The sequence below is a fragment of the Sphingobium sp. D43FB genome, from assembly GCF_002312805.1.
Lineage (GTDB): Bacteria > Pseudomonadota > Alphaproteobacteria > Sphingomonadales > Sphingomonadaceae > Sphingobium.
In genome coordinates this window covers 1-166,799 of the sequence record NZ_NMUA01000009.1, presented here as the reverse complement: position 1 = coordinate 166,799, position 166,799 = coordinate 1, and the positions used below count along the sequence as shown (strand labels likewise).

The window sequence follows — 166,799 nt, the reverse complement described above, 5'->3', positions numbered from 1 at the left end:
GGCGGCCATCAATCGCTTCATCAAAGAACATAATCAGGACCCGCGCCCCTTCGTCTGGAAGGCCGATCCAGTCGACATTATCGCCGCTGTGCGGCGCGGGCACCAAGTGTTGGAATCAATCCACTAGGTGATCGTCATTTTGGAATGCGCAGAAACAGATCATTTACCGCGCTGAACTATTGCAGCCTGATGGTGACTCAAAGCTTCGCTCTCAAAGCCCTCTTTGGCGCTATTATTTTCGGCGCACTAATCGGAACCGCCATACGCCTTTTCGAGTCCGGGCAGATCATGCCATCGCCCGCACGCGAAGATAGCTGGACGCCGACCCGCAATACCATAGGAACGGTGCAATCAATGTCCGCCGTGGAATTGGACGCTCAACAGCCCAACACGATGAGCTTTGGAAGGGCCGCACCTACGCTACGGACGGATGCTTCGTCTGGGGAGAACGGATGGTCCTATGGTAATTGCCGCGAGGTGCGTGCTGTGGGTGCTGCACCGTTGCGCCGGGGGCAGCCAGGCTACGGACCCCATCTCGATGGCGACGGAGATGGTGTCGCCTGCGAACCCTATTATGGGCGATAGGCAGCTTTGGGCTGCCCGCGACTGACCGCGGCCTGCTCCGGACAGATTGGGACGTCCAGCGCGCGAAACCAACGTCTTCTCGCTCAGCTATACGACCTGTCAGCGATCAGGCTGACGGCCCATGATCATATCTATGCGCCGCCCGACCGCCTTTGAGATCGGATTCGCCCGCCTGTTTCCCACGGCGTCTGGAACATATTTGGCGCGGTAAAGCGGGCGATCCTACACAGCTTGAGGACCATCCAATAGAAAGCGCCCGACGGCAATCACGTCGATGACGATCCGCCGCCGGTCGAGACATTATGCTACCGGTTCAGCACCCTTCTTGGCGCGCGCAGGGCGACCCAGTTTTACGCCCGGTTTGCGCCCCAGCCCGATCTTGAGCGCCAGTTCCTTGCGCTGTTGAGCATAGTTGGGAGCTACCATGGGATAATCGGCAGGGAGGTTCCATTTCGTCCGATAGTCGGCAGGCGTCATCTGATAATGTGTCATCAGGTGCCGCTTGAGCATCTTGAGCTTTTTGCCGTCTTCAAGGCAGACAATGTAGTCGGGCTTGATCGATGACCGCACCGAAACGGCAGGTTCCTGCCTTACTTCTTCAACCGGGACAATCTCGCCCAAGGTGGAAAGCGCGCCATGAACGTTGGCAATCAGCGTAGTGATATCATTGACCGCGACGCTGTTGTTGCTCACGTGCGCGGCAACGATATCCGCAGTCAAGGTCATGAGGTTTTCGGAATCTATCATATCGACTTTCAATTTTTGCGACCAAGGATAGGTTGGTCTTTGGCATCATATGTTCGAAATTACTACTGCACAATCGTATAACAATTCGTCTGCGGGAAAAAGCTGAGCACCGTTCATCGAAATTGCAGCAGCAATGGGCTCACCTGTATGTGTAATCATTGTCGGACCGCTCCTAAACTGATCCCGACGTGGCGAGAATATGCCGGGTTCGACATCCAGTAGCCCTATGTGGAATTCGCCTCAGGCGTCTATTCCAAACGTCCGGGCAGGATCGTCCGTAGCGACGACGGCACGGTCCGATCCGGCGTCACGGAGTGGAGCGTTCCAACGATGGTCAAGGGAGCGACCAAGATGCAGGAGAAGCGCGCGATCAATGTCTGGACCCTTGCGCGCCCATTCTGGAAATCAATGCTGGGTCTAACCTGCAAACCCAATGAACTGGTTACGCCCTTGCGTCCCAAGCCGATGCCGGTCGTCCTCGAACCAGCGCTGTATGAGGAATGGCTCAACTCGGACTATCTGAGTGCCCGCGCTATGGCGCGGCCGTTTCCAGCAGATCAAATTACGATTGATGAGGTAGGGGATTGCCAGCAACGTGATGGAGGCATCCGAGCAAGTTGGCCTCGCATTGCTCAGCCCGCAAAATCTGTGAAGGATCACGATATGCGAGGCTCTTCTTCATCAATTTTCGAAATCGTTCGAGGCGACTAGCAATGATGGTGCTGCGTGGCGGCGAGACGATCGCACTTTCGCACCTCATCGCTAGAGATGCTTCATCTGCATATTCTTCAGCCAAAAAAGAATATGTTACCTCACTATCTGGTGCATGTGCCAGAACTGCCATCGCCTGCTGCTTCCTACTTCGGCATGAAAAGTAGAAGAAATCCCACCCTCTCATTTTTAATTCCGTATCTGATAAGCAATTATTACGACTACGGAACAATGCACCGAAATAGTTAATCAATCTACGACGTGTCGTGATTTCACTATAGTTATGCATTTGCAGTGATCAATGATCCGATGATCGATTTGAATGTGAGCGGTGGACGATCCTGGCACGCACAAATCGCTCTTCTGCTCCAGCAATTTCGGGGGAACGTTATGAAAACACTGCTCTTCGCCACTTTGGCCATGACGCTATTGTCGGCGACCGCGGCGGCGGCTGAGCGAGGTGCCGTTCCAATGCCGCAGGCCCTAGCAGCCCTCAAAGGATGCTGGAAGGGACGCGGCGATGTCATGGAGAAACCCGCCTCCGTGACGATCAATGCGCGACCACTCCTGCACGACGCGATGTTTGCGTTGGACGCCGAAAGCACTGCTGTAGCCAACCACCGCGACCGATATGCCGCCCACCTGATCTTTGGCGGCGCCGGGACGCAGGCGGAAGCGTCGATAGACGCCATCACGGGTTTCTGGGCAGACAGCTTTGGTGGCACGGCCACGGGTCGGAAGCGGCGAAAGCGTGGTGGGCGGGTTCGACATCAAATATCAGTATGAGAACAGCACCTTCATCAATCGATGGCGGACGACCACCAGAGGCCTGACGTGGCAGATCACAGCCCGCGACACGAAAGGGAAGGAAAATCCCTTCGCCTGCTACACGCTCAGCAAGGTGCCCTGTCCGACGCCGCTAAAAATAAGTAATTTGCCGTAGCCCTACCAGACTAGGCTGCCCGTCCACCGTTAGAGGGCGATCAACTGCCGGCTACGAACTCAGCCATGAAGCCCGATCCCGATTGCGTCCTTTCGGTCCGCAATGCCTTGGCATGATGGGCGACCAGCTTCCCGAAATATTCTCCTGCCTGCCGTATGGCGCGTGGCGTCACCACTTCCTCATCGCTTTCGACGATCGCTGCCGTAGCGAAAGCCAGAAGCTTCGTGAGATCACGGGTGCCAATCAGCCCCTCTGAGTTTGATGCGGCAATTGCCTCCATCAATGGTCGGAGAATGGCCTTGACCATCGCCTGTTCTTTCGAAGTGATCGTCATATCTCGGGCATCTAATTCCATGTGGCGTCCTATCCTCGAAACTGATTGACGGCCGCTTCCACACTCTTTCTTTCGGCAGGCTGAGATGAATGCGGGCGGCGTCATTCGTCATCCCGATTGCCACCGGTCGAACCTTTCGTCCATGCTGCTCTCGACACAGCCGGTGTTAGATGCGCTGTCGCGCGTCCCGGAAGTCATTTGCGCGAGCCCAGGCGCTCGAACCGCCACCACAAACCATGAGGCTCGAACAGAAAGATGTGCTGGCATTAAAACATGACTTTGATCGTCCGGTGTGTTGCCGCCACCTCAAATAGGCAAGGCGTGACCTTCAGGCGATCGCGGTAGGCCATGTCATGGCGTCCAACGTGCGATCGTGCTGACCAGCCTATGTCATTTGGGCGTCGCGGTGGGAACAGCGCCGCGCCGAGGCTCGAACAGCCAATTGAGATAGGCGGCAATCCTGATGCCCCCGCGTTTCAACCGATCGTCCATCGCCAAGCGATGCTTATAAGCATAGTCCCAGGAGATTGCGGGGTCGGCGGGGTAGACCGTCCTGCGCAGCGCGATGCTCTCCGCAATCCACACCGAAGGCGCAGGATCGCTCCAATCGATCACCTGCTCAGGCGAGATCGTGCGCGACAGCCATTGCGCATATTCGGAATAGGACAAGGACCGTTGCTCGATCATCGCTGAGTCCCACACCGAATGAAGGTTGGTCGAGCGGCCGAACCAGGTCACCTGGACATCATTGCCGCCCCGGTCATCCCCACCGCCCGCGTGCAATGGCTGATGGAGATCGCCAATAATGTGGATGATGAAGCGCAAGGCAAGCCGCTTGTCCTCGATCGACGATTTGGGATTGCGCAATGTAGCCGTAAAACCATCCAGCGCGCTCATGGCATCGCCCTCTGGCGGCGCGTCCTTGCTTTGATAGCTGTTCCCTTGCCTGACCGTTACATAGTGCCAAGGGCCAGCCTTTTTCTGCCAATATTCAGCGGGGTCGGACTTCATGTCATCGGGCCAGGTCGCCGCCTTGGCTAGATCCTCGGCACCAAGCAAAAGCCGGACATGAGCGCGTGCAACACCGCTCAGATTTTCATCGGCGATGGCACCGGTTATGCGGTGGCCGACAGGACCCCAAGCCTGTGCGGGTGTGCATGCAAGGAATGGGATGGCGAGAAGGGAGAATATACGCATGGCTGTTCCTTGGCGGCATTTCATCGCCAGGGAAAGACGGATCGGTGCGCAGTATGGGCCGATCCGCGCGGGCGATCCTAGATCCTCTCGCCATCCCTGTCGGCCAGCATCAGCCGCCTGCCCTGCTTCTCGACCATGGCGGCGATTGGCCCCGACATGAGGCTCAACATGCCTGGGCGATGCAGCGTCACCCGCAGTTAATTATTTTGAGGTCAGCAGCGCATGGCACTTACAGACCCCTGGTCGTCACCTTCAGTGCGAGTCGTTCCCCTCCGAGCCGCTAGTGGATGACGGTGGCTCCGCCATGAGGAAGGTTGGCCCAAGCCTTTTGACCATGCGCTATTAAAAATGGCTACGATAAAATATCATTAATTCATAATACAGTGAAGATAGTGTATGAACTGCAATCTTTGCATTTTTACTATATTCAGTATTTAAATATTTTAGATGTTTATCTTGTAACTATTTTATAACTATCAATTTATTACCATGTCATAAAAATTCATATTTTTTAATTTACTATTATAAATTAATTCTAGAAAAATCTATACATCTGCCGCATTCGCAAGTTATTCACGATTTCTAGAAATAGCATCCGTTTCAGTTAACTGATAAATTCCCCCTCACTTCTGGTTTTTAATATTTACTCATGCGCCTTATATATAGGATATCGCCGCCTCTTGATCGAGGCATCATGGCCTGATTGAAAACGAGAAAGAATGGGTCGTATGACTGGCACAATCTTCGAACAAGATACGCTTGTTACCCTCACCGCCGACATTGTCGCGGCACATGTTTCCAATAATTCGGTGTCAGTGGGTGACGTTGCAGCATTGATTGGCAATGTTCACGCTGCTCTCTTCGCTCTTGGTACACCCAGCACGCCGGAGACCCCGAAACAGGAGCCTGCCGTCGCCGTCCGCGCGTCAATAAAGCCCGACTATATCGTCTGCCTTGAAGACGGGAAGAAGCTCAAGTTGCTCAAGCGCCACCTGATGACACATTATCAGATGACGCCAGCGGAGTATCGGGCCAAGTGGAGTTTGCCTAGCGATTATCCAATGGTGGCACCAAACTACGCGCAACAGCGCAAGGATATGGCGCTTCGGATTGGCTTGGGCCAGAAGCGCCGGACGCCGACAGCCGCACCTAAAGCAGACATGCCTGCCAAGCGTGGCAGAAAGCCGAAAGAGCAAGCGGTGGCCGAACCTGCTTGATCAGATAAAGCGCGGGAATACAGCCTCTGCCATGGGGCGGCACGGTATTGCCCCACGGCATTCAAACGAGTTCCTTGTGCGGTGGCGATATTTGACGACAGCGCGCCACAAGATCGACTGATGGTGAGCGGGAATCACTGCCGGGCGACACGAAAGCAATAAGCGTGGGAACATCAGCAGCAGAAGGGTGTTATCGTAATATCAGACGGCGAATTTTCCCCCACTTATCAGCCGTCCGATTGACCCCGCCAGCATCCCCCGTTGGCGGGGTCTTGTAATTGAGCCAGGTGCCTTTTAGAGTCCGATCCGAAAGTTGTTGAGCAATACCAGCATGTTGTGATTCACGCCTCATTCCGAAGAGATGGAGTGAATGGTGACATGGACTGGTATTGCCCGGTACGGGCATAACCAGGAGGGACTGCGATATCCATCGGATATGACTGATGTTGAGTGGGGGGGTGGCAGCACCATTCTTGCCTCCAGCAAGGCGTGGAGGCCGACCTCAAACGGCAGACATGCGCGAAGTCCTGAACGCGATGCTGTTTGTTGCCGCGAGCGGGTGCGCGTGGCGACTTTTGCCCAAATGCTTTCCTCCGGTGTCGACTGTACGGCGCCACTTCTACGCCTGCCGCAATTTCAGTCTGTTCGAATCCATCAACACCGTGTTGGTTATGAACTTGCGGGAAATCGAAGGACGGGAAGCCTCGCCCAGCGCTGGCGTGATCAATAGCCAGTCGGTGAAGACCACGGAAGGTGGCGGAATTTCGGACTTTGATGCTGGCAAGAAGTTCAAACGCCGCAAACGTAACATTCTGACAGACACCTGCGGTTTTCTGATCTTCATCCTCGTCCACGCTGCCGACATTCAGGATCGCGATGGAGCTGTCGATGTGCTGTCCGCAATCCGGACCCGTTTCCCCTGGCTGCGCCATGTATTCGCGGATGGCGGCTATGCGGGCAAAAGGTACGGTAGGCGCTCGTCGGCATGGGAAAGTGGACGATCGAAATCATCAAGCATTCCGACAAAGCCAAGGGTTTCGAGGTGCTACCCCGCCGATGGGTTGTCGAGCGAATCCGGCTCTTCCAAGTTGACGCGGCCGCGCAAAGCCAATGCGAAGGCGCCCAATCGAAAGACCAAGCCTCCGCGAAAAGCCAATTCTGAGGCCGCACCGACACAGTGAGCGAAACTTCGCGACTGATCGCCGCGGAACATGCATCGCAGGATGTCTCCCCGCGCGCCTAAGTCGCTCTGCAGCGATCAGAAAGTCGCGGCGTCCTGTTGCCTCAGGGTTTGATCACGAGAGACTGGGTTTATGCCTATCGAGCGGATCACTAAGTCAAAGCGAGTCGCCGGAGGCGTTTCAACACCCTTTGCATGGCAAGCGGAGACATAGACCAGGAGGCTCGAACTGCGGCGATCCTCGCATTTGGATGCACGTCAGGCGGGAATATGGGTCGCTTGTCCCTGGGCTTTTGCAATCCGAACGGCATCGGCATCAAAGCTGACGAACATCTGTCCGCCCAGCCAGTTGCCCTCATGCACGATTACGCCGTCGGCAAAGTCACCGCCGGCGTCGAGAAATGCGAGACCAACATCCGCCGAGGCTTGTTCGAGTTTTACGTTATCGGCAGCGCAGAGACGGCGCAGCATCGCGGCGAGATCGATGCGAGAAATTTTGTAGCTGCGGCTCAGGACCCAGGCAAGTTCACACAGTGTAGGCAACGTGATGGCTACGATCTCAGCCTGGTTGAGCTGCGCCTGCGCCAGCGGGCTCTGCACAGGATGATCGTCAGTGATCGCGCGCACCAGAATGTTGGTGTCGGCGATGATTTTCACAGTGCGCCGGCCCAGCCCTTGGCGATAACCTCATTCATCTCCTCGATAGACACCGGCCGTTGGCCTTGGCGTTTGAGCATGCCGAACACCTCGGAAATCTTGCCCGTAGGCTTTACGGGCCTGATCTCGATGCGCCCGTCGGCAAGTTTTTCTACCGCGACTTTGTCGCCCGGATGGATGCCCAGATGCCGCATTATTTCCTTTTTAAGGGTGATCTGGCCTTTTGCCGTGACGGTCAGCGCGTTCATGAGAGTGATCCTTTCGTACGGCATTGTAAGGCATTTTAACCTTACATTCAAGTCGATTTCAATCTGCCTCACGGCCGGCCTTCCCAGCTTCTTATTCCTGGCAGACTCCAGCAGGGCCTCCATCCCAGCCAGCGAAGGGGCAGCAGTCCAACTACTACCGACCTTAAGACGTGGCCTGCCCGAGTACCGCAAACCAAAGCCTTCCCGCCCGATTTCGCAGAGATGCTGCGTGGCGGAGCTATGCTTTTCACGCTCGAGATGACGACTGCGCCACAATGCCTTCCCTGCGACGACCTTTGGTCGCGCTTGCTCCGCTTCGCCCGGCTTTATGGCTGGCAGGTCCGCGTTATACCGCAGGGCGAGGCAATGATGCGATCTGGACGACTGGGACTATCATGGATTGGACATCCCGTCCTTTGGATCCGGCCGCGATCTGACGAGAACCACACCGTACCTGTGGCGATCGGGACCGATCATGACGCGAACCTCCAGCGCAACATCTATCTTGGGGTCACGATGCTGGGCGGCGTACGACCTACCGTCTGCCTTCGAACCATGTCCAAATTTACAGGCATCGTCGGCGCTCAGCGATGACCGACATCCTCACAATGGTGGATCGTCCCTCCCGATTGGCAGGGATAAATTCCCTCACCTTGCGCCATCGACCGACGGCGACTGCTCGTTTCCTCCATCCGAAAAGGAATGCATCTTGGCCGCCCTTTTCCGCCCCGCCTATCGGCCGCTTCGGTGTGATCTTCGACGTCAAACGCGCGAGCAACGGGGGCGTCGCTTCGGGCAGGACACCTAAAGCTCTACTTCTCTACGGAATGAACCAAAGCCAACACAGTGTGTCCAATTTTGAGCTATCGACCCTTGTCGTGAAACGATAATGCAGTGGAACATTGTGCAGCAGCTAATGAACGGATGCAATCAAGTGCTTGAATTTGCTGCACAATATTCTCACATTTGGGGAATCTTAATCAGCGGGTCCTTGGTTCGAGCCCAAGTGCGTCCACCATTGTTTTCAACAAGTTAGCGACAATTACGGTGGGCAGGCGGTTTCACCCCGTAGCGGTAGCGATCAATCGCTGCGGTTCGATACCTACAACGAGGTACGATCAGCCCTTACTGCTTTCAATAACCCCAGCGCTCTACGGGTACCAGCCTAGGGTAGCGCTCGTCACCCCGACCAATACCCGCGAGATGCCAAGAGACGGGCTTGGTTTTGGTATTGGGCAGATGGCTTAAGAGCCTCGCTAGGGGCGCTAGCGGGCATCGGATCGAAACAGGCCACCTTAGTTAGCCATACTCACGCTGCCTGGGTCCGCGTAGGCGCGTAGCGAAGGCTCGCCAATCCTTTTATCCGTAGAACCGTTCGACGTTATGTTGCAACGATGCCAATCCGATAATGGGTGGAGCGACGCGATCCGGTTCAGGCATCTCACCACCAACGGGCTTCACGACGATAATGGGCGGGCTTCGGTTCAGGATTGAACGGAGCTTATGAGCTTTACAGCAGTAAGCCCGCAATGTTCGAACCCAATATCCCTATGCACCGTTCACGCCACAGACCAACATTTGATCACCGCCGACCCACTCGTTGCTTACGGCCAGTGACTTCGTACCCTCAGCCATAACGGCCAGGCGCGACCCGGCGTAGCGTGATGGGCGGTTCGATTGTGCGCACGGATGGTTCGTCGATCACGGCCAGGGGATCAACGGCACGGCTGAGCAGAAGGCCGCATCGATCATCACCTTGCCAGATGACCGTGCCGCATATTTCCAGATGATCGCCAATCAATGTCACACGGGCACCGACCGGCGGAACATGAAGGCCGCCTAGCAGCGCACCATAGACCGAGATGTTCAAGATGGTGACTGGGCTGCTGACCCCGTCCCATAGCAGGGTCGCTGGCGCATTGGCGACGAAGCGACTTTCGCGACGGCGGTCACCTTGTGGACGAATGGACGTGTTGGTCATGGCCTTCTCCCGGTTTCCCCCCAGGATCAGCCGTAGTTATCAGCTGGTTTCATTACCGAAACCATGCGTCATCTGGTCAACCATATGTTAGCCATAGGCAGACGGCCTTACCCATCCGCCCGACGCAGGATCAGGCCAAGGCGCCGTGACAATGCTTGTATTTCTGGCCCGACCCGCATGGGCAAAGCGCATTCCGGCTGATGTCGAGATTGGCGAAGTCGCTATCGGGTGCCGTGTCGAGCGGCCGACTCGGGATGGTCGTGGTGATCCCGCCCCATTGCCCGGCGTCGATGTCGGCGCTGTTATCCTCGCCCGAAAAGGGATCGATATGGGTGGTGATGAAGTCCGGCAGCACCGGCAGGTCGAATTGCGGCAACGGCGCTTCGTCCATGCGGAACTGGACCCGTGCGATCGATCCAGTCACATCCTCGCGGATATTTTCCAGCATCCGTTCGAACAGCGCGAAGGCTTCCTGCTTATATTCGTTGATCGGCGTCTTTTGCGCATAGGCGCGCAGATGGACGACTTGGCGCAGCGCATCGAGCGTCGCCAGATGCTCCTTCCAGTGATGATCCAGGCTCTGCAGCAGGATCGACTTTTCGATCATGTGCCAGTCGGCCGAATCGACATTGGCGACCTTCTCGGCGACGGCTTCGTCGGCCATGGCGGTCAGCCGTTCCTCGATCATTTCCGGGTCGATCGAATCCTCGGCCATCCAAGCGTCGAAATCAACCTCCAGCCCCAGAATTTCGGAGGTGCGGGTCTTGAGCTTCACCATGTCCCATTGTTCGGGATAGGTGCCGGGCGGGCAGGATGCGCCGACAATGTCGTTCACCGTTTCATGGCGCATGTCAGTGACGACGTCGTCCACCGTATCGGCATCCATGATGTCGGAGCGCTGTTCGTAGATTACCTTGCGCTGGTCGTTCATGACATCGTCATATTCGACGACCTGCTTGCGAATGTCGTAGTTGCGCGCCTCGACCTTCTTCTGCGCAGTCTCGATCGCCTTGCTCAGCCATTTGGACGGGGGCAGCGCTTCGCCATCTTCCAGGTTGGAGCGGATCATCTTGGCGAACATCGTGTCCGGGCCGAAGATACGCATCAGGTCATCGTCGAGGCTGAGGTAGAAGCGCGACAGGCCAGGATCGCCCTGCCGGCCCGAACGGCCACGCAGCTGATTGTCGATGCGGCGGCTTTCATGCCGCTCGGTCGCCAGCACGAACAGACCGCCGGCGGCCAGTACTTCGGCCTTCTCAGCAGCGATTTCCGCCTTCATCCGCTCGATTGCGGCGTCGCGCTCCGGGCCTTCTGGCACATCGCGCAGTTCGTCCTCGACGCGCAGTTCCAGATTGCCGCCAAGCTGAATATCGGTGCCGCGACCGGCCATATTGGTGGCGATCGTCACCACGCCCTTGCGTCCGGCCTGCGCCACGATGTGCGCCTCACTCTCATGGAAGCGGGCGTTGAGAACGGCGTGGGGCACGCCTTCCTGATTGAGAAATTCCGACAGCATTTCGGACTTTTCGATCGAGACCGTGCCGACCAGCACCGGCTGGCCCTTTTCGGCATGTTCCTTGATCGTGCGGGCAATGCCGCGGAACTTGTCCTCGATATTCTTGTAGAAACTGTCCTGTTCGTCGATCCGCTGCACCGGCTTGTTGGTCGGGATGGTCACGACGTTCATCTTGTAGATTTCGTAAAACTCGGTCGCTTCGGTCGAAGCGGTGCCGGTCATGCCTGAAATCTTCGGGTACATGCGGAAATAATTCTGGAAGGTGACCGAGGCGAGAGTCTGGTTTTCCGGCTCGATCTGGACGCCTTCCTTGGCCTCCACCGCCTGATGCAGGCCATCGGACCAGCGGCGACCATCCATCATGCGACCGGTAAATTCATCGATGATGATGACCTTGCCGTCCTTGACGATATAATCGATGTCGCGGCGGAACATGACGTTGGCGCGCAGCGCCTGGTTCACATGATGCACCACCTGGGTATTTTCAAAGTCATAGAGGTTGGTGCCCTGCAGCAGCCCGGCATCCTCCAGCAGACGCTCGATCCGCTCGGTGCCATCCTCGGTCAGGGTGACGGAGCGCTGCTTTTCGTCCTTCTCATAATCGGCTTCCGTGACCTGCTTCACGATCGCATCGACTGAGACATACAACTCGGATTTGTCGTCGGTCGGGCCGGAAATAATGAGCGGCGTGCGCGCTTCGTCGATCAGGATCGAATCCACTTCATCGACGATCGCATAGTTGAACGGACGCTGGACCATCGACGCACGGTCATATTTCATATTGTCGCGCAGATAGTCGAAGCCGAGTTCGTTGTTCGTCGCATAGGTGATGTCGGCGGCATAGGCGGCGCGGCGCTGATCCTCGCTGATGTTGGGCACGATGACGCCGGTGGTCAGTCCCAGGAAACGATAGACCTGCCCCATCCAGTCGCAATCACGGCTGGCGAGATAGTCGTTGACGGTGACGACATGGACGCCCTTGCCCTCCAGCGCGTTGAGGTAAGTCGCCAGCGTCGCCACCAGGGTCTTGCCCTCACCCGTGCGCATTTCGGCGATCTCGCCGCGATGCAGGACGATACCGCCCACCATCTGCACGTCGAAATGGCGCATGCCGAGCACCCGGACGGACGCTTCGCGCACCGTGGCAAAGGCTTCGGGCAGCAGATCGTCCAGAGTCTCGCCGGCGGCCAGTCGCTCACGGAACCGCGCCGTCTGCGCGGCCAGATCCGCATCGCTCAATGCCTGCACCGATGGTTCGAACGAGGCGATCCGATCGACGATCTTGCCCAGCGACTTCACATAGCGTTCGTTGGACGAACCGAAGATGGACTTGGCGAGTGCGCCGAACATGGACATTCCTGACTCAAAAGGGAGGCGTTGCCCAGTGATGGGCAGGCGCGCAGACATGCGCGGCGATTTAGGGAGCGCTCAGCGGTTAGTCAATCAAAGCGCGTCCAGATCGAAGCTATCTCCATTGGCGAACTCCACCAACAAAGACTGCTGTGAGATTTGCGAGGCGCATCTTTCGACATGTTTCGAGGCAATCAGCGAGGGCCAGAATATCTGGCGGCGGCCCGTTCCCCACCCCCCTCGGCGGATTGACGCACGCAGCAATTTCCATCATCCCGCGCCAATGAACAAGCGCTCCCCCCTCGCCCCTGCCCACTTCCCCGCCCTGCCCTCTATCGCGGGCGTGACGCTGCGCGTGGCGCAGGCGCGGTACAAGGACTGGGACCGCTGCGACCTCACCTATGTCGAACTGGATGCCGGCACGGCGGTCGCCGGTGTGACGACGCAGAGCCTGTGCCCGTCGCCCGAAGTAGAATGGTGCCGTGACGCCATCCCGCTGGGGTCGGCGCGCGCGCTGGTGGTCAATGCGGGCAATGCTAATGCCTTTACCGGCCATCGTGGCCGCGCGGCGGTGGAGGCGATTGCGGCCAAGGTGGCGAACCATCTGGGCTGCCTGCCTTCCGACATAATGGTCTCGTCAACCGGGGTGATTGGGGTGCCCCTGCCCATTGACAAGGCCGAAGCGGGCCTCGAAGCGGCGTTCGTTGCCGAACCGTGCGGCTGGGAGGCAGCGGCTACGACCATCGGCACCACCGACACCTATGCCAAGGGTGCCCATACCTCCGCCATGATCGGCGACACGCGCGTCGAACTGGTCGGCATCATCAAGGGATCGGGCATGATCGCCCCCGATATGGCGACGATGCTGGGCTATATCTTCACCGACGCAGCGATCGATCCGGCGCTGCTCCAACACATGCTGTCGGCGGCGAACAAGCGGACATTTGCCTGCATCACCGTCGATAGCGACACCTCGACCAGCGACACGGTGCTGGCCTTTGCCACTGGCAAGGCGGGCAATGCGCCGATGACCAGCATGGACGATGCGGGGGCAGACGCCTTCCACGCCGCGCTGTCGGACATCTGCCGCCAGCTCGCGCATCTGGTCGTGCGCGACGGCGAGGGAGCGACCAAATTCGTCGAAATCAGCGTCGAAGGCGCGGTGAGCGACGAAAGCGCGCATCGTATCGGCCTGTCGATCGCCAATTCGCCGCTGGTCAAGACCGCGCTGGCGGGCGAGGACGCCAATTGGGGCCGGGTCGTCATGGCCATCGGCAAGGCGGGCGAACCGGCCGATCGCGACCTGCTCTCGATCCGCTTCGGCGCGACGCAGGTGGCGACCGGCGGCCTGGCGGTCGAAGGCTATGACGAAGCGCCGGTGGCCGCGCACCTCACGGGGCAGGATATCGAGATTGGCGTCGATCTGGGTCTGGGCGAGGGCCGCGCGACGGTGTGGACCTGTGATCTGACCCATGGTTATATCGCGATCAACGCGGATTATCGAAGCTGATGCAGCTCGATATCCACGCCCCCGTCGTCGCCCTGATGCGCGACGTCGCGCGCGACATCGTCATGCCGCGCTACCAGAATCTGGCGCGTCATGAGATTAGCGAGAAGGCGGCAAACGACTTCGTCACCATCGCCGACAAGGAAAGCGAAATCCGCCTGGCCGAAGGGCTGAGTGCGATCCTGCCTGAAGCCGGGATCATCGGCGAGGAAGCCTGCGCGGGCGATCCCACGATCCTCGACCGGGCGGGTGAAGGGCTGAACTGGATCATCGACCCGATCGACGGCACCGGCAATTTCGCGGCGGGCAATCCGCCCTTCGGCATCATGATCGCGCTGGCCGATGGCGGCGCGACGCTGGCGGGGTGGATCCTCGATCCGCTGACTGGCCGCCTGTGCCACGCCATGCTGGGCGGGGGCAGCCATATCGACGGGGAACAAGTGCAGGCGCGCGAGAGCGGCGGTGAGCTGCCGATCGCGGCGCTGGCCGTCTATTTCATGACGCCGGAGGAACGGGCGGATATTCAGCGGCGATCGCAGGACCGTTTCGCGCTGGTGGACATTCCTCGCTGCGCCGCCGAACAATATCCCCGGCTGGTGCTGGGGCAGAATGATGTGTCGGTGTTCGCGCGCACCCTGCCCTGGGACCATGCGGCGGGCACATTGTTCCTGAACGAAGCGGGCGGCTGCTGTCAGCGGCTCGACGGATCACCCTATCAAGTCGGCGATACGCGCCGGGGTCTGCTGGGCGCATCTTCGCCGCGCTTGTGGGACAGGGCAGCGGATATCTTGTTCCCCTAACCCTGCCCCGCCTGCATCGATCTTACAGGACGCTTTCGAGCCAGCTCTTGAGCGCACTCTTGGGCGCGGCGCCGACCTTGGTCGCGGCGGCTTCGCCATTTTTGAACAGGATCATCGTCGGGATGCCGCGCACGCCATATTTGCCCGGCGCGTCGGGATTTTCGTCGATATTGACCTTGGCGATCACCACCTTGTCACCCAGTTCCTCGGAAATTTCCTCCAGAGCCGGGCCGATCATCTTACACGGGCCGCACCATTCGGCCCAGAAATCAACAAGTACGGGCTTGTCGGCGTCGATCACGTCCTGCTGAAAGCTGGCGTCGGTTACTGCCTTGGTGGCCATGTCTCTATTCTCCTTGCGTTGCGTGCTATCTAGGACGCCTGCTCGCCCGGCTCAACGGGCGGGAGCGGCAAATTCTCCTGCGCGGGCACAAAGCCGGGCTTGTGCGCGGCGAGCAGGGCGGACGGCAGGATGATGAGACGCGGGGCGCTGGTGTAGAGCAGCCCTGCCTCGATCGCCCTATCGGGGAAGATGACCTGCAGCGCCGCGACATAGGCCGCCATTTGGCGGATATGGGCGATCGGCACTTCGGCCAGCGTCAGCGGAGCAACCCGCCCGGTCTTGAAATCGACGATCTGGACACGATCCGCGCCGACACACAGCCGGTCGACCGTGCCTGCAATGACCGCTTCGCCGACCACCGCCGCGATCGGCGCTTCGGCCAGCGCATCGGGACTGAACAATCCGGCGAAATCGGGCGCTTCGATCACGCGCAACGCCTGGTCGATCACCTCCTGGCGCAGCGCGGCGTCAGCCGCGCCTTGCTGAGCCAGCCAGCGGTCAGCCGCATCGCGGCGACGATCGACCGGCACGGCGGGTAGCCGTTCGAACAGCGCATGGAGCCAGCGGCCCCGATCGGCGGCTGCACGCATCGCCGGGGTCGGCGGCGGATAGGGCTGGTCATCCTCCACCGCTGCCGATGGCGCGAGCGGACGCGGAGGGCGCGCTTCGACTGGCGCTGGCTGGCGCAGCCATGTTGGTTCCGTGACGTTGTCGCGCGCCTCGGCCACTTCCGTATCTGCCTTGGCGGCCGGGAGATGCTCGGTGCCTCGCCAGCGACGCATCTGGCCCCAGATGGGGTCGTCTTCCCACGGTGCCCCAAGCGATTCCATCGCTGCCTCGACCGCGCCATACCAGCTTTCGGGCTTCACCTGCCCCTTGGCCGCCGGGCCAAGCGATCCGGCCACCACCAGCCGCTCCTCCGCCCGCGTCAGCGCGACATAGAGCAGCCGCCAATGCTCCTGCCGCTCGACCCGCGCCGCTTCTTCGGCGAGGTCGCCGATCGGTCCCTGCCGTTCGGGCTTGCGCGGCGGCAGGATCGGCAGGCCGTTCCATTCCAGCCCGTCCATCCGGTTGCCCGCATCGGGATCGAGACAGGCATCGGCGAGAATGACGATGGGGGCCTGCAAGCCCTTGGCCCCATGCACGGTCAACAGCCGCAGATTATCGCCCTGAGCCGCGGCATCGCGCACGATGTCGACCTCGCCCCGGTCGAACCAGTCGATGAACCGCTGGAGCGAGGGGTGATCGTCCTGCTCGAACCCCAGAGCGGCGTTCAACAATTCCTCGATCGGGTCCGCCGCTTCGGTGCCCAGCCTGTCGATCAGGCGACGGCGGCCATCCATCGGCCCGGACAGGATCGCTTCGAGATAGCGATAGGGCGTCGAAAAATCCGCCACCGCCAGCAGGTCGCGCAGGGGTTGAAGCAGACCATCATCGAGGGAGCGCGTCAGATGCCGCCACAAGCCGCCACGCCGCCCGATCAGCCGGGTCATGAGGTCGTCCTGGGTCCAGCCGATCAAGGGCGATACCAGCAGCGCGGCGAGGTTGAGATCATCCTCCGGCTGCACCGCAAAGCGCAGCGCGGCGAGCAGGTCGCGCACGGCGAGCGGCGCATTGAGCCGCAGGCGGTCGATCCCCGCAACCGCGACTTTTTCTTCGTAAAGGCGGGCGACGATCAGCCGCGCCAGTTCATTGCGGCGACGCACCAGGATCATGATGTCGCCAGCGCGCACCGGGCGGCCCCGGCTCTCGAGCATCAGCCCGTCATCGATCCAGTTCTTGATCTGCCGCGCGATATTCTCGGCCAGTTTTCGTTCCTGATCGGCAGCCCAATTTTCCTCACCCTCGGCATCGTCAGATAGGCCCGCGATCACCGGCTTCCACAATTGCACTTCGCCGGGGTGGAGATTGGCGCTGATGTGGCGCACATCGCCCGGTTGCAGCCCCAGCCGCCCTGCATCGAGGGTCGCGATGGTACGGTCCACCACGTCCAGCACCGCAGGGGTCGAGCGGAAACTATGGTCCAGAGACAGGTCGTGGAGCCTGTGCCCCGACTGATCGGCATCGCGCTGGAACAGGATTTGCGCAGCGGCGAAATTGGCGGGGCTGGTCCCCTGAAAGCCGAAGATCGCCTGTTTGAAATCGCCGACGGTGAAGATGGTGCGGATTTTTTCACCCGATTCCCATTCACTTGCGAAAAACTCTTCGGCCAATGTGCGAACGATGCGCCATTGCGCGGCGTTGGTGTCCTGCGCCTCATCGACCAAAATATGGTCGATCCGCTGGTCAAGCTTGTAGCGGATCCATTCGGCAATACCGTCCTGTTCCAGCAGGCGAGCGGCGCGCGCGATCAGATCCTCGAAATCGACGGCCCCTGCCAGCCGCTTGCCCTCGGCATAGGCCATGGCATAGGCGCGTCCGGCATGAAGCCCTTGCGCCAGCAACGCGGCATAATCAGCGCGGGCCTTGGTCGCGAGCAATTCGGCGCAGCGCGTATGCAGGCGCGTAGACAAGGCACCATAGCCATCGTCCGGCGGCACCCACCCCTTCGCCTCAATCAGATCGCCATCCGTCTTGGCCCAGGCGCGGTGCAGATCGGCCAAGGTGGCCGCGCGCGTGGTGGGATCGGCGGCGCGCCAAGCAGCGATCCGGTCACAGCGTTCCAGCCCCCGCCCCTTGCCCCAGGCGACATTGGCGGCGACCAGCGCAGACAAGGTCAGCATGTCGAAGACATCATCGGAACATTGGTCAGCAAGCCATTGATCAATATCCCCTTCCGGCAGATCGAACTGGCCCGCGAGCCAGGGCGCGATGGGATCGGGCAGTGCCGCCAGCGCATCGACGCGCGCAGCGCAGCGCAGCAGGAAATATTCCGCCCCACCCTCGCCCAGCCTCAGGCTGATCGCCTGCAGCGCGCCGATCAACGCGCTGTCGCCCTGCTCCTGCGCGCGCACCGCCATGTCGGCCAAGGTCTGCCGCGCCAATGCGCTCTGCTCGCGCTGGTCGAGCGGGCGGAAACCGGGCACCAAGTCCGCCTCCAACGGGAAGGCGGTCAGCAATTGCTGGCAGAAGCCATGGATGGTCTGGATGCGCAAGCCACCACCCGTTGATTCCAGCACTTCGGCGAACAGGCGGCGGGCGCGTTCGCGGGCATCGGGGCCGGACTCTTCACCCAAAGCCTCAAGATCGGCGAACAACCCCTTATCATCCATCTGCACCCAGGCGGCGAGCCGATCATGGATACGATCGGCCATTTCCGCCGCACCTGCCTTGGTGAAGGTCAGGCACAAGATATTTTCCGGGCGCACGCCTTGCAGCAGCAGGCGGAATACGCGCGCCGTCAGCACATGGGTCTTGCCCGTGCCCGCCGACGCGGATAGCCAGACATGGGCGTCGGGCGCGGCGGCCTGCGCCTGATTGCCGAGCAACTTCTGGAGCGGGCGCGCCTTAGCCATCGTCGCGGCCATACCATTCCTCCAGCCGCATCAGCTGGTCATAATCGCCATAATTGGCGACTTCGGGGTTGAGTTGCGCGGTAAAGGGCGCGCTGCCGAGCAGATAGGCCTCGACCAATCCACTGAATTGTTCATGGGCATGGGCGGTGAAGCTCGACGTGACGATCTTGCCGCGGCTGCCGGTCGGATCGGCTGGGCTTTCGCGATAGCCGAACTGGTCGCCCTTTTTGGCAAGCGACCAATATTCGAAGTCGGCCGCGCGTTGTTGATCCCCCAGCCCCGCAAAACCGCCCATTTCGGCGATGACACCCAGCAGACCGAGTTGCAACGAATAGCCCGCCTTCACCATCTTGGCGCTGGGCGGCTTGCCGGTCTTGTAGTCGATGATGCCGAGCGTGCCGTCTGACAGTCGGTCGATCCGGTCGGCCTTGCCCATCAATATGACATCGGCGACCTCCGCCCGGCCTTCGCGTTCGACCGCCAATATGGTGCGCCCCGCCGCCTTGTCCTTGGCGACCTCCGCCGCGATCCAGCGGATCGCCTCCATCAGGCGCGGTTGCCACAGGGCTTTGAGCAAGGGATGGACTTCGGGCCGGTCGAACATCGCCTGCGCGCGGGCTTCCAGGTCAGCGGGATCGAGCGTGCCCGCCTCCGCCCAATGCTGGAGGATTTCATGCACCGCCGTCCCGCGCCAGGCCGGACCCGCATCGGCATCGACCGGGTCGAGCCGAGCCAAGCGCAGGATGCGCCGGGCATAGAAAGCATAGGGATCGGCCTTGAGCCGATCGACATCGGTGACCGGGATCAGCCTTGGCCGCACGGACAAAGGCGGCACTGGCGCGGGTCGCGAAGCCGGGTGATGGCCATCGGGTCGGTCGATCGCTTGTGCCAGCGCAGCATAGCGATCAGCGCTTTTCCATTGCGGGCCGGACATGGCCTTCAACCGCAGCCAGAAGCGCGAGGCGACCGCCGGGCCACTGCCACCGCGCCGGGCACGGGTGATGAGGACATGGGGGGCGCCCAAGGCGCTGGCGAAATCATGCGCGGCGAGGCCAATGCGGGTTTCCAGCCCCGGCAGGCCGAGTTCGCGGCGGATACGCGGCGCGAGCCAAGGGTCGGGCGCGGGCAAGCCCGGCCAGGTGCCTTCATTGAGGCCGCCCAGCACCATGAGATCGGCCTGTTGCAGTCGCGCTTCGATCAAGCCCAATATGGTGATGCGCGGATGGCCGCCCTGCGGCGGGCGCACGGAAACGCCGCCCAGCATATGATCGAGCAATACCGGCAGCGCGCGCATATCGGCCTGGCGCGGGCCTTCGGGCGCGGCCGCTTCCATCTCGGCGAAGAGATCGGCGGCGGCCTGCCCCTGATGCCCGGCCCAGATCGCGTCGCCCGTCAGCGCGCCCGCTTGCTCGCGGATGGCGGCAAGCTGGCCCGACAGGTCGGGCGTTGCGAGGAAGGCGCGCTCCAGCGGTTCGAGCAACGCACGCGCCTGCGGCCACCAGTCGCGCACCTGTTCGCGCAAGGCACCTTGCCGGTCCTCATCCTCGCGCGGGCGCAATGTTTGGTCGATGCCGATCAACCCGGCTTGCGGGCGGGGGCCGCGCAGCAGCAGGTCGAGGCCGCGTACGCCCTCCAGCCAAGCGAGCCGCCCCGCGCCACGCATCACCAGCGGATGTTTGAGCAACGTCAGCAGCGCGACCGGCGCAAAGCGCTCCGCCACCGCCTGCGCCATCGCGATCAGCAACGTGCCCGGCGGCAGGCGGGAGAGCGGAAGGCCCGCCGAATCATCCGCCTCGATCCCCCAGCGGCGCAGATGCGCGGACACGCGCGTCGCCAATTGCCGGTCGGGCGTGACCAGAGCGGCGGTGCGGCCCGGCGTTTCCAATGCCTCACGCAGGGCGATGGCAATGGCCTGCGCCTCCTCGCCCGGCGTCGCGACATCCAGCGCCTCAACCCCGGCAAGCGAGCGATCGGCGGTTTTCAGGTCGCGCCAGCCGCTGGTGAGCTTTGGCGGCAGCATCGCGTTGGAGATGTTGCGCCCGCGCACCGCTCGCGCATCATGTTCGCTGCCCCAGCGCCATTGCGCCACATCGTCGCGCGTCGCGCTCATGGCATGGAGCAGGCGCTTGAGCGCATATTGGGGATGGCTCTCATGCCCGGCAGGCGCGCGCCCCGTCACTGGGTCAGGCTCGAACGGGCCGATCGCCTGCCAGGCGGCATCGTCCATATGCTGGTCCAGCCCGGCGAACACCACCATGCCGCACGGCATCTCGCCGATCCGGCGCAGCAGTCCGGCCACGGCAGGGGCCGTGGTCGAAATACCCGCCGCCACGACGAAGCCCGAAGGTGGCGCATCGGCCCAGCGTTTGGCCAACCGATCGAACAGGCGATTGCGCCGATCGACCAGATCAATGCAGCCAAGCCGGGCCAGTTCGACCGGCCAACGCGCAATAATGATCTCGAACAAGATCAGAGACTTCTGCCAATGACCTGACAATTCTTCCGAAAGGCTAAGCTTGCGCAGTGCGTCGGGGGTCAGCCGTTCGACCTGCATCTGGTCCAGCACCTGTCCCAGCGCCTGCCCCAGTTTCAACGCTTGCCCGGCATCGATGCCGGGCTGTGCCTGCTGCACCAGACGGGCTAGGATCATCTGCCGCTGCATCGGCGCGATTGCGGGCGCAAGGGGATCATCTTCGCCCAATGGATCGAGCGCCCCGCCGACCTGCTCCCCTATGTCCGGGTCGCCGATCGGAATGAGCCGGGGGAGCAGCAATCCACCGCCCGACGCGCGAACAAAAGCGTCGGCCACTGCCCGGACGCCGCGATTGCTAGGTAACAGGATCATGCCCCGCGACAGCGCCAGCGGATCGCGCCCCTGCCGCGCCATGATGCCCGCGACCAGCGCGTCGGCAAAGGCGCGATGCGCGGGGATCGTGAAAAGCGCGGGGCGTCCGCGATCACCCATGGGCGAGCATGGCTTCGACTACGGGAATGGCCTGCGGCGTGCCGACGTCGAACCATAGCCCCTGGTGCGAAACACCATAGAGCCGCCCGGCCGCGATCGCACGGGACCAGAAGATATTGGTGGAAAAGACGTCGGCAGGCGGATCGACCAGCAGCGACGGGGATAGGATCTGTACGCCGGTAAAGACGAAGGGCGCGACATGCGCGCTCTTGCGCCGGGTCAGCCGCCCATTGGCATCCATGTGAAAATCGCCCGGCCCGTTATGGCAGTTCGCCCGCGCCAGCGGCACCAGCAACAGCAGCGCGTCCATCCGATCGGCATCCCAATGGCGCTGCATCAGCGCCAGCGTATCCTGCGGCCCGTCGATCCACAGATTGTCGCTATTGGCGCAGACGAAGGGCTTGTCGCCGAGCAGCGGCTTGGCATGGACCAGGCCACCGCCCGTCTCCAGCAATTTGGCGCGTTCGTCCGAGATCAGAAACTCCGCCCCGCTTTTGCGCGCGCGCAGATGCGCCTCGACGGTGTCGGCGAGATAATGGACGTTCACCACCACCTTGCGGATGCCGCCCGCTTCCAGCCGGTCGAGCGCATGATCCATCAACGGCTGACCTGCCACCTTGACCAGTGGCTTGGGTCGGGTGGCCGTCAATGGGCGCATCCGTTTGCCAAGCCCCGCCGCCATCAACATCGCCGTATCGATCATGCCGCCGCAAACTCCGTGAGCGCCTCATGGCGCTTGTCGGCTGGGATGTTGGCGGCGAACCAGTCCGCCACCGGGGCCAGCGCGGGATGCGCGAGGTCGCGTTCCAGCAGCCCCCACATGCGCGGCAGATAAGAAAGGTAACGCGGCTTGCCGTCCCGCTGCCACAGGCGGGTGAAGATGCCGATGATCTTGGCATTGCGCTGCGCCCCCAGCACCGCATAGGCCGCATCGAAATCGGCGGGCGGGGTCGCCACGGCTTTGTAATGCGCCAGCATCGCAGCCTCGACGGCAGGCGGCACATCGCGCCGCGCATCCTGCAACAGCGAGACAAGATCATAGGCAGGATGCCCGGCGAGCGCGTCCTGAAAATCGAGCAGGCCAAGGCCATGCGACGTCGCACGGTCGATCAGCATGATATTTTCGGCATGATAGTCGCGCAGCACCGTGACGATCGGGCTGGCCGATTGCTCGACCAACGGCAGCACCGCGTCCCAGGCTGCGACATATGCGTCCTGATCGACCGCGAGGCCGATCGCCGGGCAATACCATTCCGTCAGCAATCCGACTTCGCGCTGATAGACAGCGCGGTCATAGGCAGGCACGGGTGCGGCAGGCAGACGGTGCAGGTCGGCGAGCAGGTCGATCGCGCGGGCATAAACGGCCATTTCCTCATCGGGCCGGGCGTCGAGATGCTCCTTAACCCGCAGGTCGCCGAAATCCTCGATCAGCACCAGCCCGTCGTCCAGATCGCGCGCCAATATGCGGGGCGCGGCAAAGCCGTCGGTCAGCAGGTGTTCGGCAATGGCGATGAACGGGCGGGGATCTTCGTGTGGCGGCGGCGCGTCCATCAAAACCGCGCGGCGGCTATCGTCGATGACGCGGAAGTAGCGGCGGAAGGAGGCGTCCCCTGCGAGCGGAACGATGGCGGCGTCGCCCCACCCCGCGCGGGCGAGGAAAGCGGGCGCGGCGGCGGGCGGGATCATAGCTGTGACCATCGCTCCGTCCAAGCGTCCGGCACGTCCGCTGTCAAGCGCCGTCCGCCATCCGGGTCGAACGCGATGGTCAATCGCAGCGCATGGGACCACAGCGCATCGCCCAGCCGGTCGGGCCATTCGATGATCAACAGGCTGTCCATGAGATAATCGCCCAACGCCAGTTCGTCTGCCTCCCGCGCGTCGTCCAGCCGGTAGAGATCGACATGGGCGACGGGCAGGCGGACTTCGGGCACATCATAGGGCTGGACGATCGCGAAGCTCGGACTTGGTGCCTCGCCTTCCAGCCCCAGCGCTTCGAGGATTCCGCGCGCCAGCGTCGTCTTGCCCGCGCCCAATCCGCCATAGAGCGCGATCACGTCTCCGATACGCGCCTGCACGGCAAGGCGCTGGCCAAGGTCGAGCATCGCCGGTTCGTCGGCCAGATGGACGGCGCGGTCAGCCACGCGGCAATTCGATCACGATCATGGTTCCCTGCCCCGTTTCGGATACGAGTTGCAAAGTGCCGCCATGCGCCTGCGCCAGTTGCCGGGCGAGCGGCAGGCCGATGCCTGCGCGTCCCCCGGCCCGCGCTTGCCCCGCGCGCGCTGTCGGATCGAAAATCGCATCCTGCTGCGCCGTCGGGATGCCGGGACCATTGTCGGAAATCACGATCCGCGCCTTGTCTGCCCCGCCATCGCCATGGAGCAGCACCCGCGCGCCCTTGCCGCAATGGGCCAGCGCATTGTCGAGCAGATGGTCGATCGCCTGGCCGATGCGCCGCGCATCGCCCTGGACCACGCCCAAGCTGTTTTCCAGCGAGACGGCGAGGTCGATGCCCTTGGCTTTGGCGTCACTGCTGAGCCGTGCGGCGCTTTCCCGCGCTACCGCCGCCAGATCGACGGGCGCGCGCTCGATCGGCAAAGTGCCTGCCTCGCCCTGTGTCAGGTCCAGCACATTGTCGATCAGCATCGCCAGGCGGCCCGTGCTCTGGAGAATGCCGTCGACATAATCTTTTGCCGATGGACTGAGTTCGCCAGCATAGCCCGCGCTCATCATCTCGGCGAAACCGGCGATGGTGGTCAGCGGGGTGCGTAGTTCATAGCTCATATTGGTGACGAAGGCGGTCTTGACCTGATCCGCCTGCTCCAACGCTTCGTTGCGGTCGCGCAGCACCTGTTCGACCCGGCGACTGTCGGTCACGTCGAGCATGGTGAAGAGCGCATTACCGTCGGGAAGCGGAATGGCGGCAAATTCGAAGATGCGCCCATCAGCAAAGCCGACATGGCCCGCGCGCTGCTTGCGTTCGATCGTGGCGGCGCGGACCAGTTCGCGGACCAGATTGGCCTGTTGCGGCTTGGCGAGCCGCGCCTGCACATCACGCATCAGGTCGTCGATGCGGGGATGCTTGGCCAGCATTTCCTCGGTCGCGCCCCATATACTGCGGAACCGGCTGTTCCACATTTGCAACCGTCCGTCGGATGAAAATACGCCGATCGATTCGAACAGATTGTCGAACGTCGCCGTCCGCACCCGCAGCAACGTGTCGCGCGCGCTCGACAATTGTACCTGCTCGGTGCGATCCTCAAAGATCAGCAACAGGCCACCATCGGGCAAGGGCTGGGCATAGACGCGCAAATGGGTGCCGTCCTGCAACAGCCAATTTTCCTCGCGCGGGTCTGGCGACAGGAACCAGTCGCGCCGTTCCGCACGCCAGGCGGGGAAATCACGATGTTCCGGGATGCGCCGCGCATCGCGCATCTGGTCCAGCACGCGCTCGAACAAGGGGGAGTCGGCCAGTTGCTCCTGGTGCAGCGCGAACAGGCTGATGAAAGGCTGGTTCCAGAAGCGCAGCGCCCGGTCAGGCCCGAAGCGCGCGACACCGGCCGACAGCCGATCAAGCAAGTCGCGCTGTGCCGCTTCCAGTCGTCGATGCTCGACCCGCGCCTGTTCCAGTTCATGCTGGTCCACCGCATAGCCCGCCACCCCGGCCACGCCGAGCGGCACGTCGACCACGCGCATGGTCCGCCGCTCGCCGTCGATCGTGGCGGGCACCATTCGTGCGATCGGCTCGTCCTGCGCGACGGCATCGGCGGCGGCGGCCTGCGCGGAGAGGCCGGCCACAGGCTCCACCAATTCGATGCCCTGGGCAATGACGTCATGCGCGCTGCCGCCATCGACGGCAGCGACATAGGCGCTGTTGACGAGGCTGAGGCGCAGATCCGGGGTCCGATGCCACATCGGGAAGGGCGCGGCCTCAACCAGGCCCGCCAGCGCTTCGAGCGCGTCGCTCAATTGTTCGACCTTGCTTTGGAGCGAGCGGATTTCCGCCTGACTGTCGGTCGCGTCGAATATCCACAGAACGACGCCGCCATTGGACGCCAGTTCCGGCCCGGCGGGGGCACCGCGTATCAGCAGCAACCGCGAGGAGCCCACGCCGCGCACCGGCAACGCGAAGCTCTTGCCCGCACGCTGCGCCGACGCGATCTCACCCGCCAGCGCCGCTGCGTCCTCAGGCTCCAGCCCGCCGTCGGCAGCCGTCAGTTCGGAGGCGAAGTTCGGCACACGCGGCTTGCCCAGCCATTTGGCGAGGCGATCGGCCGCTTCCATCCGCCCGTCAGGGTGAATGATGACCGGCGCGGCGGGCGCAGACGCCAGCAATGTGGCTAGCCGGTCGAACTTGCCCTGCGCCTGCATGCCCTCGCGCCGCATCCGCTGTCCGCTGGCAAGCGCCCAGACGGCCGCGGCCAGCCATAAGGCCAGCACGACACCCAATATGATGGCGGCAAGGGGGCTGAGCGTCATCATGACGCCGTCTCTCCCTTTCGCCGAACCTGCCTGTCCCTGTACATAATTCCGCCCCGACTATCGCAAGTCGGGCGCAGCGGGAAGCGGGGATGCAAAGAATTGCAGGTTGGACGAAGAGACGAGATAAAAAAGGGGGAAGGCATCGCCCTCCCCCTTCATCATATTAGTAGCGGTAGTGGTCGGGCTTGTAGGGGCCTTCGACCGGCACGCCGATATAGTCGGCCTGGCGCTGGCTTAGCTTGGTGAGCTTCACGCCCAGCTTTTCCAGATGCAGTTCGGCGACCTTTTCGTCCAGATGCTTGGGCAGGACATAGACGTCGTTGCCGTACTGCTCGCTCTTGGTCCAAAGCTCGATCTGCGCCAGCGTCTGGTTGGTGAAGCTGGCCGACATCACGAAGCTCGGATGGCCGGTGGCGTTGCCCAGGTTAACGAGGCGGCCCTTCGACAGGACGATGATTTTCTTGCCATCAGGGAATTCGACTTCGTCGACCTGCGGCTTGATCTCGGTCCACTTCATGTTGGCGAGGCCGGCAATCTCGATCTCGCTGTCGAAATGGCCGATGTTGGACACGATCGCCATATTCTTCATAGCGCGCATATGGTCGACGGTCAGGACGGCTTCGTTGCCGGTCGCGGTGACGAAGATGTCGGCGCGGGGCGCTGCTTCTTCCATCGTCACGACTTCATAGCCTTCCATCGCCGCCTGCAGGGCACAGATCGGATCGACTTCGGTCACCAGAACGCGCGCGCCGCCATTGCGGAGCGAAGCGGCAGAGCCCTTGCCGACATCGCCGAAGCCCGCGACGCAGGCGACCTTGCCAGCCAGCATGACGTCGGTGCCGCGACGGATCGCGTCGACCAGCGACTCTTTGCAGCCATAGAGATTGTCGAACTTCGACTTGGTGACGCTATCGTTCACGTTGATCGCGGGGAAGGGCAGCTTGCCCTTCTTGGCCAGCTCATACAGGCGATGAACCCCGGTGGTGGTTTCTTCCGACACGCCCTTGATGCTCGCGACGGTCTTGGTCAGCCAGCCCGGACGCTCGGCCAAAACGCGCTTGAGTACCGCGCAGAAGATTTCCTCTTCTTCGTTCGACGGCGTGAACAATTCTTCACCGGCCTCGACCCGCGCGCCCCACAAGGCGAACATGGTGGCGTCGCCGCCATCGTCCAGGATCATGTTGCAGACGCCGGACTCATGATTGTGCCAGTCGAAGATGCGCTCGACATAGTCCCAATATTCCTGCAGCGTTTCGCCCTTGATGGCGAAGACGGGCACGCCCGACGCGGCGATCGCGGCGGCAGCATGGTCCTGCGTCGAATAGATGTTGCAGGTCGCCCAACGCACTTCCGCGCCCAGCGCGGTCAACGTTTCGATCAGCACAGCGGTCTGGATCGTCATGTGCAGCGAACCAGTGATGCGCGCGCCCTTCAACGGCTGCGACGCACCGAATTCTTCGCGCAGCGCCATCAGGCCCGGCATTTCGGTTTCGGCAATATCCATTTCCTTGCGGCCAAAGGTCGCGAGGCCGATATCGGCAATCACGTAATCCTGCGCCTGGGCGGCGGGTACGGTGGCCACGAGCATATCTCCGTCAGTCAAATAAAGGCTGGCACCGCTGACGTGAGCCGGGCGGCGACGATGGGCCGGGCTTTACCAAGCGGCGGGCCTAATGGCAATGCAATATAAAGATGTCTTTATGTGCCTATCGCCGATGACCCTCAGGCGGACCCGGCTCCGCTCACCAGATGCGACGAATCGATGCCCATCGCCGCGAAGATGGCCGACCATTTGCGGCGCGCGGGCGTTTCGAACAGCAGATCCTTGTTGCCCGGTGCCAGGAACCAGCTCTCGCCGGTCATCTCCTGCTCCAGCTGGCCTGCGCCCCATCCGGCATAGCCGAGCGCCACGAGATAGCGGCTTGGTCCCCTCCCCTCGCCGATCGCCTTCAAAATGTCGAGCGAACCCGACAGGCCCCAGCGGTCATCGACCTGCACCATATCCTGCCCCGTCCAGTCGAGCGAATGCAATACAAAGCCGCGACGCGGCTCGACCGGGCCGCCGCGCAGCACGGGCATGTCCGGCACGCCGCTGCTGTCGATGTCGAAACTTTCGAGCAGGTCGCGCAGCCGCACCTCCTCCATTTCCTCGCCCACGGCGATGCCCAGCGCGCCATGTTCGTCATGCACGCACAGGGCGATCACAGAATGATCGAATCGCATGTCGTCCATGCCGGGAAGCGCGAGCAGGAAATGCCCACCATAGAAGCGCGACTGGTCCATCGCCCGACTATAGCCGGACGCACGACATTGCCAAGGACGGCTTGCATGATGCCCCCTCCCCTTGACAGTCGGTCCGCCAAGCCCGACCTCCCGCCCGACACAAGGCCAGGAGATAAGACCATGACCATTGCCACAGGCGAACGCTTGCCCAGCACCACCTTTACCAAGATGACCCAGAACGGCCCCGAAGCCGTGGCTTCGGACGAGTATTTTGCGGGCCGCACCGTCGCCATCTTCTCGGTGCCGGGTGCCTTCACCCCGACCTGTTCGGCCAAGCATTTGCCTGGTTTCGTTGAAAAGGCCGATGCGCTCAAGGCCAAGGGCGTGGATGAAATCGCCTGCACCGCCGTCAACGATGTGTTCGTCATGGGTGCGTGGGGCAAGTCCGCCGGTGCCGATGACAAGGTCACGATGCTGGCCGATGGCAATGGCGATTTCGCCAAGGCGGTGGGCCTGACGATGGACGGCAGCAAGTTCGGCCTCGGCACGCGCGGCCAGCGTTTCTCGATGATCGTCAAGGACGGCGTCGTCGCCGAACTCAATGTCGAGGAACCGGGCGATTATAAGGTTTCGTCGGCCGACCATATGCTGGGCCAACTCTAATCGTTGCGAAGGCGCGCTGAACAACCAGCGCGCCTTTGTTGCAGCAAGCGTCTTCCTTCCGTCACGCAAAGACGGTAACAGGGGGCGATGACACAGAGCATCGGCAAGGCGACGGTCGCGCAACTCGACCATATCTATCAGACATCCATCGAAAATCTGCGTGAGGCCATGCGCGCCTACGCTCGCGACGGCAGCGTGCCTGCGGCCACCGCGCGCAGCGAGCGGCTTTTCTGCTATCCCGAACTGCGGATCATCTATCATGGCGAAAGCGACATGCCGCCGCCCGGCCGATCGTTCGCGCGCCTGTCGAAGCCCGGCCGCTATGTGACCACCATCACCCGCCCGGCGATGTTCGCCGACTATCTGGCCGAACAGATCGACCTTTTGGTCCGCGACTATGGCGTCGAGGTGGAAACGGGCCTCAGCACCCAGCAAATCCCCTTCCCCTATGTGCTGGACGGGCTGGACATCAGCGCGCTCGACGGCACGCCGCCGACCGAATTGGCGCGGCATTTTCCGGCGACCGAACTGGCCGAGATTGGCGACGAGATCGCCGATGGGCTGTTCATACCCAACGCTGATGGCGACCGACCCTTGGCGCTGTTCGACGGGCTGCGCACCGATTTCTCGCTGGCGCGGCTCAAACATTATACCGGCACGCCCGCCGAGGATGTGCAGCGCTATATATTGTTCACCAACTATCATCGTTATGTCGATGAATTCGTAGCCTGGGCCTGCGCGGAGCTAAAGCGCGAAGGCAGCCGCTTCACCGCCCTGTCGGGCGCTGGCGGCGTCTATGTCACGTCCGAAACCGCCGACCCTGCGCGGATGATCGCCGACAGCGCCTGGCGCCGGCATCAGATGCCCGCCTATCACCTGATCGCGCCCGACCGCAGCGGCATCACCCTCGTCAATATCGGCGTCGGCCCGGCCAATGCCAAGACGATCTGCGATCATCTCGCGGTCGTACGCCCCGAAGCCTGGCTGATGATTGGCCATTGCGGTGGTTTGCGTCCCAGCCAGCGGATCGGCGACTATGTGCTGGCCCACGCCTATCTGCGCGACGACAAGGTGCTGGACGCCATGCTGCCGCCGGAAATCCCCGTCCCGGCCATCGCCGAAGTTCAGGTCGCGATGGCCAGCGCGGCCGAAGCTGTGCTGGGTGGCGGCGACAAGGAAGATTTCCGCCGTCGTCTGCGCACCGGCACCGTCGTCACCACCGACGATCGCAATTGGGAATTGCGCTATTCCAGTTCGGCGCTGCGGTTCAGCCTCTCGCGTGCCGTGGGGATCGACATGGAATCGGCGACGATCGCGGCGCAAGGCTATCGCTTCCGCGTCCCTTACGGTACGCTGCTCTGCGTGTCCGACAAGCCGATCCACGGCGAACTCAAGCTGCCGGGGCAGGCCAACCGCTTCTATGAGGAAGCGATTGCAGGCCATTTGCGCGTCGGGCTGATGACCTGCGAATTGCTGCGCAAGGAGGGTGCGAAGCTGCACAGCCGCAAGCTGCGCGCATTCAACGAGCCGCCGTTTCGCTGATCAGGGGACCAAGAATCAGGCAGCCGCGCGCCAGATGGCGACGCGGTTCTTGCCTTCCTTCTTGGCATCATACAGCGCCGTATCGGCACGCGCGACCATATCCTCCAGGCTTTGGTCGGACGCGAGCAACTCGGCCACCCCGAAACTCGCGCGCAAGGCGGCTTCCGGGGCATTCGGCACGACAAGGCAACCAATCTCTGCGCGCACACGCTCCATGACATCGGCCGCCGCCGCCGCATCGGTCTCCACCAGCAGCAGGCCAAATTCGTCACCACCCAGACGCGCCACGATATCCCCGCGACGCACCGCATTGGTCAGCAACTGGGCGAAACCGCACAATGCTGCGTCTCCGGCGATATGCCCGTGCCCATCGTTCAACGCCTTGAACCCATCCAGATCGCAGACCACCAGCGCCAAGGGCCGCTGGTGTCGGTGCGCGTGGGCGATGGCGCGGCTTGCGGACTCGTCCAGCCCGCGCCGGTTCAATACATTGGTCAGCGGGTCATGGCGCATCTGCCTGCGCAATTGATGGGCAAGGTCGCCCGCCACCACCATGACGGCGGCGACGCCCAGCCCGACATAGATGGACGGAAGCCCCAGCCCAAGCAAAGCGCGATACAGGGCCATCCCCTCACCGGGCGCCCGACCCAAATCCGTTGCAGCACTGGCAACCAGCCCGGCTTCAAACAGCGCGAGGATGAGGCTCATGCTGAAAAAGGCCATATCCGGCGCGCTGAAACGCCGGTTGCGGGGCCAAAGTGCGATCGCCGAACACAGCATCAATAGGCCGACATAAGATGGCACGACAATGCCCTGGAGCGACCGGTCCCCGATCAACGCCACATAGCTGCCACCTGCGGCCACGACGGCACCACAGAGGATCAGCGCGAGCCATGGGACCGGCTTCCCCGATCGTTGCCGGACGCCCACGAGCATCAAGGATGCGCTCACCACGATCAGGCAGGACGTGAGGGCCATCAGACCGCCGCTGCCCAGTGCGGCACCACCTGCATTGGCCAGCCATTGTCCGGTTGCCGCAACATAGGATAGCGCCCAGCTACGCACATGACGTTGCCGCCCGAAGTGCAACCACGCTACCCCCATCGCCAGTGCCATGATGACACTGGTGAAAATCAGCAAAGCAATGATGATGATAACTGGGTCCATGAAGACCAGCCCCTAAGAAGTTTACGCTGCTTTTACCAGCCGCAAGACTTGCCTTTATTCTGTTGGATCAGCCATTTTTGCAATGGCGCAAAATAGGCGTTCATGGACTTGCCGGAAATGGTGCGTGTACCAGTAAAGGTCTGCAGTGCGTCGGGCCAGGGTTTGGACGCCCCCATTTCCAGCATGGCGTTCAGCTTGGCCCCGACATCTTTGTTGCCATAGAAGGAACAGCGATGCAGCGGCCCCTTCCAGCCCGCTTGCTTGCAGGCTGCTTCGTAGAATTGAAATTGCAGGATCCGAGCGAGGAAATAGCGCGTATAGGGCGTGTTGCCGGGGATATGATATTTGCCACCCGCATCGAACTTCGTCTCATCGCGCGGCGCAGGCGGAACGATGCCCTGATATTGCAGGCGCAGGTCGGTCCATCCCTTCTGCATCTGGTCCTGCGGGATCGACCCGTCGAACACGCCCCAGCGCCATTTGTCGATCAGCAGGCCAAAGGGCAGGAAGGCGACCTTGTCCATCGCCTGCCGCAGCAACAGCCCCAGATCCTTGTCCGCGCCCGGCACCTTGGCGGCATCGAGCAGGCCGATCTTCACCAGATAATCGGGCGTGATCGACAATGCGACGAAATCGCCGATCGCTTCGTGGAAGCCATCATTGGCCCCGTCCAGATAGAGATAGGGATTCTTGTTATAGGCGCGCTGATAATAATTATGCCCCAGTTCGTGATGGATGGTCACGAAATCATCGCTGTTGATCTTGGTACACATTTTGACGCGCAGGTCGTCCTTATTGTCCAGATCCCAAGCCGACGCATGGCACACGACTTCACGATCGAGCGGTTTGATGAACTGGGTACGGTCCCAGAAGGTCGCGGGCAGCGGCTCCAGCCCAAGCGAGGAATAGAAACCCTCGCCGATCTTGAACATCTGCTTTTCCCAATAGCCGCGCCGCTGCTTTTCCGGGGTGTCGGGGCCATCCACCTGATCGGGCCTGGTTTCGACAAAGCCCTTTGCCTTGAGCAGGTCACCGACATCGAAGCCCAAGTCGCCAGCGCCCGCAGGCGCCACCACATCATAGATATTGCCCCATTCCTGCGCCCACATATTGCCGAGCAGGTCGGCGCGGATCGGGCCGCTCGCGGGCTGCACCTCCGCACCATATGTCTCGTTCAGCTTGGTGCGGGTGTAGCAATGCAGCTCGTCATAGAGGGGCTTCACCTCGGCCCAAATCTTGTCGGTCAGCTTGGCGAAATCGTCGGCAGGCATGTCATATTTCGACCGCCACATCGCGCCGGTGTCGGCAAAGCCCAATTCCTTCGCGCCCGCATTGGCGATATCGACCAGCTTGGCATAATCGCCGCGCATCGGCGCGCCGACATTATCATGCCAGCTCAACCACATTTCCTTGAGTTCCTGCGGATTGCGGCTGGAACCCATTTTCTCTTCGACGTCGCTGCCGTTGATCGGCTGGCCGTTCAGCGTGCCCTTGCCTTTGCCATAGGTGGATTGAAGCCGGGTCGAGAGGTCGTTCAACTGCTGGGCTGCGCCCGGCGTCGTCGGGGCGGGCAAAGTGAGTGCGGTGCGCAGCAGGTCGAGCCGCCGCTTGGTTTCGACCGACAGACCGGGCGCGGTCGCATATTTGGCCGCTTCCAGCGCGTAATCGACCGTCATGGTGGTGCCGATCGCACCAAAATAGGCAGCAACAGCGTCACTGTCGTCGCTGATATAGGTGGAATTGATCCAGGCGGCCCGGCTGGAAATGAGCGAATGGTCGAACATCGCCTTTTCCACCTTGGCGAGGAAGGCGTCGGCCTCGGCCGCCGTGGGCGCGGGAGCCTGCTGCGCCATGGCGGGCGATATCAAAAGAGCGGCCGCAAGCGTGGCGATCGAGACGGCGATTTTCATGGGAGTCCTCTCATAGGCGTATGAGGGGAAAGTGGCCTGACGGTGCGATCCCGTCAAGCAGTGAGAAAATCGACCATCGCCTGCCCCATCTCCTTGCGGGTGACGGCATTCATATGGTTGCCGGGAATCTCGGCATAGCTGCCATGGGGCAGAATATCGGCCAGTTCCTGCGCCACGCCATTATCCTGGTCGTCTGCCCCGCAAATGACCTTGGTCGGTTGCATGATCCCGGCGATAGTGGTCTCCGGCGTATCGACGAATGTGTTGAGGATATGGAGCAGCGCGACCGGATCGCCCTTGGTGGTCTTGAGGAAGGCTTCGGTCATCCATTGCGACGTGCCGCGTTCGAACGTGCCGAGATTGGTCAGCACATTCTGATAATAGCCGCCATTGTCGAGCGATTGCACCAGTCCGCGCAGTCCCATCCCCGCCAGGATCACCCGGCGCGGCGTCGCGCCGCGTGCCAGCATCCGCACCGTCGTCCGCGCACCCAGCGAATAGCCGCCAAGATCATAGTCGGTCAGGCCCATCTGTTCGATCAGCGCCAGACCATCATCGGTCAGCGCATCGGCCGGATAGGCGGCGGGATCATGCGGCTTGCCGCTTTCGCCATGCCCACGCAGGTCCGGCATGATCAGGCGAAAGCCCGCCGCTACCAGCTTGGCGGCATGGCCATAGCGGATCCAATTTGTGTAGGCGTTGGAGAAATAGCCGTGGATCAGCACCAGATCCCGCCCTTCACCAACGACATGCACCGCGATCGGCAAGCCGTCGAAGCCCTTTACATCATGGCGTTCGATGGGGAGGTCGGTCATGGCACTGTCCTTTGGCTGGGGCGGGTTGCCGATATGGCGTCAGTCGGCGCGGCGCAAGAGTGCGATCAAGACCAGGCCTCGCTACGCCTGCCAGGACGGACGATCCGTCAGGCCCGCAATCAGGCCCGAAAATGCCGTATCAGCGCAACGGCGAACCAGCTTTCTGTCGGCCGAAATGACGATGGTTTCCAGCATTTGCGCCGCGGCCAGGAAAAAGCAATCATAGGCCGGGTGGTCCAGTTGCAGGCTTATGTCCATGGCGCGATCGGCCAGGCCCGCAGTCGGGATCAGTTCGACGATGTCGGGCAGCACTGCCACCGCCTCCCTGGCCTGAGCGGGACCGATTTCCTGCGCTCGCACCTTCTTCCACATGACGTTGGCGAACTCGGCCATCAGCAAGTCGGGCGCAACCAGTCGACGCGGCAAAAGAGTAAGAGCAATACTGACTTCATCCGACAAAACAGGATCATCGCTGCCAATGACCCAACGGGCAGCAACGCTCGTGTCAACGATGAGCATCAGTCGGCGTGATCTTCTCGCAGCAGTTCTTCAGGCGGTGTCTGCCTTACATTCTTAGGCGTCATCGCGCGTATATCTTCAAGACGGGTCAACATGCTGTTCAGGCGATCACCGGTCATCGGCCGACCGCGCGTCAACGCATCGCGCAACTCAGCTTCCAACGAACGTTGATTGCGTACCGCCAGTTCACGATAGGCAGCGATGACTTGTTCATCGAGGTTGCGGATAAGAACTTGGCCCATGCCGCTATGCTATCACCATGATAGCATAGCGGCAAGGTCGAGCTATCAGCCCTTCTTAAGGTGGCGACGGCCCAGCAATTCAGCGATCTGCACCGCGTTCAGCGCCGCGCCCTTGCGCAGATTGTCGCTGACGCACCACAAGTTGATACCATTTTCGACGGTCGAATCCTCGCGCACGCGGCTGATGAAGGTCGCGAAATCGCCGACGCATTCGACCGGCGTGATATAGCCGCCGTCTTCGCGCTTATCGACCAGCATAATACCGGGCGCTTCACGCAATATGTCCTGTGCTTCCTTGGCCGAGATTTCATTCTCGAACTCGATGTTGATCGCTTCGCTATGGCCAACGAACACGGGAACGCGCACGCAAGTTGCGGTCAGCTTGATCTTGGGATCGAGGATCTTCTTCGTTTCCGCGACCATCTTCCATTCTTCCTTGGTCGAACCATCGTCCAGGAAGACGTCAATATGCGGAATCACGTTGAAGGCGATCTGCTTGGTGAACTTCTTGGGCTCGGCCGGATCGCCGACGAAGATGTTGCGGCTCTGCTCGAACAGTTCGTCCATGCCCGCCTTGCCAGCGCCCGACACCGACTGGTAAGTCGCGACGACGACGCGCTTGATCTTGGCGGCGTCATGCAGCGGCTTCAACGCCACGACCATCTGTGCGGTCGAGCAGTTGGGGTTGGCGATGATGTTCTTCTTCTTATAGCCATCGATCGCATCGGGGTTCACTTCCGGCACGATCAAGGGAACGTCCGGGTCCATGCGATAGAGCGAGCTATTGTCGATCACGACGCAACCGGCAGCCGCTGCCTTGGGCGCATATTGCGCCGTCGGGCCGCTGCCCACCGCGAACAGGGCGATGTCCCATCCGGTGAAGTCGAAATGCTCGATGCTCTGGCATTTAATGGTCTTGCCACTATCACCGAAATCAACGGTCAGCCCCTGCGAACGCGAGGAAGCGACGGCCGCGATCTCGTCAATCGGGAACTCGCGCTCGGCGAGAATGGTCAGCATTTCGCGGCCCACATTCCCGGTGGCTCCTACGACGACGACCCTGTAACCCATGACTAAACTCTCCACTCCAAAGCAAATCTTGCGGAGTGCGCGCCATAGCGATACTGGGCCTTTTGTCCAGAAAGAAGGGCTTGTCCACTCGATAGCGGGCGCAATATCCAGTGCGTCGCACCTCTGTGCCGCCCTTCATCCTCTTTGAAAAACGGATTGTAATCGATGCAGTCAGCGCTGCTGCCACCCCTGCCCGACCGCTGGTTTCACAGCTTCGCATTCCCCGACGGCAGCCGCGCCGATGGCATCAAGCCGCTGGCCTCGCTGCAGGAAGAAGCCGACCAGATCTTCATTGCGCCGCTTGCGGGCAAGCGCGTGCTCGACATCGGTGCCTGGGATGGTTTCTTCTCGTTCCAGGCGGAGCAACGCGGCGCGGCCGATATCTTGGCGACTGACCATTTCTGTTGGTCGGGCCAGGGTTGGGGCGACAAGCGCGGTTTCGACCATGCCCATGCCCAGTTCGAATCCAAAATACGCTCTCTGGACCTCGACGTAGCCGACCATAAGGCCGACGAACTCGGCCAATTCGACATGGTGCTGCTGCTGGGCGTCCTCTACCATGTGCCAGACCCCTATCGCACGCTCGAAGCCGCGGCCGCGATGAGCCGCGATCATCTGGTGATTGAAACGGTGACGGCGCTGCGCCACGAGCCGGTGCCAGCGATGCGCCTGTTCACCGAACTGGAGCTGGATGGCGACCCCACCAATTTCTGGGCGCCCAACATCTTGGCATTACAGGAAATGTGCCGCCGCTTTGGCTATAGTCGTTTTCAGGTTTTGCCCGAAGCGCTCGACAATCAGGGCTGGCGCAAATGGGCCATGCCGCTGCGCCGCAAGGACCGTTACCGCCGGGCGATCTTCCACGCCTGGCGATAACTGATGTTAGGCTGGCAGCGCATCGAAGGCGATAGTGAGCCGCGATTGCGATCCCGAAAAGGGTGCAGTGCCGTGCCATAGATAAGAGGGAAACAGTACCAGCCGACCGGCTTGCGGCTGTATCACCCGTCGAGGCGGTAGCGCGGTCAGGTTGAGGGCATCATCGGGCACGCCAAACAAAATGGTGCCTTCACCCGACCGATCTTCCGCCGGAACATCATTGGGTAGCGCCACATAAAAGGCTGAACTGATCCAGCCCTGAGGATGGATATGGGGCACATGCCGACCATTTTCGCGCAGACGCACCGACCATGAGCCGGAAAATTGAATGTCGCCGGTCCGTCGATCCAGCAACGGATGACGCGGTTGATTGGGCAAGTCCGCCAGCGCAGATTGCGTGCAACGGTGTAACTGTCGCTTGAGCGCCATGATCACGGGACATCTGCGTCGATCAAACAGATCACCGCGGGTCTGCGTGCCGCCGCGCAATGTCTGGTCGGCCGGGTGGGCGGTGGTCACATGCAAGCGTTCAAGCGATTCGCGTAGGTCTACAAGAAAGGCCGATTGGTTGCTCCAGCCATCCGGCGTGCCAATGTCAAGGTCACGAACATAATGGTCATAGCCCGCCAGCCAATGCTCGCGTTCATCTTCAAGCAGGCGCCATATGACTGTCAACAGTGCCCACCCCGTCTGGTCCAATGGCGCATGTCGGGTGGCAAGCAGCGCATGACTGAGCGCCTCGTCGGGGTCACCCTGCGCCAAGAGCAACTGGGCGAGATTGGCTTGCAAACCGGCGCGGGCGGGATCGGCAGCAGCAAGGGTTCGGGCCAAGTCGATTGCGTCCCCATGCCGTCCAGCCAGCCCCAACGCCCGGATGCGGACCACGCTTAGCTGATCGGGATCATCCAGCATGGGCTGCGCGCGGTCGATCAGCCCCAATGCCCGGTCATGATCGCGAATATCCATGGCGACGCGGATGCCTGCCAATAGCAGTTGGATATGGCGTGGCTGCTGTTCGATTGCTAAATCGAAAGCGTCAAACGCTTCGGCCTCGCGCCCGATCTGCGGCAATAGCCTGGCCAATGTGTCCTGGGCATCGACATGATCGGGATAACGACGCAACGCCGCTTGATATTGCGCTACCGCATCATCGAAACGCCCCATTTCCGCGAGGATATGCGCACGAAGCGTAAGCGCTGGCGCGATGTCCAACCCGCCATCGATGGCGCGCTCGATCGCCTCCAGCGCGCTGGCGCGATCGTCGGACGCCCGGAGTGCCGTTGCGAGATTATAGCATGCGCGAAGATCCGATGGCTTTCTTACGAGTAGGGCGCGATACGCCGCCGCCGCCGCCTCGGGTCGACCCTGAGCCTGCGCCATCGCCCCTTGCACGTGCAGGATGCGATCATCCTGCGGCGCAATTCGTGCAGCTTGGTCCAGCGCCTCTTCGGCGATGCCGAATTGCATCTGATCGGTCGCGACGATCGCCAGGTTGATCCAGCCCTCCGCATAACGGGGTTGCACGGCCACTGCCCGTTGAAGCGCGGCTATGGCTGCAGCCCCGTCGCCCATATCATGCAAATGATTGCCATAGGCGTTCCAAAGCTGCGGGTTGGTAGCCCCGCCTTTCAGCGCAGCTTCGAATGCCATTCGCGCGCCTGCCATGTCACCCTGGGCACGGCGTGCAGACGCAAAGATATAGAGCGCGTCAGGATGATTACGCACCGGCGCGGCCATCGCCCGCAGCATCCGCTCGGCAGTGACAGCCTGCCCTGCCTGCAGCGCATTGAAGGCGTGCTGTAGGCGCTTTACGTCCTCGACCTGCAAAACGCCTGTCATGGTCAGGGTGCGATCCCGCGACGGGCCAGGAAATCCTCGATCGTGCGCCACAGATGCACGCTGACGCCCGGCCCACCGACGCGATGGGTCTGGCCGGGATAGGCCATCATCTCGAACGGCACTGCCGCGCCCTGCATCTTCGCCATCAGCGCGGTGGCATTATCGAACACGACATTGTCGTCAGACATGCCGTGGATCAGCAATAGCGGGTCGACGATCTTCACGGCCTCCTCGACTGCGCCCGACGCGGGATAAGCGCTGGGTGTGTCCTGCGGCTGGCCCAGATAGCGTTCGGTATAATGGGTGTCGTACAGTTCCCATTTCGTTACCGGCGCGCCAGCGATCGCCGCAGCGAACACGCCCGGCGCCTTCTCCAGCAGCTTCAGCGACATATAGCCGCCATAGGACCAGCCATATGTTGCGATCCGCTGTGGATCGACGAAGGGCTGGGCCTTGAGCCATTCGACGCCGGTCAACTGATCCTCGACCTCTACCGTGCCCATCGCACGATACAGATGATCTTCGAACGCCTTGCCGCGATCGGGTGTCCCGCGATTGTCGATCGCAAAGACGATCCAGCCTCGGTCGACCAGATATTGGTTGAGCGCACCGCTCCAACTATTGGTTACCTGCCGTCCGCCGCCGGGACCGCCATAATGGATCATGAACACCGGATAGCGTTTCCCCGGCTCGATCGGCGGGGTCATGATCTTGGTATAGAGCGTCGTGCCGTCGACCGCCTTCACCGTGCCAAATCTCGTCTTCACATGGCTGGCCACATAGGGCGCATAGGGGTGGCTGCCCGTCAGCGCATTTTCCGACAGCCATTGCAACTGCTTGCCGCTGCTATCGGCCAGATAGACCTGCTTTGGCTGGTCGCTATTCTGGCGGCTGACGACGATCCGGCTGGCCTTGCTGTCCATCACCGCATCATTCCACCAGCCACTGCGCGTCAACGCCCGCGCCGCCCCGGTCTTCATCAGCGGTACGACATAGAGTTGCTGCTCCAGCGGCGTTTCGCGGTTGCCGGTGAAGTAGACGAGGGCTTTGCCCTCATCGACGCCCACCACGTCGCGCACGTCCCACTTGCCGCTGGTCAGCGCCGTCCATTTGCCGCCACGCACATGATAGAGATGCCCATGGCCGGTCTTTTCCGACCACCACAGGAAACTCCCGTCGGCGAGCGGCCGGAAATTGTTGGAGAGGTTCACCCAGCTTTTCGCCGTTTCGGTAAGGATCACCCGGCCCTTGCCCGTCACGGGATCAACCGCCAACAGGTCGAGCCGCTTCTGATCGCGGCTTTCGCGCTGGACATAGAGGGTCCGACCATCCTTCGACCAGTTGACCCGTGCCAGATAAATGTCCGAATCCGGGCCGAGATCGACCTTCACCTGGGCCGATCCATCCGGTTTCATCACATAAAGATCGACCAGCGCGTTGGACGTGCCTGCCGCCGGATAGCGTTGTTGATAGACCTTGGTCCCCTCCCCGCCGATCGCGGTGCGGGTGACGATGCCGACCGGGGCTTCATCGACCCGCGCCACAGCGATCATCGCCTCATCGGGCGACCACCAATAGCCCGTGCGCCGGTCCATTTCCTCCTGTGCGACGAACTCCGCCACGCCCCAGTTCACCGTTTCGCTCGCGCCCTGCGTTATCTGCCGTTCCGCGCCACCGATCGGCTGCACGAACAGGTTGCCGCCGCGCACGAAGGACACGAAGCGGCCCTTGGGACTGACCACGCCGTTCAATTCGCCATCGGGTGTGTCGGTCAGTCGCGTGACCTTGCCATCCAGCGCGGCGAGATAGAGGTCGCCATCCACCGGCACGAGGATGGTCTTGCCATCGGACGACCAGTCATAGCTGGTGATGCCGGTGCTGCCCGCGACGCTGCGATCCCGCTCGCGCTGCATCTTTTCCGCTTCGCTTAGCGCCGCGCCGCTTCCGGTCTTTTTCGAATCGACCAGCATCCGTTCCGCGCCCGTGGCGGTGTCGATCGCCCACAGATCGAGCCGCTCCTTTTCATCCGCGCGGGGCTTGAGCAAGGTGACCAGCGTCCCATCGGGCGACAATGTCAGCGCGCGCGGTTGTGGCCCGGCCAGATCGGGGCTGGCGAACACACGTTCCAGCGTCAGCTTTTCCTGCGCCTGCACGGCAACAGCGGAACTCACCAACAAAGCGCCAAGCGCCGCGCTGGCTTTCAAAGAAGAGGGCATCGACATCCTTTCGGGCTCGACGCGCGCACGCGCCGGATCAGGACCGCAGGATTAAAGCCGCGTATCAAAAGATCAATGCCGGGAAATAATCTGTCCTGTCGTGGCGGATAAGCCATGGTGGGCGCGGCAGGGATTGAACCTGCGACCCCACCCGTGTGAAGGGTGTGCTCTACCACTGAGCTACGCGCCCCCTATAAGGAGGAAGCGGCCATTGGCATTGCCGGCTGGTCCTGTCAAGCGGGGGCCGGAATGGAGCGCGCGGAATCGCTCTTCCCGCCATCGCCATTCGGCTATAGAGGATCGCGACAACGCAATTGGAGTGATGAGATGATGCGCCCCGCATTTTGCCTGATGATCAGCGGACTGCTGCTGGCCCTATCGGCCTGCAACACGGTGCAAGGCGTCGGGCGCGACATCGAGTCGGTCGGCACCGCGGGTAAAGACGCCATCCGGTAAAACGGCCGACGACAGCGTTCCCTATAGCTTATTGCAGGATACGCGCAATCATGGGCATGGCCTTGCGCAGGCGCACGCCGTCGCAGTCCGGCTCGCCGCAGGTGCAGGCTTCGAGCGTATAGCGGACACCGCACATGACCAGCGTATCGCGGTCAAAGCTATAGTTGGAAATGCCCGCGCGCTCGACTTTTTCCTGGGCCATGGCCTTGAGAGACATGCGAGTCCTACCTTCTTGTTAGGCGTCGATAGTTGATGCTGCGCTGCACAATGTCAATTAACCGACATTGGTTCCGACACTATTTGTCATAATATTGTCTTGCGAATGCCACGGCTCGACGTGGCGCAGGCACCCGCTTGCACCGGACGCACTCCCCTCCCATATGCCGCCCATGAACGACCAACATCGCAGCGCCATGCCGGTCTGGCATGGCACCACCATCATGTCCGTCCGCAAAAATGGCAAAGTCGTCGTCGCTGGCGATGGCCAGGTGTCGATGGGCCAGACCGTCATGAAGCCCAATGCGCGCAAGGTGCGCCGCCTGCATGACGGCTCCGTCATTGGCGGCTTTGCCGGCGCGACGGCGGACGCCTTCACCTTGTTCGAGCGGCTGGAGGCCAAGCTGGAGCGGCACAATGGGCAACTGATGCGCTCGGCCGTCGAACTGGCCAAGGACTGGCGCACCGACAAATATCTGCGCAATCTGGAAGCGATGATGATCGTCGCGGATAAGGATGTGACGCTGATCCTGACCGGCAATGGCGACGTGCTGGAGCCGCTGAACGGGGTTGCGGCGATTGGATCGGGCGGCAATTTCGCTTTGGCCGCGGCGCGGGCGCTGATGGATTATGAGGCGGATGCCGAAGCCTTGGCGCGCAAGGCCATGGGCGTGGCGGCGGACATTTGCGTCTATACCAATGATCAACTGACCATCGAGACGCTGGATAGCGCCGCCTGACATTTCCCAACCCTCTCCCGTCTTCGCGGGAGAGGGATGGGTGAGGGTCTTTCTTGATTGCAAGGATAAGACCTCACCGACTTCGCCTAGATCGCTTCGCGATCAAGTCTCCGTAGCCTCTCCCGCGAAAGCGGGAGAGGAAAAGAAGAGATCGACATAGAGATGAACGACAATCTGACCCCCAAAGCCATCGTCGCGGCGCTTGACGCGCATATTATCGGCCAGAAGGATGCCAAGCGCGCTGTCGCTGTCGCGCTGCGCAATCGCTGGCGGCGGCAGCATCTGCCCGACGATCTGCGCGACGAGGTGACGCCCAAAAACATCCTGATGATCGGGCCGACGGGGTGCGGCAAGACCGAGATCAGCCGCCGCCTGGCAAAGCTGGCTGATGCGCCCTTCGTGAAGGTCGAGGCCACCAAGTTCACCGAGGTCGGCTATGTCGGCCGCGACGTCGAACAGATCGTGCGCGACTTGGTCGAGGAAGCGGTCCGACTGGAGAAGGACCGCCGCCGCGAAGCGGTGCGCGAAGCGGCGTCGGAGGCGGCGATGAATCGCCTGCTCGACGCGCTTACGGGCAAGGAAGCGAGCGAGGCGACCCGCCTGTCCTTCCGCCAGCGGATCGAGCAGCATCAAATGAACGATGTCGAGGTCGAGGTGGAAATCGCCGACAGCCCGTCGATGCCAATGGATATTCCCGGCATGGGCGGTCAGATCGGCATGATCAACCTGTCCGACATGATGTCCAAGGCTCTAGGCCAGAATCAGAAGAAGCGCCGCAAGCTGCGTGTGGCCGATGCCTGGGACAAGTTGGTCGAAGAGGAGCAGGACAAGCGCCTCGACCAGGATGATGTCGCGCGCGTCGCCATCACCAGCGCCGAGCAGAATGGCATCGTTTTCCTGGACGAGATCGACAAGATCGCGGTCAGCGATGTGCGTGGCGGATCGGTCAGCCGCGAAGGCGTGCAGCGCGACCTGTTGCCGCTGATCGAGGGCACGACGGTCGCGACCAAATATGGCCCGCTCAAGACCGACCATATTTTGTTCATCGCGTCGGGCGCGTTTCATGTTGCAAAGCCCAGCGATCTGCTGCCCGAATTGCAGGGGCGCTTGCCGATCCGGGTCGAGTTGCAGGCGCTGACCGAGGAGGATTTCGTCGCGATCCTGTCTGACACCAAGGCGAGCCTGGTGGCGCAATATCGCGCGCTGCTGGCGACCGAGGGCGTGACCATCGACCTGACGCCCGAAGGCATCCGCGCGGTGGCGCGGATCGCGGCCGAAGTGAATGGCGAGGTCGAGAATATCGGTGCCCGCCGCCTGCAGACGGTGATGGAAAAGCTGCTGGAGGATGTGAGCTTCGAGGCAGAAGATCGGCGCGGTGAGACGCTGGTCGTCGATGCCGCCTATGTCGAAAAGCAATTGGATGCGATTGCGCGCGACACCGACCTTAGCCGCTACGTCCTGTGATCGATCGGCAGCCGACCGATCCCATGCGGATCGGCGGCTGCCTGATCGCGATCAGTTCATCGCCAGGATCATGTTGCGCACCTGAGGATAGACCTGGCTTTCCCATTTACTGCCGGAAAAGACGCCATAATGGCCAACGCCCGGTTGGAGATGGTGACGCTTCAAGTGCGGTCGCAGACCGGTGCATAGACCATGGGCTGCCGATGTCTGCCCCACGGCGCAGACATCATCCCGTTCGCCCTCTACTGTCAGCAAAGCGGTATGGCGAATGGCGCCTGGCTTGACCAGGCGGCCCCGGTGCATCAACTCGCCCTTGGCAAGCGAGGCCTTCTGGAACACCAGATCGACGGTTTCGATGTAAAATTCGCGGGTCATGTCGAGAACTGCGAAATATTCTTCGTAGAAATTCTTGATCTTGTCGGCTTCGACCGTCTTGCCGTCGGCCAATAGCTGATAGAGTTCGCGATGCTGCGCGCCATGGCGTTCCATGTTCATCGCCATGAAGGCGGCAAGCTGGATGAAGCCGGGATAGACTTCGCGCCCGTGCCCCGCATAGCGGAACGGCACGACCGAAATCAGATTCTTCTCGAACCATTCGATCGGCTTTTCATTGGCCAGATCATTGACCGCCGTCGGCGCGGCGTTGGGATCGATCGGCCCGCCCATCAGCGTCATCGACCGGGGCGTCGCCGCATCCTTGTCTTCCGCCATCAACGCCACGGCGGCGAGCGCCGGAACGCAGGGCTGGCATACCGACACCATATGCGCGCCCGGCCCCATATGCTGGAAGAACTGGATCACATAGTCGACATAATCCTCGAACCCGAAGCGGCCTGCGGACAGCGGCACGTCACGAGCGTTCTTCCAGTCTGTGATATAGACATCATGATCGCGCAGCAGGGTTTCGACCGTGCTGCGCAACAGGGTGGAGAAATGGCCGGACATGGGCGCGACTACCAGCACCTTGGGCTGGGCCGCATCGACTTCGTCCTTGACGAAGTGCAGCAGGTCGCCGAACGGCAGGTCCAGAGCTACTTCTTCACGAACGCTCACCTGCGCATTGCCGCTGGTAACAGTGCCAATATCATAGGCGGGGCGTTTGTGCGTGAGCTTGGCGCCCTGGAACACATCCATCAGCGCGAACAGGCGGCGGGGCATCGCCCATTGCGCCATCGGTCCCATTCTGTCTCGCATGCCAAGCGCAATTTGCGCGCCAAAGCGCGCTGGCGCCAACATGTCGTTCCAGGCCTGATAACCGCTGTAGAGCATTCGCATAATCGCAATCTTGCCTTGTTACATCACCGCCAACGAATCGGTCTTATCATGTAACGCTATACAATCTTTTTATGTTGCGCCGCATCATCATAAATGGGAGGTTCTTGTCAGCGGGAGGGATTGCCATGGCTATCGCGGAACTCACTTTATCGAGCAAAAATTATTCCTCCTGGTCGCTGCGGGGCTGGCTGTTGTGCCGGATTGCGGGCCTGCATGTCGAAGAGAAAATGATCGCGCTGAATGACCCGGAGAATCGCGCGGAACTGTTGTTGCTCTCGCCCTCCGTACTCGTCCCGCGCCTGACCCATGAAGGCGCGAGCGTTTGGGATACGCTGGCGATCGCCGAATATCTGCATGAACTCTATCCCGATGCGGGCATGTATCCTGCCGACCGCATCGCCCGCGCCCATTGCCGGTCGGTGTCGGGCGAAATCCATTCGGGCTTTGCCAATTTGCGCTCTGCCCTGCCGATGAACCTGAAGGTCCGGCACGCGCGCTTTCCCATTTTTTCCGGCGCGAAACCGGATATCGAGCGGATCGAAGCGATTTGGGCAGAATGCCTTGCCAGCTATGGCGGCCCATGGCTGTTCGGGGACAAGCCCACCGTCGCTGATGCGATGTTCGCGCCCGTCGCCGAACGTTTTCTGACCTATGCCGTGCCGGTGTCGGATACCGCCGCCGCCTATTGTCAGACGATCAATGGCTGGCCGTTGATGCGCGAATGGATCGACGAAGCGCGGATTGAGCCGGACGAGGTCGAGGAACTCGATATCGAATTCTGACACGCCCTTCCCCCTGCTGTGGCATGGGGATAGAAGCGGGTCATGACGATACGCACGCTTGGCCTGGCTCTGGCCCTCACTGCCGCCCTTCCCGCCTCTCTCGCTGCGCGGACGACCGATGCGCAGCAATTGGCGCACTCCGTCCGCACGCTGGCATCCGACCTGTTCGAAGGGCGCGCGCCGGGCACGATCGGGGAGGAGCGAACGATCGGCTATCTGGTGGGGCGCTTTCAGGCTTTGGGGCTGGAGCCGGGCGGTCCCGATGGCCAATGGGTGCAAAGCGTACCCCTGCTCCACACCCGCCTCGGCAAGGCGGAGAAGTTGGGCATCGCGCAGGGTGGCGTTACGACCGACTGGACCGTTGGCAAACATGTCTACCTCTCCACCCTCCAGCCCAAGGACAAGGTTGCGGTGGACGCCGCGCCATTGGTGTTTGTGGGCTATGGTGTCTCAGTGCCCGAACGCGGCTGGGATGATTATAAGGGCGTGGACCTGAAGGGTAAGGTCGCGGTCTTCCTGATCAATGATCCCGATTTCGAAGCGACCAAAGGCGAGGATGCTTTCGGTGCATTCGGCGGACGCGCCATGACCTATTATGGCCGCTGGACCTACAAGTTCGAGGAAGCCGCGCGGCGCGGCGCGATCGGCGCGCTGATCGTGCATGATACGCCGGGGGCGGGCTATGGCTGGAATGTGGTGGTCAGCCCCGGTGGCGAAAATTACGATCTGGTTCGTCCGGCTGACAAGTTGACCAGCTTGGCGGTACAGGGCTGGGTCGAGGGAGACGCTGCCAAGGCCTTGTTCGCTGGCGCACGTCTCGACCTTGCTGCGCTGCGCACTCAGGCGCGCAGCAAGGCGTTCCGTCCGGTGGAACTGACCGGCGCGCGCTTCTCCGCCGCCTTTCCGGTGACGCAGGAAGTGGTGCAGAGCGCCAATGTCCTGGCGCGCATTCCCGGCACCAAGCGGCCGGACGAAACGGTGATGTATGGCGCGCATTGGGACGCCTATGGCAAGGGCGCGCCCGACGCACAGGGGCGCATCTATCGCGCCGGGGCCAATGACGATGCGCTCGGCATCGCAGGCCTGTTCGAGATTGCGCGCGCGTTCAAGGCTGGCCCTGCCCCCGATCGTTCGGTCCTGTTCGCGGCCTGGACGGCGGAGGAGCGCGGGTTGCTCGGCTCCGAACATTATGCCCAGAACCCGGTCTGGCCCCTGGACAGGACCGTCGCCAACCTGACCCTCGATATCCTCCAGACCGCTGGCAAGGCGAAGGACGTCATCCTGGTCGGCAAGGGCCAAAGCACATTGGAGGATGATCTGGCGAAAGTCGCTGCCGCCCAAGGCCGCGTCGTCACGCAGGAAAGCCTGCCCGAACGCGGCCTCTTCTATCGCGCCGACCATTTCTCCATGGCGAAGCGGGGCGTTCCCGTTTTGCTGCTGATGGGCATTGCCGGGGCATCCGACCTGGTGGAAGGCGGCCGTGCGGCGGGGCAGGCCTGGGTCGATGCCTATACCGGCCAATGCTATCATCAGGCGTGCGACGCGATCGGCCCGGACTGGAAGCTGGATGGTGCGGCGCAGGATGTCGACCTGCTGCTGGACATCGGCCGCGACCTCGCCACCTCCACCCGTTGGCCGCAATGGAAGCCGGGATCGGAGTTCAAGGCGGTGCGGGACAAGAGCGCGGCGGCGCGCCGCTGACGCCGGAAGGCAGACTTTCCACACGATCCGGTCGCCGAAGCGCGGCCAATAAAAAAGGGCTTCTCCCGCGTGGGAGAAGCCCTCTTTGTTAGCTTAGAGCGTGATGAGTTTACTCAGAACCGTTCGTCCTGAGTAGCCATTGAGCGAAGTCGAAATGGCGTATCGAAGGATATAAGCGCAGCCGACCCTTCGATACGGGTCTTCGACAAGCTCAGCCCCTACTCAGGGCGAACGGAGTGATGCGACTTAAAGTCATCATGCTCTAGCCTGTCAGCCGATCAAGCGGCGAGCTTGCGCAGCACATATTGCAGGATGCCGCCGTTCAGGAAATATTCCAGCTCGTTGATCGTGTCGATCCGGCACAGCGCGGTGAAGGTGAAGGTCGAACCGTCGGCGCGCTTGACCATCACGTCCACGTCCTGGCGCGGCTTGAGGCCCGCAACATTCTGGATGGTGAAGGTTTCATCGCCAGTCAGGCCCAGCGTGTCCTTGCTCTCGCCATCCTTGAACTGGAGCGGCAGCACGCCCATGCCGACCAGGTTCGAGCGATGGATACGCTCGAAGCTCTCGACGATGACCGAGCGGACGCCCAGCAGGTTGGTGCCCTTGGCCGCCCAGTCGCGCGACGAGCCGGTGCCATATTCCTTGCCGCCGATGACGACCAGCGGCGTGCCGTCGGCCTTATGCTTCATGGCCGCGTCATAGATGGGCATGACTTCGCCTTCATAGCGGGTCATGCCGCCCTCGACGCCGTCCAGCATCTGATTCTTGATGCGGATATTGGCGAAGGTGCCACGCATCATGACTTCATGATGGCCACGGCGCGCACCATAGCTGTTGAAGTCGGCCTGTGCGACCTGATGCTCGCTCAGCCACTGACCAGCCGGGCTGCTCGCCTTGATCGAACCGGCGGGCGAGATGTGGTCGGTGGTGATCGAATCGCCGAAGATCGCCAAGGGCTTGGCTTCGATGATGTCGTTGACCGGTGCCGGGGTCATGCTCAGCCCTTCGAAATAGGGCGGGTTGGCGACATAGGTGGAACCTGCGCGCCAGCTATAGGTGTCCGAGCCGGTCACGTCGATCGCCTGCCAATGGGCATCGCCCTTATAGACATTTTCATAGCGCGCCTGGAACATCGCACGGTCCATGCAGCCTGCCATGGTCGAGGCGACCTCGGCATTGGTGGGCCAGATGTCCTTGAGATAGACGTCGTTGCCAGCGGTGCTGACGCCGATCGGCGTGGTGATGAAATCTTCAATCACCGTGCCCTTGAGCGCATAGGCTACGACCAGCGGCGGGCTGGCGAGGAAGTTGGCGCGCACGTCGGGCGACACGCGGCCTTCGAAGTTGCGGTTGCCCGAAATGACGGCGGCCGCGACCAGGCCGTTTTCGTTGATCGCCGCGCTGATCGCAGGGGCGAGAGGCCCGGAATTGCCGATGCAGGTGGTGCAACCATAGCCCACGAGGTTGAAGCCGATCGCGTCCAGATGCTCCTGGAGGCCTGCCTTGTTGAAATAGTCGGTGACGACTTGGCTGCCGGGGGCCAGCGAGGTCTTGACCCAGGGCTTGGGCTTGAGGCCCAATTCGTTCGCCTTCTTGGCGACGAGGCCCGCGGCGACCATGACGCCGGGGTTCGACGTGTTGGTGCAGCTGGTGATGGCGGCAATGGTGACGTCGCCGTCGCCGATGTCGAAATCCTCGCCTTCGACCGGAACGCGCTGCTGCGCCTTCTTGTATACGTTGGCCAAGTCGGCGTTGAACACGTCATCGACTTGCGGCAGCGAGACGCGATCCTGCGGGCGCTTGGGGCCGGCGAGGCTGGGGACGACGGTGGCGAGGTCCAGTTCCAGCGTGTCGGTGAAGACCAGATCGGCGGTGGGGTCGATCCAGAAGCCCTGCTGCTTGGCATAGGCTTCGACCAGCGCGAGATTTTCGTCGCTGCGGCCGGTCAGGCGCATATAGTCGATCGTCTTGTCGTCGATGCCGAAGAAGCCGCAGGTTGCGCCATATTCGGGAGCCATGTTCGCCAGCGTCGCACGGTCGGCGAGGCTGAGCGAGGCCAGGCCGGGGCCGAAATATTCCACGAAACGGCCGACAACGCCCTTCTTGCGCAGCATTTCGGTGCAGGTCAGCACCAGATCCGTGGCGGTCACGCCTTCGTTCATCGTGCCGACCAGCTTGAAGCCGACGACTTCGGGGATGAGCATGGAGACGGGCTGGCCCAGCATCGCCGCTTCCGCCTCGATCCCGCCGACGCCCCAGCCGAGTACGCCCAGGCCGTTGACCATCGTGGTGTGGCTGTCGGTGCCGACGCAGGTGTCAGGATAGGCGACCATATTGCCATCGGCATCTTCGCTCGACCAGACGGCCTGGGCGATATTTTCGAGGTTCACCTGATGGCAGATGCCGGTGCCGGGCGGCACGGCGTAGAAATTGTTGAGCGACTTGCTGCCCCATTTGAGGAAGTCGTAGCGCTCCATATTGCGCTGATATTCGATTTCGACATTCTGTTCGAACGCCTTGGGCGTACCGAATTCATCGACCATGACCGAGTGATCGATCACGAGATGGACGGGCACCTGCGGGTTGATCTTGCTGGCGTCGGCGCCGAGCGCATTCATCGCGTCGCGCATGGCGGCCAGATCGACGACGCATGGTACGCCGGTAAAATCCTGAAGCAGCACGCGCGCGGGGCGATACTGGATCTCGCGCTGCGCCTTGCCCTTGTCATTCTGCCAATCGACGATCGCCTGAATGTCCTCGACCGTCACGGTGACGCCATCTTCGAAACGGAGCAGGTTTTCGAGCAGCACCTTCATCGAGAAAGGCAGTCGCGAAACGTCTCCCAATTTCGCGGCGGCCTTTTCGAGCGAATAAAAAGCGATGTCCTTGCCGTCGACATTCAAAATGTCGCGGGTGCCGAGCGTGTCCTGTCCGATGGCGGTCATAAGTTGTGCGTCTCCTCGCAAATGCCGCGGCCATGCGGAGGCAAGATGACGCTTTCCACCCGTCTCTCGCCGACCGGCCCGATGGTCCGGGCAGCAAGGTGGAGGGATGCGCCCCAACCGTCGGCCGAAGCGGGTATGTCCCGATGTTGCAGCGCCATACAGACTGCCGCGCCCAAGTCAAATGGACAAAGCAACCGTTGCACCTTTGGAGGAGGCGCATTTTTTGCGCTTGTCTGACCAAAGCGGGAAACAACCGCCTATAATGACGTTAGTGCGAGACAATGGGGGATTTTCCACATGCACCCTTCCCAAGTCCTGCCTACCCGCGACATGATCGCCGTCTATCGCTCAGGCGGCGCGATGCGCTGTCCCGATTGCGGGCAAAGCCAATGGCTGATCGGTCGGGTGATGGCGGAATGCGCCTGTTGCGAGGCGGCCCTGCCGCTGGACCTGGGCTATCGGGCATGGCTCGACCTTGCCAACGCCCCGCCCCGATCCCTGAGCATCTGATCAACGCGCTTTTTCGGCCGCAATCCATCCGTCAATCTGGCTTTCCAGCACGGTCAGCGGCACCGCGCCTTGTGCGAGAACTGCGTCATGGAAACGGCGGAGGTCGAACTTTGCGCCCAGGTCCGCTTCGGCCTTCGTCCGCAACCCCCTGATCCTGATTTCGCCGAGCTTGTAGCCCAGCGCCTGACCCGGCCAACTGATATAGCGATTGACCTCCGCATCGATATTGGCCGCAGACAGCGCGCTATTGTCGGCCATGAAGGCGACGGCGCGCGCTTTGTCCCAGCCCTTGGCGTGGAGGCCGGTATCGACCACCAGACGACAGGCGCGCCACATTTCGTAGGACAGGCGCCCCATCATCTTTTCGGGCGTGTCGTAGAGCCCCATCTCCTCTCCCAGAAATTCGGTGTAGAGCGCCCATCCTTCGACATAGGCGGTGAAGCCCGCGAGATATTTGCGGAAGGGCGGCAGCGGCAATTCCTGCTGCAGGGCGATCTGGTTATGATGGCCCGGCACCGCCTCATGCGCGGTGAGCGCTGGCAGTTCCCAGAAAGGGCGCTGGTCCAGCCTGGACGTGTTGACGAAGTAAGTGCCCGCTATGCCGCTCTCCGGCGCACCGGGCATATAATAAGCGGTGGTCGTGCCTTCCGCTTCGGCTTCTGGAATGGGTTTGAGGCCATAGGGCAGACGCGGCAGGGTGTTGAAATAGCGTGGCAGCAGGCCGTCGATCGCCTTCGCCTGACGCGCGGCGACCTGGAGTAGTTCTTCGGGCGTCTTGGCATAATAAAGCGGGTCGGTGCGTAGATGCGCGATGAAGGCGGCGCGGCTGGGATAGCCTGCCTTCGCTGCCACATCGTCCATGCGGGCACGGATGCGGGCGACTTCGGACAGGCCGATGGCGTGAATCTGGTCGGGGGTCAGGTCAGTCGTTGTGTGCGTCCGAACCCGGCTGGCATACCAGGCCGAGCCGCCCGGCAGGGTCGAGGCGCTGTCGCTTTTGCGGCAGGCGGGCAGATAGTCCTTTACGAACAGGTCATGCCATTTGCCATATTCGGGCGTGATGACGTTGCTGATCAGGGTGATAGCGCGCGCCTGCATCGCGGACCAATCGGGGTCGCTGATCGTGCGGGGCTTGGGGCGGGTGAACGGCTCGTAGAAGCGGGTCGATTCCGGCTCGCCCGCCACGATGCCGCTGATGGTGGCCGCATAATTGCCGAGGACAGAGCAGGGCAGGACATAGCCGCCCTCGATCGCCTGACGGGTGATGGCGAGGGCGTCGCCATTTTGTTTCGGGTAGAGCGACAGGCGGGTGAGATAGCTGTCATAGTCGGCGCGGTCGTAGAAAGGCAGGCCATCGCCCATGCCTGCAAAACCCTGGTGCCAGCCATAATAGGTGGTGAACAGCATCAGCCGTTCGGCCTGATGCGCCTCCCCCGCTATGTCGTCGCGCAGCATCCACAACAGCACGGCGCGGTTGACCCGATCGGCGGGGTCTAGCGTCGTTTCGCCGATCGCTTCCAGTCGGGCCACGAATGTCTGCTCGGCCTTGATCTGCGCGGCGCGGGCGGCGAGCGACAGGTCGTAGATGCGGTCATCATAGGTGCGGACGCCACGCGCGGTGGCCTCGACCGGATGGGTGGAGAGCCACCACTTCCAATGGTCGTCCATGACCTGGGTCAGGGTGTCGCGGGGCGTTTGGGCCTGGGCCAGAACCGGCGTGGCGACGGAGAGGAGAAGCAGAAGGATCTTGCGCATGACGCAAGGGGATCGCGTGTCCCCGCTGCTTTGGCAAGGGGTTTCAGGCGGGCGCTACGCCATCGGCCTCGACAATATCGTCGCCCATATAAAAGCCCTGAACACGCACCCGTTTTTCGACAAGATCGACGGGTACGCGCAGCAGGACGAGGCGGTAGGTGCCGCCTTGATCGCGCCGAAGCAGAAAACCGGCGGCGTCGCGAACGAGCCGCCCGGTTTCATCTACGTCAGCGCCACTTTCTATCACGCGGTCAGTCTATCGCATCCTTGATGCCCTTGCCAGCCAAGATGCCGAGGACGAGGAACAGGACGAAGACGGCGAGAGCGATGAAGAAGAGGATTTTGGCGATACCGACGAAGGTGCCAGCGGCGCCGCCGAAGCCGAGAACCGCCAGCACAGCGGCGATGACGAGTGAGATGACTGCGAGTTTCAACATGATGATCCGTCCCTTTCGATGGAAATGCTATGATTTCCGAACGGACGACGGCGCGCAGGGTTCCGTTAGACCCAGCCTTCGAGCACTTGGTTGGGGGGACGGTGGCCATCGACCCAGCTGCGGATATTGGCGATGACCCGCGCGCCGGTTGCATCCCGGCCCTCGAAGGTGGCCGAACCCATATGCGGCAGCAGCACGACATTGGCGAGGTCGAACAGGCGCGCATCGACCGCTGGCTCGTGGGTATAGACGTCAAGGCCAGCGCCAGCGATCCGCCCTTCGTCGAGCGCGACGATCAACGCGGCCTCATCGGTGATTTCGGCGCGGGAGGTGTTGATGAGATAGGCGTCGGGACGCATCAGCGCGATCCGCCGCGCATCGATCAGGCCGCGACTATCGGCGTTCAGCGGGCAGTGGATCGAGATGATGTCGCAAGCGGCGAGCAGGGCATCGACATCGCCCACCCATTCCGCTTCCAATTCCTGCTCCACCTCGAACGGCAGACGGTGGCGGTTATGATAGGCGATCGACAGGCCAAAGGCGCGGGCGCGGCGGGCAACGGCACGACCGATCCGGCCCATGCCGATAATGCCGAGCTTCTTGCCGCCGATGCGGTGACCGAGCATCCCCGACGGGCTCCAGCCGCGCCACTGACCGGACCGGACCAGCTTTTCCCCTTCCGCCAGGCGGCGGGGCACGGACAGGATCAGCGCCATGGTCATGTCGGCGGTGTCCTCGGTCAGGACGCCGGGCGTGTTGGTGACGATGATCCGCTTCGCCTGGGCAGCGGCGAGGTCGATATGATCGACCCCGGCGCCGAAGCTGGCGATGAGCTGCAATCGTTCCGGCGCGCCGTTCAGCAGGGCGGCGTCGATCGTGTCGTTGATGGTCGGCACCAGCACGTCGCACTGCGCCATGGCGCGGGCAAGTTCGGTGCGACTCATCGGCGCGTCGCCGACATTGAAGCTGGCGTCGAACAGTTCGGCCATGCGCGCCTCCACATTGGGCGGCAGGCGGCGCGTGACGATGACGCGCGGCTTGGCAGGGCGCAGTTTCTTGGCCATGGCCCTGCCGCTATGCCCGCCTGCGGCGTCGGTCAAGCGGTTATGCGGGAATGACTGTCGCGATGCCGCGCGGCGGGCTAAGGGACGATCATGGGTGACATGGGAAATGGGTCAGGAATGAAGCTGTTGATGCGGGGCGCTGGCGTGGCGATGGCGCTGGCTATGACGGCGGCGAGTGTCGCCGCGCCAGGCAAGCCGGTGCCCTATTGGGCGTCGATCGCGCAGGACGAGGCGCGGATGCGCGTGGGACCAAGCCTGGATTATCCGTCCAACTGGGTCTATCGCCGCCGCGACCTGCCAGTGAAGGTCGTGCAGGTGCTGGGACTGTGGCGCAAGGTGCAAGACCCGGACGGCGCGCAAGGGTGGATGCATGTGCGCCTGCTCAGCGATACGGCGACCGGCATCGTCAAGGCGGAGGTCGCGCCGCTGCGGCAATCAGCGAGTGATGGCGCGCGGACATTGTTCAGGGCGGAACGCGGCGTGGTTGGGCGGCTGTCCGACTGTTCGGGCGGCTGGTGCAGTTTCGACGTGCGTGGCCAGCGTGGCTATGTGAAGACCAGCGACGTCTGGGGCGCGACCGACCAATAGGATCGGACGCGCTTACCTTCGCATATTTCCCGCAAATCTTGAAATTTTCATATAGAATCTCGTAACTTTGTAACAATGACTTGGCCGGGCTATACTGTGATATTACCAGCCTCAAGATGGCGAAAACCCGGCCTGTAGGACAGCAATATTTGCTGTTCAGTGTGTGCGCTCACCAGGCATAGGCTTTGGGCAATGCCCCTTCCTCCGGCGTTGCGTAGCGGTCGCGCAATTTGGTCTGGCGGTTGTCGAGCGGTTGGGCGATGCCGTCGATCCAGACGGCGAGCGGCGCGGACGTCATTTCCAGCGGGTCGCCGTCCCATAGCACGACGTCCCCTGCCCGTCCGGCCTTCAGCGATCCGATGCGATCGCCAAGACCCATGGCCTCGGCAGACGCGGAGCTGATGGTGCGGAGCGCCTGGCCCCAGCTCAATCCGGTCGCGCCGGGCACCTTGTTCAGCGCGACCATATTGCCCGCCTGCTGCGTGGCGAGGCGCAGTTGCAGCCCTTCGTCGCGGTCCATGAGGCCCATCGAGACGGCGACGCCCGCCTTGACCATGCGGCCCACATTGCTCTGGGTGGCGGCGAGCTTTTCGAAGCTGGAGGGGAGATCGTCAAGGCCACCGGCGATCACCGGCACCTTGGCGGCAGCGATTTGCGGCGCGACCATCCAGCCTTCGGCAGCGCCCGCCAAGATGAGTTTCAACGCAGGGAAATCCTGCCTGAGCGCCAGAACGGCCAATATGTCGCGTCCGCTTTCGACATGGACCATCAGTGGCATGGCGCCGGTGACGACCGGGACCAAGGCTTCGGCATCGATGCGGTTGAGCAAGGCGTCCTTCGATCGACCGTCATAGCTGGCGGGGGCTTTGGCGAACTCCTGGGCCTCGCGCAGCATGGTCTTGAAGGTCAGGATCGCGGCGGGGCGGCTGCCACCGGCGTCCTTGGCCCCCTCCTCGCCCATTTCGACATATTGGAAGGCGCGCGGCTTGGTGATCGGGTTCATGTCCGCGCCGAGGTCCACGACCGCGCCTTGCCCGGCGAAGATGCCGGTGCCGGTCGAGGGGACGACGACGGCGCGGGTGATCCCCGCCGTGCGGCTGATCGCGACCGGGTTGGCGAGCGGGTTGATCGCGGGGGCGACGTCGATGGCTGCGGAGAAGGGCGAGCGGGCGCTGGCGTCGTTGGTTTCGTTGACGGCCGGGACTTCGACCAGGCCGACGCGCGAGAAGCCGGAGACGAGGCCCGGCGTGACCCATTTGCCAGCGGCGTCGATGGTTTTCGTGCCGGGCGGGATGGCGATGCCTGCGCCCGCTGCGGTGACTTTGCCAGCGGTAATGACGACCGTGCCGTTGCGGATGGGTTCGGAGCCGTCGCCGATCGCGAGGGTTGCGCCGGTGATGGCGAGGGATTGGGCGAAGGCCGGGGTGGAGATGGCAAACAGCAGACCCGCGAGTACCGTTCGGGCCGAGGGAAGTCGAAGCCTTCCGCTGAGCGGAGCAAAGTGGCTTCGGCTTCGCTCAGCCAAGCCCTTCGACAGGCTCAGGGCGAACGGGGGGAGAGGATGGTTCTGGTCACTCATTTCACGTCTCCCGCGCCGATCTGGCCGACTTCGAAGTCGCTGACCGGGCGCAATTTGGGGTTGGCGCTGTCGTAGAGCAGCGCGCCGTCGATCCAGACTTTATTAGGCCGGGTATAGGTGCTGAACGGATTGCCGTTCCACAGGACGACATCGGCCATCTTGCCGACTTTGAGGCTGCCGGTCTGGTCGCTGATGCCCATGGCGCGCGCGGGATTGATGGCGAGCCAGGTCCAGGCGATTTCGTCGGGAATGTCTATGCCCATGCGGCGCCCCGCGCCCAGGGCCTTGGCGGCTTCCTGGTTCAGGCGCTGGATGCCGTTGTCATCGTCGCTATGGACGATGGTGCAGGCACCGGCGCGATGGACGAGGGGCACATTTTCCTTGATCCCGTCATAGGCTTCCATCTTGAAGCCATACCAGTCGCCCCACAGTGCCGAGCAGACGCCATTGTCGCGCAGCAGGTCGGCGATCTTGTAGGCTTCGACGGCATGGTGGAAGGCGGTGACGCGATAGCCAAATTCCTTGCCCATATCGATGACATTGGCCATTTCATCGGCGCGGTAGCAGTGATTGTGGACGAGGATCTTGCCCTCCAGCACATCGGCCAGCGTTTCCATGCCGAGGTCGCGGGACTGATCCTTTCCGGCGGCACGCTTCTTCTGAAAATCGCGCGCCTTGATCCAGGTGGCGCGGTTGACCGCCATATTGCCCATGCGGGTCGAGGGTTCGCGCCCCTTGCTACCATAGACGCGCTTGGGATTTTCGCCGCATGCCATTTTGAGGCCATGGGGCGCGCCGGGGAACTTCATGCCCTGCATGGTGCGGGCGGGGACGTTCTTGAGCGTGACGCTGCGGCCGCCGAACAGGTTGGCCGAGCCGGGGAGGATTTGCAGGCTGGTGACGCCGCCATTGGCGAGGGCGCGGCTGAAGCCTGCGTCCTGTGGCCAGATGCTATGTTCGGCCCAGACATGGGCGGTGACGGGCGCGGTGGCTTCATTGCCGTCGGAATGGGCATCGACGCCGGGCGAGGGATAGTTGCCCAAATGGCTGTGAATGTCGATGACGCCGGGGGTGACATATTTGCCGGTGCCGTCGAACACGGCGATGTCGGCAGGGATCGGCGTGTCCGCGCCGCCGATCGCCGTGATCTTGCCGTCCGATAGGAAGATGACGCCATTGTCGATGCGGCCGCCCTCCCCGTCGAAGATGGTCGCGCCACGAATGGCGGTGGCGGTGCCGGGATAGGCTTTGTAGGTGGACGGATAAGGGTTTTCGGGTTCGACCGAGCTGCCTTGGGTGGCGGCCGGGGCATCCTTGTCCTTCTTCGCGCCGGCGGGACCGGCAACTCCGGCCAGCAGGGCGGCGATCAGCAACGGCGTTGCGCTTTTTCTCATGGCTTATCCTCCGAAGCGATCAGGTCGAGATGCATCAGGCGTTTGATATAGGGCGAGACGAGCAGGACAAGGCCGCCCACCACGATCGCGAACCAGCCGATGCGGCTATAGACGTCCAGCACTTGGGTCCCCCCGCCTGCATCGCCGCTGCCGGTGGCGCGGGCGATGAGGCCTGCGATGAAATTGCCCGCCGCCATGGCGAGGAACCAGGTGCCCATGACGAGGCCGACCATGCTGGGCACCGACAGGCGCGTCATCGCCGACAGGCCAACCGGCGAGAAGCAGAGTTCGGCCATGGTGTGGAAGAGGTAGATGAGGAAGACGAACAGGACGGGCGTGAGATTTTCGCCTGCCATCGCCGCGCCCGCCACGAGCACCAGGAAGCCCGCGCCGCACAGGATGAGGCCGATACCAAATTTGGCGGGGGATGACGGTTCGAGGCGGCGCTTGTCGAGGATGGTCCACAGCACCGCGAACAAAGGCGCGAGCAGGATGATGAAGACCGAATTGACCGACTGGAACATGGAAGCGGGGACTTCCCAGCCGAAGAGGACGCGATCGACATTGCGGTCGGTGAAGATGTTGAGCGAGGAGCCGGTCTGTTCGAACAATCCCCAGAAGAGCGGGTTGAGTGCAATCAGAAACAGCGCGGCGAACATGCGGTCGCGGTCGACCTTGCCCAGCGTCTTCATCGTGCGCCAGACGATATAGAGGACGGTCAGCGCGGCAAAGCCAAGCAGCGCATAGCCCAGCAATTCAGCATAGCGGATCACCAGCCAGATGGCGACGACGCCAAGCGCTGCGCCGAGATAAATGGTCCATTCCTGACTAAGCCCCGCCGCGACGGGCGCACGCAACTGGGCGGGTGCAGGCGGTTCACCCTTGCCGAGCAGCCAGGGTTTGAGCCAGACGAACATGATGAGGCCAAGCAGCATGCCGACACCCGCCGCGCCGAAGCCCCAGCTCCAGCCGTAGAGTTCGCCGAGCAGGCCGCAGATGATCGGCCCCATCATGCCGCCGACATTGATGCCCATATAGAAGATGGAGAAAGCCGGATCGCGGCGGGCATCGTCGCGGGGGTAGAGTTCACCCACCAGCACCGAGATATTGGCCTTGAGGAAACCGGTGCCGACGATGATGCTGGCAAGGGCGAGATAGAAGCCATTGAGGTAGAAACCGTCCTGCCCCCCCGGCCCTTCAGTGATGGCGATCAGGAAATGGCCGATAGCGATGAAGACGCCGCCCACCAGCACCGCCTTGCGCGGTCCCAGGAACCGATCGGCCAGATAGCCGCCGATGACCGGGGTGATATAGACTAGCGAGGTGTAGGCGCCATAGAGCAGATAGGCGCGATCTTCGCCGAAGAGGAAATGTTTGGTGAGGTAGAAGATCAGGATGGCGCGCATGCCATAGTAGGAAAAACGCTCCCACATTTCGGCGAAGAATAGCAGGAACAGGCCGCGCGGATGGCCGAGCCAGGTCTTGCCCGCTGCCTCCACGCCAGGAATCGAGGTCGCCATCGGGAACCCTTGTCATATGGTTTGACCGGCCCGCCGAACGGAGGCCGAATGATGGCCAGAGAGTAGAGCCAAATTCGCGTCTGTCAAAAACACAGGCGGCCCTTGCGTCATGGCGGTGGCCGGGCCATTTGTCGCGGCGATGTTCAACGACCTCTCCTCCCCCCTCGCCCTGCTCCAGACCCGCCGGTCAGGCAAACCCCGCGACCTGATCGCGCCCGGTCCCGACGACGCGCAATTGCGGCAGATATTGGAAGTGGCGCTGCGCACGCCCGATCATGGCAAACTCGCGCCGTGGCGATTCGTGGTGGTGCCTTCGGCGCGGCGGGCGGCGTTGGCCGACCTGCTGGAAAGCGCCTATCGCGCCGAGAAGCCCGATGCCGGGCGGCTGGAGATCGAGGCGATGCACCAGTTCGCGCATCAGTCCCCGACATTGGTGGTAGCCCTGTCCGCGCCGGTCGCGGGCAGCAAAATTCCGATGTGGGAACAGCAATTGTCGGTGGGTGCGGCGATCATGAACCTGCTGCACGCCACCCATGCGCTGGGCTTTGCCGGTGGCTGGCTGACGGGATGGCCGACCTATAATGAAGATGTGCGCGCGGCCTTTGCGCAGGGGGACGAGACGATTGCGGGCTTTGTCTTCATCGGCACGCCGGGCAAAGCGCAGGAAGAGCGCCCCCGGCCAGATTATGACGCCATCGTATCGGTTTGGGACCGATAATTGCCGCTTTAACCATGATTCGCGCAATGGTCTGACTTGACCCGCATGGCTGTATTATGGCAGTGATGCACCCATGGCCGACGACTCAAAACCCGTCTATCTCCGCCTGCGTGAGATCATTGCCGCTTCCATATTGGACGGGGATTATAGCGATGGCGACCTGCTGCCATCGGTGCGCGCCTTTGCCGCGACGCAGGGGGCCAATCCGCTGACCGTGGCGAAGGCCTATCAGAGCTTTCAGGATGACGGGCTGGTTGTGGTGCGGCGCGGGGTCGGTATGTTCGTCGCCGATGGCGCGACCCGGCGGCTGCGGATAGCGGAGCGGGCCCATTTTCTGGAGACGGTATGGCCGCCGGTGGCGGCGCAGATCCGGCGGCTGGGAATAAGGGCCGACGATCTGGACTTGCAGAAGGCCTGAGGGTTTCGGCGGCGGACCTGCCCTCTCCATTGGGCTGTACGCTTCGTGAGCGTTTCTCGACTTCGCTCGAAACGAACGGATTTTAGTTAAAGTGCTGCCAGCGCGTCGACGGCATCCTGACGGCCTGCAAAATTCCTGACCGCGACCGCCCGGCCCAGCGCCAGCTTGGCTTCATTCTTCCGACCTGCGGCGGCATAGGCCTGGCCCAGATGCAGGTTGAGCAGGGGATGACCGGGCGCGCGGGCAACGGCCTTTTCCAGCAGATCGACCGCAGCCGGGCCTTTTTCGCCGGTTTCCAGCAATGTCCAGCCATAGATGTCGGCGATCATCGGGTTGGCAGGCATCAGGCGATAAGCATGGGCGGCATAGGCGCGCGCCGCCGCCCGATCCCCGGTTTCGACCGCAGCGCGGGCAAGGTCCGCCATCAACAGCGCGTCATTGTCGCCCAGTTGCGCGCGCACAGCCTGCAGCATCCGCAGCGCGCCGCGCCAGTCGCCCGCCTCCATCGCGACGGCGGCGGCGATGCGGCGCATGGCACTGTCGGTCGGATTCTGGGTCAGGAAGAGTTGTACGATCTGCGCGGCACGGGCGGGATCGCCGGCGCGGTTCCATGCCGCGACGAGGCGCAGCGCGACGGCGCGATCGAAGCGGATATTGGCGGCGCTTTCATAGGCGCGGGCGGCCTCCCCTGCCCGTCCGGCGGTGCCCAGCGTATCGCCTAGCACGATCCAGGCATCCGGCGCGCCGGGGTTGGCGCGGCTGAGCATCCGGGCACGATCGACCGCTGCGTCGGTGCGGTTGGTGCTGAGCAAGGCACGGATATAGGGGATATTGTCGCGCGCCGTGGCGGCATTGGCGGGCGGCGGGCCATCGGCCAGTTGTGCGTCGCTTGGTCCGGCAAACGGATCGGCAGCGGCGCGCACTGGCCAGGCGGCGCGGGCGAGCATGTCGGCAGCCATGGCGCGATTGCCGAGCGCTTCCTGCACGCGCGCCGCGAGGGTCAGCACATAGGGGTCGGCGTCCCGCTGGGCGACGATCGGGGCAAGGGTGGTGGCGGCGGATGGCATGTCGCCGCCCATCTGATAGGCGCGGGCCAGCAGGGTGCGGGCGGTGCGATTGTCGGGCTGCATCGCGACCAGCGGCGCGAGCGTATCGGCTGCAAGGACCGCATTGCCATCCTGCAGATGCAACACGCCGCGCAGCAACAAGGTGGCGGGCTCGCCATCGAGCCGCCCCTGCGTCCGCGCCAGCAGCGATCGGGCGAGGTCGGCCTTGCCCGCGCGGGCGGCCATGATCGATTGCATCATCCAGGCGCGGGCATTGTCGGGTTCGAGCGCGAGGATACGGCGGGTGAGGCCCAGCATCGCGCCGGCTTCCCCCGCGTCGGCGAGCGTCGCGGCATAGGATTCGAGCGTCGGCACCGATTCGGGGTTGGCTGCGAGCGCGCGTTCGAACCAGGGGCGCGAGGCGGTGAGGCCATATTGGCCGCGCGTCAGTTCAGCGCGCAGGGTCAGCGCCTTGGCATTGGTGGGGGCCAGGCTTACCGCCCGGTCGGCCGCGCCGATCGCGCCTGCCTGATCGCCGGTTGCCAAGCGCAGGCGGCCAAGATCGACCCAGCTTTCGACGTCATTGGGCGCCGTCGCGAGAGTGCGCGCCAGTTCCGCCTGCGCCGCGCGCATATCGCCCTTTGCCATGGCGGCCCGCGCCCTGATCCGCGCGGCGGCGAGGCTATGCGCGGCGGGGACATCGGGCGCGCGGGATTCGCGCAAGGCGGCATCGACGTCGCCCTGCAACAACAAGGCTTGCGCCATCACGTCGCGGGTTTCGGCGGGTGGTCCGCCGAGTTTGCGGGCGCGTTCGACCTCGGCCTGCGCGCCTGCGCCGTCACCCAGTTCGGCCAGCGCCCGCGCCTGCGCCTGCCGCGCGACGACCGACCGGGGATTGCCCCTTATCGCGTTCATCAATTCGACGCGCGCGGTGCGGGCATCGCCCTTGTCGAGTGCGGTGAGGCCACGGGCCAGCGCGGCGGTGCCGTCGCGTTCATGCGCGCGCCATTGCCACAGGCCCGCCACCCCTAAGAACAGCAATATTATTCCGACGATCAGGGCGATGCGGGTGCGGCTCATGGATTATCCCTGCATCTGATATTGTTTGAGAAGATCGTACAAAGTCGGGCGGCTGATGCCCAAAATCTTGGCTGCGCCCGAAATGTTGCCGTCCGTGCGGGCGATCGCGCGGCGGATCGCGCGGCGATCGGCCATTTCGCGCGCCGCTTTGAGGTTCACCAGTTCGCCGCCTTCGGCCCGTTCCTCGTCCAGGTCGAGATCGGCGGCGGTCACCAGCTTGCCATCGGCCATGATGACGGCACGCTTCATGCGGTTTTCCAGTTCGCGCACATTGCCGGGCCATGGCCAGGCGTCGAGCGCGGCGAGCGCATCGGGGGCGAGGCCCTTGACCGCTGGGTTCATATCGGCGGCGAAGCGGGTGAGGAAATGGCGGGCGAGCAGCGCCGGATCGCCCGCCCGGTCCTTGAGCGCGGGGATGCGGATGACGATTTCGGCGAGGCGATAATAGAGATCCTCGCGGAAGCTGCCCGCGCCGATCATGGCGTCGAGATCCTGATGGGTGGCGCAGACGATGCGGGTGTCGACGGCAATGGGCGTGCGCCCGCCGATGCGTTCGATCACGCGCTCCTGCAGGAAGCGTAGCAGCTTGACCTGGAGCGCGAGCGGAATGTCGCCGACTTCGTCCAGGAACAATGTGCCGCCCTGTGCCTGTTCGATCTTGCCGAGGGTCGTCTTGATGGCCCCTGTAAACGCGCCCTTTTCATGGCCGAACAGTTCGGATTCGAGCAGCGTTTCGGGGATGGCGGCGCAGTTGATCGCCACGAAGGCGCCATGGCGGCGGGGGCTGGCATCGTGCAGCCCTTGCGCCAGCAATTCCTTGCCGGTGCCGCTTGCGCCGAGCAACAGCACTGACACTTGCGCGCTGGCCACGCGCTCGATCATGCGGGCAACCTTCATCATTTCGGGCGCGCCGGTCAGCACGCGGCCCAGCACCCGGCCATCGGCCGGCGCGGTTTCGGCGAGGCGCGCATTTTCCTGTTCCAGCGCATGGACGTGGAAAGCGCGGCGGACGATGAGGCCGAGTTCATCGATATCGACGGGCTTTTGGTAGAAGTCGTAGGCCCCGCCCGAAATCGCGTCGAGCGCGCTTTCGCGGGCACCATGGCCGGACGCGACGATGACCTTCGTGTCAGGCTTGATCCGCAAGATGTCGGCGAGCGTCGCAAAGCCTTCGCTGGTGCCGTCCGGGTCTGGCGGCAGACCAAGGTCGAGCGTCACGACATCGGGCGCGTGGGCGCGCAGCAGTTCGATCGCCTCCTCCCGATCGCCCGCGATGAAGAGCTGATAATCCTCATAGGACCAGCGCAATTGCCGTTGAAGGCCCGGATCATCCTCGACGATTAGCAATTTGGGGCGGGTGTCGCTCATCAGGCGGCCTTTTCCTGTGTGTGGGGTGCCCGTGGCAGGCGCAAGGTGAAGCGACTGCCGACGCCGGGACGGCTGTCGACGTCGATCCGGCCGCCCATGGCCTGCGCCAGGGCGCGGGCTTCGAACGCGCCGATCCCGAAACCGCCCACCTTGCTGGACGAGAAGGGCTTGAACAGTTCGCGGCGGACATATTCGGCGCTCATGCCGCGTCCCTGATCGATGATTTCGACCAGCACGTCAGTAGCGTCGGCGGACAGGCGCAGTTCCACCGGCGCGTCGGGGGCGCTGGCGTCGATGGCATTTTGCAGCAAATGGGTGATGATCAGGTCTACCCGCGCCGGGTCGGCGAGCGCGTCGGGGGCTTCCCCGCTGACCCGTATCGGATGCTGGCGCGCGCGCGTGGCGGCCGCATGGTCGAGCAGGGCGCGCAACGCGAACGGGCGCGGATCTTCGGCGCGGCCCTTATTATGCTGCGACAGGCGAGCGAGCAGGTCGTTCATCTTCCCGACAGATTCCTGCAGCGTCAGGATCATGTCGGCGCGAAATTCCGGGTTGTCGGCATGACGTTCGGCATTGCGGGCCAGCAGGGACAACTGGCTCACCAGATTCTTGATGTCGTGGATGATGAAAGCGAAACGGCGGTTAAATTCGTCGAAGCGGGCGGCGTCGTCTAGCGCCTGCTGGCCCTGCGCCTCGCTGATATAGGTTGCGACCTGCCGCCCGGCGGCGCGCAACATGTCGAAATCCTCCCAGTCGAGCCGCCGGTCGATCGGCGGGCGGGCAAGCAGGATCGCGCCGGTCAGACGGTTGAAATGGATGAGCGGCACCAGCGCCCAGAGGCGGGCATCCTGCGTCATCCAGTCGGGCAGCGGCAAGGCGGCATCGGTGGCGCGGCGTTTGCCGAGGTCGATGATCCAGCCGCTTTGCTCCAGTCGGGCGACGATAGCGGGCGACAGGGATGCGCCTTCGGGCAGGTCATCGCCCCAGTTCCAGTCGGTTTCGAGCATCAACCCGCCCTGATCGTCACGCAACATCAACAGCGCGGCGGGCGAATCGGTGATGTCGGCAATCGCCTTGGCCACGCGCTCGCCCAGCGGGGCGGGGTTTTCGCCGGGGCGGCCGATCGTTTCGCCAAAGCGCATCCATTCGGTGCGATAGTCGTAACGGTGCTGAAAGAAATGCTTGGCGACCTGCACTTTCCACAGCGCGCGCAGGCGTGGTGATGGCAGCAGCACCAGCGCGGTGACAGCGGTGAAGAAGACCGCAGCGATCTCCACCACCCGCGCATAGGGTCCAGCGATCAGCTCGATCAGGACGGCGGTGGCGGTCAGAAGGATGACGTAGAGCGCGACGGCGAAGATCGAGAGCGACTGGAAAGTCAGCGTGCGCGAGAGCGTGAGCCGCTCCGCCATCCCCTTGCGCAGGCCGATGGCGATCACCGGTGCCAGCAGGGCCATCAGCAGGCCACGCAACGCGAAAAGCTCGCTGGCGCGGCCGGGCACAAGATAGCCGATCGCATAGAGCATCAGGTCGTAGGCCCACATCGCCGCCAGCGCGCCGAACAATAGGGTCACGCCGCCCCGCTCGCGCGAGGGCCATGCGGCATAGAGATGATGGAGCAGCAACAGGCTGCCGATCGCGGTCATCATGCGCAGGATCAGCGACACGGTGACCAGCGCACCATGCAAATCCGGGTCGAGGGCAAGTTCGTACCAGGCAAGATCCGTGAAGGTCTGGAGCAGGATCAGCCCCGCAACGGCGACATAGACGGCAACGATGCCCCCAGCCTTCCCGCCCCGACCCACCGGGCCGCGCCGCAGCATGACGAACATCGTCATCAGCCATGCGGCGTTGCGCATATTTTCGCCAAGGCCCGACAAAGGTTTGGCAACGCCACCGAACGACACATAGAGCGCCCAGCAGGAGGTGAGCAGCATCGCCACCGCCAGCATCCGCATTTCCGCCGCATCGTTGCGGCGACGAAACAGGAAGATGCCCAGCGCCGCGAACAGCACCGCCGCCAGGGCGTGGCCCCAGTTCCCGACAAATTGGAGCAATAGGCCCATCGCCCGCCGCCCTTAGCGCGCGCCGTCGGGCCAGAGGATGACCCGCACCGTCTGGATCAGGATCAACAGGTCGAGGAAAGGCGTGTAATTCTTGGCGTAATAGAGATCATATTCGAGCTTGTGGCGGCTATCCTCGATCGACGCGCCATAGGGATAGTTGATCTGCGCCCAGCCGGTGATGCCGGGCTTTACCATGTGCCGTTCGGCATAATAGCGTAGATGCTGTTCCAGATCCTCGACGAACTGGCGGCGTTCTGGACGTGGGCCGACGAAGCTCATCTCGCCTTTCAAGACCGTCCAGGTCTGGGGCAGTTCGTCGATGCGCAGCTTGCGCAGCCAATAGCCAAGGCGGGTGATGCGCGGATCATCTTTTTCCGCCCAGACCGCCTTGCCCGCGACTTCCGCGTCCTGGCGCATGGTGCGTAGTTTGACGATCCAGAATTCCTGGCCGAACAGGCCGACCCGTTCCTGGCGGTAAAAGGCCGGCCCCTTGCTGTCGAGCTTCACCAGTAACGCAGCGAGCAGGATGATCGGGCCGGTCAGCAGCAGCAACAGGGAGCTGGCAATGATGTCGAACAGGCGCTTGGCAATGCTGGAAAGGCGGCGACCGGCCGAAAAGCCGTCGGAGAAGATCAGCCAGCTGGGATTGACGCTATCGAGATCGACGCGGCCGGTCTCGCGTTCCAGAAAGGTCGACAGGTCGTTGACATGGACACCCGTGGTCTTGATGCGCAGCAGGTCGGACATGGGGATGGCGTTGCGCCGTTCCTCCAGCGCCAGCACCACTTCGCTGGCGTTTAACCGGACGACGAAATCGGACATGTTGAAGATGGCGCTGCGGTTGATGGCTTCCTGCACGACCTGCGGCCCGTCATTCATGGCGATATAGCCGACGACGAGAAAGCCCGCCCCCCGTTTCTTTTCGAGTTCGCGGATACGATCGGCCCGGTTGCCCGCGCCCAGAACGACCAGCCGCCGCTTGAACGCTTCGCCGCCCAGCATCGAGCCGAGTAGCAGGCGAACGACGATCAGCAGCGCCATGGCGAGGCCCATGGCGTAGAGCGAATTGGAGCGCCACAAGGTCATGCCCGGCATGAGGAAATAAAGGACGGAAAGAAAGATCACCCCCAGCGACACCGCAACCAGCAACCGCGCAAAGGCAAAGCGGATCGATTGGAGCGCTTCGGTGCCATAGACGCCGACGGCGATCATCGCGGTCTGGACGGCAAAGGCGAAGCTGAGCAGCGGTCCCATGCGGGTCATGACATGGTCGATATCCATGCCGATCTGCCTTGCGCGCAAGATCCAGCCGCCTTCCGCCGCACAGAGCAGCAGGACGAAATCGAACAGCCCAAGCAGCAGCACAGCGTGCGGCACATAATGTTTGAACAGCCTGATCATGCGTCGCGCCCATTTCCCCAGTCGCCACAAGCGATACTGACAAGGTCGGGAAAAGCCTTACAACCAGCTGTAAGGAAATCCGACAGTGGCGGCACCCTGCCGGAAAATGGCAAAGATTTCCTGAATCCCGCGCAATATCGGGGAAGGGATCAGATTATTTGCGGAGCCTGTCGGCGGCGTTGCGGGCCGCCTCCTCCATCACGCGCGCGGCGTCATCGACGGACTGGGCCGCGCCAGTGACGGCGTCGGCCCGCCTGTCGTTGCGGCGATGTTCGGTGAGGTAGAAGAAACCAATGGCCAGCATGAGGGCAATCGCCACCAGTGCGAATATGACCCCGCCCGTGCGTGGACGCTTGTCCGCGTCCTCCACGAAGGGCTTTACAGGCTGGTTGGGGTCGATACGCACACTCATCTCCTTTGGTAAAAGGACAACGGGTGGCACCATGCTATCGTTCCAGATCAGTCCTCTACGGACTGACCACCCCGCCCCCGGCTGAGACGATCGACATCCTCCATGATCTCATCGAGCACGGCGGTATCGGTCGTTTCCTGGCTGCGGCGCGAGGGGAGATCGCCGCTTTCCATGAGCAGTTCCAGCGCAGCGCGCCCACGGGCAACGCGGCTCTTGATCGTGCCGACGGCAACGCCGCAAATCTCGGCGGCTTCTTCATAAGCAAAGCCACCTGCGCCCACCAGGATCAGCGCTTCGCGCTGCGGTTGGGGCAATTGCAGCAGGGCGCGTTGCATATCGCTGAGTTCGACATGCTTGTCCTGGCTGGCCGGTGCCGCAAGGATGCGGTCGGCCGTCAGGTCGTCCCATTCGCCGCGAAAGCGCGAACGGCGCATCTGCGAGAGATAATGGTTGCGCAGGATGATGAAGGTCCAGGCGCGCATGTTCGTGCCGGCCTGAAACCGGGCGCGTGCGGCCCATGCCTTGAGCAGGGTTTCCTGCACCAGATCATCCGCCACATCACGGTTGCCCGACAAGGAACGGCCAAAAGCACGGAGATGCGGGATGACCGCGGCCAGTTCACGCTTGAAATCCGAATCCGAAAGCGCAGCGCGCTCCTCGATCGGCTCTACGTCCTCATCCATGGAAACAACCCCCATATTGGCTGTCGCCCTCGCCGCAGGAACCGACGTCGTCAAAGCCATAAATGCGCCTATACCCTAATCAGAATTTTGCCAAAGGCCATAAGGCCCAAGAAGCATTGGTCAGAGCCAAAGCACCACCAGCATACCGATGACCACTAGCCCCAGCGAAATGCCGAGAACATAACGCACGACATGTTCCTTCGAACCGCCACGCGCTTCGTTCGTCGTGATATGCTCTTCTTGATCTGCCATAATCTCTCTCCCCGATCGTTACGCATGACTAACGCAACGACCGGCGGGGAGTTCCAAACGACATGGATATAAGCGTAACGATCAGACCGGCGCGGTCGCTTGATCGAAGAACAACGCCTGCGAAATGGCGGCCTTCACGGTCGAGCGCTGGAACGGCTTGGTGATGAGGAAGGTCGGCTCTGGCCGTTCCCCCGTCAGCAATCGTTCGGGGAAGGCGGTGATGAAGATCACGGGCACCGCGAACTCGGCGAGGATGTCCTTGACCGCATCGATACCGCTGCTGTCGTCGGCCAATTGAATGTCAGCAAGCACCAGCCCCGGACGATCGGCAAGCGCTTCGCGCACTGCGTCTTCGGCGGTCACGGCGATGGCGGTGACGTCATGACCCAGATCACGGACGATGGTTTCGATGTCCATCGCGATGATCGGCTCGTCTTCGATGATCAGCACCTTGGCACGGGTCTGCGCCTCGATCTCACTCAGCGCTTCTTCGACCAGGCCTTCGACATCATTGCTGTCCATATCGATCAGATAAGCGACATCATCGACCGTGAAGCCTTCCAGCGCGGTCAACAGCAACGCCTGGCGCGGCAAGGGCGTCAGGCGGGCAAGGCGCGCCTGGGCAATGGCTTCCCGATCGCCATCGACGGTCAGCGGCACATCTTCCAGATGGGAAGACGACCATATGGCATGAAAGGTACGATAGAGGCCAAGACGCGGATCGACGTCGGACGGAAACTCCTCCGGCGCGGCAACGATCGCTTCGAGCGCGGCGCGAACATAGGCGTCGCCATGCGTCTGGCTGCCAGTCAGTGCGCGGGCATAGCGGCGCAGAAACGGAAGATGGGGGTGTAGTTGCTGTCCAAGCGACATCGTCAATTCGTCTCCCTGCCCATGTGCGGGCCTGTTGTATCCGACACGGGGAAGGATGATGCAAAGGATGGAATGTCGATGCCGATATGGCAACCCCCTACCCTTCGATGCTCCCCCGAAACCGGCGCGTAAAAAAACGCTCGCTTGGCCGGAACCAACGAAGGGGAAATTTGTTTCGCAGTCACATGGTTTTTTCGGCATGGGTGCGATTATCGTGGCTATAATGCGGAACGACGAATTGACGCGCCGCAAGATTCCCGCAAATACGGGCTGGCTGGCGTGACAGAGATTGCTTCAGAGGGGCAGATTTTGGTTTCTTCTACCACGGAACATCGTTCGACTGCAGCGGATGGGAAGGAAAGCGCAAAGATGACCGCTTCCCCTCGCAAGGGGCGAGCCGCGACCCCAATGGATGAAGGCCATGTGTCGCAAGTCCTGCGCAATGTGTATCAGCGCGCCGTCGATGAAGATATTCCCGCCGAGATGCTGGACCTGTTAAGCAAACTGGACTGAGTGGCAGATGATCCGGGGCAGCCTTCCTCCGGCAGCCCGGTCGCTGACGGAACCCATTTTTCAACTTTTCCGTTCAACAGGCGTCAAGATGTTCCTCATCCTGACGCTGGCTTTATTGCCGCTGGGGCTGATCGCGCTGATCGCTTCCCTGCAGGCCATTCGCACCGCCGACCTCGAAAAAGAAGCGCTATTACGGATCGCGGTGACGCAGAGCGCGCGCAAGCTGACCGCTGACCTGCAATCCGATCGAACCGCGCTGCAACTGACGGTCGACAGTCTCGCGTCCAACAGCGCCGACCGCGCCATCTGCAGCCGGCTTTCGCTGTTTCTGGCCGCCAATGACGCCGAGGGCGGCCGCTTCTACATCTATGATCGCGCAGGCCGTCGCCTGTGCAACTCCAGCGAAGGCGAGCCCGCGTCGATGACGCAGACGGCGCGCTTCACGGGTCCTGCGACCGAATTGTTGGCCAATGCCCCCTATCTGGTCAGCCGCGTGCCCAGCGCGGACAAACGCATCATAGCGCTGATCTATTATTCGCGGAAACATCTCGAAAGCGTGGCCGATCCGGCTACGGCGCTTCAGAACCGCAAATTGACGTTGCGGCAGGGCGATCGCCGATTGGCCATCAGCCATGTCCGCAAGGATCCGCCGGGCGGCAAAAGCAGCAGCCTTTCGGCGCGGCTGGACCCCTATGACGTGGAATTGACGATGACGGTGCGGGAGCCGCCAGCCACGCTGGCGCGCATGTTGTCTTTGTTCCTGCCTTTGGTGATGTGGTTTGCCGCTGCGGCGATCGGCTGGTTCGTGGTCAATCGCGTGCTGATCCGGCCGCTGGTGATCTTGCGGCGCGCGGTCGCCGCCTATCAGCCCGGCGAAGTGCTGGAGCCGTTGCAGCGGATGCGAACGCCAGCGCAGGAGATCGTCGCGCTGGGCGAAACGTTCCGCGAAATCAGCGAGGATGTGGCGACCCATGAAGCCGAGATGGCCGAGGGGTTGGAAACGCAGCGCAAGCTGACGCGCGAAGTCCATCATCGGGTCAAGAATAACCTTCAGATCATTGCCAGCCTCATCAACCTTCACGCCCGGTCGGCGCATGAGCCCGAAGCGGTCGAAGCCTATGCCTCGATCCAGCGCCGCGTCGATGCCCTGTCCGTGGTGCATCGCAATCATTTTGCCGAGCTGGAGGAAAATCGCGGGGTCGGCATTCGTCCGCTGATCAGCGAATTGTCGGCCAGCCTGCGCGGCACGGCACCGGCGACAGCGCGACGCTTTGCCATTCAGATCGATAGTGACAATCTGCATATCAGCCAGGATGTGGCCGTGCCGATCGCATTCCTGCTGACGGAACTGGTGGAACTGGCGATGATGCTCGATCCGCAAGGGGCGATGCGGATTTCCGCGCATGTGCTGCCGGAGCAGGCCAATCGAGCGCTGCTGAGTGTCGTGTCGTCGGGCCTGCGTGCGTCGGAAGACATGACGGTTCACCTGTCCGAACGCTATGGCCGGGTGCTAACCGGCCTGTCGCGCCAGTTGCGCTCTGCGCTGGACCATGATGGCGAGGCGGGTAGCTACGCCATCGCGATCACGATCATTCCTTAGAAGTCACCCGCTGATAGTCGCGGCGGAAGGCGGCGGTGAAGGCCGTAAACTGCCCGGCCGCGATCGCATCGCGCATCCCCTGCATCAACGCCTGATAGAAATGGATGTTATGCTGGGTCATCAGCATCGCGCCCAGCATTTCGCCTGCCTTAACAAGATGATGGAGATAGGCGCGGCTCCAGGTGGTGCAGACCGGGCAGGCGCAGCGCGGATCGAGCGGCCCCTGATCTTCGGCAAAACGGGCATTGCGGATGTTGAGCGGCCCGGCCCAGGTAAAGGCCTGGCCATTGCGGCCGGACCGGGTCGGTAGCACGCAATCGAACATGTCGATGCCGCGCTCGACCGCGCCGACGATGTCGTCGGGCTTGCCCACGCCCATCAGATAACGGGGCTTGTCGGCGGGCAGCATGTCGGGCGCGAAGTCGAGCGTGGCGAACATCGCTTGCTGCCCCTCCCCCACGGCAAGCCCCCCCACGGCATAGCCATCGAAGCCGATGTCGATCAGCTGCTGGGCCGATTCCCGCCGCAGCCCTTCGTCGAGCGATCCCTGCTGAATGCCGAACAGCGCCGCGCGGTCGGCATGGTCGCCACCTGCGTCGAAACCGTCGCGCGAGCGTTTGGCCCAGCGCATCGAGCGCTCCATGGACTTGGTCGCCTCCTCATGGGTGCAACCATTTTTGGTACATTCGTCAAAGGCCATGACGATATCGCTGTCGAGCAGGCGCTGGATCTCCATCGATCGCTCCGGCGTCAGCATATGCTTGGACCCGTCGATATGGCTGGAGAAAGCGACGCCCTGCTCGCTCATCTTGGTCAGCGCCGACAGGCTCATCACCTGATAGCCGCCGCTATCGGTCAGGATCGGCCGGTCCCAGCCCATGAAACCATGCAGCCCGCCCAGCCGCGCCATACGCTCGGCACCGGGGCGCAGCATGAGATGATAGGTATTGCCCAGGATGATGTCGGCACCCGCGGCGCGCACTTCGGCCGGGCGCATCGCCTTCACCGTGGCGGCGGTGCCGACCGGCATGAAGGCGGGCGTGCGGATCTCGCCCCGGCGCATACTGATTGCGCCGGTACGGGCCTTGCCGTCGGTGGCGGCGATGGAAAAGGAGAAGCGGGGCTGGGTCATCTGCGCGCTCTAGGAGCGAACGTGCAGGCGTTCAACCCGCCTTGCGGACGCCGTCGAACAGCGCAAGCGCGTCGATATTGAAGCCTTCGACCCGGCGATAGGGACCGATGAAGCGCAGGCAGTCGGTCGAAAGGCGCAAGGGCCAATGCGCGCCCGTCTGGTCGTGCAAAGCCAGGGTGGCCATTTGGGGATCGGATCGCTCTCGACGCATGACAGCCGAAATAATCGGCAAAGATTAACAAGATGCTTGTGACCCATCTTTACGATCGTCCGACAGGGCACTTTGTTGCAATATCGCAACTATCCGCGTGCATAACCTTATTTTTGGGCGACCGGGGTGCAACAGTTGCGTATAAAGATGGTTAACGGGCGCGGTCGAGTGAACCGCCGATTGCATCCGGCTTACCGGCCTGTTTTGTTGAGACCCAACGAAAAATCGGGGGCGCACATGATTGATTCAGGACAATTTAATTCCGCGAGCGAAACAGGGGCGAAACCGATGGCCGCCGAGAGGAATATGGTTACCGAAGACGCTGCGGAACGGGCGCTTGTAGAGGATATTGCGCGCTCCACCCTGTTCGACCTGGGGCAGATCGATGTGCGGTGGGACGCGGAATTGGGGACTTTGTGGGCGTTCATGACGCCGCTCGAACGGCCCAATTCCAACCTGTCCCTGATTCGCGATACGATGTCCTGGCAACGCGAGAGCCGCCGCCTGTTCGAAGACAAGGGCGGGATGCTGAAATTCATGGTGTTGGGGTCGCGCTTTCCCGGCGTGTTCAATCTGGGCGGCGATCTGGAGATGTTCGCCGAATGCATCCAGCGCCGCGACCGCGACACGCTGCTGCGCTATGGTATCGCCTGTTGCGAGATCGTCGATCGCATCTGGCACTGCAACGACATGAACATCATCAATATCGGGTTGGCGCAGGGGGACGCGCTGGGCGGCGGGCTGGAAGCGCTGATGTGCTTCGACGTCATCATCGCCGAGCGGCAGGCCCGCTTTGGCCTGCCCGAAGTGTTGTTCGGCCTGTTCCCCGGCATGGGCGCCTATTCCATCCTGTCGCGCCGGGTCGGCCCGGTGCTGGCGCGCCAAATGATTACCGATGGGCGGGTCTATAGCGCCGAGGAAATGTTCGACATGGGCATCGTCACCCAGGTCGTCGAAGAAGGCGAAGGCGAAGCCGCGACCATCGCCTGGATCAAGGATCACCGGGCGCATCATGCCGGTTATGTCGGCATCAATCGCGCCGGGCGGCGGGTCAATCCGATGACGCTGGATGAACTGACCGATATTGTAACCACCTGGACCGACACGGCACTGGCCCTGTCGGACCGTGACCTGCGGATGATGCGGCGATTGGCGGCGGCGCAGACCCGTCTGCGCTGAGCGACGGCGGTTCAGGCGAGGCGGCGACGACGGATGGCCGGGTCGGGTCTTTCCTCGCCATGGAGCGGCCCCGCCTCGATCAGTTCGATGATCCGTTCATGGATGACCGGGCGGCTGAACAAATAGCCCTGAACATTGGTGAAGCCAGCTTCGCGCGCGTGGGCGAGTTGGTCCTGCGTCTCGATCCCTTCGGCGACCGTGTCCATCGACAGGTCGCGTGCGAGATTGCCGATCGCGCGGACGATGGCGCGATCTTCGGCGTTGGCGCTGGTCCCCGCCATGAAGCTCTGGTCGATCTTGAGCGTGTCGAACCGGTAAGAGCGCAGATAGGAGAGCGAGGAATAGCCGGTGCCGAAATCGTCAAGCGCCAGACGCAGGCCGATACGTTGGAGTTCGCGCAGGATCGTGCTGGTCTGGCCGCTATCATCGAGGAAGATGGATTCGGTGACTTCCAGTTCGAGCCGACGGGCGGGCAAGCCAGTTTCCAGCAGGGCGGCGATGACATTGCCGGGCAGGTCGTGCGATTTGAGCGAGGCCGGCGAGATGTTGATGGCCACGCGCACGTCGCCGGGCCAGGCCGCCGCGGCGATGCAGGCCTGACGCAGCACCCAGCCGGTCAAGGCTTCGATCAGGCCCATGCTTTCGGCGATGGGGATGAATTCGGACGGGGGGATGGCCCCCAGCACGGGATGATTCCAGCGGATGAGCGCTTCGCAGGCGTCGATATCGCCGCCATCCAGCGCCACGATCGGCTGGAACATCAGTTTCAGTTCGTCGCCATCCAGCGCGCGGCGCAGGCCCGTCTCGATCTCATGGATGCGGTTGAACCGTTCCTTGAGCGACCAGTTGAAGCTGGATGCCCGGTTGCGCCCCGCTCCTTTCGCTTCATAGAGCGCGAGGTCGGCATGTTGCATCAGTTCGTCCATGTCGCGGCCATCCTGGGGCGCGACGGCATAGCCGATCGAGGCCGTGACCTGGAGATGATGGTCGGACAGGTCGAAGCCATGGGCGAAATAGGCGATGATTTCCTGCGCGATCGCCGCTGCGGTCACGCGGTCGGTATCGGGACAGATGATGACGAATTCGTCGCCGCCGAAACGGGCGATCCGGCCCCGCCCCTGCACCACGTCGGCCAAACGTTCCGCGACGGCGCGCAGCAGCCGGTCGCCGACCATATGGCCGAGCGAATCGTTGATCTCCTTGAACCGGTCGACATCCATCCACAGGATGGCGACGGCATCGGCGTGCTTTTCGGTGGTTTCGAAAATTTCGCGCAGGCGCATCTGCATCGCCATGCGGTTTTCAAGGCCGGTCAGATTGTCGTAGCGTGCGAGCCGCTCGAATTTCTCGGCCAGTAGCGACTTGTCGCGCTTGCCGATCAGCGCCTGGACGACGATTCGGTGCGTGGTCGAACTGATTTCAGCGAGGCCCAATATCATCGCGACCATCGCGATGGACAGAACCCGGTAACCGGTCGAACCCTCCAGCCACAGGCCGAGTGCGGTTGGCAGCAATGCGAGGCAGACCTGACCGATGGCGATCTGCACCCGCCCGGCGTTGCGCCCCGAAATGCCGCCGGCATAGCCGGTCGCCATCGACACGCTGAGCATATGGGTGATCGGATTGGACGATCCGATCAAGGTGACGAATCCCATGAGGCCGAGCAGCCCGGAATAGGCCCAGGCGCCCAATTCATAGGCGAGTTCCCAGTTGCGCGATGCGACGGCGGTGCCGCGCACCAACTGGCGATGAAAGAAGATGGCGGAAAAAACGCGCAGCGCCGCGACGATGCATAGGGTGGCGACGACGGCATGGATGGCGAGGCCATCGGATATGCTGCTGATGACGAGGCCGACAGCCGTTCCGGTCGCCGCGCCGATGGTCAGCGATGCGGGCGACGCATAGAGGGTTTCGACCAGGCTCCGCCGCACATCGGCATCCTGTTCCGAAGAGAGCGCTTTGCGCTTTTCCAGCAATGTCCTCAAAGCGCCCAAATGGCCGGTCTCCGGTTCCTGCCCCCTCATCGCAGTTTCCCTTTATTTTTTCGTTAACCGCAAGATCGCAGCCAACTGGCGCGTTTGCGCGCAGACGCCTATGCCGGTGACCTGACTGTCGTGGACCGGGGGAGCATCGCCATATCTGCTCAATTGCTCATCGCCCTCGCCTATGTCGCCCTGCTGTTCGGGGGGACGGCGTTCGCGCATGTGCATCGCCATCGGCTGCGCCAATCGCGATGGCGCATCCATGCCTACACGCTGGCGCTGGGGGTCTATTGCACCAGCTGGACCTATTTCGGTGCTGTGGGCACGGCGGCGACCGGGGGCTGGAGCTATCTGCCGATCTATCTGGGACCGATCCTGCTGATGATCGCGGGCGGGCCGTTCCTGCGCCGACTGAACGCCGAGGTGCAGGAGGATGGCGCTACGTCCATTTCCGACTTCATCGGATCGCGCTTTGGCAAGAGCCGCACGGTGGCGGCGCTGGTGACGCTGATCCTGCTGTTCGGGACCATTCCCTATATCGCGCTGCAATTGCGGTCGGTGTCGCTGAGTTTCGCGCTGGTATCGGGGATCACCCAACGGACCGCGCCGCTGGCCGTGGCGGCGGCGGCCCTGGCGCTGTTCGCCATCGCCTTTGGTGCGCGGCGCTATCAGGTGGCGGGGCAGAATGAGGCGATATTGTTCGCCGTCGCGTTCGAATCGCTGTTCAAGCTGGTCGCGTTGCTGTTGGTTGCGGGGCTGGCGGTCTGGCTGTTGTGGACCGCCCCTGTCGATCGGATCGCCGATGGCATGGCGACCTTTCGCAGCGGATTTGCGCCCGCCCGGCTGGACGTGAATTTCGCCGTCACCACTTTGTTGTCGGTGCTGACGATCATCTGCCTGCCCCGACATTTCTTCATCAGTGTCACGGAATCGCGCACGCCCGACGATATATTAACGGCGCGGTGGGGCTTCGTCGCCTATCTGTTGGTGACGGTGCTGGCGGTCCTGCCGATCGCTGCGGCAGGCATAGCGCTGGTCGGCCAAGGGGCGACGCCCGACCTGTTCGTGCTGAGCCTGCCGCAGGATTTCGGCTATCGCGGCCTGGCCTTGCTCGTCTTTCTGGGTGGCGTGTCAGCAGCGCTGGCGATGGTGGTCACCGAAATTGTCGCAATTTCGAGCATGATCTCCAATGATCTGTTCGCGCCGGTGCTGTTGCGGCGATCGACCGAAGATTCCCATTTGGGCGAGCGGTTGTTGTGGATACGGCGCGGCGCGATCATCGCGTTGATCGGCGCGGCGGTGCTCTATGCGCTGGCGCTGCCGTCCACCACGCAATTGGCCTCGGTCGGCCTGGTCGCCTTCGTCGCGATCGCCCAATGCGCGCCTGCGCTGATCTGCGCCGTCTATCGGCCGCATAATGATCCGCTGGCGGGCAAGGCGGGGCTGCTGACTGGCTTTGCGCTGTGGTTCGTCATTCTATTCCTGCCCGCAATCGGCAGCGAGACGATCACTCCGCCCGCCTGGCGCGGCATCAGCGCAGTGACGGCCGGAACGCTCATCAGCCTGGGCGGCAATTTGCTGGCGTTCCTGTTGGTGTCGGTGCGGAGCGTCGGGACGGTACGGTTGGTCCGGCAACGCGGCATCGCGCCGGTCACGACGATGGCGGCGCTGGGTGATCTCGTAACCCGCTTCGTCGGCGCGGAGGCGATGATCGAGGCGTTCGGCGCGACCGAAGGCAGTGATGCGCCGATCGATCGGGCCAGCGCGCGCGCGGCCGAGCGCTTGATCAGCAGTGTGGTCGGGGCGTCGTCGGCACGGGCCATCATGGCGTCGGCCATTTCCGGCCAGGGCATGGGCTTTGCGCAGATTGCCAAGGTGCTGGACGCATCGGGGCAATCGCTGCATTTTTCGCAAGGTCTGCTGGCGGCGACGCTGGAAAATATCGATGTGGGCGTCAGCGTGGTCGATCGCGACCTGCGGCTGGTGGCGTGGAACAGCCGCTATCTCGACCTGTTCGACTATCCCCCCGGCCTGATCCGGGGCGGCGTGCCGGTCGCCGATCTGATCCGCTTCAACGCCGAGCGCGGCGATTGCGGTCCGGGCGAAGTGGAGGATCATGTCGCCCGGCGGCTGGCGCATATGCGCAGCCGTCGCCAGCATGCGTTCGAGCGACATCGCGCCGATGGCCGCTGGATCAAGACGGTGGGCGGGCCGATGCCCGATGGCGGCTATGTCATGTCCTTCACCGACATCACGGTCGAAGCGCAGGCGCGGGCAGCGACCGAGACGGCGCGGCGCGACCTGGAGCAAGCGGTGGCGGCGCGGACAGCGGAGCTGAGCGAAGTCAATGTGAAGCTCGCGGCGGCGATGGCGGACAAGACCCGCTTCCTGGCGGCGGCGAGCCACGACCTGCTGCAACCGCTCCATGCCGCGATGCTATTTTCGTCAGCCTTGCGGCGGCGACTGGGGGAGCCGGAGCGGGCGATGCTATCGCGGCTCGATCGATCGATCGAGGGGGCGAACGACCTGTTGCGCGCCTTGCTCGACATATCGAAGCTGGATGCGGGCGGGGTAAAGCCGCAGCCGACCCGCTTTGCCGTGCGGCCGATGCTGGCTGATCTTGCCGAGAGTTTTCAGCCGCTGGCCGCGGAAAAGGGACTTTTGTTGCGGGTTGGTCCGGGGGATGGTTGGGTCGAGACGGATCGGAGCCTATTGCGGTCGATCGTCCAGAATTTCCTGTCCAACGCCATCCGTTATACCGACCAGGGCCGCATCCTCGTTGCCGTGCGACGGCGGGGTGCGGCGGTGCGCATCGAGATATGGGATAGCGGGATCGGCATTGCGCCCGACAAGCTGGCGCTGATCTTCCGCGAGTTCGAGCGGCTGGGTCAGGGGAGCGAGAGCGGCATCGGGCTGGGGCTGGCGATCGTGGAGCGATCGGCCGCTTTGATCGGCGGGACAGTGGCGGTACGATCCTGGCCCGGCAAGGGGAGTTGCTTTGCGATCAGCCTGCCGCTGGCGGAAGCGTCGCCGGTAGCGGCGGCAACCGTAGCGGCGGCGGTGCTAGCGCCGACGACAGGCCTGCGCCTGTTGGTCGTGGACGATGACCCGGCCAATCGCGCGGCGATGCAGGCGGCTTTGGAAAGCATGGGACATGACTGTGTGGTGGCGGCGACGGAAAGCGAGGCGTTGGCGGCCAGCGGGCCATTTGATGGCGCTTTGGTTGATTTCGCGCTGGGCACGGCGCGCGATGGCATCGACTTGATCGACGCGCTGCGCGATCGGTCGCCGGGGCTCGCGGTAGCGCTGGTGACGGCCGAGCGTAGCGAAGCGATGCTGGCGCGCCTCGCCGAACGGGATATTCCGTTGCTCGCCAAGCCTTTGGCGGCGGCGGTGCTGGAACACTGGATCGCAGACGTGGCGCGGCGCGGCGCTGGTGGGTCAGCGGTTCCCTAATCCCAGCGCGCGAGCCGCGAGCGCCGCCTGGGTGCGGTTCTGGACGCCGAGTTTGGCGAGGACCGTCGTCATGTGCGACTTGATCGTGGATTCGGCGACCCCCAGTTCCCAGGCGATCTGCTTGTTGAGTTGGCCGTCCAGCACGCCGAGCAGGACGCGCAATTGGGTCGGCGTCAGCGAGGCGACCTTGCCGGCCATCTCATCCACCTCATCGGGCATCAGGGGCGCGACGGCGGGGGTTTCACCCGCCAAGGCGGCGGCGATGGCGTCTTCGATGACGCTTAGATCCTGATCCTTGCCGATGAAGCCGACCGCGCCATAGCGGCGCGCTTCGGCGGCGGCGATCTGCGCGTCGGCGCTGGAAATGACGAGGATGGGGACCGAGGGGCGTTCGGCATGGAGCAGCGCCACGCCGGAAAAGCCCGCCGATCCCGGCATTTTAAGGTCGAGCAGGATGAGCAGCAAGTCGCTGGCGGCTGTGGCGGTTTCCACCGCGCGGTCGAGCGTCGCCGCCTCCATGATGCGCGCGTCGGGCGCGACGTTGGAGGCCGCCATGACCAAAGCCTGACGGAAGAGCGGATGATCGTCTGCCACCAAGATGGTGCCTATTGCCGTTGGCTTATCCTTCCCTCTCCGCCGCCATCCTGCCCTGCATTGGGCAGCGATGCAAATAGGGGTTGTCCCCTAGCCCGGCAAGCGGCTCAGGCCGCTGCCATCTGGCTGTCGGCGATCAGCGCTTCGACCACCGACGGGTCGGCGAGGGTCGAAATGTCGCCCAGCGCATCGGTCTCGCCCTCGGCGATCTTGCGCAGGATGCGGCGCATGATCTTGCCCGATCGGGTCTTGGGCAGGCCGGGGGCGAACTGGATGATGTCGGGCGTGGCGATCGGGCCGATCTCGCTGCGGACCCAGGCGACGAGTTGCTTGCGTAGCTCTTCGGACGGCTCCTCATGCGCGTTGAGCGTCACATAGGCGTAGATGCCCTGCCCCTTGATCGGGTGCGGCATGCCGACCACGGCGGCTTCGGCGACCTTGGCATGGGCGACCAAAGCGCTTTCGACTTCGGCGGTGCCCATGCGGTGGCCCGACACGTTGATGACGTCATCGACCCGGCCGGTGATCCAATAATAGCCATCGGCATCGCGGCGGGCACCGTCACCGGTGAAATAGCGGCCGGGATAGGTGGTGAAATAGGTCTGGAAGAAACGCTCATGGTCGCCATAGACGGTGCGCATCTGGCCGGGCCAGCTTTTGGCGATGCACAGATTGCCCTCGGTCGCGCCGTCCAGTTCCTTGCCATCGGCGTCGACCAGCAGGGGGTGGACGCCGAACAACGGCTTGGTCGCAGAGCCGGGTTTGAGGTCCGTCGCACCGGGCAGCGGCGCGATCAGGATGCCGCCCGTCTCGGTCTGCCACCAGGTATCGACGATCGGGCAGCGGCCTTCGCCGACGACGCGATGATACCATTGCCAGGCTTCGGGGTTGATCGGCTCGCCGACGCTGCCCAGGATACGCAGCGACGCGCGGCTGGTCGCCTGCACGAAGGCATCGCCCTCGCGCATCAGGGCGCGCAGAGCGGTGGGGGCGGTGTAGAAGATCGCGACGTTCCATTTGTCGCAGACCTGCCAGAAGCGGCTATGATCGGGATAGTTGGGCACGCCTTCGAACATCAGCGTGGTCGCGCCGTTGGCGAGCGGGCCGTAGACGACATAGCTGTGGCCCGTGACCCAGCCGATGTCGGCGGTACACCAATAGACTTCGCCGGGCCGGTAATCGAACACCTGCGCATGGGTCATCGCCGCCCAGAGCAGATAGCCGCCGGTGCTGTGGAGAACGCCCTTGGGGGTGCCGGTCGAGCCGGAGGTGTAGAGGATGAACAGCGGGTCTTCCGCGCCCATCGCTTCGGCCGGGCAATCCAACGCGGCGGCATCGCGGGCTGGGCCGTAGAAGAGGTCACGCCCCTCCACCATCGGCACGTCCGCGCCGGTGCGCTGGACGACGATGACGGTTTCGACTGAGGTGCAATGGGCGAGTGCCGCATCGACATTGGCCTTCAAGGGCACAGCCTTGCCACCGCGCAGTCCTTCGTCGGCGGTGATGACCAGGCGGGAGTCGCAGTCGCGGATGCGGCTGGCGAGGCTGTCGGGCGAGAAGCCGCCGAAGACGATCGAATGGACCGCGCCGATGCGGGTGCAGGCCAGCATGGCGAAGGCGGCTTCGGGGATCATCGGCAGATAGAGCGTCACCCGGTCACCGCGACGGACCCCCTGCGCTTTGAGCACATTGGCGAAGCGGCAGACTTCCTCGTGGAGTTGGTGGTAGGTGATGACCCGGCTTTCGCTCGGATTATCGCCTTCCCAGATGATCGCGGGCTGGTCGCCCCGTTCGGCGAGATGCCGGTCGATGCAGTTGGCCGCAACGTTGAGCTGGCCGTCGGCGAACCAGCTTATGCCGAAATCAGCCTCATCGAAGCTGCTTTCATCCACCTTGGTAAAGGGCGTGATCCAGTCGAGCCGCTGCGCCTGATCGCGCCAGAAGGCATCGGGATCGGCCAGCGCCTGCGCATGCATCCGGGCGGCGTCCGCGGCAGTGACCCGCGCATCGGCGGCGAGAGACGCGGGAACGGGATAGAGGGATTCGCTCATGGTTTTGGCCTCTCCAAACTCTTTCGCACTAGCCTAACGAAGCCAGACCCATGCAGCATCCTCGACCAAAGTTGGAGGGACTTGCGACCATGGTCCGCCTTATCCTCCCCCTGCCCCGACCCGCATGATGCAAGCATGGCCGGATCGCCACACCCCTTCGCAGAAAGGGGCGACCGGCGGGGAGAGGATGAATGATGACGAATAGCGCATTCATAAATCTGAGGCGTGGGATTGCGATGGGCGCGATGGCGGTGGCTATCGTCAACGCCCCTGGTGCCATGGCGCAGACGGCGCGCGAGGCCGAGCTGGAAGCGCGGCTCAACCAGCTGGAAGCCGCCGTATCAGCGCTGCGCAGCGAGTTGACGCAGGCGCGCGCCGAACAACAGACATCGACGCAGATCGCGCAGAAGGCCGACAGCCGGGTGGCCGCGCTGGAAGCCAAGCCAGCGTCAGACGGCTTCAAGGTCGGGGCCACCACCTTCAAGCTGGGCGGTTTCGTCAAGGTCGTCGGCAGCGCGACGCGCTATGACGATGGCGCGGTGCCGGGCGGATCGCTGGGCAAGGAATTCTACCTGCCACAACAAATTCCGGTGGGTGGTCAGAGCAGCCGCGACATCATCGGCCATGCGCGCCAGACGCGGCTGTCGTTCAGCACCTCCACGCCGCTGGGCGGCAAGGAGATTAAGAGCGTGGTCGAGTTCGACTTCGCACTGGCGGCCGCGCCGCTGGGCGCGCAGCGGGCGACCAACCCCTATACGCCGACCTTCCGCCGGGGCTTCATCAGCTATGGCAACTGGCTGATCGGGCAGGAATGGACGACCTTCCAGAATCCCGGCCATCTGCCCGAAACCACGGATTTCGTGGGGCCGATGGACGGCGCGATCTTCGTGCGGCAGATGATGGTCCAATATAAGCAGCCGCTGGGCGGCGGCTTCGACCTCTATCTGGCGGCGGAAAATCCGCAGACCGAGACTGAGACGACGACCGCCCCTGCCCTGGTCGACAATGACCAGGATCGCATCCCCGACCTGGTCGCCAAGCTCGCCTATAAGGGCGCGATCGGCGAACTGCATGTCGCCGGGCTGGTGCGGCAATTGTCGGTGCGCAACAATGGCGTCGGCGACACGGCGATGGGCTGGGGCATCACGACGGGCGGCAAGATTCCGTTCGGGCCGGACGGGCGGCATGACCTGCGCTTCCTGGCCACCTATGGCCATGGCATGGGCCGCTACTTCACGGTCGGCTATGCGCCCGACGCCATCTATGACAGCGCCATCGGCAACCAGTTGCATGTGCTCGACAATGTCGCTGGCTTTGCGGCGCTCAAGCTTGGCTGGACGCCGACGATCCGGTCGACCTTCATGGTCGGATACCAGCATGCCGACTATCCCGGCGGCATCCTGCTGCCGGATCTGGCCAACAAGGCGGCCTACAGCCTGGCCGGCAACCTGTTCTGGTCGCCGGTCAAGAATCTGGATTTCGGGATCGAATATCGTCATGCTCAGCGGGAAGTCGTCAGTGGCCTGAAGGGCCAGATGGACCGTGTCGAGATGGCCGCGAAATATACTTTTTAAGGGAGAGGGCAGATGGCGACAACATATGACGACGGCCAGCCAAAGCGCAGCGTGACGGGGCAGAATGAGAAGCTCGTCATTGCCGCGTCATCGCTGGGCACGGTGTTCGAATGGTATGACTTCTATCTTTACGGCCTGCTGGCGACCTATATCTCGGCGCAATTCTTCTCCGGCGTGAACGAGACGACCGGGTTCATCTTTGCCCTCGCCGCCTTTGCCGCCGGTTTTGCGGTGCGGCCGTTCGGCGCGATCGTGTTCGGGCGGATCGGCGACATGGTCGGGCGCAAGAATACGTTTCTGGTCACCATGGGCATTATGGGCCTGTCGACCTTCGCGGTCGGCATCCTGCCCAACTATGCCAGCATCGGCGTGGCAGCGCCGGTCATCCTGCTGGTCCTGCGTCTGGCCCAAGGCCTGGCACTGGGTGGCGAATATGGCGGGGCGGCAACCTATGTCGCCGAACATGCGCCGGAGGGCAAACGCGGCCTCTATACCAGCTGGATTCAGACCACGGCGACCTTCGGGCTGTTCGCCGCGCTGCTGGTGGTCATCGGCTTCCGCTTCGCGCTGGGTGAGGAAGCCTTCGCCGCCTGGGGCTGGCGCCTGCCGTTCCTGATCTCGATCTTCCTGCTCGGCGTGTCGATGTGGATCCGCCTGCAGCTCAACGAAAGCCCCGTCTTCCAGAAGATGAAGGACGAAGGCACCACGTCGAAGGCACCGCTGACCGAAGCGTTCGGCAAATGGGGCAATCTGCGCTGGGTCATCATCGCGCTGCTGGGTGCGGTCATGGGTCAGGCGGTGGTCTGGTATGCCGGGCAATTCTATGCGCTGTTCTTCCTGGAAAAGACGTTGCGGGTGGATGGGGCGACGGCCAATATCCTGATCGCCATCGCGCTGGCGCTGGCTACCCCCTTCTTCGTCTTCTTCGGCTGGCTGTCCGACAAGATCGGCCGCAAGCCGATTATCCTTGGCGGTTGTGCGCTTGCAGCGATGACCTACTTCCCGCTGTTCGGGGCACTGACCAATGCGGCCAACCCGGCGCTGGCCGCGGCGCAGACCTCCGCGCCTGTGACGATCGTCGCCTATAAGCCCGAATGTTCGTTCCAGTTCGATCCGGTCGGCAAGAACAAGTTCGACACATCGAGCTGCGACGTCGCCAAGACCTATATGGCCAAGACCGGGGTCAGCTATGACAATGTCGAAGCCGCTGCAGGCACGCCTGCGGTGGTCAGGATCGGCAGCGTCAGCCTGACCGCGCCCGATGCCGCCACGCTGGCGGGGCCGGACAAGAAAGCGGCGATCGCGGCCTATCAGGCGCAGTTGCAGGCAGGACTGGTCGATGCGGGCTATCCGGCCAAGGCGGACACCGCGAAGATCAACAAGGTCGCGGTCGTGGCGATCCTGTGGGCGCTCGCGATGCTGGTGACGATGGTCTATGGGCCGATCGCGGCGATGCTGGTGGAACTCTTCCCCAGCCGCATCCGCTACACGTCAATGTCGCTGCCCTATCATATCGGCAATGGCTGGTTCGGCGGCTTCCTGCCAACGACGGCCTTCGCCATGGTCGCGGCGACAGGGAACATCTATTACGGTCTATGGTATCCGGTGGTCGTCGCAGCGGCGACAGTGGTCATCGGCTTGCTGTTCCTGCCGGAGACGTTCAAGCGCAATATCGACGACTAAGTACAGCGACCCGTACAATGGTTGAGAGGGCGGCCGCCAATAGGAGGCCGCCCTTATTTTATGTCTCGTACAATCCACCCGACTAATGTCGAATGGCCTTTCCTATAGCGTTGCCGCATGATTATTTCCAACATGGGAGAGGATATCATGGCGCAGGCCTATTTCGACGCACAGATGCGCAGTCAGGACGATCGCGAAGCCTATTGGCTGGACGCGGCGCAGGCGATCGAGTGGCAGGTGCCGCCGGTGCGCGCCTGGACCGAGGGCGAAGGCTGGTTTGCGGGCGGCCTGATGAACACATGCCATAATGCGGTCGACCGCCATGTCGCGGCGGGGCGCGGCGACGATCTGGCGCTGATCTACGAAAGCCCGGTGACTGACACGCGCCTGACCTTCACCTTTGCGCAGTTGCAGGAAGAGGTGGCGCGCACCGCTGGCATGATCGCGGACCAGGGCGTCGGCAAGGGCGACCGGGTCATCCTCTATATGCCGATGGTGCCGCAGGCTGTGATCGCGATGCTGGCCTGCGCCCGGATCGGCGCGATTCATTCGGTGGTGTTCGGCGGGTTCGCCGCGCCTGAACTTGCCAAGCGGATCGACGATGCGACGCCCGCCTTGCTGATGACGGCATCCTGCGGGATCGAGGGCATCAAGGTCATCCCGTACAAGCCCCTGGTGGACAAGGCGCTGCAGATGGCGACCCACCGGATCGAACGCGTCATCCTGCTGCAACGGCCGCAGGCGATCGCGCCCATGCAGGAGGGCCGTGACCTCGATTGGGCCGACACGCTGGCCGACGCGGAGCCGGTCGATTGCGTGCCGGTGGAGGCGACTCATCCGCTCTATATTCTCTATACGTCGGGCACGACCGGCACGCCCAAGGGCGTGGTGCGGCAAAATGGCGGCCATGCGGTGGCGATCGCCTGGAGCATGGCGCATATCTATGGCATCCGTCCGGGCGAGGTTTTCTGGGCGGCGTCCGATGTCGGCTGGGTCGTGGGGCATAGCTATATCGCCTATGGGCCGTTGCTGGCTGGCGCGACGACATTGTTGTTCGAAGGCAAGCCGGTGGGCACGCCGGACGCGGGCACATTTTGGCGGACCATTGTCCGCAACGATGTCCGCATCTTCTTCACCGCGCCGACCGCGATCCGTGCGGTGCGCAAGGAAGACCCGGAGGGCGACTATATCCGCCAGATCGGCACGGGTAATTTGCGCGCGCTGTTCCTGGCGGGCGAGCGGGCGGACCCGGACACGATCCATTGGGCCGAAGCGCAACTCAACCTGCCGGTGATCGACCATTGGTGGCAGACGGAACTCGGCTGGCCCGCGCTTGCGACCTGTTTCGGCCTGGGCGATACGCGGCGCAAGGCAGGCAGCGCGGGCTTTCCTGTGCCGGGCTATGGCTTTCGCGTGGTGGACGATGGCGGCGTGGACGTTGCACCCGGCGAGACGGGCAATGTGGTCATGACGCTGCCGCTGCCGCCGGGCTGCTATGCCGGGCTGTGGAACAATGAAGCGGGCTTCGCCAAGGCCTTTGCCGGTTTCCCCGGCCATTATGAGACGGGCGATGCGGGCCATGTCGATGCCGACGGCTTCGTCAACATCATGGGGCGCACCGACGACATCATCAATGTCGCGGGCCACCGCCTGTCGACCGGGCAGATGGAGCAGATCGTCGCCTGTCATCCGCTGGTGTCCGAATGCGCGGTGATCGGCGTGGACGATGCGTTGAAAGGCATGGTGCCGATGGCCTTCGTCGTCGCGCGGACAGGCGAGTGGGACGCGGCGGCGCTGGGGGCCGAGATCATCAAGGCGGTGCGCGACGAACTGGGGCCGGTGGCGGCTCTGAAGGATGTGCATGTCGTCGGTGCCCTGCCCAAGACGCGGTCGGGCAAGATTTTGCGCGCGGCGCTGCGTCAGGTCGCGGCGGGCGAGCGGATCGCCATGCCCGCGACCATCGAAAGCCCGGCGGCGCTGGAGGCGATCATGGCGATATTCGCGAAGGTGGAGTGAGGGCGGCAGTGGCGGCGGTCAGACTGACTGACCCGCCGCCCAGCCGCTGGCCCAGGCCCATTGGAAATTATAGCCGCCAAGCCAGCCGGTGACGTCCACCGCTTCGCCGATGGCATAGAGGCCGGGCATTTTGGTCGCTTCCATCGTGCGGGATGACAGGCCAGCGGTGGCGATGCCGCCGACGGTGACTTCGGCCTTAGCATAGCCCTCCGTCCCGGTCGGGGCGAAGGGCCAGTCGTGGAGGCGGGCACCCAATTGCCGCAGCGCTTTGTCGGAGAGGTTGCCCATTTCGCCTTCAAGCCCGACCCGCTCCAGCAACGCGTCGGCGAGCCTCTCGGTCAGCGCCTGCGCGACCACCTTGCGTAAGGAAGCGCGGGGGCGGTCGCGCTTTGCCTGGATTAGCCAGTCGGCATCGAGGTCGGGCAGGAAATCGACCTGAATGGGGGTGCGGTGCTGCCAATAGCTGCTGATCTGAAGCATGGCCGGACCCGACAGGCCGCGATGGGTGAAGAGCGCTGCCTCGCGAAAGCGGGTCTTGTTCCAGCGCACCTCGACCGGAGCGGAGACGCCCGACAATGCCTGAAACAGCGCGTCTTCTTCGCCCAGCGTGAAGGGGACGAGCGCGGGGCGTGGCTGGACGATGGCGAGGCCGAAGTGCCGCGCGACATCATAGGCAAAGCCGGTCGCCCCCATTTTGGGGATGGACGGCCCGCCGGTCGCCAGCACCAAGGCGGGCGCGCGATGTTCTACCGCGCCCAGCATGACCCGGTAGAGGCCGTCGCCATGGGCCACGTCACCCACCGGCTGCGCCAGTGCCATGGTGACGCCACCGATGGCACATTCCTCTTCCAGCATCGCGACGATCTGCTTGGCCGAGCCGTCGCAGAATAATTGCCCCAGCGTCTTTTCATGCCAGGCGATGCCATAGCGATCGACAAGCGCGATGAAATCCTGCGCGCTATAGCGGCCCAGCGCCGATTTGGCGAAATGGGGGTTGGCGGACAGATAGCGGTCGGCGGCGGTGTGGATGTTGGTGAAGTTGCAGCGGCCGCCGCCGGAAATGAGGATTTTCTTGCCCGGCTGATCGGCATGATCGACCAGGAGCACGCGCTTGCCCCGCTGGCCCGCTGTCGCCGCGCACATCATCCCCGCCGCGCCTGCGCCCAGGATGATCGCGTCCCAATCCGCCATTATCGGCCCCGCTTGAGGCGCACCAGCGCCTCGTCCAGCGCGGAGAGGAAGCGCGATCGGTCGGCCTTGCCGAAGGGGGGTGGCCCGCCGATCTGATCGCCGCCTGCACGCAGATCCGCCATGATCGCGCGGGTGGCGATGGCCGCGCCGATGGAACTATGGGTGAAGGGCTTGCCGTTGGACGAAATTACGACCGCGCCAGCCTTCAGGCAGCGATCGGCGAGCAGGATGTCGGCGGTGATGCAGACGGTCCCCGCGTCGGCGCGCTCGGCGATCCAGTCATCCGCCGCATCGAAGCCGTCGCTGACCACCACCCGGTCAAGCAGGTCGTGCGCGGGGATGCGGATCGGGCTGTTGCTGACGATCGTGACCGGCACTTCATGGCGAAAGGCGACCTTGTAGATCTCCTCCTTGACGGGGCAAGCATCGGCATCGACCAGAATCTTCATGGAAGGCGCGATAAGCCGCCGGGCGAGGCGAGACAATGGTCGCCACGCTAATTTCGAAGGACGCTATTCCCCGCCTTCACCCCGCGACGATCCTGTCCTACATGGGGCGGGATGAGCGCTCCCCTGTATAACAAAGATATATTGCGGCTTGCCGCCAGCATCCCGCATCATGCCCGCTTGCCCGAACCGCAGGCGAGCGTGGAGAAAAGGTCGCCGACCTGTGGGTCGCGCATTGTGGTCGATGTGGCAATGGCGGATGGGCGGTTGGCGCAGATGGGGTTGGACGTGAAGGCCTGCGCGTTGGGGCAGGCGTCGGCGTCGCTGATGGCGGCGCAGGCGATCGGGATGAGCGCGGATGAACTCGCCGAGGCGCGCGACAAGCTGACCGCTTATCTGTCGGGTGCGAGCGAGGATCTGGATTTTTGGCCGGGCCTTGCGGTGCTGGCCCCGGCGCGCGGCTATCCGGCGCGCCATGCGTCCATTCGGCTGGGCTTTGAAGCGATTGCCGAAGCGGCGCGGATGGCGGACGCCTGATGCAGAGCGTGCCTGCCCCCCTGCCCGTTCCGGTCAGCGCCACCGACATGCTATTGTCGGAAGGCGTCATCCTGCTGGGGGCGGCCGTGCTGTTCGTCCTGCTGTTCCGCCGGTTCGGGCTGGGTGCGGTGTTGGGCTATCTGGTGGCGGGTGCGCTCGTCGGGCCGCAAGGGCTGGGGCTGGTCGGCGGTGGCGAATCGAAGCTGGCGATTGCTGAAATCGGCATCGTGCTGCTGCTCTTCCTCGTCGGCCTGGAACTGCATCCGGCGCGGCTGTGGCGGTTGAAGCGCGACATTTTTGCGCTGGGGCTGGCGCAGGTGGTGTTGTGCGGTTGCGTACTGACGGCGATCATCTTCTATTCCACCGGCTTCACCTGGGGCGCGGCGATCGCGCTTGGTCTGCCGCTGGCGCTGTCGTCCACGGCGCAGGTGTTGCCGGGGTTGAAATCCAGCGGCCGGATCAACTCGCCCTTTGGTGAGAAAGCCTTTTCGATCCTGCTGTTTCAGGATCTGTCGATCGTGCCGCTGATCACGATCATCGCCGCGCTGTCGCGCAATCCGGCCGATGCCGCCGGGCCGCCGGGCTGGGTGTTGGCGGGCTATACGGTCGCGGCGATTGCGGGCCTCGTGCTAGCGGGGCGATTCATCCTGCGGCCGTTGCTGGGGCTGGTCGGGCGGCTCGGCGAGCGCGAATTGTTCGTGGTGGTCGGGCTGTTTACCGTGCTGGCCGCGGCGGCGCTGATGCACAGCCTGCATCTGTCGACCGCGCTGGGGGCGTTCGTGGCGGGCGTGATGCTGGCCGATTCGCCCTATCGGCATGAGATAGAGGCCGATGTCGAACCCTTCCGCTCGATCCTGCTGGGCCTCTTCTTCCTGGCGGTCGGCATGGTGTTGGACCTCAAGACCGTCGCCGCCAATCCGGTGTTCGTCATCGGCATGGCGCTGATTTTGGTGGCGACCAAGGCGGCGATCATCGCTGGCCTTGCGCGATTGTTCGGCATGGATTGGCGACCGGCGTTGGGCGCGGGGCTGCTCTTGTCGCAGGGCGGCGAATTCGGTTTCGTGCTATTTGCGCAGGCGCAGAGCGCAATGCTGATCGCGCCCGAAGCGTCGAGCCTGTTCAGCGCGATCGTCACCTTCTCCATGGCGACGACGCCGTTCCTGATGCTGTTCGCCCGCCGGTTCGAATTCGCCGCGTCGCGCGATGGGGCTGACTTGCCCGGCCCGGACGAGGCACCGCGCGGCACCGCGATCATCGTCGGCTATGGCCGTTTTGGCCAAACCGTGGCGCAGATGTTGATCGGCCATGGCTTTGCCGTCGTGTCGATCGACAAGAAGCCCGCGCAGATCGAAGTGTCGCAGCGGTTCGACACGAAAGTCTATTATGGCGATGGCACGCGCATCGACCTGCTCCATCGCGCGGGTGCCGACGATGCCCGACTGATCGCCTTCTGCATTGACGACCCTTCGCTCGACAGCCGCGCGCTGCAGCCGATCGCCGAGGCCTTTCCGCAGGCCGCGCTGATGGTGCGGGCGTTCGACCGCAGGCAATTGCTGGCGTTGCAGAATATGGACCTCGCCGGTGTGGTGCGCGAAGTCTATGAATCGGCGATCTGCATGGGGGTGCAGGCGATGCAGGCGCTGGGCGTGCCTGACGAGGAAGTCGAGGAGGTCGAGCGCCAATATCGCGCCAATGACGAACAAAGGCTGGCATTGCAGATCGAGCATGGTGATCTGATCGCGGCCAAGGATCTGATCTACCGCCCCGGCAAGGGGATGCGGCTGCTGACGCGCGGCGATGGAGAAAAGACATGATTGCTGTTTTGGCGGCCCTGTCCGCGGCGCTCGCCATTGGCGCGGGCGCGTTCGGCGCGCATGGGGTGAGCGATCCCAAGGCCGTCGAATGGCTGCGCACCGGTGGCACCTATCAATTGATCCATGCCGTCGCGGCGATCGCGATCATGGGCGTCGCGCGCGGGGCGGCGGTGCTGCTGCTGATCGGCGCGGCAATCTTTGCGTTGACGCTCTATGCCATGGCGCTGGGCGCGCCGCGCTGGCTGGGGGCGATCACGCCGATCGGCGGCGTGCTGATGATCGGCGGCTGGCTATGGGCGGCATGGCAGTTCGGGCAGCGCTGACAGCCTGCCCTTGCCCCCGGCCCCGCCCCGGCCTAGATTGGTCCGATGGCCGACCATAAACATCATCATATTGAGCCGACCGGCACCAAATTGGCCGACGCCGCGCGCCGCACGCTGGAAGCCCAGAGCGAACAGTGGACGCCGATGCGCGCCGCCATTTTCGATGCGCTGTCGGCCGAGGAAAAGCCCGCATCCGCCTATGACATTGCCGATACGGTGTCGAAGGCGCGGGGCAAGCGGGTGGCGCCCAACAGCGTCTATCGCATCCTCGACCTGTTCGTGACGAACAATATCGCGATGCGGGTGGAGAGCGCCAACGCCTATATCGCCAACGCCCATCCCGGCTGTCATCACGACTGCATCTTCCTGGTGTGCCGCACCTGCAAGCAGGCAACCCATTTGGATGACGACAAGGTGACCAATCAGGTCCGTGCCGTCGCCGAGCAGGAAGGTTTCAAGCCCGAACGACCGGTCATCGAGATATTGGGCACCTGCGCGAAATGCGCGGCGTGACCACGGCTTCGCGCCGTTCGCCCACCCGCTCCAGCGCCTATATGAGTCTATCCCTTTCATGAATGATCGCCCGCAAACGCCGTTGCTCGACCAGGTTATCTGGCCTTCCGATCTGCGCACCCTGAAGCCCGAACAATTGCGGCAGCTGGCCGATGAATTGCGGCAGGAAGTGATTTCCGCCGTGGGTGTGACGGGCGGCCATCTAGGGTCGGGGCTGGGCGTGGTGGAACTGACCACGGCGATCCATTATGTGTTCGACACGCCGCGCGACAAGCTGGTGTGGGATGTCGGCCACCAATGCTATCCGCACAAGATATTGACCGGGCGGCGCGACCGCATCCGCACCTTGCGCCAGGGCGGCGGGTTGTCGGGCTTCACCAAGCGGGCCGAATCCGACTATGATCCGTTCGGCGCGGCGCATAGCTCGACCTCGATCAGCGCGGCGCTGGGCTTTGCCATCGCCAACCAGATGCAGGACCGGCCGGGCAAGGGCATCGCCGTTATCGGCGACGGCGCGATGTCGGCGGGCATGGCCTATGAGGCGATGAACAATGCGCAGGCGGCGGGCAATCGCCTGGTCGTCATCCTCAACGACAATGACATGTCGATCGCGCCGCCGGTTGGCGGCCTTTCGGGCTATCTCGCGCGGCTGGTGTCGAGCCGGGAGTTTCTGGGCCTGCGCGATCTCGCCAAGAAGCTGGCGCGCAAGCTGCCCCGGCCGCTGCATAATGCGGCGCGCAAGACCGACGAGTTTGCGCGCGGCATGGCGATGGGCGGCACACTGTTCGAGGAACTGGGCTTCTATTATGTCGGGCCGGTCGATGGCCATAATCTGGACCAGTTGATCCCGGTGCTGGAAAATGTGCGCGACGCGGCCGAGGGGCCATGCCTGGTCCATGTCGTGACGAAAAAGGGCAAGGGCTATGCCCCGGCCGAAGCTGCCGACGACAAATATCATGGCGTGCAGAAATTCGACGTGGTGACGGGCACGCAGGCGAAGGCTCCGCCCGGCCCGCCAAGCTATACCAATGTCTTTGCTCAGGCGCTGATAGCCGAGGCGCAGCGCGACCCGAAGCTGTGTGCGATTACCGCGGCCATGCCGTCGGGCACCGGCCTCGACAAATTCGCCCTCGCCTTCCCCGATCGCATCTTCGACGTGGGTATTGCCGAGCAACATGCGGTGACCTTCGCAGCGGGGCTGGCGGCGGAGGGGATGCGACCCTTCTGCGCCATTTATTCGACCTTCCTGCAGCGCGCCTATGACCAGGTGGTGCATGATGTCGCGATCCAGAACCTGCCGGTGCGCTTTGCGATCGACCGCGCCGGGCTGGTCGGTGCGGATGGATCGACCCATGCGGGCAGTTTCGACGTCACCTACCTCGCCACCCTGCCCAATATGGTGGTGATGGCGGCGGCGGATGAGGCAGAGTTGGTGCATATGACGCATACCGCCGCGATGCATGATAGCGGCCCGATCGCGCTGCGCTATCCGCGCGGCAACGGGACCGGGGTAGCGGTGCCGCAGACGCCCGAACGGCTGGAAATCGGCAAGGGCCGGATCATGCGCGAAGGGCGGCAGGTTGCGATCCTCTCGCTCGGCACGCGGTTGGAGGAAGCGCTCAAGGCGGCCGAGGTGCTGGAGGCCAAGGGGCTGTCCACCACCGTTGCCGACCTGCGCTTTGCCAAGCCGCTCGATGAAGCGATGATCCGCCGGTTGCTGGCGACCCATGAGGTTGCCGTGACGATCGAGGAAGGCGCGATCGGCGGCCTTGGCGCGCATGTGCTGACGCTGGCGAGCGACCTGGGGCTGACCGATGCGGGGCTGAAGATCCGCACGCTGCGTTTGCCCGATATTTTCCAGGATCAGGACAAGCCGGAAAAACAATATGCCGATGCGCGGCTGGATGCCGATGCGATCATTGACACGGTGTTGACCGCGTTGCGGCATAATAGTGCGGGTATTGGCACGGAAGCGCGGGCTTAACGCCCGCGCCATAGCTTCCATGAAAAAGGGGCCGATTGGCCCCTTTTTTTTGTCGCTTACGGTTGCGGCGTTACCGCTCTTGCGTCCTGGCCGTCGCCTTCGGGGGCGGCGATGATGTCGCGGGTGGTGGCACCCTTTTCCACGACTTCGGTCGCGGGGTCGCCGGCCGAGGAGCGGATGCCCGCTGCCGCATTGGCGCGGCCGGCGGCGTCGAGCGTCGCGGTTTCGGTGGCGCTGCGCTGAGCGGGACCGCCGAACATGGCGTCCATCGCGGCCTTGCCCGAATCGACCGAGGCGGCCGACGGGGAGCCGGGCGCGGGCGGAACCAGCGCGAAGTCTGGTGGGATCACCAAGGGCGCCTGGCGCGACACGGCGAATTCGTCAGGGCGCTCGCGGTTGAACAGGCCACCGCCGCCGCCACAGGCGGACAGGGTGGTAAGCAAACCGGCGGCGAGGATCAATTTACGCATTACTTCAAAGTCTCCGTCTTTGCGTCCTTGTCGCGCAGCAGCAACGCCCGCGCAAGCAGGATCAGCACCCCGATGGTGATGGCCGCGTCGGCCAGGTTGAAAATCAGGAAGGGTCGCCATTCACTAAAGTGTAAATCGGCATAATCAATGACATAGCCAAGCCGCATGCGATCAACGATGTTGCCGATCGCGCCGCCCAGGACGAGGCCGAGCGCGGCGACATCCTGCCGCGCCTTTTCGCGCCACATCCACACGGCCACGAACCCGGCGATCAGGATGGTCATGCCCACCAGCGCCCAGCGCATCAGATCGGTATCGGCGTGGAAGAAGCCCATCGAGACACCGCGATTTTCCAGCCAGCGCAGGCGGAAGATGGGCAGGATTTCGATGCCGATATCGGCGCGGCTTTTCAGCGCGAGCGGATAGGTGACGGTATATTTGATGAGCTGGTCGAGCGCGAGCGTCACGATCGCCACGGTCAGGCCCAGCGGGCGGTGGTTGATGGGGGTGGGCATGCCTGCGCTCTCTAGCCTAAAAAACTGTCGTCATCCTGAACTTGTTTCAGGATGACGACATGGAGGAACATCGCTTAGCCCGTCAGCACCGCGTCACAGCGGTCGCAGAGCGTGCCGTCGGTGGTGACTTCGGGCAGTTTGCGCCAGCAGCGGCCGCATTTATGCCATGTGCTGGGCTGGACGGTGATGCCGTCCCCCTGCCCCATGGTCACGCGCGCGACGATCGCCACTTCGGCGAAATCGACATCGCCGACCGCGAGCAGTTCGCCCATGGTGACGTCGGCGTCGAGGCTGGAGCGGACGATCTTTTCGCGGCGCAGCGGCTCGATCGCTTCGTTCACCTGCTCGCGCTGGGTGCGCAATTCGCGCCACTTGTCGTCTAGGTCGCGGTCGATCCAGTGATGGTCGATCTCCGGCCATTCGAGGAAATGGACGCTATCTTCGTCGCTTGGGAAGCGGCTTTGCCATACTTCCTCGGCGGTGAAGGGGATGATCGGCGCAGCATAGCGAACGAGCGCGTGGAACAGCGTGTCGAGCAGGGTGCGATAGGCGCGCCGCTTGGGGTCGGACGGCGCGTCGCAATAGAGGCAGTCCTTGCGGATGTCGAAGAAGAAGGCCGACAGGTCGCTATTGGCGAAGTCGAACAAGGCGCGGGTGTAGCGGCTGAATTCGAGCCAATTGTCGCTGTCCGCCGCCTTGTCCACGACCGACTTCAATTCCGCGTCCAGCGCCGCCAGCCGGTGAAGCATATAGCGTTCCAGCTCCGGCATTTCGGCGTAGGAAACGGCTTCGTTCACCTCATCATAGTCGGCAAGAGCGCCAAGCATGTAGCGGAAAGTATTGCGCAATTTACGATAGGCGTCAGACGACCCGGCCAGCACTTCCTTGCCGATGCGGACATCATCGAAATAATCGGTGCTGGCGACCCAGACGCGCAAGATATCCGCGCCGCTTTCGGCCATGATCTTGAGCGGATCGACCACATTGCCGAGCGACTTGGACATTTTCTTGCCCGTGCCGTCGAGCGCGAAGCCGTGGGTCAGAACCGCGTCATAGGGTGCGCGGCCGCGCGTGCCGCTCGATTCGAGCAACGAGGATTGGAACCAGCCGCGATGCTGATCGGACCCTTCGACATAGAGGTCGGCGCGAGTGCCTTCGCCATAGCGGGCTTCCACGACGAAACTATGGGTCGAGCCGCTGTCGAACCAGACGTCGAGAATGTCGGTCACGACTTCATAGTCGGCCAGATCATAATCGGAACCGAGCAGCGCCTGATGATCGGCACCGAACCAGGCGTCGGCACCGGCCGCCTTGAAAGCGTCGATGATGCGCGCATTGACCGCCGGATCAACAAGATACTGGCCGCTCTTGCGATGGACATAGAGGGCGATCGGGACGCCCCAGGCGCGTTGGCGGCTGATCACCCAGTCGGGGCGATCGCTGACCATCGCATTGATGCGGTTGCGCGCGCGTTCCGGCACCCAGCGGGTGTTCTGGATCGCGTCGAGCGCGACGCCGCGCAGGGTCGGGCCGTTGGTCGGCAGGGCCGTCGCCAGCGCGCCGGTGATCGGCTCCAGCGGCGGGAGCGGATAGTCGGGCGTGGCGTTGCCCGATGGCTTATCCATGGGGATGAACCATTGCGGGGTGCAGCGGTAGATGATCCGCGCCTTCGACCGCCAGCTATGGGGGTAGCTGTGGCGGAAGTCGCTGGCGGAGAGCAGCGCGCCGGCGGCGCGCAGGTCGGCGCAGATGGGGCCGTCCACGCCATTGAACTTGGTGTTGATGACGCTGCCCTGGCCCGGCAGCCATTCCCAATCGTCGCGGTAGAAGCCGGCGTCATTGACCGCAAAGACGGGATCGATGCCGAGCTTCTTGCAGCCGATGAAATCCTCCTCGCCATGGTCCGGGGACATATGGACAAGGCCCGTGCCCGCGTCGGTGGTGACGTGGTCGGCGGGGAGGAAGGGGCGTGGGCGATCAAAGAAGCCGAGTTGCGCTTTGTCGTCACCCCGGACTTGATCCGGGGTCCCGCTGCCTTCTGGCGTGAGCGCAGAAGAAGAAGCGGGATCCCGGCTTTCGCCGGGATGACGGAGGGAATTGGCCATGGGGTGGCGCGCTATGGCTCCGGCGAGTTGGGTACCTTTGATTTTGTTGCCGAGGGGCAAAGGATCAGATTCGTTGTACTTAACGATTTCGAGGTATGGGCCAGCTTCATCAGAGACTGTGCTGACCGTCTTGGAGCCGCGCAACCGATACCATGCTTCTGTCACCAAAGATTCGGCGATGAGAAGTCTCTTACCCTCCCACTCGACAAGACGATATTCAATCTCTTCCCCATAGGCGATCGCCTGGTTCACCGGGATCGTCCAAGGCGTCGTGGTCCAGATCACCGCATAGGCACCGACCAGTTCGGGCGCGTTGGGCGCTTCCACGATCTCGAACGCGACGTCGATCTGGGTCGAGGTGACGTCCTCATATTCGACCTCTGCCTCGGCCAGCGCGGTCTTTTCGACGGGCGACCACATCACGGGCTTGGCGCCGCGGTACAATTGCCCGCTTTCCGCGAATTTCAGCAATTCGCCGACAATGGTCGCTTCGGCGTCGAATTTCATGGTCAGGTACGGATCGGCCCAGTCGCCCATCACCCCCAGACGCTTGAACTGTTCCTTTTGCACGCCCACCCAACGGTCGGCATAGGCGCGGCATTGGGCGCGGAATTCCTGCGCGGGTACCTCGTCCTTGTTCAGCTTCTTCTTGCGATATTCTTCCTCGATCTTCCATTCGATCGGCAGGCCGTGACAGTCCCAGCCGGGCACATAGGGCGCATCCTTGCCGAGCAGCGACTGGCTGCGGACGATGATGTCTTTCAACACCTTGTTCATCGCATGGCCCATATGGATGTCGCCATTGGCGTAGGGCGGGCCGTCATGCAGGATGAAGCGTTCGCGCCCGGCGCGCTTTTCGCGCAGCTTGCCATAGAGGTCCATCGCCTCCCAGTGCGCGGCGATCGCCGGTTCCTTTTGCGCGAGGCCCGCCTTCATCGGGAAGTCGGTCTGCGGCAGGAATACGGTGGACTTATAGTCGGGTGCGTCGGTCATAATGGGTCCGGCAATGAAATTACTCCGTTCGTCCTGAGTAGCCATTGAGCGAAGTCGAAATGGCGTATCGAAGGATTGATGCTTCGATACGGGCCTTCGACAAGCTCAGTCCCTACTCAGCACGAACGGTTGATGTGAGCGCCGCATTAGGCGAGGTGGGGCGTTCCCGCAAGGTTTTGGCCCGCAAGGATTTGCCGTGCATCGACGCAGTCCTGGGCAATGCCGTTCATCAGCGCGTCCAGCCCGTCATAGGCGCGTTCGGCATGAAGATAGGCGATCAGTTGCACCGCGATCCGCTGGTCATAGAGATTTTCGGCGAAATCGAAGAAATGCGGTTCCAGCAGCAATTTTGGTGGGTCGAACATAGGCCGAATGCCAAGGTTCGCCGCGCCGTCCAAAATCCGGCCGTCCGGCAGCAGCCCGCGCACCGCGTAGATGCCATAGGCCGGGCGCAGATAATCACCCATGTCGACATTGGCGGTGGGGAAGCCGATGGTGCGGCCGAGCTTGTCGCCGTGCTGCACCACGCCTTCGATGGTGAAGGGCCGGGTCAGCAGCCGGGTGGCGGTGGCGCAATCCCCCGCCTGCAACGCGGTGCGGATGCGGGTGGAGGAGATGATGTCGCCGCTGGCGTCGGCGACCGGGGCGACCGCCTGCGTCCATAGGCCCGCTGCTGCACCGAGTTCTGCCAGCACCGCGACCGATCCGGCACGGCCTTTGCCGAAGGTGAAATCCTGTCCGGTGACCACGCCCGCCACGCCCATATCCTCAGCCAGAAGGCGGACGAAGGCCTGCGGGTCGAGCGCGGCAAGCTCCGGCGTGAAGGCGAAGACCAGCATCGCGTCGGCCCCGGCTGCGGCGAACAAGGCCTGCCGCTGGTCCAGCGTGGTCAGGCGGAAATGCGGTGTGTCGGGCCGGAACAGGCGCATCGGGTGCGGATCGAAGGTCGCGACGATGACGGGCCGCCCCTCCGCCCGCGCGCGCACGACGGCGTGGCCGACCACGGCCTGATGCCCGGCATGAAATCCATCGAAATTGCCCAGCGCCATGACGGCCCCGCGCAGATGCGCCGGAACCGGGGCGCTGCTTGTCAGCCGCTCCATGGCGCGGCCTATAGGGAGGTGGGATGGGTGTGGCAATTGGCGATGCACTGGCGCTCCGTTCACCCTGTGCCTGGCGATGGGTCTTGGACCTCGCTGCGCTCGGTCGAAGGCTTCGACAGGCTCAGCCCGAACGGATTTTCACGGTCCGCTATTTTTCACCAGCGTCACGAAACTGTGCGCGGGGCGGCCGTCGAGCGCGGGATGGTCGTCGCGCGCGACTTCCCTCCAGTCGGCCGGGTCGGGATAGGCGATGCTGGCGTCGCCTTGGGCCTCCAGATGGACTTCGGTCAGTTCGATCCGGTGCGCGAGTGGCAGGAACAGGCGGGAGATTTCCGCGCCACCGATGACCATGACGGTGGGCGCATCGGCCAGCGCCAGCGCACCCTCCACATCATGCGCAACGTCAGCCCCTACCCCGGCCCACGCCCGGTCGCGCGTCAGGACGATGTGGCGGCGGCCCGGCAACAGGCCCGGCAGGCTGTCGAACGTCTTGCGCCCCATGATCATCGGATGGCCGAGCGTCAACGCCTTGAAACGCTTGAGGTCGGCGGGCAGTCGCCAGGGCAGATCGCCATCCCGGCCGATGACGCCATTGTCAGCACGGGCGAGGATGAGGATGATGTCGGTCACAGCGTCAGCCGCGTCACATGGCCCATCTTGCGACCCGGCCGCGCGTCGTCCTTGCCATAGAGGTGCAGATGGTTGGCCGGGTCGGACAGGATCGCGGACCAGTCATGCGCGGCGTCGCCGATCAGGTTGCGCATCTCCACGCGGCGCGCGGCGAGCGCGGTATCGCCCAGGGGCAGGCCGCAAATCGCGCGGACGTGATTTTCGAACTGGCTGGTCAGAGCGCCCTCGATCGTGCCGTGGCCGCTATTATGGACGCGCGGGGCCATTTCATTGAAGACCGGGCCGTCGGCGCTGGCGAAAAATTCGCAGGTCAGCACGCCGACATAGTCGAGCGCATCGGCGATCTGGCGCGCCAGGGCGCGAGCGGCGGGCACCTGCCCCTCGATCAGCGGCCCGGCGGGCGCGATCGACGTGTCGAGAATGCCGTCGACATGGACATTGGCCGAACTGTCCCAGAAGCGGACTTCGCCATCGACGCCGCGCACCAATATGACCGAAAATTCCTCCGCAAAGGTCACGAAGCCTTCGAGGATCGCGCTTTGGCGATCGATCGCGTTCCAGGCGCCGACCGCGTCGCCCGGCTCGTTCAGGCGCGCCTGGCCCTTGCCGTCATAGCCCATGCGGTTGGTTTTCAGGATCGCGCGGCTGCCGATCGTCGCGATCGCCGCTTCCAGATCGTCCAGGCTGTCGACCGGCGCGAAGGGTGCCGTCAGCCCGCCGAGGTCGCAGACGAAGCGCTTTTCGGCGAGCCGGTCCTGCGCCACGCGCAGCGCCTGCGCGCCGGGGCGGACGAGGCCATGGCCCGCCAGTGTTTCGACCGCCGAGGGGGCGATATTCTCGAATTCATAAGTGACGACATCGACGCTATCGGCAAAGGCCGCGAGCGCGTGGGGATCGTCATACGCGCCCCGCGTCCAGCGCGGCGACACGTCGGCGGCGGGGCCGCTCTCTTCCGGCGCGAAGATATGGGTGCGATAGCCAAGCTGCGCGGCGGCGATGGCGATCATCCGGCCGAGCTGGCCGCCGCCGAGGATACCGATGGTCGAACCGGGCGCGATGGTCGTCATGGGCGTGATCAGTCCTCGACCGTTTCGGCGACCGCGTCGGTCTGCTTGGTGCGCCAGGCGTCGAGCCGGTCGGCGAGGGCCGGATCGTTGGTGGCGAGGATGGCGGCGGCGAGCAGCCCCGCATTGATCGCGCCGGGTTTGCCGATGGCCAGCGTCGCCACGGGGATGCCGCCCGGCATCTGGACGATCGAGAGCAGCGAATCCATGCCCTTCAAGGCTTTCGATTCGACCGGTACGCCCAGCACCGGCAGCCGCGTCATCGACGCGCACATGCCCGGCAGATGCGCCGCGCCACCCGCGCCCGCGATGATGACTTTCAGGCCACGGCCGACTGCGCTGGTGGCGTAATCATAGAGGCGTTGGGGGGTGCGGTGCGCCGACACGACCTTGCATTCATGGGTGACGCCGAGCGCGGCGAGCGTGTCGGCGGCGTGGCGCATCGTGTCCCAGTCGGACCGCGAGCCCATGATGATGCCGACCTCGATTGCCCCGCTCATGCCCGTGCATTCCCCTCATGGCGCGGCCGTTACGGTGCCGCCCGGAAAGCAAAGGCCCTTAGCGGCAGTCGAGACGTTGATCAAACCGCAAATCCTCCCCTGGTAGGGGAGGGGAACCACGAAGTGGTGGAGGGGTGTCACCCTATCGAGAGCGTGACACCCCTCCGTCTGCGCTGCGCGCAGCCACCTCCCCTGCCAGGGGAGGATGGAGAAAAGTCACCGTTCCGAGAGATAATAGCGGTCGATGGCGCTCAGGTCGTCGGCCAGTTCGTAGACGATGGGCTGGCCGGTCGGGATTTCCAGATGGGTGATTTCGTCATCGGGGATGTTGGAGAGGTGCTTCACCAAGGCGCGCAGCGAATTGCCATGGGCGGAGATCAGCACGCGCTTGCCGGCCTTGAGGTCGGGGGCGATCGTCGCTTCCCAATAGGGCAGGACGCGGGCGATCGTGTCCTTGAGGCTTTCGGTCGCGGGGATGGCGATGCCCGCATAGCGGCGGTCCTGGCTCAGGTCGAATTCGCTGCCTGCTTCCAGCGCTGGCGGCGGAATGTCGAAGCTGCGGCGCCAGATCTTGACCTGATCATCACCATGCTTGGCCGCCGTCTCCGCCTTGTTGAGGCCGGTGAGGCCGCCATAATGGCGCTCATTCAAGCGCCAGTCCTTTTCGACCGGCAGCCACAGCCGCCCCATTTCCTCCAGCGCCAGATTGAGCGTCTTGATCGCGCGGGTTTGGAGCGAGGTGTAGCATTGGTCGAAATCCAGCCCCTTCTCCTTCATCAACTGACCCGCGGCGCGCGCTTCGCCCACGCCCTTTTCGGTCACATCGACGTCCCACCAGCCGGTGAAGCGGTTTTCCAGGTTCCACGACGACTGGCCGTGGCGGATAAGGACGAGAGTAGGCATAGGGCGCGTCTCCTGCACAAGAGCGAACATGTAAGTCCCATGACGGGATTATCGCATAAATCGCCACCCCCACACCCGTTCGGGCTGAGCTTGTCGAAGCCTTGTCCTTCTCTTCAAGAAGTACGGCCCTTCGACAGGCTCAGGGCGAACGGGGAAAGGTAGGCCGCGATTATGCAACGATCCCCATAGCAACCAAAATCGGGGGCGCAAGGTTGCAGCCGCCCGCATCGCGCCCCCATTGCAGTCGATCGGGCGATGGGGTAGCCATGGCGCACAGGGCAGAAGGAACCGGCATTTGGCATTTGTGAAGGGCGCGTGGCGCATATTGGTGGCGATCAAGGACGGGCTGGTGCTGCTGTTCCTGCTGCTGTTCTTCGGCGCGCTTTATGCCGCCCTCTCCTTCTCGCCCAAGCCCGCCGCCAGCGTCAGCGCAGGCGCGCTGTTGCTCGACCTGGATGGCACGATCGTCGAGCAACCCGCTGAGGTCGATCCCTTCTCGCTGCTGTCCGGTTCCGGTCCCGACATGAAGGAATATCGCCTGTCGGACATCGTCACCGCGCTGGAAGCGGCCAAGACGGATGATAAGGTCAAGGCGGTGGTGCTGGACCTGGATGGCTTCATGGGCGGGGGTCAGGTCGCCATCGCCCGCGTCGGCGAGGCGCTGGATGCCTTACGCGCCGCCAAGAAGCCGGTGCTGGCCTATGCCACCCTCTATACCGATGACAGCTATCAGCTTGCCGCCCATGCGAGTGAAGCGTGGAGCGATCCGCTGGGCGGCGTTGCGATCATGGGACGGGGCGGATCGAACCTCTATTATAAGGGGCTGATCGACAAGCTGGGCGTCAACGCCCATGTCTATCGCGTCGGCACCTATAAGAGCTTCGTCGAACCCTATATCCGCACCGACCAGTCGCCCGAAGCCAAGCAGGCCAATCAGGCATTGGCGGATGTGTTGTGGCGCAACTGGCAGGATGATATCGCCAAGGCACGGCCCAAGGCGCAGATCGCGGCCTATGCGGCCGACCCGGTCGCGGCGGCCCGCGCCGCAGGGGGCAATATGGCCAAGGCTGCGCTGTCGTCGGGGCTGGTCGACAAGTTGGGCGACGCCACCGCTTTTGGCGCGCGCGTGGCAGAAATTGCGGGCGAGCCTTCGGATGCCAAGGCGGGCGGTTTCGCGAAGATCGACCTGGCCGCTTATGTGAAAGCGCGCAAGCCCGCCAATGACGGGCAGATCGGCGTGCTGACGGTCGCGGGCAATATCGTCGATGGCGAGGCTGGTCCCGGCACGGCGGCGGGGGATACCATCTCCGACCTGTTGCTGACGGCGCTTCAAGAGAAGGATTTGAAGGCGCTGGTCGTGCGGGTCGATTCGCCAGGGGGCTCGGTCATGGCTTCGGAAAAGATCCGCAGCGCCATCATGACCGCCAAGGCGGACGGACTGCCTATTGTCGTGTCGATGGGCAATGTCGCGGCCAGTGGCGGCTATTGGGTGTCGACCCCGGCCGACATGATCTTTGCCGAGCCGGATACCATTACCGGATCAATCGGCGTGTTCGGCATTTTGCCGAGCTTTGAAGGGACGCTCGCCAAGATGGGCGTCACGACCGATGGCGTGGCGACCACGCCGCTGTCGGGCCAGCCGGACCTCGCTGGCGGCACATCGCCGCAATTCGACGCAATCATGCAGATGGGGGTCGAGGATATTTATCGCCGCTTCGTCGGCGTGGTCGCGCAATCGCGTCGCAAGACGCCCGAGCAGATCGACGCCATCGCGCAGGGTCGCGTCTGGGACGGCGGCACCGCGCGGCAGAACGGCCTGGTCGATCGCTTCGGTGGACTGGAGGACGCGATTGCCGAAGCGGCGCGCCGGGCGAAGATCGACCCCAAGACAGCGCGTGCTTATCGTATCGAGAAGGCGCCGGACAAATGGGCCGAATGGATCGAGGCGATGGCGGAGCGCGATAGCGAAGATGCGAACGTGCCGCGCGACATGCTGGCGCGGCAAGCAATGATCCAGCGCGGCTGGGCGATGCAGGCGGTCGCGGACGTCAAGGCGCTGGTCATGGGCGCAGGCGTGCGCGCGGATTGCCTGGAATGCCGCAGCTATGGCGCGCCGAGGCTGCGCAATGCGGCGGAAGAACGCGGGCTGATGGCGATGCTGGCGGGGGTGTGGGGGTAAAAATCCCACCCCGTCATCCCAGCGAAAGCTGGGATCTCACTTCTTCTTGCGGCACTGTTGAAAAGAAAGAGAGATGCCAGCGTTCGCTGGCATGACGGGAGGGGATGCTATTCTCGCTCAGGCTATGCCTATCCCGCCCCATCCCGATACACCGGCAATCCCAGCCCGCGGCGGATCGCTACGGCCCGAAGCGCGAACCCGATCAGCGCGGCGATCAGGCCTGCGACCGGCACGTCCAGACCGACGGCGCGTAGTAGCACGAACAGGCCGGAGGCGACTGCCGCGGCGGTTACATAGAGTTCGGGGCGCAACAGGATGGACGGTTCGCCCGCTAGCAGATCGCGCATGATGCCGCCGACGCAGCCGGTGACGACGCCCATCATCCCGGCGACGAAGGGCGGCACGCCAAAGCTCATCGCCTTGGCCGCGCCGAACACAGCGAAGGCCGCCAGCCCGATCGCATCGAGCCAGTCGAGCGCGCGTTCGCTCCAGAATTTGCGCGGCGTGAACCAGACCATCAGCGCCGCAGCCATGCAGGCGATGGCGGGTATAGGATCAGCGACCCAGAAGACCGGCGCATCGATCAACAGGTCGCGCACCGTGCCGCCGCCGACGCCGGTCACCAGCGCGAAGAAGGCGAAGGTCACCAGCGTCTGCTGCAACCGCGCGGCGGCCAGCGCCCCGGATGCGGCAAAGACGAAGGTGCCGACGATGCTCAAGGTTTCGAGCACCGGGCCGATGGTGGTGGCGAGCGAGGCGACGGGGGGAAGCATAGCGCGATCTAACGCTGCTCACCCGCTTGTGTCGAGCGAACCTCATCATATTTCCGTCATTCCCGCGAAGGCGGGAACCCATCTCCTACGCTATCGTCGGGTGCGTGGTTGGGAGATGGGTCCCCGCCTTCGCGGGGATGACGAGGTTCGGTTTCGAGAGTCTATTTCCGCCCTTTTTCGGTCGCGAGGCGGCTCATCAGGATCGCGGCGCGCTTGGCCTGGCGTTTCATGCTCGACAGGTCGGCCTGTTCCGCCGGGCTGTGGTCGCCGGTCGATGTGACGCCGAGGCCGATCAACCCATCGACATCCTGCGAGACGAAGCTGATGTCGCCTGCGCCGCGTTTGAGCGGATCGAGTTCGGGCATCGTTGCAAGGCCGAGGTCGGCGTTGACGCCGTTGAGCTTGGCGAGCAGCGCGCGGTTGCCCGCTGTGGGTGCCATCGAAGGGTAGCCCATGTCGAAGGCGATGCTGGCCGAGGTGCCGGGCAGATGCCCTGCCCCGACGATCGCCTGCATTTTATCCCGCACGCGGGCGGTCTGCTCTTCGCTCAGCGTTCGGAAATCGCCTTTGGCGACAGCGATGGGCGGGATAATGTTGGTCTTGCCCGTCACCGCGATCCGCACGCCGTCCTTGTCCACGTCCGCGCTCTGCCCGCCGCCGATCAGGCCGACGTTGAAGGTCAGATTGGGTTCGGGCAATTCCTTGCGGAAGGCGACGATGATGCGCGCCAGTTCATAGACCGCGCCGTCGCCCGCACTGGCGGAGAAGATGCCCGAACTATGGCCCGACTTGCCGGTCGCGGTCAGCGTCCAGCTGTTGGAGGATCGCCGGGCGATCGACCCCATATCCTTGCCGTCCTCGACGGACAGCCCTTCGAAATCGAGTGCTACATCGGCGCGCTTGCCCGCTTGGATCAGGTCGGCGCGGGCGATACTGATGGGTTCGCCCGCATCTTCCTCGTCGCCGGTCAGCACGACTTCGATATTGGCGTTTTTGAGCGTGCCCGCCGCCTGCATCGCCTTCAACGCCAGCAGCATCGTGACGACGCCGCCCTTGTCGTCCGCCACGCCCGGTCCCTTGGCCAGATCGCCTTTGCGCTCGAATGTCTGGAAGGGCGAGTCGGGTTCGAACACCGTGTCGAGATGGCCGATGAGCAGCATCTTGGTGGTTCCGGCGCGGCCCTTATGCACCGCTATCAGGTGACCGGCGCGTTTGGCGGCGTCCATCGGCTGCCAGGTCACGGTAAAGCCCAGCGCCTCAAACTGCGGGCGCAGCATGTCGGCCACCGCCTTCACGCCCGCGAAATTCATCGATCCGCTATTCTGGTTCACCAGGGTTTCGAGCAGGCCGATCGCGGGTTCATAGCCCGTCTCGACGCTTTGCGTCATGGCGCGTTCGGCGGGCGACAGCGCCGCCATGGCAGGCGTGCCCGCCAGCAACAGCGCGCCCGCGATCAGGCCTGCCCGCATCACTTGGCGAGTTCCGCTTCGATCGCCGCGACCAGCGCCGCATCGTCGGGCGCGGTGGTCGGCGCAAAGCGGGCGGCGACGCTGCCATCCTTGGCGATCAGGAATTTCTCGAAATTCCACAGGATTTCGGGCACCGGATTGGGAGTCATGCCATAGCCTTTGAGCTTTTCGCGGAAGGCATCGCCCTCCCCCTGTGCTTCCGGCACCGCGCTGGTCAGCGCGGCGTAGAGCGGATGCTTGTCCGGGCCGGTCACCACGATCTTTTCGAACATGGGAAAATCGACACCGAAATTGGTGGTGCAGAAGGTTGCGATCTCGTCATTGCTGCCCGGCTCCTGCGCGCCGAAATCATTGGCGGGGAAGCCCGCGACCACCAGCCCCTTATCCTTATAGGCGGCGTAGAGCTTCTCCAGCCCTTCATATTGCGGGGTCAGGCCGCATTTGGAGGCGACATTGACGGCTAGGACCACCTTGCCCGCATAGTCGGCGAGGCTGGTGTCGGCACCCTTGATCGTCTTGAGCGGGATCTGCTGAATGTCGGTCATGCTTGGTCTCCTATGGTTGGCGCGAACCCTGCCACTATATGGCCGCGCCGAAAAGATGGCCTACGCCAGCGGTCATCGCCATCGCCAGCGCGCCCCACAACAGCGTGCGCAGGATAGACCGCAGCGGCCTCGCCCCACCCAGCCGCGCGCCGACATAGCCGAGCAGCGCCAGGCAAAGCAGGCATAGGCCCACGATCGCGACCAGCGCGCTGCCAGCCGGGACGATCGCGGAGACCAGCACCGGCGGGGTAGCCCCCACGGCAAAGCTGGCGGCCGAGGCCAGCGCCGCTTGTACCGGGCGCGCGGTTGCCATGTCCGAAATGCCCAGTTCGTCGCGGGCGTGGGCGCCCAGCGCATCGGTCGCCATCAACTGTTCCGCGACCTGTCCGGCGAGATCGGCGGTCAGCCCGCGTTCGACATAGATGTCGCGCAATTCGATCCATTCGGCGTGCGGCTGGGTGGCGAGCGCGTTGCGCTCCTTGGCGAGATCGGCGCGCTCGGTATCCGACTGCGCACTGACGGACACATATTCGCCCGCCGCCATCGACATGGCCCCTGCGACCAAAGCGGCGATGCCGGTCAGCAATATCGTCTGGCTGCTTGCACCCGACGCGGCGATGCCGGTCATCAGGCTGGCGGTGGAGACGATACCGTCATTGGCCCCCAACACGGTGGCGCGCAGCCAGCCGACGCGGTTGACATAATGGACGGCGTGGTGGGGCTGGTCAGTTACATCGTCCATTGGTCAGCGCCATCCCTACATCCGTTCGCCCTGAGCCTGTCGAAGGGCTTTACTTGTTTGAAGTAAGAACAGGGCTTCGACAAGCTCAGCCCGAACGGGGCGTTTTTTACCCCGCCAACCCTTCGGCCTTTTCCGCCAATTCCAGCCAGCGCATTTCCGCCGCCTCTTTCTCCGCCTTCGCCTTGTCGATCGCGCCGGTCAGCGCGGCGAATTTCTTCGGGTCGCGGGTGTAGAGCGCGGGGTCGGCAAGCGCCTCTTCATCGCGGGCGATGGCTGCTTCCAGTTCCTCGACTCGCTTGGGCAGCAGTTCCAGGTCGCGCTGGTCCTTATAGGTCAGCTTGGCGGAGACGGGCTTAGGTGGCGCGGGCGCGGCGGCGGCCTTTTTCTCGGCCTTGGCGGCCTTGCGCGGATCGCGCTTGGCGATCCAGTCGGCATAGCCGCCGACGATCACATCCACGACGCCGGTGCCGTCCAGCCCCAGCGTGACCGTCACCGTCCGGTCGAGAAAGTCGCGGTCATGGCTGACGATCAGCACCGTGCCGTCATAATCGGCGATCACTTCCTGCAACAGATCGAGCGTTTCGAGATCGAGATCGTTGGTCGGTTCGTCCAGCACCAGCAGGTTCGATTCGCGGGCAAATTCGCGCGCGAACAACAGGCGCGAGCGTTCGCCGCCGGAGAGGGTCGCGACCTTCGCTTCGGCAAGGCTGGGATCGAACAGAAAGTCCTTGAGATAGCCGTGGACATGCTTTCGCACCCCGCGCACGTCGATCCAGTCGCCGCCCTCGGCCAGCACGTCGCGCACCGTCTTGTCGCCCTGCATCAGGCTGCGCTGCTGGTCGATGAAGATCATGTCGAGCGTTTGGGCCAGCGTCACGCTGCCGCTGTCGGGCGCGAGTTCACCGGTCAGCAGCTTGAGCAGCGTCGATTTGCCCGCGCCATTGCCACCGACGATGCCGATCCGGTCGCCGCGCTGGATGCGCAGGGTGAAGTCGTCGATGATGACCCTTTCATCACTTCCGTTCGTGTCGAGCGAAGTCGAGACACCTTCGCGCTGCCGCTTCTCGACTTCGCTCGAAGCGAACGGAGATTTAGGAAAGCGCTTCGTGACATGCTCGGCCTTTATGACGCTCTTGGTCTTGCTGTCGTCGCTGGCCACGGCGATCTTCGCGGTCCCCTGCGGCCCCTGCATCGCGGCGCGGGTTTCGCGCATTTCCCACAGCTTGGCGAGCCGCCCCTGGTTGCGCTTGCGCCGTGCGGTCACGCCGCGTTCGAGCCAATGCGCCTCGATCTTCAGCTTGGCGTCCAGCTTTTCGGCCGCGCGCGCCTCTTCGGCATAGACCGCTTCCATCCATTGTTCGAAGCCGCCGAAGCCGATTTCGCTGCGGCGCATGACGCCCCGGTCGAGCCAAAGCGTCTGCCGAGTAAGCCGGGTCAGGAAGGCGCGGTCATGGCTGATGACGACGAACGCGCCATTATAGCGCGCCAGCCAGTTTTCCAGCCAATCGATCGCGGCGATGTCCAGATGGTTGGTCGGCTCGTCCAGCAGCAGCAGGTCCGGCTCGCTTGCCAGCGCGCGGGCAATCGCCGCACGGCGCCGTTCGCCGCCGCTTGCCGTCTTCGCTTCGCGCGACAGGTCGATGCCGAGTTGGTCGGCGATCGCCTCCACCTCATGCGGGGCAGGCGCAAACTCGCCCGCCAGCGCGAAATCATGCAGCGTGGCGAAAGGCGTGACGTCTGGGTCTTGCTCCAGCATGATGACCCGCGCGCCCGGCTGCACCGATCGCGTTCCACGGTCCGGCTCGATCAGGCCCGCGACCAGTTTCAACAGGGTCGTCTTGCCCGCGCCGTTGCGCCCGATCAGCGCCAGCCGGTCGCGCTGACCGACATGAATGTCGATCCCCTCGAACAACCAGTGGGAGCCTTGGGAGAGGCCAAGATTTTCGTAGGAAAGAAGAGGTGCTGCCATGGCGGTGCAGCTAGGCGTTAGCGCGCCGGGGGGCAAGGGCGAAGGAACCGGAAGCTGTCCCACGGCTTTCAACGCATGTCAGCGTCCATTCATCGCAGCCGATACAAAAGACCGGCATCCCCACAGGAGAGTTACCCTTCATGAAATCCGCCCTTGTTCTTCTGGCCCTGGCCAGTGCCGCCCTGCCCGCCATCGCGGCTGCCCAGACCAATGTGACCATCGCCGAAACCGCGCCGGTCGTGACGCTGAACGTCACCGAAAGCGTGGAAGCATCGCCCGACATCGCGACCGTCGGCACCGGCGTCCAGACCCGCGCGCCGACCGCGCAGGCCGCGATGCAGGACAATGCCGCCAAGACGGAGAAGCTGATCGCGGCGCTGGCCCGTGCGGGCATCGCCAAGAAGGATATCCAGACCAGCGGCATCAACCTGAACGCGCAATATGACTATAACCAGCGCGACGGCGAGCCGACCGGCCCGCGCTTCCTGGGCTATGAGGCGTCCAATACGCTGACCGTCAAGCTGCGCGACGTGAAGAAGGTCGGCTCGCTGCTCGATGCGATGGTCGCGGCGGGCGCGACCAACGTCAACGGCTCCAGTTTCGCAATCGATGATCCCGCACCGATGCTGGCGCAGGCCCGTGGACAGGCGTTGAAGAGCGCCAAGGCGCAGGCCGATTTCTACGCCCAGGCAGCCGGTTTCCGCACCGCGCGGCTGATTTCGATCAGCGAAAGCAACAGCGGTGGCCAGCCGCCCATGCCAATGCTGCAAAGCGCCCGTTTCAAGGCGGATTCGGTCGCCACGACTCCGGTCGAACCCGGCCAGGTCAGCGCTTCGGTGACGCTGACCGTGCAATATGCGCTGGATAAGTAAGTCCTTTTCGTCCCCGTCATGCCTGCATCCGCAGGCGTGACGGGGACGGCGCGAAACAATCCCCATCATTCACCACCTGTTCAATGCCCTGCGCCTATGCCATGCCCATGCTTATGAAGTGGAAAATCCGGCCAGCCTCCATGATGATCGGGATCGGCACGGCGCTCGCGCTGGTGGCGACGATGCCCGTCGCTGATGCAGGCGGTCGCCGCGACGAACAGGACGCCGCCCGACGTGCGATGCTGGACGGGCATGTCATGCCCTTTTCCATGATCAAGCGGCGGGTGGATGCCCAGATGGGCGGGGCCACCTATGTCGGCAGCGAATTCAACCCCGGTGCCAACCGCTATCGCCTGAAATATGTGAAGGACGGCAAGGTGGTATGGGTTGATGCCGACGGCCGGACAGGCGATATCATCGGCTGGGCGCGCTGACCGCGCTCGCTTTATAAAAGAAACGGAAAGCCCATGCGTCTGCTGATCGTCGAGGATGAACCGAATCTGGGCCAGCAGCTCAGGAACACGCTGGAGGGCGCAGGCTATGCCATCGACCTCGCCACCGATGGCGAGGACGGCCATTTCCTCGGCTCCACCGAAAATTACGATGCGGTCGTGCTGGACCTTGGCCTGCCCACGATCGACGGGCTGACCGTGCTGGACCGCTGGCGCAAGGAAGGCCGCGCCTTTCCGGTGCTGGTGCTGACCGCGCGCGATAGCTGGTCGGACAAGGTGGCGGGCCTCGACGCAGGCGCGGACGACTATCTCGCCAAGCCGTTCCAGAGCGAGGAACTGATTGCCCGGCTGCGCGCGCTGATCCGCCGCGCATCGGGCAATGCGTCGAGCGAACTGACCGCAGGCGACGTGCGCCTCGACACGCGGTCGGGCAAGGTGACGCTGGCCGGCGATCCGGTGAAGCTGACCGCGCAGGAATATAAATTGCTGTCCTATTTGCTGCACCATAAGGGCAAGGTGGTCAGCCGCACCGAATTGATCGAACATATTTACGACCAGGATTTCGACCGCGATTCCAACACGATCGAAGTGTTCGTGACGCGCATCCGCAAGAAGCTGGGTGCCGATGTGATCACCACCATTCGCGGCTTGGGCTACAGCCTAGACGAGCCGGGGCGCTGATCTCTTTGCAACCGTTCGTGCTGAGTAGGGATTGAGCTTGTCGAAATCCCGTATCGAAGCATTCTGCACGAACCCTTCGATACGCCGCTTCGACAAGCTCAGCGACTACTCAGGGCGAACGGGCAATTTGTGAATAGCACGGTCGACCAATCCCCCGTCCGCTCCACCGGGTCCATCAGCCGCCGGATGATGGGCATTGCCGCGCTGTGGATCAGCCTGTTGCTGATCGGCGGCGGGGTGGCGCTGGACCGGGTGTTGAGCGACGCGATCACGCGCAATTTCGACGATGGCATGAATTATGTGCTGACGGCGATGATCGCGGCGGCCGAGATCGGGCCGGAAGGCGAGGTGTTGTTCAACCGCGAACTGGCCGATCAGCGCTTTCTGGAGCCCAATAGCGGGCTTTATTATCAGGTCAGCGCCAAGGGGCATGAGGATTGGCGCTCGCGCTCGCTGTGGGACCGCGCGCTCAAGGTACCCGACGAACATCGCGACCGGCACCTGCATGTCTATGACAGCAAGCAATTCCCCGGCGAGGATCTGCGCATCATGGAGCGGACCGTGGTGCTCCCCGGTTCCGACAGCCGCTGGCTGTTCATGGTCGGGCAGGCGCGGTCCGGGCTGGACGCGCAGATCAAGACGCTGCGCGCCACGCTGTTCCAGAGTTTCGCGCTGCTGGCGCTGGGGCTGTTCGTGCTGGCGACGTTGCAGACCTTTTACGGGCTGCGGCCGCTGCGCAAGGTGCGACAGGAAATCGTGCGGATGCGCGACGGGCAGAAAAGCCGCCTGACCGAGCCGATGCCTGCCGAAGTGCTGCCGATGGTCGAGGAATTGAACGCCCTGCTCGCTCATAATGAGCGGCAGGCGGAGGAGGCGCGCACCCATGCGGGCAACCTCGCCCATGCGCTCAAAACGCCGCTAACCGTCATCATGAACGCCGCGACCGCGCAGTCGCCCGACCTTGGCGAAGCGGTCATCCGCGAGGCGACGACGATGCGGCGGCAAGTCGACCATCACCTCGCCCGCGCCCGCGCAGTCGGACGGCGCGGCGCGGCGCAGAGCCGGGCGGAGGTGTGGGCGAGCCTGACCGCCGTCGAGCGCGCGGTGCAGCGCCTCTATCCGCAGGCGCGCGTCGACATGGATGGCGACAAGGGCGCGGCGGTGCGCGTCGAGCGGCAGGATCTGGACGAAATGCTCGGCAACCTCATCGAAAATGCCGCGAAATATGGCGGCGGCTCCGTGTTCGCGACGGTGAAGCGCGCGGGCGACATGGTCGAGATCTTGGTGGAGGATGACGGCATGGGCATTCCGTTGGAAGAGCGCGTCCGCATCTTCGATCGCGGCGTGCGGCTCGATTCGGGCAAGCCCGGCACCGGCCTTGGCCTCGCCATCGTGCGCGATGTCGCGGAAATCTATGGCGGATCGGTGCTATTGGAGGAAAGCGAGGATCTGGGCGGACTGCTCGCGCGTTTGCGCTTGCCTGCGGCCTGATCTTTCCCTTGCCATCACGGGTCGCAGTTGCGAAACAATAGCAACACCCCCGCTCCCATAGGACCGATCATGCGGCGATATCTCTATTTCATCGCTGGTTGGGCGTCGCTGGGCCTCGGCACGATCGGGGCGTTCCTCCCGTTGCTGCCCACTGTCCCGTTCATGATACTGGCCGCTTTCTGCTTTGCCCGGTCCAGCCCGACGCTGGAGGCCAAGCTGCTCGACCACAAGCATTTCGGCGCGCATATCCGCCGCTGGCGCTACGGCGGAGCGATCAGTCGGCGGGGCAAGAAGGCGGCGCTGGGTGCCTTTGCCTTCAGCATCGTTCTGGCGCTGATCTTCTCGCCCTTTCCCTGGTTCCTGATCCCGATCGCCGCCGCGCTGATCGGCGGGACGGGGATATGGACCCGGCCTGAGGCCTGAACGGCTCAGCAGCGGCATTTCGCTTTGGCGGCGCGTTTGGGGGCGGTGGTGGCGAATTCGGCGGGGGTCAGTTTGGCGTCGCCATCCTTATCCGCCGCGCCGAAGCGGTCCGATGTCGCCACCGCCCATTCCTCGAAGGACAGTAGGTTGTCGCCATTTTGGTCGAGCGCCTTGAACGCCTTGGTCCGGCTGCCCAGCATCTCGATCCGGGTAATCGCCCCATCGCGATTGCGGTCGTAGCGGGCGAAGCGTCGCTCTTCGCGGCTTTGCGGGCTGGCCTCGGCGGGCATGGGCGGCGCGGTGCCCACGGCATCGGGATCGCCCTCCGGCAAGCTCTCCATAGCGGGCGGCGGTGGCGCGGCCATGGCCAGTTGCGGCACCGGATCGCTGCTCGCTTGGCCCGACCACCAGAACAGGCCGCCCGCAACCAGCAGCAACGCCGCCATGCCCCCTGCCAGCAATCGCCCCATATGCCCGCTCCCTCGCTCCTGCGAAGTGCAGCCTATCGCGTCTGCCTATCGCCCGACAAGCGCGATCCGCAGCAACCGCCAGGCGAGCGAACGCGGCATGCCGGTGGGCGCGCGCCGCCCGGCCAGCACATCCTGATGCACCAGCGTGGCCAATATCCGCACCGGTTTCCATGCGCGCGGCCAGCGCGCGCCGTCCATCCGTGGCGCGATTTCCCGCGCCAGCGCCAGCGCGGCGTCGGCCAGCGCCGCGTCGCCGACATGGCCCGCCATGTCCCACAAGGCCCAGACCTGCCCCGCCGCGTCCAGCCAGTCCGGCGCGTCAGCGACATCGGTCAGCGCGCGAAACAATCCGCCGCCCCGACCGACGGCATAGGCGCGCAGGCCTTCCACGTCGATCTCCGGTTCGGCCACCAAAATTTCCCAACCGTCGATCATCGCGACCAGCCCCGGCGCGGCCATCGCGCCCGTGGCGCGCAGCGCATCGACCACAGGCTCGCCCCGCCCCTTGCGCGCGTCGGCGTCATCGATGACGTCATTCCACCAGGCGAGCCGCATTTGCCCGATCGCGGGTTCGCTGGTCGTGCGCGCGACATGGGCGAGCCGCGCGTCGAACGCCCAAAGCGCGCGGTGCCGGTCCGCCCCCGGCCCGGCATGCGCAGCCAGCACATCGACCAGCGGCGGCAGTTCCTGCGCCAGGCCGCTCATCGGTGCGCACAGCCGCAGAGCAGGCGGGATTGGCGAGTTATCGGTCCTTTAACCATCTTCCTCATACACATTCTAACGAGTGCGCCTGCATAGGCGAAAATAATCTGTCCGGCCCGAAATGGGGGGCGACGGGCACGACATGGGTGATGGCGGACAAATGGGCAAGAAGATCGAACATCCGGTAGGGTTCCTTCGCCGCCTGGCGAAGAGCCAAGCGGGCAATACCATGGCCATCGTCGCCGCCGCGATCATCCCCCTCGCCGCCCTGATCGGTGGCGGTCTGGACATGAGCCGCGCTTATATGGCCCGGTCGCGCCTGCAACAGGCGTGCGACGCAGCGGCGCTCGCGGGACGCCGGGCGATGACGACGTCATCGATGACCACGGAGAATATCGCGGAAGCAAGAAAGTTCTTCGATTTCAACTTTCCGCAAGGCACGGCGGAAACCAACAGTTTCACGCCCGTGATCCAGAGCAAGCCGGGCGAAACCACCACGGTTCAGGTGATGGCATCGACCAGCATCCCGACTACGGTGATGAAGATCTTCACATTCACGACGCTGCCCCTGAACGTGACGTGCGAAGCGCGGTTCGACATCGGCAATACCGACGTCATGCTGGTGCTCGATACCACGGGGTCGATGGCACAGGCGATCAGCGACGGCAATGGCGGCAGCACCACGCGCATCGCGGCGCTGCGTCAGGCGGTCAAGGATTTCTACGATACGCTGGGCGCAGGATCGAATGCGACCGGGCGTATCCGCTATGGATTCGTTCCCTATAGTTCGACGGTCAATGTCGGCTATCAATTGCCCCCGACGGCCTTGCTAGGCGGCGTTGCTGGTGAAACAGCCGACTATCAAACGCGCCGTCTGGTCACCACCTATATCCCCTCCAGCACGACAGGTTCATGGGTATATACGTCAGGCACGCTTTCGGCATGGGCCAACCAGAGTTCGACATCGGGTGGATCATCCGCCGCCTGCGTCGCACCCGCCAATACCGTCACGACGGTGACGAACAATCCGACCACATCGACCAGCACCGGCAACAACGGCGCGATCACCACAACCACCAGCACGACCCGCGTGAGGAACGGCAGGGAATATAGCGCGACCTATACCCCTGCCACATCGGGCTATTGGGCGGGGCCGTGGTATGCACGATATTGGGTTGCGGGCACGTCAAGCAGTTGCGTCATCAAGGTCCGCACATACACCAATTATACCGAGACAAAGACCGACACCGATACGCAAACACCGCAATATAGCTGGCAATATGGCAAGTTCCCGGTTGATGTGACCAATTACATCAAGGGGAATGCGGTTGCCAATCCAACCTATCACGCGAGCCTGCCAGGCGACGTGAACGGCACAACTGTCGCGTCCACCACAAGCTGGCTGGGGTGTATCGAGGAACGGAAGACGGACAGCAGTATCACGGCGACCAGTTCGATCACATCGATCCCGGCGACCGCCTTTGATCTTCAGATCGATACGCCCGCCACCGATGCCGACACCAAATGGCGTCCACATTGGCCACAGGTGATGTTCACGCCGCAAGGACGCTGGCTTAATGACGACCGGCAAGATGCCTATAATAGTGATTGGTATCGCGCTTCCAGCGGCGGTTGGGACGCCCGCCCCCGCCAATCGCGCCGCCTTACCTCCTATGCCAGCCGCACCGCCATCCCTACAGGCCAGACGAGCAGTTTCAATGCCTATGTCGATGGCCTGATCGCGATCGGTGGCACCTATCATGACATCGGCATGATCTGGGGTGCGCGTTTTCTGTCGCCCACGGGTATCTTTGCAGCAGACAATAGTAATGCGCCCAACGGCTTCAATATCTCACGTCACATCGTTTTCATGACCGATGGCGACATGAGTGCCTATGACCAAGTATATGGTGCCTATGGCTATCAAAAGCTGGACGGTCGCGTTGCCGCGACGTCTGCGGACAATACGTCGCTGACCGCTGTTCACAATCGCCGTCTCGAAATGCTGTGCAATGCGGTCAAGGGCAGAGGGATCACCGTCTGGGTCATCGGGTTCCGCAACCAGTCCGAAGGCAATATCCAGGCACCGCTCCAAGGCTGCGCGTCCAGTTCCAATCATTGGATGATGGCCTATACCCAGGCGCAGCTAACCCAGAAGTTCAAGGACATCGCCAAGAATATCGGCGGTTTGCGGGTGTCGAAATGATGCGGGTAGGGATCACCCGTCTGGCGCGGCTGCGCCGCGACACGCGGGGCGTGACGCTGGTGGAATTCGGCCTGATCGCAGCGCCGCTGTGCCTGACGATCATGGCGATCGCGGATCTGGGCTATCAATCCTATCTGCGGTCGGTGACGCGCGGGGCGCTGGAACAGGCATCGCGATCCGCGTCGGTCGGGACTTTGAACAGTGCGCAGATCGACGCCTATATCGCGGCGCAGATGGCGACGATCAACGCCAAGAACGGCACGACGTCGGTGGTGAAGAAGAGCTATTATAATTTCTCGCGCGTGGGCAAGCCGGAGAAGATCACTACCGACACCGCCCCGCTAGGCAGTTACAATAGCGGCGACTGTTATGAAGACGCCAATGGCAACGGCTCCTACGACATGGCGTTGGGGTCGGACGGCCTGGGTGGCGCAGACGACATCGTCTATTATGAAGTCACCGTGTCGATGCCGCGCATCTTCCCCATGGCCAAGATGCTGGGATGGAGCGCCACGCAATCGACGAAAGCCACTACCATCGTCCGCAACCAGCCCTGGGCCAATCAGGCCAAGCCAGCGATCAAATGCGTATGACCCGAAAGCTGTTCACCCTGCCCCATCGACCACGCCGCCTGCGCGAGGATGATCGCGGGGTCGCGATGATCGAATTTGCCTTCTCGCTGCCGGTGCTGCTGATTTTGTGCATGGCCGGGTTGGAGACGGCGAACCTGGCGCTGGCGCATATGCGCCTCAGCCAGATCGCGATGCTGGTTGCCGACAATGCCGCGCGCGTGCGCACCTCCATCGATGAGGCCGACGTCAATGAAATCATGGTGGGAGCCGAACTGACGTCGGACAAGCTGGGATTGCAGCAACATGGCCGGATCATATTATCCAGCCTGGAACCCAATGGATTGACCGGCCCGAATGAAGGCCAGACCATAAGGTGGCAGCGCTGCTGGGGGGCGGGCGCCTTCCCGTCGAGCTATGGCGTGGCGGGCGATGGCGCGACCGACGCGAGCCTGAAGGATGGCATGGGGCCAGGCCCCACGGCCGCGACCAAGATCACGTCTGGCACCGGGACCGCGGTCATGTTCGTGGAAGTCGCCTACACCTACCAACCACTGGTGACCAACGACCTGTTTGGCCCGAAGGTGATCCGCTATACCAGCGCGTTCAATGTGCGGGAACGCACCGACCAGGCGATCAAAAATGCCGGCAATCTGGCGGCGTCCGCCACGGCCCGCTGCACCTGATGAAAAAAAGGGCGGCCCGCAAGCCGCCCTTTCCTTATTACTTGTAGCAGACCTTCTTCGCTGCCTCGACCACGCGGGCCGCGTCGATGAGGGCGGCCTTTTCCAGGTTCGCGGCATAGGGGAGCGGCACGTCTTCGTTGGTGACGCGCAGTACCGGGGCGTCGAGATCGTCGAAGCCCTTTTCCATGACGACGGCGGCGATTTCCGACGCGATCGAGCAGGTCGGCCAGCCTTCTTCGACCACGACGATGCGGTTGGTCTTTTTGAGGCTTTCCAGCACGGTCGCGGTGTCGAGCGGACGCAGCGTGCGCAGGTCGATGACCTCCGCGTCGATGCCCTCTGCGGCCAGCGTTTCGGCTGCATCGAGCGCGAGGCCGACGCCGATCGAATAGCTGACTAGCGTCACATCCTTGCCCGGCCGCATGATCCGCGCCTTGCCGATCGGCAGGACATAGTCATCGACCTTGGGCACGTCGAAGCTGCGGCCGTAGAGCAGTTCGTTCTCCAGGAACACGACCGGGTCGGTCGAACGAATCGCCGCCTTGAGCAAGCCCTTGGCGTCAGCCGCGTCGTAGGGCGCGATGACGATCAGGCCGGGGACCGCGGCATACCAGGGTGCATAATTCTGGCTATGCTGCGCGCCAACGCGGCTGGCCGCGCCGTTGGGACCACGGAACACTATCGGGCAGCGCATCTGGCCGCCGGACATGTAATTGGTCTTGGCCGCCGAGTTGATGATGTGGTCGATCGCCTGCATGGCGAAGTTGAACGTCATGAACTCGACGATCGGACGCAGGCCGCCCATAGCCGCGCCCGTGCCGATGCCGGCAAAGCCATATTCGGTGATCGGCGTGTCGATGACGCGCTTCCCGCCAAATTCGTCCAGCAGACCTTGGGTTACTTTATAGGCACCCTGATATTCCGCCACTTCCTCGCCGATCACGAACACGCGCTCGTCGGCGCGCATTTCTTCGGCCATGGCGTCGCGCAGGGCTTCACGGACCGTCGTTTTGACGAACTCGGTGCCTTCGGGCAGATCCGGGTCGGCGACGGTCGCCTTGGCTTCCGACGCCAGCTTGGCGGTGCCGCTTTCGGCCTTTTTGGGCGCTTCGGCTTCGGCCTTTGCGGGCGCTGCCGCCTTGGGTGCGGGTGCTTCGTCCTCGCCCTCTTCACCGGCCATCGTCGCGATAACGGTGCCGACCTTCACGCCTTCGGACCCTTCGGCGATCATGATCTTGCCGATCTTGCCTTCATCGACGGCTTCGAATTCCATCGTCGCCTTGTCGGTTTCGATCTCGGCCAGAATGTCGCCGGACTTCACTTCGTCGCCTTCCTTCACCAGCCACTTGGCCAGCGTGCCCTCTTCCATCGTCGGCGAGAGCGCCGGCATCTTGATTTCGATACCCATTAATATTGCTCCACCAGCACGTCGGTATAGAGTTCGGCCATGTCCGGCTCAGGCGAAGATTCGGCGAAATCGGCCGCTTCGCTGACGATCTTGCGGATGTCCTGGTCGATTTTCTTGAGTTCGTCCTCGCCCACGCCATGTTCGGCGAGATAGACCTTGGCGCCCTCAATCGGGTCGGACTTGTCGCGCATCGCCTGCACTTCCTCGCGCGACCGATATTTGGCCGGATCGGACATGGAGTGGCCGCGATAGCGGTAGGTTTTCATTTCCAGCAGGATCGGGCCATTGCCGCCCTGCACCCACTTCAACGCTTCCTCGGTCGCGCCGCGCACGGCCAGCACGTCCATGCCGTTGACCTGGATGCCGGGGATGCGGAAACTTTCGCCCCGGCGATAGAGCTGGTCTTCGGCCGAAGAACGGTTGACGCTGGTGCCCATGGCGTATTGATTATTCTCGATAACGAAAATGATCGGCAGCTTCCACAGTTCGGCCATGTTGAAGGATTCATAGACTTGGCCCTGGTTGGCCGCGCCATCCCCGAAATAGGCGACGCACACGCCGCCATCGCCATTATATTTGTGCGCAAAGCCCAGGCCCGCGCCGAGCGACACCTGTGCGCCGACGATGCCATGACCGCCGAAAAATTTATGTTCGACGCTGAACATATGCATCGAACCGCCCTTGCCGCGCGAAATGCCCGCGCCGCGACCGGTCAGTTCGGCCATGATGACGTTGGGATCGATGCCATAGGCCAACATGTGGCCATGGTCGCGATAGCCGGTGATAACGCTGTCCTTGCCGGGCACGAGTGCCGACTGGATGCCGACCGCAACCGCTTCCTGGCCGATATAGAGGTGACAGAAGCCGCCGATGAGGCCGAGGCCATATAGCTGGCCCGCTTTCTCTTCGAAGCGGCGGATGAGGACCATCTGCCGGTAGAATTCCAGCAATTCTTCCTTGCTGGCCTTGTAATCGGTCGGAGTGTCGGGGCGAGGCCGGTTATGGTCCGCGCCGACCGGGCTTTTCGCCTCGGCCTCTGCGCGGGTCGGGCGCGGCGTCGTTGGTTTCGCCAAGGCTCTTATCCTCTTGCGTGGGGTAGGATGGAAGGAAGCCCGATATAGCGGCAGAGTTGCATATATTGCAACGGCGGACCCGACGGAATCCGGGCCAAAGCTATCATCTTGGGCTAATATTGGTCGTGGCGAAGGCTCAGTTGAGCGGCACGATCACTTCATCATGGTGGATAACACCAAGCTGGCGGCGGATCAGTTCGTCCGACAGATCGGGATCGACGCGGCGCGGGTTGAGCAGGTCGACCCGGTTGCGCAAGTCGGCGCGCGCTTGCTGCACGCGCTTAAGTTCGGCCTTGGCCGCGCCGAGCTGCCGCGAATAATCGCCCCAGGCGAGGATGCCGTTCGATCCCACGACGACATAGCCCGCGAAGGACAGCAGCAGAAGCAGCGCGATCGCAGGGCCAAGGGCCGAGAATAAAAGGAGACGTAGCTTCGCGATGTGCGCCATCGCCCACAAGAATCACAAGAAAAGGTCGGCCGCAAGCGAATTTTGTCGAACTTGCGGCCAACCGAAGGAAAGCCGATCAGCGGAAGATGGAGCGTCCGGCATAGACGGCGACATCGCCCAGTTCTTCCTCGATGCGGATGAGCTGGTTATACTTCGCAAGCCGGTCCGACCGCGCGAGCGAGCCGGTCTTGATCTGGCCGCAATTGGTGGCGACGGCGAGGTCAGCGATGGTCGCGTCCTCGGTCTCGCCCGACCGGTGCGACATGACGGCGGTATAGCGCGCGCGGTGCGCCATATCGACCGCGGCCAAGGTTTCGGTGAGCGTGCCGATCTGGTTGACCTTCACCAGCAGCGAATTGGCCAGGCCCATGTCGATGCCCATCGACAGGCGCTTGGGGTTGGTTACGAACAGGTCGTCGCCGACCAGCTGCACCGAACCGCCGATCTTGTCGGTCAGCGCCTTCCAGCCTTCGAAATCATCCTCGCTCATGCCATCCTCGATCGACTTGATCGGATAGTCGGCACACAGGGCGGCGAGATAGTCGGCCATTTCAACGGGGCTGAGCGACAGACCTTCGCCCGAAATCTCGTACTTGCCGTTCTTGAAGAATTCCGTCGCGGCGCAATCGAGCGCCAGCATGACGTCGTCGCCGGGCTTGTAGCCAGCCTTTTCGACCGACAGCATGATGAAATCGAGCGCATCGCGGGTCGAGGCGATGTTGGGCGCGAAGCCGCCTTCATCACCGACCGACGTCGCCAGCCCCTTGTCGTGCAGGCCCTTCTTCAACGTGTGGAAGATTTCCGACCCGATCCGCACGGCATCGGCGATGCTTTCAGCACCGACCGGCATGATCATGAATTCCTGAAAGTCGATCGGGTTGTCGGCATGTTCGCCGCCGTTGATGATGTTCATCATTGGCACTGGCAGCACATGCGCCGACACGCCGCCGACATAGCGGTAGAGCGGCAGGCCGCGCGCATCGGCAGCGGCCTTCGCCACCGCCAGGCTGACGCCCAATATCGCGTTGGCGCCCAGGTTCGACTTATTGTCGGTGCCATCGAGCGCGATCATCGCCGCATCGACTTCGCCCTGATCTTCGGCATCGAAGCCGATCAGTTCGCCTGCAATCTCGTCATTGACGGTATCGACCGCTTTCAACACGCCTTTGCCCATATAGCGGCTCTTGTCGCCGTCGCGCTTTTCCACCGCTTCATAAGCGCCGGTCGACGCGCCCGACGGCACCGCCGCGCGGCCGAAGCTGCCATCCTCCAGCATGACGTCGACTTCGACGGTGGGGTTGCCACGGCTGTCGAAAATCTGGCGGGCGTGAATGTCGAGAATGGCGGTCATGATCGCTCCCTGCACTGACAATGGGCGGGCAACCCTGATGGCGGCCCCTCCCCTGTTTTTCCGCGCTCCGCTTAGCCAGCAGCCCGGCTATTGGCAATGCAGGGCTTGCACGCATCGGAAAAATGCCGATGGTCGAAAATGTGACGGCAACGGAACTGCATGCCGCTGCGGAGCATTTGGAATATAACCACCTGCCGCCTCGCGCGGCGCACCATGCTGCATCAAGAGGGAGATTGAGGACGATGGTTGATACCCCGGTAACGCCGGCCGCCAAGCGCGGACGCCCCCCCAAGGCCAAGACCCTGGATACCGCCGCCAGCGCCGTCGCCGTGAAGGCCGAGCCGCTCAAGACGGCAGCAACCGAGGCCGCATCGGAAACGGCTGCTGACGTGAAAAGCACCGCAAAGGGCCTGAGCGCACAGATCAAGCCGATCAAGGAGCAAGCCGAAAAGGCAGCCAAGGCTGCGGCCGAGAAGTTGAACGCGGTTGATTGGAAAGCCCATATCGACCCGATCAAGGAACAGGCTGGCAAGACCGCCAAGTCCGCCGCAGGCGTCGCCAAGGACAAGACCGGCACGGCCATGCAGAGCCTGTCCAAGCTGATCGCCGACACGGCCGCTACCGTCGATGCCAAGCTCGGCCCGCAATATGGCGACTATGCCCGTCAGGCCGCCGAACAGGTTGCCGGTGCCGCGGACAGCCTCGACAACAAGGATGTCGATCAGTTGATGGCCGAGGCGCGCGATTTCGTGCGCAAAAGCCCGGCTGTCGCGATCGGCGCGGCCGCCGTCGTCGGCTTCGTGTTGATGCGCCTTGCCAAAGGGTCGGACGACAAGGCCTGAGGGTTTGCCTTTCCGGCTTTCCCGTCACTGAAACGAAAGGCTCCGGTTTCGGGGCGGAGGATCTATTGACACAAGAGCCAACGGAAACGGCGGTTACGCCGCACGCCGAAGGATTGGAGCCAGGCGGTCCGGAAGAGGGCGCACGCACCGAAAGCGTGCGTGACGCCTTCGCCCGCCTGTACGCCGATGGCCGGGCCTATGTCTCGGCCGAAGCGGACAAGCAAAAGCTGCGGCTCAGCATCGTCGGCGTCGGCGTTCGCAATGCCGCGGTGCTGGGACTAGTCGCGCTCATGTTGGCCTTTGCCAGCATCGTCGCGTTGCTGGTCGGTCTTGTCGTGGCCTTGTCCCGCCATCTCGACCCTTTGTGGGCGACGCTGATCGTAACCGGCGGCGGGCTGCTGGTCACGATCCTGCTGCTGCTAATGGCCAAGGGCTGCATCACCCGCATGAAGAAGGCGATCACGCCATGACGCAGGAACTCGCCTTTCGAGAGGCCTGCGCCCGCGCCGACCTGGCCCGCGCGCAGATGAAGATTAGTGCCGCGCAAGCGAAGGCGCGGATCGCGCCTGCCCTTTTGATTCAGGACGCCAAGGATAAGGCGATCGACGGCGTTTCAGGCGCGGTATCGGGCGCAGTCGCCCTGGGCGCAGCCAAGGCGCAGCAACGCCCCGTTGCCGTCGGTGCAGCCGCTGCCGCGTTCGCGCTTTTTCTGGCGCGGCGGCCGATCACGGCACTTTTCCAACGCTTATACGTTCGTTTCAGGAACACCTCAACAGATATGCCGGAGAATGACCATGGCTGACATTCGTGCCCAAGTGAACCGTGCCCGTGAAGCGGCGAATGACGCCGCCTCGACCGCAACCGACCGCATCCGTGAAACCACGGCCAAGGCGCGCGAAGGCGCTGGCGAACTGGTCCAGACCGGCCGCGACAAGGCGGGCATGGCCTATGGCGACGCGCGCGACAAGACGCAGCGCGCCGCAACCCGCGCCAACCAGATCGTGCAGGACCATCCGGTCGCCGCCGTTGCTGGTGCGATCGCCGTTGGTGCCGTCGTGGCGTGGATGTTCCCCAAGAGCCGCGCGATGATGAAGGCGCTGCCGGGTCTTGCCGTTACCGCCGGATCGCGGGTTGCCGAAGCGGCGCTCGCCGCCCGCGCGGCGGCCGCCGAGGGCGCTGAAACGGTGAAGACCAATGCCGCCCATGCCCTGCACAGCGCGGGCGACGCCGCTTCGCATGCACGCGACAATCTCGCTTCGGCCGATCTATCGGCCAAGGCATCGAAGCTCGCCGATGACGTGACCTCGCTTGTGGCGCACCGTATCGAAGCGCTGGGCGATGCGATCAAGGCGCGGTTGCCCAAAAGCTAATCGCGACAGCGTGAAAAGCATGCCAACACGGCTTTAGTCCCCCTTGGATGGGGCGTGCGGCGCTGCTAGGGTCGCCGCCCACCCAAGGGAGATAATAAAACGCCATGAGCAAAATGCATCTGGTGCTGGGCGGTCGCGTAACCGATCCGCAGACGCTCGAATTTCAAGACCTCAGCAAAGTCGACCTGGTCGGCGTGTTTCCCGACTATGCCTCGGCCGAAAAGGCCTGGCGCGGCGCGGCGCAGCGCACGGTGGATGACGCCGAAATGCGCTATGTGATCGTGCATCTGCATCGCCTGCTGGAACCTGAACTGCCCAAGGCGGACTGAAAACTGACCATAGCCGTTCCTCGGATGAAACCGGGGAGCGGCTATTTTCTAGTAACTAATTAACCGCGCGCGGCCTTTTGCGGAAGCGCCAGCGGAGCAGCGGGCGGGTCAAAGCCAGCCCGGCAAGAAAGCCGCCAATATGCGCGGCGACCGCAATCTGTCCCAGATCGCCCATGCCTCCGGCGGTGGCGAATCCGATCATCAACTGGAGCGCGATCCAGCCGCCAGCCAGCCAGGCCAGACGCACGATATTGGCCGAAAACGGCCCAATCCGTCGTACCTGCTGCTGGCTATAGAGCAAGGCATAGGTCGCCACGACAGCCGAAATGGCGCCGCTCGCGCCCACCATCGGCCCGGTCGAGCCCGGATCGATCAGCCACTGCGCCCCGCAGGCGGCATAGGCGCCCACGCCATAGAGCAGCAGCGTTGGCCCCTTGCCCAGCACATGTTCGACATGCCGCCCGCAAAAGACGAGCATCAACATATTGAAGCCGACATGCAGCCATCCGGCATGGATGAGCGTGCAGGTGAGCGGCGTCAGCCACCACGGCACCGCCGCCAGCCCCGCCAGCAGGTCGGCATCGCCCACACGCGCGGGGATGAACCCGCCCAACACGGCGGCATTGTCGATATGACCCGTGAGATACAGGATCAGGAACACGGCGAAGCTGATCGCCGCGATCCCGTTCGTCATGGGGCCAGCGGGCAATTTCACGGGATCAGATGAACTCGATTTTCTCGACCGAGTAGAATTTGTCGCCCGACGGCACCGACACCTCGACATCCTCGCCGACCGTGCGACCGATCAGCGCACGCCCCAGCGGGCTGTTGTACGAGATCATGCCCGCCTTGGCATCCGCTTCGGCCTGACCCACGATCTGATATTTCACCGGCTTGTCGTCTTCATCGAGCAAGGTCACGGTCGCGCCGAACACGATCTTGTTGCCCGACAATGTCGCAGGATCGATGATCTGCGCGCGCGACAGCTTGTCTTCCAGATCGTTGATCGTGGCCTCTACCTGGCCCTGCCGTTCTTTGGCGGCGTGATATTCCGCATTCTCGGACAGGTCGCCATGGGCGCGCGCTTCCTCGATGGCGTCCACGATGAGGGGCCGTTCGGCCTTGAGTTCGCGCAGCTGCGCATTGAGCTTTTCATAGCCCATCTGCAGCATCGGCATCTTCTCAACGGTCGCCATTTTGCAAATCCTTCGTCAAAACTTCCCTTTGGCGGCCCGAACAGCGGGCCGCCCGCAGCATGCTTCCTTGTGCAGGGGATCAGGCGTGCGACAGGGGATAATAGGACTGGAGCGAGCGCACTTCAAGGGGATGCTCCCGCAAAGCCTCGATCGCATCGGCTGCAGCGACGCTGGCGGCCGCCGTGGTGAAGCTGGCGACCTTGCCGCGCAGCGCGCTGGTGCGGATCGCCTTGCTGTCCTTCAAGGACTGCCAGCCCTCGGTCGTGTTGAAGATCAGCTGCACGTCGCCATCGGTGATCTTGTCCACGATATGCGGACGCCCCTCGGCCACCTTGTTGACCTTTTCCACCGCGATGCCATGGCCCGCCAGATAATCGGCCGTGCCGCCGGTCGCGATGAGCGTGAAGCCCATATCGACCAGCTTGCGCGCGGCGGGCAGGATCACCGGCTTGTCGCTATCCTTGAGCGAGATGAACACCGTGCCGCTGGTCGGCAGCAGCGTGCCCGCGCCGATCTGCGCCTTGGCAAAGGCGGTCGCGAAATTGCTATCGATTCCCATGACTTCGCCGGTACTCTTCATTTCCGGCGACAGGACAGGATCGACACCGGGGAAGCGCCCGAACGGGAACACCGCTTCCTTGACCGCCACATGGTCGATCGCATTGCGGTCGATCTTGGGCAGATCGCGGATCATCTCGCCCGCCATCACCCGCGCGGCGATCTTGGCGATCGGCGTACCGATCGCCTTGGCGACGAAGGGCACCGTGCGGCTGGCGCGCGGGTTGACCTCGATCAGATAGACCATGCCATCCTTGACCGCGAACTGGATGTTCATGAGGCCACGCACCGACAGCGCATGGGCCAATACTTCGGTCTGCCGCTCAATCTCGGCAATGATCTCGTCCGACAGGCTGTAAGGCGGCAGCGAGCAGGCGCTATCGCCGGAATGGACCCCCGCCTCCTCAATATGCTGCAACACGCCCGCGACCACGACATCCTTGCCATCGCACAGCGCATCGACATCGACCTCGATCGCGTCGCGCAGATATTGGTCGATCAGCACCGGCGATTCGCCCGACACCTGAACGGCGGTGGTGATATATTCTTCCAACTGCGCCTGCCCGTCGACAATCTCCATCGCCCGGCCGCCCAGCACATAGCTCGGCCGCATCAGCACCGGATAGCCGATGCGATTGGCGACCGCGATCGCCTCCTCCCGGCTGCGCGCGATACCGTTGGCGGGCTGGCGCAGCTTGAGCTTGTCGATCAACGCGGCGAACCGCTCGCGATCCTCGGCCAGGTCGATCGCGTCGGGCGACGTGCCCAGGATCGGGATGCCCGCATCCTCCAGCGCCTGTGCCAGCTTGAGCGGGGTCTGCCCGCCAAACTGCACGATCACGCCCTTGAGCGTCCCGTTGGTCATTTCGATGGCCAGAATTTCCAGCACGTCCTCAGCCGTCAGCGGCTCAAAATAGAGGCGGTCCGACGTGTCATAGTCGGTCGACACCGTTTCCGGGTTGCAGTTGACCATGATCGTCTCATAGCCCACCTCCGACAGCGCGAAACAGGCATGGACGCAGCAATAGTCGAACTCGATCCCCTGCCCGATCCGGTTCGGCCCGCCGCCCAGAATCACGACCTTTTCCCGATCGGTCGGGGCGGATTCATTCTCCGCCTGCCCGAAGATCGGCGCTTCATAGGTCGAATACATGTACGGCGTCTTGGCCGCGAACTCAGCCGCGCAGGTGTCGATCCGCTTGAACACCGGCCGCACGCCGAGCTTATGGCGCAGCTTGCGCACCTCCGCTTCGGTCACGCCGCCGGTCATCGCCTTGACCGCTTCGTGGATCAGGCCCGACCCGCGCGCGATGCCCCGCTCCATGCCGCGCAGATTGGCGGATTTGAGCGCCAGATAGGCAAGCCGCTTGTCGGAAAAGCCCATCGACTTGAGGTGCCGCATGCCATCGGCATCGCGCGGCAGGCCATTCTCCAGCACCTGCGCTTCGGCCTCGACGATCTCCTTGATCCGTTCCAGGAACCAGGGATCGAACTTGGCGATATTGTGGATTTCCGCCACGGTCAGGCCTTCGCGCAACGCCTGCGCCGCGACCAGCAGCCGGTCGGGCGTCGGCTGCGCCAGGGCGGCGACGATGTCGTCCTTGGGCGCGCCCGCCAGATGATCCACATCGTTGAAGCCACACAGCCCGGTTTCCAGGCCGCGCAGCGCCTTCTGCATCGATTCATGGATGTTGCGGCCGATCGCCATCACTTCGCCGACCGACTTCATCGCCGTGCCCAGCAGCGGTTCGGCACCCTTGAACTTCTCGAACGCGAAGCGCGGGATCTTGGTCACGACATAGTCGATCGTGGGTTCGAACGAGGCCGGGGTCGCCCCGGTAATGTCATTCTCGATCTCGTCGAGCGTATAGCCCACCGCAAGCTTCGCCGCGACCTTGGCGATCGGGAAGCCGGTCGCCTTCGACGCCAGCGCGGACGAGCGCGACACGCGCGGGTTCATCTCGATGACGACCAGGCGGCCATCCTTGGGATTGACCGCGAACTGTACGTTGGAACCGCCTGTTTCGACACCGATTTCCCGCAGCACCGCAATGGATGCGTTGCGCATGATCTGATATTCCTTGTCGGTCAGCGTCAGCGCCGGCGCGACGGTGATGCTGTCCCCGGTATGGACGCCCATCGGGTCCACATTCTCGATCGAACAGATGATGATGCAATTGTCGTTGCGGTCGCGCACGACCTCCATCTCATATTCTTTCCAACCGAGCAGCGACTCCTCGATCAGCACTTCGGTCGTCGGCGACGCATCCAGCCCGCCGCGCACGATGGTCATGAACTCGTCGCGATTATAGGCGATACCGCCGCCCGTGCCGCCCATGGTGAAGCTGGGCCGAATGATCGACGGAAGCCCTGTAAACTCCAGCCCTTCCAGCGCCTCTTCCATCGTATGCGCGATCCGCGAGCGCGCCGATTCCAGCCCGATCTTGTCCATCGCATCGCGGAACTTGATCCGGTCCTCCGCTTTGTCGATCGCTTCTGCATCCGCGCCGATCATCTGGACGCCGTACTTCGCCAGCGTCCCGTCGTTGAACAGCGCCAGCGCCGTGTTCAGCGCCGTCTGCCCACCCATCGTCGGCAACACCGCATCCGGCCGCTCCTTCTCGATGATCTTCGCCACGATTTCGGGCGTGATCGGCTCGACATAGGTCGCGTCGGCAAATTCCGGGTCGGTCATGATCGTCGCCGGGTTGGAATTGACGAGGATGATGCGATAGCCCTCCTCCTTCAACGCCTTGACCGCCTGCGTGCCCGAATAATCGAACTCGCACGCCTGGCCGATGATGATCGGGCCAGCGCCGATGATGAGGATGGAGGAGATGTCGGTGCGTTTGGGCATTGTTTAGAGTGCTCTCATTGAATAGGTTGATTGCAATGCAATCATGGGAGACGGGCGATGGGTAGCGTTACGATCCGCAACATCGATGATGCCGTTAAGGAAGGCGCTCGATTGTCGGCGGCGAAAAATGGGCGTTCGCTGGAAGCCGAACTGCGAATTTTGCTCGAACAGACTTATGCGCCGACGGCACCCGATGCCGCGCAAATTCGCGATCTGACGGGCGACGACTGGGTTCATGACCTGATTGCGATTGCAGGCGGCGCAGGGCTGGAACTGCCGGCTCGGCAAGATCATCCCGCTGATCGCGAGATTTTTGGTGCTGATTGACACGAACGTCTGGAGCGTACTCGCCCGGCCCAGACCGGAGCCCAAGGTGATCGCCTTTCTGGCCGCCAATCGCGCAAATTGCACATTATCCACCATCGTATTAGCAGAAATGGAATATGGCATCGCCAAAGCGATCGACGCCACGCATCGGTCGCGCCTTATCGCCTTCAGAAACCGGATCGAAACACTATTTATCGACCGGATCATAAAGCCCGATGAGGCAACAGCCGTTGTATGGGGACGCCTGAAGGCCGAACTGGAACGCGCCGGACAGATAATCGCAGACATGGACCTGCTGATCGCATCGCAAGCAATTGCAGCCGGTATACCAGTCGTCACCCGCAACGTATCAGACTTCGCCCGGACAGGTGCCGCCATCATCAATCCTTGGGAGCCATGAGCGCCTGCGCGCGCGAACAATCAATCTCGCACGCCTGGCCGATGATGATCTGACCAATGCCGATGCTGCGGATAATTGAGATCTCGGTGCGTTTAGGCATTAGTTCAGCCTGTTATCGGTCAATGTAGTGCCCACTGGTAAAGCGGCGTTAATGCAGTCGAGCGTCCGTGCATCGGACGAATAATGCCGAAACGTGAAGCCAACGAAGCTATCCGACGCTTCGATAGGTTCATATTTCGACACCCCGCACCTTTTTAAAAGAGCAGGTAATCTTGTAGCAGCATCCGGGACAATGGCCCCTTCAGCATCTGACTGGACACCGGTGCTTGCGAACGCCCCAATCATATATTCCACGGAATTCGAGGTAGCGCTGCAACCCGAAGCGACAATAAGTATGGGCGCTGCGAAAGGAATCGCCCGGCTCATCAATGCACCGCCCCCGTCCGAGCCTCGCACCCCCACCCATCATATTCCACGCCACACAATATCTCGATCTGCAGGCACTTCTTCGTCAACGCCTTGATCGACGCCTCATCCACCGCCTGCTCGCATTCCAGGAACAGGAACAGGTCGCCATCTTCATCCTCTTCGCGGTCGAGTTCGACCATGCCGAACTGGCTGGCGATTTCCAGGACGCGGTCGAAATCCTTGTCATTGCCCTTGAAGCTGACATCCACGGCGCGCGGGATCATCGGCTTGTCGCCATTGGCGGCGAGGTTGGCGAGGACTTCGCGGTCCGCTTCCCATTCGGCGGCAAGGCGGGCTTCATCGACGGGGGGCAGCTTGATGCTCATGCCGCCACCGGCTTTTTCAGGCCATCGACGAACCGCTTGAACAGATAGAAGCTGTCCTGCGGCCCCGGCGAGGCTTCGGGGTGATATTGCACCGAAAAGGCATTTTTATCAGTCAGTTCGATGCCGCAATTGCTGCCGTCGAACAGCGACACATGGGTCGTGCGGACATTGGCGGGCAGCGTCTCGGCATCGACCGCAAAGCCATGGTTCATCGACGTGATCTCGACCAGGCCATCGCTCAGCCGCTTGACCGGATGGTTCGCGCCGCGATGACCCTGATGCATCTTGATCGTCTTGGCCCCCACCGCCAGCCCCAACAATTGATGGCCAAGGCAGATGCCGAAGATCGGCACGTCGCGCGCCAGCAGCGCGGCGATCACCGGCACGGCATAGCTGCCGGTCGCGGCCGGATCGCCAGGGCCGTTGGAGAGGAACACGCCATCGGGGGCGAGGTCCATGATCTGCTCGACGCTCGCGGTCGCGGGCAGCACGGTCACGCGCGCCCCGGCCTGCACCAGATTGCGGAAGATGTTGTTCTTCGCGCCATAATCGATCGCCACGACATGCGGCGCGCCTTCGCCCACGGCGTTCAGGCCATAGCCCTTGCCCAGCGTCCAGCCGCCATCCTGCCACAGCCGCGTTTCCTGCCCCGTGACTTCGATGGCGAGGTCCATACCCTCCAGCCCCGGCCAACCCGCCGCCTTCGCCGCCAGCGCGGCGAGGTCGAACGCGCCATCGGGATCATGCGCGATCACGACATTGGGCGCGCCCTTTTCCCGGATCATCCGGGTCAGCGCGCGGGTATCGACACCGGCGAGGCCGATGCGGCCATTATCCGCCATCCACTGGTCGAATGCCATGACGTTGCGGAAGTTGGACGGCGCGGTCACATCCTCGCGCACCACGCAGCCCAGCGCATAGGGGCTGGTCGCCTCGACATCGTCCAAATTGGTGCCGACATTGCCGATATGGGGGAAGGTGAAGGTGATGACCTGGCCCGCATAGCTGGGGTCGGTCATGATCTCCTGATAGCCGGTGATCGCGGTGTTGAAGCAGAGTTCGCCCACCGCATCGCCGACCGCGCCGAAACCGCGCCCGAACACGGCGCTGCCATCGGCGAAAACCACGACCCCGGTCGCTCCTTTGGGCACGGTAAGGGTCTTGGCGTCAGCCATGAGATCAGCGTCCTTTTTTGCGTTGGCTTTGGAACCCGTCTGATGCGGGTTAAACGGCCGGTCACCTATGCCTGTGCGCGCTTGGGGTCAACGTCTGTTAAAAATCTCTTTTCGCATTATATCTATCGCTTTCCGCAAAGACACGAGGATTCGCTTCGCCATGATTCGCGAGCAGATAAAGAGCGCCCAGATCACCGCCATGAAAGCAGGCGACAAGGAGCGCCTGGCCGCCGTGCGCCTCATCCTCGCCAAGCTCAAGGACCGCGACATCGAACTGCGCACCGCATCGACCGTGCCCGACGATGACGCCACCGTGGTCGAAGTGCTGCAAAAGATGGTCAAGCAACGCCGCGAATCGATAGAGATGTTCACCAGCGGCGGCCGCGACGAACTGGCGGCCAAGGAACAGGTGGAACTGGACGTCATCGAAAGCTTCCTGCCGACGCAGTTGAGCGAGGACGAGACCAGGGCGGCAATCGACGTGATCAAGGCGGAAGTGGGTGCCGCGAGCCTCAAGGATATGGGCAAGGTGATGGCCGTGCTGAAAGAACGCCACGGCAGCGTGATCGACATGAGCAAGGCCAGCGGCATGGTGAAGGCGGCGCTTTCGTGACACGGTAATAGCCCCTCCCTACTTAGGGAGGGGCCACGCGCCCTTCCCCACCTCCGTTCGTTTCGAGCGAAGTCGAGAAACGCGGCAGAGCCAAGGCCAGCGACACCGGAGGCGCGGGACACCGCTCGACACCGGCGCGGGTTCAGGCATATTCCGTCAATGGCGTTCTGGACCTATATGCTCAAATGCTCTGACGGCCGCTATTATACGGGCCACACCGATAATCTGGGTCATCGAATCGCCCAGCATCATTGCGGCCTGGGCAGCGCCTTCACCCGCGATCGCCGCCCGGTGACCCTCGTATGGAGCGAGACGTTTGGAACGCGGATCGAAGCGCTGGAAGCCGAACGCATCGTTGGCGGCTGGTCGCGCGCCAAGAAGGAAGCGCTGATCGTCGGGAATTGGTCCTTACTGTCCTACTTCGCCAGACCGCCGAAAGAGCGGGATGTGGGCGATGCATCTTGCACGCCAGATGACTTGGAACAGCCGCAAGGGCAGTGTGAGCGTGTCTCGACTTCGCTCGACACGAACGGATGTGGTGCGCCCTCGCGGGAGGGGAGATTTTGAGTCTAACCCCCGCCTTCCTCGACGAACTGCGCATGCGCACGTCGCTGTCCACGCTCATCGGCCGCACCATCAAGGTGCAGAAGGCCGGGCGCGAGTATAAGGCCTGCTGTCCGTTCCATAATGAAAAAACGCCCAGTTTCACGATCAACGATGAAAAGGGCTTCTACCATTGCTTCGGGTGCGGAGCGCATGGTGATGCGATCCGCTGGATGACCGACCAGCGCGGCCTGCCCTTCATGGAAGCGGTGAAGGAATTGGCGCAGGCGGCAGGGATGGACGTGCCCGCGCCCGATCCGCGCGCCGCCAAACGCGCTGAAGCCGCCAAAGGCCTGCACGACGCGATGGCCGCCGCGCAGGATTTCTTCGCGGCCCAACTCGACGCGATCGAAGGGGCGGAGGCGCGCGCTTACCTCAGCAAGCGCGGCATCAGCGACGCCACCCGCCGCGCCTTCGGCTTTGGCTATTCGCCCGATAGTCGCGGGCGGCTGCGCACCGCGCTCAAGGATTATGGCGATCCGATGCTGATCGAGGCGGGCCTGCTGATCGATCCCGACGCGGCTGAACCGGATGGCGACCGGGCCAAGAAGCGCGATCCCTATGACCGGTTCCGCGGCCGCCTGATGCTGCCGATCCGCGACATTCGCGGGCGGACGATTGCCTTTGGCGGACGGATATTGGGTCAGGGCGAGCCCAAATATCTCAATTCTCCCGACACACCGCTGTTCGACAAGGGCCGCACCCTCTACAATATCGACCGCGCCTCCCCCGCCAGTCGCCAGACCGGCCGGGTCATCGTGGTCGAAGGCTATATGGACGTGATCGCGCTCGCACAGGCCGGCTTTGGCGATGCCGTCGCGCCGCTCGGCACCGCGCTGACCGAACATCAGATCGAACGGCTGTGGAAGATGGTTGAGGTGCCTATCCTGTGCTTCGATGGCGATTCGGCGGGGCAGAAGGCGGCGATCCGCGCCGCCACCCGCGCCCTGCCCCTGCTGCGCCCTGGCCACAGCCTCGCCTTCGCCACCCTGCCCCAGGGTCAAGACCCCGACGACCTTCTGCGTGCCAGTGGCCCGGCGGCTATGGACGCGGTGCTGGACGCCGCGCAACCACTGGTGGAGCGTCTGTGGAGCCATGAGCAGGGGTCTGCCCCGCTCGACACGCCGGAGCAGAAGGCCGCGCTCAAGCAGCGCCTGCGCGCGCTGACCGATGCGATCGCGGACCCCGATGTTCGCGCCCATTACGCGCACGCCTTTCGCGAACGCTATGACGCGCTCTTCTTCGCCCGCCCCGCCTTCACACCCACGACGCGCGGCGGCGGCGGCGGCAACAGCGCCGCCCGCTGGCAACGCGACAAGCGCGGTAACTGGAAAGCGCCGATCGGCCCGGCGGGCCATGAGGTCCGCGCCATCGGCGCGAGCGGCATGGAACAGCGGCTCTTGCGCGCGATTCTGGCCGGCCTTTTGCGCCATCCCGACCAGATTGCGCTGCATCGCGAGACGCTGGCGGGCCTGCCGATCGGCGATCCCATCCTCGCCCGGCTGGCCGATTCGATGATTAGTGCGTCACTACGCAAAGAAACTGTTGAAACACAGGGCCTCCTTACCATATTGGGGGCAGGTGAAGTGTATAATATGGCTAAAGGGATGCTCCGGGCCGACACGTTCACACTCACCCCTCACAAGATGACCGCTGACCCGGATCGCCTTGCGCGCGATCTGGAGGAGGCCATTCGGGTGATGGCGCAGGGACCGGAGCTTGAGGCAGCGCTGGCGGAGGCGACACGGCGGTTCAAGAGCGACGTCAGCGAGGAAAATCTCGCTGAGCAACAGCGCTTGCTGGCGCTCAAGGCCGACCATGACCGTCGACTGGCGGAACTGGCGCAGCCCGAAGACATTGTTTGAACGAGCCGTTCCCTCGCGGGGCGGCAAGGTTTGAACGAAACGTCCCTTTGGCGGACGATGCATTGGAATTGATCGCTCCCGCCAGAGGGAGCGGCGGAGTTAAGGCGAATAGATGGCGACCAAGGCGAACAGCAAGAATGCGGCGGGTGCAGGCGATGGTGGGGATGAAGGTGGCGATGCGCCCCTGCTCGACCTCAACGAAGCCTCGGTCAAGAAGCTGCTCGCCCGCGCCAAAAAGCGTGGCTACATCACCTATGACGAGCTGAACAACGCCCTGCCGCAGGACCAGATGTCCTCCGAGCAGATCGAAGATGTCATGTCCGCGCTCAACGACATGGGCGTCAACATCGTCGAAAATGAAGAAGCCAGCGAAGATGGCGAGGACCAGCAGCGCGAGGACGACAACGACGACGCCAATGAGGCGGCGGACGATGACGATGGCTCGCCGCGCCTGGTCACCGAAAAGAAGAAGGAAACGGTCGATCGCACCGACGATCCCGTTCGCATGTATCTGCGCGAAATGGGCGCGGTGGAGTTGCTCAGCCGTGAGGGCGAAATCGCCATCGCCAAGCGGATCGAGGCCGGTCGCGACACCATGATCCTGGGTCTGTGCGAAAGCCCGACCACCTTCAACGCGATCATCGAATGGTCGACCGCGCTCAACAATGGCGAAATGCAGCTGCGCGAGATTCTCGATCTCGACGCCATGCTGTCCAAAGACCCTGCCCCGGAAAGCCTGGAGGAGGGCGCCGAGGATGATGATGGCGAGATCAGCGAGAAGACCGCTGGTCCGAGCTTCAAGGAAGAAGAAGAGCCGGAGGAGGAATCCGCCGACGCCGACGAGGATGAGGACGGCACCGAACGCCGCACCCGCCGCGTCGAAGAGGAAGAGGAGGAGGACAACACCCTCTCCCTCGCTCAGATGGAAGAGACGCTCAAGCCGATCGCGCTGGAGAAGTTCGCCACCATCACCGAAATCTTCCGCGCCTTTTCGGCCATTCAATCGTCGCGCATGCTCGCCATGGGCACCGGCGAAGTGCTGAGCCAGAAGGATGAGGATGATTATCAGGAGTTGCGCGAAAGCCTGACCGCGCAGGTCGAAAGCGTCCAGTTCCATCAGCAGAAGATCGAATATCTGGTCGATCAACTCTATGCCTATAACCGTCGCTTGACCGCGCTGGGCGGGCAGATGCTGCGCCTGGCCGAGCGCCACAAGGTCAGCCGCAAGGATTTCCTCGACCGCTACGTCAATTTCGAACTGGACGATGCCTGGCTCGACCGGGTCAGCGGCATCGACAAGAAATGGGCCGCCTTCGCCGCCGCGGAAGCGCGCGCGGTCGAACGCATCCGCAACGAAGTCAGCGAAATCGCGCAGGCCACCGGCATGTCGCTCGGCGAATTCCGCCGCATCGTCAACATGGTGCAAAAGGGCGAACGCGAAGCGCGCATCGCCAAGAAGGAAATGGTCGAAGCCAATCTGCGCCTCGTCATCTCGATCGCCAAAAAATACACCAATCGCGGCCTGCAATTTCTGGATCTCATTCAGGAAGGCAATATCGGCCTGATGAAGGCGGTCGATAAGTTCGAATATCGCCGCGGCTACAAGTTCAGCACCTATGCGACCTGGTGGATCCGGCAGGCGATCACCCGCTCGATCGCCGATCAGGCGCGCACCATCCGCATCCCGGTCCATATGATCGAGACGATCAACAAGCTGGTGCGCACCAGCCGCCAGTTCCTGCACGAGCAGGGCCGCGAACCGACCCCGGAAGAGATGGCCGAGCGCCTCTCCATGCCGCTGGAGAAGGTGCGCAAGGTGATGAAGATCGCCAAGGAGCCGATCTCCCTCGAAACGCCGATCGGCGACGAGGAAGATAGTCACCTCGGCGATTTCATCGAGGACAAGAATGCCATCATCCCCGTGGATGCCGCGATCCAAGCGAACCTCAAGGAAACGGTCACCCGCGTCCTCGCCAGCCTAACCCCGCGCGAAGAGCGCGTGCTGCGCATGCGTTTCGGTATCGGCATGAACACCGATCATACGCTGGAAGAGGTCGGGCAGCAGTTCAGCGTGACCCGCGAGCGCATCCGTCAGATCGAAGCGAAGGCGCTGCGCAAGCTCAAACACCCTTCGCGCAGCCGCAAGATGCGCAGCTTCCTCGACCAATAATCTGCCGCTTTTCAGCGACATGAAAATGGGCGGCCCGCGGGTCGCCCTTTTTTATGTCGGCGTAAACCGCTTCTTTACCCCCTTTTGCTTAACCTGCGTTGCGAAGCCCGTCGGCGGATCGGGCAAGACAGGAATCCTGGCATGAGTGAAGCGGCACCCCGCTACCAATTTGGCGATATCGCGCGGATATTGGAGGCGCTGGTCGCTGCCGATGGCACCGCAGCGCATAGCTATGCGCTGCGCGCGGGGACTGGCATTGCCCGTGACACGCTGCTGTCGCTCGGCGACCTTGCGGACGCGGCCTATTATCTCTGCCTGCTTCATGGCCGCCATCCCGGCGTCATCGATCATGCCGCCACCCGCTCGGCCGACAATGCCGCGCGCGGCTGGCTGATCGAAGCCGCCGACGCCTTCGCTGCCGAACGCGCCTATATCACCCAGGTGACCGTCGCCGCCGGTCCCGTCCCCAGCACCGCTGGCCAGGCTGATTGCGAAACCGCCGTCAGCCAGCAACGCCATGCGCTCGACATGCTCGCCCAGTCCGACCGGCGCGGCTGCGCCATGGGCGCGGCGATGGCACTGGTCCTCGACTGGCGCGCCGTGCGCCAGGTGCTCGACATCGCCGCCCTGCGCGCGGGCATCGAACCCCATGCCTGCTCCCTGCCCGACCGCGCCGCCACGCTCGATGTCGCCCGCGCGATCGGCGGCGATGACGGCGTCGACCGGGCCATCCAGTTCGGCGCACGCCAGTTGCTCAACCAGCATCGCGGCCTGTGGGACTTGCTCGCCGCCCGCGCCGATGTGCGCGCGCGGCAAGACTGAACCCCACCGATACCGCCCACACGGCTTGCGCCCATGCGCCGCTTTGCCTAGTCCCGCCACAGTGACAGGCTAAGCAGGCGGACGATGATGCGTTTTGAAGGCACCCAGGACTATGTCGCCACCGACGATCTGAAGGTCGCGGTTAACGCCGCCGTGCTGCTGCGCCGCCCCTTGCTCGTGAAGGGGGAACCGGGCACCGGCAAGACCGTGCTGGCCCAGGAAATCGCGACGGCGCTCGGTGCCCCACTGATCGAATGGAACGTCAAATCGACGACCAAGGCGCATCAGGGCCTCTATGAATATGATGCCGTCGCCCGCCTGCGCGACGGCCAGCTCGGCGACCCGCGCGTCCACGAAATCTCTAACTATATCCGCAAGGGCAAGCTGTGGGAGGCGTTCACCTCGCCTACCCTCCCCGTGTTGCTGATCGACGAAATCGACAAGGCCGACATCGAATTCCCCAACGATCTGCTGCAGGAACTCGATCGCATGGCCTTCCACGTCTATGAAACCGGCGAGACGATCGCCGCCGCCGACCGCCCCGTGGTCATCATCACCTCGAATAATGAGAAGGAACTGCCCGACGCCTTCCTGCGCCGCTGCTTCTTTCACTATATCAAATTCCCTGATCGTCAGACGATGCAGGCGATCGTCGATGTCCATTTCCCCGGCATCCAGAAAATCCTGGTGAGCAAAGCGATGGATATTTTCTACGAGATTCGCGACGTTCCGGGCCTCAAGAAAAAGCCCTCGACCAGCGAATTGCTCGACTGGCTCAAGCTGCTGCTGAACGAGGACATGCCGCTCGACGTTCTCCAGAATAGCGATCCCACAAAGGCGATTCCTCCGCTTCATGGCGCGCTGCTCAAGAATGAGCAGGACATCATGCTGTTCGAACGCCTGGCCTTCATGGCGCGGCGTCAGGGCCGGTAACGGCTCACCCCAACGCAGATCCCCATAATCTCGCGCGAATCCGCTTGCACCCGCGCGCATTGTCTGTAGCCTTCCTGTAACTATTCAACGCCGCGCCAAGACGGTCTGGATCAGGAGCTGGATGCCAATGCCAAAGCGCGCCCTTTTTCTCTTTACCGCCGCCCTCTGTCTGGCCGCGCCCATTGCCGCGCAAGCCGAAGATACGCTCGAAGCCTGGACGCCGACCGATAGCAGCATCCGCGCGAGCGCCGCCGGGATCAGCCTGCCCCACAGCATCGCCACTCTCTCGCTCACCAAGAGCGGCGAAGCCTCCAACGGCGGTCGCGGGATCGACAATTATGCGCAATATGTCTCGCAGGATGGCGCGGTGCAGGCGACGCTCTATGTCTATCTGCCCACCTATGCCGACGCCTCGCTCGCTGCCTATATGACCGACAAGGCGGTGATGGAGCGGTTCGGCCCCAAGACCCGCCGCACCGCCTATGCCAGCGCGCCCGTCGCGGGCCAGGCCGACCGCGCGATCCGCGCCGTCTATGATGATGCGGCCGATGGCGCGCTCACCACCGCGGCAGGCTTCGTCCATGCCGGCCGCTGGATCGCCAAGATCCGCGTCACCGGCCCGACCGAACGCCGTGCCGAAGTGCTGGCCGGGCTGGACGCCATGCTTGCGCAGATGACACTGGACGATCCGGCCTCGCTCCACGCCACCGCCCCCGCCCGGTTCGACGCCTGCCCGGTAGCCGCCAACAAGGACGCCCGCCTCACTCGCACGACCGGGACCGGCGAATCCGTGCCGCAAGAGGTCCGCATGCCGCGCGAGGGCAAGGACGCGCTGTGCGTGCGCGGCACCGTCACCACCGCGCAGGGCAGTTACGACATGCTGCAACAGGTCGGCCGCACCGACGGCGCGATCATCGTGCCCGTCGATGACAGCGGCACCGTCCTCGCCTTCGATCCCGCCACCAGCGGCGCAGGCTATAAGCTGTCGATTCACATGGTCGGCCAGACCGACCTCTACGGCACCTACGACCGCGTCCCCAGCCCCCGCCAGGTCGCCGCCATCCTCGACGGCGACGATCCCTACACCGCCAAGGCGAGCGCCACCGCCGCCTACACCGCGACCGGCGAGGTGACGCTGGTGCAGGCCAATCAGATGAGGTAACCCACTTCATACAGGCCCCAGCGTCGCCCGCCGAAGACCAGCGGCACGAACACGCTGCGCAGCGCGCGATAGCGGCCTTCGCCCAGATCCTGGCGATAGGTATAGAGGAAGAAATCGCCCTCACCGTCCAGCGCACGGCGGGTCTGGCTGTCCATGAAAATCTGGCGGTTGCGCGCATGTTCCATGTTCCAGTGATGCGCGCCGGGCCGCTGCGGCTGGCTTCGCGCGCTGATATGGGTCGGCAGATAGCCGTTCATGTCGATCAGGCAGCAGCCCACGATCGCGCTGTCCTGCGCCGTGTGCCGGTCCAGCGCCGGGCGCAGCATCGCGTCGGCAAAGGCGGTGAAGCCGGTCTGATATTGCGCCGGGTCCGACCCGGCGACGCGGCGATAATCGACATCAAATAGCTGCGCCGTGTCGATATGTCCGTCGCTAAGCCCCTGCTCGATCAACGCGCCGATCTCCTCCGCGCCTTCCTCGGCCAGCGCGATATAGCGGCTGTTGCGCGTGCGTTGCGGCCCGTGCGCGGCGCTGTTGAGCATCGCATTGGCCATGGACTCCAGCCCTTCGAGCTGCACCCGCGCCTCGTCCGCCCGCGCCGCGCTCTCGCTGGCCGACTGGCGGAACGTCGTCAGGCCATGGCGCAGCGCCGCGACGTCGCCATCTGCCGCATCGGTGCAGGCCACTATCGTTTCGGATCGCTCGCCAAATTGCGTCACCAGCGATGCGATTTCGGCCATGCTCAGCCGCAGCCGGTCGATATGCCTGCCGACGCCGCGCCCCCGCACGATATTGGCTTCAACCCCGCCGATCAGTTGGCGCGCATCGCGATCGAGCTGGTGCAGCGTGTCGCCGACCGACGCGGCCGATTCCCCCGCCTGTCCCGCCAGCCGCCGGATTTCGTCCGCCACCACGGCAAAGCCCTGCGTCGCTGCGCCCCCGCGCGCCGCCTCAATCGCGGCATTGACGCCGAGCAGCCGCGTTTGCCGCGCGATCGCACCCAGTTCGTCGGACACATCGCCGACCGCCTCGATCACACTGAGAAATTGGCGCAAATGCCCCTCCAGCCCGGTGACATGCTCGACCAGACCAGTCAGCTCACCGATCGACAGGGTGATGACGTCATGCCCCTCGGCCAAGATCTGCCCGGCCCGCCGCGCGGTCAGACGCAATTCCTGCGCCGCCGTCACGCTTTCGCCATGGCTGGCCGCCAGCGCATCCATATTCGCCTGCAAGTCCGCCAGTTGCGCGGCGTCGCCCTGGATACGGTGATTGAGCGCGCCCAGAAACCCGGCTGTTTCGCTGCATTGCAATGCAATGTCGCCCGATCTTTCGCCCAAATCGGCCAGTAAGTCCCCGTTTTTCAAGCGCGCCCCGCAACGTCAATTATGTCTGGATAGTGACGCATTAACCCTGCACTGCAACACTTAATATTGTGCTGCCGTTATGATCGCGCGACCGGCTTGCATCGGCGCGCGCCCTGTCCGACAAGCCTTCCCATGTTGCTCAACTTTCTCGACGCCCTGCGCGCGGCAGGCATTCCCGCCAGCATCAAGGAGCATCTGCTGCTCCTCGAAGCGCTCGACCGCGATGTCATCGCCCGCCGCCCGGAGGATTTCTATTATCTCGCCCGTGCGACCTATGTGAAGGATGAGGGCCTGCTCGACCGCTTCGACCAGGTCTTCGCGCAGGTGTTCAAGGGCGTGTTCAGCGCGGAAGGTGTCGAGGCCGACATCCCCGAAGAATGGCTCCGCCTCGTCGCGGAAAAATATCTGAGCGCCGAAGAGATGGAGAAGATCAAGTCGCTGGGTGACTGGGACGAGATCATGGACACGCTCAAGAAGCGGTTGGAGGAGCAGAAGGGGCGGCATCAGGGCGGCAATAAATGGGTCGGCACCGGCGGCACCTCGCCCTTCGGCCATGGCGGCTATAATCCCGAAGGCGTCCGCATCGGCGGGGAATCGCGCCACAAGCGCGCGATCAAGGTCTGGGAAAAGCGCGACTTCGCCAATCTCGATAACACCAAGGAACTGGGCACCCGGAACATCAAGGTCGCGCTGCGCCGCCTACGCCGTTTCGCGCGCGAGGGCGCAGCCGACGAACTCGACCTCGACGAAACCATCCGCGGCACCGCGCGCCAGGGCTGGCTCGACATCCGCATGCGGCCCGAACGGCATAATGCGGTCAAGCTGCTGCTTTTTCTCGACGTCGGCGGATCGATGGACCCGTTCATCACGCTGTGCGAAGAATTATTCTCCGCCGCGACCGGCGAATTCAAGAATCTGGAATTTTTCTACTTCCACAACTGCCTCTATGAAGGCGTGTGGAAGGACAACCGCCGCCGCTTCGCCGAGCGCACGCCGACCTGGGACATTCTCCACAAATATGGCCATGATTATAAGGTGATTTTCGTCGGCGACGCAGCGATGAGCCCCTATGAGATCAGCCATCCGGGCGGATCGGTCGAACATATGAACGAGGAAGCAGGCGCGGTCTGGCTCGAAAGGGTCGCCCACACCTACCCCGCCACCGTCTGGCTCAACCCAACACCGCAGGCCCATTGGGGCTATAGCCAATCCACCCGCCTGATCCGCGACCTGATGAACGACCGCATGTATCCGCTGACGATCGAGGGGATAGACGAAGCGATGCGGGAATTGACGCGGAAGCGGTGATGGCTGGGGTCGTCGAACAGGTGCTGGCGCTGCTGCGGCAGGACAAAAATACCGCCGCTCGCGCGTTGGTGGACGCCGCCTGCGCGCAGGGCGATGGCACAGCGCTCGGGCTGCGCGCCCTCTGGCGGGTCGAAGGGCGACTGATGCCCCGGGCCTTGCCTGCCGCCCGCGCCGACATGCATGCCGCCGCAAATGCCGGGAATATCGGCGCAGCGCGTATGCTCGCAGGCTTCCTGGCAACGGGCGTGGGCGGTACACGCGATTGGACCGGAGCGCTCGCCCTGCTCCAAGCCTGGGCTGATCGAGATCCGCTTGCGGCCCGGCAATCCGCGCTGATCGCGACAATGGCGATCGACCAGTCGGGCGACCCGCTAGATCTTCCGCCCCGACACATATTAGTCGATCAACCCCACATCCAAGCCATACCCGCCTTGATCACCCCGTCGGAATGCGACCTGCTCGCCGACCTGTCCGAAGGGCGTCAGCGCCCGGCGCTGATCTTCCATGAAGGGCAAGGCCGCTTCGTCGCCGACCCGATCCGAAGTTCGGACGCGGCGGGCTTCCCGATTGTCTCCGAATGGCCTGCCATCCACGCCATCAATCGGCGGCTGGCAGCGGTGAGCGGAACGACGGTCGAACAGGGCGAAACCCTCCAGATATTGCGCTACCAACCCGGCCAGCACTATCGCCCCCATCTCGACGCTGTCCCCGGTCTCGCCAACCAGCGTGCGCTCACCCTGCTGGTCTATCTCAACGAGGAGTATGACGGCGGCGAAACCCGTTTCACCCGCCTCGGCCTCACCCATCGCGGGCGCAAGGGTGATGGCCTGCTCTTTGCCAACTGCCTGCCCGATGGCCGCCCCGACCCGATGAGCGAACATGCTGGACTGGCAGTACGATCAGGTACAAAACGTATTGCCAGCCGCTGGATCAGGCAGCGACCATCCGAAAGCACGGACGGCTTTGGCCGGCATGAGGCGATGACGTGATGCCCCGGCTGTCCTACAGCAGTCTCGCCTGCTATGATGCGCCACGCACTTTGCGATAGGATCAATCCCGCGCAACAAAATGTCACGATTGCCGGGAAATATGCGAAGTTAAGGCCGAAACACTACCCCACCCGTCATCGGCTCCGGCACGCCCGTCGTCCCCGGAAAGCTGATCGGCAGCCCCAGCATCGACCGCACCGCCATATAGGCAAAGCCCTGCGCCTCCAGCGCGTCGCCGTCCCAGCCCAGGCCATCGACCGGCACCACGTCCAGCCCGGTCCGCGCCCGCAGCATCGCCATCAAGGTGGCATTATGCCGCCCGCCGCCCGCGACATGGATGCAGGTGGGGCGTACCGCCAGATGGTCGATCGCCCGCGCCACTGCTGCGGCCGAAAAAGCGGTCAGCGTCGCCGCGCCGTCCTCCAGGCTCAGGCCCAGCACCGCGTCGATGGTAAAGGCTTCCCGGTCGATGCTCTTGGGCGGCGGCAGATCAAACCAGGGATCGGCCAGCATCGCCGCCAACCGCGCTTCATCGACGCGCCCCCGCCCCGCCGCCGCGCCGCCTTCATCATAGGCCGTGTTGCCCTGCGCCTGCATCCAATTGTCGATCAGCCCGCTCGCCATGCCGGTGTCGAACGCGACCAGATCGCCATCCATCCCAATAGCGGTAATATTGGCCACTCCGCCCAGGTTCAGGATCGCGGCAGGTTTCGCCAGCCCATCGGCCAGCGCGCGATGATAGACCGGCATCAGCGGCGCACCCTGCCCGCCCGCCGCCACGTCGGCACTGCGCAAGTCGCCCACCACCGTAATGCCGAACGCGCCCGCCAATGCCGCTCCGTCGCCAATCTGCCAGGTCCAGCCCCGGTCGGGCCGATGCGCCACGGTATGGCCATGAAAGCCGATCACGCCGATATCCTGCGCCACATGCCCGCTGCGCCCCAGCAGGTCGGCGATCGCCTCGACATGCAATGCGTTCAGTTCGCCTTCGACCGACGCGATGAGCGGCTCGAATCCCGGCGCGTCCATCGCCATTGCCCGCGTGCAGCTTTCCGCCAGCCGCACGCGAAACCCATCCTCATACGCCTTGGCGTGAAAGGCGACCGGCGTCACCGCCCCCGCCCCATCCGTCTCGATCAGCGCCGCGTCGATCCCGTCGCGCGACGTCCCGGACATCAGGCCAATTGCCAGCATTCATTGAACTCCGTTCAGATGGGGGACTTTTCGCCACGCATCGCCAATGCTACAGGCGCGGCCCATGAGCAACTATCAGTCCGATCTTCTGCGCCTGCTCGAAGCGCGCGGCTACATCCACCAGCTAACCGACGCGGCCGGCCTCGACGCCATGGCCGTAAGCCAGGTGGTGCCGGGCTATATCGGCTTCGATCCCACCGCGCCCTCGCTTCATGTCGGCAGCCTGGTGCAGATCATGATGCTGCGGCGGATGCAGCAGGCGGGGCACAAGCCGATCGTCCTGATGGGCGGCGGCACCGGCAAGATCGGCGATCCTTCGCTGCGCGACGAAGCCCGCTCGCTGCTGACCAACGAAAAGATCGCGGAGAATGTCGCGAGCATCAAGCGCGTATTCGAACGCTTCCTGACATTCGGCGATGGCCCGACCGACGCGGTGATGGTCGACAATGCCGACTGGCTCGACAAGCTCGAATATATCCCCTTCCTGCGCGACATCGGCCAGCATTTCTCGGTCAACCGGATGCTGAGCTTCGATTCGGTCAAGCTGCGGCTCGACCGCGAACAATCGCTCAGCTTCCTCGAATTCAATTACATGATCCTGCAGGCCTACGACTTTCTGGAACTGTCGCGCCGCGCCGCCTGCCGCCTGCAAATGGGCGGGTCGGACCAGTGGGGCAATATCGTCAACGGCATCGAACTCGCCCGCCGGGTCGATGGTACCCAGGTCTTCGGCCTTACCTCCCCGCTCATCACCACGGCGGACGGCGGCAAGATGGGCAAGACCGCCAAGGGCGCGGTGTGGCTCAATGCCGATGCGCTCTCGCCCTATGACTACTGGCAATTCTGGCGCAACACGCAGGATGCCGATGTCGGCCGCTTCATGCGCCTGTTCACCGACCTGCCGCTCGACGAAATTGCCCGGCTGGAAGCAGCGCAGGGTGCGGAGATCAACGCAGCCAAGAAACTGCTGGCCGATGCCGCGACCGCCATGGCGCATGGCACGGACGCCGCCACCGCCGCCGCCGAAACCGCGCGCAGGACGTTCGAGGAAGGGGCATCCGACGCCAACCTGCCGACCGTCAGCCTCGGCACCGACGGCCTGACCGTCGTTCAGGCGACCGCTGGCCTCGGCTTTGCGCCATCGAACAAGGAAGTCCGGCGCAAGCTGGCCGAAGGCGCGATTCGCGTGAATGGCCAAGTCGTGACCGATCCGGCCATGACGCTGAATGCAGGCGACAAAGTGAGTTTCGGCGCGAAAAAGCACGGCATGATCGTCGCCTGACGGGGAATAGAGTCTTAGGCCGACATTAACGCTTTCTGGCAGGACGTCGTTCACATCTAGACGGGCAGGCTGCGGCCATGTCCTCGCTGTTTGCCCATCTCGACCATGTCCAACGCTCGCGCGATCCCTCCGTGGATCAGCGCCGGGCGCGCCGCGATCTTGTTGACCTGGTCAGCCATGTCACCGCCGGGCATCACGCCCATAGCGTGCGGATCATCAACATCTCGCCGCTCGGCCTCATGTGCCGCAGCGACGAGAGGGTATCGGTGAGCGCGCGCGTGACCGTGTGGCTCCCACTGGTGCAGGACATGCCCGCCGACATACGCTGGGTGGAAGATGGCCGGATCGGCATGGAGTTCATCGAGCCGATCAAGCCGCGCATCTATGACGCGCTGATGGCGCTCATCCCGCCGCGTCGGACGGCCTGGTAAAAGGCAGCATCGCCGCCCCCTCCGCCGTCTCGATCCGCTGCCGCCCGCGCACTAGCGCTTCGGGCATCTCGGTCCGCAAAAAGTCCAGCATCGCCTCGCGCACATCGCAGCGCAGGTCGAACGCCACCCCGGCATTGCGCGCCGACAGCAAGCAGCGCAGTTCCAGCGCGTCGGCACGATGGTCGGTCACCTGCAACAGCACGACCCGCTTGTCCCAGCGCGCGTTGGCGGTCGTCACTTCCACCAGCTTCTCGCGGATACGCGCCACATCGGCAGTCGGATCGACATAGAGGAACACCGTGCCCAACAGGTCCGACGTCTTGGTCGTCCAGTTCTGAAACGGCTTTTCGAGGAAATAGGATACCGGCACCACCATGCGCCGATCATCCCATATGCGGACCACGACGAAGGTCAGCGTGATATCCTCGATCCGGCCCCATTCGCCCTCGACGATCACCACATCGTCCAGCCGGATCGGCTCGGAAAAGGCCATCTGGATGCCCGCGATCAAATTCTTGAGCGCAGGCTGGGCCGCAGCGCCTACGGCCAGTCCGACCAGACCGGCCGACGCCGCCAGCGTCACACCGATCGTCCGCACGCCAGGAATCGCCATCAATATCATCGCGATCACCAGCACCGCGATGACGCTTTGGGCGATGCGATAGAGGATGCGGACACGGGTATGGCGTTGGCGCGCTTTCAGATTATCCTCGGCATTAATGTCGGCGCTGCGCTCGATCATCACGCGGGTGGCGCGCATCAGTCGGAACAGCAGCCAGCCGACCAGCAGCGCGAAGACCATCTTCGACCCGATCGACCAAAGCCCCTCGACGCGCGGCCCCAGATCCAGCGGCTGCACCCCCGCCCCCAGCGCCAGCAACACCACCAGCCACCGCGTCGGCTGAAACAGCGCCGGCAACAACACCGGGTCCATCCGCTGCCGCACCAGGCGCAACACGACGGCATAGAGCGCCCAGTGAAGGAGAAAGGCCGAAGCGACAGCGAGCGCGATCGAAACGGCTGCCGTCGATGTGATATGGGTGAGGCTGAGGTCCATCCCACGAAAACGCGGCATTAGGCCGATTGTTTCGCAAGTGCAGCATGGTTGCCGACCTCGGCTTCCTTCTTTCACGCCCACGCGCGCTGCAACCCACCGTCGCACTCAGCCAACGGCCTGTTCTTCTTAGCCCTCTCCCGCCTTCACGGGAGAGGGTTGGGTGAGGGTCTGTCTTACTGTCTGGCAAACCCTAGCGAAGAAGACCCTCACCGACTGCGACTAGGGCAGCACGCTGCCAAGTCTCCGTAGCCTCTCCCGCGAAGGCGGGAGAGGGCAATAATCGCTTCCCGTCACCCCCCCCTGAGCAACCCCACAGCCGCATCCTTCTCGAACAGATACAGGCACACCCGCGCCGCCTGTCCGCGCGCGCTGTCCAGTCCGCCGTCGCGTTCGATCAGCAGCCTTGCATCATCGCGCGCCGGGTCGATCAGCGCGGCCATATGTTCGGGCGTCGCCAGCTTCAGTGCGGCCTCGCCCGATTGCCGCGTGCCCAGCACTTCGCCCGCGCCGCGCAGTCGCAAATCTTCCTCGGCGATCAGAAATCCGTCATTCGTTTCCCGCATCAGCGCCAGCCGCGCGCGCGATGTCTCGCCCAGCGCGCCGCCCCGGATCAGCAGGCAGACCGAGGGCTTGTCGCCGCGCCCCACCCGCCCGCGCAACTGGTGCAACTGCGCCAGGCCGAAGCGTTCGGCGCCCTCGATGATGATCAGGCTGCTATTGGGCACGTCGACCCCGACCTCGATCACCGTGGTCGCGACCAATATCTGCGTCCGGTTGGCGGCGAAGGCCTCCATGGCGGCATCCTTGTCCGGCCCTTTCATCCGGCCATGGACCAGCCCGACCGCTTCGCCAAAGCGCAGCCGCAGCGATTCCGCGCGCGCCTCGGCCGCCGCCTGATCGCTCGTCTCGCTTTCCTCGACCAACGGGCACACCCAATAGGCCTGCCCCCCGCCCCCCACATGGCGGGCCAGCGCATCGACCACCTCGTCCAGTCGCGTCGCGGCCATCACCACCGTCTGGATCGGCTGCCGCCCCGGCGGCATCTCGTCCAGCTTGGACACTTCCATTTCGCCATAATAGGTCAGCGTCAGCGTGCGCGGAATCGGCGTCGCCGTCATCACCAGCAGATGCGGCGCCTGGGTCGCCTTGTTGGCCAGCATCATCCGCTGCGCCACGCCGAACCGATGCTGCTCGTCGATCACCGCCAGCCCCAGCGCCTTATACTGCACCTTTTCCTGAAAGATCGCATGGGTGCCGACCAATATGTCGATGCTGCCATCGGCCAGGCCCATCAACGTCGCCTCGCGCACCTTGCCCTTGTCGCGCCCGGTCAGGATGGCAATCTCAACCGGCAGCCCGGACGCCATTTTGCGCAGCGTCTCATAATGTTGCCGCGCCAATATCTCGGTCGGGGCCAGCATCGCCCCCTGCATCCCCGCTTCGACCGCATTGAGCAGCGCCATCAGCGCCACCAGCGTCTTGCCAGACCCCACATCCCCCTGCAGCAGCCGCAGCATCGGCGTCGCCTGCGCCATGTCGCCCTCGATCTCGCCGAATGCGCGCCGCTGCGCCCCGGTCGGCGCGAAGGGCAGTTTCAGCATCGCCCGCAGCCGCCCATCGCCCGCAATCGGTACGCCCCGCCGCCGCCGCGACGATTGCCGCACCAGCATCAACGCCAACTGGCCCGCCAAAATCTCGTCATAGGCCAGCCGCTCGCGCGCCTGGGCATCGGACGGATCGGCATGAATGCGCGTCAGCGCCTCGCGCCACCTCGGCCAGCCCTTTTGCGCCAGCAGGCTGGGTTCGATCCATTCGGGCAGGTCGGGCGCACGGGCCAGCACCTGCGCCACCAGGTCGCGCATCCGGTTGTTGGTCAATCCGTCGGACAGGCCATAGACCGATTCGCGCGAGGGAACGCTGCCCGCCTCCTCCGGCGGCAGCACATCGGGATGTACGATCTGGAGCGTCTCGCCATAGCTTTCCAGCTTGCCCGACACGAATTTGGCTTCGTTCAGCGGCAACAGCTTGCGCGGCCAACCGCTATTCTTGCCGAAATAGACGAGCGACACATAATTGCCATAGCGGTCGGTCGCCTGCACCCGAAACGGCGTCCGTGCGCCGCCGCTGGCCTTATAGTCCACCGGCGTCAGTTCGATGCCGATCACCCGCCCCGCATCGGCCATGTCCAGTTCGTCGGTCAGGTGCCGGTCGACCCAACTGACCGGCAAATGAAAGGCGATATCGACCGCGCGCGCCAGCCCCAGCCGCTCCAGCGGGCGGGCCAGCGCCGGGCCAATGCCCTTAAGGACAGAGATTTCGGCAAAGAGCGGATTGAGAATATCGGGTCGCATGTCTATCTGCTGCGCTCTACTCCAGGCAGGACATATACTCAAACGCACGTTCGGCCCGGCTGTTTTTGCTCAACCCTACTCCCGTTCGTGCTGAGTAGGGGCTGAGCGAAGTCGAAGACCCGTATCGAAGCACCGGCGCTTCGATACGCCATTTCGACTTCGCTCAATGGCTACTCAGGACGAACGGAAATGGGAATGACCATGAACGACAATCCCCAGATGCGCCGCATGAAATTCCGCGCCTGGCACCGTGGCACGCGCGAAGCGGACTATACCGTCGGCGGCTATTTCGAACGCTATCATGCCGAATGGGACGAAGCCGACATCGCCTGGTTCGAACGCTTCATGGACGAACAGGATGCCGACATCATCGGCTGGGCGCTCGGCACCATCCCCGTGCCCGATGAATGGAAAGGCCCGATGATGGACAAATTCCTGAAACTCGATTTCGTGAAGATCGAGAACTGATCATCCTCCCCGGCACGGGGAGGGGGACCGCTCGCGAAGCGAGTGGTGGAGGGGGTTCGCCCCCCGCACCACGCCCGGACGATCCCCCCCTCCGTCAGGGCTTCGCCCTGCCACCTCCCCGTACCGGGGAGGATCATTGGATAGCGACAACGACAATGACCGATCTCCAAACCATCCCCCGCGCCAAAGCCCCGCTGACCCTGTCTGGCGTGCCTGCCGGGTTCCAACCCTGGCTGCTCGCCGACATCGCCCGCGCGGCCTATGGGTCGGGTCAGGCCCGCGCGCTATTCATCGCCGCCGATGAGCAGCAGATGCGCGCCATCGCCGACACCGCCCATTATTTCGCGCCGGAGATCGGGATCATCGAAATCCCGGCCTGGGACTGCCTGCCCTATGACCGGGCCAGCCCCTCGCTGCGCGCCGCCTCCGCGCGCCTGGCGGGCCTGCACGCGCTGCAAGCCGCGCCCAAGGCACCGCAACTGGTCGTCACCACGCTCGCCGCCATGACGCAGCGGACGCTCACCCCGTTCCGCGTGCGCCAACTCGTCGCCCATCTCGCGCCCAAGGAGCGGATCGCGATCACGCGCCTTGCCGCCATGCTCCAGGGCAATGGCTATGTCCGCACCGACACCGTGCATGATCGCGGCGAGTTCGCCATTCGCGGCGGCATTGTCGATCTCTTTCCCGGCGGCGAGGATCAACCGCTCCGCCTCGACTTTTTCGGCGACGAGATCGAAACCGTCCGCCGCTTCGACCCCGCCGACCAGCGCACCACCGGCAGCATCGACGGCTTCACCCTGCTCCCCGCTTCCGAAGCGCTGCTGGACGAGGAGACGATCAAGCGGTTCCGCAGCCGCTATCGCGAAACCTTCGGCGCGACAGCGACCGGCGATCCGCTCTATCAGGCGGTCAGCGAAGGCCGCCGCCTCGCGGGCATGGAACATTGGCTACCCTTGTTCGAAGAGAAGCTGGTCCCGCTCGCGGACCATATCGGCGCGGACACCGTCATCATCCGCGACCATGGCGTCGCCGGGGCCGCCGATGCCCGGTTCGAGGCGATCCGCGATTATCATGCCAACCGGGTCCAGGCAAAAACCTCCGACCCCGGTGCCTATCGGCCATTGAAGCCCGACCTGCTCTATCTCGACACCACCGAATGGAACGCAGCCGTCGCCACCCGGCCGATGCACGCCACCACCCCCTTCCATGAACCCGCCAGCGCCGACGTGCTGGACTTCTCGGTCGATGGCCCGCGCGACTTCGCGCCCGAACGCGCGCAAAATACGAACATCTACGAAGCGGTCGGCAGGCATATCGCCGCGCTGCAACGCGCGAAGAAAAAGGTGGTGATCGCCAGCTATTCGGGCGGCGCGCGCGAACGGCTGTCGGGCCTGCTGCTCGACCATGGCGTCAAGCGGCTCGCCGCCGCCGATGGCTGGCAGGAAGCACTCGGCATCGCCGCCAATGGCAGCGTGACGCTGACCGTCCTGCCGCTCGACCATGGCTTTGCCGCCCCCGATGTCGCGGTCCTGACCGAACAGGATATGCTGGGCGACCGGCTCGTCCGCCGCGCGAAGCGCAAGAAGAATACCGACGCCTTCCTTGCGGAACTCGCCACCCTGTCGCCCGGCGATCTCGTCGTCCACATGGACCATGGCATCGGCCGTTATGAAGGGCTGACCCAGATTCCGGTCAGCAAGACGGCGCATGATTGCGTCGCCTTGAGCTATGCTGGCGGCGACAAGCTGTTCGTGCCGGTCGAAAATCTCGAAGTCCTCTCCCGCTACGGGTCGGACAGCGATGGCGTCGGCCTCGACAAGCTCGGCGGCGAAGCCTGGCAGCGGCGCAAGGCCAAGATGAAGGAGCGCATCCGCGAAATTGCGGGTGAATTGCTCAAGACCGCCGCCGAGCGCGCGCTGCGCGCCGCCACTATCGCCGAACCCGATGTCGCGGGCTACCCCGCCTTCGTCGATCGCTTCCCCTATCAGGAAACCGAGGATCAGGACCGCGCGATCAGCGACGTGATCGAGGATCTGGGGTCGGGCAAGCCGATGGATCGCCTGGTCTGCGGGGATGTCGGCTTCGGCAAAACCGAAGTCGCCCTGCGCGCCGCCTTCGTCGCGGCGATGGCGGGGATGCAGGTCGTCCTCATCTGCCCCACCACCCTGCTCGCCCGCCAGCATCATATGCAGTTCGAGGAACGCTTCCGCGGATTCCCGGTCAATATCGGCCGCCTCTCCCGCCTCGTCCCCGACAAGGAGGCGAAGGCCGTCAAAGCGGGCCTCGCCGATGGCACGGTCGATATCGTCGTCGGCACCCATGCGCTGCTGACCAAGGGCATTGATTTCAAGCGGCTCGGCCTCGTCATCGTCGATGAGGAACAGCGGTTCGGCGTCACCCACAAGGAACGGCTGAAGTCCTTGAAGACCGACGTCCATGTCCTCACCCTCACTGCCACGCCGATCCCGCGCACGCTGCAAATGGCGATGTCGGGCCTGCGCGAACTGTCGGTCATCCAGACCCCGCCGGTCGATCGCCTCGCGGTCCGCACCTATATCATGCCCTGGGACGGCATCGTCATCCGCGAAGCGCTGCTGCGCGAACATTATCGCGGCGGGCAGAGTTTCTTCGTCGTCCCCCGCATTGCCGACCTCGCCGAGATCGAGGAATTCCTGCGCACAGACGTCCCCGAAATCCGCTCCGTCGTCGCCCATGGCCAGATGTCGGCAACCGAAGTGGAGGAACGCATGTCCTCCTTCTACGACAAGCGCTACGATGTGCTGCTCTCCACCACCATCGTCGAATCCGGCCTGGACATCCCCAGCGCCAACACGCTCATCATCCACCGCGCCGACCGCTTCGGCCTCGCCCAGCTCTATCAGCTGCGCGGCCGCGTCGGCCGATCGAAAACGCGCGCCTATGCCTATATGACGACGCCCGCCAACCGCATCATCACCGAAACAGCGGAAAAGCGGCTCAAGGTCTTGTCCGATCTCGACACGCTCGGCGCAGGCTTCCAGCTTGCATCGCACGATCTCGATATTCGCGGTGCGGGCAACCTCGTCGGCGACGAACAATCGGGCCATATCCGCGAAGTCGGCTTCGAACTCTACCAGTCGATGCTGGAAGAAGCGATCATGGACGCCAAGGCGGGCGGCGTCGGCCTCGAAATCCGCCGCGACAGCTTCTCGCCGCAGATCAGCGTCGATGCGCCGATCATGATCCCCGACGATTATGTCCCCGACCTCGACCTGCGCATGGGCCTCTATCGCCGCCTCAACGAGCTGGAAGACCGCCAGGCGCTCGAATCCTTCGCCGCCGAACTGATCGACCGCTTCGGCAAACTGCCTGCGCCAACACAAAATCTTCTCAAGATCATCGAGATCAAGCAGAATTGCGTGAAGGCCAATATCGCCAAGATCGATGTCGGGCAGAAAGGCGCGCTGGTCAGCTTCTTCGAAGACAGTTTCCCCAATCCGGCGGGCCTCATCGCCTATATCCAGCGGCTCGACGGCGTCGCGCGCCTGCGCCCCGACAGCAAGATCGTGGTCAACCGCGCCTGGGCCGATCCCGCCGCGCGCCTCAACGGTGCCTTGCAATTGTCGAAGGGGCTGGCCAAAGCTGCGGTCTGACCAGGGCAGGACTTTGTCGCTTGTCAGCAATGATCTGGCAACAGTGGATACCTACATCTGGCTCAGGTGATCGGGCAACATAGCCTGACGCCAAAAAGCAGGAGAATGACATGAGTTTGACCCTTATCGCCCTGGCGGCCGCGGCCGCCACCCACACCGTTCCACTCACGCATCAGGGCACGCCGGTTCAGGCGATCTACACCGCCCGTGCCGACGTCCAGACACGAACCGTGGGTGCCAAGACGCCCAATCGCATGGACATGCAACGCTGCAACTGGACCGCCACGGTCGTCGTCGACCGCAAGCTGGATCACGGCCCCGCGCTGGCCCGCACCATCGCCAGCGATACCCGCTTTTCGGGCAGCGAGTCCGGTGCCTGCTCGCGTGGCAAAAATCTCGAACAGCGTGTGCTGGCCCAGCATGGCGATCGCATCCATTCGACCTTGATGGCGATGGCCGAACGCGATCGCGCGCCGCTGATGGCGGAACTGGATTCGGTGCGCGCGCTTGCGTCGAACTGATCGCGCTATGCGGGTGGCATGGGCAGCGGCGTTCGGGCTCGCCGTCCATGCCCTTCCGGCGGTCGCGCAGGATCGCGGCCTTGCCGCCACGCTCGAAGCCGCCAGCGACGAACGCCGCCGTGGCTTGAGCTGGAGCGATGGCGACCCAGTGCTGCGCGGCACCTTGTCCGTCCCCGTCACCTCCGGCCTCAGCCTCGACGGCGCAGCCACCACCCTATGGGACAGCACCCGCCATGGCGGCGCCGACGCGGTGATCGACATCGGCCCAAGCTGGTCGCAGCAGATCGGCGGCTGGCGGCTGACCGCGCAGGGCCGCTATCATCTCTTCCCCGGTGCCTCGGATCAGGGCTATGGCGAAGTCGGCGCACAGGCAGGCTTCCTCATCGGCCCGGCCAGCGTCGACATCGCCGCTCATTATGCCCCGCGCCAATCGGCCATCGGCGGCGACAATCTCTATGTTTCCGCCGCCGCCGCCGTCGCCGTCCCCGGCACGCCCTTCACCCTGTCGGGCCATGTCGGCCGCTCGTCGGGCAGCGTGCGTGATCCCCTCGCCGCCGCCCGCCTGCGCCCCGATGGCAATTATTGGGACCATGGCGTCGCGCTCGACTGGTATCGCGGCCAATGGTTCGCCGGCATCCGCTATGCTGGCAGCAGCATTGACGGCCCCGCCCGCACCCATGCCGGCGACCGCCTGATCGCGCGCGTCGGCTTCAGCCTCTAAGCGCGCGCCACATCCAGCGCTTGTCGCGCCCACCGCAATGCCATAGCGTGCGCCCCTTACCCCAATGGAGGCGCGCGCTATGGCTGTCGAACTGACGATACTGGCATGGTCGATGGTCCTGCTGCTCGTCCACATTTTCGCAGCGGCGCATTTCAAGACCAAACAATATGGCCCGCGCTGGAACATGGGCGCGCGCGACGAAAAGCTCCCGCCGCTCCATCCCCTCGCCGGACGCCTCACCCGCGCCCAGGCCAATTTTCAGGAAACCCTGCCCATCGCCATCGTCGCGCTGATCGGCGTGGTGCTGGCCGGTTGCACCAGCGACATGACCGCGCTCGGCGCCTGGATCTGGCTCGGCGCGCGCCTCGCCTACCTCCCTGTCTATGCGCTTGGCATCCCGATGATCCGCACGCTGATCTTCCTCGTCAGCCTGATCGGCCTCGGCATGGTCCTCTGGCCCCTGCTCGGTCTCTGACACGAGTGGGTCAAAGGCGGCGACCGTCGAATAAATTGGCCTGTTCTTCCATACGCCATGCGCTAGGGTAAGCCGCTCGGTACGGGGGAGAACAAGCCATGAAACGCAGGTTGATCGAGATAGCGGCGGTCATAACCGCACTATCCGCCGCACATAGCAGCTATGCCCAGACGCAACCTACCCGCATCGAGGCGTCTGCCCGCAAGAGCTGGACGCACAAGCCCACGAAGATCGGCCTGCCGCCCACCATCGGCACTTTTGCGCGCGGCGACGTGATGGATCTTAGCGGCGGCCCGCTACTCGACGTGTCGGTCGCTTATGACGACCCCGTCTCCCGCACCCACGTCAACGTCTACTTGTACCATGCGGCGGTTCCCTCCACCGCACTATGGTTCGATGTGGCAGCGACGATGATCGCCACCAACAGCAAGTTCGGCGAACCGCAGCATCAGGGTGATCCGATCGTCTTCACCCTGCCCGGTAGCCCCATCGCATCAGGTCTTCGCCAGAGTTTCACGATCACCAAGATCGGCCGGAGCAGCGGCGTCGCGTTGGTGGCCATCGGCGAATGGGTGGTGAAACTTCGCATGACATCGCCCAATCTTGACCCAGCGCAGCTCGACACCGCTATAGCGCAATTCATGGATGCGCTCGATTGGCCAAGGAAGCTTCCTCCCCTGATAGCCGCCTCGCCACTGACGCGCTGCCCCCAGCCCATCGCCTTTGGGCCGCGCGCCACCAAGATGAAAGCTGATGGCGCAGCCGTTCTTTTGGGAGCCATGAGGGGCAGCCTGGCGACTGAGGCACGTAGCAAAGCGAAAGTGCTGAAGCACCCGGCACTATGCATCCATGGCGACCGCATCGGTGGCAGGCTGCCTGTCTATCAGAAGGAAGGCGGAGAGGGCGGCTATCTCATTCCCTTGGGCGATTCAGGCGAACTGCTTGAGATCGGTAAGGATTGGCTCGCTGGGATCCTGCTTGGGGACGCAGCCAAGGATGATGGCGCAACGCCATGGTCGGTTACGGTCATGAAACTCGACAAATGGGTGCAATATCCCAGCTATGACGCCATGCCTCCACCGACGCAGGCTGTCGAAATCGTGCAAAGCGAAAACCCGCTGTCAACGACGAGCGTCTATGGCAAAGGCAGTACGATCAGCCTATCACCTGACGCGATGAAGGGGGAGTAGCCGCCTCCCCGCTTGCCCCGCGCGCCCACGCCCGCTAAGCGGCCGCCCCATGACAGCGCATAAACCCGGCGATCCGACCACGCTCAACCGCCTCTATGGCCGCCAGTCGGGGCATAAGCTGCGTCAGGCGCAGCAAGAACTGGTCGATACCTTATTGCCCGCCGTGTCCGTGCCGGACGAAGGGCCGATCACCGCCGCGGATCTGTTCGGCTATGACCGCCCACTCCATTTCGAGATCGGCTTCGGCGGCGGCGAGCATATGGCTTGGCGCGCCGATCTGCTGCCCGACCATGGCTTCATCGGCTGCGAGCCGTTCCTGAACGGTGTCGTCACCGCGCTTGGCCATATTCGCGACGGCGCGCTCGGCAATGTCCGCCTCCATATGGGCGATGCCCTGACCGTGCTGAGCCGCATCCCCGACGGATCGCTCAGCTTCGTCTATCTGCTCCATCCCGACCCCTGGCCCAAGGCGCGCCACGCCAAGCGCCGGATGATGAACCCCGGCCCTGTCGCGATGATCGCGCGCAAGCTCAAGCCCGGCGGCGAATTCCGCTTCGGCACCGATCACCCTGTCTATCTGCGCTGGGCGCTGATGGTGATGAACGGCCATCCCGATTTCGACTGGCTGGCCAGCGACCCCAAGGATTTCCTCACCCGCCCCGGCGGCTGGCCCGAAACCCGCTATGAGGCCAAGGCCCGGCGGCTGGGCCATGAAGTCTGGTATTTCCGCTATCGCAAGCGCTGAGCCGCAGGCTCAGTCCGCCCCCTCGAATAGCGCGGGCGGCGCGCCATGGGCGTCCGGCCATGCCAGATAGGCTACATCGGTCGGCCCCACGACGAAATCGCGCACCCGCCACGCGCTGCCCGTCCGCTGCAACAGCGCATAAACATCCGGCCCATCGAGCATCCCGGCGCGCAGCCGCTCGGCATGGCGTGTCCGGGTAAAATCGATCGCATCACCGGCGGTCGTCTGCGGCACGACATGGGCGAAGGCCCAGTCGCCCTGCACGCGCAAGGCCCGCACCACAAATTGCACCGTTTGCCCAAGATCGCGCGCAATCTCTGGCCGCAACGCATCCAGCACCGCCCGCCGCTGCGGATCGCCGACGCCGATATTGCGCACAACGGTCGCTGGGGCCGCCCCAACCGATGGGGTCGCCACCGATCCGATCACGATCGAAGCCATAGCCGCGATCTTGCCCATCATCCGCATCGCTTCGCTCCCCTATGGCCGACCTGGACCAGGCCAACCCCCGATATGACAACGGCGCAGCGAACAACGTCCGCTGCGCCGTCGGTTTCACCAATCCCCGCCTCCCCCCGGATGCGGGCATCAACGTCCAGTGTCAGTTCGCCTTGCTCAGATCGACCTTCTCGACCCATTCGGGGTAGAAGCTCGGCTCGCGATTGGACCAGCCCGCCGCCGTCGCCGCCGCCTCGCTGATCGACTGCAACAAAATGCGCCGCTTTTCAGGGTGGAGATGCGGCAGGCTCGCCGCCGCGCAAAAGGCACCGGGCAGCCAGGGCCGCGCGCCCGCGCCCAACAGCCGCTCGTATAGGAAACGATAGGAGGAAAAACTGGCCAGCCGGTCCTGCCCCAGGTCGAAGGCGGAGATGGTCACCAGCGGGGCCATGAACGGCTCCACCTGTTCCAACCCGCTATCGTCGGGCACCCGCGCCTTGATCTCATCCAGCCGTCCATAGATGCGCGCCTGCGCGCGGATGGAGGCTTCCTCGACCATGTCGCGCGACCATAGCTTCATCGCGTCGCGGCGATGCAGGCCGATGTCGAGCGATCGGCGAATATAGCGTTGCGTGGCAGACGAGAAGCTCGCGAACTCGCGCAGTTCCGCCAAGGTAATGGCGCCGTCCGCAGGTTTTGCATTCGTACCCATGTTCATGCCCTCCGACCCGTAGTCGATCGTCAGAACATGCGCCCTCTATAGTTACTGAAGGCTTAAGCGCCTGTTCCGCCGCCGTTCACAAGGGATCAGATTTCCTTGTGCAGCGCAACATGTAAATCGGATGACAATCATCATTTGGTCGCGTCGCCCGTTACGCTCCCGGTCGCCGCGCCAGCACCGCGCCGATCATGCTGCGCCACACCGTCACATCGCCTGCCTGCGCCATCTGCGCGTCCGGTTCGCGCAACGTATGCAGGATGGCATAGGCGTCCTCGACATGGTCCTGCCACGCCGCATCCACGGCCCCTGCGGCATGGGGATCGCTGCCCTCACCATTATGGCTCAGATGCCGCCCTGCCAGGACGCGGGCAATGCGCTCGACGGCGGGGGTTGCGGATGTCGGCATGGGGTGCAGGCTCCTCTCGTTACGGGCGGCGATGGCTTCATCTGCCGCCCGCAAACTCTATCATCGTTCGGATCGAAAAACCATCAATCCTCCGGCGTAAAGCCCGAAGATGGCACGGGTTCACCCTTGTCACCGGGTCGCGTGCTGGACGGCGGATCGGATGCGTCCATCGAATCCTCCAATTCCTCGTCCAGCTTTTCCTCGGCATCGCGAACATGGTCCTGCGCGTCGCTGCTGCGCGCCGCGTCGGCTTGCTCGTGGGCCTTGGTCTGGGAATGATCAATCGGGGTCATGCGTCTCTCCTCCTCAATGCCACACAGGCATCTCGCCCGATCAACGGGCCGGGCCGCATCCCGGTTCCCGCGCGCCGTTCGACCAACGCGCCAACCGCTTCGACCAGCAGCCACGCGATGGGGCGACAAGCGGCCCACGCGCGCGTAAACAGGATGCCATGACACATGCGCCCGACGACGGCGAACGCGGCATTTCGCCTGCGATCGCGCTCTATTCCATTCTCGGCTTCTGGTTATTCTATGCCGTGCTGGTCACGCTGCGCGCCACGGTCATGGGCTTCGATGCCCCCTATGAGCTGGCCGCCCGCCGGGCCATCGTCACCGTCATCGGCATCGTCACGACCTGGATCTTCTACCTGATGCTGCGCCGCTTCGACACGAAGCCGCTAAGCGTCCGCGTCGTCGCCGCCTTCTCGCTCGCCGCGCCCTTCGCGCTCGCCATGGCGTCGGCCAATTTCTACATGTTCAACGTCTATGACCCGGTCAACATCTTCACTGATGGCGACCGGATGAAATTTCGCAGCGAAGAACATTTCGCGCTGATCCAGATCGTCGAGGATGCGATCAGCCGCTATTTCTTCCTCTCCGCCTGGGCCGCGCTCTACCTCGCTCTGTCCTACGCCAGCGAAGTCCACCGCACCGAACGCCGCGCCGCCCGGCTGGAACGCGCCGCGCAGCAGGCCGAACTGCGCTCGCTCCGCTATCAGGTGAACCCCCATTTCCTGTTCAACACGCTCAACAGCCTCTCGACCCTCGTCATGCGCAACAAGCCCGACGAAGCGGAAAAGATGATCCTGTCGCTCTCCAACTTCTACCGCACCAGCCTGACCGGCGATCCGCTCGACGACGTGCCGCTGGCGGAGGAAGTCCATCTCCAGCAACTCTATCTCGATATCGAGGGTGTCCGCTTCCCCGAACGGCTGACGAGCGTCATCGACATTCCCGCCGACCTGATGACCGCCTGCGTCCCCGGCCTCATCCTCCAGCCGCTGGTCGAAAATGCGATAAAATATGGCGTGTCGCGCACGTCCAGCCCGGTGCAGATCCGCATCACCGCCCGCGCCGATGGTGACCTGCTCCACATCAACGTCACCGATAATGGCGACCAGCCGCCCGGCGACGCCGATCGCGGCAGCGGCATCGGCCTCGCCAATGTGCGCGACCGGCTGACCGCGCGCTTTGGCGATCAGGGCCGCATCGCTTATGGTCCGCGCGAAGGCAGCGGCTTCTCCGTCCTCATCACCCTCCCCATCATCCGTCAGAGTTGCTGATCCCCATGTCAATCCGCACCATGATCGTCGATGACGAACCGCTCGCGATCGAGCGGCTGCAGATGCTGTGCGCGCGCGAACCGCGCCTGACGCTCTGCGGCACCGCCAGCGACGGCGAAGCCGCCCTCCGCCTCATCGAAGCGCTCAAGCCCGACCTCGTCATGCTCGACATCGCCATGCCGCTGCTCGACGGCATCGGCGTCGCCCGCGCGGTCAGCCGCATGGGCCTGCGCCCCGCCATCATCTTCGTGACCGCCTTCGAAGGTTTCGCGGTCGAGGCCTTCGATCTGGCCGCCGTCGACTATCTGCTCAAGCCCGTCGCGCATGACCGGCTCACCCGCGCGATCGACCGGGTTGAGGCGGCGCGCAGCGTGGCCCCCACCGACGCCCCCGCCATCTCGACCGAGGCGCAACCCGACTGGGCCGAGGAATTCTGGGTGCCACACCGCTCCGAACTCATCCGCATCGCCACCGACCAGATCGACCGGATCGAGGCGGAGCGCGACTATATGCGCCTCCATGTCGGCAGCCACAGCTATCTCCTCCACCAGACGATCAGCAGCCTGGAGGAACGGCTCGACCCGCAGCAATTCGTCCGCCTCCACCGCTCCCACATCGTCCGCCGCGACCATATCGCCCGCCTGCGCCATGACGGCAGCGGCGTGTGGTTCGCGGCGCTCGCCGACGGCAATGAAATCCGCATCGGCCGCACCTTCCTCGCCAACGCCAGAGCCATGACCGGCCGCTAACCAATCCTCCCCTGTAAGGGGAGGGGGACCGCCGAAGGCGGTGGAGGGGTGTCACCCTCACGATAGCGTGACACCCCTCCGTCAGGGCTACGCCCTGCCACCTCCCCTACCAGGGGAGGATGCCGAAACACAAAAAAGGCCCGGCAATTCACCGGGCCTTCTCTCTATCACGTCGCGCTACCAATCAGTTTGCGACCAGCGGCAACCCGTCCTTGCCCCGCGCATCGGCATAGCGCTCGCTCGTCTCGGCCCTCGCAATCGCGGCGCTGATCGGCGCTTCGACGCGGGCGATCGCCTTGGCCTTGCACGCCTGCATGGTGGCGAGGTCGCTGGCGCTGCACACACGGCTCGCGGCACGCGCAATGCGGCTGCGCAACTGCGCCTGATGCGCGGGGTTCGATAGGTCGAGGTCGCCATGATAGACCGGGCTGGTGCGGCCATTGGAGGCGAAATCCTCGGCGGAAGCGGCACCGGCGCTGGCAAACAGGATGGCGGAAGCGGCGGCGGCAAACAGGGTCGAACGGAACATCATCTATCTCCTCAAAATCTGGTTTGGCCGGTCCGCCGCCAAATGGGGGGCTGCGCAGCGGGCCGGGGTGCGAACGGGGGGAGCCGGGGTCTTGGGGTCGGCGTCCTGCCCCGTTCGCCCATCCTGTTTAGCCCCGCGCCCCGCCCGATGCCCGCCCGCTTCGACCGGCAGCCCGCGTCATCGGCGAACGACGCCTGCACCGACGAAGCGCAAAATCGCGCCGACCAACCGCAGGACGAACGACATGTCGCCGCGCCACGAACGACATGAGCCGTAAGGGAAAGCGCGAATCGTAACGATGGGAGGGACAATAGAAAACGCCCCCGGCGCAAGGGATGGCCGGGGGCGTATCCAGGTTGCTGTCGGGCACACCGGGATCGGGATAAACTGTCAGGCCGGAGACGACACCATCAGGGCTGAACCGTCTCTGAACTTACCGCCATTATAGGGCAGCGCACGCCCGATGCGCCGTCCGTTCGATAATCGGCCCTCCGCTCCCGCTGGGCGGCATGGACGCGGGATCAACCGTCAATCAGGCCCGACCAACGACATGGGCGGCGCATCCCGCTCCAGCGGCGGCAGCCCCGCCACCTGCAACGCCTCCACCAGATAGGCCTCGAACGCCGCATCGCGCGACGGCGCCCGCTGCCGCATCCACGCCAGCGCCACCAGCGCCCGCCACGCCGCCAGCGCTTCGGGGTCCAGCCCAGTGAGCGCCCGGTGCCGCCGCACATAATAAGCGCTCGCCGCATCGCGCATCTTCGCCGCCGCCCAGCCCAGCACCGCCGCGCCGCCCTCGCCACCGACATCCCCGCCCGGCCCGAAGCGCATCACCATCTCGGTCCGCACCACATCGGTCGCCGCCATGCCCCGCGCCGCGCGCGACCAGTCGATCACCGCCAGCCCCTCCTCGGTCACGATCAGATTGGCGGGGTGCAGGTCGCCATGCGACAGCGCATCGCCTTCGTTCAGCTGGTCCAGCCGGTCGACCGCCGCCGCGCGCAGCCGCTCGCCCACCGGCGCCGCCTCTATGTCGACGCGCAATATCGCCTTGCGACTGCGCAGCGTCGGCACATGGCATTCCGAAATCCGCTGCTGCAACCGCGCCATCTCGCCCAGTGCCCAGCGCCCGCGATGCGGATTGCGCGCCATATAAGCGAGCAGGTCCGGCCCCGCCATGTCGGCATAGACGATCCCCTGCCGCCCGCCCGCTTCCTGCACGCCATAAGTGCGCGGCACCGGCAGCCCGCTCGCCTGCACCGCCCGCGCGATCGCATATTCGCGCGCGACGATGCTGGGGTCGATCCCGTCATGAAACAGCTTCAACACCCGCCCCTCGCCAAGCCGAAACACCTCGGCACTGGCCCCGGCGGCGATGAAGGTGGAAGGATCAGGTAGGCGCATAGCGGCGCGATGTGCCGCAGCGGAAGGCGCTTGACCAGCCCTTTTGCGGCAGCAGGAACGCGCCCCCCTCCACCCTCAAAGCCCCCCTCGCCTAAACCGCCCGCGCCTCGACCAGCCTCGCCGCCAGATCCCGCGCCGTCCGCGCCGCACCCATCAGCGTGGCTGATCCCGCCCCGCACCAGTCGCCATAGCCCGCCAGCCACAGCCGCGGCACCTTGATCGACCGCTGGTCCTCCACCAGAACCCGGCCATCCGCCTCCACCACGCCCAGCCCCGCCAGATGCGCCAGCGCCGGGCGAAAGCCGGTACACCAGATGATCGCATCGACCTTTGTCTCCGACCCGTCCGGCCACACCACCCCCGTCGCCGTCATCCGCGTGAACGGCCGCCGAGTGCTGAGGTCACCGCGCGCCCGCGCCGCCTTGACCGGCGGCACCATGACGATGTCGCCAATGCCGCCCACCGGCACATCGCTTGGCCCCGCCTTCATCCGCGCCACCGCCCGCTCGAACAGCACCCGGCCATCGACATCGTCGGGCAGGAACAGCGGTTCCTGCGTCGTCACCCAGATCGTGCGCGCCACCGGCGCCAGCTCCGCCGCGATCTGCGCCCCGCTATTGCCGCCGCCGACCACCAGCACGTTCTGCCCCGCATAGGCCTCCGGCCCGACATAATGCGCGGAATGGACCTGCACCCCCGCAAACAGCGCCCGCCCCGCCATGTCGGGCATATAGGGTTGCGACCAGGTGCCCGTCGCGCTGACCACCATCCGCGCGGCAAAGCGCCCCTTGTCGGTCACGACCGCCAGAGCATCGCCCGCCTGCTCGACCGCCGCCACCCGCACCGGCCGCTCGATCGGCAGCGCATAGCGCGCCTCATAGTCCCGCAAATAGGCCAGCACGTCATCGCGCGTCGGATAGCCCGTATGGGCCGGCGGCGGCATCAGCCAGCCGGGCAGCGAACTATAGCCAGCGGGCGAAAACAGCCGCAACGACTCCCACCCATGCCGCCACGCCCCGCCCGGCCCGTCTTCCGCATCCAAAATCAGGAAATCCGCCCCCGCCCGGCGCAGATAATAGCCGAGCGCCACCCCCATCTGCCCGCCCCCGATGACGACGATATCGCGTGGGACAGGATCAGTCATGGCATCACATCCTCAATCGCCGCACCGCCCCTCCGCCAGCCCGGCGGCAGGATCAGGTGCGGCACGGTAGCACCGAAGGTGCGCCAGCCAAGTACGCTTGGCCAGTGTTTTTGCGGCGGGAGCAGTAAACCGAATCGATTGTAAGCCCTCGTTTCACTTCAGCGTTGATGGATCGCAATGGCCGCTTGAAGTTCCATTATAAAATTCTAAAAAAAACGCACCGCTTGCAGTTGGAATGAGCATCAAACCAAATTGGTTTTTTCCAATTATACCAGTTCTCTCAAAGTTTTGATCCATTGGAAACACGGCTCGTCGATCGGCGCAATATCGCTTGTTGTTGCCCCCTAAAGGCCGGACAGTTCCTCACGGGTTGAACGTTCGATAAACTCTCTTGGCGATCTGTAGCCGAGAGCGCGATGCGGATGCACGCGATTATAGTGGTCGAGCCATTTTGGCAGC

At 63.5% G+C, this 166,799-nt stretch carries 151 protein-coding genes, 1 tRNA gene and 2 pseudogenes; 68 read left to right on the top strand and 86 right to left on the bottom strand.

All coding sequences use genetic code 11. From position 1 onward, the window contains the following. A pseudogene (locus tag SxD43FB_RS10325) lies at positions 1-127 on the top strand (IS630 family transposase); the annotation flags it as partial. A 17-nt stretch (positions 128-144) separates the two neighbouring features. Next, positions 145-585, top strand: a complete 441-nt coding sequence (locus SxD43FB_RS26335; RefSeq protein WP_343228840.1) for an excalibur calcium-binding domain-containing protein — start codon at positions 145-147, stop codon at positions 583-585. Positions 586-885: 300 nt separating this feature from the next. Here the strand turns inward: SxD43FB_RS26335 and SxD43FB_RS10315 are convergent, their stop codons facing one another. Continuing rightward, positions 886-1,332 (bottom strand): MucR family transcriptional regulator, encoded by a 447-nt coding sequence (locus tag SxD43FB_RS10315; protein ID WP_096062081.1) that lies wholly within the window; start codon positions 1,330-1,332, stop codon positions 886-888. Positions 1,333-1,683: 351 nt separating this feature from the next. On the opposite strand from SxD43FB_RS10315, the gene SxD43FB_RS25225 reads away from it, so the two are divergent. Together SxD43FB_RS25225 and SxD43FB_RS10305 are read left to right on the top strand one after the other, a co-directional pair. Further along, entirely contained in the window at positions 1,684-2,043 is a 360-nt protein-coding gene (locus SxD43FB_RS25225; RefSeq protein WP_176482737.1) for a hypothetical protein, read from the top strand. Positions 2,044-2,352: 309 nt separating this feature from the next. After that, positions 2,353-2,829, top strand: coding sequence for a hypothetical protein (locus SxD43FB_RS10305; protein WP_255245663.1), 477 nt, complete (start codon positions 2,353-2,355; stop codon positions 2,827-2,829). A gap of 197 nt (positions 2,830-3,026) precedes the next feature. Here the strand turns inward: SxD43FB_RS10305 and SxD43FB_RS10300 are convergent, their stop codons facing one another. Both SxD43FB_RS10300 and SxD43FB_RS10295 read right to left on the bottom strand, forming a co-directional pair. Beyond that, positions 3,027-3,341 (bottom strand): hypothetical protein, encoded by a 315-nt coding sequence (locus SxD43FB_RS10300; RefSeq protein ID WP_141249486.1) that lies wholly within the window; start codon positions 3,339-3,341, stop codon positions 3,027-3,029. Positions 3,342-3,710: 369 nt separating this feature from the next. Next, positions 3,711-4,517 (bottom strand): S1/P1 nuclease, encoded by an 807-nt coding sequence (locus SxD43FB_RS10295; protein WP_096062079.1) that lies wholly within the window; start codon positions 4,515-4,517, stop codon positions 3,711-3,713. A 728-nt stretch (positions 4,518-5,245) separates the two neighbouring features. On the opposite strand from SxD43FB_RS10295, the gene SxD43FB_RS10290 reads away from it, so the two are divergent. Then, positions 5,246-5,734: a MucR family transcriptional regulator gene (locus SxD43FB_RS10290; protein WP_096062078.1), complete on the top strand. Its 489-nt coding sequence runs from the start codon at positions 5,246-5,248 to the stop codon at positions 5,732-5,734. A gap of 370 nt (positions 5,735-6,104) precedes the next feature. Further along, positions 6,105-6,806 (top strand): annotated as a pseudogene (locus SxD43FB_RS10280) (IS5 family transposase); the annotation flags it as partial. A gap of 366 nt (positions 6,807-7,172) precedes the next feature. Here the strand turns inward: SxD43FB_RS10280 and SxD43FB_RS10275 are convergent. From SxD43FB_RS10275 to secA, 4 genes are all read right to left on the bottom strand, one after another. Then, positions 7,173-7,571, bottom strand: coding sequence for a type II toxin-antitoxin system VapC family toxin (locus SxD43FB_RS10275; protein ID WP_096062076.1), 399 nt, complete (start codon positions 7,569-7,571; stop codon positions 7,173-7,175). Next, entirely contained in the window at positions 7,568-7,819 is a 252-nt protein-coding gene (locus SxD43FB_RS10270) for an AbrB/MazE/SpoVT family DNA-binding domain-containing protein (RefSeq protein WP_096062095.1), read from the bottom strand. Before SxD43FB_RS10270 ends, SxD43FB_RS10275 begins: the two co-directional genes overlap by 4 nt. 1,627 nt (positions 7,820-9,446) lie before the next feature. Beyond that, positions 9,447-9,800: a PilZ domain-containing protein gene (locus SxD43FB_RS10260; protein ID WP_096062075.1), complete on the bottom strand. Its 354-nt coding sequence runs from the start codon at positions 9,798-9,800 to the stop codon at positions 9,447-9,449. Positions 9,801-9,930: 130 nt separating this feature from the next. Beyond that, complete coding sequence (gene secA, locus SxD43FB_RS10255; RefSeq protein ID WP_037480242.1) at positions 9,931-12,666, bottom strand: preprotein translocase subunit SecA; 2,736 nt, start codon at positions 12,664-12,666, stop codon at positions 9,931-9,933. A 283-nt stretch (positions 12,667-12,949) separates the two neighbouring features. On the opposite strand from secA, the gene argJ reads away from it, so the two are divergent. Further along, the gene (argJ, locus tag SxD43FB_RS10250) at positions 12,950-14,176 is read left to right on the top strand and encodes a bifunctional glutamate N-acetyltransferase/amino-acid acetyltransferase ArgJ (protein WP_096062074.1); all 1,227 of its coding nucleotides are present in this window, start codon (positions 12,950-12,952) and stop codon (positions 14,174-14,176) included. Continuing rightward, positions 14,176-14,973: an inositol monophosphatase family protein gene (locus SxD43FB_RS10245; protein ID WP_096062073.1), complete on the top strand. Its 798-nt coding sequence runs from the start codon at positions 14,176-14,178 to the stop codon at positions 14,971-14,973. The genes argJ and SxD43FB_RS10245 overlap by 1 nt, the downstream gene beginning before the upstream one ends. A gap of 22 nt (positions 14,974-14,995) precedes the next feature. On the opposite strand, the gene trxA is transcribed toward SxD43FB_RS10245, so the two are convergent. The 9 genes from trxA to SxD43FB_RS10200 all read right to left on the bottom strand — a co-directional run bounded on the left by trxA (position 14,996) and on the right by SxD43FB_RS10200 (position 28,501). After that, entirely contained in the window at positions 14,996-15,316 is a 321-nt protein-coding gene (trxA, locus tag SxD43FB_RS10240) for a thioredoxin TrxA (RefSeq protein WP_069066681.1), read from the bottom strand. 29 nt (positions 15,317-15,345) lie between these two features. Continuing rightward, positions 15,346-18,783 (bottom strand): double-strand break repair helicase AddA, encoded by a 3,438-nt coding sequence (addA, locus tag SxD43FB_RS10235; RefSeq protein ID WP_096062072.1) that lies wholly within the window; start codon positions 18,781-18,783, stop codon positions 15,346-15,348. Continuing rightward, positions 18,764-21,736, bottom strand: coding sequence for a double-strand break repair protein AddB (gene addB, locus SxD43FB_RS10230; RefSeq protein ID WP_096062071.1), 2,973 nt, complete (start codon positions 21,734-21,736; stop codon positions 18,764-18,766). Before addB ends, addA begins: the two co-directional genes overlap by 20 nt. Further along, entirely contained in the window at positions 21,729-22,439 is a 711-nt protein-coding gene (locus SxD43FB_RS10225; protein WP_096062070.1) for a nucleotidyltransferase family protein, read from the bottom strand. Before SxD43FB_RS10225 ends, addB begins: the two co-directional genes overlap by 8 nt. Continuing rightward, positions 22,436-23,422 (bottom strand): phosphotransferase, encoded by a 987-nt coding sequence (locus tag SxD43FB_RS10220; protein WP_096062069.1) that lies wholly within the window; start codon positions 23,420-23,422, stop codon positions 22,436-22,438. Before SxD43FB_RS10220 ends, SxD43FB_RS10225 begins: the two co-directional genes overlap by 4 nt. Then, on the bottom strand, positions 23,419-23,877 hold the full coding sequence (gene tsaE, locus SxD43FB_RS10215; RefSeq protein ID WP_096062068.1) for a tRNA (adenosine(37)-N6)-threonylcarbamoyltransferase complex ATPase subunit type 1 TsaE: 459 nt from the start codon (positions 23,875-23,877) through the stop codon (positions 23,419-23,421). The genes SxD43FB_RS10220 and tsaE overlap by 4 nt, the downstream gene beginning before the upstream one ends. Next, entirely contained in the window at positions 23,870-26,215 is a 2,346-nt protein-coding gene (locus SxD43FB_RS10210; protein ID WP_096062094.1) for a PAS domain-containing sensor histidine kinase, read from the bottom strand. Before SxD43FB_RS10210 ends, tsaE begins: the two co-directional genes overlap by 8 nt. Positions 26,216-26,381: 166 nt before the next feature. Then, entirely contained in the window at positions 26,382-27,800 is a 1,419-nt protein-coding gene (gene ahcY, locus SxD43FB_RS10205; protein WP_096062093.1) for an adenosylhomocysteinase, read from the bottom strand. Positions 27,801-27,940: 140 nt separating this feature from the next. After that, the gene (locus tag SxD43FB_RS10200; protein WP_096062067.1) at positions 27,941-28,501 is read right to left on the bottom strand and encodes a YqgE/AlgH family protein; all 561 of its coding nucleotides are present in this window, start codon (positions 28,499-28,501) and stop codon (positions 27,941-27,943) included. Positions 28,502-28,621: 120 nt separating this feature from the next. Here SxD43FB_RS10200 and SxD43FB_RS10195 point away from each other — a divergent pair, with 120 nt between their 5' ends. Both SxD43FB_RS10195 and SxD43FB_RS10190 read left to right on the top strand, forming a co-directional pair. After that, complete coding sequence (locus SxD43FB_RS10195) at positions 28,622-29,104, top strand: peroxiredoxin (protein ID WP_037476529.1); 483 nt, start codon at positions 28,622-28,624, stop codon at positions 29,102-29,104. A gap of 87 nt (positions 29,105-29,191) precedes the next feature. After that, the gene (locus SxD43FB_RS10190) at positions 29,192-30,646 is read left to right on the top strand and encodes an AMP nucleosidase (protein WP_096062066.1); all 1,455 of its coding nucleotides are present in this window, start codon (positions 29,192-29,194) and stop codon (positions 30,644-30,646) included. Between the two features lie 15 nt (positions 30,647-30,661). Here the strand turns inward: SxD43FB_RS10190 and SxD43FB_RS10185 are convergent, their stop codons facing one another. From SxD43FB_RS10185 to SxD43FB_RS10160, 6 genes are all read right to left on the bottom strand, one after another. Beyond that, positions 30,662-31,813: a GGDEF domain-containing protein gene (locus SxD43FB_RS10185; protein ID WP_096062065.1), complete on the bottom strand. Its 1,152-nt coding sequence runs from the start codon at positions 31,811-31,813 to the stop codon at positions 30,662-30,664. 32 nt (positions 31,814-31,845) lie between these two features. After that, entirely contained in the window at positions 31,846-33,723 is a 1,878-nt protein-coding gene (locus SxD43FB_RS10180; protein ID WP_096062064.1) for a M2 family metallopeptidase, read from the bottom strand. Between the two features lie 53 nt (positions 33,724-33,776). After that, on the bottom strand, positions 33,777-34,538 hold the full coding sequence (locus SxD43FB_RS10175; protein WP_096062063.1) for an alpha/beta hydrolase: 762 nt from the start codon (positions 34,536-34,538) through the stop codon (positions 33,777-33,779). Positions 34,539-34,619: 81 nt separating this feature from the next. Further along, entirely contained in the window at positions 34,620-35,057 is a 438-nt protein-coding gene (locus tag SxD43FB_RS10170; RefSeq protein ID WP_096062062.1) for a type II toxin-antitoxin system VapC family toxin, read from the bottom strand. Continuing rightward, positions 35,057-35,299, bottom strand: a complete 243-nt coding sequence (locus SxD43FB_RS10165; protein WP_096062061.1) for a hypothetical protein — start codon at positions 35,297-35,299, stop codon at positions 35,057-35,059. The genes SxD43FB_RS10170 and SxD43FB_RS10165 overlap by 1 nt, the downstream gene beginning before the upstream one ends. 45 nt (positions 35,300-35,344) lie before the next feature. Further along, positions 35,345-36,370 carry an aspartate-semialdehyde dehydrogenase gene (locus SxD43FB_RS10160; protein ID WP_069066669.1) on the bottom strand — a complete coding sequence of 342 codons (1,026 nt, stop codon included), beginning with the start codon at positions 36,368-36,370 and terminating at the stop codon, positions 35,345-35,347. 165 nt (positions 36,371-36,535) lie between these two features. On the opposite strand from SxD43FB_RS10160, the gene SxD43FB_RS10155 reads away from it, so the two are divergent. Then, on the top strand, positions 36,536-37,246 hold the full coding sequence (locus SxD43FB_RS10155; protein ID WP_096062060.1) for a methyltransferase domain-containing protein: 711 nt from the start codon (positions 36,536-36,538) through the stop codon (positions 37,244-37,246). A 6-nt stretch (positions 37,247-37,252) separates the two neighbouring features. Here the strand turns inward: SxD43FB_RS10155 and SxD43FB_RS10150 are convergent, their stop codons facing one another. The 3 genes from SxD43FB_RS10150 to SxD43FB_RS10140 all read right to left on the bottom strand — a co-directional run bounded on the left by SxD43FB_RS10150 (position 37,253) and on the right by SxD43FB_RS10140 (position 41,491). After that, positions 37,253-39,085, bottom strand: coding sequence for a tetratricopeptide repeat protein (locus SxD43FB_RS10150; protein WP_096062059.1), 1,833 nt, complete (start codon positions 39,083-39,085; stop codon positions 37,253-37,255). 2 nt (positions 39,086-39,087) lie between these two features. Further along, entirely contained in the window at positions 39,088-41,301 is a 2,214-nt protein-coding gene (locus SxD43FB_RS10145) for a S9 family peptidase (protein ID WP_096062058.1), read from the bottom strand. A gap of 115 nt (positions 41,302-41,416) precedes the next feature. Continuing rightward, a tRNA-Val gene (locus SxD43FB_RS10140) sits at positions 41,417-41,491 on the bottom strand. Positions 41,492-41,631: 140 nt separating this feature from the next. Between SxD43FB_RS10140 and SxD43FB_RS10135 the strand changes: the two genes are divergently transcribed. Beyond that, complete coding sequence (locus SxD43FB_RS10135) at positions 41,632-41,757, top strand: entericidin A/B family lipoprotein (protein WP_096062092.1); 126 nt, start codon at positions 41,632-41,634, stop codon at positions 41,755-41,757. A 28-nt stretch (positions 41,758-41,785) separates the two neighbouring features. Here the strand turns inward: SxD43FB_RS10135 and SxD43FB_RS10130 are convergent, their stop codons facing one another. Next, positions 41,786-41,974 (bottom strand): hypothetical protein, encoded by a 189-nt coding sequence (locus SxD43FB_RS10130; protein WP_037479811.1) that lies wholly within the window; start codon positions 41,972-41,974, stop codon positions 41,786-41,788. Between the two features lie 172 nt (positions 41,975-42,146). Here SxD43FB_RS10130 and hslV point away from each other — a divergent pair, with 172 nt between their 5' ends. Together hslV and hslU are read left to right on the top strand one after the other, a co-directional pair. Beyond that, positions 42,147-42,713: an ATP-dependent protease subunit HslV gene (hslV, locus tag SxD43FB_RS10125; RefSeq protein ID WP_096062057.1), complete on the top strand. Its 567-nt coding sequence runs from the start codon at positions 42,147-42,149 to the stop codon at positions 42,711-42,713. A 162-nt stretch (positions 42,714-42,875) separates the two neighbouring features. After that, the gene (gene hslU / locus SxD43FB_RS10120; RefSeq protein WP_037479817.1) at positions 42,876-44,177 is read left to right on the top strand and encodes an ATP-dependent protease ATPase subunit HslU; all 1,302 of its coding nucleotides are present in this window, start codon (positions 42,876-42,878) and stop codon (positions 44,175-44,177) included. Positions 44,178-44,228: 51 nt separating this feature from the next. Here the strand turns inward: hslU and phaZ are convergent, their stop codons facing one another. Then, on the bottom strand, positions 44,229-45,452 hold the full coding sequence (gene phaZ, locus SxD43FB_RS10115) for a polyhydroxyalkanoate depolymerase (RefSeq protein WP_096062056.1): 1,224 nt from the start codon (positions 45,450-45,452) through the stop codon (positions 44,229-44,231). Between the two features lie 125 nt (positions 45,453-45,577). On the opposite strand from phaZ, the gene SxD43FB_RS10110 reads away from it, so the two are divergent. Together SxD43FB_RS10110 and SxD43FB_RS10105 are read left to right on the top strand one after the other, a co-directional pair. After that, the gene (locus SxD43FB_RS10110; RefSeq protein WP_096062055.1) at positions 45,578-46,234 is read left to right on the top strand and encodes a glutathione S-transferase; all 657 of its coding nucleotides are present in this window, start codon (positions 45,578-45,580) and stop codon (positions 46,232-46,234) included. A gap of 42 nt (positions 46,235-46,276) precedes the next feature. Continuing rightward, entirely contained in the window at positions 46,277-47,935 is a 1,659-nt protein-coding gene (locus SxD43FB_RS10105; protein WP_096062054.1) for a M28 family metallopeptidase, read from the top strand. Between the two features lie 278 nt (positions 47,936-48,213). Here SxD43FB_RS10105 and acnA read toward each other — a convergent pair whose 3' ends face one another. After that, on the bottom strand, positions 48,214-50,883 hold the full coding sequence (acnA, locus tag SxD43FB_RS10100; RefSeq protein WP_096062053.1) for an aconitate hydratase AcnA: 2,670 nt from the start codon (positions 50,881-50,883) through the stop codon (positions 48,214-48,216). A 297-nt stretch (positions 50,884-51,180) separates the two neighbouring features. On the opposite strand from acnA, the gene SxD43FB_RS10095 reads away from it, so the two are divergent. Next, positions 51,181-51,393, top strand: a complete 213-nt coding sequence (locus SxD43FB_RS10095) for a hypothetical protein (RefSeq protein WP_141249485.1) — start codon at positions 51,181-51,183, stop codon at positions 51,391-51,393. Here SxD43FB_RS10095 and SxD43FB_RS10090 read toward each other — a convergent pair whose 3' ends face one another. The 4 genes from SxD43FB_RS10090 to SxD43FB_RS10075 all read right to left on the bottom strand — a co-directional run bounded on the left by SxD43FB_RS10090 (position 51,394) and on the right by SxD43FB_RS10075 (position 54,649). Continuing rightward, positions 51,394-53,148 carry a DUF885 domain-containing protein gene (locus SxD43FB_RS10090; RefSeq protein WP_096062051.1) on the bottom strand — a complete coding sequence of 585 codons (1,755 nt, stop codon included), beginning with the start codon at positions 53,146-53,148 and terminating at the stop codon, positions 51,394-51,396. 43 nt (positions 53,149-53,191) lie between these two features. Continuing rightward, a complete protein-coding gene (locus SxD43FB_RS25875; RefSeq protein WP_069066387.1) occupies positions 53,192-53,395 on the bottom strand; it encodes a DUF5818 domain-containing protein in 204 nt (67 codons plus the stop codon). 4 nt (positions 53,396-53,399) lie between these two features. After that, the gene (locus SxD43FB_RS10080; protein WP_037480476.1) at positions 53,400-53,585 is read right to left on the bottom strand and encodes a DUF1328 domain-containing protein; all 186 of its coding nucleotides are present in this window, start codon (positions 53,583-53,585) and stop codon (positions 53,400-53,402) included. Positions 53,586-53,650: 65 nt separating this feature from the next. Next, positions 53,651-54,649: a D-glycerate dehydrogenase gene (locus tag SxD43FB_RS10075; RefSeq protein WP_096062050.1), complete on the bottom strand. Its 999-nt coding sequence runs from the start codon at positions 54,647-54,649 to the stop codon at positions 53,651-53,653. 90 nt (positions 54,650-54,739) lie between these two features. On the opposite strand from SxD43FB_RS10075, the gene SxD43FB_RS10070 reads away from it, so the two are divergent. Beyond that, entirely contained in the window at positions 54,740-55,237 is a 498-nt protein-coding gene (locus SxD43FB_RS10070) for an SH3 domain-containing protein (RefSeq protein WP_096062049.1), read from the top strand. A 169-nt stretch (positions 55,238-55,406) separates the two neighbouring features. Here the strand turns inward: SxD43FB_RS10070 and SxD43FB_RS10065 are convergent, their stop codons facing one another. Genes SxD43FB_RS10065 through SxD43FB_RS10055 form a run of 3 tightly spaced genes read right to left on the bottom strand, consistent with a single transcriptional unit; the run spans position 55,407 to position 59,730 of the window. Then, the gene (locus tag SxD43FB_RS10065; RefSeq protein ID WP_255245662.1) at positions 55,407-56,816 is read right to left on the bottom strand and encodes an amidohydrolase family protein; all 1,410 of its coding nucleotides are present in this window, start codon (positions 56,814-56,816) and stop codon (positions 55,407-55,409) included. Further along, on the bottom strand, positions 56,813-58,210 hold the full coding sequence (locus SxD43FB_RS10060; RefSeq protein ID WP_096062048.1) for an amidohydrolase: 1,398 nt from the start codon (positions 58,208-58,210) through the stop codon (positions 56,813-56,815). The genes SxD43FB_RS10065 and SxD43FB_RS10060 overlap by 4 nt, the downstream gene beginning before the upstream one ends. Continuing rightward, entirely contained in the window at positions 58,207-59,730 is a 1,524-nt protein-coding gene (locus SxD43FB_RS10055) for a peptide MFS transporter (protein ID WP_096062047.1), read from the bottom strand. The genes SxD43FB_RS10060 and SxD43FB_RS10055 overlap by 4 nt, the downstream gene beginning before the upstream one ends. Before the next feature lie 139 nt (positions 59,731-59,869). On the opposite strand from SxD43FB_RS10055, the gene SxD43FB_RS10050 reads away from it, so the two are divergent. Then, complete coding sequence (locus SxD43FB_RS10050) at positions 59,870-60,448, top strand: nitroreductase (RefSeq protein ID WP_096062090.1); 579 nt, start codon at positions 59,870-59,872, stop codon at positions 60,446-60,448. Positions 60,449-60,521: 73 nt separating this feature from the next. Then, positions 60,522-60,866 carry a GntR family transcriptional regulator gene (locus SxD43FB_RS10045; protein ID WP_037472449.1) on the top strand — a complete coding sequence of 115 codons (345 nt, stop codon included), beginning with the start codon at positions 60,522-60,524 and terminating at the stop codon, positions 60,864-60,866. 86 nt (positions 60,867-60,952) lie between these two features. On the opposite strand, the gene SxD43FB_RS10040 is transcribed toward SxD43FB_RS10045, so the two are convergent. The 8 genes from SxD43FB_RS10040 to SxD43FB_RS10010 all read right to left on the bottom strand — a co-directional run bounded on the left by SxD43FB_RS10040 (position 60,953) and on the right by SxD43FB_RS10010 (position 70,047). Further along, entirely contained in the window at positions 60,953-62,992 is a 2,040-nt protein-coding gene (locus SxD43FB_RS10040; RefSeq protein WP_096062046.1) for a tetratricopeptide repeat protein, read from the bottom strand. A 3-nt stretch (positions 62,993-62,995) separates the two neighbouring features. Further along, positions 62,996-64,360 carry a PEP-CTERM-box response regulator transcription factor gene (prsR, locus tag SxD43FB_RS10035; RefSeq protein WP_096062045.1) on the bottom strand — a complete coding sequence of 455 codons (1,365 nt, stop codon included), beginning with the start codon at positions 64,358-64,360 and terminating at the stop codon, positions 62,996-62,998. Continuing rightward, positions 64,360-66,426 carry an XrtA/PEP-CTERM system histidine kinase PrsK gene (gene prsK, locus SxD43FB_RS10030; protein ID WP_096062044.1) on the bottom strand — a complete coding sequence of 689 codons (2,067 nt, stop codon included), beginning with the start codon at positions 66,424-66,426 and terminating at the stop codon, positions 64,360-64,362. Before prsK ends, prsR begins: the two co-directional genes overlap by 1 nt. 12 nt (positions 66,427-66,438) lie before the next feature. After that, positions 66,439-67,827 (bottom strand): TIGR03013 family XrtA/PEP-CTERM system glycosyltransferase, encoded by a 1,389-nt coding sequence (locus tag SxD43FB_RS10025; RefSeq protein WP_069066378.1) that lies wholly within the window; start codon positions 67,825-67,827, stop codon positions 66,439-66,441. Between the two features lie 154 nt (positions 67,828-67,981). Beyond that, positions 67,982-68,197 carry a hypothetical protein gene (locus SxD43FB_RS10020; protein WP_176482739.1) on the bottom strand — a complete coding sequence of 72 codons (216 nt, stop codon included), beginning with the start codon at positions 68,195-68,197 and terminating at the stop codon, positions 67,982-67,984. A gap of 89 nt (positions 68,198-68,286) precedes the next feature. After that, complete coding sequence (locus SxD43FB_RS10015) at positions 68,287-68,922, bottom strand: sigma-70 family RNA polymerase sigma factor (RefSeq protein WP_037472440.1); 636 nt, start codon at positions 68,920-68,922, stop codon at positions 68,287-68,289. 120 nt (positions 68,923-69,042) lie between these two features. Then, positions 69,043-69,174 carry a hypothetical protein gene (locus SxD43FB_RS25870; RefSeq protein WP_037472438.1) on the bottom strand — a complete coding sequence of 44 codons (132 nt, stop codon included), beginning with the start codon at positions 69,172-69,174 and terminating at the stop codon, positions 69,043-69,045. A gap of 81 nt (positions 69,175-69,255) precedes the next feature. Then, positions 69,256-70,047, bottom strand: a complete 792-nt coding sequence (locus tag SxD43FB_RS10010) for a response regulator (protein WP_096062042.1) — start codon at positions 70,045-70,047, stop codon at positions 69,256-69,258. Positions 70,048-70,191: 144 nt separating this feature from the next. On the opposite strand from SxD43FB_RS10010, the gene SxD43FB_RS25865 reads away from it, so the two are divergent. Further along, positions 70,192-70,560: a NepR family anti-sigma factor gene (locus SxD43FB_RS25865; RefSeq protein ID WP_141249484.1), complete on the top strand. Its 369-nt coding sequence runs from the start codon at positions 70,192-70,194 to the stop codon at positions 70,558-70,560. A gap of 88 nt (positions 70,561-70,648) precedes the next feature. After that, on the top strand, positions 70,649-72,160 hold the full coding sequence (locus SxD43FB_RS10005) for a histidine kinase dimerization/phosphoacceptor domain -containing protein (protein ID WP_096062041.1): 1,512 nt from the start codon (positions 70,649-70,651) through the stop codon (positions 72,158-72,160). On the opposite strand, the gene tgt is transcribed toward SxD43FB_RS10005, so the two are convergent. After that, complete coding sequence (gene tgt, locus SxD43FB_RS10000; RefSeq protein WP_096062040.1) at positions 72,150-73,292, bottom strand: tRNA guanosine(34) transglycosylase Tgt; 1,143 nt, start codon at positions 73,290-73,292, stop codon at positions 72,150-72,152. The genes SxD43FB_RS10005 and tgt overlap by 11 nt on opposite strands. A 31-nt stretch (positions 73,293-73,323) precedes the next feature. Continuing rightward, positions 73,324-73,476: a hypothetical protein gene (locus tag SxD43FB_RS09995; protein ID WP_255245661.1), complete on the bottom strand. Its 153-nt coding sequence runs from the start codon at positions 73,474-73,476 to the stop codon at positions 73,324-73,326. Positions 73,477-73,791: 315 nt separating this feature from the next. Between SxD43FB_RS09995 and SxD43FB_RS09990 the strand changes: the two genes are divergently transcribed. Further along, positions 73,792-74,682 (top strand): crotonase/enoyl-CoA hydratase family protein, encoded by an 891-nt coding sequence (locus SxD43FB_RS09990; RefSeq protein WP_255245660.1) that lies wholly within the window; start codon positions 73,792-73,794, stop codon positions 74,680-74,682. 11 nt (positions 74,683-74,693) lie between these two features. Here SxD43FB_RS09990 and SxD43FB_RS09985 read toward each other — a convergent pair whose 3' ends face one another. Then, positions 74,694-76,706 carry an EAL domain-containing protein gene (locus SxD43FB_RS09985; RefSeq protein WP_096062037.1) on the bottom strand — a complete coding sequence of 671 codons (2,013 nt, stop codon included), beginning with the start codon at positions 76,704-76,706 and terminating at the stop codon, positions 74,694-74,696. Between the two features lie 54 nt (positions 76,707-76,760). Between SxD43FB_RS09985 and SxD43FB_RS09980 the strand changes: the two genes are divergently transcribed. Continuing rightward, positions 76,761-80,120, top strand: a complete 3,360-nt coding sequence (locus SxD43FB_RS09980; RefSeq protein ID WP_255245659.1) for a PAS domain-containing hybrid sensor histidine kinase/response regulator — start codon at positions 76,761-76,763, stop codon at positions 80,118-80,120. Here SxD43FB_RS09980 and SxD43FB_RS09975 read toward each other — a convergent pair. Further along, entirely contained in the window at positions 80,106-80,717 is a 612-nt protein-coding gene (locus SxD43FB_RS09975; RefSeq protein ID WP_255245658.1) for a response regulator transcription factor, read from the bottom strand. The two genes, SxD43FB_RS09980 and SxD43FB_RS09975, sit on opposite strands and share 15 nt — an antisense overlap. A gap of 104 nt (positions 80,718-80,821) precedes the next feature. Beyond that, the gene (acs, locus tag SxD43FB_RS09970) at positions 80,822-82,765 is read right to left on the bottom strand and encodes an acetate--CoA ligase (RefSeq protein WP_096062035.1); all 1,944 of its coding nucleotides are present in this window, start codon (positions 82,763-82,765) and stop codon (positions 80,822-80,824) included. A gap of 191 nt (positions 82,766-82,956) precedes the next feature. Between acs and SxD43FB_RS09965 the strand changes: the two genes are divergently transcribed. From SxD43FB_RS09965 to SxD43FB_RS09955, 3 genes are all read left to right on the top strand, one after another. Then, the gene (locus SxD43FB_RS09965; RefSeq protein WP_255245657.1) at positions 82,957-84,339 is read left to right on the top strand and encodes a DcaP family trimeric outer membrane transporter; all 1,383 of its coding nucleotides are present in this window, start codon (positions 82,957-82,959) and stop codon (positions 84,337-84,339) included. Between the two features lie 12 nt (positions 84,340-84,351). Continuing rightward, entirely contained in the window at positions 84,352-86,022 is a 1,671-nt protein-coding gene (locus SxD43FB_RS09960) for an MFS transporter (RefSeq protein WP_096062033.1), read from the top strand. Between the two features lie 147 nt (positions 86,023-86,169). Further along, positions 86,170-88,038, top strand: coding sequence for an AMP-binding protein (locus tag SxD43FB_RS09955; RefSeq protein ID WP_096062088.1), 1,869 nt, complete (start codon positions 86,170-86,172; stop codon positions 88,036-88,038). Positions 88,039-88,056: 18 nt separating this feature from the next. Here the strand turns inward: SxD43FB_RS09955 and SxD43FB_RS09950 are convergent, their stop codons facing one another. Together SxD43FB_RS09950 and SxD43FB_RS09945 are read right to left on the bottom strand one after the other, a co-directional pair. After that, a complete protein-coding gene (locus tag SxD43FB_RS09950) occupies positions 88,057-89,229 on the bottom strand; it encodes an NAD(P)/FAD-dependent oxidoreductase (protein WP_096062032.1) in 1,173 nt (390 codons plus the stop codon). Next, positions 89,229-89,678, bottom strand: a complete 450-nt coding sequence (locus SxD43FB_RS09945; RefSeq protein ID WP_096062031.1) for a YaiI/YqxD family protein — start codon at positions 89,676-89,678, stop codon at positions 89,229-89,231. Before SxD43FB_RS09945 ends, SxD43FB_RS09950 begins: the two co-directional genes overlap by 1 nt. A 111-nt stretch (positions 89,679-89,789) precedes the next feature. On the opposite strand from SxD43FB_RS09945, the gene SxD43FB_RS09940 reads away from it, so the two are divergent. From SxD43FB_RS09940 to dxs, 5 genes are read left to right on the top strand one after another with little or no spacing between them, the layout of a single operon-like run. Beyond that, positions 89,790-90,212 (top strand): iron-sulfur cluster assembly scaffold protein, encoded by a 423-nt coding sequence (locus SxD43FB_RS09940; RefSeq protein WP_037475175.1) that lies wholly within the window; start codon positions 89,790-89,792, stop codon positions 90,210-90,212. After that, positions 90,212-92,026 carry a cation:proton antiporter gene (locus SxD43FB_RS09935; RefSeq protein WP_069064877.1) on the top strand — a complete coding sequence of 605 codons (1,815 nt, stop codon included), beginning with the start codon at positions 90,212-90,214 and terminating at the stop codon, positions 92,024-92,026. Before SxD43FB_RS09940 ends, SxD43FB_RS09935 begins: the two co-directional genes overlap by 1 nt. Continuing rightward, entirely contained in the window at positions 92,023-92,349 is a 327-nt protein-coding gene (locus tag SxD43FB_RS09930) for a DUF423 domain-containing protein (protein WP_069064878.1), read from the top strand. Before SxD43FB_RS09935 ends, SxD43FB_RS09930 begins: the two co-directional genes overlap by 4 nt. A 45-nt stretch (positions 92,350-92,394) precedes the next feature. Next, entirely contained in the window at positions 92,395-92,862 is a 468-nt protein-coding gene (locus SxD43FB_RS09925) for a transcriptional repressor (protein WP_096062030.1), read from the top strand. A gap of 58 nt (positions 92,863-92,920) precedes the next feature. Next, positions 92,921-94,846 (top strand): 1-deoxy-D-xylulose-5-phosphate synthase, encoded by a 1,926-nt coding sequence (dxs, locus tag SxD43FB_RS09920; RefSeq protein ID WP_096062029.1) that lies wholly within the window; start codon positions 92,921-92,923, stop codon positions 94,844-94,846. Between the two features lie 56 nt (positions 94,847-94,902). Here dxs and SxD43FB_RS09915 read toward each other — a convergent pair whose 3' ends face one another. The 8 genes from SxD43FB_RS09915 to gpmA form a co-directional block, all read right to left on the bottom strand. Beyond that, entirely contained in the window at positions 94,903-95,316 is a 414-nt protein-coding gene (locus SxD43FB_RS09915; protein ID WP_037475187.1) for a DUF3035 domain-containing protein, read from the bottom strand. After that, positions 95,316-95,831 carry a signal peptidase II gene (lspA, locus tag SxD43FB_RS09910; protein WP_096062028.1) on the bottom strand — a complete coding sequence of 172 codons (516 nt, stop codon included), beginning with the start codon at positions 95,829-95,831 and terminating at the stop codon, positions 95,316-95,318. The genes SxD43FB_RS09915 and lspA overlap by 1 nt, the downstream gene beginning before the upstream one ends. Before the next feature lie 74 nt (positions 95,832-95,905). Beyond that, positions 95,906-98,929, bottom strand: a complete 3,024-nt coding sequence (ileS, locus tag SxD43FB_RS09905; RefSeq protein ID WP_096062027.1) for an isoleucine--tRNA ligase — start codon at positions 98,927-98,929, stop codon at positions 95,906-95,908. Between the two features lie 146 nt (positions 98,930-99,075). Next, positions 99,076-100,032 carry a bifunctional riboflavin kinase/FAD synthetase gene (locus tag SxD43FB_RS09900; protein WP_096062026.1) on the bottom strand — a complete coding sequence of 319 codons (957 nt, stop codon included), beginning with the start codon at positions 100,030-100,032 and terminating at the stop codon, positions 99,076-99,078. Between the two features lie 138 nt (positions 100,033-100,170). Then, positions 100,171-100,662: a dihydrofolate reductase gene (locus SxD43FB_RS09895; protein ID WP_096062025.1), complete on the bottom strand. Its 492-nt coding sequence runs from the start codon at positions 100,660-100,662 to the stop codon at positions 100,171-100,173. After that, positions 100,659-101,729, bottom strand: coding sequence for a 5-(carboxyamino)imidazole ribonucleotide synthase (locus SxD43FB_RS09890; protein WP_096062024.1), 1,071 nt, complete (start codon positions 101,727-101,729; stop codon positions 100,659-100,661). Before SxD43FB_RS09890 ends, SxD43FB_RS09895 begins: the two co-directional genes overlap by 4 nt. Before the next feature lie 8 nt (positions 101,730-101,737). Continuing rightward, the gene (gene purE, locus SxD43FB_RS09885) at positions 101,738-102,226 is read right to left on the bottom strand and encodes a 5-(carboxyamino)imidazole ribonucleotide mutase (protein WP_096062023.1); all 489 of its coding nucleotides are present in this window, start codon (positions 102,224-102,226) and stop codon (positions 101,738-101,740) included. 216 nt (positions 102,227-102,442) lie between these two features. Beyond that, the gene (gene gpmA / locus SxD43FB_RS09880; protein ID WP_037475202.1) at positions 102,443-103,129 is read right to left on the bottom strand and encodes a 2,3-diphosphoglycerate-dependent phosphoglycerate mutase; all 687 of its coding nucleotides are present in this window, start codon (positions 103,127-103,129) and stop codon (positions 102,443-102,445) included. A 295-nt stretch (positions 103,130-103,424) separates the two neighbouring features. Here gpmA and sppA point away from each other — a divergent pair, with 295 nt between their 5' ends. Beyond that, entirely contained in the window at positions 103,425-105,308 is a 1,884-nt protein-coding gene (gene sppA / locus SxD43FB_RS09875) for a signal peptide peptidase SppA (protein ID WP_096062022.1), read from the top strand. Between the two features lie 128 nt (positions 105,309-105,436). On the opposite strand, the gene SxD43FB_RS09870 is transcribed toward sppA, so the two are convergent. From SxD43FB_RS09870 to SxD43FB_RS09850, 5 genes are all read right to left on the bottom strand, one after another. Next, positions 105,437-106,081, bottom strand: a complete 645-nt coding sequence (locus SxD43FB_RS09870) for a trimeric intracellular cation channel family protein (RefSeq protein WP_096062021.1) — start codon at positions 106,079-106,081, stop codon at positions 105,437-105,439. 161 nt (positions 106,082-106,242) lie between these two features. Beyond that, positions 106,243-107,550, bottom strand: coding sequence for a M20/M25/M40 family metallo-hydrolase (locus tag SxD43FB_RS09865; protein ID WP_096062020.1), 1,308 nt, complete (start codon positions 107,548-107,550; stop codon positions 106,243-106,245). Then, on the bottom strand, positions 107,550-108,095 hold the full coding sequence (locus SxD43FB_RS09860; RefSeq protein ID WP_096062019.1) for a glutathione peroxidase: 546 nt from the start codon (positions 108,093-108,095) through the stop codon (positions 107,550-107,552). The genes SxD43FB_RS09865 and SxD43FB_RS09860 overlap by 1 nt, the downstream gene beginning before the upstream one ends. A 34-nt stretch (positions 108,096-108,129) precedes the next feature. Further along, positions 108,130-108,837, bottom strand: coding sequence for a VIT family protein (locus SxD43FB_RS09855; RefSeq protein WP_096062018.1), 708 nt, complete (start codon positions 108,835-108,837; stop codon positions 108,130-108,132). A gap of 106 nt (positions 108,838-108,943) precedes the next feature. Further along, on the bottom strand, positions 108,944-110,806 hold the full coding sequence (locus SxD43FB_RS09850; RefSeq protein WP_096062017.1) for an ABC-F family ATP-binding cassette domain-containing protein: 1,863 nt from the start codon (positions 110,804-110,806) through the stop codon (positions 108,944-108,946). A gap of 140 nt (positions 110,807-110,946) precedes the next feature. Between SxD43FB_RS09850 and SxD43FB_RS09845 the strand changes: the two genes are divergently transcribed. The 5 genes from SxD43FB_RS09845 (at position 110,947) to SxD43FB_RS09825 (ending at position 114,725) form a co-directional block, all read left to right on the top strand. Further along, positions 110,947-111,678 (top strand): SIMPL domain-containing protein, encoded by a 732-nt coding sequence (locus SxD43FB_RS09845; RefSeq protein ID WP_096062016.1) that lies wholly within the window; start codon positions 110,947-110,949, stop codon positions 111,676-111,678. 83 nt (positions 111,679-111,761) lie between these two features. After that, complete coding sequence (locus SxD43FB_RS09840; protein ID WP_096062015.1) at positions 111,762-112,112, top strand: hypothetical protein; 351 nt, start codon at positions 111,762-111,764, stop codon at positions 112,110-112,112. A gap of 33 nt (positions 112,113-112,145) precedes the next feature. Next, complete coding sequence (locus SxD43FB_RS09835) at positions 112,146-112,811, top strand: response regulator transcription factor (protein ID WP_037473392.1); 666 nt, start codon at positions 112,146-112,148, stop codon at positions 112,809-112,811. A gap of 186 nt (positions 112,812-112,997) precedes the next feature. Further along, complete coding sequence (locus SxD43FB_RS09830; RefSeq protein ID WP_096062014.1) at positions 112,998-114,302, top strand: HAMP domain-containing sensor histidine kinase; 1,305 nt, start codon at positions 112,998-113,000, stop codon at positions 114,300-114,302. A 69-nt stretch (positions 114,303-114,371) separates the two neighbouring features. Further along, a complete protein-coding gene (locus SxD43FB_RS09825) occupies positions 114,372-114,725 on the top strand; it encodes a YbaN family protein (RefSeq protein WP_096062013.1) in 354 nt (117 codons plus the stop codon). 5 nt (positions 114,726-114,730) lie between these two features. On the opposite strand, the gene SxD43FB_RS09820 is transcribed toward SxD43FB_RS09825, so the two are convergent. Next, positions 114,731-115,195: a hypothetical protein gene (locus SxD43FB_RS09820; RefSeq protein ID WP_096062012.1), complete on the bottom strand. Its 465-nt coding sequence runs from the start codon at positions 115,193-115,195 to the stop codon at positions 114,731-114,733. A gap of 45 nt (positions 115,196-115,240) precedes the next feature. After that, entirely contained in the window at positions 115,241-115,900 is a 660-nt protein-coding gene (locus tag SxD43FB_RS09815; RefSeq protein ID WP_096062011.1) for a squalene/phytoene synthase family protein, read from the bottom strand. Between the two features lie 139 nt (positions 115,901-116,039). Here SxD43FB_RS09815 and SxD43FB_RS09810 point away from each other — a divergent pair, with 139 nt between their 5' ends. Genes SxD43FB_RS09810 through SxD43FB_RS09800 form a run of 3 tightly spaced genes read left to right on the top strand, consistent with a single transcriptional unit; the run spans position 116,040 to position 119,358 of the window. Next, entirely contained in the window at positions 116,040-118,103 is a 2,064-nt protein-coding gene (locus tag SxD43FB_RS09810; RefSeq protein ID WP_255245656.1) for a pilus assembly protein, read from the top strand. Beyond that, complete coding sequence (locus SxD43FB_RS09805; protein ID WP_096062009.1) at positions 118,100-118,696, top strand: TadE/TadG family type IV pilus assembly protein; 597 nt, start codon at positions 118,100-118,102, stop codon at positions 118,694-118,696. The genes SxD43FB_RS09810 and SxD43FB_RS09805 overlap by 4 nt, the downstream gene beginning before the upstream one ends. After that, positions 118,693-119,358 carry a TadE/TadG family type IV pilus assembly protein gene (locus SxD43FB_RS09800; protein WP_096062008.1) on the top strand — a complete coding sequence of 222 codons (666 nt, stop codon included), beginning with the start codon at positions 118,693-118,695 and terminating at the stop codon, positions 119,356-119,358. Before SxD43FB_RS09805 ends, SxD43FB_RS09800 begins: the two co-directional genes overlap by 4 nt. A 37-nt stretch (positions 119,359-119,395) precedes the next feature. Here the strand turns inward: SxD43FB_RS09800 and SxD43FB_RS09795 are convergent, their stop codons facing one another. The 4 genes from SxD43FB_RS09795 to eno form a co-directional block, all read right to left on the bottom strand. Then, the gene (locus SxD43FB_RS09795; RefSeq protein WP_096062007.1) at positions 119,396-120,766 is read right to left on the bottom strand and encodes a pyruvate dehydrogenase complex E1 component subunit beta; all 1,371 of its coding nucleotides are present in this window, start codon (positions 120,764-120,766) and stop codon (positions 119,396-119,398) included. After that, positions 120,766-121,839: a pyruvate dehydrogenase (acetyl-transferring) E1 component subunit alpha gene (gene pdhA, locus SxD43FB_RS09790; RefSeq protein ID WP_037473379.1), complete on the bottom strand. Its 1,074-nt coding sequence runs from the start codon at positions 121,837-121,839 to the stop codon at positions 120,766-120,768. Before pdhA ends, SxD43FB_RS09795 begins: the two co-directional genes overlap by 1 nt. Before the next feature lie 136 nt (positions 121,840-121,975). Then, the gene (locus SxD43FB_RS09785; protein ID WP_037473378.1) at positions 121,976-122,287 is read right to left on the bottom strand and encodes a septum formation initiator family protein; all 312 of its coding nucleotides are present in this window, start codon (positions 122,285-122,287) and stop codon (positions 121,976-121,978) included. Between the two features lie 76 nt (positions 122,288-122,363). After that, positions 122,364-123,638, bottom strand: coding sequence for a phosphopyruvate hydratase (gene eno / locus SxD43FB_RS09780; RefSeq protein WP_037473376.1), 1,275 nt, complete (start codon positions 123,636-123,638; stop codon positions 122,364-122,366). Positions 123,639-123,880: 242 nt separating this feature from the next. Here eno and SxD43FB_RS09775 point away from each other — a divergent pair, with 242 nt between their 5' ends. The 5 genes from SxD43FB_RS09775 (at position 123,881) to SxD43FB_RS09755 (ending at position 126,179) form a co-directional block, all read left to right on the top strand. After that, the gene (locus SxD43FB_RS09775; RefSeq protein WP_096062006.1) at positions 123,881-124,480 is read left to right on the top strand and encodes a hypothetical protein; all 600 of its coding nucleotides are present in this window, start codon (positions 123,881-123,883) and stop codon (positions 124,478-124,480) included. A gap of 65 nt (positions 124,481-124,545) precedes the next feature. Next, a complete protein-coding gene (locus SxD43FB_RS09770; protein WP_096062005.1) occupies positions 124,546-124,950 on the top strand; it encodes a phage holin family protein in 405 nt (134 codons plus the stop codon). After that, positions 124,947-125,282: a hypothetical protein gene (locus SxD43FB_RS09765; protein ID WP_096062004.1), complete on the top strand. Its 336-nt coding sequence runs from the start codon at positions 124,947-124,949 to the stop codon at positions 125,280-125,282. Before SxD43FB_RS09770 ends, SxD43FB_RS09765 begins: the two co-directional genes overlap by 4 nt. Then, entirely contained in the window at positions 125,275-125,850 is a 576-nt protein-coding gene (locus tag SxD43FB_RS09760; RefSeq protein WP_096062087.1) for a DUF883 family protein, read from the top strand. The genes SxD43FB_RS09765 and SxD43FB_RS09760 overlap by 8 nt, the downstream gene beginning before the upstream one ends. A 104-nt stretch (positions 125,851-125,954) precedes the next feature. Continuing rightward, entirely contained in the window at positions 125,955-126,179 is a 225-nt protein-coding gene (locus SxD43FB_RS09755) for a DUF4170 domain-containing protein (RefSeq protein WP_037473495.1), read from the top strand. A 55-nt stretch (positions 126,180-126,234) separates the two neighbouring features. Here the strand turns inward: SxD43FB_RS09755 and SxD43FB_RS09750 are convergent, their stop codons facing one another. The 3 genes from SxD43FB_RS09750 to carB form a co-directional block, all read right to left on the bottom strand. Next, a complete protein-coding gene (locus tag SxD43FB_RS09750) occupies positions 126,235-126,873 on the bottom strand; it encodes a rhomboid family intramembrane serine protease (RefSeq protein ID WP_096062003.1) in 639 nt (212 codons plus the stop codon). 25 nt (positions 126,874-126,898) lie between these two features. After that, positions 126,899-127,375 carry a transcription elongation factor GreA gene (gene greA / locus SxD43FB_RS09745; protein ID WP_037473492.1) on the bottom strand — a complete coding sequence of 159 codons (477 nt, stop codon included), beginning with the start codon at positions 127,373-127,375 and terminating at the stop codon, positions 126,899-126,901. A 79-nt stretch (positions 127,376-127,454) separates the two neighbouring features. Further along, positions 127,455-130,790, bottom strand: a complete 3,336-nt coding sequence (gene carB / locus SxD43FB_RS09740) for a carbamoyl-phosphate synthase large subunit (protein ID WP_096062002.1) — start codon at positions 130,788-130,790, stop codon at positions 127,455-127,457. 57 nt (positions 130,791-130,847) lie between these two features. Here carB and SxD43FB_RS25210 point away from each other — a divergent pair, with 57 nt between their 5' ends. Both SxD43FB_RS25210 and SxD43FB_RS09735 read left to right on the top strand, forming a co-directional pair. Further along, positions 130,848-131,117 (top strand): plasmid stabilization protein, encoded by a 270-nt coding sequence (locus tag SxD43FB_RS25210; RefSeq protein ID WP_176482735.1) that lies wholly within the window; start codon positions 130,848-130,850, stop codon positions 131,115-131,117. A 46-nt stretch (positions 131,118-131,163) separates the two neighbouring features. Next, the gene (locus SxD43FB_RS09735; protein ID WP_255245655.1) at positions 131,164-131,517 is read left to right on the top strand and encodes a PIN domain-containing protein; all 354 of its coding nucleotides are present in this window, start codon (positions 131,164-131,166) and stop codon (positions 131,515-131,517) included. A 425-nt stretch (positions 131,518-131,942) separates the two neighbouring features. Here SxD43FB_RS09735 and SxD43FB_RS09730 read toward each other — a convergent pair whose 3' ends face one another. Together SxD43FB_RS09730 and carA are read right to left on the bottom strand one after the other, a co-directional pair. Continuing rightward, positions 131,943-132,311, bottom strand: coding sequence for a ribonuclease E inhibitor RraB (locus SxD43FB_RS09730; RefSeq protein WP_037473487.1), 369 nt, complete (start codon positions 132,309-132,311; stop codon positions 131,943-131,945). Next, positions 132,308-133,486 (bottom strand): glutamine-hydrolyzing carbamoyl-phosphate synthase small subunit, encoded by a 1,179-nt coding sequence (gene carA / locus SxD43FB_RS09725; protein WP_096062000.1) that lies wholly within the window; start codon positions 133,484-133,486, stop codon positions 132,308-132,310. The genes SxD43FB_RS09730 and carA overlap by 4 nt, the downstream gene beginning before the upstream one ends. A 160-nt stretch (positions 133,487-133,646) precedes the next feature. On the opposite strand from carA, the gene SxD43FB_RS09720 reads away from it, so the two are divergent. The 7 genes from SxD43FB_RS09720 (at position 133,647) to SxD43FB_RS09690 (ending at position 141,654) form a co-directional block, all read left to right on the top strand. Continuing rightward, positions 133,647-134,099 (top strand): GatB/YqeY domain-containing protein, encoded by a 453-nt coding sequence (locus SxD43FB_RS09720; protein WP_096061999.1) that lies wholly within the window; start codon positions 133,647-133,649, stop codon positions 134,097-134,099. A 159-nt stretch (positions 134,100-134,258) separates the two neighbouring features. Next, entirely contained in the window at positions 134,259-134,666 is a 408-nt protein-coding gene (locus tag SxD43FB_RS09715) for a GIY-YIG nuclease family protein (protein WP_096061998.1), read from the top strand. Next, positions 134,663-136,567, top strand: a complete 1,905-nt coding sequence (gene dnaG, locus SxD43FB_RS09710; RefSeq protein WP_096061997.1) for a DNA primase — start codon at positions 134,663-134,665, stop codon at positions 136,565-136,567. Before SxD43FB_RS09715 ends, dnaG begins: the two co-directional genes overlap by 4 nt. Before the next feature lie 112 nt (positions 136,568-136,679). Beyond that, positions 136,680-138,737 (top strand): RNA polymerase sigma factor RpoD, encoded by a 2,058-nt coding sequence (rpoD, locus tag SxD43FB_RS09705; RefSeq protein ID WP_037473480.1) that lies wholly within the window; start codon positions 136,680-136,682, stop codon positions 138,735-138,737. Positions 138,738-138,878: 141 nt separating this feature from the next. Continuing rightward, on the top strand, positions 138,879-139,559 hold the full coding sequence (locus SxD43FB_RS09700; RefSeq protein WP_096061996.1) for a hypothetical protein: 681 nt from the start codon (positions 138,879-138,881) through the stop codon (positions 139,557-139,559). A gap of 87 nt (positions 139,560-139,646) precedes the next feature. Then, positions 139,647-140,492 carry a MoxR family ATPase gene (locus tag SxD43FB_RS09695; RefSeq protein ID WP_037477788.1) on the top strand — a complete coding sequence of 282 codons (846 nt, stop codon included), beginning with the start codon at positions 139,647-139,649 and terminating at the stop codon, positions 140,490-140,492. A gap of 127 nt (positions 140,493-140,619) precedes the next feature. Next, positions 140,620-141,654 (top strand): hypothetical protein, encoded by a 1,035-nt coding sequence (locus SxD43FB_RS09690; protein WP_096061995.1) that lies wholly within the window; start codon positions 140,620-140,622, stop codon positions 141,652-141,654. Here the strand turns inward: SxD43FB_RS09690 and SxD43FB_RS09685 are convergent. Then, complete coding sequence (locus tag SxD43FB_RS09685; protein ID WP_096061994.1) at positions 141,642-143,021, bottom strand: methyl-accepting chemotaxis protein; 1,380 nt, start codon at positions 143,019-143,021, stop codon at positions 141,642-141,644. The two genes, SxD43FB_RS09690 and SxD43FB_RS09685, sit on opposite strands and share 13 nt — an antisense overlap. Before the next feature lie 132 nt (positions 143,022-143,153). Between SxD43FB_RS09685 and SxD43FB_RS09680 the strand changes: the two genes are divergently transcribed. Together SxD43FB_RS09680 and SxD43FB_RS09675 are read left to right on the top strand one after the other, a co-directional pair. Next, positions 143,154-144,329 carry a VWA domain-containing protein gene (locus SxD43FB_RS09680; protein WP_096061993.1) on the top strand — a complete coding sequence of 392 codons (1,176 nt, stop codon included), beginning with the start codon at positions 143,154-143,156 and terminating at the stop codon, positions 144,327-144,329. Next, positions 144,329-145,318, top strand: coding sequence for a 2OG-Fe(II) oxygenase (locus SxD43FB_RS09675; protein ID WP_096061992.1), 990 nt, complete (start codon positions 144,329-144,331; stop codon positions 145,316-145,318). Before SxD43FB_RS09680 ends, SxD43FB_RS09675 begins: the two co-directional genes overlap by 1 nt. A gap of 108 nt (positions 145,319-145,426) precedes the next feature. Here SxD43FB_RS09675 and SxD43FB_RS09670 read toward each other — a convergent pair whose 3' ends face one another. Beyond that, positions 145,427-146,512 carry an anhydro-N-acetylmuramic acid kinase gene (locus SxD43FB_RS09670; RefSeq protein ID WP_096061991.1) on the bottom strand — a complete coding sequence of 362 codons (1,086 nt, stop codon included), beginning with the start codon at positions 146,510-146,512 and terminating at the stop codon, positions 145,427-145,429. A 64-nt stretch (positions 146,513-146,576) separates the two neighbouring features. Between SxD43FB_RS09670 and tyrS the strand changes: the two genes are divergently transcribed. Continuing rightward, positions 146,577-147,794 carry a tyrosine--tRNA ligase gene (gene tyrS, locus SxD43FB_RS09665; protein ID WP_096061990.1) on the top strand — a complete coding sequence of 406 codons (1,218 nt, stop codon included), beginning with the start codon at positions 146,577-146,579 and terminating at the stop codon, positions 147,792-147,794. A gap of 77 nt (positions 147,795-147,871) precedes the next feature. Then, on the top strand, positions 147,872-148,225 hold the full coding sequence (locus SxD43FB_RS09660) for a PilZ domain-containing protein (RefSeq protein WP_096061989.1): 354 nt from the start codon (positions 147,872-147,874) through the stop codon (positions 148,223-148,225). On the opposite strand, the gene SxD43FB_RS09655 is transcribed toward SxD43FB_RS09660, so the two are convergent. After that, on the bottom strand, positions 148,197-149,300 hold the full coding sequence (locus tag SxD43FB_RS09655; RefSeq protein WP_255245654.1) for a mechanosensitive ion channel domain-containing protein: 1,104 nt from the start codon (positions 149,298-149,300) through the stop codon (positions 148,197-148,199). The genes SxD43FB_RS09660 and SxD43FB_RS09655 overlap by 29 nt on opposite strands. Positions 149,301-149,572: 272 nt before the next feature. Further along, positions 149,573-151,633: an ATP-dependent DNA helicase RecG gene (gene recG / locus SxD43FB_RS09650; RefSeq protein ID WP_096061987.1), complete on the bottom strand. Its 2,061-nt coding sequence runs from the start codon at positions 151,631-151,633 to the stop codon at positions 149,573-149,575. Positions 151,634-151,834: 201 nt separating this feature from the next. On the opposite strand from recG, the gene SxD43FB_RS09645 reads away from it, so the two are divergent. From SxD43FB_RS09645 to SxD43FB_RS09615, 7 genes are all read left to right on the top strand, one after another. Further along, complete coding sequence (locus tag SxD43FB_RS09645) at positions 151,835-152,101, top strand: succinate dehydrogenase assembly factor 2 (RefSeq protein WP_096062086.1); 267 nt, start codon at positions 151,835-151,837, stop codon at positions 152,099-152,101. Positions 152,102-152,256: 155 nt separating this feature from the next. Next, positions 152,257-155,733 carry a transcription-repair coupling factor gene (gene mfd, locus SxD43FB_RS09640; RefSeq protein ID WP_096061986.1) on the top strand — a complete coding sequence of 1,159 codons (3,477 nt, stop codon included), beginning with the start codon at positions 152,257-152,259 and terminating at the stop codon, positions 155,731-155,733. Positions 155,734-155,843: 110 nt separating this feature from the next. Beyond that, on the top strand, positions 155,844-156,254 hold the full coding sequence (locus SxD43FB_RS09635; RefSeq protein WP_096061985.1) for a hypothetical protein: 411 nt from the start codon (positions 155,844-155,846) through the stop codon (positions 156,252-156,254). Between the two features lie 7 nt (positions 156,255-156,261). Then, a complete protein-coding gene (locus tag SxD43FB_RS09630) occupies positions 156,262-156,975 on the top strand; it encodes a TorF family putative porin (RefSeq protein ID WP_096061984.1) in 714 nt (237 codons plus the stop codon). A 79-nt stretch (positions 156,976-157,054) separates the two neighbouring features. Beyond that, the gene (locus SxD43FB_RS09625; RefSeq protein ID WP_096062085.1) at positions 157,055-157,450 is read left to right on the top strand and encodes an MAPEG family protein; all 396 of its coding nucleotides are present in this window, start codon (positions 157,055-157,057) and stop codon (positions 157,448-157,450) included. 98 nt (positions 157,451-157,548) lie between these two features. Then, complete coding sequence (locus tag SxD43FB_RS09620; protein ID WP_096061983.1) at positions 157,549-158,640, top strand: hypothetical protein; 1,092 nt, start codon at positions 157,549-157,551, stop codon at positions 158,638-158,640. Positions 158,641-158,689: 49 nt separating this feature from the next. Beyond that, positions 158,690-159,385 (top strand): tRNA (guanine(46)-N(7))-methyltransferase TrmB, encoded by a 696-nt coding sequence (locus SxD43FB_RS09615; RefSeq protein ID WP_069064925.1) that lies wholly within the window; start codon positions 158,690-158,692, stop codon positions 159,383-159,385. Positions 159,386-159,394: 9 nt separating this feature from the next. Here SxD43FB_RS09615 and SxD43FB_RS09610 read toward each other — a convergent pair whose 3' ends face one another. The 4 genes from SxD43FB_RS09610 to SxD43FB_RS09595 all read right to left on the bottom strand — a co-directional run bounded on the left by SxD43FB_RS09610 (position 159,395) and on the right by SxD43FB_RS09595 (position 161,243). Next, positions 159,395-159,847: a hypothetical protein gene (locus SxD43FB_RS09610; RefSeq protein WP_176482733.1), complete on the bottom strand. Its 453-nt coding sequence runs from the start codon at positions 159,845-159,847 to the stop codon at positions 159,395-159,397. 139 nt (positions 159,848-159,986) lie between these two features. Beyond that, complete coding sequence (locus SxD43FB_RS09605; RefSeq protein ID WP_096062084.1) at positions 159,987-160,535, bottom strand: hypothetical protein; 549 nt, start codon at positions 160,533-160,535, stop codon at positions 159,987-159,989. A gap of 160 nt (positions 160,536-160,695) precedes the next feature. Beyond that, the gene (locus tag SxD43FB_RS09600) at positions 160,696-160,950 is read right to left on the bottom strand and encodes a hypothetical protein (RefSeq protein WP_096061981.1); all 255 of its coding nucleotides are present in this window, start codon (positions 160,948-160,950) and stop codon (positions 160,696-160,698) included. Positions 160,951-161,033: 83 nt separating this feature from the next. Next, a complete protein-coding gene (locus SxD43FB_RS09595) occupies positions 161,034-161,243 on the bottom strand; it encodes a hypothetical protein (protein WP_096061980.1) in 210 nt (69 codons plus the stop codon). A 158-nt stretch (positions 161,244-161,401) separates the two neighbouring features. Between SxD43FB_RS09595 and SxD43FB_RS09590 the strand changes: the two genes are divergently transcribed. Further along, positions 161,402-162,514 (top strand): histidine kinase, encoded by a 1,113-nt coding sequence (locus SxD43FB_RS09590; RefSeq protein ID WP_096061979.1) that lies wholly within the window; start codon positions 161,402-161,404, stop codon positions 162,512-162,514. 5 nt (positions 162,515-162,519) lie between these two features. Further along, the gene (locus tag SxD43FB_RS09585) at positions 162,520-163,263 is read left to right on the top strand and encodes a LytTR family DNA-binding domain-containing protein (RefSeq protein ID WP_096062083.1); all 744 of its coding nucleotides are present in this window, start codon (positions 162,520-162,522) and stop codon (positions 163,261-163,263) included. Positions 163,264-163,447: 184 nt separating this feature from the next. Here SxD43FB_RS09585 and SxD43FB_RS09580 read toward each other — a convergent pair whose 3' ends face one another. From SxD43FB_RS09580 to SxD43FB_RS24715, 4 genes are all read right to left on the bottom strand, one after another. Next, positions 163,448-163,792 carry a UrcA family protein gene (locus tag SxD43FB_RS09580; RefSeq protein ID WP_096062082.1) on the bottom strand — a complete coding sequence of 115 codons (345 nt, stop codon included), beginning with the start codon at positions 163,790-163,792 and terminating at the stop codon, positions 163,448-163,450. Positions 163,793-164,320: 528 nt separating this feature from the next. Continuing rightward, a complete protein-coding gene (locus SxD43FB_RS09575; protein WP_096061978.1) occupies positions 164,321-165,196 on the bottom strand; it encodes an aminoglycoside phosphotransferase family protein in 876 nt (291 codons plus the stop codon). Between the two features lie 91 nt (positions 165,197-165,287). After that, entirely contained in the window at positions 165,288-166,340 is a 1,053-nt protein-coding gene (locus SxD43FB_RS09570; protein WP_096061977.1) for an ArsO family NAD(P)H-dependent flavin-containing monooxygenase, read from the bottom strand. A 344-nt stretch (positions 166,341-166,684) separates the two neighbouring features. Next, a partial coding sequence (locus SxD43FB_RS24715) for an integrase core domain-containing protein (protein ID WP_141249483.1) occupies positions 166,685-166,799 on the bottom strand: 115 nt, incomplete at its 5' end.

Excerpts from the sequence above, each read along its gene's own strand:
- SxD43FB_RS10135 (WP_096062092.1), top strand. The coding sequence starts at position 41,632 with ATGCGCCCCGCATTTTGCCTGATGATCAGCGGACTGCTGCTGGCCCTA.
- SxD43FB_RS09690 (WP_096061995.1), top strand. The coding sequence starts at position 140,620 with ATGCCAAAGCGCGCCCTTTTTCTCTTTACCGCCGCCCTCTGTCTGGCC.
- SxD43FB_RS09890 (WP_096062024.1), bottom strand. The coding sequence starts at position 101,729 with ATGACGACCATCGCGCCCGGTTCGACCATCGGTATCCTCGGCGGCGGC.
- SxD43FB_RS09820 (WP_096062012.1), bottom strand. The coding sequence starts at position 115,195 with ATGGGGCGATTGCTGGCAGGGGGCATGGCGGCGTTGCTGCTGGTTGCG.
- SxD43FB_RS09925 (WP_096062030.1), top strand. The coding sequence starts at position 92,395 with ATGGCCGACCATAAACATCATCATATTGAGCCGACCGGCACCAAATTG.
- SxD43FB_RS09795 (WP_096062007.1), bottom strand. The coding sequence starts at position 120,766 with ATGGGTATCGAAATCAAGATGCCGGCGCTCTCGCCGACGATGGAAGAG.
- SxD43FB_RS09865 (WP_096062020.1), bottom strand. The coding sequence starts at position 107,550 with ATGCGGGCAGGCCTGATCGCGGGCGCGCTGTTGCTGGCGGGCACGCCT.
- SxD43FB_RS09645 (WP_096062086.1), top strand. The coding sequence starts at position 151,835 with ATGAACGACAATCCCCAGATGCGCCGCATGAAATTCCGCGCCTGGCAC.
- SxD43FB_RS10050 (WP_096062090.1), top strand. The coding sequence starts at position 59,870 with ATGTTCAACGACCTCTCCTCCCCCCTCGCCCTGCTCCAGACCCGCCGG.
- SxD43FB_RS09580 (WP_096062082.1), bottom strand. The coding sequence starts at position 163,792 with ATGTTCCGTTCGACCCTGTTTGCCGCCGCCGCTTCCGCCATCCTGTTT.
- SxD43FB_RS10185 (WP_096062065.1), bottom strand. The coding sequence starts at position 31,813 with ATGGACCCAGTTATCATCATCATTGCTTTGCTGATTTTCACCAGTGTC.
- SxD43FB_RS09960 (WP_096062033.1), top strand. The coding sequence starts at position 84,352 with ATGGCGACAACATATGACGACGGCCAGCCAAAGCGCAGCGTGACGGGG.
- addB (WP_096062071.1), bottom strand. The coding sequence starts at position 21,736 with ATGGGTGATCGCGGACGCCCCGCGCTTTTCACGATCCCCGCGCATCGC.
- SxD43FB_RS10160 (WP_069066669.1), bottom strand. The coding sequence starts at position 36,370 with ATGGGTTACAGGGTCGTCGTCGTAGGAGCCACCGGGAATGTGGGCCGC.
- SxD43FB_RS09675 (WP_096061992.1), top strand. The coding sequence starts at position 144,329 with ATGGCTGGGGTCGTCGAACAGGTGCTGGCGCTGCTGCGGCAGGACAAA.
- lspA (WP_096062028.1), bottom strand. The coding sequence starts at position 95,831 with ATGCCCACCCCCATCAACCACCGCCCGCTGGGCCTGACCGTGGCGATC.
- SxD43FB_RS09625 (WP_096062085.1), top strand. The coding sequence starts at position 157,055 with ATGGCTGTCGAACTGACGATACTGGCATGGTCGATGGTCCTGCTGCTC.
- tyrS (WP_096061990.1), top strand. The coding sequence starts at position 146,577 with ATGAGCAACTATCAGTCCGATCTTCTGCGCCTGCTCGAAGCGCGCGGC.
- SxD43FB_RS09635 (WP_096061985.1), top strand. The coding sequence starts at position 155,844 with ATGAGTTTGACCCTTATCGCCCTGGCGGCCGCGGCCGCCACCCACACC.
- SxD43FB_RS26335 (WP_343228840.1), top strand. The coding sequence starts at position 145 with ATGCGCAGAAACAGATCATTTACCGCGCTGAACTATTGCAGCCTGATG.
- SxD43FB_RS09720 (WP_096061999.1), top strand. The coding sequence starts at position 133,647 with ATGATTCGCGAGCAGATAAAGAGCGCCCAGATCACCGCCATGAAAGCA.
- purE (WP_096062023.1), bottom strand. The coding sequence starts at position 102,226 with ATGAGCGGGGCAATCGAGGTCGGCATCATCATGGGCTCGCGGTCCGAC.
- SxD43FB_RS10070 (WP_096062049.1), top strand. The coding sequence starts at position 54,740 with ATGGGTGACATGGGAAATGGGTCAGGAATGAAGCTGTTGATGCGGGGC.
- SxD43FB_RS10090 (WP_096062051.1), bottom strand. The coding sequence starts at position 53,148 with ATGCGCAAGATCCTTCTGCTTCTCCTCTCCGTCGCCACGCCGGTTCTG.
- SxD43FB_RS10200 (WP_096062067.1), bottom strand. The coding sequence starts at position 28,501 with ATGGACCAGTCGCGCTTCTATGGTGGGCATTTCCTGCTCGCGCTTCCC.
- SxD43FB_RS09965 (WP_255245657.1), top strand. The coding sequence starts at position 82,957 with ATGATGACGAATAGCGCATTCATAAATCTGAGGCGTGGGATTGCGATG.
- SxD43FB_RS10060 (WP_096062048.1), bottom strand. The coding sequence starts at position 58,210 with ATGAGAAAAAGCGCAACGCCGTTGCTGATCGCCGCCCTGCTGGCCGGA.
- mfd (WP_096061986.1), top strand. The coding sequence starts at position 152,257 with ATGACCGATCTCCAAACCATCCCCCGCGCCAAAGCCCCGCTGACCCTG.
- SxD43FB_RS09955 (WP_096062088.1), top strand. The coding sequence starts at position 86,170 with ATGGCGCAGGCCTATTTCGACGCACAGATGCGCAGTCAGGACGATCGC.
- SxD43FB_RS09695 (WP_037477788.1), top strand. The coding sequence starts at position 139,647 with ATGCGTTTTGAAGGCACCCAGGACTATGTCGCCACCGACGATCTGAAG.
- SxD43FB_RS10075 (WP_096062050.1), bottom strand. The coding sequence starts at position 54,649 with ATGGCCAAGAAACTGCGCCCTGCCAAGCCGCGCGTCATCGTCACGCGC.
- SxD43FB_RS10220 (WP_096062069.1), bottom strand. The coding sequence starts at position 23,422 with ATGATCCCGCCCGCCGCCGCGCCCGCTTTCCTCGCCCGCGCGGGGTGG.
- hslU (WP_037479817.1), top strand. The coding sequence starts at position 42,876 with ATGAACGACAATCTGACCCCCAAAGCCATCGTCGCGGCGCTTGACGCG.
- carA (WP_096062000.1), bottom strand. The coding sequence starts at position 133,486 with ATGGCTGACGCCAAGACCCTTACCGTGCCCAAAGGAGCGACCGGGGTC.
- SxD43FB_RS10295 (WP_096062079.1), bottom strand. The coding sequence starts at position 4,517 with ATGCGTATATTCTCCCTTCTCGCCATCCCATTCCTTGCATGCACACCC.
- SxD43FB_RS10010 (WP_096062042.1), bottom strand. The coding sequence starts at position 70,047 with ATGTCGCTTGGACAGCAACTACACCCCCATCTTCCGTTTCTGCGCCGC.
- SxD43FB_RS10055 (WP_096062047.1), bottom strand. The coding sequence starts at position 59,730 with ATGGCGACCTCGATTCCTGGCGTGGAGGCAGCGGGCAAGACCTGGCTC.
- dxs (WP_096062029.1), top strand. The coding sequence starts at position 92,921 with ATGAATGATCGCCCGCAAACGCCGTTGCTCGACCAGGTTATCTGGCCT.
- SxD43FB_RS09845 (WP_096062016.1), top strand. The coding sequence starts at position 110,947 with ATGAAATCCGCCCTTGTTCTTCTGGCCCTGGCCAGTGCCGCCCTGCCC.
- trxA (WP_069066681.1), bottom strand. The coding sequence starts at position 15,316 with ATGGCCACCAAGGCAGTAACCGACGCCAGCTTTCAGCAGGACGTGATC.
- SxD43FB_RS10245 (WP_096062073.1), top strand. The coding sequence starts at position 14,176 with ATGCAGCTCGATATCCACGCCCCCGTCGTCGCCCTGATGCGCGACGTC.
- SxD43FB_RS09670 (WP_096061991.1), bottom strand. The coding sequence starts at position 146,512 with ATGCTGGCAATTGGCCTGATGTCCGGGACGTCGCGCGACGGGATCGAC.
- SxD43FB_RS10110 (WP_096062055.1), top strand. The coding sequence starts at position 45,578 with ATGGCTATCGCGGAACTCACTTTATCGAGCAAAAATTATTCCTCCTGG.
- SxD43FB_RS09730 (WP_037473487.1), bottom strand. The coding sequence starts at position 132,311 with ATGAGCATCAAGCTGCCCCCCGTCGATGAAGCCCGCCTTGCCGCCGAA.
- greA (WP_037473492.1), bottom strand. The coding sequence starts at position 127,375 with ATGGCGACCGTTGAGAAGATGCCGATGCTGCAGATGGGCTATGAAAAG.
- prsR (WP_096062045.1), bottom strand. The coding sequence starts at position 64,360 with ATGAGCGACACCCGCCCCAAATTGCTAATCGTCGAGGATGATCCGGGC.
- acs (WP_096062035.1), bottom strand. The coding sequence starts at position 82,765 with ATGAGCGAATCCCTCTATCCCGTTCCCGCGTCTCTCGCCGCCGATGCG.
- gpmA (WP_037475202.1), bottom strand. The coding sequence starts at position 103,129 with ATGCCTACTCTCGTCCTTATCCGCCACGGCCAGTCGTCGTGGAACCTG.
- SxD43FB_RS10095 (WP_141249485.1), top strand. The coding sequence starts at position 51,181 with ATGCACCCTTCCCAAGTCCTGCCTACCCGCGACATGATCGCCGTCTAT.
- SxD43FB_RS10005 (WP_096062041.1), top strand. The coding sequence starts at position 70,649 with ATGTTCCTCATCCTGACGCTGGCTTTATTGCCGCTGGGGCTGATCGCG.
- SxD43FB_RS10190 (WP_096062066.1), top strand. The coding sequence starts at position 29,192 with ATGACACAGAGCATCGGCAAGGCGACGGTCGCGCAACTCGACCATATC.
- SxD43FB_RS10210 (WP_096062094.1), bottom strand. The coding sequence starts at position 26,215 with ATGACGCTCAGCCCCCTTGCCGCCATCATATTGGGTGTCGTGCTGGCC.
- carB (WP_096062002.1), bottom strand. The coding sequence starts at position 130,790 with ATGCCCAAACGCACCGACATCTCCTCCATCCTCATCATCGGCGCTGGC.
- SxD43FB_RS09850 (WP_096062017.1), bottom strand. The coding sequence starts at position 110,806 with ATGGCAGCACCTCTTCTTTCCTACGAAAATCTTGGCCTCTCCCAAGGC.
- SxD43FB_RS25870 (WP_037472438.1), bottom strand. The coding sequence starts at position 69,174 with ATGGCAGATCAAGAAGAGCATATCACGACGAACGAAGCGCGTGGCGGT.
- SxD43FB_RS10300 (WP_141249486.1), bottom strand. The coding sequence starts at position 3,341 with ATGGAATTAGATGCCCGAGATATGACGATCACTTCGAAAGAACAGGCG.
- SxD43FB_RS10305 (WP_255245663.1), top strand. The coding sequence starts at position 2,353 with ATGATCGATTTGAATGTGAGCGGTGGACGATCCTGGCACGCACAAATC.
- SxD43FB_RS09680 (WP_096061993.1), top strand. The coding sequence starts at position 143,154 with ATGTTGCTCAACTTTCTCGACGCCCTGCGCGCGGCAGGCATTCCCGCC.
- SxD43FB_RS10270 (WP_096062095.1), bottom strand. The coding sequence starts at position 7,819 with ATGAACGCGCTGACCGTCACGGCAAAAGGCCAGATCACCCTTAAAAAG.
- SxD43FB_RS09915 (WP_037475187.1), bottom strand. The coding sequence starts at position 95,316 with ATGCGTAAATTGATCCTCGCCGCCGGTTTGCTTACCACCCTGTCCGCC.
- SxD43FB_RS10260 (WP_096062075.1), bottom strand. The coding sequence starts at position 9,800 with ATGACCAACACGTCCATTCGTCCACAAGGTGACCGCCGTCGCGAAAGT.
- SxD43FB_RS10155 (WP_096062060.1), top strand. The coding sequence starts at position 36,536 with ATGCAGTCAGCGCTGCTGCCACCCCTGCCCGACCGCTGGTTTCACAGC.
- SxD43FB_RS09615 (WP_069064925.1), top strand. The coding sequence starts at position 158,690 with ATGACAGCGCATAAACCCGGCGATCCGACCACGCTCAACCGCCTCTAT.
- SxD43FB_RS09585 (WP_096062083.1), top strand. The coding sequence starts at position 162,520 with ATGTCAATCCGCACCATGATCGTCGATGACGAACCGCTCGCGATCGAG.
- SxD43FB_RS09950 (WP_096062032.1), bottom strand. The coding sequence starts at position 89,229 with ATGGCGGATTGGGACGCGATCATCCTGGGCGCAGGCGCGGCGGGGATG.
- hslV (WP_096062057.1), top strand. The coding sequence starts at position 42,147 with ATGAACGACCAACATCGCAGCGCCATGCCGGTCTGGCATGGCACCACC.
- SxD43FB_RS09810 (WP_255245656.1), top strand. The coding sequence starts at position 116,040 with ATGGGTGATGGCGGACAAATGGGCAAGAAGATCGAACATCCGGTAGGG.
- SxD43FB_RS09855 (WP_096062018.1), bottom strand. The coding sequence starts at position 108,837 with ATGGACGATGTAACTGACCAGCCCCACCACGCCGTCCATTATGTCAAC.
- SxD43FB_RS09945 (WP_096062031.1), bottom strand. The coding sequence starts at position 89,678 with ATGAAGATTCTGGTCGATGCCGATGCTTGCCCCGTCAAGGAGGAGATC.
- SxD43FB_RS10045 (WP_037472449.1), top strand. The coding sequence starts at position 60,522 with ATGGCCGACGACTCAAAACCCGTCTATCTCCGCCTGCGTGAGATCATT.
- SxD43FB_RS09700 (WP_096061996.1), top strand. The coding sequence starts at position 138,879 with ATGAGTGAAGCGGCACCCCGCTACCAATTTGGCGATATCGCGCGGATA.
- SxD43FB_RS09660 (WP_096061989.1), top strand. The coding sequence starts at position 147,872 with ATGTCCTCGCTGTTTGCCCATCTCGACCATGTCCAACGCTCGCGCGAT.
- SxD43FB_RS25225 (WP_176482737.1), top strand. The coding sequence starts at position 1,684 with ATGCAGGAGAAGCGCGCGATCAATGTCTGGACCCTTGCGCGCCCATTC.
- SxD43FB_RS09570 (WP_096061977.1), bottom strand. The coding sequence starts at position 166,340 with ATGACTGATCCTGTCCCACGCGATATCGTCGTCATCGGGGGCGGGCAG.
- SxD43FB_RS09575 (WP_096061978.1), bottom strand. The coding sequence starts at position 165,196 with ATGCGCCTACCTGATCCTTCCACCTTCATCGCCGCCGGGGCCAGTGCC.
- SxD43FB_RS09775 (WP_096062006.1), top strand. The coding sequence starts at position 123,881 with ATGGTTGATACCCCGGTAACGCCGGCCGCCAAGCGCGGACGCCCCCCC.
- argJ (WP_096062074.1), top strand. The coding sequence starts at position 12,950 with ATGAACAAGCGCTCCCCCCTCGCCCCTGCCCACTTCCCCGCCCTGCCC.
- SxD43FB_RS09840 (WP_096062015.1), top strand. The coding sequence starts at position 111,762 with ATGCCCTGCGCCTATGCCATGCCCATGCTTATGAAGTGGAAAATCCGG.
- prsK (WP_096062044.1), bottom strand. The coding sequence starts at position 66,426 with ATGGGCCTATTGCTCCAATTTGTCGGGAACTGGGGCCACGCCCTGGCG.
- SxD43FB_RS10165 (WP_096062061.1), bottom strand. The coding sequence starts at position 35,299 with ATGGGCCAAGTTCTTATCCGCAACCTCGATGAACAAGTCATCGCTGCC.
- SxD43FB_RS09815 (WP_096062011.1), bottom strand. The coding sequence starts at position 115,900 with ATGAGCGGCCTGGCGCAGGAACTGCCGCCGCTGGTCGATGTGCTGGCT.
- SxD43FB_RS10145 (WP_096062058.1), bottom strand. The coding sequence starts at position 41,301 with ATGCCCTCTTCTTTGAAAGCCAGCGCGGCGCTTGGCGCTTTGTTGGTG.
- SxD43FB_RS09995 (WP_255245661.1), bottom strand. The coding sequence starts at position 73,476 with ATGGCCACCCTGGCTTTGCACGACCAGACGGGCGCGCATTGGCCCTTG.
- SxD43FB_RS09985 (WP_096062037.1), bottom strand. The coding sequence starts at position 76,706 with ATGAGGGGGCAGGAACCGGAGACCGGCCATTTGGGCGCTTTGAGGACA.
- SxD43FB_RS09755 (WP_037473495.1), top strand. The coding sequence starts at position 125,955 with ATGAGCAAAATGCATCTGGTGCTGGGCGGTCGCGTAACCGATCCGCAG.
- SxD43FB_RS10105 (WP_096062054.1), top strand. The coding sequence starts at position 46,277 with ATGACGATACGCACGCTTGGCCTGGCTCTGGCCCTCACTGCCGCCCTT.
- SxD43FB_RS09605 (WP_096062084.1), bottom strand. The coding sequence starts at position 160,535 with ATGGGTACGAATGCAAAACCTGCGGACGGCGCCATTACCTTGGCGGAA.
- SxD43FB_RS10315 (WP_096062081.1), bottom strand. The coding sequence starts at position 1,332 with ATGATAGATTCCGAAAACCTCATGACCTTGACTGCGGATATCGTTGCC.
- SxD43FB_RS09785 (WP_037473378.1), bottom strand. The coding sequence starts at position 122,287 with ATGGCGCACATCGCGAAGCTACGTCTCCTTTTATTCTCGGCCCTTGGC.
- SxD43FB_RS10080 (WP_037480476.1), bottom strand. The coding sequence starts at position 53,585 with ATGTTGAAACTCGCAGTCATCTCACTCGTCATCGCCGCTGTGCTGGCG.
- SxD43FB_RS09630 (WP_096061984.1), top strand. The coding sequence starts at position 156,262 with ATGCGGGTGGCATGGGCAGCGGCGTTCGGGCTCGCCGTCCATGCCCTT.
- phaZ (WP_096062056.1), bottom strand. The coding sequence starts at position 45,452 with ATGCGAATGCTCTACAGCGGTTATCAGGCCTGGAACGACATGTTGGCG.
- SxD43FB_RS09715 (WP_096061998.1), top strand. The coding sequence starts at position 134,259 with ATGGCGTTCTGGACCTATATGCTCAAATGCTCTGACGGCCGCTATTAT.
- tgt (WP_096062040.1), bottom strand. The coding sequence starts at position 73,292 with ATGACCCAGCCCCGCTTCTCCTTTTCCATCGCCGCCACCGACGGCAAG.
- SxD43FB_RS09835 (WP_037473392.1), top strand. The coding sequence starts at position 112,146 with ATGCGTCTGCTGATCGTCGAGGATGAACCGAATCTGGGCCAGCAGCTC.
- SxD43FB_RS09935 (WP_069064877.1), top strand. The coding sequence starts at position 90,212 with ATGCAGAGCGTGCCTGCCCCCCTGCCCGTTCCGGTCAGCGCCACCGAC.
- SxD43FB_RS10025 (WP_069066378.1), bottom strand. The coding sequence starts at position 67,827 with ATGATCAGGCTGTTCAAACATTATGTGCCGCACGCTGTGCTGCTGCTT.
- SxD43FB_RS10065 (WP_255245662.1), bottom strand. The coding sequence starts at position 56,816 with ATGAGTGACCAGAACCATCCTCTCCCCCCGTTCGCCCTGAGCCTGTCG.
- secA (WP_037480242.1), bottom strand. The coding sequence starts at position 12,666 with ATGTTCGGCGCACTCGCCAAGTCCATCTTCGGTTCGTCCAACGAACGC.
- SxD43FB_RS10180 (WP_096062064.1), bottom strand. The coding sequence starts at position 33,723 with ATGAAAATCGCCGTCTCGATCGCCACGCTTGCGGCCGCTCTTTTGATA.
- SxD43FB_RS10175 (WP_096062063.1), bottom strand. The coding sequence starts at position 34,538 with ATGACCGACCTCCCCATCGAACGCCATGATGTAAAGGGCTTCGACGGC.
- SxD43FB_RS10225 (WP_096062070.1), bottom strand. The coding sequence starts at position 22,439 with ATGATCGATACGGCGATGTTGATGGCGGCGGGGCTTGGCAAACGGATG.
- SxD43FB_RS09860 (WP_096062019.1), bottom strand. The coding sequence starts at position 108,095 with ATGACCGACATTCAGCAGATCCCGCTCAAGACGATCAAGGGTGCCGAC.
- ileS (WP_096062027.1), bottom strand. The coding sequence starts at position 98,929 with ATGACCGACGCACCCGACTATAAGTCCACCGTATTCCTGCCGCAGACC.
- SxD43FB_RS10130 (WP_037479811.1), bottom strand. The coding sequence starts at position 41,974 with ATGTCTCTCAAGGCCATGGCCCAGGAAAAAGTCGAGCGCGCGGGCATT.
- SxD43FB_RS09900 (WP_096062026.1), bottom strand. The coding sequence starts at position 100,032 with ATGGAGCGGCTGACAAGCAGCGCCCCGGTTCCGGCGCATCTGCGCGGG.
- SxD43FB_RS09590 (WP_096061979.1), top strand. The coding sequence starts at position 161,402 with ATGACACATGCGCCCGACGACGGCGAACGCGGCATTTCGCCTGCGATC.
- SxD43FB_RS09830 (WP_096062014.1), top strand. The coding sequence starts at position 112,998 with ATGATGGGCATTGCCGCGCTGTGGATCAGCCTGTTGCTGATCGGCGGC.
- acnA (WP_096062053.1), bottom strand. The coding sequence starts at position 50,883 with ATGACCGCCATCGGACAGGACACGCTCGGCACCCGCGACATTTTGAAT.
- SxD43FB_RS09750 (WP_096062003.1), bottom strand. The coding sequence starts at position 126,873 with ATGACGAACGGGATCGCGGCGATCAGCTTCGCCGTGTTCCTGATCCTG.
- SxD43FB_RS10150 (WP_096062059.1), bottom strand. The coding sequence starts at position 39,085 with ATGACAGGCGTTTTGCAGGTCGAGGACGTAAAGCGCCTACAGCACGCC.
- SxD43FB_RS09930 (WP_069064878.1), top strand. The coding sequence starts at position 92,023 with ATGATTGCTGTTTTGGCGGCCCTGTCCGCGGCGCTCGCCATTGGCGCG.
- SxD43FB_RS09655 (WP_255245654.1), bottom strand. The coding sequence starts at position 149,300 with ATGCCGCGTTTTCGTGGGATGGACCTCAGCCTCACCCATATCACATCG.
- SxD43FB_RS10290 (WP_096062078.1), top strand. The coding sequence starts at position 5,246 with ATGACTGGCACAATCTTCGAACAAGATACGCTTGTTACCCTCACCGCC.
- eno (WP_037473376.1), bottom strand. The coding sequence starts at position 123,638 with ATGACCGCCATTCTCGACATTCACGCCCGCCAGATTTTCGACAGCCGT.
- SxD43FB_RS09610 (WP_176482733.1), bottom strand. The coding sequence starts at position 159,847 with ATGATGGGCAAGATCGCGGCTATGGCTTCGATCGTGATCGGATCGGTG.
- SxD43FB_RS09600 (WP_096061981.1), bottom strand. The coding sequence starts at position 160,950 with ATGCCGACATCCGCAACCCCCGCCGTCGAGCGCATTGCCCGCGTCCTG.
- rpoD (WP_037473480.1), top strand. The coding sequence starts at position 136,680 with ATGGCGACCAAGGCGAACAGCAAGAATGCGGCGGGTGCAGGCGATGGT.
- SxD43FB_RS09760 (WP_096062087.1), top strand. The coding sequence starts at position 125,275 with ATGGCTGACATTCGTGCCCAAGTGAACCGTGCCCGTGAAGCGGCGAAT.
- recG (WP_096061987.1), bottom strand. The coding sequence starts at position 151,633 with ATGCGACCCGATATTCTCAATCCGCTCTTTGCCGAAATCTCTGTCCTT.
- SxD43FB_RS25210 (WP_176482735.1), top strand. The coding sequence starts at position 130,848 with ATGGGTAGCGTTACGATCCGCAACATCGATGATGCCGTTAAGGAAGGC.
- SxD43FB_RS09765 (WP_096062004.1), top strand. The coding sequence starts at position 124,947 with ATGACGCAGGAACTCGCCTTTCGAGAGGCCTGCGCCCGCGCCGACCTG.
- SxD43FB_RS09800 (WP_096062008.1), top strand. The coding sequence starts at position 118,693 with ATGACCCGAAAGCTGTTCACCCTGCCCCATCGACCACGCCGCCTGCGC.
- SxD43FB_RS09620 (WP_096061983.1), top strand. The coding sequence starts at position 157,549 with ATGAAACGCAGGTTGATCGAGATAGCGGCGGTCATAACCGCACTATCC.
- SxD43FB_RS09940 (WP_037475175.1), top strand. The coding sequence starts at position 89,790 with ATGAGCGCTCCCCTGTATAACAAAGATATATTGCGGCTTGCCGCCAGC.
- SxD43FB_RS09990 (WP_255245660.1), top strand. The coding sequence starts at position 73,792 with ATGGCCGCCGAGAGGAATATGGTTACCGAAGACGCTGCGGAACGGGCG.
- SxD43FB_RS10015 (WP_037472440.1), bottom strand. The coding sequence starts at position 68,922 with ATGGATGAGGACGTAGAGCCGATCGAGGAGCGCGCTGCGCTTTCGGAT.
- SxD43FB_RS09805 (WP_096062009.1), top strand. The coding sequence starts at position 118,100 with ATGATGCGGGTAGGGATCACCCGTCTGGCGCGGCTGCGCCGCGACACG.
- SxD43FB_RS09825 (WP_096062013.1), top strand. The coding sequence starts at position 114,372 with ATGCGGCGATATCTCTATTTCATCGCTGGTTGGGCGTCGCTGGGCCTC.
- SxD43FB_RS09870 (WP_096062021.1), bottom strand. The coding sequence starts at position 106,081 with ATGCTTCCCCCCGTCGCCTCGCTCGCCACCACCATCGGCCCGGTGCTC.
- addA (WP_096062072.1), bottom strand. The coding sequence starts at position 18,783 with ATGGCCGCGACGATGGCTAAGGCGCGCCCGCTCCAGAAGTTGCTCGGC.
- SxD43FB_RS10040 (WP_096062046.1), bottom strand. The coding sequence starts at position 62,992 with ATGAGCCGCACCCGCATCGCCCTGATCGTCGGAATAATATTGCTGTTC.
- SxD43FB_RS10195 (WP_037476529.1), top strand. The coding sequence starts at position 28,622 with ATGACCATTGCCACAGGCGAACGCTTGCCCAGCACCACCTTTACCAAG.
- SxD43FB_RS09595 (WP_096061980.1), bottom strand. The coding sequence starts at position 161,243 with ATGACCCCGATTGATCATTCCCAGACCAAGGCCCACGAGCAAGCCGAC.
- SxD43FB_RS10170 (WP_096062062.1), bottom strand. The coding sequence starts at position 35,057 with ATGCTCATCGTTGACACGAGCGTTGCTGCCCGTTGGGTCATTGGCAGC.